The following is a 230,686-nucleotide window of genomic DNA, read 5'->3' as shown; positions in this document are numbered from 1 at the left end:
GAATGCACATATTTGATAAACCAATTCAATACTGGTTAAATCAGCAACATACCCTAGTACAGCCGCACCTAATCCCCCCATACCGAAAGCAAAACCGAAGAATAGACCGGATACCATGCCCACTTTTCCCGGAATAAGCTCTTGTGCATACACCAGTATTGCCGAGAAGGCAGATGCAAGGATAAGGCCAATGATCACGGTTAAAACCCCCGTCCAATACAAAGAAACGTAGGGTAAAATAAGGGTAAATGGCGCAACGCCCAATATTGACCCCCAAATAACATACTTTCGACCTATCCTATCGCCAAGAGGCCCGCCAATGATGGTGCCTGCGGCAACGGCAAATAAGAACACAAACAAATGTATTTGGGCATTTTGTACCGAAACACCGAACTTATGCATCAGATAAAAGGTGTAATAGCTGCTGATACTGGTCAAATAGAAGTATTTAGAGAATATCAGTACCATCAAGATAACTAATGCGCTAATAACCGTCTTTTTAGGCAGTTTTTTGGCCAATGAAACTTTTACGATTTTGCCATGTGTTGCTCTCTGTTGTTGCTGATACCATTTACTGACCTGCAACAGCACCACAATAGCCAGCAGTGCCGCGAGTGAAAACCAACCTACATTGCCTTTACCGTAAGGTGCGATAAGGATTGCGGCTAGTAATGGCCCCAGAGCGCTGCCGAAGTTGCCTCCTACCTGAAAAATAGACTGAGCCATACCGTGGCGGCCACCGGATGCCATACGAGCTACTCGGGACGATTCTGGGTGGAAGACGGAAGAACCGGTTCCGACCAATGCTGCCGCCAGTAAAACCACCGGGAAAGTGGTGGCGACAGCGAGCAGCAAAATGCCCGATAAGGTAAAACCCATGCCAATCGGCAAAGAATAGGGTTGCGGATGCTTATCGGTATAGAGGCCAATCAGCGGCTGTAATAATGAGGCGGTAAGCTGATAAGTGAGTGTGATTAATCCAATCTGCGCAAAACTTAACGAAAACTCGGCTTGTAATAACGGATAAATCGCCAGAATCAGCGACTGGATCATGTCGTTAAGTAAGTGAGATACGCTGATAGCACCCAATATAGAGAAGGACGTGCGTTTGACAGTGGTATTGACGGAGGGGGGGAGTCCAGTCTCAGAGCGATCGGTCATAGTGAGTATTCGCCTAATAATTTTCACTGTTAATAATATGTTTGTAATGGATACATATTATTCAGATCGAATGATTTTTACTACAGCAGATACAATTTGATATATATTCAAATATTATGAAACTCATCTATAGATCATCAGACTACAATTCGAACTCTGTCACAGTATGATATTGATTTATCATGATATTGGTATGTGTCACCCCATTTTCACTCATTAAACTGGCACTGAACGTACTGGTTTTAACGATAACATGGAGATTTGCGATGCGTTTTTCATTATCGACCACAGCATGTGCTTTGGCTGTGTCGCTGGCGTTTGCACCGGGATGGGCTGCCGCCTGGGAAAAAGATAAAACTTACGATATCACCATACTGCATACCAATGACCATCATGGCCACTTCTGGCAAAATGACCACGGCGAATATGGCCTGGCGGCACAGAAAACTTTAGTTGATGACATTCGTAAGCAAGTTGCCGCAGAAGGGGGAAACCTGTTGCTGCTTTCCGGCGGGGATATTAATACCGGTGTTCCAGAGTCAGATCTACAGGATGCCGAGCCTGATTTCCGCGGCATGAATTTGGTCGGTTATGATGCCATGGCTATCGGCAACCACGAATTTGATAATCCTCTCAGTGTGTTGCGCCAACAGGAGAAATGGGCCACTTTCCCGCTATTATCTGCCAATATTTATCAGAAAAGCACTCAACAGCGATTATTCAAACCTTATGCCCTGTTTGATAAGCAAGGCGTGAAAATTGCGGTGATTGGTTTAACTACCGACGATACTGCTAAGATCGGTAATCCCGAATATTTCACTGATATCGAATTCCGCGTGCCTGCGACAGAAGCAAAGCAAGTTGTCGAGCAACTGAGAAAAACTGAAAAGCCTGACATTATCATCGCCGCGACTCATATGGGCCATTACGATGATGGCAAGCATGGATCGAATGCACCGGGTGATGTCGAGATGGCACGCAGCTTACCGGCGGGTTATCTGGATATGATTGTGGGTGGACACTCACAAGATCCGGTCTGTATGGTCAGTGAGAATCATAAGCAAGTTGATTATGTGCCCGGCACTCCTTGTGCTCCTGATCGGCAGAATGGCACTTGGATCGTGCAAGCACATGAATGGGGTAAATATGTGGGGCGGGCAGACTTCAAATTCCGTAATGGTGAATTGAAGTTAGTAAACTATCAGTTAATCCCGGTCAATTTAAAGAAAAAGGTCGAGAAAGCTGATGGCACCAGTGAGCGCATCTTTTATACGCAAGAGATTGCTCAAGATCCGTCAATGCTAAAACTGCTGACACCATTTGAACAACAGGGCAAAGCGCAGCTGGATATCAAAGTGGGGAGTGTGAATGGCAAGTTGGAGGGGGATCGCAGCAAAGTGCGTTTCGAGCAAACCAATCTGGCGCGGTTGCTATTGGCGGCACAAATGGAACGTGCGGGTGCTGATTTTGCGGTGATGAGTGGCGGTGGGGTTCGTGACTCTATAGATGCGGGTGATATCACATATAAAGATGTTCTTAAGGTTCAGCCATTTGGTAACACCCTGGTTTATGCCGATATGAAAGGCAGCGAAGTTGAGAAGTATTTGACGGTTGTGGCCAATAAAAAAGTCGATTCAGGTGCTTACGCACAATTTGCCAATGTTAGCTTAGTCGCTGATGGCAAGGGGGTCAGTGACGTAAAAATACAAGGCAAACCGTTAGATCCGAATAAAACCTATCGTCTGGCAACCTTGAATTTCAACGCATTAGGCGGTGATGGTTATCCGAAGATTGATACTTTACCGAGCTATGTAAATACCGGTTTTATCGATGCAGAAGTGCTGAAACAGTATATTGAAAAGCACTCACCACTGGATGCCAGTCAATATCAGCCGAAAGGCGAGATTGTTTATAAGTAACCAATTAGATAAGGAGCCACTATAACCAGTGGCTCCTATTATATAATTCTCATTTTCATTTGTAATATATAAAAACCAAGATGTGTTAAGCTAAAAATTATTTTTTGTTGATGTATTGTTTATATTTTCGTTCATAAAATATACTTTACCTAAGTGAGATAATATCACTGGGGCTAAGCCAAAGATGGTAAGTAAATTACTTGTTATTTGTTGGATATTAGGTTCAGGAGGCTCACTATGCGCTTTCATAAAGTAATTATTGCAATGCTCGCTGCACTGCCTGTCGCGAGTGCACTGGCTTGTTTCCACCAACCTACTTGTTTCATACGGTGTGCTAAATTGCCGCTATGGGAGGTGCCTTTCTGTGATCTTGGCACCATGCATAAGCCGGCTTTGCAAGGAGAAAATTTAAAAAAACCAATAGTGTTATATTCCTCAATTAAAATGAATCACGATGATAAAGGTTTATTTAGCGTAAAAGAACTTTTTAGACAATAATTTAATTTTCTTTGAAAGGGCTATTTCTAGCCCTTTCATATTTGTGATGACTTAATCCCGCTTGGCGATATCAGCAAAGGTACCCTGCAATAAACGGCATAGGTCTGTTGCTGCCAATTCAATATCTAACCCTCTTTTACCGCCGGAAACAAATATGGTGGCATAGTCTTGAGCAGGGCTATCAATCACAGTAGGTAAGCGTTTTTTCTGCCCCAATGGACTGATGCCGCCGACTAAATAGCCGGTGCTGCGCTGCGCCAATTGTGGATCTGCCATTTCGGCTTTTTTTGCCCCCAATGCACGCGCCACTTTCTTAAGATCAAGTTGGGTGGCCACCGGCGTGACGGCAACCGCCAGATTTTTGGCATCGCCATTTAACGCAACCAGCAATGTTTTATAAACTTGGTCAGCATTAAGGCCCAGTTTTTTAACCGCTTCATCACCGAAATTGGTTTCTGTGGCGTCATGGTGATAGGGGTGTAATGTGAAAGGAACTTTTTGTTTTTCCAGCAAAACGACTGCAGGTGTCATAATAAACGTCCAATTTAAAATGAAAATTTATTCAGTTGGAATATCCTACACCTAATTTTTGTCGCCGGACTAAAAATTAAACTAATAAAATCAGCACAATGATCCGACGCGATACGATATATGATGAATGTTAGTTGCTAATCTAATCGTCAGGTTGCTACCCTGTACTGGCTGCTCATATTTTCCGCAAGGAATGTGAGGGCTTAATAACTAAAATAATGAAAATTCCTCTTTGACTGGCCGATAGCGATATCGGCCATTTTTTTGTATTTTTTACCGATGGTCGGGCTGCAAGAGTTCAGGGAGATTCCCTTCGCCATATAAATGTAATGCACCAACCGCGACCACATAGTGGCCGGCTGGCAGTTGTTCAAGCTGCTGCTGCCAGCGTTTATTGCGCTGTATCATCAGTACGTCGTACAACCCCTGACTAAAGGTAGGAGCCAGAGTGGATAGGTCATTGGCCGGATGATGTTCCAACCACCAGCCAATCATGGTTTGCAACAGGCGAGCGTTGGTGTGCCAGTGAGTTAAGGTATCGAGCAGTAAAGACATGCCGTTGTCGGGCAGCGTTTCCAGTAAATCGAGCTGCATTTGTGCGCCTTCCAGCTCAATAATGGTTTTCTTCTGCGCTGCGGCCGCTTTCAGTAATTGATAATCGATGCCGTATTCGCCGCGTAATCCCAAACGTTGGGCCTGACGAGCCTGAAGCATCAATGCGGCTTGCCATGCGGGCAGAAAGGCCATGGACTGCGGATCGTGACCGAGTTCTTCGCAGCGTTGCAACAATTGTTGGTAGTGCTCTTCAGATAATCGGTCAATCAACGGATCGGCCAGATTTTCGTTACCAAACGGAGAGGTTGCGTCAGTGATATCCGCTTCTACTATCAGCGCATCAGCCTGATTCAATTTATTCAGCAATTCGTGAGGGAGGGGAAACATACCTTCAGTTCCCATATGGATGCTGCCGACCAGATGCAAGTGGCGTTCACCGGCTAAGGTGACATCTAAAGCGGGGTAGGAGTAAGTAGCTGGAGCACCAACCCCTAAAAATTTTGCGATGCGGCGTAATAATTGACCCATGCCTATGTGCTTCTCTTTTAGCGTTTTCTGTATCCTAAACGCTTAGTGGCGCACAAGAAAGTGTTGTGCGCCACTGAGTTTTTATTGTTTAGGTTTAAAACGCAATAAGCGGTTGGCGTTACTGACAACGGTAATAGAGGAGAGTGCCATAGCCGCACCCGCAACTACCGGGCTGAGTAATGTGCCGGTGAACGGGAACAGAATACCCGCCGCAATCGGGATCCCCAGCGCATTGTAGAAAAATGCGCCCAGCAGGTTTTGCTTCATATTGCGCAATGTTGCTTTGGAAAGCTCAACAGCATCTGCAACCCCATGCAGGCTATGGCGCATCAAGGTAATAGCCGCAGTTTCAATCGCAATATCACTGCCGCCCCCCATAGCAATCCCGACATCAGCTTGCGCCAGTGCCGGTGCATCATTGATACCATCACCAATCATGGCCACTTTATGCCCGGCAGCTTGTAGTTGTTTGATAGCTTCAGCTTTGCCATCAGGCAGGACACCGGCGATCACCTGATCAATACCTGCTTCTTTGGCTATGGCATTGGCGGTAATAGGGTTATCACCGGTTAACATCACCAGATTGTATCCGAGCTGATGCAAGCGTTGCAGCGCGCTGATACTGTCACTGCGCAGCGGGTCGCGTATTGATAGCAGTGCCGCAGGCTTACCTTGTGCCGTCAGAATAACCGGTGTTGCACCACTTTCAGCTTGTTGCTGCATCAATGATTGCAGCTCACTGGTATCAATCTGTTGCTCTTCCAGCAGGCGGTTATTCCCCAGCAACAGCGCTACGCCATCAACCTCGCCACTAACACCTAAACCACGTAATGTGCGGAATTGGTTGACCGTTGCCAGAGTCAGCCCCTCGGCGCGTTGCAAAATAGCGCGTGCCAGTGGGTGATTCGAGCCGGTTTCTAACGCGGCAGCCCATTCCAACGCTTGTTGCTCACTGACCCCATTAAAGGTATGAATGGCGACCACTTGCGGATGCCCTTCGGTCAGAGTGCCGGTTTTGTCGAACACCAAGGTGTCGAGATTACTGGCCTGCTGCAACGCATCAGCATCACGTACTAATACCCCAAATTCAGCCGCCCGACCTACACCCGAGATGATTGACATCGGCGTTGCCAGCCCAAGCGCACAAGGGCAGGCGATAATCAGCACTGTTGTGGCGACCACCAGGGTATAGACCAATTGCGGTTGCGGGCCGAAGAAATACCAAATCAGCCCAGCAATAACGGCAATGGCGACCACCGTTGGCACAAATACCGCGGAGATCCTATCGGCCAGCTTACCAATCTCTGGTTTACTGCTTTGGGCCTGACGCACCAGCTTAATGATTCGCGCTAATGTCGTTTGGCTGCCGATAGCATTGGCGCGAAACAGCACCGTGCCATCCTGTACTTGTGTCCCGGCATGGACAACATCACCGGTGGACTTTTGTTGTGGGATAGGTTCGCCAGTCAACATGGCTTCATCCATCCACACCTCGCCTTGTACAATCTCACCATCAACCGGCACACGGTCACCGGTGGTTAAACGCAAGGTCATACCCAACTGTACATCGGCCAATGGGATGAGTTTTTCACCTTCATCGGTGACCAGCCGCGCAGTCGGCGGTGCCAAATCCAACAAGCGCTCCAGCGCATTGGAAGAACGCTGTCTGGCGCGTTGTTCCATCGCATGACCAAGGTTAATCAGACCGATAATCATGGCACTGGCTTCATAATAAAGATGGCGGGCTTCCATCGGGAAAACATCCGGCCAGATATTCACCGTGATGGAGTAGATCCACGCCGCGCCCGTACCTAGTGCTACCAGGGTATCCATGGTAGCACTGCCATTTTTTAGGCTGACCCAGGCATTACGATAAAAATGCCCACCGGCAAATATCATCACCAGCAGGGTGATTATCCCAACTATCAGCCAGGGCGTTTGAGTCTCAGGGGTTAGTGTCATACTACCGCCAAATAACCCCCATCCCATCAATGGGATACCCAATAACAGCCCCAGTGCCGCTTGCCACTGAAAACGCTTCATACTGGCTTGCGACATTTGCTGTTGGCGCTCGCGTCGCTCTGCTTCATCTTCAATAATTTCAGCACCATAACCGGCATTTTTGACCGCCGCAATCAGTGCCTCATTGCTAGGGTGACCGGTGACTAATGCACTGCGCTCCGCCAGATTGACTCGTGCGACCTCAACACCATCAACGCTTTCTAGCGCATGTTGTACTTTAGATACACAACTGGCACAGCTCATCCCGGTCAGTAACAGCTGAACACTATCATTGTCAGCAGGTTCTGCTATCGGCTGGTCAGGTTGCGTATTTTTAATGTCATTTGGCGCTGCCGGAATGGTTGAAGAGGCCGCTGCCTGATATTCCGGCGAAGATGGGGCTGAGTGAGTCAGCGGCTCAGTTTTTGGGGATTGCGCCCCCGGCAGTGTGGCGTGATAGCCTGCTTGCTCCACCGCATCAATTAACGTTTGTGCCTCAACTTTGCCATACACTTTGGCACTATCGAGGGAGACATCTGCTGCAATCACACCGGGAACGGCTTCCAGCGCTTTGCGCGTAGATTCGGTACAGTGCCCACAACTCAAGCCTGAGAGCTGTAATTCAATATCAGGAGTTTGAGCTTCTTCTGCCTGATACCCCGCTTGTTTAACCGTATCAATCAGTGTTGTGGTTTCGGCTTCGCCTGTCACCTTGGCATAGTGAACATTCACTTCTGCATGATGAACATCTTCACGGCTTTCTAATGCCGTTTTTACGCGTTTGGCACAATTCATACAGGAGAGGCCGTGTAAGGCCAGCACTGTGGTTTGCAACATAGTTGACTCCTTATCGAGTAGGAACCTATCCATAAATTTGTCGGGATAAGTTTAGTCGGTATTCCCAGTCATATCGCTTATTTAGGGCAATAACGAACTTTGATCTGTACAGGTTTTATTCCGCTTGACTGACATCCTTCCTTTCACTAATTATAGAGGTTAAACCTTACAGCAAGGGGAAGGTCAAGGGGGAAGAATGAATATTAGCGATGTTGCAAAAAAAACCGGTTTAACCAGTAAGGCCATTCGTTTTTACGAAGAAAAGAAACTGGTGACACCGCCTATCCGCACGGATAATGGTTATCGAAGCTACAGCGCCAAACATATCGAAGAGTTAACATTGTTGCGTCAGGCACGGCAGGTCGGTTTTACATTAGATGAATGCCGTGAGCTGCTGGCATTGTTTCATGACCCCGCTCGTCACAGTGCGGATGTGAAAGCTGCAACGTTGCAAAAGGTAGCGGAAATCGAGAAACATATTAATGATCTTAGTCAGATGCGATTACGTTTATTGGCTTTGGCAGACGAGTGCCCTGGGGATGACGGTGCAGATTGTCCGATTATCAATAACCTGGCGGGGTGTTGTCACGGGAGTGAGAAACAAAAAGTTGGCTAATGTTCTGCGAAAGGCGTATCCAGATAAATACGCCTTTTCAATGTGTTAGTGATGGACAGCCCTGACGTGCAAGGTATTGCCTTCCACTAAAATGACTTCAACTTCGGTGCCGACACTTAGCTCATTAGCGCTATAAATGCGCCAACTGCTATCACCTACTTTCATGCGGCCGTAACCATCAACTGTCGGTTCCGTCAGGGTGGCCCGCGTTCCCAGCAATTGATGATTACGTTGATTCAACATCGCGGGTTGTGGCTTGATACGCTTACTGAGCCAATACCACCACAAGATGGCTGATACGACTGTTAAAACAGCAAACAGTACGCCTTGCATCTCCCAGCTAAAGGGAAAAAGCCATACCAGAATACCGACCACCACGGCTGCAACGCCGCTCCACAGCATATAACCACTGGCCCCTAGCATCTCGGCTGCCAGTAATAGACCGCCGAGTGATAGCCAAAACCAGTTTGGATTTGCTGCAATTTCCTCCAGCATGGTTATTTACCCCGGCTGTTTTTACTCTCACCAATCAGCTCTGCAATACCACCAATAGCACCCATCAGGTTGCTGGCTTCCAGTGGCATCATAATGACTTTGCTATTATTGGCCGAACCAATGTGTTGTAGGGCATCGGTATATTTCTGTGCCACAAAGTAGTTAATGGCTTGAATATCACCGGCAGCAATAGCTTCAGAAACCATTTTGGTTGCCTGAGCTTCCGCTTCTGCCGCACGTTCACGAGCTTCTGCTTGCAAGAATGCCGACTGACGTTCACCTTCGGCTTTCAGAATTTGTGATTGTTTCTCACCTTCAGCACGCAGAATAGCTGCCTGACGAACCCCTTCGGCTTCCAGAATATCAGCACGTTTAGTACGTTCAGCCTTCATCTGGGCATTCATCGCAGAAATAAGTTCAGTCGGTGGACGCACATCACGGATTTCAATACGGGTAATTTTAATGCCCCACGGGTTGGTGGCTTCATCGACGATATGCAGCAGGCGGCTGTTGATGTTGTCGCGTTGGGACAACATTTCATCCAGTTCCATAGAACCCAAAACAGTACGGAAGTTGGTCATGGTCAGGTTGACAATAGCCAGTTCCAAATTACTGACTTCATATGCGGCTTTCACCGGGTCAATAACCTGAATAAAGCAGACGGCATCAATCGCCACATTGGCGTTGTCGCGGGAAATGATTTCTTGGGATGGAATATCCAGAACCTGTTCCATCATATTGATTTTACGACCAATACGATCCATAAATGGCACAACGATATTCAGGCCTGGCATCAGTGTTTTGGTATAACGGCCAAAACGCTCGACTGTCCATTGGAAACCTTGTGGGACGATTTTGATTGAGGAAAAGACCACAATCAGAGCTACAACGATAAGAACAGGGATAACCGTAAACATATTTAACTTCCTGTCAGCAATGATTTTTGTTTCTTAATATTACGTGACGGGGCGCTAAATGCCTAACGAAAGGCAGGTAAAAGCGTGTAAATGAGAGAAAGTCAGGTTGGGGCAGAATAAAACAGCGCGGGTTGGCCCCGCGCAGTAGCAAATAATGGTAACAGGTAGGGCGAAAAATGATCGTTAAAAGTGCCTGTTAGTACAGCAATGCATAAAGCTGACGGCGGTATTTAGCCGCCAGCGCATCGCCAGTGCCTAATGCGGCCAAAATATCCATTAATGTCTTACGCGCAGTGCCGTTTGCGGCGGCCAGATCTTGCTTCAAGTGGCCTAGCAACAACTCTAGCGCCTCTTCGTTACGGCCTACCTGATGCAGTTGCAGTGCTAGCTGAACCGCCAGTTCGACGTTATCCGGTTGTTCTGCGACTTGTTGTTGGAGTTGCTGGATTTCTGGTGTATCAGCGGCTTGTTTGAGCAACTCGATTTGCGCGATCAGTCCCTGATAACGGCTATCACGATCCTGCAGTGGTATGGTCGCCAATACGCTTTCGGCATCTTCGCTGCGGTTGAGCTGAATTTGAGCTTCGGCCAGTTGCAACGCAATGTCACTGGTTTGCGGGTTATGGTTTTGCTGCATCAACTGCCAGGCATCTTTCAGCAAAGGCAGTGCTTCTTGTACCTTACCTTCGCTCATCAACTGTGCTGCTTCAACTGCTTTCAACTCTTCAGGTTTTGGCAATACCCGTTGCAATAATTCGCGGATAACTTCTTCTGGTTGTGGCCCTTGGAAGCCATCAACCGGCTGTCCGTCTTTAAACAGATAAACGGCCGGAATTGAGCGCAAACCAAATTGTGAAGCCACCATCTGCTGTGCATCGCAATCGACTCGAGCCAGAATGAATTGGCCTGCATACTCAGCGGCCAGTTTATCCAGCACTGGAGTGAGTTGCAGACAGTGCTGGCTGCGTTCAGACCAAAAATAGAACAGCACCGGTACAGTCATGGACTGTTCTAAGGTTTGGTGTAGGTTCGCTTCGGTAATATCAATCGTTGTAGGTGATAACATGAATTATTTCTCTCATCCGTTTTATACCCGTCATACTTCAAGCTGCATGTGTGTTGGCTGCTCTTATTCACCCGAATCATTGACTGGTGTCAACTCATCGGGATTATGAGTCTCTTAGAGACCCACTCTGCGAGCCAGCGCAAGCGCTGTTCAAAATGGTTTATAACCAATTTGTCATTCGCTTGCCGCCTTCCTGCCACTCGAATTATTTAGGGTATAGCAGTTAATTGGGGCTAATTATGTTGCTTCAACCCTCATCGCTATTATCAAGAATTGCCACGCAGAACTTTATCTAGCATCCGGCCCGGTAATATGCGGCGCAGTATTGTCAATGCATGGGCCACTAAAGTGACCGGATAGCGCAATTGCGGGCGCGGGCTTTCCAGCGCGTGACGCAATTTCGGCAAAATCGCTTCTGGTGGCAGTGTAAAACGCTGCGCAATACCGGGGTTACTCACCGGCTTATCAACTTGGGCCTGATTCACATTTTGTGTGAAATGGGTACTTATCGGGCCTGGCTCAATCAAACTGACATGAATTCCGCTGTCATGCAGTTCCATTCGTAATGCATCCGACCAGGCTTCTAACGCATATTTACTGGCGGCATAGGCACCACGGCCGGCAGTTGAAACCAAGCCCATCACTGAACTGGTTTGAATAATGCGCCCTTCACCATGAGGTAGCATGGCGGGCAGTAAAAGCTGCGTCAATTGATGGGTGCCAAACAGATTGGTGGAAAATTGTTTTTCCAACTGCTGGCGCGAAATTGTCTGTAATGGGCCGTACAGGCCAAAACCACCATTATTAAACAAACCATACAAGCGCCCGCCAGTCAGCTCAATAACTTGTGCCGCCGCGCGTTCGACACTGGCACTGTCATCCAAATCCAGTTCAATACCTTCCAGACCCAACAGTGTCATCTTCGCCACATCATCGGGCTTACGGCAGGCGGCGAGGACGCGATAGCCCCGGTTTTTCAAGTCTTGCGCTGCAACCAGGCCAATGCCGCTGGAACAACCGGTAATTAATACTGTTTTTTGCATAACTTTACCTGGTGAGTGGTTCTATTTATCTAAACAAGTGGTTAACTAAGGCTTATTAGTGACTAACGGTTTAAGTTGTTGCGCCATCCAATCGGCGATGAAAGGTTGCGCCAAGGCGTTAGGATGTAAGCCATCATCCTGCATCCACTCAGGCTTTACGGCAACCTGTTCCATAAAGAACGGCACCAGCGGAATATTAAATTGCTGTGCCAGTTGTGGATACATCGCACTGAAGGCATCAGTATAACGGCGGCCGTAGTTAGGTGGAATGCGGATTTGCATCAATAAAGGTTGCGCTTTTGCCTCTTTTATCAGATTGATAACCTGCGTGAGATCCCGTTGAATATCCTGCGGTGGGAAACCGCGCAGGCCGTCATTGGCACCTAATTCAATCAGTACCCAGCGGGGCTGATGTTGTTTCAGCAAGGCAGGCAGACGGGCTAAGCCCTGTGCCGCCGTATCGCCACTGATACTGGCGTTAACCACCTTGGGTAATGATGGGGTGGCCTGCCATGTTTTATCCAGCCGTGAAGGCCAGGCTTCGGCAATGGGTAGGCGGTAACCGGCGCTTAAACTGTCGCCGAGAATCAAAAGTGTATCGGTTGCGGCGGCACGCAAACTGAATAATCCCAATAGTAATAGGAAGGGAAGATGCCAGCGGAAAACGTTCTTGAAGTTCATCATCTTAATAAACACGTCGGTCAGGGTGAGCAACAGCTCTCCATCCTTACCGGAGTTGAGCTGGTTGTCAAACCCGCTCAGACAATTGCGCTGATTGGTGAGTCAGGTTCAGGTAAATCAACTTTGCTGGGAATTCTGGCGGGCCTCGATGATGGCAGTAGCGGTGAGGTGAGTTTACTCGGCCACTCTTTGACTGCCATGGATGAAGAAGGGCGCGCGCAACTGCGGGCAAAAAATGTCGGTTTTGTTTTCCAATCATTTATGTTGGTGCCGACACTTAATACATTAGAAAATGTGCAGCTTCCGGCACTGTTACGTGGTGAAAGTGAGCGCGAGAGTAAAGTGCATGCCATTGAGCTATTAAAACTGGTGGGCCTTGAGAAGCGCCTTCACCACCTTCCTGCCCAACTCTCCGGCGGTGAGCAGCAACGAGTGGCACTGGCCCGGGCCTTTAGTGGTCGGCCAAAAGTGTTATTTGCTGATGAACCAACCGGCAATCTTGACCGCCATACCGGTGACCGTATTGCCGACTTACTTTTTTCTCTTAATCGCGACTATGACACCACGCTGATACTGGTAACCCATGATGTGCAACTGGCTGGCCGTTGCCAGCGTCGGCTGCGGCTACAAGACGGTAAATTGTGGGAGGAAGCATGATTTGGCGCTGGTTTTGGCGTGAATGGCGCTCACCCTCACTGCTGATTGTCTGGTTGGCATTAACTCTGGCTGTCGCTTGTGTACTGGCGCTAGGGACTATCAGCGATCGCATGGAAAAAGGGCTCAGTCAGCAAAGTCGTGATTTTCTGGCGGGTGATCGGGTGCTGAAAACGTCTCATCCAGCCCCGGAAGAGTGGTTATTGGAGGCGAAACAGCAGGGGTTGTCTGTCAGCCGCCAGCTTTCATTTATGACCATGACTTTTGCTGGTGATCGTCCACAACTGGCAGATGTAAAAGCCACAGATTTAGCTTATCCACTGTATGGCAAGCTGGAAACTTTACCCGCAGATGTCAAACTTGAGCCGGGAAGCGCGCTGGCGGCCCCGCGGTTGTTGGCGCTGCTCGGCGTTAAAGTCGGCGACACATTGGAAGTTGGTGATACTTCGCTGAAAATCATTGGCGAAGTGCTGCAAGAACCTGATTCGGGTTTTAACCCCTTCCAGACCGCGCCGCGAATTTTAATCAATCTGGCCGACGTGGAAAAAACCGGTGCAATACAACCGGGTAGCCGGTTGAGCTATCACTATATGTTTGCAGGCCCAACGGAGGCTATCACTCAGTTTAGTGACTGGCTGACGCCGCAATTGAAACCGGATCAGCGCTGGTATGGTTTGCAAGAGTCGGGCGGTGCGCTGGGGAAATCCCTACAGCGCGCACAGCAGTTCTTGCTGTTATCGGCGTTATTGACGTTATTGCTCTCTATTGCCGCTGTTGCCGTGGCGATGGGGTATTATTGCCGCAGTCGCTATGATCTGGTGGCCGTGCTAAAGACATTAGGTGCCGGGCGCAGTGCGTTGCGGCGGTTGATTATCGGCCAATGGCTCTCGGTTTTAGTATTGGCAGGGCTGTGCGGCAGTGTCATTGGTTTATTGTTCGAGAAAATATTAGTTCGTTTGTTATCCCCGGTATTACCCGCCGCATTACCGGCAGCTGGTGTATGGCCATGGGTATGGTCAATGGGATCGCTGATATTGATTTCTCTGCTGGTGGGTATTCGCCCATACCGGCAACTGCTGGCGACTCAACCACTGCGAGTACTGCGCCGTGATGTCTCCGCTAATGTCTGGCCGCTGCGCTACTTTATTCCGGTGATGATCGTCATTGTGGTAGGGCTATTAGCCTTACTGATGGGAGGGAATACGCTGCTATGGGCGATCCTCGGGGGGATGGTGGTATTGGCGTTGCTGCTAGGTGTGGTCGGATGGGGCGGTTTATTACTGTTACGCCGCCTGACGGTCACTCGCCTGTCATTGCGGCTGGCTATTAACCGCTTACTGCGCCAACCTTGGATGACCTTGACCCAACTGGCCGCATTCTCTCTTTCATTTATGCTGTTGGCGCTGTTATTGGTGCTGCGCGGGGATCTTTTGGATCGCTGGCAACAACAGTTGCCACCAGATAGCCCGAATTACTTTTTGCTGAATATGACGTCGCAACAGGTGCCGCAAGTCACGGAGTTTCTCACTCAGCATCAGATAACGCCGTCGACTTTCTATCCGATTGTCCGAGTGCGTTTGAGTGAGATTAATCAGCAACTGGCGACTGAGCGAGTCGCAGAAGATGCACCCGGCGGTGAGGCGGTTAATCGGGAGCTGAATCTGACCTGGCAGCAGGATTTACCGGCGCACAATATTTTGACCGCAGGCCAATGGCCGCCCAAGGCGGATGAGGTATCGATAGAACAGGGGATTGCTGACAGATTGGGTATTAAAATCGGCGATAAACTGATATTCAGTGGCGATACGCAGTCATTTGGTGCCACGGTGAGCAGTGTTCGTCAGGTGGACTGGGAAAGTCTGCGCCCTAATTTTTACTTTATTTTCCCGCCGGGCGCTCTGGATGGGCAACCACAAACCTGGCTGACCAGCTTCCGTTATCACGGTGACGGGGAGGTTTTGACGCAATTGAACCGTCAGTTCCCGACTCTCAGCTTGCTGGATATCGGGGCGATGTTGAAACAGGTCGGGCAAGTGCTGCAACAGGTCAGCCGAGCGCTGGAAGTGATGGTGGTATTGGTGATTATCTGTGGCACCTTACTGCTATTAGCGCAAGTGCAAGTCGGTATGCGCCAGCGCCGTCAGGAACTGGTGGTTTACCGGACACTTGGCGCAAGTAAACGCTTACTGCGAGGCACATTGTGGTGGGAGTTTGCGTTACTGGGGCTGGTGGCGGGGCTGGCAGCAGCTATTGGTGCCGAAGCCGCACTTTGGGCATTACAACGGTTAGTGTTTGATTTCCCGTGGCAGCCAAACTGGGTCATGTGGTGGTTATTGCCACTGGCAGCGGCCTTGTTGCTGTCACTGTGTGGTGGTTGGTTAGGGGCTAGATTATTGCGGGGGCGGGCGCTGTTCCGCAGTTATTAGATTTAGCATTGGTGAGTGAAGGGGTGACCGTACCTCGGGGCGCTCCGATGGCTTACGCCATTACGGCCCCAACGGCACGTTTCCCCTTCATTTGATTTTGTCAGTAGTTTCAAGTCACGGCTAGTACCGTGACTTATTTATGCTTTGATTTAATTATAACTTGGCTTGCGCCCAGCGCAGGGCGTTTTGGTATTCCGCTGGTAACAGCGGGGCCAGTGCCGCCAGGGCGGTGCTTAATGCCGCACCATCGGGATCATTTAAATTCAAATGACCCACTTTGCGGCCTTCGCGCACTTCTTTTTCATACCAATGCAGATGCACCAAGGGCAGTGACAGCCACTCGGTATTCACTGGCGTACCAATCAGATTGACCATCGCCGACGGAGTATTGACCACCGGCGTTGGTAGCGGCAAATCCAAAATAGCGCGCAGATGCAGCTCAAACTGGCTGATAGATGCGCCATTTTGTGTCCAATGCCCACTATTATGTACCCGTGGTGCCAGCTCATTGATCAACAAACTGTCGCCGACGATAAAGCATTCCATCGCCATCACACCAACATAATTCAGCTTATCCATAATGGCAGACAGCATTTTTTCTGCTTGCTGCTGTAGTTTGCTATTGGGTTGTGGCAAAGCCACACTCATGCGCAGGATGCCATCTTCATGCAGATTATGGGTGAGTGGATAAAAGACCGATTTGCCTTGATGGCTGCGCGCACCGACCAGTGAAACCTCGCCAGAAAAGTTAATACCCTGCTCGACAATACATTCGCCGTAAGCATCGGCGGGTAAACTCTCTTGTTCACCAGTGCGTAAACGCCACTGACCTCGGCCGTCATAACCGCCAACCCGACGTTTTACGATGGCTAATTCACCCAGCGTGGCAAAAATGTGCGGCCATTCGCTGGCGCTTGCCAATAATTGCCAGGGAGCGGTCGCCAAATTCAGGCTATCGAGCAATTGCTTTTGTGTCAGACGATCAGCCAGCTGAGGAAAAATATCGCGGTTAACGAAAGCCGTGTGGGTGGCGAGTTCACGGGTTAAAGCTGTTTCCGGCCAGCGCTCAATTTCGGCGGTAATCACACTATTTTGATAGGGTACGGCTTCTGGCTCGGCATCTAAACCCACCGGATACACGGCAATACCTAGCGGCTCGCCGGCCTGACGTAGCATGCGCCCTAACTGACCATTTCCTAATACGCAAACAGGTTTCATGCTGGCACCCGCGGATCTGGATTATCTAACACTTCGTCGGTTTGGCTGGTACGCCAATCAGCTAAACGTGCAGCCAATTCAGTATCATGCAGCGCCAGTATTTGAGCCGCCAACAAGGCCGCATTCGCTGCACCCGCTTTACCGATTGCCAGTGTCCCCACCGGAATACCGCGCGGCATCTGCACGATGGAATACAGGCTATCGACACCACTTAATGCAGCACTTTGTACCGGCACACCGAGGACGGGCACCAGTGTTTTGGCTGCCAGCATACCCGGTAAGTGAGCTGCGCCGCCCGCACCTGCAATAATGACATGTAAGCCATTGGCATCGGCTTGTTCGGCAAAACTGAACAGTTTGTCAGGGGTTCGGTGCGCGGAAACAACTTCGACATGAAACGGGACATTGAGCGTGGTGAGCACGTCGGCGGCGAACTGCATGGTGGCCCAGTCACTCTTGGACCCCATTACGATAGCGATTTTAACCCCGGCTGGATAAGCCGAATCGAGGTTAGCTCCCATGAGTGTAAAGCTCCTGTGATTGCGCAAGCGTCGGCCAGAGCGATTTTCTATAAATCGTGACTGGCGAAGAGGGCGTAGAGCATATCATGAGCCACAGGCAAGGAAAACGGTTGCGTAGCTGCTTTTAGCGGGTTTTATTAGTTTTTTATCGTGGTTCATGAAGTAAAACGTGAAGGCTAAAACGGGAATTTAATCAATTCAACCTTATCGGCCGTGACTTTAACCATTGAGCCTTCAACATGCCAGGCACCCAAAACCACCCGGTGTGCGGTTGTCGATGCTAATTCAACAGTATGAACAGCAGGGCGATGGGTATGCCCATGAATCATCCAACTGACATTATTCCGCTCGAAAGTCTCAACTACCGCGTGTGGATTCACATCCATAATCAGTTGCGATTTGCCGCTATTATTTTGTTGGCTTTGATTGCGCATATAAGCAGCAATGCGCAACCGAAAGTGCAGCGGTAGCCATAAGAATAATTTCTGGATCACTGGGTTGTGTACTCGACGGCGAAAATGCTGATAGTCAGCATCATCAGTACATAGGGTATCACCATGTAAAATAACGATTTTACGGCCATATAAATCAACTACTTTTTCTTCCGGTAGCAAAGTCATGCCACTTTCAAAAGCAAAGCGTTTGCCGAGTAGAAAATCGCGATTGCCGTGAATAAAGTAGCAAGGCACGCCGTGTTGTTGGAGTGATTTTAACGCAGCAGCGATTTGCCGATACAGCGGTTCGGGATCATCATCGCCAATCCAGGACTCGAATAAATCGCCTAGGATATATAACGCGTCAGCATGAATCGCTTCACGCTGGATAAAATGCAGAAAACCGGCAGTGATTGCCGGTTCCTGAACGCTAAGATGCAAATCTGCAATAAAAAGCGTGCTCATTAAGCCGTTATTACTCGCTTACAGTAACGCTTTGAATAATCACATCTTCTTTTGGTACATCTTGATGCATACCACTGCGACCGGTAGCCACGTTTTTGATTTTATCAACCACGTCCAGGCCTTCAGTCACTTCAGCAAATACACAGTAACCCCAACCATCCGGGCGTTCTGAACGGAAGTTCAGGAAGTCATTGTCTGCAACGTTAATAAAGAACTGAGCAGTGGCAGAGTGTGGATCGTTGGTACGCGCCATTGCCAGAGTGCCACGGGTATTTTTCAGACCGTTGTTGGCTTCGTTCTTGATTGGAGCATCAGTCGTTTTCTGGTTCATGCCCGGCTCAAAACCCCCGCCCTGAATCATGAAACCATCGATAACACGGTGGAAGATAGTGTTATCATAGAAACCTTTACGGCAGTAGTTCAGGAAGTTTTCAACGGTAACCGGCGCTTTATCCGCGAAGGTGTTGATGACGATATCGCCGTGATTAGTATGAAAAGTGACCATAATAATGTTCCTGCTAGTGTAATAAGTGTATTCACAAATGAGTCGTGACTCTTTAGACGGCTCTTATATCATATCTGCGGGATTGAGTCAGCACTCGAAACGCCGCCAGGATAGGCGAAAAAGTGCTGTATCATGAGCTGATTTGCCGCATAATCTGATGATATCTTTTTAAACCATGCGTTTCGCAAAAACAAAAACCACGGAATGTCCCGATGCTAAAGATTTTTAATACACTGAGTCGCCAAAAAGAGGAATTCAAGCCTATTCATGCCGGTAAAATTGGCATGTACGTATGCGGGATCACCATTTATGACCTGTGTCACATTGGGCATGGGCGTACTTTTGTCGCTTTCGACGTCGTTGCGCGTTATTTACGTTATTTAGGTTACTCTCTGACATATGTCCGCAACGTGACAGACGTTGACGACAAAATTATCAAACGCGCCATTGAAAACAATGAAACTTGTGAGCAATTGACCACGCGCATGTTGGCTGAAATGCATAAAGATTTTGATGCATTGAACCTTCAACGCCCAGATTTAGAGCCACGTGCTACTCATCACATCCCAGAGATTATTGAGCTAACCGAGCGTTTGATCGCCCGCAACCATGCTTATGTGGCTGCCAATGGGGATGTTATGTTCTCTGTTGAAAGTGATCCGGATTACGGTGTGTTATCGCGCCAGGACTTGGATCAGTTGCAGGCAGGTGCGCGTGTTGAAGTGGCTGATGTTAAACGTAATCCGATGGATTTCGTGCTGTGGAAAATGTCCAAACCGGGTGAACCTAGTTGGGAATCACCTTGGGGGCCGGGCCGCCCAGGCTGGCATATTGAATGTTCTGCAATGAACGGTAAGCAGCTCGGTGCGCATTTCGATATTCACGGTGGTGGCTCTGATTTGATGTTCCCGCACCATGAAAATGAGATTGCACAATCTACCTGTGCCCATGATGGCCCATATGTTAATTACTGGATGCATTCCGGTATGGTGATGATCGACAAAGAAAAAATGTCGAAATCATTGAACAACTTCTTCACTATCCGTGATGTGCTGGCGTATTACGATGCGGAAACTGTGCGCTATTTCCTGATGTCTGGTCACTATCGTAGCCAGCTTAATTACAGCGAAGAAAACCTCAAGCAAGCGCGTGCTTCATTAGAGCGTTTATATACTGCGCTGCGCGGCACTGACGAGAATGCAACGCCGGCGGGTGGCGCTGAGTTTGAAGCGCGTTTCCGTGCGGCAATGGATGATGATTTCAATACTCCAGAAGCCTACTCGGTGCTGTTTGATATCGCGCGCGAAGTGAATCGCCTTAAAACTGAAGATATGGCCGCGGCAAATGCGTTAGCCGCAGAGTTGCGTAAACTGGCGCATGTGCTGGGATTATTGGAACAAGATCCAGAACTGTTTTTGCAAAGTGGTGCGCAGACGGACGACGATGAAGTGGCAAAAATCGAAGCGCTTATCAAGCAGCGCAACGATGCCCGCAGCAGCAAAGATTGGGCGCTGGCAGACTCTGCTCGTGATCAATTGAATGAATTGGGTATTGTGCTGGAAGATGGCCCGCAAGGGACGACCTGGCGTCGTAAGTAACAGGTAGTTTAGGTGCTGTTAGCCTAAATAATTCGAGTTGCAGGCAGGCACATGCAGCTTGAAGTCTGACAGGTAGAAAATTAAAAAAATTGCGGTTCTGGTATTCGCCAGCAACCGCATTTTTTTGCCTATATCTTGTACTTTTCACTACTACAACGACAGTTTTTTGCAATAACCAGCTAAAACTCGCCGTTGCTGAGGTTATTAGGCTTTAACCTGTACTTTCATACCTTGAAACTCAACAATTTGGTCTGCCAGGATCTTGCAGCGCTTACGCGTTTCTACATTCCCGTCGACTTTTACCTGCCCATCAGCGATGGCGGCTTTTGCTGATGCACCGCTATCGTTCCAACCTTGCAACTTTAATAAGTCACACAGTTCGACGTGCGGGTGTTTTTCCAAATGAAAAATGTCCATTACTGTCCTTTCACTCTATTTTCGTTGATGTCGTGATATTCCTCACAGGCTTGCAAGGTATTTTGTATCAGTGTTGCAACGGTCATCGGCCCGACGCCACCGGGAACCGGTGTAATCCAACCCGCACGCTCAACAGCGACATCAAATTCTACATCGCCGACTACTTTACCACTTTCAAGGCGGTTAATGCCGACATCAATCACGATTGCGCCGGGTTTAATCCACTCACCGGGAATAAAACCGGGTTTACCGACGGCGACCACCAATAAATCCGCATTTTCGACATGCTGGCGCAGATTTTTAGTGAAACGATGCGTGACGGTAGTGGTGCAGCCAGCCAGCAATAGCTCAAGGCTCATCGGGCGACCAACAATATTGGATGCTCCCACGACAACAGCGTTCAGACCGTAAGTCGGGATGTCGTAACGCTCCAGCAGCGTCACTATACCGCGTGGGGTGCAAGGACGCAGTTTAGGTGCGCGCTGACACAAACGACCCACGTTGTAAGGATGGAAACCATCGACGTCTTTATCTGGATGAATGTGTTCCAGGACTTTGACATTATCAATCCCCGCGGGCAGTGGTAGTTGCACCAGAATCCCATCGATTTCACTATCGTTATTCAGTGAATCAATTAAGGCTAACAGCTCGGCTTCCGTGGTGGTCATCGGCAGGTCATAAGAACGGGAAACAAAACCCACTTCTTCGCATGCCTTACGTTTACTGGCGACATAAATTTGTGAAGCTGGATTTTCACCTACCAACACAACAGCAAGGCCGGGAGCACGTTTACCCGCGGCTAAACGTTTCTGTACCAACGCAGCTACTTCGTTTCGTACCTGCTGCGCAATCGTTTTACCATCTATAATTTTCGCTGACATCAGTGGAAGGGTCCATCAATTAAAAAAGCGGGAATCCGCCTATTTTGTCAGAAGCGGGGCGTGCTGTCAGGCGTATAATAACGATTAATTAACGATTAAATAGCCAGTTGATAAACCATAAGGCGAAAACCCATTGACTCAAAAGCGACTGCCCGTATAATCCAACCCGCAACTGACTACCGGCAGCGTTCTATGCTGCGGTAAATATCAAATGCGCCCTTAGCTCAGTTGGATAGAGCAACGGCCTTCTAAGCCGTAGGTCACAGGTTCGAGCCCTGTAGGGCGTACCATTTTCAAGTCAACACACCTCTACTGAATTCGCTTTTTCTCCTTTATACTCCCTGAAATAACTGGATTTTTCTGTCCCGAGTTCTATCGAAGTCAACTCAGTTATACCTAAATCAAGTGGTATCTGGGGGCCTTTGAGGGGGCTCATCTCGTTCAATGGAAATTAGAGGCCCCATATGCCACTAAATGCACGACAGATTGATACTGCAAAACCCAAAGAAAAAGAATACAAACTCACTGATGGCGGTGGCCTCTATCTGTTAGTAAAGCCTAACGGTGCGAGGTACTGGCGTTTGAAGTATCGTATTTTGGGTAAAGAGAAAAAGCTCTCAATTGGTGTTTACCCTGATATCTCTCTGGCTGATGCTCGTTTGAAGCGAGAAGAAGCTCGTAAAGTGATCGCTTTAGGCGGAGATCCAGGAGAAGAGAAGAAAGCTGAAAAATTGGCTCAAAAGGCCAATGTGGAAAATACCTTCAAGGCTATCGCGCTGGAATGGCATGAGTACAAACGGCCTAACTGGTCGAAAGGCTATGCAGAAGATCTGATGGAAGCGTTCGAGAACGATATTTTCCCTGATATTGGTAAGCGTCCCATTGCTGAGATCAAACCGCTCGAAGTGCTCAGCTCGCTACGTAAACTCGAAAAGCGAGGTGTGCTCGATAAACTGCGTAAAATCCGGCAGGCATGCAATCAGGTATTTCGCTATGCCATCGTCACCGGCAGAGCTGAAACTAACCCAGCTTCGGAACTAGCTAGCGCGCTGACTGCGCCTAAGTCTACCCATTACCCTCATTTGTTAGCTGATCAACTCCCGGATTTCTTGCAGGCTCTCGCTGCGTATTCTGGCAGCCCGATAACCCGACTGGCTACTCGAATACTGATGTTGACCGGGGTTCGCACTGTCGAACTTCGTCAGGCCGAATGGAAAGAGTTTGATTTTGATAAGCGGGTTTGGGAAGTACCGGTAGAAAGGATGAAGATGCGTCGACCTCACCTGGTGCCCCTATCTGCTCAAGTTGTGTCAGCACTGCGAGAGATCCAAGCTGTGACAGGTCGTTACAACCTGGTTTTCCCAGGCCGTAACGACATCACTAAACCAATGAGTGAAGCGAGCATCAATCAGGTACTGAAAAGGATTGGGTATCATGGGAAGGCTACAGGGCACGGTTTCCGGCACACGATGAGTACTATCCTGCATGAACAGGGCTTCAACACAGCATGGATTGAGTTACAGCTAGCGCATGTGGATAAGAACACTATTCGTGGCACATACAACCATGCACAGTATCTGGAGCAGCGTAGGGAGATGTTGCAGTGGTATGGGGATTTTATCGATACTATTACTAAACCCAAGTTAAAGAATGTTTCATAATCAGGTAATTGCACTTAGCCATCTTTATGACTAAGTGCAATATAAAAAATCATTAACCAGAACGTTAAATACCTTGCACTATAGCCGGTCCCCTACAGGCACTAAATTTTAATGCTGTGGATTGAGACCGAACAAAATCATTGCATCGGTAATATTTTTTTTAGAAATATTAATCGTAGACCCTCAACGAACTGGCATGCTTGCTAACATGAGTTTCACGTAATCTGACTTTCATCTATGTGCGTGAAACGGACAATACAAACATCGCAGTGTGTTATCGAATGAAAGAAGCAAGTATATATGTGCACCCCTACATTTTAGTTAGAAGAACTCTACTGATACACACTCCACTTTACGGCTGCACAACTAGATCACTGCTTGTTCTTCACTACCGTCTTGAGGTTCAGAAATAGGGTTCGCTGAGTTCCACCATGTATTGAATGTTATTTTTAAAGCTAGCCACCATGCATAAATAGCGAAGGGGGAGTTGCATCCATCCTCATCTAACAGTCCATGAGCCAATTCGTTCCGCAAATTTGGACCAAAGGCGTTACAGAACAACGATTCGAATTCAAAGACGAGATCTTTTCCAAATACCTGTTCGGCCTCTGGCAACCCCATCAACGTACTCATACCATTTTCGTTCTCAATACCATCCTTGTCGAGGTTAGTGGTCTTGGCTCCTGCTTGCTTAAGATGTATTCGGACCAAGTGCTCTATCTGAGGGATCAATAAATGAAGCGCGGTAACGAAATCACGTTCGTAACCTGCAAATAGTGCCTTGCCAAAAAGGCCTACTCGGTCTTTGGGGACAATGGGAGAAGAGCAAGCTAATTCGATAAAATCGCTTTCGCGCAACCGATGCTCAAGCAAAAGTACTTCAAGGGCAGGCCAGATGTCGGCTTGAACCACAATACTAACTAAGATTCCATAGTCACGAATCATCTCGGCACGAATTGCAATTTCGTCGTCCTCTGTCAATTCTCCACCGAGTCCCATCGCAGGGCGCTTGGCAATGACTCTGCCATCGCGACTCATCACGGTTGCGGCAAACAGTGATTGCAAGGGATGCTGACGCATTCTTTCCAATGCACTGTTGCGCAGTTTTTCTGCATTCACGCCACGATGTAGGTTCGCAAATGCGAGCAACGCATTTTGTGCAGATTTCCCGGTGACGGATGCCCTCGCCTTTTCGATGACCTGAGTGAGATCTACTCCAGGAGTTTGAATGAGGCCCATCTCTCCTATAGCTCTCTCTCCCGAATTGTTTAGGTGGGCTCGCAACTCGGCAATTCGCTCATCGACCTGATGTGCAGAGCGTTCGGCCCGAGGAATCGTTCTGTATATCTGAATGGCATTTTCGTAAAAGCTCGCTGCCACCATGTGGCTAGGGCTTTCCGATGCAACTCGCGCAACGGCTTCTTTGACCCACCCTTCAGCGACCAATACTGTCATTTCTGCAGCTTTGACCTCGTCAGGAATAAACTTATACCACTCGGCAGCAGCAGAAAAATACTCCCGCGCCTTATGCAAATCCCCTTCATCATCAAACCCGCGGGCCAACGCTTCTAGCTTCGTCGACACATCCGTTCGATGTGACCACCCCAAGCGGTTCGATTTTAGAAGGTCGGCCAACCAAAACCCAAGAAAACCGTCGTCTCGAATTGACGCATGAAACGCAGCAACGATTTTCGTCTCAATCTGCTGGAGTCTATCTCCAGCGCCACCTTTAAGCATTCGAGCCAAGCTTATGGCGCGAGGCCAACAGTCCCGCCCTCCATGTATCCATGTATCAGTGTCTAGTGGAAGGCTGCGGTAAGCGTCGATAGCCTTCAAAGCGAATTCGATGTTACGAGGCTTACTCTTCAACCAGACCAAATCACTGAGTCGCGCCTTCAGCCAATCGTTGTCTACCCCATCAACGATATCAGCAAAGAATTGAATATCTGAATCAGAAAGATCATCAGGAATAACTGACCTTCTGTCGTGGAAGACAGCATAAGGCTTGAAGGGTTCATTAGGACTTGATAGCGAAAGCATCATCGAACAGGCATCTGCAAGCAACCATAATACTTTACCGTTTTCAATTCGCCCTTGCTCAATGGCATCACGCGCAGCACTCGATAGCGCTTGCCACATAGCTGGATAACCTTCTCGGGTAGCTTGGGCAATTGAATCCTTCCAGTTTGATGCATTGAAGTCCTGACGCGAAATAGCTAAACCCAACGGGTAACGTTCGTTCTCCATCACTTATCTCCTTTGACCGATACAATATTTATTTGTAGTCCGCCAAAAATTTTTTTTGAATCTCAGCGGATAATCTTGCAACTTCTGAGCCATTTTCTCCAATAATAGTGTCGGCTTTCCGCTTATAGCAGACCTGAAAGCCCTTCATTAAGAGCGCACCGTTCCAATCTGGATGCAACTCACAAGCAGTCTAGTCCACTGTTAAAAAAAATATATTTCAGAAATATTTAAAGCAATGTAACTTTTTTTACTCAAACTGATGCTTTAATCATCGAAATATTTTCCTTTTGCACTGGACGCCGCTTCTCTATGCAATTAGTTGACATACATCACACTTCATAACAGACATAACACTAACGAATCTCGATATAATAACCATACTTACAGCATTTTAGATGGTACATATTCCTTTTAAAGGTGTGATCTAAATGGATGATTTTGAAAATAAAAAAAGATTTCAAGAGGCCATTAATGCTGGTCAACGAAATCTCAGGGCTGTAAAGTTACTTAACAACTGGTGTTCTCACTCTGAATTCATTCGATCAGAGGGAAGAGGGATGATTGAGGCAGAAACAGGATTACCTATTGGCCATATGGGAGTCCAATGCAAGTTTGTTAAGCAAAGCTCAATGCTTAGTTGGCTGCTGGAAGACTCAGTTTACAGCTTCTATCAAGAGAACTGTAAGGATTGTAACCGGCGGATTCCGGTAGGATTTCCCAACATAATAGAGTTTGTTGGTCCCAGAGAAAAAGCAGCCGAAGAACGAAATTTGGCTCGTAAAGAAGAAGAAAGGAAGAGAAAGCAGAAGCAGCTTAACAGGCAACAAGAACGAGAAGTATTACGCCTTACTCTCTCTCTTGAAGAAACGTTTGTACTCGATTTGCTGGACGAACTCGATCAAGAAAAAATAGAGAAAAGCGATCCCCGTCTGGAACAACTCGCAAATCTTGCTCCCGAGACATTTACAAAGAAAGTAATTGAACATCTTTTGCCTGCGGTACTACATGAGAGATTGCCATATTCAACACCAGCTGCGAAAGCCTTGATAAGAACATCATTATCACCAACAGAAAAACTGCCAATTGCAGTGTATTTAGTGAACAATCACGAAGACTTTCCATCTGCTGTAGAAATAATTCTTTTAGAAGCGGATAAGCTATCTCAAAGTGATTTCATAAAGCTCCTCTTACATTTTGCATCGATGGCTGTTGAGTCTCCACCTGGAATGAATTTTGGTGTACGTGGGCATAAACGGCTCAACAAAGCCCCTATCCAGTCACTATTACAAAAAAAACGGGCTGAAATATATGCAGAAGTTAACGCATTTATAAAAAATACCCATCCGGGAAAAATTCAAGCGGGCATTAAGATTATTCTCGCAACGGATAGTGATGAACTGCTTTTCAGACATATCAAGGGTATCTTTGCCAAGTTGATGCGCAGACGAACGCTACTGCCAGAGGAGCAGCGAGATAGCAGCGTTCTTTACTATCTTCGAGAAACGGCCACTAAATGTTTAGATCGCTTTCCAGAAGAAACTGATAAAGTGATTCAAGCCTATCTCGCAGACAAAGACGATATTGGAAGAAAAGAGGCCAACAGAATCTATATATCCGTACTGAGACACAGCTACAGAAAAAAAACCGAAATAGGAAAAGCACAAGAAATAGCTTTTAGACGATTACTTTGGGCTGCTGTAGAAAACCCTGAGGATGGTATAGATGGTGCTGGACAATTTTTCAGGCACTCTTGGGATGAATTTTCTGAGCTTGCAGTTGCGAATTTTGATGATCTGATAGGAGCGGCAGCAACGCTAAGCGAGAAATATGAGCAGTTAGATAAAGAAACAATTTTAGAAATAAAAGAGAATTTCCTTGATCATTTAGAAAAAAGTAATAAGCGTAATGCTATTGATGGATTACAAGATGCACTGATTGAATGGGCTGCAATCGGTGCCAAATCTAAAGGGTGTGAAGGAATCGAAGATTTCCTGAATCTATATCGAAGTTTACCCGAAGAACAAATACAAATGCGCGGAAACATGATAGTTCATGTTTCAAAATTATTGACTGGAGTGGAAAGCCTAATGATCGTGCTTTCCGACTGGTACCGCGCACTAATGGATGAGAGTACAATTATTCGAGCTCATGCCGTGCAGGCGTGGGAAAATGTGCCCTATGCATTGGTGAAGAACTTCCCCGATTTGTTCTTTGAAGCTTATTCAGTCTTGTTATTGGATCAATATGTGATGGTTCATAAGCATGCTGTTCGCTCGCTAAGCCGTAGATCATTTCCCGATGAGAAACGAAGCCTCGTGAGATCACAACTATGGAATTTAATATGTTATTACGCGCAACCAGAGAACCAGGATGATTTCGTTGTTGAGTGTATTGATGTATTTGCATCTCTTTGCTTATCCGATGAAGAAAGAAAAGGAAAAATTGGATTACTTCTTTCAAATATCTTATTAAGCTTAAAAGGAAGTGCTCTTTATAATGCTATCAATCGATTACGTTATCATTTTGATGATGTTCCCGGTTTTGTCAAAGTAGCGCTGAAGGCAATTCAGGATGAGTATACTCGAAGTATTTCTATTGATGACTGCATTTCAGTAATCTTAAGAGCAAAACATGAGGAGCTTCGAAATTGTAAGGCAGAACTTAAAAATGCATTTGATGCTCTGAAACCGTTTAAACCTCAACAATTCATTGAAGCTTTAGTGTATGTGGCTGCGTTAAGCAAGTTTGGTGATAATGCAACTTCAACTATTTGTTTCAAGGAACTACTAGAAGAAATTCCAAAAGATGACAGGCACATACAATGGAAACTTGAAGCTGCTTTAGTTGCTGAAGCTGCTTGTATCGAACATTCCATAGGCGTTTGTGAGCCCTATATTGAATTAATCGAAAAATGGAATAGCCTTATGGTTGATTTGGAGAAAGAAAATGCAGAACGAGCCAAACTTCGATATTTTCCGCCAAGCTTTTTCTCCGAGAATTGAGATCGCAGCTGCGTTGGATAGGGCACTGAGGTCTACTCCACATGACTTGGCGCAACTTAAAGAAGCGTGTCAAAAGCTCAATGAAACGATCGATGAACTCGGCCAAGGATATGTTGAAGATCAGTATCGTGCGTATTACACAGCAATGACGATATTTTTATCTTTAGCTGAGTGGAAACATGCCATACGAAATGCTGAGGTTGATGCTCAAAGGTTTTTAAACTCAGCGAAATTGAAAGCATCAGAGATCGATATGACGTCGAATTTCTCAAGCAATAAGCAACTTAATGAATTTCTAGAACAAGTAAAAATTACTGACACATTAGATTCATTGAGTACAATACAAGACCAATTGACAAGATGGTCGTTGCCTCTTCTCTTATTTGCGAATCTTCACAATAAAGATATTGGGGGGATTCGTCACTTGATATCCAATGAAGGCTCCGAAGATCATAAGAAACTAGAATCAACAGTGGCATTTCTGAAATTTGACATTGATGGGGAGCCAGCTAAACAATGGAACTACCTTAAACCAGGAACCTCTTATGACCTTACCATAGAGGTTAGGGTTTCAAATTGGCCCAAAAGCGCAAATCTCCTTTTACTGAAGCCGGTAACAATTGATGCCCGTGAGCGGGGTTGGTTACCTGATTTTAGATTCGAAAAACCAGAGGGTGATGGACCTTTCACATTGACGGGAATCGGTCGTGTCATTCTTGAAGTGGCAAATTCATTTGGTTCCAGACCTTATGAGTTTCTATACGCTGCAGAATTTGACAACTCAAGTGATTGCCGAAATGTTGCTGTTGTAGGACATAGGCGCTTACTACTTGAAGGGAGTGATTCTACTCAATATCCGTTAACTGGGTTTTCAAATGTCGATAGGCATCTTATAAAAATTCGCAACATGCTAAGAGCTTTTCCTGGATTACACTCAGATGATATTGCCAATACGATGATTATACTTGGCGGCTTAGGAAATATTGCGGCACAAGCTCTTAAAGCTGGTTTATTTGTTGCTGGGACATCAGAACAAAAATTTCAGAGTAAAATTGCTGAAATGCTTAGAAGTAGGAGCGATATTGGCGAATACTTACAAGGCCATCCGGAAGCTGCGGGTGGGATCACCGATCTCACATTCAAAGACGTTCCTGTAGAGTTAAAAGTAGAAAATAACAAGGTGCTTTTTCCAAAAGATTTCCAAAAATATTTCGATCAAACAGCAGCCTATGCAATTGGGCTAGGAAAGCGCATCGGTGTTTTGTCTGTGCTTGAGTCATCTTCAAAATTAGCACCAGTTGGGGTGGTAGAAGATGATATTGAGGTATTCATTCACCCAACGGGTCAAACTCAAATTGCGATAGTTGTAGTCGTCATCAGAGGAGGTTTTCCTAAACCGAGTTTCTACTCTCGATAATGATTGATATCAATCAAAGTATAAAATTTACAGAATATTGCACTTTCACTATCGATTATCTCTACATTACGCAATAAGGATAGCTCGTGATAAGAACAGTGGAAATAACCAAGAATAGTTTCTTTGAAATATTTTCTGATGCAATAACTCTTTATGAGTTATCCGTAATGGAACAAAAATCGCACATCAAAAAGACGCTTGCGAAATCGAGTATTCTTTCAATTAACTATGCACTTGAAGCTGCTGCCAACTCCTTTTTATCGTCTATCGAAATAACGCAAAAGCTAAAAGGCCAAATTGATAGATTCTCTACACTTGATAAATTAGACTACACACTTCAGTGGCACAAAGAAACAGCCCTACCTCGAGGAGTCATTCAAACACAAATAATCAGAGAACTATTAGAACAACGTAATGCTTTAGTACACCCTAAGATTAAATTGATATCTGATACAATAGAGACTACACCAAGTGAAGGCAAGACTGCCTACTTACATCAGTCTAATGGTAACTTCGAAGCAGTTAAAAGTAAGTTATCAGGTATATCCCTTGATCCTGAAACATATACTGATAAGGATGCTTTTATTGCGATAAAAGCTCTTGTGAATTTCTTAAATAGCTATATAAACGATTGGTGGGGTATTGATTTGGAAACATCCACCATTCTACTTTTGCCATCATGGAACGGCTCAATACAAGCGCAACCAATAATTTATGAACGGGACTCACTTGAGACCGTTCTTAAATATGACCATGATTTAAAAATAAAGTTTATTGGGTTACATGGCATACTTGAGCAATTCGAATAATCTTGTCAAAATTACTCGCGTTGTCAGACGGAACGGTCAAAGACGTCTCCTTGGCCAAACGTTCACGCCTGCACCTTGCTCTTAGCCAACGCCTGAGTTAGCTCACTTCTGTATACCGAAAACATTTAGTTGAGTGACGATTAATCACTGTGGTTACAATTGTATATGCTAGCTTTTCTCAACAAGCTCAATAAGCCGTAAGTACCGTGAATCCTTGATTAGCCTTGGTTCTGCCTCTTCAATTAGGCCAAGTATCTTCTGCAACTCGTCTAACGGATGGGTGAGCCTCGATGGTGTTATTCGATCCATTAAATCAAGCGTCGTTTCAGGAAAAAGCAGGGTAATTGGCTTTTTACCAGCGAACTCTCGAGTGAAACGGTACAACTGGTGATCAAATGTCTCGATTGGCACCAAGAGTGTTTTTACTGCATCGTAGACCACCGGGAAGTTAGCGCCAGTATCATCAAGTAGACCAATCCATGCTTTCACCGAACCCGTTGTCCTATATCGGCGTTCTTTGGGCCAGTCCCCTCTGATTAATGGAATCACGTAGTTAACCCAACCGCTCTCGTTTTTTTGCCCAACCAATCCCAACCAGGAAATAAAACGATTTCTCACCTCATCAGATATTGACCGCAAAATGGAGCGCATTTCATTTCTAGAGGGGCTAGATGGCTCATCAGGACGGAATAGTCTCATCCAACCAAGCCATTGGGAGGTCCGAGCTGAAAGGTCTTTTTCCCAAGAAAGATGCTTGAGCCAAGTGCAAAGGTTAAGAAAACTAGGCTTGATAAGCTCAGCTACTGCAATTGAAGGCATAACTTCACTATGAAGATAACCATTCCATGCTGGTTCTGCTGCTGGATGCTTTAAATCCAAAATCGGTATAAGCCATCCCTTTGCCCATACAGGATCAACAAACATTAGCCAATTTAGATTGCGAGCCGTTATAGCTATAGCGTGGTCTGCCCCTTCCCCTGGAGCGGTAAAGAGACGTTCAATACGTGACTTAATAGAACACGGAACAAGCGAACCAGCCTCCACTTCTTCTCTTGGTATTGCTTGAAAAAGTGCTTGAATGCATTTACCGACAGGACCATTAATTGCATGGTTGAATGTGCGCCGGGACTGTATAACAACCTCTCCATTTCGGATGACTTCTCCAAAACCGCTTTGAGTAGCATTAGCCCCACCACTCAGTATGCCTTCTATGACATGATCGTAAACTTTCCAGCCGAGACCATCATCAAATTTAAGAGTCGCAACTAAATTTTGTTCAAGCCAACTACTTAATGTATGTCGTAGTTCGACTAAAGTTGTAATCGGTAATCTCGCAATTCGGCTCAGGAATATTCGTTTCAACCTTGGTTTAAGATCTGCAGGTAGCTCACTTATCATTGGCGACCATAATTCCTTAGGATAATCACCGGTTTTCCCTGCAATAGTAAGCGCAGACAATGCCTTACGCGGATTTTCTTTTATCAAACCAACAAAGGGCTGCCTACGAGTAAAGCTGTCATCATCTCGTTTAAGCACCTCTTTTACTTTTGGGATTATCTCGTTTACAGGAAGATCTGATATTACATCTGGTTTTTCGTCTGTACTAACCCAGCCAGAGCGGGAGCCCCAACTGATGACTACAGATGTGGCCCAGCGATCATTCCAGTCAGGAATTCTTTTTATCATCGCAATGAGCCGATCACGATAAATAGTGCCCAGTTCACAACCATGCAGTTCGAGATAACGAGCGTATTTAGCAGCCAACACCTCTCTTCCTTTCGGAAGTTCCTCCTCAGACAAATAAGGTATTTGATAGGGGCCAGTCAGAATACGTTCGATGATTCGATTTTGGTTCTCTCGTGGGAATTCTTCCCATCGGTCTACCAGTAAAAAAAGAAGTTCTCGGGTAATATTTGTGTCCCAGAAGCTATTTTGCTCTATAGACAAAACTTCTTCGGCAATTCGGTTAGCCCCAAAAACGGCTGTTTTACTGAAGGCATAAAGTCTCAGTTTTCGGAAGAAAAATGGTTCTGTTACTGGCCAGGTGGTTACATGTGCATTAGCCAATTCTGGCCACTTCTCAGCTACTCGGTCAAAAAGTTGGACAAACCATATTAATACATCGGCCCCTTTCGAGAAGTTTTCTTCTCCATCCACATTACGTTCCGGATAACAGCTTGGGATTGGGAAGTAGGAAGTATCGATATCCTCCAGTATTCCAGCGGCAATGATTAGTTGCTCTTCCAGAGCACTAAAGACCTGTAGCAATACATTGTCAGGCACATCTAAATCGTCGTCATGCCTATTGGTGAACACAACTTCAAATTGACCTAATTTGCTAAAATGGATCTCCTCCCAAGAGTCACTAGGCGGTTTGACTTCTCCCAAGCCATATGGCGATTTCATCTCTAGCCGTGGTGCCATAACCCTACGAAACTCTCGCAGAACACCGGCTGTCCAGCCTTGGGTTTTAATTCGAGCCTTCAAGTCGTACCAATCGACATCATAGCGACGATTACGGGGGTCTTTATGGTGTTCGAGAATTAAGCTCCACAGATAACGGGCACGTTTATGGGTAGATGCTGAAAACTCAATGTTGCGTTCAAGCTTCTGCAGCAGTAACGGATGAAGTCCAATTTTTCGAATAGCCCACCAGGCCATTATCGGGCTATCAAGAGATTCACTAAACCAAGTCAGGAGATGACCTAGCCTTTTCGGGATTGTCTCAAATCCTCCAGCCAAGCGATGGCAATCTGACGGGTTATCGTCTTCGTGACGCCATTCAAGGAGACTATCGTTGCTGACCCCACGCTTGCGCTCATCGTCAGAGATATCTTTGAGATCGTCATCTAAACCATAAATGGCTTGTGGGTCGAATACTTCTTCTTCAGAAAATTCACTATATATTCGATTCTTTTTAGCTGACCGAATGTTCGCATCCATCACACAAATCCATTCAGGATGAGGACGTGGAATAGCTTCAGAGAATAATTTCGCACCTTGTGCTGTACGAAGTATGTGAGCAACTTGACCACGTTCATGTGGTGCCATAATTTTCGGGTCTTGCTGGCTTTTTGCGATCACAGAAGCTCGCCACCTACGCGGATCATCTGCTCGTTCTGCCCATGCTTCCATACTCTTCCATAGGACCGGATGATCGGGGTAGGCTATTGCAGTAACACCTCTGTCACGCCATTTGGCTTCGACCTCCTCAGCAAGCCCACAATCAAATGCATAAAGTCTGGAACGATCATACTGGCCATCATGATTGAGCCCCTGAAGGAGGTATTTAACTGGCGGGTCTTCTGCCTGGTAACCGACCAAAACAACGATGTATCGTTCCAGAAGAAGCTTGATAAAGTTGGTCGCCCATCCTTCTGAAAGGTAAGCTCGTCCAAAGTCTGCACTGCTCAGCACATAAGGATGGCTTATAGCATTTGCATCGACCAGACGACCGTGAAGATACGTAATTCCCTCAATTGTCGAACCGAAATTCAGATCTGGGAAAGCTGGCGGCACATATCGGGTCAGGTTATCTTGCCCTTGGTTAACCTCGAAAAGTCGATCAAAGTTCGTCGTGACAATCTGCGGAATTCCACTCTGATTTGAGGAAATGCGTTTAATTAGGGCATGCTCACGCCCAACCTCTCTATCAGTCCGGGAAGCACTCAGACGCTTTGTGACCAGGGCATTAACTTCATCCTTGCCATATTCAAGATGTAGCAAGTTGAAAATTTGGTCGAGAGGGACATTTGCCGAAGATTGGTCGTGAAGCCACGGGTGAAATGCAGCCATGATTTCTGAGTCGTGTGGTGGATCAAAGTATTCAATTACGTATTGAGTGAGGTCTACAAAGGTTGGCATCCCTGAAGGTAACGAAACCCCGGCGCCGCATAGAAATACAACTCTACCTGTATCACAGCGTTCTAAGAGGATGTCCGGTATGGCAGGTCCTTCGGGATGGAATCTCATGTGTTCAACTTATCAAAGCGCTAATTTATGTTTAGACTTTACTACTCGCAGTAATGTGATGAAAACAGTTAATATCAATAATTCTCTGTAATTCAAGTGGTATGTCTCAAAATCAACCAACGCACAGCAACCACTAACTACCGCCAGATTCAATATCACACTGATGCCGAAGTTCATAAACGTGCGCTGCCACCAACTGCTGGTATCAGCAATAGATACCACACACGCACAGTACCAGGACAGGACTGTCGCAGGGGCATCCAGCCCACCGACCACCTTACGTAACTTGTTGTGTCGTGCTTCCTCCTTTACCTGTGGATTCAGATGCGCGCATTTCATCAGTACATTCATGGTGATGGTGTGCTGATCACGTTCAAACCAAGGTTCCTCGCCTAGCGTGCCAACATTAAGTAGCAATCGACACCTGCAGGCAGTGCAGCTCAAATGCCACCTCCCGCACTGGCAGCCTCTTTAGCCGTCACAAATCGTCCTGCGGTGGTATTCGCCAGACAACACTTCAGCATACGCATGTAACTCTCTTCGCTCCGGGTGTCCACGATAGGGAAAGCTTCGCCGGTCCCTCTGTGCTGTTGGAACCGCTACGGCAACGAAGGCAATAACGTTCTCCGTAGTAATACTGATTGCATTCCATGCAATACCAGTCAGTTTTGCGCACTACCGGGGCAGCATCAGAAACCAAACGCCGCAATTTCTGGATAAAGTGCATTTCTTTTGGAGTGACAATCACATACGGGCAATGCTTACGGCCATTCTCGGTCAGCGTATTTTCGGTATGTTCAAACCAGGGACGCTCAGAGCCCCACTCAGGATGGAAGACCAGCGCACTGCCGCACAGATGGCAGGCGTAATGGTCGTAAGGGGTCGCTCTGGCGGTGACCGCAGAGGTCAGCCGCCCACGTGAAGCATGTGCAATAAAAGATTTGGCATACATGATGTTGCTCCTTACAGCCAGGCAGCACACAGGCGAAAGCCGTCCGTGTCTGGGCAGACTGGCGGGGTGTGTATGACGGAATGATTCAGTTCAGATGGATGGGCGGTGATTTAGCAGTAAATGGTTGAGTGGGGGATTACGAGCGGGACTGGGCGATGCGTTCATTTAACCAGTGTTCTACCTCACTTTGTAACCACCGAGAGCTTCTCCCCATTTTAATGGGTTTGGGGAATGAGCCATCTTTAATCAGTTTGTAAAACCACTTATCTGTAAGGCCGGTAAACTGCGTGATAAATGACATATCTACCATTCGATCATTCAGTAAGGCCGATACGTTATTCTGAGTTGTCATCATGGTTTTCTCCATATGGAATGCTGAGAGGTATGGAGATGTGCCGTATAGGTAATGATTAACCGTTGGCACTTTCTCCTTCTCAACATCCACATGCGAGTTATAAAATAATGTTTTACCGTTTATCCCTGAGAGCATCCCAGATTACGTCTGCCATCTGAGTGGTCTTTGCTAAATTCCTTAGCCAGATATATTGCTCTTTCGGTTAATGCTTCGTAATCAGTTTCAAAGTCAGGTTTATTACGATTTAAAGAATAAAACCCGTTGGTAGGAAGATGGACAAGCCCATGATGTCTTTTTTCATGACCATTGCGTTTAATTGCGCGGATCCAGGCGGTAATCACGATTTGGTAAATACTGGAAAAATTAAATGACGGTCCTGTATGTCTTTTACCAGGCCAGGAATAGGCATCCTTGTTGAGCAGTAAAAGGACGTGATAGTGGTGTTTTGTTTCATCCTGATTGAGTTCTCGCACCCATACGAACCTTACCTTACAGGTCAGCGATGTCTTACCTGCTTTTCTCTTGCGCTTAATGTCTTCTTCAATCTGGGATTTCACTGAGGCAATAAAGTTGGAAATAACATCGGGAGCGTCGTAATAGCGTGTAGGACAGTCCACTCTATCTTCTTCGTCAGGGAAACGAAGGTCGAACCTTACAGCCATGACACGGGGATAGTCCGCCAGGGCTTTATCTACGGTTTCGCTGATCCTTTTGACATAGTATTCATTAGGCGTGCATTTATCTGATTTCTTCTTGTTCATTACGTTGAGTCCTTAGCTGATTGAGTTCAGTTCATCGGATCTCTAGTTATTATTTACGGAATGAGGGTTATCTCTTTTATTCTCAGTATTTCAATACATACAAATGGCTAGTTGTACTCGTAGTTCTATTCATACCCATATAACCTTAGATAACCTTACGTCCATTATTAACAATACGGAGACAGGAAAGAGGGGATGAAGGTGGTTTGTAATAGAAGAAAGATTATTCCAAATCAGACCAAAGCGAGTCAGTAAACCTGCTGTAATCACTCCCGAGTTATCCTTGAAGTTTTCGAGGGATTTCGCTCGTATTCCTCTTGCGCTTATACGTTGTCTGAAGTGGTTCACCACGCTTGCTTATCCCCTGCAGGCGCACTTTCCCCCGGAACCAGTTTGGTTCGGCACCAGACCTACATAAGCAGCGAACTCACGCCCTGATTTGAATGCTGATGCTTCTTCCATGGTCGCAACTTCCGCCGTGGCAATTAACGGCCCCACTCCGGGAATTTCCATCAGGCGCTTACAGGTTTCACTCTGCTGCTCTTCTGTTTTGACTGCAATATCTTTAAAAAACCTAGAGTTACAGGTCATTATCGCCTGCAAGGTGGTTTTTATATATTAAAATGATTGCCAACATATAAATTAAAAATAGGTCACTTATATATAGGTTACTTAAATATTTTATATAAACTAAAAGTAGGTCATAATCATGCGGTGACATCGTTTTTTGACCAGCACGTAGCGATGACCATTTTGGATGAGGAAAGCTTAAGCAGTTACCGAAGGAGTATTACTTTTGATGCTGTTGCTATGGAGAGAGGTACGAAAAAATGGGTTATAAATACAAAGCGACGATGTATTACTCTGATGATGAAACGGACAGGTTTTTGAGGGAAAAAGCCGCAAAGCCAAATGGAAAGAAAAGCGCGTCACACTATCTTTATTCGCTGGTAACACGTGAAAGAGAAAACGCAGCTTCTGTTGAATTAAATCAGGAAGAAGTCGGTGTGGTTCGAATTTATCCTGAGTACACCCGTTTAAGAAGGATTGAGGTTAGCGGACTGATTTCCTTTACAGCCCTGCCTGCGTTTTCACTTGAGAGTAAAGCAACTCAAAAGAGACTTGATCACAAAGATTTGATGAAGGAAATTGATGGTAAGATCCATCTCGATATCACTTCGAAGTTCAATAATCATAACAATGATTTTAACCATAATGGGAGTTTCCTGGTTGTGATTAAAACAGATGTTACCTGTTACTATAACCGTACCGTCTCAGGGGCTGGATATTGCGAGGGGAATTTTTTGGCAAACTGTACCATCCTCCATATCACTCGGTCTGAATGGGAACGATGGGGAGGTAAATATGATTTTGAGCGTATCAAATATATAAAATTCAGAGACCTTTCAAATCCCAGAGCAAGAAAAAGTATGGGATTATGCCAATTAGCAGAAATAGCGCCCTTAGACACAGCCGGTGCATTTTTCATCCCTGTACGAACAACCGCTAAAGCTTATCCATCAGACAAGTTTCTTGCCCCTCTGATTATAGGGGTTGATATCACCTTCAATAAAGACAGGGTCAGACTGAAGCCAATGAATGACACGCAGAAAAAAAGACATTTCGGATAAGCCAGCATCTGAGATTTTTAACTGCAAGAATTTTCAGACTGATATTACCTCCATAAGAACGGCAGCAGATTTTGCTACCGTTTTGTTATTTCAACTCACGGAGGTTAATGTGCCAGATAAAACCGAACAAGGCCTCTCGGCCTTGACACAACCACTATCCCTTCTCCCTGACAACCTCTCCCGCGCCATTCTCAAACATATACATCAGTGCATTCATTACGAACCCACGATTGGTATTATGGGTAAAAGCGGTGTGGGTAAATCGAGCCTCTGCAATACCTTATTCAATCCGCCCCCCGCCAAGGTCAGCGCCATAAAAGGATGTACCCGCCGTATACAAACGTATCAATTGGCTCTTGCGCCGCATGCGTTGCTCATCGTGGACTTTCCGGGAATAGGTGAAACACCCGAACTTGACCGCATCTATACGCGGTTATATCAACACTGGCTGGGTCAACTGGACTTGATTATCTGGGTGCTTAAAGCTGATGACCGGGCATGGAACGATGACATTCGTTGCTATCGGCAATTGATTTCGCAGGGAGCAGACCCCGTGCGCTTTCTTTTCGTCCTCAATCAGGCTGATAAAATTGAACCCTGTCGGGAATGGGACCTCTTCACTCACCAACCTTCTTTACGTCAGCAACAGCACTTGCAGGTAAAAATAGCACAGGTCAATGCGCTGTTTTCACCCCAACATGCTGTTCTGGCCGTATCAGCATCGGAGGGGTTCAATATGCTCCTCTGGGCTGAAACCTTCATTCGTGCTTTGCCGGATAACGCCAGCAGTGCAGTCACACGCCAACTGGAGTCGGGTTATCGTACGGAGAACGTGATCAAGACGGCGCGCGACAACTTTGCCCGTGGCGTGGGCGATATTTTCGATGATGCGCTCTCTGCAATGCAAACCACCGGTGCGCTGGTGCATCAGCTTAAACAGCTTCGCCACCGACTGCTTTCGGTTGTTCACGCTGTCTGGCATTTCCTGTTCTGATTTATCACGGCCAACGGTTTATTCGTTCGATCTGTTTCGCCGATCGAACACCTATTTATGATAGTCAATGACTATCAATAATTGATTTTATCATCAAGAAACTAATAGGTTTCAACGATCGGTTTTAGCTTATTGATCTTAATTAACGATTATCTCTCTTTCCCACATCTCGCTACGATCCCCTTTCCAGAACGGTCGTCACCCCTCAATTTCTGTCTACTTATGAATGAATACAGGAGTATTCCCATGATGCAATGCAGTTTCCCTTATCCGGCCTTTGTGCTGCACGATACGAGGTCCCCATGCTAAAACCTTATCCTCTGTCCAAGCAGGACAGCTATGCCTGGGCTCTGGCCATTGTTCTTCCACTACTCTGGGCACCCTTCGCCATTTTCTTTCCTAAAGAGATTGCCCTTGGTTTTTATCTGGTTCTCTCACTGGTTTGGACCCTTCTTGACCGGTTAAGCCTGATGAAACAAGAAAAAGTACCGCCTTCGTTCGGCTATTTTCTGCTACCCATGGTTTATCTGCGGCAACGTGACGAACGTCAGGGGAAACCCTGGCGTTTATTGCAGGTATGGCTGATATGTACTGTTTTGTCGGTGATAGCCGGTGAGCAATTTAAAAAGCAGTCGGGTACAGAACAACTTGCGCAGAGCGCTTGTTCTATTGTTACCCAGCTCATGAAACAGGAAGGTATTGATGAACGCTGTATTCGCGTGACGGACTTAAAGGAAGAGGTCAGCGGGCGTTTTTATCGGGCACAGGCCCTGATGAACACCGGTAATAAAGAGCCGATGACGATTGAAGTCAGGGGTAGGGATATTTATGTCGTGTTACCTGAGTGGGAGGAATGAAAATGAAAGGTCAATTTAAAAGTCTCATCCGCGTTTTTCTCTTAAGCACTGGGCTGTTGTTGTCATGTGTACATGCAGTACAGGCTGACAATTCGCGCTGTGCAAAACCTGTTTTTTATGCCAAAACGCTCAACCATAACAAAGAAGTCGCTATCTGCATGGATACCCCTTACGTGTCTTACTCTTTTGGCAAAACCGGCACCCCACATAAAGAGATGGATATCACTGTTCCGGCGGCCAACACCACTTACGCATACCAGAAAAATCAGGTTATCAGTATCCAGGAATTCACTGTGCGAAACGGAGAAACCCGCTATCAGGTATCCGCCGGAACAAACGATGACGGTGAGCCCGTCGCGTCACTCTACGTTTATAAAGGTGCGCCAGAATCCGGAAAACTGCTGGCAGAGATAAAACTCGATACCCATACGGTGGTGAATAACATTAGCCACGCACTGGCAGATGACGGTATTGCTGAATCAGGTAGCCTTTAATCGCCCACAAAAGGAGTGAGCAAGTGAACGATAACTTTCTGATTGTGCAGGGCGTTCCACAGGCATTACTAAATGGCCTGTTTCTTCCCGTCACTGTCACACCGTGGTTGAATTTTGTTACACAAACCAGAGCGATACCATGAATATCATCAATATCCTGAATTCAAGAAAAGTCAAAGTGGCCCTGGCCGTGATGATAACACTCATGCTGTTAGTGACAGTCGCCGTATCCGAGCACGGGATCAGCATCCTGTCTCTTATCACTGCAGTTTTCTGGGGCATTGTCAGTTGGCTTATTCTCAGTTTGGTTTTTCGCATCCTCTCTCATTATCTCGTCACTCAGTCGAAGGGGACCGTCACGAGGAAATCTGGGCAAGGTTCGACTGACGCTCATCAGGAGGACTAAAATGATACTTGTCCTTTTACTTTGGATTATGGCTTCGGCTTTCATTGGGTGGTGCGCCAGCTCAAATGGACGTTCATTCTGGCTGTGGTTTATGGTGTCATTGTTACTCGACCCGTTATTCGGAGCAGTGCTTTATATCATGGTCGTGAAATCAAAATGACAAAAGGTAGGCTAAAAAGAGCCGGTATTATTTATCTAAAATTCTGTCTTATGTATGTCCTTATACTCATCGTGGGATACGGTCTGCTCATCTGGTATCTCGGGGATTAGCCGTTTCGGTCAGAACCCCCCATTTTCATCGTATGTTATTGACTGATTTGGCGACTGGAGAAAGGGTATGAATACATCCCGCCAACGTCCGGCATTATTGCACCCATAACTGAATAGCGATATCACGATGCTTATTCACCACTGACTTTACTCTTTATACATCGTCACCCTACTGGCCCTCAGTCTATTTAGACTGGGGGCCTTTTATTTGGAGAAAACACTGATGACCCGTTTAGCATCCTATTTTGGCCGGGTGAACTCTGTTCGCCGCGACCGTCCCCTGACCCATGATGAGTTAGCCTATTATGTGCCCAGCGTGTTTGGCGAAGATAAACATGCCTCACGCAGCGCCCGCTACACCTATATCCCTACTATTACGTTATTGGATAAGTTGCGTGAAGAAGGGTTTGTGCCGTTCTTTGCCTGCCAGACCCGAGTACGAGATTTGGATAAACGTGAACACACCAAGCATATGGTGCGACTGCGCCGAACGGGACAAATTACGCAGAGAGAAGTGCAGGAGATTGTTTTGCTCAACAGTCACGATGGCTCCAGCAGCTATCAAATGCTGCCGGGTATGTTTCGTGAGATTTGCAGCAACGGCCTGGTTTGTGGTCAGAGTTTTGGCGAAATTCGTGTACCACACAAAGGGGATGTGGTGGAAAAGGTGATTGAAGGGGCCTACGAAGTGCTGGGGATATTTGACCAGATAGAGGAAAGTCGCGAAAGCATGCAGGCATTAATGCTGTCAGCGGAGCACCAACATGCACTGGCCCATGCTGCACTGACCTACCGTTACGGTGAGGAGCACCATCCGGTCACGGAGTCCCAAATCCTGATGCCCCGTCGCTGGGAAGATAAAAAAGATGACCTCTGGACAACATTTCAGCGTGTGCAAGAAAATCTGAGCAAAGGGGGATTATCGGGTCGCAGCGCCACAGGCAAACGGGCACAAACCCGTGCTATCAATGGTATTGATGGTGACATCAAACTCAATCGGGCGCTGTGGGTCATGGCTGAACAGCTTAAACAGGCAGTGGCGTGACCCAGCCTCACGGCTTCGGTGACGATCGATTTCAACGATCGGTTTCGCGTTATTGATCTGCACAACCCATTATCTTTTCTCTTTACCCATCGATAAAATTGATAGGGTTACCTGTCAGCAAAAGGTTTTTAAAACAGCGGTCAGGCACAGGCGTTATGCCAATATTCAGGGAAAACCACCGCCCGTTATCCCCACGATAACGGGTTTTTAATCTAAGAGATGCTGCCTCTCCCGTGTTCTACCTTCACTCACGACTTTAAATATTAAGCCACATTCTTTACCCATTCCATAAGCAGGCTCCCCGGTTTTCCGGAGGGGCCTGTTTTGCTATTTATCCCCATATAAAGAAGGATATTACTCATGAGTACTCCAACCCCAGCTCAGGCGGACACACTAACCGCCACTCCGGTTGCCGACTCTCATCGCATCCATTTTTGGCCAAAATACTTTGGTCAGGTGCCCAAATGGGCGTTGATTGAACCACAGGTTTTTCGTTGGCTGGACCGATTGTGCGACGACTACCACGGCGACTTCTGGGACTTCTACACCTTGCCCAACGGCGGGGTATTTATGGTACCGGGCACGGAGCAAGACTACGTATTGTTTAACGCACTCAATGGTAATGGGGCCACCGTCGGTCGTGAAGCGGTGGGTATCACTGCCTGCCTGATGGTCTACAGCCACTGTGCCTGCAGCACCGAGAGCGAGACCATGACCGAACACTTCTACTGGCTACGGGAATACGCACTGCACCACCCCGAAAGCCACGCCATTTTCTCCCTGATTGACTGAGCAACAAGGACCTCTCACCATGAAAATAACGTTATCTCCAACAGTGGCAGGAATGTCACCCGGCGAACAACGCACTATCCGACGTGCCCTGAACCTGCTGGCAAAACAGTTGCGGGAGCCGGGTGTCTCGTTTACCTCCACCCACGTGACCCGCGACTGGCTACGCCTGCATCTGACCGGGCTCGAGCGCGAAGTCTTCATCGTGCTGTGGCTCGACAATCAAAACCGTCTGCTGGCTCAAGAGACGTTGTTTACCGGCACTATCAACAGTACTACCGTTCACCCGCGTGAGTTGGTGAAGTCGGCCATGAAGCACAATGCGGCGAGTGCCGTACTGGCGCACAACCATCCGTCCCAGTTGGCCGAGCCCAGTCAGACCGATAGACAGATAACCGACAGGATAAAGACGGCGCTGGAATTGGTTGATGTGAGAGTACTGGATCACATGGTTGTTGGCGGCCTGGATATCGTGTCATTTGCTGAACGCGGCTGGTTACCACATTAATGAAACATCATGGGCTAACCTACCTGTATATTGATGCTCTGGGAGATATGTTGCCCGGTTTCGCCACGTTCGACTGGTGAGACAAAACGTACATCAAACTAAGTGGTAACACCGCTCGTCTCCTGACGTAATTCAACGCCATCCACATTGAGAACATCCCCATGAAACCACACCCCACAGCAGCGGGTGCATTGCCCGTATCTGCTATTTATCAACAACTGCTCGCTTTCCTGCTGGAGCACCACTACGGCCTGAGCCTCAACGATACGCCCTATCACGATGAACAGGTGATTGCGCAACAGATAGAACAAGGGATTTCAGTGGGCGATACCGTCAATGCCCTGGTTGAAAAATATGCATTAGTGCGTATTGGCCGTGCCGGGTTCAGCGCACTGGTGCAAAACCCGATGCTGAACAAGGGTGATATCGCCCGCGCACGCCAGGCTGCGGGGCTATGGCGAGCACATTTTCCGCCCACTTTGCTCTACCCAACCGAGTCCCTCAACCCTATTAAACCACAGAGAAAAATTTAGCATGGATAACAACATTACCACCGCCCCGGCATGGGGCCTGCAATGTGATATTACGCCGCGGTTGGGAGCCCGACTGGTTCAGGAGGGAACGCATCTGCACTTTCTGGCTGACCGTACCGGTGTTGTCGGCACATTCGCCCCAGATATCCTCCAAACGTTGGATACCGTGTTCCCTGTACTGATTCAACACCTGGAAGCCTGCCTGCGTTCCGGTGAACTCGATCAGCGCCGTCAGCACTGCGTGACTGTCCAGCACGGGGGTTTTACCTGTGATGCGGATATTTTGTTTCTAAGGAACCCCGCTATGTTAACTGCATTGAATACAGTTATTGAAACCCCCAACGTCCTGACTGACCACACCGATGTTATCTGCTCCACCAGCATTGAACGTATCATCACCGGGCGTAACACCGCGTTGGTGCAGATTGAAGCACTTATCCACCAGCTTGAGGATATCTCGGCCATCACCAACAGCATTGGCGGTGGAATTGCAAAGGACTGGGCCATGCGACAAGACTTCCGTACTGGCTGCTGGTTCATGGAGAAAGCAGAAACAGTCATGAAAGTGATTACCTGCAATCTCGATCGCGGTATATGGCGAGACCTGATGAAAAAATCAGGGATGCTGAGCCTGATGGACGCCCAGGCACGTGACCAGTGGTACAGAAACCTTGAGGGAGATAACATTCCTGCCGTCAGCGAAGCCAATATTCTCAGTACGTTTGAGCAGTTGCATCAGAGTAAATGTGACGTATTTGAACGGGGTGCCATCAACGTATTTAAAGGCCTGAGCTGGGATTTTAAGACGAACAACCCCTGCAAGTTTGGCAAGAAAATCATCGTGACTGGACTGGTCAAGTGTGACCGGTGGGGATTTGGGCTTAACTGGGGTCGACAACGTGACCGGTTAGCGGACCTTGAACGCATGCTGATGCTCCTTGATGGTCAGCCCATTCCTGACAGTCGCGCTGACGTTACCAGTCGTCTGGGCGATCATATCTATGAGGACCGGCACAGCACCCGGTATGAGGATGAGATGTTTACGATAAAATACTTTCAGAAGGGAACAGCGCATATCATGTTTAAACAACCTGAATTGGTTGATAAGCTGAATGATATTATTGCTAAACATTATCCGGGGATGTTGGCAGCGCGGTAGTTCATCGTTACAATCACCGGGTTCGAAATCGCTGATGTTTTCAGCAAAATATGATTGGGGGCCTAATTGGGGGCTCCGGCGTTTTTCGAACAGATAAAAATGCTGTAATAACAAGGGTTGTAGGGTCTGTATTCGAATCCTGTAGGGAAATCAATAAGTTACCCTCTGTTTACCCCCTAATTATCAGCAACCTTTTTTAAAAGTGCCAGATTAGTGACATTAATTCCCATCACTTCGTCAATTTTACGCGCATGCTCAGTTAGATGGTTTGGCGACAAGTGAGCATATCGACACACCATTTCGATTGATTCCCACCCGCCCATCTCCTGGGCATCATCAAATGTCACGTCAGGGAAATCACCCAAGCGCTCTAGCTGCGTATCGTCTCTAACCAACTGGTGACCGTTTCTGTGGTTCTACGCTCCTGGTCGCATTCAATGACTAGCGGTTTTTCCCGGCGGGCTGTTGGGGCGAGACTGGCAAGGATGTCGTCGCTGTCTCCTTTACCGTAGCCGCCGTGAGTAATGAAGGGGATGAGTAATTTGCCCGCAAGGTTGTGGCTGCTGAGAAATGCTTGCACTACGGGCGGCACGCTGGTCCCCCAGATCGGAAAGCCTAAATATACGGTCTCATAACGTGAGATATCTGCGACGCTATTTTTTAATACGGGTTTTATTCCCCGTTCACGCTCATTTTTCGCCTGTTCAACAGTCTGAAAATAGTCTTCCGGATAAGGTGCGGTCGGTTCGATTTCAAACAGATCGGTGTTCAGGCTGCGGTGAATGACGCCCGCAATCACCCGAGTGTTACCGCTGCGAGAAAAGTACGCCACCAGAATACGGATTTTACCCTGCAAGTTTGCGTTTCCGGTGGTTGCTGATGCCAGGGAAACGTTCGCCAGCGTGAGCCCGGCAAGTGCGGTAATCAACATTCTGCGGGTGGGATCATGTTCCATAATCAACTCCTAATTGTTTGAGAGCGCCTGTTGCAGCGCCTTTTCTGCCCGCGTAGCCGCATCATTTTCACTATGTTCACGCAGAACCTGTGCCAGTTGGCGACCACGGATGTCGTTATCCGGTTTAAAGAGAGAATCAACCAGAACGCGACAGGTAAAGTTCTCCGCTGGCCCATAACCGCGTTCTGACTTCCAGCGGGAGAGATATGGACAGCGGGATTTTGCTCCGCTGCCCAGGATGAAAATGTGAAGAGGGGCAGTGAAAGCCCGAGGTAACGTAAATGTCTGATCACGCAAAGCGTCCTTATCTACGATGAAGGGGAGGATTTGCAATGATTCTAATAAGGATGACATGTCGTCAGACTGACGCCAGCCTGACAATTCTGTCAGTTAACCCCTATTGTGGCGACATCGCTTTACATTTTCTAAAAATAAGAAACCAAAGTAAAAAGCGCGTAATTAATGAAAATAAAACAATAATGGATAGGTAGCGTAAATAAAAAAGAAGGGCAGATTCATCGTAATCGAAAAAGGAAAAATCTACCTTCATCAGCAAATAATCGAGATAGTCCTGGTTCAGTAACCAGTACAATCCCAGTAATGCGATTATCGAAAAAATCCCCGGCATAATGACATTTGCAAAGTGTGAGTTGCCGGGGATGTTCAGGATCCGGCAGAGAAACGTTGCCAGCATTTTCCAGTGCAACCCGATATGTAGCGCCAGAATGAGCATTCCCCAGTGGACCGACGTCATGTGTACTTTTCTGACCCAGCTCGCCGGGTTGTGGAACGGCAGCTCCAGAAGGATATGACGGGACAGCATCATGCCAGAGACAATAGCGGTCAGGATGATAACGAATGTCACTGCATTAATGACTCTGTTAACTATTTGCATCGTTAAAGGAATATTTGGCGACAGTGACCACAAGCGATGCCTGTTAAGGTATAAATGCAAAATGATGAGCAGCGTAAAAATAATACCCGCCCATTCATGTACGATTTCACCGTGAAGGTGAAACCCCATCAGTACCAGTAGAAGTAAAGTCATCAGCGTATCCTGCATGACCTGGAAAATATAAATTTTCTTCATGTCGATGGATTAACGCTGTGGCTGGACTTGTTTTACCCATTGCTCAACCTGCGCGGGTACGTCAGGGCCTGAAATATCATTGCGTGAGATCGAGAGCGCACGAGTGACTAATTTGGCCTGTGGTTGCATGCGGGCAATTTCTCGCAGAGAGTCGGCTAAACGGCTGCCTCCATGGGTGGTAAAGGGAATGACCGTTTTACCGGCAAAGTCATTTTGCTCAAAGAGGCTATATATCACCATTGGCATGGTATACCACCAGATGGGATAACCAACGTAAATGATATCGTAATCGCTCAGGTCGGGGAGCGGCGTTTTTAGTGAGGGCCTGGCTTTAGTTTGCTGTTCCTTTTCGGCAACGCGTAAAAGTGCATCATGCTGGCGAGGGTAGGGAGTGGCGGTTTCAATGCGAAACAGATCGCCGTGAGTCTGCTCTTGAATTAGCTGCGCAACAAACTGAGTGCTGCCGGTCTTCGGCGTGTTTTTTTGTAATACGCTGGCCCCGGAAAAACCGTCTACGGCATCAGGTTTCATTTCCTCGGGCTGGGAAAAATAGATAATCAGCGTGCGAGATTGTGTGGATGAATCCTCTGATGCGAACGCGGGGTGTCCCAGAAGCCCCATGATAATCATCGCCAGAAACCCGCTAAATACCTTTTTTATTCTCACTGTTTCATTCCTTCAATCAGCAGTGGTTAGTCTTAGCAGTAATTCTGGCGCAGGTAGGCTGACATCAGACTGACGGCTCTCTGACAATTTTGTCAGAAGGCTTAGAGAGTTGGCGTCCCGATTTTGTCTCTGAAATCAGTCTTTCTGTTCAGATAGCATCAAGCTGTTTAGCAAACGTCAGCCCAAATGTATTGATACCGTTCTCAAAAATGCTATCAATTTGCCTGGCGTGAGCACTCAAATGACGTGGCGCAAGGTGTGCATACCTCTGTACCATTTCTATACTTTCCCATCCCCCCCATTTACTGAAGTACTGATAGTGGAACCCCGGCTTGAAAAATGGCATGGGATTCCCGTTATTTGTATGTTTCTTTAGCTGCTCTCTGAGACTCAAAATAATTTGGGGATATATAGAAAGTTGATTGAGGACAATAAATGCCCCTCAGAAGAGGGGCTGGAATAAATTAGAACCGCAGACGAAATCCGATATTAGCCGTTACCGGTGTTTCAATTTTTGAACCATTAAGATAATCCACTTCGGCAAAAATTGAGGTGTTATTGGCAACAGTGGCATCGATGCCCATGCCATATTTCCCGACATTACCGGAGAAATCATTATCGAAGCCAATATTATTAATGGCGACTGTATTGGTCTTGATAAACTCACGAGCAATAGCCAGTTTAATGTATGGTTTTATCGCTATTTGATTCAGGGTATAAGAGGACGCCAATATTGTCCCTAACTCACCTTGCACACTATCCGCTTTAGCCACATCTGCTGCCATACCGTTGCTAAGAGTATAATCTGCGCTACTAATGCGTGAATAACTCACTTTGCCATACGGTTCCAGCACCAGATTGGTATAAACAGGCAATTGATAACCACTTTCCAGCGAAGCGGTAAGGGCATTTTGACTGTATTCCGCTCGCGCGCCTTGAGTATTTAATTCATTATTAAAACGGTTAGCTTTCAATACCGTATCAATATAGAGCCCACTTTGATCCAGATAGGTCAGATAGAGGCCACCACTGTAACTGCGAATATCCCCATTGGCTCCTGCGCTATGAGTGGCTTTAACATCGGATGAACTGTAGCCAGTAAATACCCCGACCAGCATATTACCCCGACTCAACCCCAATTGCTTATCTGCTCCGATCTCCATACCGTTCAAGGTATTCTTGAAAGAAACATTTTTATTGTCAGACAATCGGCTGTCATCAGTAAGATAACGCGCCCATACACCGACAGTTCCATCAGCATCTGTTTTCAATTCGCCCTGGCGCTGGCGTAAGGTACTCAGTTCCGCATTCAGAATATGTCGTGGTGCTGCTGCCATATTCAACACACCTTGCGCCGCAGAGCTGAGTACAGGGGCCGCCAGATTCAGAGTTGTTCCGGGGAGACCCGCTGTGTTAGTCGCTAAATACCAGTCGGTGGTGCCATTGCTTTCCTGACCATATAGCCCATATTGGTAAACGCCTAAATCTACCACTCCACCGGCATTAAGTAAGCGGAACTGAGCATTACCGCTATTAACATGTACTAATGCCAGGCTGTTGGGGGATAGCGGCTCTTTACCGCTGTCCTGAACGGTAATACCAAATTGGCCAGTCGCTTGGTGCGACACCGTAATAAAATCTCCGGCGCTGCTGGCAAGCTGGGTTGTCATCGTAAAGTTACCCTGACCTGACAAATTTTCTATTTCCAGCCGGTTAAATTGTCCGCCTGCAGAATAGGGCATCAGGTTGATATCCCCCCCTTGCATCGTCACGTTGTTGATTCGGGTAACCAGCACCGGCCCCAAGGTTGCAGGCGGGGAAACAGGTACTACAGTCGCGCCTATCCAGGAAGGGCCAATCTCGACCAGGCCAGCCACACTGAGGTTTTCGATGGAGACATTGGCGGGTAGGGCGGGATTGTGGGTGGTCACATCACTGGTATAGGTATCGTTATTAGTAATAAAAAGTTCCGCACCTGCCGCGATATTGAGGTAACCTTTCGACTGGCTATTGAGTCCCAGAGTCATAAGGCCGCCATCATTAATCTGGCTATCTGTTACGATCCCCGCTGTTTTAACGTCAAGCATTCCGCCCTGATTAACCAGAGTACCGGTTGCAAAAGCATCGGTAACCTGTAACCAACCGCCATCATCCACTGTCGTATTATTTGCTGTACCGGCACTGCTCCCGTTGGTAACAGCAATAGCAGATCTTGTAACCATGCCATTATTGGTGTTCCCGTAAACCCGTCCATTATTAATGACGCCACCGTTACGCACAATTTGTCCGCCAGTATTGACGACTTCATTGTTGACAGTTATTCCCTCTACAATTGGCGTAAAAGCCAATACCTGAGCAGGTAATGTGACCAAAGACAGACTAATTGCTCCGGCCAATAATGTTTTGTCCATAAAACCTCAAAAAATTAAACGTAATGAGATGATGTCATATCACTCATTGCAAAAAGAGACGTACCGCCTTTGAAACGGTTTGAAATTCATGTTTATGAGCGGTGATATTTTTTGAATAAATACCTGGATACTCAATAAGGCAGAATATCAAGCGTTATTCATTTAGCTAGAAAAATATTAGTGTGTATTTTTTAGCATGCTGACAGTAGCACGGCTAAATCTGTAGTTATCATAAGATTAAAGGTGTTTTTTTGATTGTTTTTGACAGGTAATAAAATGGTCTTAATATGTGCGAGAATAATCTTGATTCATATCAAGATTATTCTCAATAAATAACACTTAATGTATTTTGTCGAAATAACTAGAGTCATGCTGGGATGTAATACTAAATCCTGTCAATATTCACTTTAGATGAGTGGTGCTAATAGGCTTGAGTCATATCTTTTGTCTCACTTAACTTTATCACTCTAAAAGTATTGTAGAGTTTATGGAACAAGTATTCGGAACAAAACGCTATTCACATTGATATCTCATACAGTGAACATAGGTAAAACGTCTGAATACAGGTAGGTAAAAATGGAAAAGCTATTTACACCACTTAAAGTCGGTAATATTACTCTGAATAATCGCGTCGTTATGGCGCCGATGACGCGCTCAAGAGCCAGAAAAGGTGATATTGCAGATGAGTTGACGGCAGAATATTACGCACAACGGGCATCTGCCGGGTTAATTGTCACTGAAGGTGCTCAAATTTCTGTGCAGGGGCAGGGCTATCTGTTTACACCAGGCATTTACAGTAAGGGGCAAGTGAAGGGATGGTCTTTAACGACTCAGGCTGTGCATGAAAAAGGCGGAAAAATCTTCCTGCAATTGTGGCATGTCGGCCGCATTTCCCATACTAGTCTACAAAATAACGGTGCTGCTCCGGTCAGCAGCGTCGCAGTAAAAGCCGAGAATAGTCACTGTTATGCGCTGGATCAAAACGGCAACCCGGGTCAAGTACCCGTTTCAATGCCACAGGCTCTGACGATTGATGGCATCAAAGCCATTATCAATGATTATGTTGTGGCGGCGGAGAATGCGATTGAGGCGGGTTTTGATGGTGTTGAAATTCATGCTGCAAATGGTTATCTGTTGGAACAGTTTATTAATGGTGGACTGAATACTCGCAATGATGAATATGGTGGTGAAAGCCATAGCAATCGTATTCGCTTCACTCTTGAAGTGACTGATGCTGTATCAAAAGCGATCGGAAGTGATAAAACGGGCATCCGTCTGGCACCTTTTGGCCGTCTTTTCGATATGCACGCTTTTGACGGTGAGGAGCAGACATGGCTACAACTTGCTGAGGAATTAAATGCTCGCTCTTTGGCGTATGTGCATCTCAGTGATCAGCAAACCCTGGGGCAGCAAGCTATTCCTGATGGATTCATTCAAAAATTCAGAGCCGTATATCAAGGTATTTTGATTATTGCTGGTGGGTTTGATAAACAGCTGGCAGAAAAGTACCTACAGGATGGATGTGCTGATCTAATTGGTTTCGGGCGGCCCTACATTTCCAACCCTGATTTGGTGGAAAGAATGAAAAATGACTGGCCATTAACTGAACCTGATCGTGCTACGTTCTATGGTGGCACAGAAGTTGGTTATACAGATTATCCGTTCTACTCAGCACAATTGGATAATCAATAAAATCAGTCCAGTAATCCCGCTTCAGCGGCTCTGACCAACTCATCCACTACATAACGGATTTTGGGCAGTAACTGACGATTTTTCGGCCATAACGCGCTGATGGGCATTTCACCACCGGAATGCCCGATAAGAACTTCTTTTAATTCGCCCCTTTGCAAATATTTGCCGACGAGCCAGAGCGGTAACTGACATAGACCACATCCCGCCAGCGTGGCGGCCAGCATCGCATCACCATCAGCAAACTCATGTGTTGGCGTCGGGGTATAACGGAGAATTTGTCCGGTATTGTCTTTGAGTAACCAGGATATAGGTTGGTTACGTCGAAAACCAACCACACACTTATGCTGGCTCAACTCTTCTGGTTGGGCCGGCTCCGTGTGGGATAAGAGGTAATCCGCTGAGGCGCAAATAACCAGCTTTTGAGTTGTCAATCTGCGGGCAACCAGACCACTACTATCAGCGAGTTCGCCGATACGTATAACCAGATCAATACCCTCTTCAATAGGATCAACAAATCGCTCGCTGAATGTCACGGTCAATGCCAGTTCGGGATACTGACGGGTAATATCAAGCAGAATAGGCAAGATACGCTGTCTGCCAAATGCAGCCGGTAAATCTACCCGTAAGCGCCCGGCGGGGTGGGTAATATGAGCGGTCAATTCTGCTTCAGCAAGTTCCAGAATATCTATTGCACTCTGACAACTGGCAAGAAACTTTTCACCATCAGGCGTGAGACTCAATCTTCGTGTCGACCGCTGAAAAAGTTTAAGCCCCAGCCGATCTTCCAGACGACTCACACTCTTTCCTACCGCTGATTTTGTTAGCCCGAGCCGTTCCGCAGCCGCAGTAAAACTGCCGTGTTGAGCTGTTGTGACAAAGGCAGTAATACCGCCGAGATGATCTGTTTTTCTCATATATTCACTAGCCTTTACAGGTCGTTGACGGTGTTTTTCTCAATGGAATACCCGCCGGATATTATCAGAAAATATAACGATAGCGTTCTTCAGGGTATTTAATTGTAGAATTTATGTCTATAAAGATGATAGCAAAACCATATTTATAGTCTAAATGGAATCAATCATAGTATGCACCAGAATTAATGTTTCGCCTTGGGGCGACAACGCTCACTCTGGATACTGGAGATAACCATGACCGAAGTTAAAGGCTTTAAACATGTAGGTTTGCTGACAAAGAAAAAAGATCAGAGCTTTGACGATTTTGTCGAATACTGGAAGGAGATACACACGGCTATCACCCTTAAATTACCCGGCCTTCGTGCTTACGTACTGAATCCAATCGACCGACGTGTATATCCAGACTCACCCATTGATGGTTTTTCAGAATTATGGTTCGACTCGCTGGAAGATGCTGTTGCTGCGTTTGATTCCCCGATAGGAAAAGCTGCATTTATCGACGTACCTAATTTTGTCGATGCAGTGGCAGTCACTTATGTCACCGAAATTAAAAAACTGTGAAGTGATTATTTATAAATAAGACGTTGGATGGGATGACGCGAAAATAGCACGACCGCCGAGATATTCTGAATAAAACATCAGCGACTCCTTACTGGAGTCGCTGATTGTGAGTTAAGGCATTATGCTGAGCTGACTAACTGTATTAGACATCGAGTTTACGGCCGGTCAACCATTCCACCATGGCAGGGTCACGGTGAGAGAAGAAGGCGCTGGTCGCGGTATCCAGAGCAGTGATCTGGAGCATTTCCTCATGGTTAAGCTCGAAGTCCAGCACGTTGATATTTTCGACCATCCGCTCTTTACGCACCGATTTAGCCAGCGAGACAATACCGCGCTGGAAAATCCAGCGTAAGACAACCTGTCCCACGCTTTTGCCATACTTCTCGCCGATTGCAGTTAATACCGGATGTTGGAACAGACCGTTTTTCCCTTCAGCAAACGGTGCCCAGGCTTCCGGTTGAATACCGCGACTTTGCATCCAGGGCACGGCATGCAGTTGCTGATTGAACGGGTTCACTTCAATCTGGTTTACTGCTGGAACTATCTTGTTAAATGCCATGAGGTCTGCCAGGCGATCTGGTTGAAAGTTACTGACGCCAATGGCACGGATTTTACCCGCCTGATGCAATTCTTCCATCGCACGCCATGCGCCATGCACATCGCCATAGGGCTGGTGAATCAGATACAAATCAACATAATCCAGCTGCAAGCGATTTAATGAGCGTTCAAACTGTGCCTTCGCCCCTTCATAGTTCGCACCCTGCAACCACAATTTTGTGGTAATAAACAGTTCATCGCGCGCAATGCCACTTTGCCTAATTGCATTCCCTACCTGCGTTTCATTCTGGTAGGAAGCCGCTGTATCAATCAGGCGGTAGCCTGTCTCAATGGCATCGACCACGGCGCGCTCGCATTCTGTTGCGTCCGTCATCTGGAAGACCCCAAAGCCCAACAGGGGCATATCAATCCCATTGTTCAGTTTTACTGTTTGCATGACGTTATCCTTGAGTATTGTGCTTGAGATAAGCATAGCGCAGAGTCTTTTATCTGATTATAGGTCGTAATTCGATAGGCTTAATGAGCCGGATTCATTAATTAGCGAATGTACCCTGCGTTGTTGAGTGTTACTGCAAATCTTTTTCTTTCAGGAACTGACTGACCTGATCGGCAATTTCGACATTATTCAGATCAGAAAAAGGAAAGTGCGTGTTGCCCTTAATACCGACTTCAGGTAAATGGATGACCCTAACATCACCACCGTGTTTATTCACCACGTCACGCCACTCGCGAGCCATTGCCAGACGTACTCGCCAGCTATCTTGTGCTGGCATGGCGGTTGGTTTATCCGGAATGTTATCGCCGTAAAAAATCACAATAGGAATTTTTGTGAGTGCCATAAATTGATCTAACGGCACCGGTTCGCCTTTCAGAGTATCAAACGCACTTGGCATCGGTGCAGGTAATTCATTTTCCGGGAAGACAAAGCTACTGCCCGGTTCAAAGGCAACGATGGCTTTCACCTTGTTGTTTTTCATAGCGGTGTACCAGCCCGGCCCACCGCCTTGAGAGTGAGTGAAAAGAATAGCCGGGCCGGTTTTATCCACCAGCGCCGACATAGCATCGGAAATAACGTTGAGATCAAAAGGGCCGGTGTTGGGCGTCATCTGACGGAAATACTGATTCAACGCCTGTTTATCGTGAGAGAACTGAACGTCTTTAAAATAGTCCGGCCAGACACCGACACGGAACTGATTGAACCACATCTGTTCATCCGGTTTGGGCGTGACTGTTCCTTCAACCGTAGTGCGTCCTGCTTTGCCGCGACGCGGTTGATCCACCAGATAGGTCGAAAACCCCCGCCGCAGAAATATATTCTGGAAGCCCTCGCGACCATCTGGTGTGCTTTCCCAGGTATGAGAAGACTGCCCTGCACCATGCAGCATAATTAACGGATATTTATGCGGATTCTCTGGGATTTGATAAAACACATAAGCATGATCGCCATGATAAGTCTGCCCGGCAGAATCCAGTGGCTTTTTGGCGTCGAATTCTCCTGCCGCCGTCATGACGGTGCCACCAACAGAAAAACTTCCTTGCTCCTGAATAACCAACGGTTCCGCATAAACTGACGAGGCGGTCACGCCCCCTGCCAGCATGCAAAATACCAGTGTTTTTAACAGTATCTTCAAGGTGACTTCCTCTATGTCGGTTTTGAGTCGATATGATCTGAATTGTTCAGCTTGATGACTTAACTACAAGCAGTCTCAAACCAATAAGTCATTGCTTACTTTGCCGTAGCCAACGCTTGTTGCAGTGCCTGTTCAACCCGTGTTGCGGCATCGCCCTCACCATGCTCACGCAGCACTTGTGCAAGCTGGCGCAGTTGTGCTGCTGTTAGCCCGACACGCAGACTGGCTCGCGTATGTGACAGCAATTGCGCTTCCACACCCGGTGTGGCGGCTAGCGCACCGACCGTCGCCAGTTCGCGACTTTGCCAGTCCAGATTGTCACGGGCAAAAATGTCGCCAAATAAATGTGTTTGCAGGAATTGATTAATTACTGGGGCAAATTCAAAAACCGGGCCTTGTACCGGCGCGCCGGATATTTTGGTCTGATTGGCTGTTCCCACACGGCGGAGTTCATCACCGACCGGAATCGGGCTAACCGGTTCTTTGCCTTGAACATCGTTAATACCGCGTTGCTTGCGGTCATTAACAACTTTCATTAATTCATTCAATGCATTGAGACTGCGAGGGAAACCGGTATAGGCGTAGAGCTGAACAAGGATTTCTTTAGCTTCATTGACCGTCAGACCGGCATCCAGCCCTTGATTAAGTGCCGCATTGAGTTTTCCCATCTGGCTGCTGGCCATATAAGACGCAATCAGGGGAATAGCTTGTTGGCGCGCGGATAGCGTGTCGGAAATGGTTTGTTGTTGATTCATTTCTGATGCTCCTGTCGTTACGGGGGCGGCATGTGCTGTCAGACTCACGCTGAAAACCAGTAAAGCCGCTGCGGTGAGAACTTTAATCTGCGTGGTATTGTTCATCGGTCACTTTCTCCATCCAATTAACACTCTTTCCATCAATGATCCCGGTCACTGCCAGATGTGTCATCGCGCTGTCAGGTGCTGCGCCATGCCAGTGCTTAACTCCTGCTGGGCACGACACCACATCACCTGCTCGGATTACCTGCACTGGCTGACCTTCCGCCTGAGTCAAGCCAACGCCGGAAGTGACGATAAGCCGCTGCCCGGCGGGGTGGGTGTGCCAGGCCGAGCGGGCGCCTGGTTCGAATGTGACGTAAGCTGCGGAAACGGCTATTTCTTTATCCGCAGTAAAGAGGGGGTCGACACGTACACGGCCGGTAAAGTTTTCCTCAGCGCCAAAAATGGCTTTCTGGCTTCCGGCGGGTGTAATTTGCGCTGAGCTGCTTTGGGCCAACGTGACAGCAGAAAAGGTGATAAGCGGGACTAATAGCCCGAGATAGCCGATTTTTCCGATCATGCAATGCGTCCTTTTAGTTAAAAAAGCTCATGCTTTGTCGGTTTGATTCTAACCAGAGTCAAATGTCGTCAGGCTGACGGCTGCCTGACAATGTTGTCAGTTGACGCTGAAAATGCACTTTCAGGTGCTTTTGCCGAACGCTGGTTTTGTTCCGCGCATAGTTCGTCGTCGGTAGATAGTTCGTCGTCAGTAGATAGTTGGTCATCAGCAGATAGTGCAAACGTCAGCCCAAAAGTATTGATACCGTTCTCGCTGCGGGCAAACACATCACCGCGATGCATAATCGCGACGGCGCGTACAATCGACAGCCCGAGGCCGTGGTGAGTGTCACTTTTGGTACGTGAAGAATCCACCCGATAAAATCGCTCAAACAGGCGATGTAAATGTGTCGCTGCAATAGGGTCACCTGGGTTTGATACTGCAACACTGGCCTGATTACCACTTTTGCTTAACTGCACAGTAATGGTACTTTCAGGTGATGAATGCCTTGCGCTGTTTTCCAGTAGGTTGGCCAGTGATCGGTGAAACAAACGCCGGTCAATGTGGGCAATCACGTCACCTTCGACTTTCAGGGAAAGCTGTTTTTCAGCGAACGAGGGTTCAACATATTCCGCCGTTTTAAGCGTTTCTTCGCGCAGTGAGACGCGTGTTAACTGGGCGGCATGATCACCGGCGTGAGCGTGTGACAAGAACAGCATATCGTTAACGATGGACGTCATCCGCTCCAGTTCTTCCAGATTTGAACCCAGTAGCTCCTCAAGTTCCTCCGGCGAACGCCGACGTGACAGGCCCAGTTGTGTTTGACCTATCAGATTGGTGAGGGGGGTGCGTAATTCATGGGCGACATCGGCGTTAAAGCTCTCAAGCTGCCGCCAGGCGATTTCCTGCCGCTCAAGCACACCATTGAATGAGGTCGCCAACTGCTGAAGCTCTTGCGGTAATGTGCTGGCATCCAGTCGTTGGCCGTGATCTCCCGGTGCCAGATGTTGTGCCTGCTGACTCAATGCGCCTACCGGGCGCAGACCGATTCTGGAAACGGCATAGCCCAGCAGTGCAACAATAAGTACGCCTAAGGCAGTAATAATAAGTAATGTGCGTGTGAATGCATCCAGCGTGCCCATGTAAGGTGTGGAATCGATAGCCACGACATAGCGCAGTGTCGGCCTTTCTCCATTAGCTGGAATAGTTTTTACCAGCAGAAACAACGAACAAACTCCCTCGGACGTGCCGGGTATCTTGTTAAAGCCTTCTTTTAGCGCTGACCAGTCAACGCCAGCTGGTGGAGGGCCTCCTACGCTAAAACGGGGGTTGTCACTGACAATCCAATAGCGCACCCGTTCCCCCTCTGAGCTGGCTAAAACGGTGAATTTGTTCGCCAATGTTGACCAGCCCTCTGACGAGGTTCGCGCAATGATCCATGGGCTCATCAATGATTCGCGAAAAAGCAGCTCGTTATGCATCTGCTTTTGCAATGAGTCGTGCAGCGAGCTTCGCAGAAAAATACCGATAGCCGAGACAATCAGTAAGGCGGATAAAGCAAACATCAACGCCATATGCACGGAGATGGAACGCCTGAACATATGTTTCTCCCTCACTTAATTTAGTGTGTCGGGTCTGACTTCAAGAACATAGCCCATACCACGCACGGTATGCAGTAACTTGACCTCAAATGGTGCATCAATCTTGGCGCGCAGACGTTTAATCGCAACCTCAACCACGTTGGCGTCGCTGTCGAAATTCATATCCCAGACTTGCTCGGCGATCATCATTTTTGACAGGATTTCCCCTTGATGACGCGCCAACAGACTGAGCAATGAAAACTCTTTCGCGGTCAGTTCCAGCCGGGTTCCGGCTCGAAACACGCGGCGAGCCAGTAGATCCAGATGTAGGTCATGAATCTGTAGTTGTGTGATATCTGCGCCATCCGTCGAGCGGCGACGCACCAGCGCTTGAATGCGGGCTACTAACTCAATGAGTGAGAAGGGTTTAGGCAGATAATCATCGGCACCAAGACGCAGTCCTTTGACACGCTCATCCACCGAGCCTCGAGCTGAAAGCATCAACACCGGCGTTTGTTTACTGGCGCGAATACCCTCCAGCACCCGATAGCCATCCATGCCGGGTAACATGACATCAAGGATTATGGCATCGTAATCATATTCCAGCGCATAATGTAGCCCCTCTGCACCATCAGCCGATATATCTACGCTAAAACCCGATTCTCCCAGCGCCCGATTTAAATAGGACGAGGTTTTTTCTTCATCTTCCACTAATAACAGTCGCATCCACTATTTCCTCTGTTACTTGTCTGCTATACGCGGCCACGCTGATGTTAGCCTACTCACGCCAACATCTTGCTGACAACTTCCTGTCATTTCTGTCAGTTTCGCGTGTCTTGCTAACTGACAAAATTGTTATTTGCCCGTCATGATGTTGTCAGCCCCGTCTCTTTAAGCTAAACCTGCAATACCCACGATAGATGCCCCACGCATCGGGCTATAACTTATTTCGGGAGATGACCATGAAACTCAATTTGTTAAATGCAATGCTACTTACGGCAATGGCCGGCATTACTTCAGTTCATGCCGCTGATTACAAACAGAATCCATTTACTTTGGTGTACGACGGTGCCATTACCGAGAATGTTAAGGGCAAGGTCAATATCCACCCGGTGAAATATGATCTCCATGGCATTCAAATTGCTGCGAATGTCTACACACCGGCTAACTACGACCCGGCAAAAAAATATCCTGCGGTGGTAGTTGCCCACCCTAATGGTGGTGTTAAAGAGCAGGTTGCCGGATTGTATGCTCAGCGTTTGGCTGAACACGGATATATCACTATCACCGCTGATGCTGCTTACCAGGGAGCCAGTGGTGGTATGCCGCGCAATGTAGATAAACCGGCCAATCGCATTGAAGATATTCACGGCATGGCTGATTACATTAGTCAGTATCCCGGTGTTGACAACACTCGCATTGGCTTGCTGGGTATCTGTGGCGGCGGCGGTTATTCATTGAAAGCCGCCCAGACCGACAAACGGTTTAAAGCGCTGGCGACGTTGAGTATGTTTGACTCCGGACTGGTACGCCGCAACGGGTATCAGGATTCCCAGCTTTCCACCATTCAGGAGCGCCTGAAGCAAGCCTCGGATGCGCGTGCAAAAGAAGTCGCCACCGGTGAAATTACCTATACCGGCGATGCTCAATTAACCGATGAGCAAATAGCCAAGTTGCCCTTTGATCTCTATCGTCAGGGCTTTGAGTATTACGGCAAAACCCATGCACACCCAAATTCAACCTTCCGCTATACCCTGAGCAGTCTACTTGATTTGATGAGTTTTGATGCGCAAAGCAATATGGACTTAATCAATCAACCGCTGCTGATGATGGCGGGTACAAAAGCAGATTCGCTCTACATGACCGAAAGTGCATTCAAAAAGGCCACCGGCACGCAGAATAAAGAGCTGTTCCTGATTGATGGCGCGACGCATATCGAAACCTATTGGGTGCCTCGTTATGTCGATCAGGCGATGAGCAAACTAGATAATTTCTTTGATAAAAATATTTAACTCAGCGTTTTGTCATCCCGGTGGTCAGTGCTATTAATGCACTGGCCACTGTAAATACGGCAATTATCCAGCCCATTGTCCAAGGTGTCCCATCACTAAGCAGTGCCAGAAGCAAGGAAGAGATAATGCCACTTCCGTATTGCAACGAACCCATCAGTGCCGAAGCCGAACCAGCAACGTCTGGCACTGCGTCCAATGCGGCGGCAGTGGACGTTGCTGCAATAATTCCGTTCATGGAAAAGAAGATAAACACCGTTCCTACAATCAGGCTAATTCCGCCGATGCTTAATCCAGTAGCAACAGCAAGTACCACTGCGGCGAGGGTGGCGACGGAGATAGCGAACTTGAGTAAAGATTCAAGCGGATATCGATGTACCATGCGTCTGTTTACCATACTAACTGCCATCAACCCGACAATATTCAACGCAAATAACCAACCGTAATGTTGTGGATCAACACCAAAGTAAGTGATGTAGACAAAAGGAGATCCGGTAATAAATGCATAGGCCGCAACATAGTAGAACGTCAGGCATAACGTGAAACGCATGAATTTTGTATTAGTCAGTAACCTGTAATAGTTATGAAAGGCACTGGATAAAGAGGCTTTAACTCGTTTTTCTCCGGATAATGTTTCTGGTAACCATCGTAATGAGATAAGCATTAACACACCGATGACTGCCAATAGCCAAAAAATGGCATGCCAGGATGTATTTTTGATCATTTGCCCGCCAAGCAGAGGCCCGGCAATCGGTGCAATGGCCATAATAATCATTAGGGTAGAGAGCATCTGAGCTGCACGGGTACGGCTAAACAGATCGCGGATCATCGCTCGTGCCAGCATTGGCCCCGTACAGGCTCCCAATGCTTGAAATACACGCCAGAAAACAATCTGCCCGATATTCGTTGATAAGGCACAACCCACAGAGCCGATGATGAACAAGAACATACCAATGACCAGGGGTAAGCGCCGCCCCAGGTGGTCGCTAATCGGCCCCCAGATCAATTGAGCGATACAAAAGCCAATTAAAAAACCAGTGATAGTCAGTTCTGCATCGCCTTGTAACTCTTTCGCCATAATGGGCATAGCGGGTAAGTAAATATCGGTAGATAAGGAAGTAAACGCCATCAATGCACTAAGTATTACGACAAAAAGCAGTCCTGTCGTTTTACCTGAACTTGCCTGAGAATTGAGCATAGCTATCCGTCTAAGCATAAGTAATATGGTTTATGTTATCGGGATTACGGCTATTGATAATGGTGTTTAGCAGGATAAGTGTTATGAGCCATACTCATGAATAATAATTTCATAATTGATCGATAGTGACGATCAATAAATTAAAAATGATAAGTTTTAGCTATTATGTTTTTTTCTTGTGAGCCGATTTATATAAAGCATACAAGGAGAAAGTAAGATGCTAAATAGTTTTAAAGTTGTTAATGGTTTGATTGTATTATTGATAGTATTTTGTTTGCTCCAGCTCAGTACTGTTGCCGTATTTTTTCCGATATTGAGTAACGATAGAGAAAACTTTGTTAACCAGCAAGAGATCAGTAATCAACGAACTGAATTGACGGGGGCTTGGGCCTATTTGCTCCGGACTCGTCTTCAGGCTAACAGAGCGATACTTAGCTATCTTATGGAAGATAGTAGTACGACGGAAGGTCGGAAAGAGTTCAATGAACAATTGGAAGCGGCGAAACAACGCTTTAGTGATGCTAAAAAATATTGGGCTACATATGAATCTATCCCTCATCACAATGAGTTGCTTTTTCAGGAGCTAAAGAATAATTACAGCATATTGGATAGTGCACTGACCGAACTAATAAAATTTATCGATGCGGGTAATACTCAAGCAGCATATGAACTGCAAGTCCAGAAAAGTCAGGTTGATTTTGAAAAGGCATATAACCTCGTTATTGAAGACATGAATACTTTTAATCAGCAGGTGATTAACCACAGCCAACACTCTTATAATCTGGCTATATGGGCCAGTGTGGGTGTGCTGGTTATTCTTCTGCTAGTGGTTATTGGCGCATGGTCAGGGATTCGCTTTACACTTATCTCTCCGCTCAACAAGATTGCCGCGAGTATCCGTCATATTTCCAGTGGTGATTTGGCGCAGAATATTGATGTGCATGGCACTAATGAAATGGGGCAGTTGGCAGCATCATTGCGCAGTATGCAGGAACGTCTGGGGCAGACCGTAAATGAAATTCGTACGCGTGCGGATGTTATTTTAACCGGAGCCAGCGAAATTTCGGCCAACAATAATGATCTTTCTTCGCGCACAGAGCAACAGGCGGCGGCATTGGAAGAAACTGCTGCCAGCATGGAAGAGTTGACTGCGACCGTCAAACAGAATGCAGAAAATGCCTCTCAGGCCAGCTTGCTGGCATTAAATACCTCTAAAACGGCACAACGTGGCGGTAACGTCATGGATGAGGTGGTGCACACCATGAGCGAAATAGCTGAGGGGTCGCGGCAGATTACGCATATTACCAATGTTATCGACAGTATCGCTTTCCAAACCAATATCCTGGCCCTGAATGCAGCGGTAGAAGCGGCTCGTGCTGGTGAGCAGGGGCGTGGATTTGCCGTGGTCGCCAGTGAAGTCCGTAACCTGGCACAACGGAGTGCTGGGGCCGCGAAGGATATCAAAAAACTCATTGAAGATTCGGCGCAAAAAGTTAGCGTTGGCTCAAGTTTAGTCACCAATGCTGGCGAAACTATGGCGGAAATTGTGGATGCGGTGACCCGCGTGACAGACATTATGAGTGAAATTGCTTCCGCATCTGATGAACAAAGTCGTGGCATTGTTCAGGTGGGAATGGCAGTGACGGAAATGGATCAGGTCACCCAGCAAAATGCTTCGCAGGTTGAAGAGTCAGCTGCTGCCGCTGCTGTATTGGAATCGCAGGCGGGTAATTTGACTGAAGCAGTCTCTATTTTTCGTATTAAACCCGATACCAGCACAACTATAAACTAGATAATAGAAAGGTAAAAAGAGTGGCTTTGTGTTGAGTAAAGGATTGGACACAAACCTTTCCATATTATTATTTAGAATTAGACTCCGAAAACACCGTTAATTTTAACAACGGTGTTTTTATATTAGTTACATATGGTGACTAAGTATAAAGTTGCTTGAAAATAAACCCTATCAGGAACTTGACTTACATTTATGAAAAATATTCCTTTATTAAAAGCAGTTAAGATTATCATGTCATTGTTGCTGGTAATGATGGTTTTATTTGCTGCGCATGATATATACTCATCAAATCAAGGTCATGAGCAAACGTTATTTGCAGAAAAAACAAAATTACAAAGAGACGAAATTGATGAGATTAACTATAACGTGGCCATCATTCGTGGGATATTTAATGAACAGGCTTTGAATAGTGCATTAAATAAACCAGTAAATGAGGAGTGGGTTAAATATATTCAAGAATTAATTGCGTCATCAAGAGAATTACTCATATCTTATAACAATACAGTTAAAAATAATAACATCTATGATGCTGTTTCCATCGAGATTCATAAGGATATTTCTTATGTCCTGGATTACTACGATAATTCAATAAATGACGTTATTGCCGGAACATATAGAAATGATCAAGAAAACCGTATGGGAGATATTTTTAAAAAAATTGGCGACGATGTTAAAGAGTTCTCCGCGATAAATACTAATGCTTATAATAATGTGCTTGCGGCTGCGGAGAGTGTGAAGTCACAATCTTATGTTATTGCTATGATACTGTTATCAATCTATCTGTTAATTATGTTAGTGGCTGGAGTATGGTTTAACAAAAATATCATCCTAAAAATCAGGCTTGCGTGTGATATTTTTGACAAAATAAGTAAAGGGGATTTGACCTCCAAGATTTTATACAAAAGCAAAAATGAGATAGGTCTTTTATTTACTCGCCTGGAAGATATGCAGATAGCGCTGAAACAGACTATCTCTGCGGTAAAAGAGAGCACTGTGATTATTACACATGGCTCGACAGAGATTGCTGATGCTAATTTCAATTTATCTTCCCGTATTGAACAACAGGCTGGTGCACTACAGGAAACTGCTGCCAGCATGGAGGAAATAAAAACTACTGTTGCCAGCAATGCCCAAAATGCGCAACAGACCAACCAGCTATCTCATACTGCGAGTGAAGCTGCCAGAAACGGTGCTGATATTATGCATAACGTTGTCTCCACGATGTCCGGTATTGAAGATAGCGCCAAAAAAATTGCAGAAATTACCAGCGTTATTAACAGTATTGCCAGTCAGACTAATATTCTGGCACTGAATGCTGCAGTAGAGGCGGCACGGGCAGGTGAGCAAGGTCGTGGATTTGCCGTTGTTGCCTCTGAAGTGAGAAATTTGGCCTCGCGCAGCAGCAATGCAGCCAGAGAAATACATGTATTAATTAATGATGCTGTTGGCAATATTTCACACGGATCTAAACTGGTGGCCAATGCCGGTGACAGCATGAATGAAATTGTCCATTCCATCACTAATGTCAGTGACATTATGCAGGAAATTGCCGTTGCTTCCGAACAACAAAGCGCAGGTATTAATCTGATTACTGTCGCCATAAACCAGATAGATAACATGACACAGCAAAATACTTTATTGGTGGAAGAATCGGCTCGAAACACGCGGACACTTAATAATCAAGCAAAAGAACTGTCAGCTACGGTTGCAGTGTTCCAGATAGACGATAAAGCAGAGAGTCAGCAAAAAGTCGTATCTGCTTAAATATTAAATGCCTTATCTACTCGGATAGCACACCTGCTACAACTGCAGGTGTGTGGTTAATGACACAGCGATCGATACTCTGTGAGTTAGGTGGTTACCGCACCCAGGGGGACTCAGTGGCTTGCGGCACTTGTATTTAAAACTAAGAGTGGCCCCAACGACAGGTTCCCCTTTATTTAACTTTTTCAGAATATATTTAGTTTTATCGCATCAGGTTGATTTTATTACTTTACACCGCTGGACTTTTATTACCCGATAATAAAATAGCGTGCAGTGTTTCTCGTGATGCATCACCTATATCGTCAACACTGATGTGGTGGGTATTCTCACTGGCACGGTTTAATAAGGCCACCAACCAGTCGTAAATATATCTGGCATTACCATGGGTGGGTTGTTCACCCAGATGTGTCAAACGTGTATTTGCACTTGCCTGCGGTGGCGGTGAAAAGATAACGGATTCTTTATCAATTCGACTTAATGGGCGCTCTGCAATAGCCACTTGATGGTATCCCAGCCAACTGACGAAATCGCTGATAACATTGGCGGCGCGGGTAACCGCCATTGCTGCATCATCGGCATTTTGTGCCAACACGTCTTTCAACGTCGCCAGCAGTTCAAGCCGATAACTGGTCGTAATGAGAATGTCGCATAGTGTTTGAAGTTGTGCTGTTTCAAGACCCAGTGAGGGGGCCACAGTTTGGCGGTACACCAACTGACGTAAATGATTCAACCACAACGCATATACCTGTGAAGCAAAGTCACTGGGGGGGCAAACCGCAGGGGTCGTCGGGGTAACATCGGCAAATAGATCGATATTGAGCATAAGCTCTGCTGGTTTATTAATGATTGTCTGATGATATTGCAGCCAGCATTGCTGCAAGGTATCGCGGGGTAGCATAAGGTTATCGATAAGCTCACCATGCTGTGTCGCTTTCGATTGTAGGGTACGAATCAGTGTTTCGGTCTGCTGTCGGCTTGTGTGCGCGCGACTTTCACGGTCAGGGGCTATAGCGCCAAATTGGGTGAGAACCTGTGCGATCAATGCATCCTGCAATGTGGTCAGGCGCTGCTGCCGATTTGATTCACTCAATGCTGCAGCCAGCCATTCCTGCAGGCTTGCTCTATTGCGATTATCCACGGCCTGCAATGTTCCCCAACGTTTACCCGACTGAGTAACAAAACGCTGAACGGTATCGTCCGCAGCGCCACCTTGCGTAAAACGTATATCGAACGGTGTAATGGCCCAGACCAGCCTCGGTAGTTTGCTGTGCTGTGGTATTTGGGTCTGTTCAACCCAGCGCACCAGGTGTTTTGCAATCGGTGTTGGATGTTGGTTATCAGCCTGGGAATGGCAAATCAAAAGGGTGTCGGGTTGCAAGTTGTCTTGGTAATAGTTCAACTGGTGGTCTGGGATATCGAGTAGATCAACTCCTGGGAGTGATGATTGGCGGCTGAGCGTGAAGGTTATTTCTGCGCAGACTTGAGTCAGTTCATGTTGTGCGATGCTTTGGCGTGCCTGGCTTTTGCCATGATGCAACGGGCAAACGATGATATCGGTATTTTGCTCAGTGTGTTGTGGTGATGCGGGAAACAGGAATCCTTTGCCGGGAAGTAGAAAACCGTCTACCACCAAACTGGCCGGAGCCAGTAGCTGTGACACATTACCCAAGTGGTGTAATGTTTGAGCCTGTTGCTGCCATAGTGCCGTAAGTGTAGTGTCCTCTCCCCATAAGATAGATAGTAAAACAGCACGGTCTGAAAGGTTCAGCCACGGAGCCAATTCTGCCATCTGATGCAACAGCGCATCATCGAGCTGATATGGGCTACGAACGCACTGCTGATAGCTATGGGTTAGCGCCGAAAACTGTTCACCGGTCATGCTGGTGCTGGGTTCAGCTTGACGACACATTTGTAGTTCGTTGAGTATCGCGGCGATGACGCTGTTTTGTACCCGGCGTGGTGCCTGGCCCGCCTGATATTGGCGTATTAACCGCTGCGCCAGTTCGCTTTCATTGAATAATGTCAGTAATAACGGATGATGTTCTTCCGCGACGGTGGGGGGCAAATCAGTGAAGCGAACTGCTATCGATGTAGGAGCATTATCGGGGTTGATATGTGTCAGATAGTTAAGCGTTTTTGCGCCTAACTGAACATAAATTTCGTCACGGCCATCGGCGGCAATCATTTTGAGCAAATGATGCTTCCCTTCAACGCAACCACCATATAATCCAAGAGTCAGCGGAGCATGATTTAGGGTATCAATTTGCTGCTGGCGATGGCGCAGCTGTGTTAAGCGTGCCAGATAGCCGTCGGCTTCAAGGTGAAGATGTGCTGAGTGCGCACGGGTAGTTTCCACCCAATTCATCAATTGGTTTAGCATCGTGTCAGGTTGATTCATTTTGGGTATACACTCCCGCTGTCGATCCAATAGTGATTGACACCGTTATAGCTGTTGGCAAGGGTGTTAAGTTTTAGTTTCAATTCATTAAGTGGCACAGGTGTACCATCCTGCATTCTGGCTTCCATCAGGGAAAACCCCCCGCTGTGTGGATCCTGCTGCAGGCGGACGTGTAATACACCATCGCCCGCGATACTCTTTGCCAGTTGCGGGGAGTTTATTTTCAGCAGATAGAGTGGGGTTGCAGGCCAACGTTCGTCGGCTAACTGACGAAAGCCAAGGCAGGCATCTCCCCGTAGTGGGAAGTCGAGGTTTTCATCCAATCGTGAGTCGGGATTATCAAGGTTAATATCGCGATACCAGATATTCTCTTCGTTCAACCTGTGGCTACCATCAAGCACACCAAGATAGCGAATAGTGGAATAGGCCTGAATATCGGCTGCTTTAAAATTGAAACCCGGCAGACGTAGATCCATTGCCAAACAGCAGAGCATTGCCCCCAGCGCTGCGGTTGATTTTGGATTGACCACACGCCCATGGCGACCGAAAGGAAAACGCTCATGGATCGGGTAATTATCCAGCCAGACCAGGCGGTTCACCGGTACGGGTTGCAGGTAGCGCAGTAGTGCCTGGATACCTGGCAGTCGGGAGGGTCGCCCGGTTATCAATAACACATCACAACAGTAATGGCTGACGACTTCACATAAAGATTTCAGCGGAGCAGTAAGAGTAAATCGTCCCGTCAACAGGGCTTGTTTGAGTGTTGCCAGTTCCACCCGTAGCGGAGTATCCAGCACATTAAATGGAGTTGCATCCGCAGGGAGTAATGGTTGAATCGTCTGATGAATATAATTCATGACATTCTGAGTTGGCTGCTGGACTAACAGTTCACCAAATCGCCCGTCAAATAGCGCATCATGGTCGTGAGGGGAGCTGCGCTCCCAACTGGCCAGAATAGAGTGTCCTAGTGGAATAAATAATTGTAAGGTTGCCTGTTGACGCAGTGTGGCACGGTTGCTGTCAAGATCAGCAGTACCGAACAGCTTAGCCATTACACCTGCAGAATCGCTAACCCCAGCTTGGTGTAACGCCTGTTGTAACGCGGGTAAAACGCAGCATTGAATCACATCCAGTAGGATATCGTCCCCTGCGACTTTAAACCCCTCGCGGAACAGTAGGCGCGGAGTGATTTTTACATTACAACCGATACCCTCATCTAACTGATACTGGGTGATGGCCATATCAGTTGTGCCACCACCAATATCAATCGAGGCTACCCGCAGAGAAGTTCCCGCAGGAGCATCTGGCTCGGGCAAGCGCTCGGGGCGAGCCAGACTCTGGAAAAATTCGTGGGAGTGTCCGGCATAATTATTCATAGCCTCGTTATACAGCCATACTAATTGGCCGCATGTCGCTTCATCCCATTCCATATGTACGGTCGGCAGTGCAATTGCCTCGTTTTTTGGTGCGCTGGAAAGGGGGCGCATTTTGTCATCAGGATGCCAGCCGAACGCTTGCCAGACCAATTTTGTCGCTTCCTGCATCCGCAAACGAAAAATTTCACGTTCCTGTTTTGGCATCGCCGACGGCAGGGTCAGGATCAGGTGACGTAGCTGACGCGGTGCCTGTGGTAGCCCCATATTTTGGCGGTGACTGACACTGTTTATTTGCACCAACGCCTGTGCCAACACTTCACATAGCATCATTGTCATAAGAGAGCTGCGGCTATAATTCGGTGAAAATACCGGTAGTTGTTCATCCAATGGCAGGCTATCTAATGGTTGCCCATCGTCATTCATCAGGTTCATCAATGGCAGTGCAATGGCGCGTGGTTCACTGCTTTTTTTGCCACTGAGTTGGCTGAATCGCCAGATTTGAGATGCCGGAGTATCATCCCATAGATAACGACGTGGGCTGGAAATTCCGCTGGTTCCATCAGTCCCCTGACGCTGCATCGCCAGTTGGCGAGCCTCATCGCCGACACGTACCATCGACGGCCAGATAAACGCATCATCGCGGCCACTTTCCATTGAGAAGTGGTGTTTGCCAAACCTGGCTTCATTGAATTCAAGGCGGCTGGTGAACAAGGGTTCGCTGATAAATTGTGGTTCACCGAGTGAACGGATTTGCAATTCTGAGCTTTGCTGTAATCCAGCATTCTTTTCGCCGTGGTCTTCCAGTATGACCCCACAGGTGTGGGTGTTTCCGACATCCAGAATCAGATCGACGGCAATGGTCGGCGCGCTCAGTGTTTGTGTAACGATTTGTACTTCGGGTATGGCAAGTTGGCTACCGAGCATCTCAAGAATATTGAGAAAATGCGCCTGATACTCAAATGCTTTCAGCGCACCATTAAGCTCATGCTCGCTGCGCGCTTCCTGTAGTGTGGCGTAATGGACAAAGACTTCACGTAGCCAGCCATCGACCCAGGTTTGATCGAGAAATTCACCGATTTCATTGTTCTGCCAGGCAAGAGCAAAATGCGCACCATTGCGGATATCATCTTCAGTAGGCATCAACTGATGGGTCGAATCGCCCTCGGCAGATATTTTGGTGTCAAATGCGATGCAAATACGCCAGGTATAGCCAGATGGATCGGGGTGTTGCAGGCTTTTAATATGAACGCGTGCCCAGTTTTCGGGGCTATGACTAAAACTACGCGCCGGGCCAAAACGCATAAAAGGCAGAGGTAACCAGACGTTATCCAGTACTTTCAGCGAATGTTCAAGTGTGATGGTACTTTCCGGTTTGAGGATTTCGGGGGCACTGCCATTCTCACCAGGTAGCACAAACCGGTCTGAGCGAGCATCGTAGTCGAGGCGCAACAGCGGGCCATTGACACTTTGGCGCACGAAACGACCACTGTGGGGATGGGCGGTCACAGGAGTAAGACCAAAATCCAGAAATTGGATGCTGCTGTTCTTGACCAGAGTAATACTCGATTTATAGTCGATAAGGTTTGCCAGCATGGGATTATTTACTCACTTTTATCAACGTGACAGGAACCACAGTATCGCCGTCATAGCGGCCGGTGCACTGTGCCGGGCCGCTAAGGCCTTGGGTGCAGGTGATCTCAGGTAGTGGATAGCGACTTCCATCGCTGCACTTGGCCTGGCCACGGCTTTTGATTATCAGATTTCCGGATTGCATTAATCCCACTTCAACATCTGATTTACAGGTGATGTTGTCGCCATGCATGGTGCGAACGGTGCCGGTATTATTACTATTTATCTGATAGCGCAGGCTGGGTGGTTTACCGGTTATCGGGTCTTTGACGTCGATGGTTGCTCGCCAGATACCGGTTAGAAATTTGGTTGAGCCAGCTTTGACCGCGTTGGGCGGGAGTACCAGTGCATTTTTTATCGCTTCTTTCGGCACTTCTGGCGCTTTGGGTATGGCCACCGGAATCACTACCGGAGCAGGAATAACCTGCGCAGGTTGTAAGGGTAATGAGTGTGTGAGGGTGATCATCGGTTCTCGAGAGGGTTGTTCGATAACCGGAATTGGGGGAGTTTGCTCCTGGGAAAACAGTGACGGCAGTATTTTTGTTAAGTACGGATGTACCACTGGCATAGCAACAAACAATATGACCATCAGCATGATAACCAGCCTGACTTTGCGCAGAGTACGCGACCAGGCCGGAAGCAGTTTTTGTGGCTGTGGAGGGGCAACCTCTGGCGTGGCTTCATCCGCCACAATTGGTGCCACTGGCTGCGGCTGTGGGATTTGTGATTTGCTCAATGTGACAATAACGGGTTCAGGATCACCAAGAGTATCGTCGTCGTCTTCTTTTTCTGTTTCAGTTGGTTGTTCTGCTAACTGTGCGATATCTGGCTCAAGTGGAGCACATTGGCGCAGGTACTCAAATACATCTTCCCGTGCTGAGTGATGCAGATTCACAAATCCCCAAAAGGTGATTACCGGTTTGCCATCAATCAGATAAATATGTGAGCTGGCCGGAAACTGGAACACCTTGGTCAACAAAGAGCCAAATAACTGAAGTGAGGTCTTTTCGGCTTGCAAACAACGCTGACTTATTGCTGAAGCGGTGATCAGACAATTGTCCAAATAGCACAGTGCTTGTTTGCGCTGTTCTATGCTGGCAGATACCCAAGGCGTGACAATGCCATTTAGTGGTGAATACCAGTCGACTTTATCTTCTACATCATTGTGCTGAGGGATCGCCAGACAATCGAGAATATGCTGTTGTTTACGCAAGCGCAGTGTCTCGCGTATTTGTAACGCGCTATCAAATATTGTCTGTCCATTTTCACCCAGCGCGATGAAATCATCCAGATATCCGCTGCGTAATATTATTTTTGCCACTTCATCAACCTTGCCTTATAGATCTGCTTGTTAATTAACGCTGTGGTCAACTAACGATGAACTGTCTATTTTAACGGCTTTAGCGACAAAAAAACGGCAAACAGAATGGCCGAAGAGTGGACAAAAGTGTTGGCTAATAAAACGATTGTTTATCTGAATTAAACTTCCCCACTAAATAAAGGAAGTTTAATTTGATAATTTCATTCTCAATGGGGGGTTAAACACTAATGTTATAAACCTTGCCAGAAAGGGAATTATTAGATTGACCATCAGGGCTATACAATGACGAATTTGAACCAGCCTTGTTGACGACACTCTTTAGATCATTTGTTTTCTGCATATGCAGATCGAGCAATACAGATATTTTTTTATTTAACTCGTTAGCAACGCTTACTTTCTGGATAATATGACTCCAGTAAGACGCCAGGCGTGAATTTTGATGATAAGGCGCAATCAGTTTTAATATACCTTCCTGCTGTTTGCGTTGTTCATCATAATGACTGATTGTTGATAACAATTGGCTTTTACTATCAGAGACTATTTGCAATGACACTGGATTTATCTGTGTCCGCCTTAATTGATTCGCCTCTTCGATAAGAATCGCTTCAAGTTCTTCGAGAGATCCCTCCAATTTGAGCAGAATGGATCGTAGGTTTTCCATTTTCATTTATTTATTACAGCTTATGATAGTTGAAAGATGTCTTGCACTAAGGCGTTGGCGATTATATCAGTGTCAAGATCCAGTGTGCCCGCGTCCATAGATGCCTGAATTTTAGCAAGGCGGTCATAGTCGATATCGTCAGAACTGTCAGTCTGCATCTGTTGAGTTAACTGACTTAATTTAACCTGTGTACCGGAGTTTTCGCTGTTCTCAATTTGTTGCGAACTGACGTCTCCTGTTCTTGGACGCATGATTAAATCCTGCTGAGCATTAACAACCGTCACGGGTAGGGGTTGTTGTGTTCGGTCTATACTCATAATAATCCTCGGCAATTTGTTGGCATCGTGGCTTGGCGGTATAAATATAATATCGGTGGTTATCAAAAAAACTAAAATTATTCTTTAAGATTAATATTCACTTTACCGTCAGGGGAGACGGTTCCTGTCATAATTTGCCCTGAACGCATTGTTACTCTTAGCGTTTCTCCTACCGCGGCGTTGTCCATGGCTTTACCTTTCGCACGTATGCGAAACCCTGACCCAGAGGCGATAACCTCGACTTCTCGCCCGGAAGTAATCGCCCATCTTTCGCGCAATTGATTTTGCACGATAGGCTGTCCATGACTGATAGAACGTGCTGCGGTCTGGCCAATAATATTGTCTTTATTAAAGACCAGTCCTGCCGGTAGGCGCTCAAGTGAGCCACTGCGAGAGATAATATCTTCAGGTTGGATGAGTGCTCCTGGCTTGATGGTGTGGCGGGCTGTCCACCATGTGCCTTGCGCCAGAACTGCGATCTGAATAAATTTTCGCTTATTACCACACTGTGCGATCACACTTTTATTGCCGGTCAGCCGGGTGTTATTACCGGCAATAGACAGTTCCGGGTCTGGGCACAGCGAGTTTAGTTGGTCGGCAGAGGTTAGAATTTTTATGGTGCGATTCATCTCAGCACCAACCGCTATACCACTTTGCGCATTCACTAATGCGGTTATTTTCTCAGTGAGTGAATTACCAGGAGAATGAGGGGTTGCAGCAGCATCAAATATTTTAAGGCAGAAAATAAACAGTAATAAAGTGACGAAGATATTGCGTGAGGGTAACATGCTATTGTCTGGCCTTAGTATTATTTAATGTAGAGTAAACTATTTGTTATCGACTTTCTGTGGCTGGAATTATATGTCAGGAGTTAACTTTATTAACGTGTTAAATACTGCAATTTATGACGCCAATTCTTCGGGTAATGATATTTTACCTTGTCTGAATAATTCATCCTTTTAAAAGGGGTTACTTTTGACTGATCCTTGCCGTATAAAATAGAAACTTTCGCCCCTAGAATATAAGCGTTAATCTACATAAGGCAGGGGCCAGTTTTTCATGCTTGATAAACTTGATAATGCATTACGTTTCCAACAAGAATCACTCAGTTTATTGACCCAACGTCAGGATATATTGGCCTCGAATATCGCCAATGTCGATACGCCAGGGTATTTAGCCAGAGATATAGATTTTTCACAGCAATTAAAAAACGCTGTGGAAAGAAGTGCGCCTGAAAAAGGCCCTCTCACCCTGGCATTAACCTCCGGAACACATATTGCAGGTTTAGCACCTGCAATTAATAACAATCAATTACTTTATCGTATTCCGGATCAGCCTAGCGCGGATGGTAATACCGTTGATATGGATCGTGAGCGTGTCAGTTTTGCTGATAACAGTATGAAATATCAATCCAGTCTAACCATTCTCAGCACACAAATTAAAAGCATGATGAGTGTCATCAATTAGGGTTAATGAGTGCCATGTCAACATTCAGCATATTTGATATTTCGGGGTCAGCGATGGCGGCCCAATCTAAACGGCTCAATGTCAGCGCCAGTAATATGGCCAATGCCGACAGTGCCGTGGGGCCGGATGGTCAGCCCTATCGTGCACGGCAGGTTATTTTTCAAGTTAACAATGCACCAGGGCAAGAAATCGGCGGTGTCCGGGTGAGCGAGTTGGTAGAAAGCAACGAACCCGATCGCATGCTCTATGAACCGGGAAATCCACTTGCAGACGAGAATGGCTATGTTCGCATGCCGAATGTCAATGTCGTCAATGAGATGGTCAACACCATCTCGGCGTCTCGCAGTTATCAGGCCAATGTCGAAGTTATGAATACGGCTAAATCAATGATGTTAAAAACATTGACTCTGGGTCAATAAGGGACGGGGAAATGGCTGTTTCACCAGTAATGAGTAGTAGTAATACATCCGCTAACGAATCCAAAAGCGGTGGTAATAGTGTTGAGGATTTAACCGATAGTTTTATGACATTGCTGGTTGCTCAGATGCAAAATCAGGACCCAACCAACCCGATGGATAATAACCAGTTAACCTCCCAGTTGGCACAATTTAATACTGCATCAGGGGTTCAGCAACTCAATACCACACTGAATGCAGTAGGTTCACTGGTCACCAGTATGCAGCAGATGAATGCCGCAGATTGGGTTGGGCGTCGCGTGTGGATCGAGGGTGACTCGGTTGTTTCCCTGACCGAAGGTGGGAATCAAGAGTTTGCATTCTCGCTGGATAACGATGCCGACAAGGTTACGGTCACGTTAACCGATTCGCAGGGTAATGCCTATGCTGCCGAATTAAAGAATGTCAAAGCGGGTGTAAATAAATTCAGTCTTGATGACCTGAGTGGTTTCCAACCCTCCGAGCCGCCACCGGATATTGAGGGCGGATATAAAGTTTCATTCTCTGCCGCAAATAGTGAGGGTGGTGTGCCGAATATCGTTGCACTGAAACAAGCCAAAGTTGATGGCGTTTCATTCTCTCCTAGCGGTGCGGTGTTGCAGTTGGGATTAAATGGTAGCGCGACGTTAGGCGATATTTATTTCATTGAATGATCCAATTTTAGTATTTCATTTTTAGTATTCAGGAAGATTAACCATGAGTTTTTCACAAGGCCTTAGTGGATTAAGTGCAGCTTCACAAGCCCTCGATGTCGTCGGTAACAATATTGCCAACTCCCAAACAGTGGGATTCAAATCAGGTTCCATTGCCTTTGCCGATGTATTTGCCGGCTCACAAATCGGGATGGGGGTGCAGGTCTCTGCTGTTAACCAAAATTTCAGCGATGGCGTTTTGGGGAGTGGCAGTAGCAGCCTGGATATGGGTATCCAGGGAAATGGCTTTTTCCGTTTGGTGAATGAAGCCGGTCGCGTGTTTTATAGCCGCAATGGCCAATTCAAAAGTGATGAAAACGGCAACATCATGAATAACCAAGGGATGTTTTTGACCGGTTATCAGGCTACGGGTAACCCGCCAACGATCCAGCCCGGTGCCGCGATTGGCCCGATTCAAATCCCATCAGGGCAGATGGTGGCACGTGCTTCTGATGGCGGTACTCTCAACGGCAATCTGGACTCCGGCACTACAGCAATCGATCAAGGCACTAATCCTTTTGATCCGGCAGACAACAAAAGCTACAACTCGGTGAGTCAGGTCGATGCTTTCGACAGCCTCGGCAATAAGCACACTATCAACATTTATTATGTGAAAACCGGTGACAATGAATGGAAAGCCTATTCCAGTAATACCACTTCACCGATGCTGGATAACGATGGTGATCCGGTTTATCAAGAACTTGCACTGAATTTTGATACCTCAGGGCAACTGACTACCAATCCGGCGAGATTGAACATACAGGGTGCGGCCTTTAATGGTGGCGAAGCCTTGAACTTTGATCTGGATATGGCGGGCATGACCCAACAGGCATCCGATACGTCAATGAATAGCCCGACCACTACCGGTTATGCCCCCGGCCTAATGAATGGTTATGTTGTTGGGGATAATGGTCAAATTGTTGCCTCTTACAGTAATGGCCAACAGCAGTTGTTGGGGCAAGTTGTGCTGTCGAATTTCACCAATCCGGGTGGGCTGTCTTCTCAAGGCGATAACTGCTGGTCGGAAACGCCGGAGTCAGGGCAACCCGTTACCGGTGTTTCCGGTACAGGGAATCTGGGTACGCTGTACGGTAATCGACTTGAAGCCTCTAACGTCGATCTGAGTAAAGAGATGGTCAACATGATCGTCTATCAACGTAACTACCAGTCCAACTCACAGACCATTAAAACCCAATCTGAACTCCTTCAGATCCTGGCTAACCTCGGTTAACGGCAGACTCCTATGGATCGCGCAATATATACCGCAATGGGTGCGGCTAATGCCGCCCTCAACCGTCAGGGTGTGGTGTCAAACAACCTGGCCAATGCTTCAACGACCGGCTTTCGTGCACAGCTTTCGGCTTATCGTGCGGTTCCGATTAATGGCCCTTCTGTCGAGACCCGAACACTGGTGACAGAGTCGACGCCTTACCACGATGATTCGATGGGAACTATCAACCAGACTGGCCGCAATTTGGATGTGGCGTTACCTCAGGATGGCTGGCTGGCAGTGGAACTGCCGGATGGCGGTGAGGCTTACACCCGTGCAGGCAATATTGAAGTCGATAGTGAAGGCTTATTGACGGTCAGAGGGCTGCCGGTCATCGGCGATGGCGGAGCAATCAATGTCCCGCCGCAGTCAGAATTGACGATTGCGCCTGACGGCACTATTACCGCCCGTGGCGCAGGGGAAGAGCCTTCAGCACTGGCTCAGGTGGGGAGACTGAAAATGGTGAATGCGCAACTTCAGGATCTACACCACGGTGACGATGGCCTATTTCATATCGCTGATACCTCACCCAATGCCGGGTTGCCTGAGTTACCGGCAGATCAGGATCTGCTGTTAATTCCCGGCGCGCTGGAAAGCAGCAATGTTAGTCCCGTGAAATCAATGGTCGACATGATAGCCACCGCACGTGGATTTGACATGAATATGAAAGTCATCAGTGCGGTGGATGATAACGAAAAGAAAGCTAACCAGTTACTGGCCATGGGGTAAGCCCGGGCAAAGAGGAATTTCAGCATGATCCGTTCTTTATGGATTGCCAAAACCGGTCTTGAAGCACAACAGACCAATATGGACGTTATCTCCAATAACCTGGCAAACGTCAGTACTAATGGGTTTAAAAGACAGCGTGCGGTATTTGAAGATTTACTTTATCAAACGTTACGTCAGCCCGGTGCGCAGTCTTCAGAGCAGACGACTATCCCGTCCGGATTGCAGTTGGGAACCGGGGTACGTCCGGTGGCAACCGAGCGTATCCATAGCCAGGGGGGGTTGACGCAAACCAATAACAGCAAAGACCTGGCGATTGAAGGGCACGGGTTCTTCCAGATCCAATTGGCCGATGGCACCACCGCTTATACCCGCGACGGTTCTTTCCAGTTTGACCAGAATGGCCAACTGGTGACCGCGAGTGGTTATCCGGTACAGCCGGCCATCACTATCCCGCAGGATGCGGATACCTTGACCGTGGGTAATGACGGCATCGTGAGTGTCACCGTGCCAGGGCAAACAGCACCGCAGCAGGTGGGGCAGCTCACGTTAAGCACCTTTATTAACGATTCCGGTCTTGAAAGCATTGGTGAAAACCTCTACCGCGAAACCCAGGCTTCCGGTGCGCCCAATGAAACCACGCCCGGCCTGAATGGTGGCGGTAGCCTTCGACAAGGTTATGTCGAAACCTCCAACGTTAACGTGGCGGAAGAGCTGGTGAATATGATCCAGACTCAGCGCGCCTATGAAATTAACAGTAAAGCGGTATCGACATCGGATCAGATGTTGCAACGCCTGACACAACTTTGATAGCAGCCATAAGTCTGGCCTCTGCCTTGCAAGCAGGGGCCGATTTACGGTTGTTTTTGCCCGTAGTGGATGAAATGAAAAACCAGCCTTGTTCCGCCATATCCGAAATGAATACACCTCTTACATCCCCAAGTCTTAAACGTGGCCTGGGGCTGTTGTCGACCTCTGTGGTACTGACGTTATTGTTGACGGGGTGCGCTTATCTCCCTCACAAGCCGTTGGTCGATGGTGCAACCACCGCCAGCCCGTCATCACCGGCAATGGTGGTCGCTAACGGATCCGTTTTTCAGACCGGACAGGCGATGAACTATGGCTATCAGCCCATGTTCGAAGATCGTAGACCGCGCAATGTAGGTGACACGTTAACGATTGTGCTGCAAGAAAATGTCAGTGCCAGTAAGAGTTCCTCTGCCAATGCCAATCGCAATGGCTCAACCGGCATCTCATTCGATACCGTGCCTCATGCGTTGAACGGGTTATTTGGTGGTGATAAAGCCAATGCGGCTATCAGTGGCAGCAATGATTTCTCGGGTAAGGGCGGTGCCGCCGCGAGAAATACCTTTAGCGGAACCATCACTGTTACCGTGCAGCAACTGCTGGAAAACGGCAACCTCAAAGTGGTGGGCGAGAAACAGATTGCCATCAATCAGGGGACTGAATTCATCCGTTTCTCTGGGGTGGTAAACCCCCGAACCATCAGTAGCAGCAACTCAGTCATTTCTACCCAAGTATCCGATGCGCGTATCGAATATGTCGGTAATGGATACATCAACGAAGCGCAACAGATGGGTTGGTTGCAACGTCTGTTCCTCAACCTTTCTCCTTATTAATGAACAGCTAATGAAAACTTCATTTCTCACATTATGTTTGAGCCTATTTTGTACGGGCTTGATTGTTTGGATGCCACACAACGCTCAGGCAGAGCGCATTCGCGATTTAACGTCTATTCAGGGGATTCGAAGCAATTCTCTGATGGGATACGGGCTGGTGGTCGGACTGGATGGCACGGGGGATCAGACCATGCAAACACCGTTCACCACGCAAAGCCTGAATAACATGTTGTCCCAGTTAGGGATTACGGTGCCTGCGGGCACCAATATGCAGCTAAAGAATGTCGCGGCGGTGATGGTCACTACCGATTTGCCTCCGTTCGCACGACCAGGTGAGAAGATAGACGTTGTTGTCTCTTCTCTGGGGAATGCGAAAAGTTTACGCGGCGGCACTTTACTGATGACGCCGATGAAAGGGGTGGATAACCAAATTTATGCGCTGGCTCAGGGAAACTTGCTGGTATCTGGCGCAGGTGCGCAAAGTGGCGGTAGCCGGGTGCAAGTGAATCAGCTAAATGGAGCGCGGATCAGTGGCGGTGCGACCGTTGAGCGCGAAGTACCGGTTAGTTTTGCTAACGAGAGCATCCTGAGGTTACAGCTTAATGAAGAGGATTTTTCTGTTGCTCAGCAAATGAGTGATGAGATAAATCGGCGTTTCAGCGGTGCCGCCATCGCTGAAGATTCTCGTACCATCAAGCTGTTCACGCCCACGGACAGTGCAGCGAAAGTGCGCTTTTTGGCTGCAGTACAAGATATTCCGGTTCGAATTGGGGTGATGGACGCCAAAGTGATTGTTAACTCCCGCACCGGTTCTGTGGTGATGAACCGCTATGTTTCTCTGGATGCTTGCGCCGTGGCGCAGGGAGATTTAACCGTGGAAGTCTCCCAGACCAATGAGGTCAGCCAGCCAGACACCCCGTTGGCCGGTGGACAAACTGTCGTGACACCAAACACACAGATATCAATTCGTGAGCAAAATGGTCATCTGCAACGCGTGAATACCAGTGCGGACCTGAATAGCGTAGTGCGAGCGCTTAATAGTCTGGGCGCGACACCAAATGATCTGATGTCGATCCTGCAATCAATGAAAAGTGCCGGTTGCTTGCGTGCCAAACTGGAGACTAACTGATGAGCAGTTCAGCACTCTCTTCAGGGGCGGCGTTTGATGTTCGCAGCTTGGATGCATTGAAACGCGAGGTAAAAAGCAACTCTTCGGAAGGGATAAAAGAAGCGGCGAAGCAAATGGAGGGCATGTTTATTCAGATGATGCTCAAAAGTATGCGAGATGCTTCTTTTAAAGATGGTCTGCTACATAGTCAGGCATCGGATATGTTTACCTCGATGTACGATCAACAGATATCACAAAATATTGCCGATCAAAGCAAGATGGGATTTGCTGACTTGATGGTTAAGCAAATGGGAGGGGAAACGACAGCGGTACATAATACGCCCGGCGCCGCCCCAGCTCCCTATAGCCTGAACCTGGATTTACTCAAGCGGCAATATGCAGCGCCATTGCCACCGGCTCAGTCGCAAAATGAAGGTGAAGCGATACGCTATACAGGTAAAGGCGAGAAAAATACCAGTTTTATTTCCCGCATGTTAGGCCCAGCTATTGCCGCAGCACAAAAAAGCGGGATTCCTCACCAGCTTATTATTGCTCAGGCAGCACTTGAATCTGGTTGGGGAAATAAGGAAATTGCAACAACAAGTGGTAAACCTAGTCATAACTTATTTGGCATAAAAGCGACGCCGGATTGGAAAGGGGATACCACGGAAATAATGACAACAGAATATATAAATGGCGCGCCACAAAAGGTGAAAGCGGCATTTAGAGTATATCCATCTTATTCTGAAGCTCTGTCAGATTATACCTCGCTGTTAATGAACAATCCCCGTTATCAAAATGTTGCACAGTCTGCTTCACCAGAACATGCTGCTCGGGCATTACAGTCTGGGGGATATGCAACCGATCCAAGTTATGCCAAGAAATTAATAAGTATCATTCAGCAAGTGAAAGGGAATATTGATCAGGGCCTGAATGCCTATAAAACCGATCTTTCTTCATTATTTTAGCAAATGAAGGTTTAGTTTATTTTTGAACAACCGATAGATTATATAGGTGCGAATTTTCCTACGGAATAATCCTGGTAAAACTCGCTAAAGAATTTGCAGAGAATACAATGTCGGTGATTTATGAATCTTATTAATTTGGCCCAGAGTGGGCTTAGTTCAGCACAAGCGGCACTTAATGTCGTCGGCAATAACTTGAATAATGCTGTAACAGTAGGGTACAGCCGACAAAGTATTATGCTAGGCCAGGCCGGAGGCAAAACCACGAATGCTGGCTTCTTTGGCTATGGTGTTCAGGTCGACGGTGTACGACGTGCTTATGATGGATTTATCAATAATCAATTACGAAGCGCTACCACAGAATTTTCAGCATTAAATGGGCGTTACCAGCAGCTTAGCCAAATTGATAACATGCTGGGAGATGATACGAATAATATCTCAGTTACCATGAATAATATCTTTGGCGCGCTGGAGAAAGTGAGCAGCGACCCGGTAAGCCAGGCTGCCCGCCAGGGAGTGTTATCCCAATTCAAAGCCATTTCTTATCAGTTTAATAGCAATAGCAATACTCTTAACGGATTAGAAAAAAGCACCAATACGCAGATTAGCCAAAGTGTTTCTGATATCAATGCCGGGGCAAAACAGCTCGCAAAACTGAATGAAGAGATTGCTAAAATCTACGGACAAACCGGTGAACTGCCAGCTGATTTACTTGACCAGCGCGATTTAGTGCTGGAGCAAATCAGTGCGCAGGTGGGGATTCGGGTCAATGAGAACCCAACCACTGGGCGGGTTGATGTCACCATGGCGAATGGTATGCCATTGGTTAATGGTGATCGCTCTTATCAGCTTGAAGCATCAGCTTCGCCAGAAGACCCATCCAAAACTATCGTCTCATATGTAGATGCATCGGGTAATAAGATGCAACTGGACGAAGAGCAAATGAGCTCCGGCAGATTGGGTGGGTTGTTTAAATTCCGTAATGAGGACTTAGTTGATGCCCGCAATCAGTTAAACCAACTGGCATTGCAGATGGCCAATAAATTCAACGAGGTTAATGCGGCGGGGTTTGACCGCGAAGGGCTGCCGGGCGGAGATCTCTTTAATATTGCTGACCCTGTTGCCATCGCGAACCGAAATAATATCAGTGATACCACATTAGATGTCAGTTTTACCGATATCAGCCAGGTGAAGGCCGAAGACTATACCTTAACCTATAAAGGCCCCGGTGCGAATGATTGGGAAGTACAAACCAGCGATGGTAGAACGATTACGCCCACTATTGGTGCCAATGGTGAATTAGAGTTTGATGGTATTTCCATTACGCCTCAGGGAACACCAGAACCTAATGATAGCTTTGTTTTAAACCCGGTATCGGGTGTCGCAGGGTCACTTAGCGTTGCCATTACTGATGTGGATAAAATAGCAGCCTCAAGTTCATCCGATCCTGATGAGCAGAGTAATAACGAAAATATCAAAGATATGATTGCCATCAAAAGTGAAAACTTGGTTGGCAATGCTACTTTGACCGAGGCTTATGCCAGTTTGGTGAGTTCTGTTGGTTCATCAATGACGGCACTTAAAGCCGATGCGACAACGACAGGGAAAGTTTTAGACGCTGTTATTCTTCAGCAGCAATCCGTTTCTGGTGTTGACCTGAATGAGGAATACATGAATTTACAACTGTATACCCAATATTATCAGGCGAATGCACAAGTACTCCAGACGGCAACAACGCTCTTCGACACACTATTGAGTATTAGATAGCCCCTCATTGTTTAGCACGGCACGAGTAGTTTGATAATAGATTAAGGAAATTTCGATGCGTCTTAGCACCCAGTATATGTATCAGCATAATATCGATAGTTTGTCGAAGGCAATGACAAGCGGCAATGATATTTATATGCGCTTATCCGCCCAGCGAAATTTATTGACACCTTCCGATGATCCCGCCGGGGCTTCTCAGGCTGTCATTTATCAAAATGCGCTGTCAAATATGAATCAATTCGACACTGCCCGTCTTTATGCTAAAGATGCGTTAGAACTTGAAGACAATATTCTCACTTCCTTAGGTAATATTTTAACCAAGAATTTGAGCGAGAAAATTGTTGCGGGTGGCAACGGTGTCCATTCTGATGCAGACAGGCAGGCGCTGGCGACAGAATTACAGGGTATTCGCGATAACATGTTGGATTTAGCTAACAGCACCAACAGTAGCGGCCGCTTTATTTTCGCCGGCTTTAATACCGGAACCCGGCCTTTCCTGCCAGATGGTTCGTATGTCGGTGGTGACTCACCTATGACCCAAATTGTGGCTGATAGCACTGAAATGCAAGTCGGGCATACCGGGCGTGACGTCTTTATGAGTGGGTCTGCTGACGATCTGTTTGTTCAGTTAGATAAAGCCATCGCGGCATTGAATACACCTGTAGACACTGATGCTGATCGTGAAGCGCTGCAACAAACTCTGGATAGCGTCAATATCTCTATCAAGAAAGGGATTGATAATCTCGGTAAGGTGCAGGCACAAGTTGGGACCAGTCTCCAACAAATAGATTCTCTTGATCTTAGCTCGGCGACACAAAAAATTAATCTGGAGTCACGGCTGCAAGAAACCGTGGGTTCAGATTACGATTCAATTATTACACTAATATCCCAATCTAAAATGACTGAATTCGCTCTTAGCTCTTCCTTTATGGTATTTCAGAGCATGCAAAAAATGTCGATATTTAATATGTGATATTAATTTTCAAAACTTTACATTGTTAAAATTATTGTTCTTATTATTTAACTCATTTGTAAAAGTTATTGTTGTAATAATTTACTGATTCTTTATCTCTGCGAAATGTCAGCAGCAGTTATCTGTTGTGATTAAGGTTAATTATGTTTAAAAAATTGAAAATATCGACAGGTATTACTTGTATTCTAAGTGTCTTCGTTGTGTTCTTGATGCTGGTAACGGCATACAGTTTGCTGAATTCTATTTCGAGTAAAGATAACTTTAATCGTACTTTTATCGCAGCAGATAATATGAACGGTATGCGCGACTCTGTTTTTAACCTTTATAGTGGGTTAGCGCATGTTAATGCCTTGATGCTACAAACAAATCTTAACCGAAAAGTTGAGCTTGCATCGATTGAAAATGCCAAGAGTATTCTCGCCAGATCCAAAGAGGCAATGGCGACATTTATGTCAACGCCGTTTAATTCGCCTGAAACTGAACATGCCGCTGCTGAGTTGAATCAACAGTTTGCGAAAGTATTAAATTTCTCAATTGAAAAACTGAATTACATTGCCAATCCCAGCAGTATGCCGGACACCCTGGATAACGAAATGCATGAGCGCGTTGTCCTGCGAGAGAAAATAAGTGTTTTTGAAGTTGCTGCCAATAAACTGAACAACGAATTTACCAATCAGGCAGAGGAAGATTACCACGAGATGATCTTCATGGCAGTAGTGGTGCCGATCACCTCAATTATCTTATTGCTGCTGGTTCGTCTTTGGTTAAAGCGCGCCCTGGTTATGCGCATGGCACAAACGTCGCAATCTATCAAAAAAATCGCCAGTGGTGATTTGAGTGAAGCTATTGATGTTGGGGACGAAAATGAACTCGGCCTGATGTTAATTGAACTGGAAAAAATGCGTGTATCGCTGACTGGCACTGTTGCGGGTATCCGCGATGGCGTGACCCGTATTTATAGCAATGCGCAGGAAATAGCTCAGGGTAATACTGACCTGTCAGCACGAACAGAAGAACAAGCCTCGGCATTGCAGCAAACTGCGGCCAGCATGGAAGAGTTAAAAACGACAGTGCGCCAGAATGCCGATAATGCCCATACCGCACGTCAGTTAGCAGAAAGCGCCAGTCTCAATGCGGGCAATGGCGGCAATGTCATGACTAATCTCGAAAATATTATGCAGCAAATCACTCAGAGTTCGCGTCAGATTGCTGATATCAACAGTGTCATCGACAGTATCGCAAATCAGACGAATATTCTGGCGCTGAATGCAGCAGTTGAAGCTGCCAGAGCAGGTGAACAAGGTCGCGGGTTTGCCGTTGTCGCAGAAGAAGTTCGCAATCTGGCGAAACGCAGTGCTGATGCAGCCAAAGAAATTAACCAACTCATCACGACCAGCGTATCCAATATCAGTACCGGTTCTCAGCAAGTTGACCAGGCGGGAATGGTAATGAAGGATATTGTGAACTCTGTAACTCAGGTGACTGATATTATGGGGGAAATAACCTCAGCTTCTGATGAGCAAAGCGCCGGTATTAATCAGATTGCTCAAGCCGTGAATGAGATGGATCAGGTGACGCAACAAAATGCGGCGATGGTTGAAGAAGCCTCAATGGCAGCCAATAATCTGGAAGTGCAGTCAGAAGCGCTGGATGGCATTGTGTCCAAATTTATTATCCACCAATCTTCCGCTGAAAAACGAGTGGAGCGGGAACGCGAAAAAAAGGCACCACGCTTTAGTTCTGCATCCACTAAAAATGAACCTGAAATGAACAAAAATTCAGCGGAAGGACAGTGGGAAACCTTCTAAATGAGACGGTAGTTTCATTTAGCGGCGTTAATCAGTATCGCAGGTGATAATTTCAGTAATGTTGGATATTGCGCGATAAAGGCAAAATTTAAGTTCCGGATTGCGCAATATTGTATCGCCTTATCAGGCTATTTGATCTCAGATTTATCCTTAATAATATCGTACGTTTTTTGTAGGCTGGATAATGTAATTGTGAATGGTATTTATACCCATGATGGTGTCGTGCAGAAGGATGAGTTGTGGCCCAAATATGGTTTTTTGGTTCGGCATGAAGCTCTACGTTTACAGGCTCGTTTACCCGCCAGTGTAGAGCTTGATGATCTTATTCAAGCTGGGGCCATAGGGCTACTGACTACGATCGACCATTTTGACCCTAAGAAGGGAATAGGATTAAGCACTTACATTACTCAGCGCATTCGCTGGGCGATGTTAGATGAACTGCGTGAACGTGATTGGGTGCCGCGCCGGGTTCGTAGTAATGGACGTGAAATTGCTGCCACTATTCAACGTATAGAACAAGAAAGTGGTCAGGTAGCAACCGAAGCTGAAGTTGCTGCAAGTATGGGGGTGACGTTACGTGAATATCAACAAATGTTGGCAGACACTAACACCAGTCAGCTCTATTCTCTGGATGAATTACAAGAGGAATTCTCAGACAGTGTAGAGCAGCCAGATATTCAGAATGAAATGTTGAATCCCTTGCATGAAATAATGAAAGGAAATTTAACTAAGCAAATTAGTCGAGAAATAAAAGCACTACCGGAAAGAGAGCAACTTCTTTTGAATCTCTATTATCAACAAGAGTTGAATATGAAAGAAATAAGTGTGCTTTTAGATATTACGGAAACGAGAGTTAGCCAGCTACATAGTCAGGCAATTAAGCGATTACGAGCAAGAATGGATGCGCTAACTCAATGAATTTATAGCAATATAATAATTTTATTGATTTAAATCATTATTAAACTAAGAACAGAGTTTAATAAAAAGGCTTGGTTTAATTAGGGGTTTATTTCAATGAAATATTCATTTGTCAGAGTGCATGATAATTAAAAGTTGAGCTTGCCGAATAAAGTGGTTATTATATTGAAACAGTGTTCCTCTCACCGTCTTTTGCTTTGAAATATTAGGTACGATGAACGGTCTCTGCTTTTTGGCATATTAATGTATTGAGTCTGACGAGGGTCTGGTAGAGCAATATTTGATTTCAACATGATAAATGAGCGTGGCGATACATGGTCATGTTTTACTTTCATGATGTATATAACCAATAAGGCGATAAAGATTATCCTATTGTTAAAGATATTATATCTAATGTGATCGATACTCTAACTGTAGGTTTAATTTATTTATCAAATTTCAGCAGATTAATTAACATTCATTCATGCTGTCGGTGAAATGAATATGGTAACCGAAAATGATTTTAGGAAGTAATGTAGGAGCTGTCGATCAGCAGTTACAGAGAATCCATGACATCAATTTGTCCTATTTGTTATTGGCTCAACAATTAATTAGAGAAGATAAATTTGCGGCAGGTTTTCGCCTGGGATTGACGGAAGCGACTATTGATACGCTAAAAGAATTGTCACTCCCTCAGTTGATAAAACTGGCATCAACCAACCAGTTGATCTGTCGTCTTCGTGTTGATAACGAAATTGTTATTGATAACTTGACTAAAGACTCTCGTATTGAGGCTTTGCAGCAGATCCATACGGGCATCATTTTGTCCACCAATCTGCTTAATTCGCTTTCTGAGCAAAGCATCACACCAACTTAACGGGGTTAGTGATTATGACTGAAAAAAGTATATTGCAGGAAATTAAAGAAGTACAAATTGCAATGGAGCTAATTTCTTTTGGTGCTCGTATGCAAATGTTGGAAAGTGAAACGAGCTTGAGTCGTAGAAGATTATTACGCTTGTACAAAGAACTCAGAGGATGCCCACCGCCTAAAGGAATGTTGCCTTTCTCAGAAGATTGGTTTATGGCATGGGAACAAAATATTCACTCATCTATGTTTTATAATATCCATCTTTATCTGCAAAAGACTGAGCCTTGTAGACCTATAGAAGCAACTGTAAAAGCCTATCGATTATATCTGGAACAATGCCCACCTCAACCAGGTGAAAAGCAAGTCCTTGGCTTAACTCGTGCGTGGACACTATTAAGATTCATCAATTGTGGAATTATAGAACATAAAGAGTGTTGTATTTGTGGTGGGGGATTTGTGGTTACGAGTGAACATTCAAAAAATCCTTTTACTTGTAGTTTATGCAGCCCACCTTCTCGTGCAATTAAGAAATGTAAAACTCCTGATTCACCAGAAGAGAACCCCCTTATCGTATAAACGATAAGTCGTTAAATAGATTTTAGTCATAAACAATAGTATCAATTTTATTTGGTACGGCTGCCCCGTTTCTAAAATTTATGACAACCAAGCATTTACAAGCATTTAGGTGTGGTTTGAGTATTTAATTATTAAGGAGTGTATGTGCTAGTCATTATTGGTTATTTGGTTGTCATTTTGACTGTTTTCGGTGGATTCAGTCTCGCGGGGGGGCAACTCGGTGCACTTTACCAACCAAGTGAGCTTTTGATTATTGGGGGCGCAGGAGTAGGGGCTTTTATTGTCGGTAATAATGGCAAATCAATAAAAGCCACATTGCAGTCACTACCACATTTATTCAGAGGTTCGCACTATACCAAAGCGCTTTATATGGACGTTCTGGCAATGATGTATTTGCTGCTGACTAAAGGTCGGCAGAATGGCCTTATGACGCTGGAAAATGATATTGAAGACCCGCAGAACAGCGCTATCTTTACCGCTTATCCACGCTTGCTTGCAGACAGTGAATTAATGACGTTTATCATTGATTATTTACGCCTAATGATAAGTGGCAGCATGAATGCTTTCGAAATAGAAGCATTAATGGATGAGGAAATTGAAACCTGTGAGCATGAACATGAAGTACCCGCTAATAGCTTAAATGCTATCGGTGATGCCTTGCCCGCTTTTGGTATTGTTGCCGCAGTGATGGGGGTGGTGAATGCATTGGCTTCCGCAGATCGCCCGGCTGCTGAATTAGGTGAGCTGATTGCTCACGCCATGGTGGGAACCTTCCTGGGTATTTTGCTGGCTTATGGATTTATCTTGCCACTGGCAACGTTGCTACGCCAAAAGAGCAGTGAGCAGCTCAAAATGCTGCAATGTATTCGCGTTACCTTGTTGTCGAGTATGAATGGCTATGCACCTCAGATCGCGGTTGAATTCGGTCGTAAAACACTCTTCTCCTCTGAGCGTCCAACCTTTGTTGAACTGGAAGAACATGTCAGAGAGGTGAAATCCTCGGCAAACAGCAGCGCAACGGATAGCCCGTCATGAGTAATCAGCGGCAACCTGTAATTATTGTTCGTAAACGCAAGCGACATAAACACGGCCACCATGGTGGCTCCTGGAAGATTGCTTATGCGGATTTTATGACTGCGATGATGGCTTTCTTTCTGGTGATGTGGCTGCTCTCTTCTTCCACGCCTCTGCAACGTGAGCAAATTGCGGACTACTTTAAAATGCCACTGAAATTATCAGTGGCACAAGGTGATAAAAACAGTTTAAGCAGCAGCCCGATTCCAGGTGGCGGCGATGATTATACCCAGCAAGATGGGGAAGTTCTCAAGCAGACGTTGAATAAGCTGGATAAGCAAAAGAGTACGGTCAATTTAAAGCGTGCTCACCAGAAACTCGAAAGTTTGATCAATAACGATCCTCGTTTAAGTAATTTCCAATCGAATCTTCGACTTTCCCTCACAGATGACGGGCTGCTTATTCAGATAATTGATAGCCAAGAGCGGCCGATGTTTAAAGTGGGTAGTAAGGAGCTGGAACCTTATATGCAGGGTATTCTCCAGGCATTGGTTCCGGTACTTAATGACCTTCCCAACAGAATCAGTCTGACAGGCCATACAGATTCATTGCCTTACGCCAGGGGCGAGGTGGGATATAGCAACTGGGAGCTGTCATCTGACCGCGCCAATGCTTCACGCCGTACCTTAGTCGCTGGAGGATTGGCAGATAATAAGTTCCTGCGCGTTATTGGCACCGCGGACATGATGAACCTGGAAAATATTAAACCGGATGATCCTATCAACCGGCGGATCAGTATTTTGGTCCTGAGCAAGGATAAGGAAAAGTCCATTATGCAAGAAGATACCGTCTTGCAGAATGCGTCTGATAATCAAGGTAGTGAAAAAATAATAACAGAACTGAAAAAGATGTCGGCCAATGAAATAGCACCGATTGAGGTGACGCCGGCGGAAACAGTTCCTGCTAATTCTATACAGGAAAAGGTTGAACAAGATGGACGTGAGTGATTTTTACCAAACCTTTTTTGATGAAGCTGATGAATTACTGGCTGATATGGAAAGGCATCTTTTAGAGCTTGATTTCATTTCGCCGGATAAGGAAATGCTGAACGCGATATTTCGCGCTGCTCACTCAATAAAAGGAGGGGCGGGGACCTTTGGTTTTACTGTATTGCAAGAAACGACGCACATACTGGAAAACTTGCTGGATGACGCCCGGCGTGGGGAACTGACGCTAAATAGCAACATTATTAATCTGTTTCTGGAGAGTAAAGATATTATGCAAGATCAGCTTGATGCGTATAAATCCTCGCAGGAGCCTGACCAGGACAGTTTCCAATATATTTGTGATGCTCTGCGCCAAATTGCGCAAGAAGATAAACAAAATAGCGTAGCGGTAGTCACTCAATCTGAGCGACAAACCACGCTATTACCCGAGTCTTCTCAATGTCAGCTTAGGGTATCGATAAGTGCAGTTCCCGCAGGTGATAAAACAGTTTTACTCGAAGAGTTGGCCAATCTGGGTGAGGTGGTCAGCCAGCAACAAGAGGCTGATGTATTACATGTCCAGTTACAGACCACGACATCTGCAGACGATATCCTCGCCGTATTATGTTTCATACTCGAACCGGAACAGATAACCATAAAGGCCAGCGAGCCAAAGCTCTTTACCGTACCGGATGCACCAGCAGCACCGGTTGACGCCATTGCTCCAATACGTGAAGAGCTTGCCAGAGGTGAGAATGAGCATCAGCATCAGCATCAGCAAAAAACACCAGCTAATACTCCGGTAGCCAGGCCAAAACCTGCGGCAAAAGCGCCGGCTGCGGAATCGGGAAGTCTTCGGGTTGCGGTAGAAAAAGTCGATCAGATTATTAATCAGGTCGGTGAACTGATCATTACTCAAGCCATGCTGTCCCAGCTTTCCGGTGTGCTGGACCCCGCCTTGCATGACACCTTGATCAGCAGTATTGGTCAAATGGAACGTAACGCGCGTGATTTGCAGGAATCAGTGATGTCCATCCGAATGATGCCGATGGAATATGTGTTTAGTCGCTTCCCGCGTTTGGTTCATGACCTGAGTGGCAAACTGGATAAAGAAGTTGAGCTGACGTTAAAAGGTGGATCAGCTGAACTGGATAAAAGTTTGATTGAACGAATTATTGATCCCCTGACTCATCTGGTTCGCAATAGTCTGGATCACGGCATTGAATCTATCGATGCGCGTTTGGCAAAAGGTAAACCCGCCAAAGGTAATTTGACGCTTTCGGCAGAGCATCACGGCGGCAGTATTGTTATCGAAGTGATTGATGATGGTGCGGGTTTAAATCGCGAAAAAATATTGGCACGCGCTCAATCTCAAGGGATTGCGATTAACGAAAACTGGAGTGATGAAGATATTTGGATGCTTATTTTTGCCGCCGGTTTCTCTACGGCAGAAAAAGTCACCGATGTTTCAGGGCGCGGCGTGGGTATGGACGTGGTGCGCAGAAATATCCTGGCAATGGGCGGTCATGTTGAAATTCATTCCGAGCAAGATAAAGGCACTACGATCCGCATTATTTTGCCACTCACATTGGCTATTTTAGATGGAATGTCGGTGCGTGTTGGTGATGAGATCTATGTTCTGCCACTCGGAACTGTCATGGAGTCACTCAAGCCTTCCGAAAATGCATTGTTTCGGATGGCGGGCGATGAATTGATGTTACAAGTCCGGGGAGAATATATGCCTCTGGTTGAGTTGCATCAGATTTTCGATATTAAGAGCGATTTCACGCTAGCTAATGACGGTATTGCCGTTATTTTACAAAGTGCAGGCTGCCGCTATGCATTACTTGTTGATCAATTAATTGGTCAGCATCAGGTTGTGGTCAAGAATCTTGAACTTAATTACCGCAAAGTTCCGGGTATCTCAGCCGCGACAATTCTGGGTGATGGCAGCGTGGCACTAATTCTTGATGTGGTTGCTTTGGTCACTCTTTGCAAAAATAAAACCGCAGCAGAAAAACAACATTAATTTGTAGCGATTGAATGAGGTAATTTGATGAATTTCTCGGGAATAGAAAAACAATTTGGTGATCAAAATGTCGGCCAGGAGTATTTGGTCTTCACCTTAGGAAATGAGGAGTATGGCATTGAAATCCTCAAGGTTCAGGAGATTCGCGGCTATGACCGTGTAACCCGGATTGCCAATACACCTGATTTTATTACCGGGGTGACCAATCTTCGCGGTGTTATCGTTCCTATTATTGATCTTCGGGTTAAATTTCAACTGCCCTCTGCGGATATAAATGATAATACCGTCATTATTGTATTAAATCTGGCTAATCGTATTGTCGGTATTGTTGTTGACGGGGTATCAGATGTGCTGTCATTAAATGCTGAGCAAATTAAACCTGCACCGGATTTCTCTACCACGCTCTCAACCAAATACTTGCTAGGTTTAGGTACACTGAATGAACGTATGCTTATCCTGGTGGATATAGAGAAATTACTCAACAGCGAAGAGATGGAAATTGTTGAGCAAGTTGCTGAGGCTGTCTACGAATAACATCATTTCAAAATGTGTGGCAAGGATAAAGTATCCGTAATATGTAACGGGCAGGGATACTATCAACATAAAAATAATGAAACACCAAACATAATGGGTTTTAGTATCCGTGGCATTTCTCTGTCTACCGTTGGATTTGTCAGAATACAGAAAATAATTTGTGAGGTGTTTTTATTAAAATAATAAGCTAAGAAGGATAATTATTTTGTTCCCATCTATTAGTGTTAAAAAGGTGGTGAAATTCCACCTTTACGTCATTGTGCTCTTCTTTATTATTCTGGCAGGGTTAAGTTTACGAACCTCTGATATCTCGCGAGATAATTTTGATAACACCATTAAACTACACAACCGCTCTGCTTTGGTGAATAAGGCACTGTATAAACTGATGGAGACGCGTGGTGATGTTCTCTTTATGAAAACCGCGATGTTAACCAATCAGGTGCCAAATCAGCAAGTCATTAACTCTATCAATAACAATAATAAAGAGATCCGAAGCATTGTATCGCAATGGATCAAAGAACCAAAAATGGCAACCTATTCTCAGGAGTTGTCAGAAAGAACTGGAGCCATATTTATCAAGGTTCTGGATAATTACATGGTTTACCTTGAAAACCTGCAACAAAATACCTCTGTTATTGATGATGCTGATGCGCTTATCGTGCAATTGGAAACCTTAATTGCCGAGTACTCGTCGATTGCTGATAATCTGATGCAAGAATTTGATGTTAAAGCAGACTATTTGCATTACACATTGGTAATTGCTCTGGTTATTATTACTGCACTCTATATCATGCTCTACCTCTCATTTATTCGATATATCACTAAGAATATCCTCAATCGCCTTTCTGAAGCTGCGCAGATTTTTTCTGCCATCAGCAAAGGGCAACTTTCTCGCAAAGTGCCACAATGCGGAACTAATGAAATAGGAAAGTTATTTGCCGCGATTGAGAGTATGCGTTGTTCACTCGCGAAAACGATTGCGGACGTTAAAGAGATAGCCATTAATATCAAGCATAGCTCGGTTGAGATAGCCGAAGGTAATAATGATTTGTCTTCACGTACTGAAGAGCAAGCCAGTGCGTTGCAGGAAACTGCCGCCAGTATGGAACAAATTAAAACCACGGTTGAAAATAATACCTCTCATGCTCATGAAGCCAATAAACTGGCGACAGACACCAAAGCGATGGCCGACAGTGGTTCCGTTATTATGGTTGATGTGGTGCATTCGATGGATACCATTGCCAGCCATGCCAACCAAATTTCCAATATTATTAAAGTGATAGATGGTATTGCCGGTCAGACCAATATTCTGGCACTGAATGCTGCGGTGGAAGCGGCGCGCGCCGGTGAGCAAGGGCGTGGTTTTGCGGTAGTCGCAACCGAGGTACGCAATCTGGCACAGCGCAGTTCTGATGCTGCGAAAGAGATCAGGAATCTGATTGAGCGCTCGGTGCTGGATACTCAGGCCGGTAGCAAACGTGTGGATAGCGCTAAAAATACCATGACGGAAATTGTGGCGATGGTGAGTAAGGTCAGCGACATTATGCAGGATATCACCCAGGCTTCTGAGGAGCAGACGATGGGGATCCGCCAGGTGGCGGTGGCGATTAATCAAATGGATGTGGTGACACAACAGAACTCGGCATTAGTTGAAGAGTCGGCGACCATCACCTCAGTGATGAATGAGCAGACGGCAATCATGGAAGAGATGATGTCAGTGTTTCAAATTGAGGAACAGCGTTAACTGGCCTAAATCGAACCTGCTATAGATAACCATTGCTAGCCACATCAAGGAATAGTATTAGCGGCAGATTTTTCTGCCGCTTTTTATTATATCTATCCACTGCTGATTATTTACCTCTGCCAATCATTAATAGTTCTGGCTTCTAACTTCTAGCACTTCACTTATATCTACCAATAATTCCTGGGTGGTTTGCAGCATTAAGCGGTTGGCGTTGGTGAGAGAATAGTCAGCGCGGGTGAAAGTGTCACTTTCATTTCAATCTTATTATCAAGCAAGAACTGGAATGCTGCGCATTCACTATTTAATATTAGCTCGATACAGGGTTCTTCACCGGTATAGCGATTGACGATAGTTTTGATATCTTCTTTAATCTCGGTCATGACATCATAAAGCAAGGCTTTGCTTTCATCTGTTATTTCTTTCATTAGACTTCCTCTTTGATTGTTAAATATAGTTGCCTTTTTCGTTTTACATAAAACGACATTGTCTTTCTCTACCGAGATAGAGGGTGGGTGACATAAGTCACTGCTGCTTATTTTATCAATAGCGAGAGTTTGGGCTGCCAGACTGTATTTGTCTTTGATATAAATAGACCATCGGTTGTTTTAATACCTTAGTAATAAAAATGGATTAATATCATTTTACAGCATGTGCGTGTAAAAATTATACATTTAATAGCAAGGGTTATACAGTATTATTAATAAATAAAAGGCAAGTCGCATGGCGTTATGAAATAGAGTAAGAGATTAGCTTGATGGTAACCGACAAAATAAAAATCCCCCCAGCCGATGAAGGTTGGGGGGATTAAAAGGTTCACTACATACACGGAACCTGGAGGGTATTAAGGCTAATTAGCGCAGCAGAGACAGTACGTTCTGTGGTACTTGGTTTGCCTGAGCCAGCACGGTGATACCGGCTGATTGCAGGATGTTTGCACGGCTCATGTTAGACACTTCAGAAGCGAAGTCGGCATCCAGAATACGTGAACGGGATTCAGTCAGGTTGTTCACTGTGCTGTTCAGGTTGCTGATAACAGAATCAAAACGGTTCTGCGAAGCACCCAGGCTGGAGCGCAGTTCGTCAACCATAGCCAGTGCGTCATCAACAGTCTGTAATTGTTTAGAAGTCATTGCATCTAACTGGCCTGCAGTTGGAGCGCCGCTAGTTGCGAAAGTTACTGAAGCAGGAACAACCGGTGGACCTACATCTTCAGGTGTGAATGTTGGTGTCAGTGTCACGGTTACTTCAGTACCATCAGCTTTTGCACCAGTAGCTACATAGAAGGCCTCACCAGCCTCATCTGTGTACATGCGGATCTCACCGCTACCACCGGCACCAAATGCTTTGGTGTTCATATCATCAAGTGCTGTTTGGTCTAACTTGACAGTTGAAGTACCGTCAGTCACATCCATACCAACAGAGACAACTGCACCACTTACAGCGGTAACATCGAATTTATCCATACCCAGTGTCTCGGCATTCATCTGGCTCAGTTTAATATCGATGGTTTGGCCATCGTTAGAACCGACCTGAATGCTCAACGTCTGCTCTTTGCTCAGTACTTTTACGCCGTTAAACTCGGTCTGTTCGGAGATACGGTTGATTTCCGCCAGACGTGCGTTGATTTCATCCTGAATGGATTGACGGTCAGATTCTGAGTTGGTGCCATTCTGCGCCTGCACACTCAAACGACGGATATTCTGCAAGTTATCGTTAACTTCGTTCAGAGCACCTTCAGTGGTCTGCGCAATGGAGATACCGTCATTGGCGTTACGTGAAGCCTGAGTCAGGCCGGTGATGTTCGCGGTGAAGCGGTTGCTGATTGCCTGACCAGCGGCATCATCTTTAGCGCTGTTAATACGAACACCTGAAGACAGACGCTCAATTGCAGTACCCAGTGCAGACTGAGATTTATTCAGGTTATTCTGCGCTACCAGGCTCAGGGAGTTGGTATTAATGACTTGTGCCATGAAATTTCTTCCTCATGTATTGATGGATAATAATGCAATCACTTTGCAATATGTAATGCGTATTTCGTTCGCATATTAAATACATCGGCATGAAAAAAATTCTCTAAATTAAATTTTATAAATTTTTTATTTTGAAAGTTGGGGTGAGAAAACTCTTATGCATGTTTTATGCAGTGAGTTAATCAATAACTAATTAAAAATTAATAGCTATCAATTGAAATGCATACAAGTTTGGCAGTAATTCCATCGCTAGAAGATATAAATAAAATAACCGGCGGTATAATCATCTTTTCTATTCACTGAAAAGAGAGAGAGAATGTTTTTATGTCGACATATAGTTGATGAAGCGGATGCAAAAAATTAAACTTTATAGCATTACAACCGATAGCTAATAGAGAAGAGTAATTAAAAACAGAATAAATTCTATATAGGAGAATTTAATGGCTTCCATATCATCATTAGGTATCGGTACGGGCGGTGTAGATACCGCCTCTATGCTGGAACAGATTAAAGCCGGCGAGCAGATGCGTCTGACGCCTTATACCAAGATGCAGACCAGCTATAAGGCTAAGATTTCGGCCTGGGGGCAAATCTCCAGCTCGCTGTCAGCATTACAAACTAGTGTAAAAAAGTTATCCGGCGATGCGTTTAATACCTTAACTGTGGGCAGTAACAAAGCCTTTACGGCTACGGCAACCAGCGAGGCTAACGCCGACAGCCATGTGGTGACCATTAACCAACTGGCCACGGCACATAAGCTAAAAACTGATGGGTTTGACAGTGCCGATACCATGCAAGGGGAGAAAAACGGCGGCACTCGCACTATCACCATCACGACTGGGGATGGTAAAACCACCAATGTTGAGCTGAAAGATGATGAAACCTCGCTCAACCAAATTGCCAAAGCCATTAATAAGCAGGATGGCGGTGTTGGTGCATCGGTACAGCGCACCGATGATGGTTATCAGTTGGTATTGACCTCGAAAAGCACCGGCTCTGATGGCGAAATGACGGTCAGTGTTGATGGTGACGAAAAACTGGGTAGCATGTTGAACACCCAGAATGGTGGTTTTGATGAGGATAATCCAGCCAGCAGTGGCGATGCGATGAAAATGGTGACCTCTGCTCAGGACGCGAAACTCAGCGTGGATGGCAGTGAATATACCCGCTCATCAAATAACATTACCGATATCATTACCGGCGTGACATTGGTACTGAAAGAGGTATCGGAAGAGGGCAAATCAGAGCAATTGACGCTCACCCGTGATACCTCGGCCATCAAGTCCAGCGTTAAAGACTTTGTGGAAAAGTACAATGCGCTGCTCAAGCTCACTTCCGCCGCCAGTAAGTATGTGCCGAATGAGACCTCTGGACTGACTGACTCCGATGTTGCCACCCAGAATGCCCAGAACGGCGCGCTGATGGGCGATTCTACCTTACGTGGCATGGTGAGTGAGTTCCGATCCGCAGTAAATGGTGTTTATGGTGACTCTGACGCCGATTATGGTTCGCTGGCGGATTTAGGGATCAAAATTGACGCAGCTACTGGGCAAATGACGCTCACTGAGTCGAAGCTGGATGAGGCTATTGCTGACAACCCTGACGGCATCGCCGATATGTTTATCGGTCGCGGTGAGAGCGAAGGGCTGGCCACCAAGCTGAGTAGCATGATCACTGATTATGCCGGTGATCCTGATAAAAAGACCGATGGGATCATTAAAACATCCACGGAGGGCCTGGATTCACAGGTCAAAATCATGGATGCCCAGATTGAAAAGACACAGAAGTTAATTGATGCCCAGGTTGAGCGCTATCGGGTGCAGTTCCAGAATCTGGACAGCACCATGTCAAAACTTAACAGCATGAGCAGCCAGCTGGTTTCGCTGTTGTCGACGATTTAACTGTTGAATTAATTTACTGGCAGGTGGCGCAGGCCCCTGCCTATTTACTGCGGAGGAAATATGTATTCAAGTCAGGGGCGTAACGCCTACGCTCGAATTGACCTGGAGAGTCAACTGGCGGGCGCATCACCGCATCAGCTAATTTCATTGTTACTTGATGGTGCGCTCAATGCCGTTTTACGGGCAAAGATTCATTTTGAAAACGGTAATGTGGCACGGCGTGGCGAGATGATTTCAAAAGCTATCAATATTATTGATAACGGGCTGAGAACATCATTAGATCATGAGATTGGCAAGGAGATTGCTCAGGATCTTGAGAGCTTATATGACTACATGTCACGGACTCTTCTGCAAGCCAACTTACATAACTCTGCCGCAGAACTCACCAGCATTAGTGAAATTTTGACGAACCTTTCTATCACCTGGAAAGAAATTGAACCTAAGGAAAACAGGTAAACTATGGATAATTCATTATCAGAAGATTACGAAAATATTTATGAGCTGAACTTGAACTTGCTGGAAATGGTCAGGCAAGGGAAATGGGAGGAGTTTATTGAGTTAGCTGAAATTTATATTGTGACACTGCATGATGTTATTGAACGTCAACCAGCAGATATGATGCAAGACGAGAAGAAAAGCCTCAAAATCATTTTAACCAATCTGTTGGAAAATGAAGGTGAGATCACCAAAACACTCAAAAATCGTCTTGATGTATTACAGAAAGAAATATCATCTTTACATCTTGGGAAAAAATGCAACAAGGCTTATTCATCACAATTCACCTCTGCCTTCCATTAATGCCAGGAGAGGCTATTTTCACAATGAAATAGCCTTTAACATTCTTTGATGCGTTGGACACTCCAGCGCCACCTCCGTTTTTATCACCCGCACTTCCCTCGGCAGGCTTTATATTATTTTGATGCTTTAAACCGCTTATTGATTAACGATAATTAATGGTCAGTTGATTATTAACGACATTCAGTGGTGGCAGAAGTTGCCCCTGACTTTCGACAGAGTAAATAAAGTAAAAAGGCCCGTGGGATGTGAGTATGCCGTCGACACTTTTTTGACCTGCTAATGAATCCAACAGGATGCAACTCTGTTGGCTACATAGCTTTATCCGTAGCCCCGGAGGGGGGGCAGAGAGCAGCTTAATGCGCCAGGTAATACGTTGCAGGGTGGCTGTTGGTGGCAGTTCCGGTTGTAAGGGGCGGCTGGCCAGAGTTTGCCCGCCGACACTGATGATACCGCCAGCACCATTACCACTCCATGAACCATTGGTGGCCGAAGCCACCAATGGAGAGCTAGTCACAGCAAGTAATATCAAAACGAACAGTTTCACTGCTTGCCTCCGATCACGAAGGACATCCGCACGGTGCGGTTGTTACTGATTTCCTGATTGGATATAACCGCCAACTGAGGAAACACCCGGCGCAGGAAACGCGATAGCATGAAACGCAAAGGTTGATTAACCAGCAGCACCAGTGGTGCACCGATAGCATCCTGCTGCAAAATGGCCTTTTCCGTTTGCTGCATAATATTCTCTGCAATACCGGGTTCAATGGCACTGCCGCTTTGGGTTGCCTGAATCAATAATCGTTCAAGATTAAGGTCGAGGCCAATTACCTGAATGTCTTCATTGCCGGGGAACCACTGCTGCGTGATGGCACGACCCAATCGGATACGGACTTGTGCGGTCAGCTCATCAGGATCAGTTTGTGTAGAATATTCAGCAAGAGTATCGATTATTGTTCTGATATCTCGGATTGAAATGCGTTCCGCCAGCAAGTTTTGCAATACTTTGTGGAAGGTTGTCAGCGAAATAACACCGGGAATCAGATCTTCGACCAATTTCGGCATATCTTTCGTCAAACGATCCAGTAATTGTTGTGTCTCCTGACGGCCAAACAGCTCATCGGTGTGCAGCGAGATCAAATGATTCAAATGTGTGGCAATAACCGAACTGGGATCAACCACGGTATAGCCCAGCGCCTGTGCCTGTTCGCGCAACACTTCATCAATCCAGACTGCAGGTAAACCAAAGGCCGGATCCTGGCACGGCGTGCCAGCCAGTTCACCTTCGGCGCAGCCTGGGTTGATTGCCATCCAGCGCTCAGGTTGTGTTTCTCCCCGACCAATTTCTACCCCTTTCAACAGGATACGATAATCAGTAGGAGCCAGATCCAGATTGTCACGAATATGCACCGGAGGAGGGAGGAAGCCCATTTCCTGCGCAAACTTCTTACGAATGCCGCGAATACGGGTCAACAACTGGCCTTTTTGCTCAGTATCGACCATAGGAATCAAGCGATAGCCAACTTCTAACCCCAACACATCTTCATGTTGAACATCAGACCAGGAGGCCTCAGTTGCCTGAGCCGCTTGCGCTTCCGCTTTTATAGCGCTTTTATCGTCTTTGTTTATGCCGCGTTTAGTGCCAGCAGAATCGGCCAAATTACGCCCGCGCATCCACCATGCCAGAGCCAATAGCCCGATAGTAAATAACAGGAAAACGAAGTTGGGCATACCCGGAATAATACCGAGCAGGCCAGTTACACCCGCCGCCAGTACCATAACCTGTGGGTTATTGAACAGCTGAGTCATCATCTGTTCACCGACATCCTGATCGGTGGCAACGCGTGTCACAATCACACCCGCAGCGGTGGAAATGATAAGCCCTGGAATCTGGGCGACCAGACCATCACCGATGGTTAACAGCGTGTAGGTTTCACCTGCTTCAGCAAACGACATGTCATGTTGCAAAATACCAATGAACAGGCCCCCGATGACGTTAATTGCCATAATCAGCAAGCCAGCGATAGCATCACCGCGCACAAACTTACTGGCACCGTCCATCGAGCCATAAAAATCGGCTTCCTGAGTCACGTCACTACGGCGGCGTTTAGCTTCTTCTTCGCCAATAATGCCCGCATTCAGATCGGCATCGATCGCCATCTGCTTGCCCGGCATCCCATCAAGGACAAAGCGCGCGCCAACTTCAGCAATACGCCCGGCCCCTTTGGTAATAACCATAAAGTTGATAATAACCAGAATGATAAAAACGATAATACCAATGGCAAAATTACCGCCAACCAAAAAATGGCCAAAGGCATCGATCACCTGACCGGCGGCACCAGCACCGGTGTGACCATGCATCAGAATAATACGGGTAGAGGCAATGTTTAGTGCCAAACGTAATAGTGTGGCAAATAGCAAAACGGTGGGAAATGCCGAGAATTCCAGCGTATTTTGCGTAAACATGGCAACCAATAATATCATCAGTGAAAGTACGATATTAAAGGTGAATAATAGGTCCAGAATAAACGGTGGCAACGGCAATATCATCATGGCCAAAATGGTCATGATTAATACCGGGCCTGCCAGTATTTGCCATTGCGTCTGTTTAAAATCCGGTAAACGTAATTTGGTGGCTAAATTTGCCATCACTCTTTACTCTCTTGTGCAAAATCCAGCGCAACAGGCACTGGAAGATTCTCAGGTTTTTTAGGAAGTATCCCGCTACCTTTTCGCCAGCGTTTTACGCTATACACCCAGGCCAGAACTTCGGCGACCGCGCCATATAACTCTGTCGGGATCTGTTCCCCTATCTCGCAATGGCGATAAAGAGCACGCGCCAGCGGAGGCGCTTCAAGCATGGGAATACCGTGCTTGAGACCTTCCTCTCTGATGCGCAATGCAATGTCTCCCGCACCTTTAGCCAGCATGGTGGGGGCGGCCATTCCGCCTTCTTTGTAACTCAGGGCGATGGAATAATGTGTCGGGTTATTGACGATGACATCTGCATTGGGAATATCGCTCATCATCCGTTGGCGTGCGGCTGAACGTTGCAGTTGTTTGATCCGTCCTTTTACGTGCGGATCCCCCTCTTGTTGTTTAAATTCATCACGTATTTCCTGACGGCTCATCCGCAATTTTTTAAGGTTGCTCATAATCTGGTAGAAAACGTCATAACCGACCAATGGAATAAGCGCCAAAATAACCACTAATAAACAGCCGGAAACTATCGCTCGTGTATCTTTCAGTGCAACGGTTACTGGCTCATAAATCAGCTGGATCATGTGTGCTTTATTACTCAAGATAAAAATGGCGCAAGCCGTTCCCACCAGAGTGACTTTCAAAACGCTTTTTAATAATTCAGAGACAACTTGTGTCGAAAACATGCGTTTGAATCCTGATAAAGGATTCAAACGCTTGAGATCTACTTTCAGAGACTTACCGCTTAAATTCAGCCCACCCAACAGCGCTGGTGAAGTGATCCCTGTGATGAATAATCCCAGTAATATGGGCAGTACCGCAAATAGCGCATTCTTAAATAATTCATAAATTCGCAACAGCATGGTATCGGTATCAAATACCAATAATCGGTCAAACATCAGCCCGTTATGGAGTAATAGGGCGAGCTTCCCAGCAACATGATTACCACCCACCAGAATCAGCAACCAACCGACCAACAGCATCAGGATTGAGGTTAGCTCTTTAGATCGTGGAATTTGCCCTTCTTCACGCGCTTTAGATAGCTTGTGGGGGGTGGGTTCTTCTGTTTTTTCTACATCACTTTCTTCGGACATGGGTTCTGCTAAACAAACTGTCGTGGGGGCTGGCTAACATGACGGGGGTGTTAAAACCCCAGCGTTTCGAGTAGATCATCAACCTGATCCTGGGTGGCCACAATGCCAGCACCGGATTGATTGATTTGAGGCCCATTTTTTAAGTTGTCTGGTTTTTCATCAAAAGGTGATGGTGTGCCGGGCATATTTTCAACCAGCACCTGGATGAGTTCATTTTCCACACTCTCGATCAGTTTCATCATGTTTTGAATAACTTGACCGGTGAGATCCTGGAAATCCTGAGCCATCATGATTTCCATGAGTTGCTCATTGGTTTTGCTGGCAATCTTAGGGGTATCACTGAGGAACTCACGGGTATCGGCTACCAGTTCACGCGCCATCGGCAACTCGATCGGGTTTTCAAACCAGGCATCCCAGCGCACAGTCAGACCATTCGCTTTATCGCTCAACTCATCTTGAAGCGGGCGGGCAATTTCTACGCAGGTTAAGGCACGATCCGCGGCCTGCGAAGTTTTTCCAACCACATAGCTCAAACGATCGCGGGCATCGGGAATAGCCTCTGCGACATCCATAATGGCGCGATCCAGGCCGAGATTAGCCATGCTGTCACGTAACAGGCGGGTAAGGTGACCAATGCGAGAGAAAATATCTTTAACACTTTCTTCTGAATGTTTGTTTGGTGTTGTATTCATAAATCACCATCCAAGTTTTTCAAATATTTTGTTTAACTTCTCTTCCAACGTGGCGGCGGTAAACGGCTTCACGACATAGCCATTTGCACCCGCTTGCGCCGCTGCGATGATGTTTTCCTTTTTCGCTTCAGCCGTCACCATCAGCACCGGCAGTGTTTTCAGGCTCTCATCCTTGCGGATTTCAGATAGCAATTGCAGGCCGTCCAGGTTAGGCATATTCCAGTCGCTTATGACGAAATCAAATTTTGAGGTGCGTAACTTGGTTAATGCATCCTGACCATCTTCAGCCTCATCGACATTCTTAAAACCGAGATCCTGCAGCAGGTTACGCACAATTCGGCGCATAGTGGCGAAATCATCGATAACCAAGAAGCGTATATTTTTATCTACCATATTTTTATCCTGTGAAAATGAAATACACCCAATAAAGGGTGCTTAATAAACGTAAAGAGGAATTGAGTTAAATTCTGCGGGCCTGACCGACAATGCTATTGAGTATGCGTTGGCTGATATCTTGCAGATCGACAATCTCGCAAGCAGCACCTAACGCGATAGCTTCACGCGGCATACCAAATACCACGCAGCTTTTCTCACTTTGGGCCAGAGTATGAGCACCTGCATTGCGCATATCTAATAGCCCTTTAGCACCATCACTGCCCATGCCAGTTAAAATAGCGCCGACAGCATTCTTTCCTGCGGATTTGGCGACAGATTTGAATAGCACATCGACCGCCGGACGGTGGCGGTTGACCGGGGGGGATTTATTCAGTTTTATATGATAATTCGCGCCACTGCGGATAAGCTCCATATGCAGATCACCGGGTGCGATATAAGCATGTCCAGGTAATACGCGATCATTATCTTCGGCCTCTTTGACTGCGATTTGGCAAAGACTGTTGAGGCGATCAGCGAAAGAACGCGTAAATCCTGGTGGCATATGTTGCGTGATGACAATGCCCGGACTGGTCAGTGGCATTGGAATTAAAACTTGCCGCAAAGCCTCGGTTCCTCCGGTAGAAGAACCAATGGCAATGATTTTTTCACTGCCAACCAGTGGGCTGGTGAGCGTTTTGGGGGCGACAGCCAGTTTATCGCCACGTTTCACCTGTACCTTTGAAGCCATACGGATTTTTTCTGCAATAACTTCAACATATTGCATCATTCCGTCTTTAAGGCCCATTTGCGGTTTAGTGACAAAATCGACCGCACCCAACTCCAGAGCACTCAGTGTTATCTCCGACCCTTTGCCGGTCAGCGAAGAGATCATAATGACCGGCATAGGGCGAAGACGCATCAGACGTTCCAGAAAATCCAGACCATCCATACGCGGCATTTCTACATCCAGCGTCAATACGTCAGGGTTGTATAGCTTGATCAAATCCCTGGCAATAATCGGGTCGGGTGCAGTTGCTACCATTTCCATATCAGGCTGATGGTTAACAATATCGCTCATGATGCTGCGTATTAGCGCAGAATCGTCAACACAGAGTACTCTTATCTTTTTCATAATATCTCTTGAGCCAGGTGATAAACCGATTGACCACGCAGACGGAACGGCCCATTCATATTGCTAAAATGTTCAGAATGTCCGGCGAATAGAATGCCTCCCGGTTTCAGCATTCTGGCAAAGCGTTGCATCAGTTTTTCTTGCGTTTTTTGATCAAAATAAATCATGACATTTCGGCAGAAAATGGCGTCAAAAGGGGCAGGCACGTCCCAATTTGCGTCAAGTAAATTGAGCTGCTGATAGCGAATACTCGACAGCAGTTCTTTCCTGACTTTCACCAGATTTTCTTGTGCGCCTGTTCCACGCATGAAATATTGCCTTTTTTGCTCTGGGGTCAGGCTATCAAGGTCAGATAAGCGGTAAACGGCATTATTAGCTTTTTCTAAAACCTCAGTGTCTATATCTGTTGCCCATACTCTTGGGCCTGCAATGCTACGACCTAGTGTTTCATCCAATGTCATGGCAATAGAACATGCCTCTTCCCCGGTGGAGGCAGCAGTACACCATACGGTGTAATTTCCTGTTCTGGTGCTGGCATGTTCAGCCAGAATCGGGAAGTGATATGACTCCCGAAAAAATGATGTCAGATTTGTAGTGAGTGCATTAATAAAAGACTGCCACTCATGACTATTTTGATTTAACTCAAGTTGCTTCACATAATCAGTGAAACTGGTGAGCTTAAGATCTCGTAATCGCCGGGAAAGGCGGTTATAAACCATGTCGCGTTTCTGTTCAGTTAATACGATTCCCGCGCGTTGATATATTAACTCGCTGATCTTTTGTAAATCTCTATCAGAAAGTTCTGCCTGAATACGCAATTTTTGATTACTCGATTTTGAATTTCGCAAATGTCACTGATACAAGCTATCCTTGCGACATGTAACATTGATAATTCTTGCCAATCTGTAGCTTGAGGTGTTTATTATTAAACGATGTATTAAAGAAGTTATACGGACATATTCATGACATCCTGATATGCACTGACTAATTTATTACGTACCTGAACCCCGAGATTTAACGCCAGAGATGATTTTTGCAATGAGACCATGACGTCATTAAGCCCAATATCGGTGGCACCTGTCATATAATCTTGTGATTGAGTTTTAGCTTGTGTTTGCATAGCGTTAATACTGTTAACACTATTAAATAATATGTCAGAAAATTGTAATGGCTTTTCGACGTTTTGACGATCTGAAATTAATGGGGATCTTTGGGGGGCGGAAGTTTGCTGAGCCTGAAAATCAATTTGCTCCAGGACTCCCCTTATCGCTTGAATAGACATCAGTATTTCCTTTATATCGGCATGATTAATATTTTGCCGAACTTGATATTTAATAATCGCTATTTAATAACTGTAGCCTAACATGACATTTTACAAATAAAATAATCCGATAAGCTGACAGAAGTTTCAGCTTATCGGTACTTAAAAAAAACTCAATTAGAAGATAATACGCGACTGGAATTCTGTCTGTGTATTTACCGCTTCGTTTCTCATCCCCGTAAACCGGAGTGCTGATTCGCAATAATACGCCTACATTGCGTCATTTATATTTTCTACAGGACTACGGCATGAATGCCACGACAAACGATATCAGAAACAAAAATACAGCTAATTTAATGGCAGCATTAGAACGTATTCGTTCTAGTCCTAAAATTGTTTTACTCATCTGCGGTTCAGTGGCTATAACGCTTATTATCTCGCTATTATTTTGGGCTAAATCACCAGACTATCGGGTCTTGTACAGCAATATAACTGATCAGGATGGCGGAGCCATCGTTGCACAATTGGCACAAATGAACGTGCCTTATCGTTTTGATGATCGGGGTGGTGCCATTATGGTCCCGGCCGATAACGTTTATGAAGCACGCCTTAAACTGGCTCAACTCGGGTTACCTAAAGGGGGGGCTGTTGGTTTTGAATTATTAGATCAGGAAAAATTTGGCATTAGCCAATTTAGCGAACAGGTTAATTTCCAACGCGCGTTGGAAGGCGAGCTGTCTCGCACCATTGAAACTCTGGGGCCAGTGACCAGTGCGCGTGTGCATTTGGCGATACCTAAGCCTTCAATGTTTGTCCGCGAGCAGAAGCAGCCCTCTGCATCCGTTACCGTCAACATGAATAGCGGGCGTACGCTGGAAAGCGGACAAGTCAGCGCTATCACATATCTTATCGCCAGTGCAGTACCAGGGTTAAATGCCGATGATGTCACGATTGTGGATCAAAATGGCCGCCTGCTAACCCAACGGGGTGGTCAGGCTATTCAAACCTCACAGCTTAAGTTTACCAGTGAAGTTGAAGCAGATTTCCAGCAGCGAATCCAATCGATCCTTGCGCCAATTGTTGGGCGTAATAACGTTAAAGCACAGGTTACGGCACAACTTGATTTTACCCTCCATGAGCAAACTGCTGAACAATTCCAGCCTAATACTGCACCGGATCGAATGTCGATCCGCAGCCGTCAGTCCAGTGATTCAGAGCAGGGCAGTAAGAATGGAGTAGGTGGAGTACCAGGCGCATTGAGCAATCAGCCTCCAGTGCCTGCGACAGCGCCCATTACTCAACCTCCAGCCACGACGCCAGCGACTGCCGGGGCAACACCGGCAACACCTGGAGCAACAGGAACAAATGCTGCCGGAACTGCGGCAACGCCAACGCCGTTCAATAATCGTCGAGATAACACCACCAATTATGAATTGGATAGAACGCTAACTCATATCAAGCGCAGTACTGGCAGTATCGAGCGGCTCTCCGTCGCGGTAGTTATCAACTATCTGCCAGCAGCCGAGGGGCAACCGGCTGCGTTACCTAAAGAGCAGATGGAACAAATCAACGCGCTGGTTAAAGAAGCGATCGGCTTCTCCGCTACTCGTGGTGACACGCTCAATATCGTGAATTCTCCTTTCAGTACCGTGGAAGAAGAGGCCGCACCACCATTCTGGAAACAAGATGGGTTCATCAATTTGCTGATGGCGGCAGGCCGTTATCTGTTGGTGGCCATAGTTGCATGGTTCCTCTGGCGTAAGGCGATTCAACCTGCCTGGTTGAGAAATCAGGAACTGATTCTGGCCCGACTGGAGTTAGAGAAAGAAGCCCGTCAGGCCGAACTGGATGCCAGCAAACGTAAAGCTGAAAGTGGTGCAAGAGCCAAAGCTGAGCAGCGCGTCGAAGCTGAACTTAATACGCAGAATCTGCGAGAACTGGCGGAGCAGGAACCACGGGTTATTGCTCTGGTCATTCGCCAGTGGATGAATAAGGACCTGAAGTAATCATGAATGCCTCTGAGAAAAGTGCGATTGTCATGTTGACACTCGGTGATGGGCTGGCTGCTGAGGTGTTCAAACACCTCAATACCCACGAGGTCAAACAAATTAGTGCCGCGATGGTCAATATGGGGGGGTTTACCCATGAGCAGCTTGCCACTGTGCTTAAAGAGTTCCAGCGTGACTCCAGTGAATATGCTGCGCTGAGTGTGAATACCAATGACTATCTGCGCAGTGTTCTGGTGAAAGCGCTGGGTGAAGAGCGGGCCTCAAGTTTGCTGGAAGACTTACTGGATACGCAAAATGGCGCGAATGGTATTGAGACACTGAATTTTATGGAGCCTCAGGCCGCATTCGATCTTATCCGCGACGAACATCCGCAAATTATTGCCACTATCCTTGTCCACTTGAAACGTGGGCAAGCTGCTGATGTCCTGAGTAAATTTGATGATCGCGAACGTAATGACATCATGCTGCGTATCGCCACCTTTGGTGGGGTGCAGCCAGCAGCACTACAAGAGCTGACCGAAGTGCTGAGCTCTCTATTGCACGGGCAGAACCTGAAACGCAGCAAAATGGGTGGGGTACGTCCGGCGGCAGAAATTCTCAACCTGATGAAAACACAACAGGAAGAGGCAGCAATTGAGGCAGTGCGCGAGTTTGACCAGGAACTGGCACAGAAAATCATTGATGAAATGTTCTTGTTCGAAAATCTGGTCGAAATTGAAGACCGCAGTATCCAGCGCATTCTGCAGGAAATCGAAAATGAATCACTCATCATTGCTCTTAAAGGGGCTGAAGCACCATTGCGCGATAAGTTCTTCCGCAATATGTCGCGACGTCAGGCCGATATCATGATGGAAGATCTTAGCTCTCGCGGCCCGGTACGTATGTCTCAGGTAGAAGCTGAGCAGAAGAGTATCCTGTTGATTGTTAGACGTTTAGCCGAGTCGGGCGAAGTGGTTATTGGGGGAAGCGACGATGCCTATGTTTGATCGTGACCAAAAACTCGATTGGCAGGATTGGCAGCCTCAGAATCTACTGGATGATTTCGCCCAGCCTGAACACGAGATTGTCGAATCCTCAGGAGCCTATCAGTCTGATGAATTGCTACAGGCCGAGTTATCGCGCCTGCGTCAGCAAGCAGAACAAAAAGGGTTCGCCCAAGGTCAGACTCGCGGCGTCGAAGAAGGAAAAAAACAGGGTTATGAGGCAGGGTTTAGCCAAGGGCAAAAGGAAGGTTTCGAACAGGGACTTACAGAAGCTAATGATCAACAGCGCGAGACAGGTGAGCGTTTCTCTCAGTTGCTGGAAGAATTTAGCGTCGCATTGGATAACCTCGACAGTGTGATTCCATCCCGTTTAGTGCAGCTATCCCTGACCGCAGCCCGTTCTATTCTGGGCCGGAACATTGTTTGTGATAACGCGGTATTGCTGGAGAAAATTCAGCAATTGCTGCAAGAAGAAACACTATTTAAAGAAAATGCGCAGTTATGGGTCAATCCGGCTGACATTGAAATAGTTGAACAGAATGTCGGTAAGTCGTTGGAATCATTGGGATGGGAACTGCGCGAAGATGCACAGATTTTACCCGGTGGTTGCCGCATAACTTCGGCGGAAGGTGAATTTGATGCCACGATAACCTCGCGCTGGCAAGCATTATGCGAGCTTGGGCGCGAGGATTACCCAACATGACGATGCGCCTGAAAAATTGGTTGGAAGTAATTGATAGAAAAGAGAAATTAATCAGTTCGCTGCCCCCCTTTCAACAGTATGGCAAGTTAACTCGTGCCACCGGGTTGGTGATGGAAGCCGTTGGGTTAAAACTGCCTATCGGCACGCTCTGTATTGTCGAGCGACATACCGGTCATGGTGTTGATAAAGTTGAAAGTGAAGTTGTTGGTTTTAATGGCGAAATTCTCTATTTGATGCCACTCGAAAATGTCGACGGCATTTTGCCGGGAGCGCGAGTTTATGCGCTGGGGAGTGGGGCCGATATCGTCAAAGGTAAGCAGCTCCCGCTAGGACTGGAGCTTTTAGGTCGGGTATTGGACGCCAGTGCGCGGCCACTTGATGGGTTGCCTCCGCCAGGTTGCGTCAAGCATGCGCCGTTGTTTACCCCGCCAGTCAATCCTTTATTACGTGACCCCATTAAGCATGTATTGGATGTTGGTGTCAGAGCCATCAACGGCCTGTTAACGGTAGGGCGGGGCCAACGTATGGGGCTGTTTGCTGGCTCCGGCGTGGGTAAAAGTGTGCTGCTGGGCATGATGGCGCGTTATACCAAAGCTGATGTCATTGTGGTCGGGCTGATTGGTGAACGTGGTCGAGAAGTTAAAGATTTTATCGAGAATATTTTGGGCGAAGAGGGGCGTAGCCGCTCGGTGGTTATTGCCGCACCCGCTGATGTCTCACCGATATTGCGTATGCAGGGAGCGGTATACGCTACCCGTATTGCAGAGGATTTCCGCGATCAGGGCATGGATGTGCTGCTCATCATGGATTCACTAACGCGTTATGCGATGGCCCAGCGTGAAATCGCTCTGGCCATCGGTGAGCCGCCCGCAACCAAAGGCTATCCGCCGTCGGTATTTGCAAAATTGCCCGCGCTGGTGGAGCGTGCGGGTAATGGCGTTAAAGAGGGGGGATCGATCACGGCATTTTATACCGTGCTAACCGAAGGTGACGATCAACAAGACCCGATTGCTGATTCCGCCCGAGCCATTCTTGATGGACACATTGTTCTGTCGCGGCGGCTGGCAGAATCTGGACATTATCCGGCAATTGATATTGAAGCATCCATTAGCCGGGCTATGACGGAGTTGATTGACCAAGTCCATTACAAGAAAGTTCAGACGTTCAAACAGTTACTTTCAACTTATCAGCGCAATCGTGATCTCGTCAGTGTTGGCGCATACGCAGCTGGTACAGACCCTCTGCTGGATAAAGCCATCCGTTTATATCCCGATATGGAGGCATATTTACAGCAAGCTATTTATGAGAGCAGTAGTTATGAAGAGGCCAGCGAGCGTCTTTCTCAAATCTTTTCTGACATACCTAAAAGTAATATGAGTAATTAATTATGGCAATTACCAGCCCAATGGATGTTCTGCGCGATCTTGCAGAGCAAACACTCAACGACACCACCGTTGAATTAGGAAAAGTACAGCAGGCGTATACCCACGCGGCGACGCAACTAGATCAATTAGAGAATTTCGAATTGGAATATCAACAACAGTTACGTGCCAGTGTCGTGGGGAAAGGCCTGCCTATTGCCGAGTTGTTAAATCGTCAATCTTTTATTGATTCTCTGGGGAACGTTGTCAAACAACAGGCCGGGCAAGTGGCTAAATGTCAGCATTCGGTAGACCAGACATTGTTGGTATGGCGACATGACAAACAACGTCTTAATGCATTTGAGACACTTAAAAGTCGGGCTGATGCGGTGAAAACGCTCAAAGAGAATCGTCAGGAACAGAAAATGATGGATGAATTTGCGCAGCGTGCTTGTATGGGAAAAGAGGTCTTATGATCGTCAAAGCAATACCAACCGTCAGTGGTATGACAACGAAAAGCAGCCAGCAACCCTTAACTGATGCACTGGACTTTTCCGCAACGCTGGAAAAAAAACTGTCTGCATCCGAATTGAAGTCTGCGGTGAATGATAAACTTGCCCACCCTGAGTCACTCTCTCTTGTTCAAGAGAACAGTATTGATGAGTTAGACAAAGAAGAGATTATTGAGAACGTGCTGGACGCTCTTAGTGCCGATATACCGCAACAAGAACAGCAAACCGACCCTATTTTCTCTATCGACCCACAGTGGCAACAGTTACAGCAATTGGTTAGCAACACCGCACAAGGGATTGCTGTGGCACCACTATCACCGCCCGCACTATCAGATGCCGAAATACCAGATGAAAACAGTAGCGATGGGGTAACGACAACACTTTCTGACCCTGGCAAATCTCAGGGGGGGGAGTCACCGAGTGATACCACAAACTTGCTCGGGCAAATCATACTGAAAAACCAGCCTCAGGCTACATCGAATAGGGTAGCAGAAGGTAAACAAGAGACAGGCAAGGTTGCCGCTGAACAGCACGATGATTTCCTTACGTTGGTTAAACCGAATGAAGCGAACCAACAGGACTCTGGGGTAACGGCAGTCAAGCCAGAGATCACGGCGCAACTTCCACTAACACCAGATAACCGCTCATCGGTGATAACCGATATCAGCCTGCGTCCGACACTTTCTGGTGCTAATGATATATCTGCATCTCCGACCGCCACGGCAGCTAACTCATCCGCAGTGCTCAATCAGGCGCTGGGAACTCCCGCATGGCAACAAGCGCTAAGCCAGCAGTTATCCTATTTTTCCCGTAATGGTATCCATAATGCTGAACTTCGCCTGCATCCGGAAGAACTTGGGGCATTACAAATCAATCTGCGTTTGAACAGTGATCAGGCACAGTTACATTTTGTGACGGAAAATCATCAGGTACGTGCGGCTCTGGAGGCAGCAATGCCACATTTGCGTACATCATTGGCAGAATCAGGCATTAATTTGGGGCAAAGCAGTGTCGGCGCTGATTCATCGTCATCGTGGGAGGGGTTCTCTCAGTCGGAGGAGTCAGCAACACCACATCATTTTGATGATGAGAGTGATGATTTGACACTAATATCCGAAGAGAATAGCGAAATAAATACCAAAACAATTCATTACGCCAACGGAATAAATACATTTGCTTGACATATTAAGTCATCAATTGAATTAGTGACAATAATTCAATTTCTTCAATGAATTGTCCTGGAGGCTAGCTGTAATAGAATGCTCAGCTTATTTGAGAGTCTCTATTACTGGCCTCCAAGGTATTTTATAACAAGGTTTTTCGCAAAATGTCAAAAAAGAACCCAAAAGCCACCGGGGGAGGTAAGAAGTTTTCCCTGGCGTTCTTATTTATAACGTTAATTGCCATTGGGGCAAGTGCCTTGGCTGGTTATGCTTTGTATGAAATGAAAAACATCAAAGAAACAGTATCTGTTGAAGGTAATAGTGCTGCAACCAAATCGGCACATATTGCTCCATTATATATTCCAATGGAAACTTTTACTGTTAGCCTGATGCCAACACCCACTGATGCAGATCGTGTATTACACATTGGTATAACTTTACGGGTAAGTGATGAAAACTCGGGATTATTGGTAGATCAATTCTTACCAGAAGTACGCAGTCGATTATTTATTCTTTTAGCGCATCAAACCGCTGAAAATTTATCGACTGATGAAGGGAAAAAACAATTAATTGAAAAAATTAAAAGCGTTGTCAGTAAACCTCTTGCACCGAATCAGAGTGTGGAGATTACTGATGTATTATTTAACGCATTCATCTTACGGTAATTTCTATGTCTGACAGCATATTATCTCAGGCCGAAATAGACCGATTATTAAATGGCGGCAGTAATACTGAAAGTGAAAATGTAGCGAATAGCCCGGCACTGGACGAAGGCATTAAGCCCTATGATCCGAATACTCAACGCCGTGTTGTGCGTGAACGTTTACATTCCCTTGAGATCATTAACGAACGCTTTGCACGCCAGTTTCGCATGGGGTTATTTAACCTACTGCGGCGCAGTCCGGATGTGACTGCCGGAAATATCAAGATTCAGCCATATCATGAGTTTGCACGTAATTTGCCGGTGCCAACCAATCTTAATCTGGTGCATATGAACCCGCTGCGAGGTACGGCACTGTTTGTCTTTTCGCCGAACCTGGTCTTTATGGCAGTAGATAACTTATTTGGTGGTGATGGCCGATTTCCGACTAAAGCGGATGGACGTGAGTTTACGCCTACAGAGCAACGAGTGATCAAACGTATGCTCACGATGGCACTGGAAGCCTATGATTTTGCATGGAGCACCATATTTAAACTACACACCGAATATGTTCGTGCTGAAATACAGGTGAAATTTACTAATATCACTTCATCGCCAAACGATATTGTGGTGACAACACCATTTTATGTGGAAATCGGCCCACACAGAGGCGAGTTTGATATTTGTATTCCTTTTAGCATTATTGAGCCATTACGTGAACTGCTAACTAGTCCACCAATGGAAAATTCAAGACAAGAAGAAAAACAATGGCGAAATACGCTAGCTTCACAAGTCAGAGAAACTGAGCTAGAGCTAGTAGCAAATTTTGCGGATATATCAACTCGTCTTTCACAAGTCATGAAAATGAAGAAGGGAGATGTTATTCCTATTGATAAGCCGGAGATTATCGAAGCCCGTGTCGATGGCGTACCGGTATTTTCCGGTAAGTACGGTTGTATCAATAAACAATACGCTCTCAAAGTCGAGAAAATAATGAATCCGGCGCTGTTATCTTTAAAAAAGGAGTAATTACCCCATGAGTGACACCACACCTTCGTCTGGTGCTGATAAGCAATCCATCGATAATCTTTGGGGTGAAGCGATGAGTGAACAACAAGCGACAGACAATCCCCTCGCTAAAGATAGTCTGGTTTCACATTTTTCTGAAGATCTTGATTTAATTCTCGATATCCCAGTAAAAATGACTGTCGAATTAGGTCGAACCAAAATGACTATCAAAGAGTTGCTACGTCTAAGTCAGGGGTCTGTTGTTTCCCTGGAAGGATTAGCGGGCGAGCCTTTGGATATTTTGATTAATGGCTATTTAATTGCGCAAGGTGAGGTAGTCGTCGTTTCTGATAAATTCGGTATTCGAATTACCGATATTATTACGCCTTCAGAAAGAATGCACCGCCTAAGTCGATGATGGAACCCCAAACTCCTGTTCAGGTCGCATCTTCGGTGGTTGATGCCACGACGCCCGGTTCAATATTGGTCAGTATCGGTGGGGCACTGGTGCTGGTGTTACTGATTATCGCGGCTATCGCATGGGTTGCTCGTCGAAGTGGGCTTGCCCCACGTTTATCTAAAGGGAACCAAGTCTTGTCGGTGGTTTGCAGCCATTCTCTCGGGCAGCGTGAGCGCGTTATTGTAATTGATATGGCTGATAAAAGATTATTAATCGGCGTGACACCAGGGCAGATCAATTGTCTGGCAACATTTGATAAATCAGTAACTAATAATATTGTTCCTGATTCGCCACTTCCTGTTGATTTTCAGTCGACATTTGCTGGCATGTTGAAAAAACGTAAAACAGGGCCGTCAGAATGAGTCTTTTTCCACGCCAATATACCGGTGGATGGGTGCCGTTTGGGATATTTATTCTGCTGATTGTTGGATTCTTCCTGCCCGTGCAAGATGTCTGGGCGGCCAACAGTGATGTGATGATCACTCGTTCTGCTGATGGTGAGAACTGGTCGCTGCCGGTGCAAACACTGGTATTACTAACGTCGTTAACTTTTTTGCCCGCAATACTACTGATGATGACGGGTTTTACTCGTGTCATCATTGTGTTGGGGTTATTGCGCAATGCGTTGGGTACTCCATCAACACCGCCAAATCAAGTACTGCTAGGGTTAGCTCTGTTTTTGACGTTCTATGTGATGTCGCCAGTTTTTAATGAGATATATAAAGAAGCCTGGCAGCCTCTGTCGGAGGATAAAATCACCATGGAAACCGCCCTGGAAAGGGGAGTTCAACCATTACGAGTCTTTATGCTGGAGCAGACACGAGAAACTGATCTGGCACTTTATACCAGAATGGCCAAAGAAGAGAATTTCCAAAGTAGGGACGATGTTCCTATGCGGATTTTACTGCCTGCATTTGTGACCAGCGAATTAAAAACGGGTTTTCAGATTGGTTTTAGCGTTTTTATTCCCTTCCTGATTATTGATCTGGTTGTCGCCAGTGTTTTAATGGCTCTGGGGATGATGATGGTTCCTCCTGCAACAATATCGTTACCTTTTAAATTAATGTTGTTTGTCCTGGTTGACGGCTGGCAATTATTAATGGGTTCTTTAGCACAAAGTTTTTTTAGTTAAACAGGATATAAAATGACACCAGAAAGCGTAATGGCAATGGGTTTTCAAGCCATTAAAGTCGGATTAATGATCGCAGCACCTTTATTATTTGCTGCGCTATTTACCGGGCTTATTGTCAGTATATTACAGGCTTCGACACAGATAAATGAGATGACATTATCATTTATTCCTAAGATACTGACTATTATCGCAGTAGGGATGGCTTTAGGGCCATGGATGTTGAGTGTCTTTCTTGATTACACACGTACACTTTATAGTAATTTACCCTACGTGATTGGATAGACATGCTCACCCTGTCAATCTTCAGCTTATATTCGATAATCAACCAGTTCTTTTGGCCGATGTTGAGAGTGTTAGCATTATTCAGTACTGCACCCATTTTTAATGAAAAAGGTATCGGTAAAAAAACCAAAATAGGATTGGCGATTATTATCGCATTGTTGATTGGACAAAATCAGCCTAATAGCCATATCGAGATATTTTCAATTGCTGGACTATGGGTTGGTGCGCAACAATTTATTATTGGTGCAGCCATGGGGTTAACGGTACAACTTATATTTGTTGCCGTTCGTAATGCTGGTGAAATTATTGGTTTGCAAATGGGGCTCTCCTTTGCGACCTTTTTTGACCCTGCTGCTGGAGGTAATATGCCGGTTATTTCCAGGATATTAAATCTCTTGGTGACACTGCTTTTCCTTAGTTTTAACGGGCATTTATGGATGCTAAGTATCCTGGCTGATAGTTTTATCTTGCTACCTGTGAGTAACAACACTCTGAATCCAGAGGGTTTTATTTATTTACCACAGATGGCCGGGTTAATATTCAAATGTGGGTTGATGTTGGGGTTGCCAATTATTACCCTACTGCTTTGCCTCAATCTTACGTTGGGATTACTGAATCGACTTACACCGCAATTATCAATCTTCGTGGTAGGTTTTCCTTTGACATTAAGTATAGGCATGATGGCGATGTCATTGATCATGTATACATTAGCCCCATTCTTTGAAAATATGATGGAAGATATCTTTAATCATTTATCACAGATAATTATCTTGCTGGCATGAGTGATATTTAAATTTAACACTCCATACGATGCTTTTAGTTACATATGTGTGCGCTAATTAACCTATTGTTCTTAGTGAAATAAATTGTGCTTCATATCCTACAGAGTAAAATAAGCATTAGAAACCTTCCTAACTCACCGAAATTAAACGTCATATTTTTAACCACTATGATACCAGATTTGATTGCTTGATTTAAATATTCGGTAAGTATTGTCTGTGTGTATTCAGTCATTAAATTTTGAGATTAAAATGAAATCTTTCAAGATATCCACTTTAATAAAAGTCATATTGATGGTTCTTTGTTTTACAATAATTGTCATTTCATCATTTGCATTTAAATCAATGTATCAGGCCAATGTTGCATTCAACAATATAGATTCGCTTTCGCAGAATATCAGTGAACTGAGGAGGATGAGTAGTTATCTCGCCAATGTACGTGGTGATATTAACTTTGTTTATAATGATGAGAGCGTTAGCCATGAACAGCTGGAAAATAAAGCCGCTGTTATTAGAAAAGGGCTTGATAATGCCAAGCGTCATAACGATGTTTTTAATAAAATTCCCGATTTAGATGCAACCGGGGATAAACTTACAACGGATATTAATACTCAATTTAATGCGTTAGTTGCTGCTTACACGTCAAATATGAAGTCTATAGAAACTCATATTAATCGTGGTTTTGACAACGGTGCACAAGAAGCGGCTCTGGATAAGGCCATATCAAAATATGCAGACTATGTTGCGGCAATAGAAGATGAAATTGTTGATGGATTTACGTCTGACATGCGTTCATTTGTCATCATCGCATCACTGTTCTTGGTTATCGCAATCATTATTTCATGTGTTTCTTATGTGATTATCAAAAGGAATGTGTTCAATCGTCTACAAGTTGCTTCATCTATGCTTGAGAAAATTGGTGCCGGAGAGCTTTATCACGAGTTTGATATTGGGTCACGTAATGAAATTGGGCTGATGCTCGAATCATTAAAAAATATGAAAACGTCGATCAGCCAAATTATCACTTCAGTCAGAAGCGCTTCAGATCATATAAGAACTGATGCGTCAGAGATTGACAGCAGCAATCATCAATTGGCATCGCGTACGGAAGATCAGGCCAGTGCTTTACAAGAAACTGCTGCCAGCATGGAAGAGATCAAGACAACCGTTTCTAATAATGCAGAAAATGCGAGACAAGCTAACACGCTGTCTCACCAGGCAAGAACAGCCGCTAACAGTGGTTCTATTGTGATGGGCGATGTTGTTAGTACCATGGATAAAATTTCGAAAAGCGCCCGCAAAATTTCTGAAATTAACCGTGTGATTGACGGTATTGCTAATCAGACTAATATTTTGGCATTGAACGCTGCGGTTGAAGCGGCCAGAGCTGGCGAACAAGGTCGAGGTTTCTCCGTTGTGGCAACGGAAGTGAGAAATTTGGCCAAACGTAGTGCGGATGCAGCCAAAGAAATTAGCTTACTTATTAATGAATCGGTAACAAATGTCGATGATGGGGCTAGATTAATTGAGGATGCTGGAAAAACGATGCAGGAAATAGTGACCTCTGTTACTCATGTCAGCAATATTATGCAGGAGATCACGCAAGCATCTGAAGAACAAAGTACCGGTGTGAACCAAATTGCAATGGCTGTAAATGACATGGATTTGGCGACTCAACAAAATGCCTCAATGGTTGAAGAGTCTTCTGCTATCACTCAAAACATGAATAAAAATGCCAGACAACTCGTGGATACAGTTTCGGTATTCAAAGTTGATCTGATTGAAGTATCTAAAGATAAAAATGCGCAAAGTGTCACTCGGAATAATAAAAACAACAATCACAAACGTGAAATATTCAAAGAAGAGAGATTAAGCAAACAACCACATTCTGTTGATGATGAATGGACTGAGTTCTAACAGCATAACCGCCCCGCATTTTGCGGGGTTTTTTACTTAACCAAGCTACGTCATTGACTAATGACAAGGCAGGGCATGTGTTAGCCACTTTATAATCACGGCCGTTTGTCTTCTTACTGGTGTGAAAGCATGACTTATCAACTTAATCTTAATTGGCCCGAATTTTTAGAGAAATATTGGCAAAAAAAACCTGTTGTATTAAAAAATGCTTTCCCAAACTTTGTTGATCCCATCACGCCAGATGAATTGGCGGGTTTGACGATGGAGGCTGAAGTAGACAGTCGTTTGGTCAGCCATATAAATGGTGAGTGGCAGGCGAGTAATGGGCCATTTGAGAGCTTTGATAATCTGGGTGAAACCAACTGGTCGCTGTTGGCACAAGCTGTTAACCATTGGCATGCGCCATCTGCTGAGTTAGTTCGCCCATTTCGGGTGTTACCGGATTGGCGCTTAGACGATCTGATGATCTCATTTTCTGTCCCTGGCGGTGGTGTTGGGCCGCATATCGATCAGTACGATGTCTTTATTATTCAGGGCATGGGTAGCCGTCGTTGGCGTGTGGGCGATAAATTGCCACTCAAACAGTTTTGCCCGCATCCAGCACTGCTGCATGTTGAGCCATTCACACCGATTATCGATGAAGATTTGGCTCCAGGCGATATTTTATATATCCCACCGGGCTTCCCGCATGATGGGTTTACTCATGAAACAGCATTCAACTACTCAGTTGGTTTTCGCGGGCCGAATGGCAGAGATTTAATCAGTAGCTTTGCTGATTATGCGTTGGAAAATGATCTTGGTGGTGAGCATTACAGCGATCCAGATTTAACCTGTCGGGAGCATCCAGGCCGGGTCGAAGATTATGAACTCGATCGCTTGCGCGGGATGATGGTCGCTATGATTAATCAGCCGGAAGACTTTAAACAATGGTTTGGTCGCTTTGCCACGACGCCACGCCATGAGCTGGATATTGCTCCAGCGGAACCACCTTATGAACCGGCGGAGATTGTCGAGGCTCTAATGGATGGCGAAGTCTTGGCTCGCCTGAGTGGGTTGCGGGTTTTACACGTTGGAGACAGCTTTTTTATCAACAGTGAACGGCTGGATACAGTGGACCCTAAAGCCGCTGATGTACTGTGCCGATACACTTTGATTGGTAAAAAAGAGTTAGGTGAGGCATTAGATAACCCCGCATTTGTCGCTGAGTTAACTGACCTGATTAATCAGGGTTATTGGTTCTTTGACGAGTAATCGTACTATCAATAGCGGCTTTTGAATGCATATAGATGATGCAATTCGAAAGCCGCTGGATAAGATATCCTGCAATGCATTTACTTCTGCATTAGTTCCAAGTGCTGATTAATTCTATCTACCGCAAGAGTCACACCATCATCATTCATGATCTCTGCAATGGGAAGAATAAAACCAACAGTATCGACATTTTTGTTTCCCGCTTGGATAACTTCATTTAACTCAGGATAGTTACATTCTTTCCACATAGTATCAAAGGCATTGCCAGATAACGGTGTATTGGCGTGGAATAGATATATTTTGAGAAAACTGTGCGACTCACGGCTACTGATATGTAAATTTGTTGCATCCGGTTGGGTTTTGCCATAAAGCCTGTTGATATTAGCACAATCAAGTTCCGCATCAGCAACGAGTTCAATATCTAAAATATAGTCTCCTTGTTTTATTTCTCCATCTTGCTCTTGTGAGGAGAAAATAAAACCAGCACTAATTAATGGCAAATAATCCCAAGACCAGTATGTAAGCGGATTAGTTGTTTTGCGAGTTGGCCGATTAAATGTACGAGGTGCCCAACTAACAAAGTTCAGTTCTAATTCTTCTGAAATATTATTGATAAGCGGCATCATTCGTTGATAAAAAGCAGCACAAATACGATGAGCCTGCCTGACTTGCGACAATGTTTCTTCCGGTGACATTATTTTTCCTGCTTATTCATCAATTGGTAGAGGTTGGTTTGATATCAATTCAGACAGTGATTGCCAGTGAGATATTGGGGGAACAAGTGGTATTTCTTTGACTAAAGAAAGAGGGCAAAGGTCGCTGAATATTTTTTTGGATAATGGGGCTCTCTGTACATATTGTTGTAGTTGCTGCCAGTGAGGTACTGGTTGCAGAATGCCATAAAGTGCTAGTGCAGCCAGGCAGTCGTCGAGTAGGGGATCTGAGCCAGTGACTAGTTGTACGGCCATAATGGCTTTTTGCACTTGTTTCCACTCAAGGCAATAAATGCTCAAATTGTTTCGGTTGAGTTTAAGTGTTTCAGACCATTGCTGATAATGTGTAGCGTTATTTCCTAGCGCAACAAAGATAAGTTCTCTATCAATCTCTGTTTTTGTTTCACGTTGTTGTAGAAAAGAGTCTATCTCTTTGCGCCACTGAATATAATTTTGTTTGCCTCCTTCCGGAGGTTTTACTTCAACCAAAATATCTTTACTTTCAAAACTGAATACCAGGTCTGGCTCTACAGTTTGCTGTTCCAGGGGGAAACGGGGCCAGAAATGACGTTTCTTTAACACGCCGAACTCTAGTTCCTGCCCAAAGAGAGATGTGAAAAATATTTTCATCCATTCTTCAGGGAAGTAGCTAACACGGGTAAATAGACTTGCCGTAAGTAAATCTTCTTTCGATTTAAACAGGGATCGCCAACTTACTGCCAGCTCTTTGCCTGCGATTTGCAAGGTGCCGGCTTTCCCGTGAAGCACTGCTTGTAACATTAAAATCTCCTGATAAAAGGTAGTTTTTCATCAATACTCTGTGTCACGTGAGTATTTTTATGCGTTGATTTTATGCCGAAATGTATGACCGTCAATTAAAAATTACTGGATTGTAATATCTTCCTATAAGGATAAATAGAATAGAGAATTTAAAATATTATGAGTTTTTTGTATTTAGATGAGTTAATTTGTGTACATAATTATGGACCAAAATGAGATGGATGATACTAAGTTAAAGATTTAACTAATTATCGTAGAATTAAAAAGAAGAGAACGTTCCTGAGTAAGTAATAATGCAGGGTGTTTATATGTTTGTTGAATGATACCAATAGTTGCTTAATTAAATAAAAGTCACATTGGGTATCAGGCTTTGGTGATGATGAAAGTATTGATAATTAAAAGCCCCACTCAATATTCAGTGGGGCCATCGGTTTTTTAGTTTTTAGCAGTCTGGCCCGCTGTATTTGTACTTTGCCCCTGACTGATAGAGTAGGTACCTTGATAGCTGTCATGGTCACCAATATTTGCCATTGAAACAGTTGGCGCCAGGATTGCTGCGATCAGGGTTAGAGCTGCGATAGTCATTTTCATAATAAATTCTCTTCTGTTTGTCGATGTGAAAGCCGTTTGCTTTCGATAGAAATAATGTTACTCCGATCACATAATTTGGATATCGAAGAGAATTGCTTATGTTGGTCAAAAAAAATGAATGAAAAATTGCAATGCACTACAGTTTAATTAACGAACATTCAGCATCCATCTGTATATGGCAGAACAAACTGAGCGTGCATAACGATTTTTGATATTGCCTTGTTTATTAGGCCATGACTCTGATACGTGGCAGAATATAAAAAACAATGATTGCTAACCCACTTGAGATGGCAAATAAATAAACATGGATCGCTCCCGTATACTGAAATTCCTGCTGCCCTACCTATGGCCTAAAAATAATCCTAAACTGCGCTATTACCTGATTGCTGCTGTCATCTTTATGGTGGTTTCTAAGGTCAGTACTACTCTGGTCCCCCTTGCTTATAGGGCGATGATCGACACATTGAGCAGTGAAAACGCCAAGATGATGGCTATTCCCATCACTTTGATAATTGCTTATGGGGTCGCGAGAGTCAGTGCTTCCCTATTTGAAGAATTGCGTAACGTGATGTTTGTACATGTCAGTCAGAATGCAACTCGATTGCTTGGTTTACGGGTATTTAAACAATTACATGATCTCAGCTTACGTTTTCATCTGGACAGGCAAACGGGTGGGTTATCTTTATCTATTGAGCGTGGTACACAAGCGGTTGCGACGGTACTTTCACGCATCTTGTTCTCTATATTCCCCATTTTATTTGAGATAACACTGGTCTCTCTTATTATGTGGCATCTACTCGATGGTTGGTTCGCCGTCGCCATTCTGGTAACCGTTGCCTGCTACATCCTATTTACCGTGATGGCTGTCAGTTGGCGAACTCGCTTTCGGCGAGAGCTTAATCAAGCTAATGCGGAGGCTAACACCAAGTCTATCGACAGCCTGATAAACTATGAAACTGTGAAATATTTTGGTAATGAACAGTTTGAGGCCGAACGCTTTAACCACTCCCGGCAACTGTATGAATACGCTGCGATAAAGAATCAATTCAGTTTTACTGCATTAAGCCTGGGTCAAACTGCCATTATATCAGTAGGGTTGGTTGTGATGATGTCAATGGCGGCGCAAGGTATTACGCAAGGCCGTATGACCATCGGTGATTTTGTATTGGTCAATGCTTATCTTCTTCAGTTGTATCAGCCACTCAACTTCTTTGGGTTTATTTACTCCGAAATCAGACAGGCGCTGATTGATATGGAGAATATGCTCGATTTATTGATGGTAAAAAAAGAAATTAAAGATAGTCCTAATGCGCCTGCTTTGCAGCTTACAAAAGGAGAAGTGCGTTTTGACTCTGTGAGTTTTGGTTATGACCCACGCAGACCTATTTTGAATCAAGTGAGTTTCACTATTCCGGCGGGCAAAACGGTGGCCGTTGTTGGTGCATCGGGAGCCGGTAAATCGACACTATCTCGTTTATTGTTCCGTTTTTACGATGTCACTGATGGAGCGATTTATATTGATGGTCAAGATGTTCGAAATGTGACTCAAGCGAGTTTACGTGAGGCCATTGGTATCGTACCGCAAGATACGGTGCTATTTAATGACACACTGCGTTATAACATTGCTTATGGCAGAACCTCATCAAGTTTCGCAGAGATAGAACGTGCAGCGAAACTCGCGCATATCCATGATTTCATTATTAGCTTACCTGATGGCTATGAGACGCGGGTCGGGGAGCGCGGGCTTAAGTTATCTGGTGGAGAGAAACAACGGGTGGCAATTGCGCGCACGATCCTTAAAAATCCGGCTATTTTGGTTTTTGATGAAGCAACCAGTGCATTAGATACCCATACTGAGCGCGAGATTCAGGCCCACCTACGGGAAGTCAGTCGTGACCACACGACGTTGGTTATTGCTCATCGTCTATCCACCATTATTGATGCAGATGAAATTATTGTGATGGAGGCGGGCGCAATAGTTGAACGCGGACGGCATGAGGAGTTATTGCTTAAAAATGGTAGATACTCAGCTATGTGGCAGAATCAATACCATGAAGAAGAACAACCGGTGTTGTAACCGGTTGCTTTAAAATGCTATTCAAAAGGGTGCATAAAGATGAATGTGCACTCTTTTCGCTGATATTGATTGATCTGTGGAACCAGTCGTCTGAAATGCTCTGTTGCGCAATGTATATCTAATGCTGCTTGGTCTGGCCATTCTTCAATAAATACGAAGTCGCCAGGATTTTTATGATCTATATATAAATTATAGGAAATACAAAGGGGTTCAAGTTTCGTTTTTTCCACTAATTCTCTATAAAGCGGCATGACATCACTGATGTGATCTGGTTTTATAAAATCTTGTGCAATGACTTTTAACATAACTTTAATAGCACTAGGCCCCAGTAAAATAAGTATAAGCGAATACTGCCAGCGCAATCGCTATCATAATCAGTGTTGTTTTTCTTATTTTCAATTCTGTTCTCGTTATAAATTGTGAACTTTAGAAAGATGATCCGAACCATAACGGAAAACCCACTAAAAATCATCGATCCACGGCAAAATACTTACTCCAATTTATATCTGGCAAAATCAATAATATCACCAGGTCTGGAATTCTCACAGGTGACCGATCTCCTGTAAGTTGATCTTGCTCTCGGTTTTAATATAATTATTTGTGTTAAATTTTACAATGTGCTAGGCCAGTAAGGAGGTTAACATGTCAGCACTTGAGAAATTGGTATCGGCATATTGCCATACCAGCCTGGACTTTGTGGCATCCACGATTGCTTTTATGGAAAACCAAAAAAAGAAAATTAAAGTTGATGAAATTGAAGCAAAACTTTCATCCGATGAACTCGATTTTTTCCGGGAAAGATTAGCCCACTACAGAGACATATATCGGCCTCAGTGATCCTAAGGCGGTTTGTAGTCCTTTCAATGTAAAATAAGCCGCTGGAGGGCGGCTTATTTTATTTTTGAAATAGCATTCAAAAAGACTTCCCACACTACGAGAGTGACGTGTATCTATCAACAAAAAATTTCCGTGTGTTGAAACTCACCACATTCCCCTCTATTTTTAACTAAACCTCACATTGATGCTCATAAAGTGAGCAATTAAGCTAAAATTAAAGTAGGCAATACACTGACAGTGAGGCCTACTATGTACCAAAAAATAAATGGCAGTGAATACCGGCGTATCTTTGTTGTTGGTGATATTCATGGCTGCTATAAAAAGTTGATGGATAGTTTGGGTCGAGTTGCCTTTGATCGCTCGTCTGATTTACTTGTTTCTGTGGGAGATCTGGCTGATCGCGGCTTTCAGAATACGGAATGTTATGAACTGCTTAATGCATATTGGTTTCGTGCTGTTCGTGGCAATCATGAGCAAATGGCCATTGATGTGCTGGCCGGCGATGAGGCTGATACCTGGATAGCCAATGGCGGGCGCTGGTTCTTCTTATTGGAAGGAAATAATAGATATCAAGTTGAACAGTTGATTAAACAGGCCGAACAGCTGCCATTGGTAATTGAGGTTACGACTGACAACGGGAAATATGTTATCGCTCATGCTGATTATCCTTCAGATGAGTATGTTTACGGCAAATTTGTTGATGAACATTTAGTCTTATGGAATCGTAAGCGCCTTAACGCGGCGATGAAGGGAGAAAGTGATGAGATCTCCGGGGCTGATAAATTTATTTTTGGTCACACGCCGCTGGTAAAACCATCACTATTTAAAAACCAGCTCTATATTGATACTGGCGCAGTATTCGGCAATACCCTGACCTTGATTCAGATTCAATAATGAAAAGTGTTGAACAGGAATGCCTGCTACCACCCATCGCCTGTTGTCTCCGATCTAGGTGATTCTGCTAGTCTATTTTATCTTGCGTGAGTTTTGTTGTTGCTGCATATCTGACCCGCCACCACTTCGTATGGAGGCGGGTAATATCTATCAAAACGAGATAAAACGTGACGTGTATTTATTAAGTAATAGAATTCGTGATAACAGGACTGAGGCCGCAAATACTGACAACAGTAATGTGAACCTCAATGTGACATCAGATAAGTTATATGCGCTGGCAATAAAATAGAAAATCCCATCATGCAAGATATACACTCCGATCATGGATGGGCTGATATAGGCCAACGTTTTCTTTATCCATTCAGATTTAGTGTCAAAGTTATCAAATATCACAAAGAAGCATAAACTCAGTATTAAAACGTGTAAATTATCTAGGAAATAGCCTGCATTCACTGTTTTATATACATGTATCGACATAAAACTTTCATAATAATACATTGAAATTGCTGTCGGGATAAGAAGCACTTTTGCTGCAAGACGTACTCTCGGCAATTTGGTTATTTTTTGGCAAATTTTAGAACAGAGAAATCTGCCGGTCATATAATAAAATACCCATGTCCATAATCTAAAATATTGTGGAAAATCAATTAGATATGGTCTTTCACTGAATGCACTTATTAAATCAATGGAAATAGAAAATATAACCAGGCACGAGAGTGTGATGATAGCTGTTCTGTTACTTTTTAATACTTTAGATATTATGGGGTTAATCAGGTAGATGATAGCAATACTAAATAGTAGCCAACTTTGTAGAAAGTAGCCTCGTTTGAAACCATCTTCATTGATAAAGTAGAAAAGCACGTTCCAGAAAATGATAATGGTTATGATAGATTTTAATTTTCTGAGTATATCTGCTTGATCTATCTCATCACTAGAGTCGATATAACCGATAATCATAAAAAATAGTGGGGTGGCGATGATCGACAAAAAGTACAGGACACTCATTACTTCTCCACCTAAAAAGCACTGTTCGGTACAGGTTTTACTGGCAGAATAAAAGGTAACGGCAGAAAAGCAGCTTAATGTTTTTAGCGCATGTAAACCGACGTTTCTCATATAATTGTTCGGCTCGAAATAGAGTTAAATGAGATATCCAGCTGCTGATGGCGGAGGTCTAACATTAGAACTTTCCTATTTAGGCTATTAATTTTTCACTATTTTTACATATTATCCAAATGCTGTCACGTCTGGCAGATTTAACTCGAAATAAAAAACGAGAAATATTCTTTTGAGAAAAAGACGTTTCCTACATCCTCCGGTGTTGACTTCCTATATATCTCATAACGGCTCTATGGTTTACTCAAAAGTACGGTGTTTCTGGGCTATCTTCATAATATTTAATAGCTTTTATTTCATCACAAACAGATGTGAGTTAACAATTCATAGAGTGCTGAAGCACTAGCGGGTGTGGCCAATATGATAAGCTGTATGATCGTTGATAATGACAAATATCAAACACTAGGTATGGTAACTATCGTAAAAAAGATATTTACATCTCTAGGATTCAAAAAAGAGATCAAATTCTATCGTAAAGCATTTTATTCTGCAGATATCATTTTTATAGGGGTTGATGAGTTCAGTTTCTTCGATGCTTTAAAACGGTTGGATAAAGCGCCTTCAGAAGCAGATGTTTTTTTGATTTGTGATGCTCGTTTGAATAGTTTCTTGCAGGGTATCCCAAGGTTCAACAATGTAACGATGATTTTCAGAGAAGACTGCGTCGATACTGTTACTAATAAGATTACGACTGTTTTCAAACGTAAACTTCGTGGGCTTAAAGATAATTTATCCGAGCGAAAATCCACGAGAGTTCTAAACTTGCCGTCATCTGAACGGCAGTATTTAACACCCAATGAAAATATCGTGTTGAAATTGTTTAATGAGGGTTTTTCCGGTGGCGATATCGCCAAGATTTTGAAAAAAAGTGAGAAGACAGTCAGTGGACAAAAACGGTCTGCCATGAAAAAACTGGGGGCTCGTACTGACGTTGAGTTAATTAAAATGTTTATGTTCAAATAGTTAATATAAATAATGGACTGAATTTTTGGTTGCTTTTTCCGTCAACATCAGAGAATGCCAAAGGGATTGTCTAGTGTTAGCAGGCAGGGATGCCAGCTTCAAAAAACTGGGAATATCGGACAGCCCCAACGCTATTTGGGGCTGTTTATAGAGGCGCGTTATTTTAGTCAAAGCAAATTGGGATTAAATACTCTTCAATTTAGCAATCGTACTGTCGATATCAACTTCATGTTCAGAGAATGTATATGTGACATTTTGGAATGTTGTAATTGATAACATTTTCAATGGCACTGTTTTTTCTGAGATATCCTCTTCCTGCGGTCGGATTTTATTCATCAGTAAATTGACTGACAGGATGGTATTGGCTTTATCGACTTCAGCCTGCGCAGGTACTTCTTTAGTAAAAGTATTGAAGGACTTAATGCTGGTAAGTTTAATTCGTTCATTGGCAATAAAAATGTATTTGCTCTCGATAGCCACTTTCACCGCAAATGCTGACAGCCCTTTGGTATTGGTTGTTGGTTCGAAGGTCACTTCCGCACCTTTTTTAATCATCTCGGGATTAGCAACTTTAATAACGTGAAAATAACGGTTATCTCCGTTCTCATCGGTGATAAAACCAAAACCTTTATCTTCAAAAAAAGTTGTTATTCTACCGTTCATCATGCATCTCGTATTAGCGTATCCAATGGACAAGTATAATACAGGTGAAATGCTTTCAGATACAGTCTGGCACTTTTTTAGGGCTAGTTAGGGTGAGTTGTAAAAGATAAAAATATGGATTTCTGTGCTAAAAATTGAGCATAAAAGGTAGGGTTTTCACTTTTTCTCTGTTTTTTGTGATCTCTGCCGTGGACAAAAAACAGTTCTATTGCTGTACTGTATTGGACACACATTTTGTGTCCAACATTCACGTAAAGGTAAGTTTGATGTCTAAGATTAAAGGTAGCGTAAAGTGGTTCAATGAAGCTAAAGGCTTTGGTTTCATTACCCCAGAAGATGGCAGCAAAGACGTTTTCGTTCATTTCTCAGCCATCGCTAGCAACGGTTTCAAAACTCTTGCTGAAGGCCAGCGTGTAGAATTTGAAATCACGAGCGGTGCCAAAGGGCCATCAGCTGCTAATGTTATCGCTATCTAAGTAGCCCATATCTCTTAAAACCCGCCTCATTGTTATCAGGCGGGTTTTTTATTTATCGTGTCAACAAGCATTGACGTGAGAGTGGGCTAAAAGAGATATGCCCTTAAAAAGGCAACGGTGATAACCAGGCAAAAAATAACTGCCAGCCATTCAGTTCCTGTTTTGGGTAAACTAAACATAGGATCTATCCAGCACATCAGTCACCCCATTGGCTAACTGTTCTCTGCTAAATAATTATCCGGTTCGTAGATTAAGAAAACATTAAGATGCAGTAAACAGTGGTGCTCTTTGATCCACGATTATTGAGCAGCAAAGTAATTAACCAATATGAAAGCCAGCATTGTCATGGCAAGTGAACCGGCCAGATTAAGTGCAACTGTGCCAGCAGCCCAAGCTAATTTCCCATCCTGAAGTAAATAGACAACTTCAACGGAGAAGGTTGAAAATGTCGTCAACCCACCACAAAAGCCGGTAGTAATGAGTAATTTCCAAACAGGATCAATGTGTGCAATTCGGGTGAACAGTGCTAATGTCAGGCCGATAATAAAAGCACCGACCAGGTTTACAATAAGTGTTCCCACCGGGATATTGGGGGAAAAATTGTTTAGCTTCATACTAACCAACCAACGGGCGACACTGCCCACACCACCACCAATAAATACTGCAAGCAATGTATTAAACATAAACACCTTTCTTTAAATATCACTACATCGGAATTTTGCCGTTATTTAACTTGCCAGTTCAATGCGGTTGCGGCCATTGTCTTTTGCCAAATATAGCGCTGAATCGGCGGCTTTTAACCATTGCTGATAGTTAATCATGTCATGACGGTAATCCGCGATACCGGCACTGACTCTGAGTTGCAATGTCGGTGCCTGAGTAAAAACTAAATCAGCCAACCGTTCCTGAATTCGCATTAATACTTCCCGCGTTTGTTCGGCAGTCGTATTAGGTAAAATAGCACCAAACTCATCTCCACCATAGCGGCCAACAATATCAATGGCTCGCAACCCCAGCAGTAACTCTTCCGCGAGAACAGTAATAGCTTCATCACCCACAGCGTGACCAAAGGTATCATTAATAGATTTAAAATTATCGATATCCAATAAAATTAACGTGGCACCATGTTGGTAGCGTCGACAACTATCAAATTGGTTATGGAGTTGATGCTCCCAATGCCTGCGGTTATACAGTCCTGTTAATCCATCTCTGACACTGATGCGTAATAACTCTTCTTTATTTTCAGCCAGACGTTTTGCGGTTCGATAGGTGACTAATCCAAGTAGGGAAGGGTAAATGATTATCATTGGTAGACAGGCATATACTTGAAACGGAGAGGTCTCAGGTTTAAAGGGTAAATTAAATATCCATGCAGTCAGTAAACTACAAGCTATTTGCAATGCCAGTCCTTTACAAAAAACGTTTTTTCCACCAGAAGCAATATTGTTCATACTCATCATTGAGAGAATAACGACGGATGGCAGAGCATTAAATGACATTATTGCAACCCAGACTCCCCCGAGTGCCGAGTCTATTTTCATGTTTATGATTTCTTGCTCAAACGGTTGTTCAGAGCGTGAGGCCAGCAGGTATGCAATATGTGGCCAGGCCAGTCCATTAAGGACGAGCATGAACCATAGCCATAATGAGGCATTTTGCGTGTAGAGCACGGAGCCTACACAAAACATACCAATACCTAAGCCAAATACTCGGGGTAAATAAGTCCTTTTAGCAAAACTTAACCCAGATCGACGGGTATTGATTCTACTAGAATAAGGCAATTGGCGGCTCCCTCGTTTTTTATGCTTTGGGGGGATGTTAACGGCAATGTCTCATCCGGAATGAGTCAAAATAAAGAAGAACAGACTCTTGAGTAAATCATAGTTCACTAACGAAATCTGTTACATATTACTCTTGTTTTAATCGGCAATTTATTCGTAAATAGCGCATGATCTAATGAACAGTGCTAATCAAGAAGGTGTATATGGAAGGTATCAGTATTACCAAATTGCTGGTAGTCGGCATATTAATTGTGTTGTTGTTTGGTACTAGCAAATTGCGCACGTTGGGTGCGGATTTAGGCGCGGCTCTGAAAGGCTTTAAAAAGGCGATGGGCAACGACGATACTCCTTCAGTCAACACGACTGCAGAGTCTAAATCAGCAACCGAAGTCAAGCCACCTATCGAACATAAAGACTGATTGTATTGGCAGGTAATAAAAACCGGGCTGATAAACAAAAAACGGATCTCCAATGGAAATCCGTTTTTGATTGTCTGCGATTTAAGGTGTAATAAAATATTTCAATCGAACCTGAACAACTATTCAGGCCCGATTGGCTTATTTGACTTCCAACCCTTTTGCTTGCAGGTCAGCATGGTAAGAGGAGCGAACAAATGGGCCGCAAGCCGCATGGGTAAAGCCCATCGCCATGGCTTCCGCTTTCATTTCATCAAACTCCGCTGGGCTAACATAGCGCTGCACAGGCAAATGGTGACGGCTAGGCTGTAAATATTGCCCCAGCGTCAGCATAGTGACGCCATGACGGCGTAAATCACGCATAACTTCCACGATTTCAGCATTGGTTTCACCCAAACCGACCATCAAACCAGATTTGGTAGGAATATCTGGATGGGCTTCTTTAAAACGCTCCAATAATTTAAGCGACCACTCATAGTTAGCCCCTGGGCGAACCTGGCGATATACCCGTGGAACGTTTTCCAGATTGTGGTTAAAGACATCAGGTGGTGTGACAGTCAAAATATCTAATGCTCTATCCATACGGCCACGGAAATCTGGCACTAATGTTTCGATTTTAATGGTTGGGTTTTTGGCTCGAATCGCTGAGATGCAATCTGCAAAGTGCTGGGCACCGCCATCACGTAAATCATCACGGTCAACCGAGGTGATAACCACATAGCGCAAGCCCATATCTTTGATGGTTTGCGCCAATTTCTCTGGCTCATTGGCATCCGGTGTCACTGGGCGGCCGTGGGCAACGTCGCAGAATGGGCAGCGGCGGGTGCAAATTGCGCCGAGGATCATAAAGGTCGCTGTACCGTGGTTAAAGCACTCCGACAGGTTGGGGCAGGAGGCCTCTTCGCAAACCGAGTGCAGACCATTTTTACGCATTGCTGCTTTAATACCCTGAATGCGGCTGGAGTCAGCAGGAAGTTTGATTTTCATCCATTCGGGTTTACGTAGCAGCTCTTGGCGTTCGGTAACCACGGTTTTAATCGGGATTAGCGCCATTTTATCTGCGTCGCGGTATTTGACGCCGCGTTCCATCTGAATCGGTTTACTCATAATCGTGCAGGTTCCAGTTCTGAATCTCTCAACTTGAGATTTTTAATTAAATTCAACGGGATGTGGCGTCGTTAAAAAAAATTTGAAAATTGTTTAAAAATTATATCATCTTTAGCCTGTCCCATTCAGCCCCCAATTTTGTAGGCGTTTGTAAATAGCGCCGTATTGAGTTGTTGTGGGAGCGTTATTCATACTTCACATTGCTTATTGCCGGGCTATTGAGCGTCTACCGATAAATAATCAGCCAATGACCACGACTGTTGCTCGGCATCGGGATAACCTAGCTGACGGGTAAATTCGCGCACCAGTATCGGTTGAACATCGGCCATAGTAGTACCCGCTTTCAGCGCGCTGACTTGCGTCATTTGCATGCCTGCGTAGCCACAGGGATTAATGCGCTGGAAGGGTTCCAGATCCATTGCAACATTTAATGCCAGACCATGGAATGAACAGCCCCTGCGAATGCGCAGACCTAATGAACAAATTTTCTCTTGATCCACATAAACACCGGGAGCATCCGGGCGAGCTTGTGATTCAATATCTAAATGGGCTAGCGTCTCAATCACGGTGTTTTCAATGGCGGTGACTAGCTGCCGCACACCTAATTTGGCCCGCTTGAGATCAATCATGATATACATGACTTGTTGGCCTGGGCCATGATAAGTGACCTGGCCCCCGCGGTCACTTTGGATAACCGGAATATCACCGGGCATCAGAACATGTTCGGCTTTTCCTGCCTGACCCTGAGTAAAGACGTGTTGATGTTCAACCAGCCAGATTTCATCCGCGCTGGCATCGGTGCGAAACTCAGTGAAATTATGCATGGCTTGAGATACGGGGGCATAGGGTTGTAGCCCTAGCTGACGTAAAATGATCTTGTGTTGTTGCAAGCGAGGCATCATCTGGTTACAGAAATGGTGGCGTCAGTATACCAGCCCAGCTGTGTCGAGGCACTATTTTGACGGATGAAAGCGATAATTTGGTCGTAAAGCATAAGGCCCGACAGCTGATTTAGCAGTGTGGGCCATCTATAGGTGGTCAATATTTAAACGGTATTACAGCACCATTCTGACCAATTCAAGATTACCTAATTCTTCATACAGCGTTTCCACTTGCTCGATATGGGTCGCAGTGATGGTAATGGAAACAGAGTGATAGTTGCCTTTGCTGCTCGGTTTTACCTGTGGGGTATAATCGCCCGGAGCATGGCGCTGTACCACTTCAACCACCTGGTTAACCAGTTGAGGTTCAGCAATGCCCATTACCTTGTAGGTAAAGGGACAAGGGAACTCAAGCAGTTCGTTCAGTTTAGTTTTCATGTGCGCTCCTGGGGTTTGACGGACAGATTGTTGTCGGACTGGTGTTAGAATAAAAACATCCGACTCTAAAATTATAACTCCCGCCGAGGCGGGAGTTTTACATTATTTATAATGTGGGGGCAGTCTGCTGTTTTTCAAGCCCAGCGATTAGCCGAACCAGCGGTGGAACATCAGTTTGATGTAGTCCACCATGCGGCTGAAGAAACCGCCTTCTTTAACTTCATTCATGACAACCAGTGGGCGTTGATCGATGGTTTTGCCATCCAACTGGAAGTTAATCATCCCGACAACCTGGTTTTTCGCCAGTGGAGCATGAATTTCTGGAGTATTCAGAACATAGCTGGCTTTCAAGTCTTTCATTCGGCCACGTGGAATAGTCAGGTAGACGTCTTTATCCACACCCAACTGCACTCGGTCACTGTCACCGAACCAAACTGGCTCTGAAGCAAACTCTTTACCGACTTTCAATGGTGCGACAGTTTCAAAGAAACGGAAGCCCCAGGTCAGTAGTTTTTTGCTTTCAGTTTCACGGCCTTTATAAGTGTGACCACCTAAAACGGCTGAAATCAAACGCATTTGCCCATCGGTAGCTGATGCCACCAGATTATAGCCGGCAGCTTCAGTATGGCCGGTTTTAATACCATCAACATTTAAGCTGGTATCCCACAGCAAACCATTACGGTTCATCTGGCGAATATTGTTGAAAGTGAATTCTTTCTCTTTGTAGATGGCATACTCATCTGGTACATCACGGATCAGCGCTTGACCAATAAGCGCCATATCGCGTGCAGAGCTGTACTGCCCTTCGGCATCTAAGCCGTGAACAGTTTTGAACTGGGTATTTTGCAGGCCCAGCGCTTTAACGTAGTTGTTCATCAGGTTTACGAATGAGTCCTGGCTGCCAGCAACGTAATCTGCCATAGCAACGCAAGCATCGTTACCCGATTGCAGGTTGATACCTCGGGTCAGTTTAGACACTGGCACACGGTCACCTGGCTTCAGGAACATCAACGAAGAGCCCTTGAACTCAGGATTGCCGGTCGCCCACGCATCTTTACCTACGGTAACCATATCTTCTGGCCCGATTTTACCTGCTTTGATGGCTTGCCCAATGACGTAGCTGGTCATCATTTTGGTCAGGCTGGCAGGATTGCGGCGTGCATCGGCATTCATTTCTGCTAATACTTTGCCGGAGTTGTAATCAATCAGAACGTAGGCTTCCGCGTCGATCTGTGGTACGCCAGGGATCATGGTTTTTAAGTTGACGTCATCAGCGTTTGCAGCAGATGCTGCGCTCATAACAATAACAGTGCCGAGCGCCAGGCTCTTGATAATACGAGAAGTAGTTACATATTTCATGATCAGGACAACAACATCCGTGGGTGTAAGTTAAAAAACGTGCCACATCATACCATAGCCTTCTGACTTGACGCTGCAGCCTTGCTACAACGCCAATTAATTTGGCTATAAACTCATGTGGCGCTTATGCATTCAACCGTAACATTCTGTTAGCACAGGGAGTTACGGTTATTTTTGTTTGGTTAGACTTAAATTGCTACAAGCTATGTATGTTTAAGGTGCCGCAACCACAAATGACTGCTGTTGAGCTTCGCTCGACAGACGCTGTTGCAGTTCAACTGCCTGTTGGCGGCTACTAAATGGCCCAAGCTGAACACGGTGGACACTGCCATTGGTAGCGACTTTCCCTGGTACACCAAAACGTTGACTCAGACTTTGCTGCCAGGTTTGGGCACGGCTTGCATCACTCAGTGCGCCCACTTGAACCACATAGCCACCAGATGAAGATGGGGCGGCAGCCGGTGCTGCTGCCACTGACGAGGTCACTGGGCCGGGGTTAGCGACTACCGGTGGTTGTACCGATTGTGAACTCAGCGCGGGTTCTGAACTTTCGAGCACTCCTGCGGGCACGGGGGTAGATGCGCGCAGGAAGCCACTGCTTTGTGGTGCAACCGGCTGGGTCGCATCGGCACCGGACAAATGACTGTTATCGATAGGGCGCACAGGCGCACTGACTGTCGGAGCATCCTGCTGAATCGGGGTGCCCATACCGCTGGAAGTGAGATCCGGGCGGCTTGGTAATGCGTAGCTTTGCTTCGCGATGGTGGTGCCAACCATACCAGGGCCAGATAATGAGCCATCAGGTGCTACATTGATGAAATCAATCTTCACCTTAGTATTATTCGAAATATTTAGGCGGTCAGCAGCAGCTTTGGATAAATCAATTACCCGGCCTGGAGTATAGGGGCCGCGGTCATTGACGCGCACCACAATCTGGCGACCATTGCTAATGTTAGTGACTCGCACATAGCTTGGGATGGGCAGAGTAGGGTGGGCTGCCGTCAATGCATTGGGATCAAAGATTTCGCCCGTTGCTGTCGAGTTGCCATTAGCCTCTTCACCGTACCATGCTGCCAGACCCACTTGACTGAAGTTTTGTGGGTCTTTAACGATGCTGTAAGACTGGCCATTCACTTTATAATCCTGATTAAAATTAGGATTGAAAGGTTCATAGCGTGGCTCTGCACCGCTTATTTCTACCACCGGGCCATTGTATGTCTGCTGCACTTGCTGCTGGGGTGCAGGAGATTGACTGGTACATGCTGATAGCAATACACCTGCGATGCCGATCCAAAGCCATTCCTTACGCATTGCTCACCTCTATAAATTCTTAGATAACATTTTTCGATGAGTATGTATCGACATCACGATACCAAACCCGGCCATCAATACTATCAGCGCCGAGCCTCCGTAGCTGACCAAAGGCAAAGGTACGCCAACCACAGGTAAAATTCCACTTACCATACCTATGTTAACAAACACATATACAAAGAGTATCAGCATTAGCCCGCCCACCATGACTCGGCCGAAGGTGGTTTGCGCATGAGCGGCAATCACCAAACCCCGCATAATCAGGCACAAATAGAGGGCTAATAGCACCAGCACACCGATTAAACCTAACTCTTCTGCCAGTACAGCAAAGATAAAATCTGTATGACGTTCTGGCAGGAATTCCAGCTGCGACTGAGTTCCGTGTAGCCAGCCTTTACCTGATAACCCACCGGAACCAATAGCAATTTTAGACTGAATAATATGATAGCCCGCACCGAGCGGATCACTTTCGGGGTCTAGCAGCATCATCACGCGGTCTCGCTGATAGCCATGCATCAGGAAGAACCAGAGAATAGGAATAAATGCGGCGACCAAAATGGCTGCAATGGCAATCAAACGCCAACTCATACCGGAAAGGAACAGAACAAATAATCCGGAAGCTGCGATCAGGATAGAGGTGCCCAGATCGGGTTGTGCGGCCACCAATAAGGTCGGCATAAAGATTAAAATCAGCGCGATACCGGTATTTTTCAATGACGGAGGGCAGACGTCGCGGTTCATAAAGCGTGCGACCATTAAGGGAACCGCAATTTTCGCAATTTCAGAGGGTTGGAAGCGAATAAAGCCCAAATCCAGCCAGCGCTGCGCCCCTTTACTGATTTGACCAAATGCATCAACCAAGACCAGTAAAATGACACAGACAAAATAGAGATAAGGTGCCCAGCTTTCATAGACGCGGGGCGGGATCTGCGCCATGACCAGCATCACAACCAGGCCCATCGCAATTTGACCGACTTTGCGTTCCATCATACCCATGTCTTGCCCACTGGCGCTCCACATCACGAAGGCGCTATAAGCCAGCAGCGCCAGTACGCAAAGCAGAAACGGCAGGTCAATGTGCATTTTGTACCACAAAGAGCCTTTTTGTTGATTATCAGTCATGAGTTACCTTAATCCGCTGCAACTAATCTGCTTTAGCTAGTCTGCTTCAACGCCCGGAGGCAGAGGAGCTGCATCCGGTAATTCAGTGTTGTTATCGCCTAATAAGATATGGTCGAGAATTTGACGGGTAATTGTCCCCACCGCAGGCCCGGCACCGCCATTTTCTAAAATCATAGCGACAGATACCGTCGGATTCTCGTAGGGGGCAAACGCAACCATTAACTTGTGGTCACGTAAGTGTTCGGCCACTTTGTGGGCATTATAGGTTTCATAGCTATACACCTGCGCAGTACCCGATTTGGCTGCGGCCTTATACGGCGTGCCTTCAAAGAACTTACGACCCGTTCCGTTCGGACGGTTGGCCACACCATACATGCCATCTTTGGCAATTTCCCAGTAGCCAGAATGAATATCACCAATCTGAGTATTGTCTTCCTGTTTATAAGGCACTAAAACGCCATCAATCCGAGTGCTTTGCAGCAAATGAGGGGTTTTAACTGCACCATCATTGATCAGGGTCATCAGGGCTTTTGCCATCTGAATAGGTGTGGCAGTCCAATAGCCCTGACCGATACCTACGGGGATAGTATCCCCTTGATACCAAGGTTTTTTATGGCGCTTCTGTTTCCATTCACGGGTTGGCATCAGGCCAGCCCGCTCTTCAGATAGGTCGATACCGGTGTATTCACCGTAACCGAATTTGCTCATCCATGAGGATAAACGGTCAATCCCCATGTCATAAGCCACCTGATAGAAGAAGGTGTCGGCCGACTCTTCCAACGCTTTGGTGACATTTAACCGGCCATGACCCCATTTCTTCCAGTCGCGAAAACGTTTTTCCGAACCGGGCAATTGCCACCAACCAGGATCAAACAGGCTGGTGTTTTTGGTAATAACACCGGCGCTGAGAGCCGAAACCGCAATATAGGGTTTTACTGTCGAGGCGGGCGGATATACCCCTTGAGTGGCGCGGTTGATCAATGGGCGGTTCGGGTCGTTCAATAACCCTTGATAATCTTTACTGGAGATACCATCGACAAACAAGTTCGGGTCATAGCTTGGGTTTGATACCAAGGCCAATATGCCACCGGTGCGCGGATCAGTGACTACCACGGCCGCACGGCTACCACTTAACAATTGCTCAATATAGGTTTGCAGGTGCAAATCAAGTGTCAGATAAATGTCTTTACCGGCTTGCGGTGGTTGCTCATGTAATTGGCGGATCACCCGGCCACGGTTATTGACTTCAACTTCTTCATAACCGGTTTTGCCGTGTAATACTGATTCATAATAGCGCTCAATACCCAGCTTGCCGATATCGTGGGTGGCGGCATAGTTCGCGAGAATGCCTTCTTTATCCAGTCGTTCAACGTCTTTGTCGTTAATCTTGGAAACATAACCGATAACGTGGGTCAGCGCTGAGCCATAAGGGTAGAAGCGGCGTTGGTAGCCTTTGACCTCAATGCCAGGGAAGCGGAATTGATTAACCGCGAAACGAGCGACCTGCACTTCGGTAAGCGGTGTTTTAACCGCAATAGACGTAAAACGACGTGAGCGCTTACGCTCTTTTTCAAAGTTGGCGATATCCTCATCCGTCAGATCCACTATTGGGCGTAGTGCATTGAGGGTCGCGGGGAGATCTTCAATTTTTTCCGGCATCAGTTCTAACTGATAAATCGTCCGGTTCATTGCCAGCGGGGTGCCGTTACGGTCAAATATCATGCCGCGGCTAGGGGCGATAGGAACCAGCTTAATGCGGTTTTCATTGGAACGGGTGCGATAGTCTTCAAAACGGACTATCTGCAAATTGTACATGTTTGCGACCAATATCCCGCTTAGCAGCAGGATACCGAGGAAAGCCACAAGGGCACGGCGGACAAACAAGGCTGACTCAGCCGAATAGTCGCGAAAAGGATTAGGTTCTTTTTTCATCCCACTGCTATTTCATTTTGCCCAAAACCAGCGTCTTACTCAGAGCCATCACTTTACTCAGGTTCATCGCCCGCTTATTCCCGATGATAAGGGTGGTTGGTCGTAATACTCCAGGCACGATAGAGGCTTTCAGCCACTAAAACGCGCACTAAAGGGTGAGGTAGCGTCAACGGAGAGAGCGACCAGCTCTGCTCTGCGGCGGCTTTACAGGCCGGAGCTAACCCCTCAGGCCCGCCAATCAGCAGACTGACATCACGGCCATCCTGCTTCCAGCGTTCTAATTGCTGAGCTAACTGCGGGGTCTCCCAGGGAGTGCCTGGGATATCCAGCGTGACAATGCGGTTGTTTTTGCCAACCGCTGCCAGCATCAGCTCGCCTTCTTTTTCCAAAATGCGTTTGATATCCGCATTTTTGCCCCGTTTACCTGCAGGTATTTCTACCAGTTCGAAGGGCATATCTTTGGGAAAGCGGCGCAGGTAATCGATAAAACCTGTCTGCACCCAGTCTGGCATTTTGGTGCCGACGGCTACCAGTTGCAGTTTCACCGCTTAACTCCAGAGTTTTTCCAATTCATACATACGGCGACTTTCTTCTTGCATCACATGCACAATCACTTCGCCTAAATCGACCACGACCCAGTCAGAGACACCCTGACCTTCGATACCCAAAGGTATCATGCCTGCCGCACGGGATTCCTGAACCAGGTTATCTGCCAGTGCCATCACGTGGCGAGTGGAGGTGCCGGTACAAATAATCATGTAATCAGTGATGCTGGACTTACCCTGAACATCCAGAGTGATGATGTCCTGGCCTTTCAAATCATCGAGCTTGTCGATGACAAATTCTTGGAGCGCTTTACCTTGCAAAGGTTCCCCCTCGGGTGATTTCTGTCTATACCCTTCGTCCTTGAAGTTGCCGGGGTGTTAGCTGCACTTTCTCACCCGAATCACTTACTCATGTAAGCTCGTCGGGATTCGTGCGCTGGCTGCCTACCTGCAACGTCAAGTTCTTTGGGTATTAACGTTCTTCCGTATTGTTTGCAGGAGATCCCGCGAACAGTTATCGGTATGAACAGTTAGAATGTAACGGTTTTTCAGCGAATACCTGAAATTTAGCGGCGGAGTATAACATGGGTCAATGCATCGCGATATAAACCCTCAGCCACGATATAAACCTTGTAACTCAATATATCGCTGTACCGCACGTGGCAGCAGGTCATCGCAACTCTCGCCGTTATGACGCCGATGGCGAATATCAGTGGCAGAAATGTTCAGTAAAGGCGTATCTGCCAGATAGATTGCACCATGCGGGCGCAGGCTCAGTGCCTGTGGATCAAAAACGCGATGAGCATCAAGCCATTGCTGTAGCTCTGGTGTTTCCAGTGTTTGCGCATAGCCTGGGCGAGCGCACACTAACAAATGACACACATCTAACAATGACTGCCAGCGATGCCATTTATGCAGCGATAATAATGAATCTTGCCCAATAATAAACGCTAAGGGGCGTTCAGCACCACGTTCTTTACGAAGTGATTCCAAGGTATCAATGGTGAATGATGGGGTATCACGCAATAACTCTCGTGAATCAACACTGAACAATGGGTTGCCGGCCACGGCCAGTTCGACCATTTTTAGCCGCTGCTGTGCATTGGCCTCAGGTTGAGGGCGATGAGGTGGCACATGATTAGGTAGCAAAATAATGTGTTGCAAACCCACTTGTTGAGCCAATGCTTCAACAGGCTTTAAATGGCCATAATGAATGGGATCAAAAGTACCGCCGAACAGGGCATACAGGCTGCGAGTCGGGGATTTATTGGGCATCAAAAAAACTCTCAGGTAAAATTTTTCCACACATCAGCATAGATAGTGTTTCTAACTCCGGCCAGATTGACTGACCGTAATCCTGCTTCAGGCGAACTTCCATCTGTGTGAGTAAACGCACGGCTTGTTGCAGTTGTGGCATGGAAAGGCGTTGTAGTGCTTGAGTCATCATCGGGCGGCGATTTTGCCATACTTTAAATTGATCGAATAATGTTCGCAGTGGCACCTGCTCCATCCGGCGTTTTAGTGTTAGCAGTTGCAATAACTCGCGCTGAAGTGTGCGTAGCAAAATAACCGGTTCACTGTCTTCCTGCTGTAATTGTTGCAGGATATGCCAGGCACGTTTACTTTTCCCCGCCAGCAAAGCATCAAGCCAGTGGTAAGGAGTGAAGTGTGCGGCATCGTTAACAGCTTGCTCTACTCTGGGAAGTGTTAATTTACCGTCCGGATAGAGTAATGATAGGCGTTCCAATGCCTGTGATAACGCCAGCAGGTTGCCCTCATAGCAGTAGCAAAGTAGCTGAACGGCGGCATCATCAATATCTAAATTCAGGCTTTTGGCGCGCGCGATTACCCAACGAGGGAGCTGCGTCTGTTCTGGTGTCTGACAACTGACGAACACCGCATTTGGGCTGAGAGCTTTAAACCATGCACTGTTTTCTTGCGCTTTAGTCAACTTATTGGTGCGTAATATCAGCAATATATCTGGGTGCAAAAGGCCGGATAATTTGACCAATTGTTCATTCATCGGGGCGGTTAACCCGCTGTCAGGGAAGCTCAACTGTAATATTTGGCGGCTGGCAAATAAACTCAGTGCCTGACAAAGGCTAAAGATATTGTCCCATTCAGTGTGAGCATCCAGTGTGAAACTGAAATGCTCGCTGAAATCATGCGTTGCTGCCACACGGCGAATATGGTCCTGGCTTTCCTGTAATAATAAGGGTTCGTTACCACACAACAGATAACAAGCGCGCAGCCCCTCATGGAGCTGCGCGACAAGTTGTTCAGGATAAACTCGGATCATTGGGCAGAGGCGCTGGCGGCAGGTTTGCCAATATTAATTTCTTCAACATCAGCCATTTTAGCAGCACCGGTGGCAGTCTGACTGCCAGTGAGTGCATCGCCATTTTCCTGCGCGTTCTTTATTTCCGCGGCATGTACCACCAACAACTTACGCACTAACTGTTGCGCCGCCTGGTCACGCATTTCCTGGCGCAGCACTTCGGCTTCAGCTTCTTTCGCCAGTGCGGTTAACGGGTTATCGAAGAAGGTACGGAAGACATTCACCCGAATTGGATAAATATCATGCCCTGGAATCAATACTTGCGCCTGAACGTGTAATACCAACTGATACTCGGCTGTCACACCGTTGCGGAAGATCGACACGGTATCCTGACTCTGGGATGAACCAATAATCCGCAGTGTTGGCAAGTCTTTGCGCATCGGATCATCAACAATAGTGACGTTACTTAAACGCAATTGTTGGCGTATCGCACGGGTTAACGGGCCATAAGGATCGCTACTTTCCAGCAACAGTTTTTGCAGCTCAGGTGGTACTTGAGTGGTGCCGCGCAGATTAAAGCCACAGCCAGCGGTGACCAGCACCGCCAACCCCAGCAACAGCATCAGAATACGATGTCGCACAACTCCTCCTTGTCTTAACCTACAACCAGGTTAAGCAGTTTGCCAGGGACATAGATGACTTTACGTACGGTAACCCCATCCAGGTATTTAGCCACCAAGTGTTCCTGACCAGCACGTTCACGCACTTGCTGTTCAGTGGCATCGGCTGGCACAGTAATGCGGCCACGCACTTTACCATTAACCTGTACGACCACTAATTTAGAGTCTTCAACCATCGCTTGTTCATCAGCGATTGGCCATGGTGCGGTATCAATATCACCCTCGCCACCCAGAGCTTGCCACAAGCTAAAGCAAACGTGAGGGGTGAATGGATAAAGCATACGAACCACTGCCAATAATGCTTCTTGCAGCAGAGCACGGTCTTGCTCAGTTTCCTGAGGTGCGCGACCCAGTTTGTTCATCAACTCCATCACCGCAGCAATCGCAGTATTGAAAGTTTGACGGCGGCCCACGTCATCAGTGACTTTGGCAATAGTTTTATGCAGGTCGCGGCGTAAGGATTTCTGCTCTTCCGTCAGGCTGGCAACATCCAGTGGCGCTGTTGGCCCTTTGGCAGTGTGATCATAGGCCAGACGCCACACGCGTTTCAGGAAGCGGTTAGCCCCTTCAACACCTGATTCCTGCCATTCCAACGTCATTTCTGCCGGTGAAGCAAACATCATAAATAGGCGCACGGTATCTGCACCGTACTTTTCTACCATGACTTGCGGGTCGATACCGTTATTTTTAGATTTCGACATCTTGCTCATGCCAGCGTAAACCAGTTCATGGCCTTCGGCATCAGTCGCTTTAACAATACGACCTTTATCATCACGTTCAACAATGGCATCAACCGGTGAAACCCAGATACGTTCACCATTGGAACCGGTGTAGTAGAAAGCATCTGCCAGAACCATCCCCTGACACAACAGGCGCTTGGCTGGCTCATCGGAGTCAACTAAACCTGCGTCACGCAGTAACTTGTGGAAGAAACGGAAATACATCAGGTGCATGATGGCATGTTCGATACCACCGACATATTGATCGACCGGCAGCCAATAGTTGGCGGCGGCTGGATCCAGCATGCCTTTATCAAATTGTGGGCAGGTGTAGCGCGCGTAATACCATGATGATTCCATAAAGGTATCAAAGGTATCGGTCTCACGCAGGCCCGGCACGCCATTAACCGTAGTCTTTGCCCACTCAGGGTCGGCCTTTATTGGGCTGGTAATACCATCCATCACCACATCTTCCGGCAGAATAACCGGCAGTTGATCTTCAGGTGTTGGTACGACGGTGCCGTCTTCCAGGGTCACCATCGGGATTGGCGCACCCCAATAACGCTGACGGGAAACACCCCAATCACGCAGGCGATAGTTGACTTTGCGCTGACCCACGCCGAGGGCGACCAGTTTGTCGGCAACAGCATTGAAGCCATCTTCATAATTCAGACCATCAAACTCACCTGAGTTGAACAGTATGCCTTTCTCGGTCATGGCTTCCTGACTCAAGTCTGGCTCACTGCCATCAGCGGCCAAAATAACCGGTTTGATTGGCAAATTATATTTAGTCGCAAATTCCCAGTCGCGGGCATCGTGGCCCGGAACCGCCATTACCGCACCGGTGCCGTAATCCATCAAGACAAAGTTAGCCGCCCAGATAGGTAATTTTTCACCTGTCAGTGGATGGATGGCGTACAGGCCGGTGGCCATGCCTTTTTTCTCCATGGTGGCCATTTCAGCTTCGGCAACCTTGGTGTTACGACATTCAGCGACAAAATCAGCCAGTGCAGAGTTAGTCGCTGCGGCTTGTAATGACAGCGGGTGACCAGCAGCAACAGCTACGTAAGTCACACCCATAAAGGTATCCGGGCGCGTGGTGTAAACGGAGAGCTTCTCTTCGCTATCCGCGACGTTGAAAACGATATCAACCCCTTCAGAGCGGCCAATCCAGTTACGTTGCATCGTCTTGACTTGTTCTGGCCAGCTTTCCAGCGTGTCCAGGTCATTAAGCAATTGATCAGCGTAATCAGTAATTTTAATAAACCACTGTGGGATTTCTTTACGTTCAACTTTGGTATCACAACGCCAGCAGCAGCCGTCGATAACCTGCTCGTTAGCCAAAACGGTCAGATCGTGTGGACACCAGTTAACCGCAGAGGTCTTTTTGTAGACCATGCCTTTTTCATACAATTTGGTGAAGAACCACTGTTCCCAACGATAGTAATCGGGGTCACAGGTGGTAATCTCGCGATCCCAATCGTAGCCGAAGCCCAGTAACTTTAACTGGTTCTTCATGTATTCGATGTTGTCGTAAGTCCAGGGGGCCGGAGCGGTGTTGTTTTTTACCGCAGCACCTTCAGCTGGCAGACCAAATGCATCCCAGCCGATAGGCTGTAGCACGTTTTTGCCCAGCATGCGCTGGTAACGGGAGATAACATCACCAATGGTGTAGTTACGAACGTGCCCCATATGTAGGCGTCCTGACGGATACGGCAGCATGGATAGGCAGTAATATTTTTCTTTGCTGGTATCTTCAGTGACTTTAAAAGTTTGCTTCTCTTGCCAGTGAAGCTGTACTTGCGTTTCGATATCTTCTGGGCGGTATTGCTCTTGCATGGCGGCCGGTGGTCCTATAGTGAAAAACAGCTACGCCTGTAGCATCATCTGTTTCATATCATAAAGAGAGATCCGCATAGCATAGCTGATAAGCGGCTGCAGCAACAACACTCTGCATCCTACAGGAGGCTTTTTCTGCGCGATGAATGGCAGAAATCATCAAAGCAAAGCAGGAACAACCTGATGATGACGTGACTTCAGTCATTTACGACTAAAATAATTAACGTTAGCTTTAATATCAGAGAAAGTATGAGCAGATAACAAAGACGGGTAATTCAAGAAGATGAAAAACCCTATTTTCTTTGTCACAACTTTGGCGTTATCACAATTTGCTTTATCACAACCGTGGATCGAGGAGACTGTATGAACAAGGTAGCTCAATATTATCGTGAGTTGGTGGCATCACTGACGGAACGCTTGAAAAATGGTGAACGTGATATCGATAAGCTGGTGGACAGCGCCGAACAGCGGTTGGATGCTGTAGAAGAGTTGTCCCGTAGTGAAGTTGAGCAAATCATTCAGGCGGTGCGGCGTGATCTTGAAGAGTTTGCTCGTAGTTATGAAGAAAGTAAGGATGAATTCACTGATAGCGTATTTATGCGTGTTATCAAAGAAAGTTTGTGGCAAGAGTTGGCTGATATCACCGACAAAACACAATTAGAGTGGCGTGAGGTGTTTAAAGATGTCAGTCATCATGGGGTTTATCACAGTGGGGAGGTAGTTGGGTTGGGTAATCTGGTCTGTGAAAAATGCCACTATCATTTAGCTTTCTATACCCCTGAAGTGCTGCCAGTCTGCCCAAAATGCGGTCATGACCAGTTTACGCGCCGGCCATTCCAGCCTTGATAGCGGGTGGTATATATACACCTCCCCCACTAATGTGGGGGAGGTGTAGTCATTAATGCAGGATTTTCGCCAGGAAGTCTTTAGCGCGATCAGATTTAGGATTATTAAAGAAATCATCTTTGTTGCTGTCTTCGACGATTTTCCCTTCATCCATAAAAATAACGCGATTAGCCACTTTACGAGCGAAGCCCATTTCGTGGGTGACGACCATCATGGTCATGCCTTCCAGCGCCAGTTTGACCATAACATCCAACACTTCGTTGATCATTTCAGGGTCAAGGGCCGAAGTCGGTTCGTCAAACAGCATAGCGATAGGGTCCATACAAAGCGCGCGGGCAATCGCGACACGCTGCTGCTGGCCGCCAGATAACTGCGAGGGAAATTTATCCGCGTGGGTGGAAAGACCGACACGTTCTAACAGTTTAAGCCCTTTCTCACGTGCTTCCGCTTTGTCGCGTTTGAGTACTTTGACTTGCGCCAGTGTCAGGTTTTCAATAATAGACAGGTGTGGGAATAATTCAAAATGCTGGAATACCATGCCGACTTTAGAGCGTAATTGCGCCAGATTGGTGCCTTTATCATTCACACCAATACCATTGACTGTAATGCTGCCTTTCTGGATAGGTTCCAGTCCATTAACCGTTTTAATTAAGGTTGATTTGCCTGAGCCGGAAGGGCCGCAGACCACCACGACCTCACCTTTTTTAACTTCGGTAGTGCAGTCAGCCAGCACCTGAAAGTGGCCGTACCACTTAGAAACATTTTTCAGGGAAATCATCAAACAGTCCTTTTCTTCAAATAGTTGACCAGCATCGACGCGGAGAAACTGATAACGAAATACACCAAACCGGCAAACAGCACCATTTCGACCTGAGTACCGTCCCGCTCACCAATGGTGGTCGCGGTGCGGAAGAAATCGGCCAGACTAAGGACATACACCAATGATGTATCCTGAAATAACACGATCCCTTGAGTTAACAGTAATGGCACCATGGCGCGGAAAGCCTGCGGCAGGATAACCAATCTCATTGACTGCCCTTGGGTCATGCCCAATGCCAGGGCCGCAGAGGATTGCCCACGAGAGATGCTTTGGATACCGGCACGGATAATTTCTGAGTAATAAGCCGCTTCAAATAATGAAAAGGCTACCATGGCAGAGATTAAGCGAATATCAGTTTTTGGTGATAAGCCCAGCACATTTTGTAATAAGCTCGGCACGACCAGATAAAACCACAACAGCACCATGACCAACGGAATAGAGCGGAACACGTTGACATAGGCGGTAGCGAACCAGCTGATAGCTTTAACCGGCGACAGGCGCATCACCGCCAGAACTGTGCCCCACACTATCCCGAACACAATGGCGATGAGGGTTATTTTGGCGGTAACCGCCAAACCTTGCAGCAAGTATGGCAAGCTGGGTGCGATGGAACTCCAATCAAATTCGTACATTATTTACTCCCCAGATTGCCGGGTAACTGCACTTTCTTTTCAACTATTCGCATCAACAGCATGATCACGGCATTGATCAGTACATAACCAAGGGTGATGGCGGTGAATGACTCATAGGCGTGAGCTGAGTAATCCAGCAATTTACCCGCCTGCGCAGCCATATCTACCAGCCCGATGGTGGAAGCAATTGCTGAGTTTTTAACCAGGTTAAGCATTTCTGAAGTCATCGGGGGAATAATTACCCGATAAGCATTAGGTAATAAAACATAGCGATAAGTCTGTGGCAGGGTTAATCCCATCGCCAGACCGGCCGCTTTTTGGCCTCGAGGTAGGGATTGGATCCCAGCTCGAACCTGCTCACAAACACGGGCGGCGGTGAATAAGCCAAGACACATCATTGATGAGAGGAAGAACTGTATATTCGGATCCAATTCGCTTTTGAACCACATGCCAAGATCGGCTGGCAATAATTCAGGGACCACCAAATACCAGGTAAAGAATTGCACAATCAGCGGCACATTACGGAATAGCTCTACGTAACAGGCCCCAATACTGGATAAAATGCGGTTGGGGACTGTTCTTAAAATCCCAAATAAAGAACCGACGAAGAAAGCGATAACCCAGGCGCATAATGATAATGCGACGGTGACCTGAAAGCCGGACCAGATCCAGCCAAGATAGGTGGTATTACCGAAAGGGGCCGGTTGCAGAAAAATGCCCCAGTTCCAGTCTATTGACATAAAAAACTCCCTTAAAAGGATGGATAAGCCATCCTGATGACTGATGATTCAATGCGTTGCGGCCTCCCGAGAGTGAGAAAAAAATGCGGAGTGGGGAACGGCCACCCCGCATCCTGTCTTTACCCTGCATCTTTCAAATTGCAGATGTGTTGGCTACCCTCGTTCACCTGAATCACTTATTTGCATAAGCTCATCAGGATTCTCTTGCTTGCCGCCTTCCTGCACTCTGAAATCTATTGGGTATCCCATCGGTTCATCATCAATCTGTAGGGCTAGCAGAGCTGGCCCTGATTATTATTGTTAGTTCAATGCTTTATCGTTAGGGGCTTTGAACAGCACCTTCATCTCATCAGACAGTGAGAAATTCAGGTTAAGATTTTTCGGTGGAATTGGGTTTTTGAACCAACGGTCAAAGGACTTTTCAGCCACACCAGAGGTTTGTGCAGTTGCGATGGTTTCATCCAACAGAGCTTTAAAGGCTGGATCGTTTTTACGCAGCATGCAGCCGTAGGCTTCCTGAGATTGTGGCGTACCGACGATATCCCACTGATCAGGTTTCTTGGCTTTAGCACGTTCGCCTGCCAGCAAGGCATCATCCATCATAAAGGCGACGGCGCGGCCACTTTCCAGAGTGCGGAAAGAGTCGCCGTGGTCTTTAGCGCTGATGATACGCATGTCCATTTTGTCTTTTTCATTCAATTTATTAAGCAGTACTTCAGAGGTGGTTCCGGAGGTAACGACCACTGGTTTTCCTGCCAAGTCTTTGAAATCTTTAACTTCAGAGCCTTTTTTGGTTAACAGACGCGTACCGACAACAAAAATGGTGTTAGAGAACGCGGCTTGTTGCTGACGTTCCAGGTTGTTGGTGGTAGAACCACACTCGAAATCAAAGGTCCCGTTTTGCAGCAATGGAATACGGTTCTGCGAAGTGATGGGGATCAGTTTTACCTGGAGGTCTGGGGCATTGAGTTTTTTCTTGATCGCATCGACGATCAGATTGGAATAATCTTGTGAATAACCCACGACTTTCTGTTGGTTATCGTAGTAAGAGAATGGGACGGAAGATTCACGGTGACCGACCACGATAACGCCGTTATCTTTGATCTTCTTCAAAGTGTCAACAGAAGCATCTGCTTTTGCTGCATCTTCTGCATGGGCTACGCCACTTGCCATCCCAGCTAACAGTAGCGCTAACGCCAATTTACGCATATGCATGGTCCAACTCCTTTGCGGTTGTTTTTTGCCTAATGTTTTCTGACTCGATGTTGTGATACTTAAAATGTAGTCATGTGACAAACGTGAAATGCCAAAAACTGTCTTATTTTGCTGTGCTTGCGTAACCACAGATATTTGTTGGTTAACAGGCTATTTTCATTGTTACTTGTATCAGATTATCTTTAAAAAATAGCTAATTGTTATGTAAATGATGAATAAATGTTTGTTTTTTGAGACGCAAATCGCACCAAAGAGAGGCAATAAAACAGTAGCGCACTATGGCGGTGCGTGATGTGCCCCATAAATGTGCATACTAATAATGGTAATTCCCTCATTTGAAACATACGGTGCCTATTCATCGGGGCCATTCCCTTTGATCACTTAATACAAAGCAGATATTGGTGGATAGCTAACACTATTTGATTAGAAACAATGCAAGGTCTGTGCCAGTCGAGGAAAAACAGGGGGGTAAATAGCCCTGTTTATCAGGGCTATGAAATAGTATTCGGAGGAGGAGGGTTAATTAATCAGTTGCCGAAGATGGCATACTATCGATTAGTTTAACTATTGGTCATTTTTATAGCAGATTAACTTAACTGGTGATTATTAATTGCCAGATGAGCTTTAAAAACTTCCAGTGCCGTTGGCACACTTTCTTTGCCGGCATGTTTCTCTGGGTTCCACAGGTCGGCAAAGGTAATTGCGCGGCCACAGTGTATAAACACCTCATCAACTTCAATCACTAACACACTCCGGGCCGGTTGACCGTTTTGGCTAAAACGTTCGCACAGTTCAGGGTCGACGGAAATTTTTGCCCGGCCATTAACCCGAAAACCTTCAGTCCAGCCAGGGATCAGGAACAAGATGCCGACAAAGGGGTTATGCAACAGATTGCGGATACCATCCAGACGGTTATTGCCTGGCCGGTCTGGCAGCATCAGTGTTTTACTATCCTGCACATGAATAAAACCCGGTTCGCCACCTTTGGGTGAGCAGTCGATTCCGTTAGCACCCAACGTACCCAACACCGCAAATGGCGCGGCGGCAATCAGCTTTTTGGCATAATCATCAATGTGATCTATTTGTTTCTTCAACACATTCTTATTAGGCGCGGCGTAATGCTCGCTTAATTGCGCTTCAGTCGTGAGGATAAATTCAGGTTTCAGTGACATAAAGATGCTCAAGTTACGGGGTTATTTTTATCAGCTCGACATTGCTTGTCAGAGCGACAACGGGCGGCACGGTATAGCGTCAATGCTCCCAGTATTAGTGTGATAATCCACATTGGCCAAGAACCAAACCGGGCATAAGGGGTAATACCGGTAGTCGGTGTGACCTTAACTTCCAGCACTTGCTGAGTAAATTGTGGAATTTGCGCCAGGACTTCACCGCTTGGGCCAACTGCCGCCGTTATACCATTATTGGTACTGCGCAACAGAGGACGACCCAATTCAAGCGCGCGCATACGTGCCATCTGAAAATGCTGCCATGGCCCGATAGAGTGACCAAACCATGCATCGTTGGATACCGTCAGCAAGAAGTTGGTATCAGGATTGAAGTTGTCCCGAACCTGTTGGCCCAGGACGATTTCATAGCAAATAGCGGCTGTTAGGTTAAATCCAGCCACATTAAGCTGTGGTTGCACATAGTCGCCCCGACTGAAAGATGACATCGGTAAATCAAAGAACGGTGCCAGTGGGCGCAGCAGTGTCTCCAGCGGCACAAACTCACCAAAAGGAACCAGGTGATGTTTGCTGTAGCGGTTGCGAGTCGGGTATTGGTATGGTTCTTTATCCCCCAATACGATAATGCTGTTGAAGAAGTGGTATCCCTTACCTTCTGGGCGACGCTGTGCATCAACAATACCGGTAATCAGGCTGCTGTGGTTTGCCCGCATCAGGCCATCAACCATCGTCAGGAAGGTAGTTTGATCGGTTTCAATATCTGGGATCGCGGATTCCGGCCAAATGATAATGGGAGCTTTGCCCATAAATGGGCGCGTTTCATCAAGATAAATCTGTAATGTTTTGAGCAGGACTTTGGGGTCCCATTTCATTGACTGAGCAATGTTACCCTGCACCATAGCGATATTAACTGCGCGTTCTGGCTCTGGTGTGAACCAATGCAACTGGCGCAGCGGCCAGGGTAACAATAACATTGCTATTGCAACTATTGCTGCCGTGATACGGCGTTGATAGCAGGCGTAAACCAGTAATCCACTGATGGACATCAGCATAAAGGTGATGCCATCGACACCGAGAATAGGCGCAATACCACGCAGGGGGCCGTTTATTTGGCTGTAGCCGAATTGCAGCCATGGGAAGCCAGTTAATACCCAGCCGCGCAAGAACTCAGTTAACTGCCATACCACAGGCGCCGCAATAGCCAGTCGCCACCAGGTTGTTTTAGGGCATACGCGGGCTAATAAACCGGCAAATAGCATGGTGTAAAGTGAGAGATATGCCGCCAGTAGCACCACCAGGAAAATATTGATGGCCGTTGGCATGCCGCCGAATTCGGAGATGCTGACATAGACCCAGTTAATACCAGTGCCAAACAGCCCCATACCCCAACAAAAGCCGATAAAAGCGGCTTGTTTAGTGGTGCGATTCAATGTCAGGCTGAGTAAGCCGAACAGCGAAACAATGGCCGCAGGCCAACTATCAAATGGGGAATAAGCCAGCGTACCGCAGGCGCCAAAAAATAGCGCCAGTAGGGCGCGAACCCACTGGCGTTGAAGGTATGAAGCGATAGACATCGAGGATTTATTCTTCCAGTTTGGGTTGCGGAGCATCATCCGGGATTTTCACATGAACCTGAATAATACGTCGGCTATCCGCCATGGCAACTTTAAATAAGTAACCTTGAATTTCAATGGTTTCACCGCGAGCAGGTAAATGACCAAATGCCTGCATCACCAAACCACCGATGGTATCCACTTCATCGTCGCTGAAATGGGTGTTGAATACATCATTGAAATCCTCAATGGGTGTCAGCGCACGAATAGTGTAAGTGTGCCGACTGAGTTGACGAACATCTCTGTCTTCTTCATCGTCATACTCATCTTCAATTTCGCCAACGATCAGCTCAAGAATATCTTCAATGGTTACCAGGCCGGAAACGCCACCAAACTCATCAATGACAATAGCCATGTGATAGCGTTGTGAGCGGAACTCTTTCAGCATCCGATCGACGCGCTTACTTTCTGGCACAACAACCGCCGTCCGTAAGACTTTATCAATGCTGAATGGCTCAGAATCTGTGCGCATAAACGGCAGCAAATCCTTGGCCATCAGAATGCCTTCAATGTGATCTTTATCTTCACTGATCACCGGAAAGCGGGAGTGAGCAGATTCAATAATGACATCCAAACACTCATCCAGCGTTTGATTACGCTTTAATGTGACCATTTGAGAGCGGGGGATCATGATGTCCCGTACACGCTGTTCGGCGATATCCATCACGCCTTCCAGCATATCGCGGGTATCGGGATCGATCAGATCGTTTTGCTCAGAATCACGGATAAGCTCTACCAGATCGCCACGGTTCTTGGGTTCGCCGTGGAATAACTGGTTAAGGATGAGAGTAAAGAACCCTTTCTTGGGACTGGGGCTATCATTGTTTTGTGAGTGGTCGTCGCTCATGGCGTTTTAGTTAAGTTTACCCATGTAAGATTATATTTTATCGGCAGTGGTAAACACACACCGCCGACAGCTTTACCCTTATTAACAGGGTGGTATACACCCTGTATAACGGGGTTACTCGGGGTCTTTCTCTGAAATATACGGGTCTGGGTAGCCCAAACTTTGCATTATTTCAGTCTCAATCGACTCCATTTCTTCTGCTTCATCGTCAACGATGTGGTCATACCCTAGCAGATGCAGACTGCCGTGAACAACCATATGCGCCCAATGAGCCAATAGTGCTTTCTCTTGCTCAGACGCTTCTTGTTCAACTACCTGACGACAAATGATCAAATCACCCAGTAGTGGCAGCTCAATCTCAGGTGGGGCCTCAAATGGAAAAGACAAGACATTGGTCGGTTTATCTTTACCGCGATAGGTGAGATTCAGCTCATGACTTTCTGCTTCATCAACCACTCGGATAGTCACTTCAGAGACTTCTTGAAATTGAGGTAATACTGCTTCCAACCAATGCTGAAAATCTGCTTCGGTCGGTAAACCCTGGCTGTCAGCGCAGGCAATTTGTAGATCGAGAATAACCTGGCTCACGGAGCCTCCTGCTCAGACGGGGTGTGAGTTTCCCGCTTACGTTGTTCGGCGATGGCATCTTTACGTTTTTGTTCGGCTGCTTCCCAGGCTTCATAAGCAATGACCACTTGAGCGACGACGGGGTGGCGCACCACATCTTCGCTATGGAAGAAGTTAAAGCTCAGCTCTTCTACCCCGGATAATACTTCGATGGCATGGCTTAAGCCGGACTTCTGGTGGCGTGGCAAGTCAGTTTGCGTAACATCACCGGTAATTACCGCTTTGGAATTGAAACCCATGCGGGTCAGGAACATTTTCATCTGTTCGATGGTGGTGTTCTGGCTTTCATCTAAAATGATAAACGCATCATTCAGTGTGCGACCGCGCATATACGCCAGCGGAGCCACTTCAATCACATTGCGCTCAATCAGTTTCTCCACTCGCTCAAAGCCAAGCATTTCAAACAGAGCATCATAGAGTGGGCGCAAGTAAGGATCGACTTTTTGGCTGAGGTCACCGGGTAAAAACCCCAGTTTTTCCCCGGCTTCAACCGCCGGGCGAGTTAGCAAAATGCGTCGTACGTTTTGGCGCTCCAGAGCATCAACTGCTGCGGCAACGGCCAGATAGGTTTTACCCGTACCGGCTGGCCCAATCCCGAAAGTAATATCATGATCGAGAATATTAGCAATGTATTGTGCCTGATTGGGTGTGCGAGGCTTGACCATCCCGCGTTTGGTGCGAATGTTAACGGCTTTGCCGTAATCCGGCACACTTTCGGCAGTTTGTTCTAACACGCGGCTTTCTTTCACCGCGAGGTGAATAGCCTCGGGATCGATATCGGGGATGACACCACGGATAGGGGCCGTATCAACATACAGATGGCGCAGGATATCTGCCGCTGCAACCACGCAGATATTCTTACCGACTAACTTGAAACGGTTGTCGCGGCGATTAATTTCAATGCCTAACCTGCGTTCCAACTGCTTGATGTTGTCATCAAAAGGGCCGCATAAGCTCAGCAAACGCTGATTATCGGCGGGTTCCAGCAAGATTTCTTGTGTCACTACGTGCAAACTGTTTCTCTGAGTCACTGCGTTCCTCTGGGTCACTAAGGGCCGGTTTGTTTGAAGCCTGACTGCAATTTCCCGTTATGGGGAATATCATTCATTAGTATTGGTTGCCCGATATAACGTCAATCATACATGTCATTTGTGAATTATTCATGGTGCACCGTGTGGACGCAAGTGTGCGGCTTATGAATCCGTGCCTTCGGCCTCTATTGAAATAGCGGCCAGCAGATGGTGCAACTTAAAAAAACGAATTTGCATAACGCCCCGCTAAAATAAAACAGGCACTGACAATGCAGCGCCTGCTGGTGCGGACTGGCTCGCAAAATTGCAATCAGGGTTGATACAGGCCGACGCCTAACTCATTTTCTTTGCGGGTGCGGGCAATCACTGATTGCGGCGATTCATGAATACGCAGATCCATCTGATCTTCGGTGCGCAGCACAATGCCGCGGAGTGAACTGGCATAAACATTAACGATTTCAACATCGACGAATTTACCGATCATTTCAGGTGTGCCTTCAAAGTTCACGACCCGATTATTTTCAGTGCGCCCCGCCAATTCCATCACATTCTTACGAGATGTGCCTTCCACCAGAATGCGTTGCACAGTACCCACCATTTTTCGGCTGATTTCCATAGCTTGTTGAGTAATGCGCTCTTGCAAGATGTGTAACCGCTGCTTTTTCTCTTCTTCGGACACATCGTCTGGCAGGTCTGCCGCCGGTGTGCCGGGGCGTGGCGAGTAAATAAAGCTGTAACTGGTATCAAAACCGACATCTGCCACCAGTTTCATGGTTTGCTCAAAATCTTGCTGAGTTTCACCGGGGAAACCGATAATAAAGTCAGAGCTGATTTGGATATCAGGTCGAGCCTGACGCAGTTTACGGATGATAGCTTTGTATTCCAGCGCGGTATGCGCCCGCTTCATCATGGTTAAAATACGATCAGAGCCACTTTGCACCGGCAAATGCAGGAAACTCACCAGTTCGGGAGTATCCCGATAAACGTCAATAATATCATCAGTAAACTCAATAGGATGGCTGGTGGTAAAGCGCACTCGATCGATACCATCAATGGCGGCAACTAGCCGCAATAGTTCGGCAAAACTACAGATATCACCATCATAAGTGGCACCACGATATGCATTGACATTCTGCCCTAGCAGATTTACTTCTCGCACACCTTGAGCGGCTAACTGTGCGATTTCAAACAAGATATCGTCACTTGGCCGGCTAACTTCCTCGCCACGGGTATAAGGTACGACACAGAATGTGCAGTATTTATTGCAACCTTCCATAATGGAGACAAATGCTGTCGGCCCTTCAGCGCGAGGTTCCGGCAGGCGGTCAAATTTTTCAATTTCTGGGAAACTGATATCCACCACAGGGCTGTGTGTGCCTTGCACGTGATTAATCATTTCCGGCAAACGATGCAGGGTTTGCGGACCGAAAATGACATCGACACAAGGAGCACGTTGGCGCAGATGCTCACCTTCCTGAGATGCCACACACCCCCCCACACCAATAATGAGCTCTGGATTTTTCTCTTTCAGCAGTTTCCAGTGCCCAAGCAGGCTGAATACTTTTTCCTGTGCTTTTTCGCGGATTGAGCAGGTATTGAGTAACAGTAAATCTGCCTCTTCGGGGATCTCTGTCAATTGGTAGCCGTGGGTGCTGGCCAGCAAATCAGCCATTTTAGATGAATCGTATTCATTCATCTGGCAGCCCCAGGTTTTGATGTGTAGTTTTTTAGTCATAGCCTATCTACCGCCAAAAAATTCATCATAAAAGTCACATCGCGTGACGCAATGCTCTATGCAGTGTTCCGTCATCGAATAGTGGGTAGCACAAAGGCTCCGTAGTTATAGGGCTATTGTAGTCATTTGCCGTTGCGATGACCACCGCATAACGGCTTACTTATCCTGTGGAGTAATGAAAAATCCGGTACACTGTCTGCCGACAAAATACAGGTGTTATTTTAACTTCTAAGAATGGCCAAAATGGATAAATCGCAACCAAATTATGATGTTGTGGTCGTGGGCGGAGGCATGGTAGGTGCCGCTGCCGCGCTTGGGCTGGCACAAACTGGCTGGTCAGTGGCATTACTGGAACATGAGGCTCCGCAGCCGTTTGAGGCTGAAAGTGTGCCGGACTTACGGGTTTCCGCGATTGGATGCACCTCGGTATCCTTGCTGAAACAGCTCGGAGCCTGGCCGCAAGTGCAACAGATGCGCTATGCACCTTATCGTCGATTGGAAACATGGGAACAGCCGGGTTCTCAAGTTGTTTTTGATGCGGCGTCGCTGTCATTGCCTGAACTGGGCTTTATGGTCGAGAACCGGGTTTTACAGTTGGCGCTATGGCAACAGATGGCAACATGCCCTAATTTGACGTTACTGTGCCCGTCACGGCTGCAAACAATGGTTAGAGTAGATGACTATTGGAAAATCACGTTAGATGCACAGCGAGAGATACAGAGCCATTTAGTAGTGGGTGCGGATGGAGCTAATTCTCTGGTACGCCGTTTAGCTGGGATTGGCACCAGCGGTTGGCAATATCGCCAGTCCTGTATGTTAATTACTGTCGAGACCGACACTGCTCAGCAAGACACCACCTGGCAGCAGTTTTTCCCTTCTGGCCCAAGAGCGTTCCTGCCATTGTTTGATAACTGGGCATCATTGGTTTGGTACGACAGCCCTCAACGTATCCGTCAACTTCAGGCATTGCCGCTGGCACAATTGAATCAAGAGGTTGCTGCGGCTTTCCCATCTCGCTTGGGAACTGTCAACGCCATTGCTGCAGGTTCTTTCCCTTTGGTTCGCCGCCATGCGCAGCAATATGTGCAGCCGGGGTTGGTATTACTGGGCGATGCGGCGCATACCATCAATCCATTGGCGGGGCAGGGGGTTAATCTGGGTTATCGGGATGTCGATGCGTTACTGGAGGTGTTAAACCAGGCGCGTGAACAGGCAGAATCCTGGCATAGCGAGCAGGTATTGCAGCGTTATCAGCGCCGCCGCCGTACTGATAATTTGATTATGCAAAGTGGAATGGATGTGTTTTACACCGCATTCAGTAATGACTTACCTGCGGTAAAATTTGTGCGTAATTTGGCGCTGATGGCGGCCCAACGTGCGGGTAAACTCAAGGAACATGCATTGAAGTATGCATTAGGGCTGTAGGTATTTTATCACTCGTCGCCAGAAATAGTTGTTTCTTGGCGACGGGGCACGTTTCTTGTTCTTTTGTTGAAAAGCAAAATTCAAATTTTATTGCAGCGAAAAAATCACATCACAGCAAAAAAAAACAAAATGCAGAAAAGCAAAAAGCCCGCTGAAGCGAGCTTTTCTAAATTTGGCTGGGGTACGAGGATTCGAACCTCGGAATGCTGGAATCAGAATCCAGTGCCTTACCGCTTGGCGATACCCCAAAAGATGGTGGCTACGACGGGAATCGAACCTGTGACCCCAGCATTATGAGTGCTGTGCTCTAACCAGCTGAGCTACGTAGCCATCTTAAAATCTTTAACCTTGAGAAATTGTATGGCTGGGATACCAGGATTCGAACCTGGGAATGCCAGGATCAAAACCTGGTGCCTTACCGCTTGGCGATATCCCAACTGAAATACAATTCTTTTTACTGACTTAGCACAACTGGTGTCTAACAGTTTTTATGTTTAACAGTCTTCTTGTTTAACAACAAACCATTTCAGAAAAATGGCTGGGATACCAGGATTCGAACCTGGGAATGCCAGGATCAAAACCTGGTGCCTTACCGCTTGGCGATATCCCATCTACTGTGACAACCGATGAAAATGGTGCGGGAGGCGAGACTTGAACTCGCACACCTTGCGGCGCTAGAACCTAAATCTAGTGCGTCTACCAATTTCGCCACTCCCGCATACATGAAAAAAGATGGTGGCTACGACGGGAATCGAACCTGTGACCCCAGCATTATGAGTGCTGTGCTCTAACCAGCTGAGCTACGTAGCCATCTTTTTTCTGCACAACCTTCATCGGCGTTGCGGGGCGCATTATGCGTATATGGCCGATTTGCGTCAACTAGTTTTTTCCCAAAAAAGCGCTGAAAGGGTTCGTTTGTTTGGCTTGTGAACAGTCTGGTGATTAAAGCAGCACTTATGATGATTAATTGTTGAATTTGCCAACAAAAAACAAGGCCACCCGAGGGCGGCCTTGAGAGCTGAATAGCTGATGCAGTTAGGGTGGACTTACCCTCAGCTATCACGTTCAGTTATTTGTAAGCATCCTGATGCACACCTACAGCGCGACCAGAAGGGTCATCCATGCTTTTGAATGATTCATCCCATTCAATAGCTTTAGCTGATGAACAGGCCACTGAAGGGCCTCCAGGCACGCATTCCGCTGCACTTGGCAGTGGGAATAGCTCTTCAAAAATTTCTCGATACAAGTAGCCCTCTTTGGAGGACGGCGTGTTGTATGGGAAACGGAAGTGCGCAGTTTCCATCTGTTGATCAGTGACTTGCTCGGCAGCTTTCTCTTTTAATGTATCAATCCAGCTGTAACCCACACCATCGGAGAATTGTTCTTTCTGACGCCATGCGACGCTATGTGGCAGGTAGGATTCAAAACATTCACGCAGGACATGTTTTTCCATTTTACCGTTGCCGCACATTTTATCCTGCGGGTTAATTCGCATCGCCACATCAAGGAAGTTTTTATCCAGGAAGGGTACTCGCGCTTCCACACCCCAGGCAGACATCGCTTTGTTGGCACGAGCGCAGTCATACATATGCAGGGCTAACAGTTTGCGCACGGTTTCTTCATGCAATTCTTTGGCATTTGGCGCTTTGTGGAAATAGAGGTAACCGCCAAATACTTCGTCAGAACCTTCACCAGATAGCACCATTTTGATACCCATCGCCTTGATTTTACGTGACATCAAGTACATTGGTGTTGAGGCGCGGATAGTGGTGACATCATAAGTTTCAATGTGATAAATCACATCACGGATGGCATCCAGACCTTCCTGCACGGTGAAGTGAATTTCATGATGCACAGTACCTAAATGGTTGGCGACCTCTTGCGCGGCGCGCAAATCAGGTGAACCCACCAAACCGACAGCGAAGGAGTGCAGTTGTGGCCACCAGGCTTCACTGCGTTCATCATCTTCTACACGACGAGCGGCAAATTTTTTGGTGATAGCCGAAATAACCGAGGAATCCAGACCGCCGGAGAGCAGCACGCCGTAAGGAACGTCGGACATCAAATGGCTTTTAACTGCATCTTCTAACGCATTTGCCAGTTCAACTTTATCGGTGACATTGTTTTTGACATTATCGAAATCAAACCAGTCGCGATGATAATACTCGCGGATTTCGCCATCCTGACTCCACAGATAGCTTCCGGCCGGAAATTCTTTGATGGTACGGCAAACCGGAACCAAGGCTTTCATTTCTGAAGCCACAAACATATTACCGTGTTCGTCGTGGCCCATGTACAGCGGGATAATACCCAGATGGTCACGCCCAATCAGGTAAGCGTCTTTTTCCGTATCGTATAGGACGAAAGCGAACATACCTTGCAGATCGTCAAGGAATTCAGGCCCTTTCTCTTGATACAGCGCCAGAATGACTTCACAGTCAGAGCCGGTCTGGAATTCATAACGGTCGCCGTATTGCTGGCGTAATGCCTGATGATTATATATTTCACCATTGACCGCCAGAATATGTGTGTGCGCCGCGTTAAACAGGGGCTGTGCACCAGTATTGACGTCAACAATAGATAAGCGTTCATGGGCGAGTATGGCTTTATCATTTGCCCATACACCTGACCAGTCTGGGCCGCGGTGGCGCATTAGACGTGACATTTCCAGCGCTTTTTTGCGTAACTCAATGGGGTCAGTTTTAAGGTCGAGGACCCCGAAAATAGAACACATAGTAATCTCCCTAACTTCTCTGCTTTGGCGGTGATGATGTTGAGTTTGAGTCGTTCATCGCTGGAACTGTTTTTCGTGCACTTGCTTTTGATTGATGCAAGCTGTGCCCCATGACGATGCATTCATCCGAATAATTTGTAGAAAGTAATGCAAAAAACACGCCAATTTAGAGCGCGATAGATTTGTCGCTATAGCTGGCATGGCGGTGAGCACACATAACGAAAATGCGCCAAAATGGGGAGAATTAGCAAGAAACTTTGGTGCGCCGCACTAAAAAAGGGCGTTGCACGATAAGGGAGTATCACTAAAAGGTGTATGGCGGCCGGAACCGCCAACGAGAAACTAGATGATGTCAATTTCTGCAACAGATGGGTAAACGTAGCTTGGGCGGAATGGCATCGCTTCAATATCTGTTAATGTCGATACGCCGGAAAGAACCAAAATAGTCTCGAGACCCGCCTGGAAACCGGCCAAAATATCGGTACGCAGATTATCACCGACAATGACGGTACTTTCCGAATGCGCCTGCATTTTATTGAGTGCAGCGCGGATAATCCACGGGCTAGGTTTACCGACATAAAATGGTTTGCGGCCAGAGATTTTCTCAATAGGCGCACACAATGCTCCACAGGCAGGTGCAAAGCCGTGGCCGTGGCTATCGGGATTAGTGGCAATAAAACGTGCACCATTGGCGACGAAATAAGCTGCTTTATGCATCATGTCCCAGTTATATGAGCGGGTTTCACCCACAATCACAAAATCAGGATTTATATCGGTAATAGTAAAGCCCGCTTTATACAATTCGTGAACCAATGCACCTTCACCCACGACATAGGCTTTTTTACCATCCTGGCGGCGCAGAAAGTCGGCTGTCGCCATCGCCGAGGTATAAAAAGCACTTTCCGGCACTTCCAGTCCGGCTGAATGGAAGCGGTTAGCCAGATCCTGAGCGGTTTGTGACGGATAGTTGGTCAAAATAACCAGCGGCATTCCGGCTTCTTGAATTCGGGCCAGAAAAGCATCGGCACCGGGGACGGGATGATTGTCATGCAACAACACACCATCGATATCGCAAATAACGCTTTTAATTGTCATTGTTTAAATTACTCTTTTAGCCGTAGCAACGAGTCACTATAACATGGTCGATGACGAAACTGACCCTGCCGCTATCTTATACCCGACATCTTTCAAGATACAGGGTTGTTGGTTACCATCAATTGCCCAGCTCATTGAGTTATATCAACTTATTGGGCACATAAAGAATTAGTTTTCCAACAGGCGTTGCAGTAATACACCGTTTAACATGGCACGTTTTGCCAGTGCAAAAGCCCCAATAGCTGATTGATGATCAAGCTGTGAGGTGACCACCGGTAGATTTTGACGGAAGTTTTTTAACACTTGCGTATTAATACAACCTTGAATCGCGGGGAGCAGGATTTTGTCAGCTTCAATGATTTCACCGGCAATCACCACTTTTTGCGGGTTGAACAAGTTGATGGCGATAGAAATGGCTTTACCCAAGTAGCGGCCTACATGTTCAATCACCTCAGTTGCCAGCAAATCACCTTTGTTAGCGGCTTTGCAGATGGCACTAATGTGGCAATCATCCAATGTTAATTTACTTGGATATCCCTGCGCGAGCAGGTGGCGTACGCGGTTTTCAATTGCTGCATTCGATGCAACAGTTTCCAGGCAACCAAAATTACCGCAATAGCAGCGCTCGCCCAATGGATCAATCTGGATATGACCGATTTCACCTACGTTACCATTGCTGCCAAGAAATATTTGGCTGTTAACAATGATACCGGCACCTGTACCACGATGCAGACGAACCAAAATAGAGTCTTCGCAGTCGCGGGTTGCACCAAAATAGTGCTCGGCCAGTGCCAGACTGCGGATATCGTGGCCGACAAAGCTGGTGACATTGAAACGATTTTGCAGATTTTCGACTAATGGCCAATTGCTAACACTGATATGTGGCATATAGCGCACGATACCTTTGCTAGGCTCAACCAGGCCAGGGAGGATGACGGCGATAGCGATCAGTTCACGTAATTTGCGCTGATAAATTTCGATAAACTGACTGATGGTATTAAATAATGCATGTTCGAGAGTTTCTTGCGTGCGCTCTGGTAGGGAATAGTGCTCTTCACCTAGCGACTTACCGCTCATATCAAACAGCGTAATAGTGGCGTCATGGCGGCCCAGGCGGACAGCGATGGTATGGAACTGACGGTTTTCTGTCACGATAGAAATCGCGCGGCGACCACCGGTGGAGGCTTGCTGATCGACTTCTTTGATCAGCCCGCGCTCCAACAGTTGACGGGTAATCTTGGTGACACTGGCGGGAGCTAGCTGGCTGAGATCGGCAATTTGAATACGCGAAATCGGGCCTTGCTGGTCAATGAGCCGATATACCACGGCACCATTGAGTTGTTTCACAAGATCCACATTACCAATTTGTGACTGTCCGCCGGTGCTCATCAATAAAATTACTCGCTTATTTTAAAACCTCGTTACCATTAACGATGGTTTTAGTGATTTTATAATCGCGGGTAAAGGCAGTCAGGTTGGCCACTTTGCCGGCTTCAATACTCCCTAACTGCTTATCCACGCCAATCGCTCGGGCCGCATAAAGTGTGGCCATACGCAATGCTTCGTCCAGCGCGATGCCCACATGTTCAACACTATTTTGGACCGCTTCTATCATGGTCAGTGCTGAACCGCTTAATGTGCCGTTTTCATCCACACATAAACCATCGCGATAGTATATTGTTTTACCAGCAAAAATAAATTGATCAATTTCAGCACCTGCTGGTGCAGTTGCATCAGTTACCAGTACTAATTTCTCACCTTTCAATCGCTTAGCGTTGCGAATGTTGGCCCAATCCACATGCAAACCATCGGCAATGACACCGGTGTACACTTCTGGCGTATCAAAAATCGCCCCAATCAGGCCCGGTTCGCGCCCGGAAATGTAAGGCATTGCATTATATAGGTGCGTTGCAAAGCGGATACCGGCGGCAAAACCTTGACGAGCTTGCTGATACGTCGCATTTGAATGGCCGGAGGAAACTAAAATACCGGCTTCTGTCAGTTGACGAATATATTTGGCATCAACCATTTCAGGTGCCAAGGTCACTTTAGTGATCACATCGGCATTGGCGCACAGATAATCAATCATTTCAGCGCTAGGTTTACGAATAAACGCTGGATTATGAGTCCCTTTCTTCTGTGGGCTGATATAAGGCCCTTCCAGATGCAGACCCAAAGCCTGATGCTGGTTTTTTTGCAGATATGAACGCATGACATCAATGCCGTGCTTCATATATTCATCACTGCAAGTAATGAGTGTCGGCAGGAAACTGGTGCAGCCTGACTTTTCATTCGCGCGCTGCATAATTTCTAGCGTCTTTTCGGAGATGGCTTCAAGCGAATCATTGAATTGCACACCACCGCAGCCATTAAGCTGAACATCAATAAAACCGGGGGCCAGGATGGCGCCACCCAAGTCGCGTACCTCAATGCCAGCCGGAAGTTCATCGGCAGGACAGATACGTTCGATCAATCCGTTAGCCACGACAACAGCGTGATTATCCAGTACTTCATGGCTGGTATAAATACGGCCGTGAGTTAAAGCGTACATCTTAACCCCCTAATAACTGTTACAGATTCTTGATGTTTTCAGCTTCTAATTCGCTGAAATATTTTACAGTTTTAACCTTCAATTCCATAGTCGAAGGTTCATCGCACACCATGATGGCTTTCGCATGCAGTTGCAGGCAACTGATGGTCCACATGTGGTTGATGCTGCCTTCAACTGCAGCTTGCAAGGCTTGTGCTTTGCCACGGCCAGTCACCAGAATCATCACTTCTTCAGCATCCAACAGAGTGCCCACACCTACAGTAAGTGCATATTTCGGCACGAGGTTTGCATCACCACCAAAGAAGCGTGAGTTTGCTTCACGAGTTTCTTCGGTCAGCGTTTTGATGCGAGTACGAGAAGCTAAAGAGGACGCCGGTTCATTAAAGGCAATGTGGCCGTCAACGCCTACACCACCCATGAACAGGTGAATTTTGCCATAAGACTTAATCTTTTCTTCGTAACGGCGGCATTCTTCATCGATATCAGGCGCATTACCATTTAGAAGATTGATGTTTTCAGCAGGGATATCCACATGATCAAAGAAGTTGCTGTGCATGAAGGTGTAGTAGCTTTCCGGGTGCTCTTGCGGCAGCCCAACATATTCATCCATGTTGAAAGTGACCACATTTTTGAAACTCACTTCACCGGCTTTATACAGCGCAACCAAGTGCTTATACGCTTCCATCGGTGTGCCGCCAGTTGGCAGCCCCAGAACAAATGGGCGATCAGCGGTCGGTTTAAATGCATTGATGCGGTTAACGATATAACGTGCGGCCCATTTACCAACTTCTGTGGTGTTTTTCAGTGGGATAAGTCTCATCTTGCACCTCTTTGATTGCTAATAGTGGCTATACTCTACGCGGATTGAATCATTCAGCTAAGCGTAACTCAGATTTTGACTCATGCGTTGGTACAATGCTTTGTTCATTTTTCGAATGATAAAATAAGTTTTGTGTCATGGCTAGTCTATTGGTGCTTTTTGACTGGTTTTTGGTGACATTTATCACAAAATAGGGGGTTTTAATTTGCGTTACGAAATAAATTTTTTACACTCCGGAATGAGTCATTTGTATCGTGAATAAATAGCGTGCCGTGAATAAGTGTGTCGTGAATAAATAAAAGATGTGCCATGCGTTTTTCTAAAAGGTAGTGAATCAAATAAATAAACTACTTAAAGGGTCCGATATCGGACGAATAGGGGGAAAGGTGAATATTCTTAGTTACTTGCAAAAAGTGGGTCGGGCTTTGATGGTCCCAGTGGCCACACTGCCTGCAGCCGCGATATTGATGGGTGTGGGCTACTGGATAGACCCAGTCAGCTGGGGTGGTGATAATGCGCTAGCGGCATTGTTTATCAAGTCCGGTGCCGCCATCATCGATAATATGTCCGTGCTGTTCGCCATTGGTGTGGCTTATGGTATGTCAAAAGATAAAGACGGTGCTGCTGCACTGACCGGCTTTGTCGGCTTCCTGGTGTTGACGACGCTGTGCTCGCCAGCCGCGGTTTCGATGATTCAAAAGATTCCGGTTGATCAGGTTCCAGCTGCCTTCGGCAAAATCAACAACCAGTTTGTGGGTATTCTGGTAGGTATCATCTCAGCTGAGTTGTACAACCGCTTCAGCGGCGTTGAATTGCCAAAAGCACTTTCCTTCTTCAGTGGTCGTCGTCTGGTTCCGATTCTGACGTCTTTCCTGATGATCGTAGTTGCCTTCATTCTGATGTACGTTTGGCCACTGATTTATAACGCATTGGTGACTTTCGGCGAATACATCAAAGATATGGGGTCTGTAGGTGCAGGTATTTATGCCTTCTTCAACCGCTTACTGATCCCCGTCGGCCTGCATCACGCCTTGAACTCAGTGTTCTGGTTTGACGTTGCCGGCATTAACGATATCCCTAACTTCCTGGGTGGCCAACAGTCTATCGATAGCGGTAAAGCTGTTGTCGGTATCACCGGCCGTTATCAGGCAGGTTTCTTCCCAATCATGATGTTTGGTTTACCTGGTGCTGCGCTGGCGATTTATCACTGTGCGCGTCCGGAAAACAGAGCAAAAGTGGCCGGTATCATGTTGGCGGGGGCATTTGCAGCCTTCTTCACCGGTATCACTGAACCACTTGAATTCTCCTTCATGTTCGTTGCCCCTGTGTTGTACTTTATCCACGCAGTGCTGACCGGGATTTCTGTGTTCATTGCAGCCAGTATGCATTGGATTGCAGGCTTTGGTTTCAGTGCCGGTCTGGTGGATATGGTGCTGTCTTCCCGCAACCCGCTGGCGACACACTGGTACATGTTGATCCCACAAGGCCTGGTGTTCTTCGCGATTTACTACGTGGTATTCCGTTTCACCATCAAGAAATTCAACTTGCTGACTCCAGGTCGTGAACTGGCAGTTGAAGGTAGTGAAGAAGATGGTTATGACGTCAATGTTGATAAAACTCCAGAAGTTAACGAAAGCGAAATTAATGGTCTGGCGCGTCGTTACATTGGAGCCATCGGCGGCTCAGACAACCTGACAGGGATTGATGCATGTATCACCCGTCTGCGTTTGAACGTTAAAGATTCTGCCTTGGTGAATGACGGTATTGCCAAACGCTTAGGCGCTTCTGGTGTTATTCGTCTGAACAAACAAAGTGTGCAAGTCATCGTCGGTACTCGTGCGGAACTGATTGCTTCGGCAATGCGTAACGTGTTGGCCGGTGGCCCGGTTCCTGCAGCAAGCGGCACGACAGCTTCTGCTGCGACCAAGCCTCAGGCTGTCATTAACACCGCGAAATCCGCCTCTTTGGTATTGGTTTCTCCAATTACCGGCGATGTGGTTGCTTTGGAAGAGGTTCCTGATGAAGCCTTTGCCAGCAAAGCTGTCGGTGAGGGGATTGCCATCCGTCCAACGGATAAAACGGTAGTTGCTCCGGCAAACGGCACCATCGTAAAAATCTTCAACACTGACCATGCTTTCTGCCTGGAAACTGAAACCGGTGCTGAAATTGTGGTTCATATCGGGATTGATACGGTGAAACTGAACGGCCAGGGCTTTGCACGTCTGGTTGAAGAAGGTGCCACTGTGGTTGCTGGTCAACCGGTGCTTGAGCTGGACTTGGCCTACCTGAACGCTAATGCGCGCTCAATGATTAGCCCGGTTGTTGTCAGTAATATTGATGACTATGCCGGTATCTCGGTGTTGGCGGGTGGATCGGTGGTTGCCGGTCAAAGCCAGCTGTTTGAGATTCAGAGTAAATAATCGGCTAAAGCCTGACGGTGAGAAGGGACTGCTGTCCTGAATAACTGATTTAACTTTTAGCCGAACCAGCGGGAAGAGAGCAATCTCTTCCCGTTTTTTTGTTTTATTTACTGTAACAAACGGTTGTTTCCGGGCCGGGCTTGTTGGATTATATGCGGTTATATTTGTTGCGTTTGCATTGAGGAATAGAACAATGAGTGAGGCAGAAGCCCGCCCAAGTAATTTTATCCGTCAGATCATTGACGAAGATTTAGCCAGCGGCAAACACACGTCGGTTCATACCCGCTTCCCGCCAGAGCCAAACGGCTACTTGCATATTGGTCATGCGAAGTCTATTTGCCTGAACTTTGGTATTGCCCAAGACTATCAGGGGCAATGCAACCTGCGTTTTGACGACACCAACCCGGTGAAAGAAGATGTGGAGTTCGTGGAGTCAATTAAACGCGACGTAGAGTGGCTAGGCTTCACCTGGAGCGGTGATGTACGTTACTCCTCAGACTATTTTGACCAATTGTACCAGTACGCTGTAGAGCTGATTAACAAGGGTCTGGCGTATGTTGATGAGTTAACGCCTGAGCAGATGCGCGAATATCGCGGCACGCTGACTGCGCCGGGTAAAAATAGCCCATATCGCGACCGCAGTGTGGAAGAGAACCTGGCGCTGTTTGAAAAAATGCGTGCCGGTGGCTTTGCTGAAGGCACCGCATGCTTGCGTGCAAAAATTGACATGGCGTCACCGTTTATTGTGATGCGTGATCCGGTGTTGTACCGCATTAAATTTGCCGAACATCACCAGTCTGGCAACAAATGGTGCATCTACCCGATGTATGACTTCACCCATTGCATTTCTGATGCGATTGAAGGGATTACACATTCACTTTGTACTTTGGAGTTCCAGGATAACCGTCGCTTGTATGATTGGGTGCTGGATAATATCTCTATTGAATGCCATCCACGTCAGTATGAGTTCTCTCGTCTGAATCTCGAATACTCCATTATGTCTAAGCGTAAGCTGAACCTATTGGTGACCGAGAAGGTCGTCGAGGGCTGGGATGATCCGCGTATGCCAACCATTTCTGGTTTGCGTCGCCGTGGTTACACCGCAGCATCAATTCGTGAATTCTGCCGCCGTATCGGTGTGACCAAGCAGGATAACAACGTTGAGATGATGGCACTGGAGTCCTGTATCCGTGATGATCTGAACGAAAATGCACCACGGGCTATGGCTGTTCTGGATCCAATCAAAGTGGTTATCGAGAATCGTGCGGCAGGGGAAGAGTGGCTGACCATGCCAAATCACCCGAATAATCCCGACATGGGCACCCGTCAAGTCCCTTTTGACAGTGAGATTTATATCGATCGCGCTGATTTTCGTGAAGAAGCCAATAAACAATACAAGCGCTTAGTGCTGGGCAAAGAAGTGCGCCTGCGTAATGCTTATGTCATCAAAGCCGAGCGTGTTGAGAAGGACGCCGAAGGTAATGTCACGACACTTTATTGCAGCTATGACGCAGAAACTTTAAACAAAGACCCTGCTGATGGCCGAAAAGTGAAGGGGGTTATCCATTGGGTTTCTGTTAAGCATGCATTGCCTGCTGAAATCCGTTTATATGACCGTTTGTTTAGTGTACCAAACCCAGCGGCGGCGGAAGACTTCTTGTCTACCATCAACCCTGAGTCTTTGATTATCCGTCAGGGTTTTGTTGAGCCAAGTCTGGCTGATGCGGTTCCAGAAAAAACGTATCAGTTTGAACGTGAAGGTTATTTCTGTGCTGATAGCCACTATTCACGCCCCGATGCGTTGGTGTTTAACCGCACGGTAGGTCTGCGTGATACCTGGGCTGCTAAGGTGAGCAACTAATCTGGCCCCCGGATTTACCTTAACTGGCGTGGCTTAGTCCACGCCTTTTTTATCTCTGTCGAACAGCTATTGTTAGTTTTACTAAACACGGTCCTATCCTTTCAATTTTCTCTCTTTCCTCTCTTATTCTTTGGTCAATCTCAACATATTGCATTCTTTTCTCTGCTTTGAGTGGTTGCCTGTAAGTCTTTCTTAAATATTCGCTTTACGAATTAACTGTAAAAATAACCCTATTTTTCTCGGATAAATCTTATATTTTATTGGTTAAGCTGAAACCATTCAAGATGTCAATATGAGACGATTTTGGCTTAGAGGTATCATCTTATGCATTGTTTTTTAAGCAATTGTGAACTCTGTAATAATTTTTCACAGTTATGTGCTCGTGGTCATACTTTGAAAAATTAGCTTCATTTTTGATTGATAATTCGCGTCGCGAAAAATAGTCTGTATTCCAGCAGCAATCTTTGCGAGGGTGTATTTCAAAAGCGAAGTTTGTTTTTTTAATGAGCAACTGCTGGTGGAGATTTCTTCCCAGCAAAACTTTACCCACTAGGGTTTTTTGAGGCTAAACCTGTGAGCTGTGGTGGACACAGGGACGGCACTTTAAATGTGATGTCAAAGAGGAATTTTTTCATATGGTTACGCACGGTGCTAAACGTAAAACATTAGCGCTCGCAGTCGCGGGTGCATTGTTAGGAACGGGGTTTATGGCAGCCCCAGAGGCCAAGGCAGAAGGCTTTGTTGATGATTCATCACTGACGGGTGGTATTTACTATTGGCAGCGTCAGCGTGACCGTAAGGATTTAACGCCAGGTAGCGCAGAGTATGGCAAGTATGTCGCTAACCTGCATCACTCCACATTTAACGCCAACCTGGACTTCTCTTCCGGTTATGCCGCAGATATGTTCGGTATCGACTTAGCGGCTTTCGGCGCAGTTGAAATGACCAACAGTGGCCCTGCTGCTCCAAACGAAATTGGTTTCAGTGATGCCAAAACCCGTTGGGACGAAAAATGGACCGGCGATAAGAGTGGTGTGAGTATTTACAAAGCCGCAGCCAAATTCAAATTAGGTGATTTCTGGGCGCGTGGTGGTTATATCCAACCCACTGGTCAGACCCTGCTAGCCCCACACTGGAGCTTTATGCCGGGCACCTATCGTGGTGCTGAAGGTGGTGCGAAATTTGATTTTGATACGGCGGGCGCACTGTCCATGTCATACATGTGGACTGATGAATATAAAGCGCCGTGGTATCAAAACATGTACAACTTCCGTCAAGCTGATGGCAAGACTGGTATCAGTTATCTGCACTCAATTGGCGCTAAATATGACTTTAAAAACAAGTTAGTACTGGAAGCAGCATTCGGTCAAGCCAAAGATTACATGGACCAATACTTTGCGAAAGCCTCTTATGCTTTCCCGGTGGCGGGTAATGATCTGCGAACGTCTTATCAATTCTACGGTGCGAAAGACAAAGTTGATGGCGGCTTCAAAGATGTTAATGACGTTTATGACGGTCTTGCCTGGTTGCAAGCATTGACACTGGGTTACACCACCGGGCCATTTGATTTGCGCCTGGAAGGTACATGGGCCAAAGCTGACGGTAACCAAGGCTACTTCTTGCAACGTATGACTCCGGGCTACGCCACCTCCAATGGTCGCTTAGACGTGTGGTGGGATTCGCGCTCTGACTTTAACGCCAACGGCGAAAAAGCGTTGTTTGGTGGTGTGATGTATGACCTGAAAAACTGGAATATGGCCGGTTGGTCAGTCGGAACCTCCTATGCTTATGGTTGGGATGCTAAACCGAGCACCAATCCAATTTATGACCAAAATACCCGTTTGAAAGAATCTGCATGGAACTTTGACATTCTTTACACCCTGCAAGAAGGTCGCGCGAAAGGCACATTATTCAAACTGCATTACACCATGTATGACAACCACACCAACATCCCAAGTTATGGTGGCGGTTTCGGCAACGTATTCCAGGATGAAAAAGACGTTAAATTCATCGTGATTGCACCATTTACGATCTTCTGATTTTTCCCCTTTTGATTGCCATCCCCGGCCATTGTGCCGGGGACATAATGGAGTGCCACCATGAAAAAAATCTTTTTTATCATCGCCGCAGTCATGGGATTAAGTGCTTGTGCCCCACAAACTCCCGTTCAGCCGGAAGACAGCAAACTTAAGCAAGCATACAGCGCTTGTATCAATGCCAGCGAAGGTCAACCAGAAAGACTGATCCCTTGCAAAGCGGTATTGAATGTCTTGAAACAAGAGAAAGCACATCAAGCCTTTACCGACAAAGAAACAGTACGAGTACTGGATTACCAGCGCTGTATTGATGCGGCCCACACTGGTAATGGCCAAGCCTATGACGCGCAGTGCGGCAAACTTTGGCAAGAAATTCGCAACAATAATTGATTTAACAATAATTTATTTAACAACTATTGATCTAACAATAATTCTGTCAGCGGCAATACTTCAGTAGCGACTTTGGCAGCGGTTATTCATTATGGATGAGGTTAGTGATGAACAAATTCAGATTAAATGCGTTAGCGGCAATTACCGCAACCTTTGGCTTGATGGGGGCTGCCCATGCAGATGCCACTAATCAACAGATTGTTGATCAACTCAGCGCTTTGAAAGTTAATTATAAAGTGTTGGATAACCGCGCTGCTGAGAATGGCGTAGATTGTGCCAAGTTGGGAGCTGACTGGGCATCATGTAATAAAGTATTGATTACTCTGACCAATACCGGGGATGAGATCAAAGGCCAGGACTGGGCCATTTACTTCCATAGTATTCGTCAAATTCTCACCGTAGATAATGATCAGTTTAAAATTACTCACCTGACGGGTGATCTACATAAAATTGAACCTACCGCCAAATTTACGGGTTTCCCTGCTAATCAGGCGGTTGAAATCCCGATCACCGGCGAATACTGGCAGTTATTTGCCACCGACTTTATGCCGCGCTGGTATGCCACTTCGGGTGATGCAAAACCAAAAGTTCTGAAAAGTACTGATACTGAAGATATTAATGAATATCTGACTCAGTTTACGGGCGATCAGTGGAAACGTACTAAGGACGACAATAACGTATTAATGACGCCGGAATCTCGCTTCGTCAAAAATGAGGCCGTGAAAACATTAGCGGCGGCTAACCTGCGCGGGCAGATTATCCCGACACCAATGGAAGTGAAGGTTCACCAACAAGATGCCGACTTAAGTCAAGGTGTGGCGCTTGATCTGAGCACTTTATCCAAAACAACTGCTGAGGTGGCGCAGCAGCGCTTTGAATTACTTGGCTTGAAGTTGGCTCCAACGGGCTTCCCGATTAAAACCTCAATTCAGCCGTCTGCCTTTAAAGGTGACTTAGCCGTTTCAGGGGCATATGAGCTGAAAATTGGTGAAAAGGGCGCGCAAGTCATTGGTTTTGACCCAACAGGTGTGTTTTACGGCCTGCAATCCATTCTTTCTTTAGTCCCGACAGATGGTAGCCAGAAGATTGCGACATTGGATGCCAAAGATGCGCCACGCTTTGAATACCGTGGTGTTTTCCTGGATGTCGGGCGTAACTTCAAAACTAAAGATGCAGTATTGCGTTTGCTCGATCAGATGGCCGCTTACAAACTGAACAAATTCCACTTCCATCTGAGTGATGATGAAGGCTGGCGTATTGAGATACCAGGCCTGCCAGAACTGACCGATGTGGGCAGCAAGCGTTGCCACGATTTAACGGAAAACACCTGTTTACTGCCGCAATTGGGCTCTGGCCCTGATAGCAATAATTTGGGATCGGGTCACTTTACCCGTGATGATTACATCGACATTTTGAAATACGCTAAAGCCCGCCAAATTGAGGTCATTCCTGAGATTGATATGCCCGCCCACGCGCGTGCAGCAGTGGTCTCGATGGAAGCTCGGTACAACAATTTGATGAAGCAGGGTAAAGAAAAAGAAGCCAACGAGTTCCGCCTGGTTGACCCGACAGATGATTCCAACACAACTTCTGTTCAGTTCTATGAACGCAAAAGTTATCTCAACCCGTGTCTGGATTCGTCTAAACGCTTTGTCGACAAAGTGATTGGCGAAATGGCTCAAATGCACAAAGAAGCGGGTATGCCGCTGAATACTTGGCATTTTGGCGGTGATGAGGCGAAAAACATCCGTCTGGGTGCAGGCTTCCAGGATAAAAATGGCACGATTGAGCCGGGCAAAGGGATTATTGATAAGAGTATTGAAGATAAGCCGTGGGCCAAATCACAAGTTTGCCAGGATATGGTCAAGCAAGGAAAAATTCAGGATGTTGAGCACCTTTCCAGCCACTTTGCTATTGAAGTCAGCAAGTTGGTAAATGCTCATGGCATTGAAAAAATGCAAGCCTGGCAAGACGGCCTTAAAGATGCCAAGTCGTCGAAAGACTTTGCCACGAAACGGGTGGGCGTTAACTTCTGGGATACCCTCTATTGGGGCGGTGCTGATTCAATCAATGATTGGGCCAATAAAGGCTATGAAGTGGTCGCGTCGAATCCGGATTATGTCTACTTCGACATGCCATATGAAGTTAACCCAAATGAGCGCGGTTATTACTGGGCAACTCGCTTCAGCGACGAAGCTAAAGTCTTTAGTTTCGCGCCGGATAACATGCCGCAAAACGCGGAAACATCGGTCGACCGTGATGGTAATCACTTCAGTGCTAAAAGTGATAAACCCTGGCCGGGTGTGCACGGTATCTCCGGTCAATCGTGGAATGAAACAGTGCGCACTGATGAGCAAATGGAATACATGATTTTCCCTCGGGTATTACCACTGGCTGAACGTGCCTGGCATCGTGCGTCTTGGGAGCAGGATTATAAAGCCGGTCGCGAGTATAAAGGTGGCGAAACGCACCTGGTTGACACCAAGGCATTGAGTACCGATTGGCAGCGTTTTGCCAACATCATGGGCCAACGTGAATTAGCAAAACTGGATAAAGCGGGTGTGGCTTACCGTTTACCAATTCCGGGTGCACGTGTTGTAGCAGGGACGTTGGAAGCTAACATCTCCTTGCCGGGGCTGATAATTGAGTATTCCACCGATGGCGGTAAGCAATGGCAGAAATATGATGCCAAAGCACAACCTAAAGTCAGCGGTGATGTGTTGATTCGTTCCACCAGTCCAGATGGCAAACGTAGTAGTCGTGCGGAGCCGGTTAAAGTTTGATTATTGCTGTCAAAGTGCTGTGTCTGATGTTATCTCCTGTTTGCTGAGGTTTAGGTAAACAACATTATGTGAAGTTGAGTTGATAGTTTTCCCCCGGCAAGTCCGGGGTTTTTTTTACTTTGAATTTATGCAGGTATTTGAATTTATACAGGTAGTGGTAGGGTATAAATAAGAATGACCACCTGACTCCCGACCGAGTGACACTCGGGTTACTGAACGGGAAAGGCGGCCATCTTGCGGATTTTTTATTCAGTAGCGCTTAAAATCTTTATAAGTCAACGCGATAAAATTAAATTATCTTTTATCGTGCGCAGATTCATTCTCACGGCAATCGCCGCTTTCACAGTGGCCGTACAGATACAGACTGTGATTGGTCAGCTTGATACCATGTTGTTTAGCAATTTCACGTTGAAGCGATTCAATGGATTCATTGCTAAATTCGATCACTTTGCCGCAATCCAGACAAATCAGGTGATCGTGATGATGTTGCTGCGTCAGCTCAAAGACTGATTTGCCGCCTTCGAAATTATGGCGGGTCACAATACCGGCATCATCAAACTGGTTCAGTACACGGTAAACCGTCGCCAGGCCAATTTCTTCACCGATATCGATCAGCTTTTTATAAAGATCTTCCGCGCTGACGTGATGGCACGCCGGATCTTGCAACACTTCCAGAATCTTAAGCCGGGGCAGTGTTACTTTAAGGCCTGCGTTTTTTAAGGCTTTGTTGTTGTCAGTCATGCGGATTCAGTCCTGTTACTATCGATTCAAATTAAGGCTGTTCAGCCTATGACATCCGTGGCGCAATATTCTCAATTGCGTCTCATTATAGAACTGCTAGCCCCAAATGAAAACCGTGGTTGTTAACAAAGATATAATTGCACACTTTGCCCGATTAATCATGCAATGTATTGATGAATGGGGTAGTCGCATAATCTAAGTATATGACTGCAAAATATAAGGTTACAAATTTGTAGCGGAATATTTTCATTTTGCACGGATGAAGATGTGAATCTGTGGGCGGCTTAACAGAGTATGGCGATAGGTGAGAAAGGAACGGAAACGCGCACTAATGTTTAACATCACCCTCGCGTTTCCGACACGACAAATTAACCGGTAATTTCGGCCAGATTCAGTTCTTCGCTGATCTGTTTTACCCAGGCTTCAACGCGCTCATTTGTCAATTCTGGCTGGCGATCTTCATCAATGGCTAAACCAATAAAGTGATCGTCATCTGCCAAACCTTTGGATGCTTCAAAGTGGTAGCCAGCCGTTGGCCAGTGACCGACGATAGCAGCACCGCGTGGTTCGATGATATCGCGCACAGTCCCCATCGCATCACAGAAATATTCTGCGTAATCTTCCTGATCACCACAGCCAAATATAGCAACCAACTTGCCGTTGAAATCAATCTCTTCCAGCGTTGGGAAGAAATCATCCCAATCACATTGAGCTTCACCGTAATACCAGGTTGGGATGCCGATAAGCAGGATATCAAAGCCTTCTAAATCTTCTTTAGTGCTTTTGGCAATGTCGTGAACCTCAGCAACATCTTTGCCCAGTTGCTTTTGGATCATCTTGGCAATGTTTTCGGTATTGCCAGTATCGCTGCCAAAGAAAATGCCTACAGTTGCCATATAACTTAATACCTTTTAAATTCAAATTGTTATGTAAATCACTGAGCGCCAGACCCAATAATATAACACATGTATAGGCCGATATAATGCCAGAAAACCTCGTCCGGCCGATATCAAGATTATGCGATATTAAATTTTTGTGAGTGGCTCAACCTTATAACCTCATTGCCGATAACACCGGTGTAACCGAATGGTTGCAATTTGCAGTGAAGGAGAACAACTATGCAGTTTTTAAAAAATATCACCATCAGAGCGGCACTACTTTGGGTACTTGGCGCATTTTGCCTGTTATGGGGCGGCGTATCTGCTTATATGTTGCTATCGCTGAATCAACTAACTCAATCGTCTAATGCCAACAGTGTGTTGGTTGAAAATATGAATTTGGTCAATCAGGGCACGGATCAATATTTTCGGATGGTGACACGTCTTGCCCGTTCAGTGGATTATCGTCAGAGCGGCAACATTGCGGATGCAAATAAAGAACTCAAATCATCCAATGCAGCTCTTGAAAATCTGAAGCAGAAGCTGGCGCAGTTTAAAGCCATCGACCATGCACAGATTGATCCCGCTTTGGTCAATGAGGTAATTGATGGGTGGAGCGGGTTAATTGATCAAGGTGTTACACCGCTGTATCAGGCGGCAATGGCTAACAATAGCGCGGCTTATCAGGATCTAGCGAAAAAGACGGTGCCCGCATTGAGCCGTCAATATGGTTCTGTTGCGGAAAACTTTAATCAAGCTGCATCCAAAGCTATTGGGGTAGCTAAAGATCAATTTGCTCAGTTAACAAAAGTGAGCAGTATTACGTTAATTTCTGCTTTGGTAGCTGGATTGTTGATATTACTGGCAACGGATCGCTACCTATTAGTTAATCTGGTTCGCCCGTTAGACGCTATTCGTGCTCATTTTCGCGTTATTGCTTCAGGTCAACTGGGTCAACCCATTACCGATTTTGGTCGTAACTGCGTCGGGCAATTGTTTCCACTACTACGTGATGTACAAACCAGTTTGGCCAATACGGTTCATGCTATCCGCAGCAGCACTGATGGCATTTATCACGGGGCGGCAGAAATCTCTGCTGGTAATACGGATTTATCATCGCGAACCGAGCAGCAGGCTGCTGCATTAGAAGAAACAGCAGCCAGTATGGAGCAGCTAACAGCCACGGTAAAACACAATGCGGATAATGCACATCACGCCAGCCAACTGGCGGCAAGTGCTTCTATCACCGCCAAAAAAGGCGGAGCGCTGGTGGCTGATGTGGTTCATACCATGGATGAGATTTCAGCCAGCTCACGCAAAATAGCCGATATTACGACGGTGATTAATAGTATCGCTTTCCAGACCAATATTCTGGCACTGAATGCTGCTGTTGAAGCGGCCAGAGCGGGTGAACAAGGTCGTGGCTTTGCCGTGGTAGCCAGTGAGGTACGCAATCTTGCTCAACGCAGTGCGCAAGCTGCGAAAGAGATTGATAGTCTGATAGCCGAGTCCGTTAGCCGGGTTAGCAGCGGTTCTGCATTGGTAGAAAGTGCCGGGATAACCATGGATGAAATTGTTCGCTCCATCACCAATGTCACCGATTTAATGGGTGAGATAGCATCGGCGTCAGATGAGCAAAGCAAAGGTATCACGCAGGTCGGGCAGGCGGTGGCTGAAATGGACAGCGTGACTCAGCAAAATGCCGCATTGGTACAAGAAGCATCACGAGCAGCAGCTTCGCTCGAAGCGCAAGCGACTCAGTTAAACCAAGCGGTAGCAGTGTTTAAATTGCAGTCAGATGATGTGAGAGCAAAACCGGCAGCCAAACCTCGGGCGACGGTATTAACAGCAGCGCCTGTTGCCAAGGTAGACAACAACGCAAACTGGGAAACTTTCTAAATCTGAGATAGGGATATTGGCGTGGCGTAATCACTTACGCCACGCCGTCGTGATAACCGATAGGGTTAAAACCCTTCTTGTGAGTGTGCCAATTGAGCCAACAACATCTGTTCAATCAGTTCACTACGGCTGATGTTACGTTGCTCTGCAAGACTATTGAGAGCGTCGACGGCATCGGCATTAATTTTCAGTTCCACGCGCCGTAAACCACGTACTTTATCGCGCCGTAGTTGATTTCGCTTATTAATTCTAAGCTGTTCATCACGGGATAATGGGTTTGTTTTCGGGCGCCCCGGACGGCGTTCATCTGCGAACAGATCCAGCGTCGTGCGATCCGTTTGTTCTTTTGCCATAGGTAGCGGTACTACAAGGGATTTACATCAGAAATTTCTGACGATTCGGTTTACACGTTTCAGACCGATACCTTTCTGACTTGATGCTGCTGATAACGCCACAACATCCATTCAGTTGGGTATGAACCAACAGCCTGAATTTGCATTTGCTACCAAACACCGGAGCAAATTTATAGCGCGCCATAATACCCTAGCCAACCGAGCAACGACAATGCCTTACTGTGATTAGATTGGGCTAATTCACTCTTTTTTGCACAATTTTTCCACAGGAAATACATTTCTTTTCCCCAGGGTATGATTTTTAATCAACATCCATCGCGCGCGGTTCGTTTTTTGCTCAGCACTATTTTTCACCAGTGCTATTTTCGTCACTCTCTTCATCAATAAAGCGGTGAATGGCGCGTAAGACAGAATCTGGTTTTTCTGCATGCACCCAGTGTCCGGTTCCGGCGACAACATGGGCGCGTGCTTGTGGGAATTGACGGGCAATCTCATCGCGATAGCTGTCTTGAATATAAGGTGACAGTTCACCGCGAATAAACAAAATGGGATGTGGCCAGGGGGGAATGGGTTGCCAGCCAACAATATTTTCGTATTGATCCCACAATGCGGGCACGTTAAACCGCCACTCACCGTTATGGAATGATTTCAATAAGAACTGAATAACACCTTCTTCTTTTATTGATTCGCGCATCAGTTGAGCGGCTTCCTGGCGTTGAGTCACACCCGCAGCAGTTACTGCATTGATAGCCGCGAAAATCTGATCATGACGGCGCAGTTGATAATCGATGGGGGCGACATCTATTACTATCAACTTTTCGATGCGGTCGGACGCAATTGCTGTCATGGCCATCGCCACTTTCCCCCCCATGGAATGCCCAATGATAATTGCTTTTTTTATCTCAAGCCCTTCCATCAATTCCAGCACATCCTGCGCCATATCAGGATAATTCACCTCAGGTGAGCGCGGGGATAAACCGTGATCGCGCAAATCGACCTGAATCACGTCATGGTCTTTGTGTAAGTCGCGAGCTAATACCCCGAGGTTATCAAGGTTACCAAATAACCCATGAATCAAGATGATCGGCAGGGAAGCGGTGGGAGAAAGTGCGTTTTGTTGGCGGAAGTTTAATTTCATGGCGAAGTTCATACTGAGAGATATTATGGTTAGGGTATCATGACTCAGCGAAGCTGTACTGCTTCACGATTAGGGTTAATGTGGGTTATTTAAGTCGTGGCTAATGTATTGGGGCATTTATCGTGGATAAAGGTACTCGTTAGCACGCTTTGACTTTATAATCCTAAGATATGCATAAGAAAGTAGAAAACCGTACTGGATAAAGATGAAAACTATTGAACTCGACGAAGAACTTTATCGCTATATTGCCAGCCATACGCAACACATTGGCGAAAGCGCGTCCGATATTTTACGACGTATGCTGAAGTTTACAGCCGGTCAGCCGGTAACGGGCTTATCTACCAATAACTTAGCCCATAATGATGTCGCCAAAACAGCGACGGCTCCAGCACCAAAGGATAGGGTTCGCGCGGTACGTGAATTACTGTTATCTGATGAGTATGCTGAGCAAAATCGGGCGGTTAACCGTTTTATGTTGGTGCTTTCCACCTTGTATACCTTAGATGCTCAGGCCTTTACCGAGGCAACGGAGTCCTTACATGGTCGCACCCGGGTCTATTTTGCCGGTGACCAACAAACTTTGTTGCAAAACGGGACACACACCAAACCTAAACATGTTCCTGGTACGCCATACTGGGTTATTACCAATACCAATACCGAGCGTAAACGCAGCATGGTGCAACATATCATGCTGGCGATGCAGTTCCCGCCAGATTTGACTGACAAGGTGTGTGGGACTATCTAATTTCGTTGAAACGATACCCAAAGAAGTTGGAGTTGCAGGCCGCGAATACTCCTGCAATTTGCACAATGATGGATAGATAGGGAGTAGTAACTGTGGCTAATCACCCTCGTGCCGGGCAAGCGACCCAGCAAAGCGATTTGATTAATGTTGCTCAGTTGACGTCGCAATATTATGTATTGCAACCTGATGCTGAAAATCAGGCCCATGCGGTCAAATTTGGGACGTCAGGCCACCGTGGCAGCTCATTGCGCCACAGTTTTAATGAAGCCCATATTTTGGCAATCGCTCAGGCGATAGCTGAAGTTCGTCATCAGCACGGCATTACCGGGCCGTGTTATGTGGGTAAAGATACTCATGCGCTGTCTGAACCCGCCTTTATTTCCGTATTGGAAGTGTTGACCGCCAATGGCGTGGATGTCGTGGTGCAGCAAGATAATGGTTTCACGCCGACTCCCGCTATTTCCCACGCGATTTTATGCTATAACGCGCAAGGCAAAGATCTGGCTGACGGCATTGTTATCACTCCGTCGCACAACCCGCCGGAAGATGGCGGTATCAAGTATAATCCACCCAATGGCGGCCCGGCCGATACCAATCTCACCTCGGTGATTGAAAAACGCGCCAATCAGTTGCTCAGTTTGAAATTAGAGGGTGTTAAACGTCAGACACTGGATAAAGCCTGGCGTGGTAATCACCTGCGTGAGCAGGATTTGATTCAACCGTATGTTGAGGGTTTGGGTGATGTTGTTGATATTCCCGCGATTCAAAAGGCGGGTCTGAAATTAGGTGTTGACCCTCTCGGTGGTTCCGGTATTGCTTACTGGCAACGGATTGGCGAGCACTATAAGTTGGATCTGACGCTGGTTAATGATTCTATTGATCAGACATTCCGCTTTATGCATCTGGATCATGATGGTGTGATCCGTATGGATTGTTCATCTGAATGCGCGATGGCGGGTTTGCTGGCTTTGCGTGACAAATTCGATTTGGCCTTCGCCAACGATCCCGATTACGACCGTCACGGCATTGTCACACCTGCTGGCTTAATGAACCCTAACCATTATCTCGCGGTATCAATCAATTACCTGTTCCAGCATCGTCCACAATGGGGCGCAGATGTGGCGGTGGGCAAAACGCTGGTTTCCAGCGCGATGATTGATAGAGTGGTTGCTGATTTGGGCCGTAAGCTGGTGGAAGTGCCGGTGGGTTTCAAATGGTTTGTTGATGGTTTGCACGACGGCAGTTTTGGATTTGGTGGCGAGGAGAGTGCCGGTGCATCCTTCCTGCGTTTTAACGGCAAACCTTGGTCGACGGATAAAGATGGCATTATCATGTGCTTGCTGGCGGCTGAAATCACTGCGGTAACCGGTAAAAATCCACAACAGCACTATGATGGTTTAGCGCAACGCTTTGGCGCACCAAGCTATAACCGCATCCAGGCTCCGGCAACGCAGGCGCAGAAAAACGCCTTATCCAAGTTGTCCCCTGAAATGGTTAAAGCCAGCACACTGGCAGGTGATGCTATCACCGCACGTTTAACTGCCGCACCGGGTAATGGCGCATCCATTGGTGGGCTGAAAGTGATGACGGCAAATGGCTGGTTTGCTGCGCGCCCATCCGGTACTGAAGAGGCTTATAAAATTTACTGTGAAAGTTTCCTCGGCGCAGAGCATCGCGAAAAGATAGAACAGGAAGCAGTAGATATTGTCAGCGACGTACTGGCAGGCAAGTAATTGTATCAACTCCGAAATAGCGCCAATCGGCGCTATTTCGCTGGAGTAAATCAATATAAGGCAGAATATCTATTAATTATTTGTCCCGCTAAGGTGATTAGCTAAATTATCCAGAGGTATCTGGTTTTTTAAATAGTTTATATTGATCCCTGATGCTTCTTGAGGTGCAAAGGAAGAAAGTGCATGGATGATGTTGTTGATATCGGGTAAATTATCGCCAAAATAAAGAGTGTTTTCTAAATACATTTCACGTAATGCGTTATTTTTTTCGATCAGAATATCACGTAGTTCTCTCTCTGTTGTTTTCTCTGTATCCGGCATCTTATCGCAAAAAACCTCAGACAAATCAGTGTGGTAATGATCACCATAATCTTTTATATGATTTGATTTCATTAATATTTTTTCAGGGTTTTGTGCATTTCTGCTTACTATATTATTAATTACCATTGTATGACATTTTTTATCATTTTCGCTGCCATGGCGAAGGTATGATCGAGTATGTAAATTTTTAACTTTATAACCATTTTCGGCATATTGATTATGGATAACAATAACGAGATTATTCGCATGAGATTCTGTGCTCGATATCATTAGATGATTACCGTAGCGTTCGAATTTCAATTGATGGAAAAAATAATCATCTATACTAATAGTATTTTCTTCATCACTATATTCAACTATCATGTTAATACCATCATGAGCAGAGAATACATATAAATCATTACCTGTTCCCCCCGCTAGATAGTCATTATTTTTTTGTCCTTCAATTCTATCGTTGCCACTGCCGGCAAATATAATATCATTACCACGTTGACTGCCGTCATCAGAAGATATAATACGAGAATAACTATGTTCATCATCACCGTATAAATCATCTATACCGTCACCGCCATCGAGAATATCATTACCCGCTCCCCCCCATAAACCATCATTACCTTCACCACCAATCAATATATCATTATCCTCTTGGCCAAACAGGGAATCGAAAGACTTATTACCAATAATAATATCATGACCTTTACCACCCGCCAGGTTATCATTCTCACTCCCACCAATAATAATATCATTATCAGTACCTGCAATGACTTTACGACTAATTACGGGTAACTGATTTTCGCCATTGAACGATTTTATTTTATTTCCCGCTCTAATTTTTTGATGATTCAAAGTGATTTCCTTTTTATTGGGATGTGCGTGGCTTTTCTACTTTGGGATTTTAATGGATAGTAGGGTGATGATAAACTTAAATTATATTAAAGTTTATGCATTGCTCTTTAATTAAAGAAATATATATATTAACACTTACGATTCAAATTAATAATATAATAGAGAGGTTATTTTAGCTTAATTACTCCACTCATTAATGAGTGAAATCGACAACTCCCATTATTTGCAACAATCCCGGCGTGCGCGTAGCGGTATAACGAATGGTTGCCGGTATTTAGCATTTCTGCTGGTATCAAGTCAGTTTATTGATTTCGTGAAATAAAATAATCAGTATTGTAGAAAAATGATTACTAATAAATAATCCATCTCAAGAATTATAGGTGCTTATATAATTCAAATATTAAAAATCATAACCAACCAAATTTTAATAAGGAGTTTAAATGAAAGGCAATATCGTTATGGGATTCTGGCATAATTGGCCGACAGAATCGGGCAATGGATATAAAGGCGGTAGTTTCAAGGAAATGGATTTGACCAGCATTCCTCTAAACTATAATGTAATTGTTGTTGCGTTCATGAAAGTTATTGACGGTAGCAACGATCACATTCCAGATTTTCGTCCTTATAAATACACTGATATTGAATTCCGTCGGCAAATTGACACGTTACATAGTCAAGGACGTAAAGTTCTTATTTCTCTCGGTGGAGCAGATGCTGACATTGTCATGCATAATGGTGATGAAGTTGCTCTGGCTGAGCGTATTAAACAACTTAGCGATAAGTTTGGCTTTGACGGTTTAGATATCGATCTGGAGCAAAAAGCCATCACTGCTGGCAACAATCAGAAAGTTATCCCTGCTGCTTTACGTATGGTCAAAGACCACTATAAGTTACAAGGGAAAAATTTCATTATCAGTATGGCACCTGAATTCCCATACCTGCAAAAAGGACGAGAGTACGAAGAATATATTATTAACCTGGAAGGTTATTACGACTTTATTGCACCACAGTTCTATAATCAAGGCGGCGATGGCGTTTGGGTTGATAATATAGGCTGGTTGGCACAAGATAATAACCAGAATAAAGCTGACTTCCTCTATTATCTGTCTGAAAGTATTGTTACCGGCACCCGTAATTTCATTAAGATTCCAAGCAACAAATTTATTATCGGCTTGCCTTCTAATAATGATGCGGCTGCAACAGGCTACGTTATTAATGCAGAGGATGTGAAAGAAACATTTTCACGCCTGCAAAGTGCCGGGCTGCCTATCCGTGGATTAATGACCTGGTCTGTAAATTGGGATGCTGGCACTAACAGCGCGGGGAAAGATTACAACTGGGAATTTATTAATCGCTTCGGTTACCTGACAGAAAATGATGTAGTACCGGAACTGGTTGAAAATAATTGGATTGCCAATGTGCGTTATGAAGATGGTGACCGAGTGTTATGGAATGGCATCGTATATAGCTGCGTAATGCGTCATGAATCCAACATTTATTGGACTCCAGAAAATGCGGCTTCTTTGTGGAATATAGGCTCTCATTAATTATTATTTAAATGGAAGATATTATGAACGGAATTATTACTGAAAAGAAAGAGTCACTTAACTTGCGACACGGCCACGTTTTTTCACCGAAATCACGAGCCTACTTTGCCTGGGAAAAAGGCCAGATTGATACAGGTATGTTGAACCAGCGTGAAGCCGGTAAATTCTTCCCAGCATTGGTGAGTGGTCTGACAGATACTCTGGCTGCCACCGATACGCTGAGCTCATTGCCACCACGTGATGGAGAAATAGCGAGCGCCAATCAGATGAATGGCAACGTGCTTGACCAGCCAGGTACTCACTGGGAAAAACACAATGTGGAATCCAGCCAACTACTACCGATTAGCTGGTCCTACAGTGCTCAGCATGCAACTCGCCGCTGGAACTACTTCATCACTCGTAAAGACTGGAATCCAAACCTGCCATTGAGCCGTGCACAGTTTGAAGATAAACCGTTCTATCAGGTTCAACTGAGCGAACAACCTTTCTGGAGCTACGGTGAGGCACTTAATCCACCTAATCCAACCGAGCATAAAATCATGCTACCGGAACGTGTTGGTTACCATGTTATTCTGGCAGTTTGGGAGATAGCGAACACGGGTAATGCGTTTTATCACGTTATCGACCTGAACTTCGTAGGTGGCGATGTCACCCCCGCACCTGTTGCACCAGCTGGATTACGTTGTACTGGTGTGACCACAAGCAGTGTTTCTCTTGCCTGGAGTGCGCCTTCTGTACCTACAGCTTCTTACCGTATTTACCGTAACGGTACATTGATTAGTTCACAGACAGCGACAGCCTTTACCGACAGTGCTCTGACAGAAAATACACGATTTGATTATCAATTATCCAGCGTTGACGCGTCAGGCGTGGAATCTGCGCTAAGTGAAGTTCTGTCGATCACGACGCTTTCTACTGATGCAGTTGATGCCCCACCGTCGGCGCCAGCTAACTTACATAGTATGGAAGTAACAACAAAAAGTGTAAGTCTGATGTGGGGGGGAGCACAGTTCGGCGATCGTGTTCAGGCTTATATCATTTATCGTGAAGGTGACGAGGTTGCTCGTGTTGAACTCAGTCAACTGACTTATAAAGATAAAGAGTTACAGGCGAACACTCGCTACCGCTACTTTGTTGCAGCTGTTGATGTGCAAGGTCGTCTCTCAGTGCCGAGTAACGTTTTGACTATTACCACGGATGTTGAGCAAGAAGTGATTCCAGAACTGACCCCGGAAGATTATCGCACATGGGCATTGGGGAGAATGTATGTTACAGCTGAAGTCGTCAAGCATAATGGCCTTTTGTGGTCCTGCCTTCAGAGCCACACAGCCTGGGTTGATAACTGGGCTCCTGGAGCTTCAGAATCAGCCACCCTGTGGCATAGAACTTAACTAGTCGTTTAAAAGGCTGACTTATAACTATAGGGCAGCCTTTTCTTAACTTTTACTATGAGAGCTTTAGCCCTATAAATATGAAGGGCTTGTTGCAAAAAATGGAATTGTCATGAAAACTGAGGCTATTCATCCTTTCTTCAATGAATCCACATGGCTCTTCGCGATTTCAAATGGAAACATTTTATACCCGAGATCATCCTGTGCTGCTTACGTTGGTACGGCTCAATCCCGATGAGTTCATTAGATTTTTACTTTTCGTCTATACGAAATAAAAATACCGCCAATCAATTCCTTAAACGGGTGTTAAACCTTATCCTGTAGAAAAACAGCCTAAAATATTCAATACCGATAAACATTCGTCATACGGTTACGTTATCACTCGTTTAATGAAAGAAGGAGAGCTACGGGAAAGTTCTGCTTTTATGAATCGGCTCTTTAATATTGAGATGGTTTTAGCTTAATTACGCCACCCATTAATGAGTAAAATTACCGAATCTCATTATTTGCGACAAGCTCGAATAGAGTAAGCCTGAAGAACAGGCTTGAAAATATTATCTTTGATAATAATTACCCTAATGCCACCATTAAGGCCCCGGCGGTAATCAGTGCTACACCTAGCCCGGCAATTAATGAAATTTTCTCACCAAATAGAATAAACGCCAGAATAACCGCGAAAACCACACTGAGTTTATCTATTGGCGCGACTTGTGAAACATTGCCATTTTTGATCGCCATAAAGTAAAACAGCCAGGATAATGCCCCAGCGACACCGCTTAACACCACAAACAAGAGCGCTTTTTTATCTGCTAATACTGCACCAACCAGATTGAATTTCCCTTGAATAACCACTACGCCAACTAAAAATAGTGCCATCACCACAGCACGAACCGCAGTGGCGGTATTGGCATCCAAATGCTGCAAACCTATTTTACCGAAGATAGCGACCAGAGAAGCGGAGAGGGCAGACAGCAGGGCGTAAATCAACCAAGTGCTCATAATAAATAAGACCTATTATCATTAAAATCCTGATGCTACGCCGTTAGGTTTATTATTCATAGCCTTAAAGGCGTTTTATAGCGAATCAATCGTTATGGGATAAAACGATAGCCGACACCGGTCTCCGTAATTAAGTGCTGCGGTCGTGTAGGGTCGCTTTCTAGTTTCTGGCGCAGGTGACCCATATAAATGCGCAGATAGTGGCTGTGCTCAACATAATTCGGCCCCCAAACTTGGTTGAGTAATTGGCGCTGGGTAATGACTTTACCCGCATTCGCCAATAACGCTGAAAGTAAGCGAAACTCGATGGGGGTCAGATGGAGGTCAACACCGGCGCGTGTGACCTGGCGGTTAATTAAATCCACACTGATATCGGCAAAATTCACCAATGGGCTTTCCTGGCTGCCGCTACTATGACGGCGCAAAGCCACCCGTACTCGTGCAAGTAATTCACTGATACCAAAAGGTTTGCTGAGATAGTCATCAGCACCAGCATCCAGCGCTGCGACTTTGTCTTCTTCGCTGCTACGGGCCGATAACACAATAATAGGGATGGCGCTCCACTGGCGCAGATCCTGAATATAAGTCAGGCCGTCACCATCTGGCAAACCCAAATCCAAAATGATCAGATCCGGTTTGCGTGTGCCAGCCTCAATCAGCCCCCGTTGTAGGGTCTCACTTTCAAATACGCGCCAGCCTTCACTCTCCAGCGCAATGCGGACAAAGCGGCGGATCTCTTTTTCATCTTCGACGATGAGGATGTTAGTCGGCGATATAGTCATTTTTCAGCATCAATATTTTCACCTTCAATTTCCGGCGCTTTCTCCAGTGGCAAGGTAAAGTGGAAACTTGCGCCCCCCTCTTGACTCTTTTCAACCCAGATGCGCCCACCGTGTACATCAATAATGGCACGACAAATGGCTAAACCCAAGCCCACTCCCGGAATCGCTGACTCTTTGTTACCACGAGAAAATTTATCAAAAATCAGTTGTTCCTGCCCAGCCGTGACTCCAGGGCCATTATCCCAGACTTCGACATTGAGCCACTCACCTTGCACGGTGGCGCGAATTCCCAGCAATGCATCGTAACCGGCGTATTTATGGGCATTTTCCAGTAGATTGATAAATACCCGCTCCAGCAAGCTGCCATCACAATTGATCAACACCATTTCATCCGGTAACTCGACACGAATGTGGTGATGATTCAAAGCAGTTTCCAGCATATGTAACGCACTGCCGACGATCTCTTCCAGTGACTGCCACTCTTTGCGCAGATTAAATCCACCCGATTGGATACGGGCCATATCGAGTAAATTGTTGACCAGTCGGGTGGTACTCAGCACTTGTTGACGGATTTGGTTTGCCTGTGGCGCGTGGCGTGAGCCTTCAGCGGCCAGATCCAGAGTCAGGATTTCCGCCTGACCAAATAGCACTGTCAGTGGCGTACGTAAATCATGAGAAAGCGCGGCGAGCAGAGAATTACGCAGTTGTTCGCGTTCCGCATCCAGCTTGGCCAATTCGGCGCTGCGAGCCAGATGCAACCTTTCTAATGCGTTGGCAATCAGGCTGGTAAAAGTTTGCAGCAAACGCTGTTGCTCCGGCACCATGAGTTGGCGCAGGTTAGCCGGTTCAATCGCCAGTACACCATAAGTTTGTTTCGCTGCCGTGAGTGGCAGCAATTGATAAGGCACTCCCGGCAAGGTATCGGTGCCTGCACCGGCGGGAGCACCTTTATTAAAGCTCCAGCGGGCAATGGCCTCATCAACGGAAAGTGCCGCACCTTCGTCGGTAGTGATTTGTTGCAAACGCCCATCCTCTTGTGGCAGTAACAGGTCCGTTTTGGCCTGAAAACTGCTGGAAAGAAAATGACGGCTGGTTTTGGCAATATCCGCCGGGGTGAGGGCGCGGCTTAATCCACGAGACATTTCATACAGATGTCGCGCGCGTTGCTCGCGGTAACGGGCAATTCTGGCTTGATAACGCACGCCAGCAGTCAAGTTCCCCACCACGATACCGACAATCAGCATGACAGCAAAAGTCAGCAAATATTGCACGTCAGTGACTGCCAGCGACCAGTGTGGCTGGACAAAGAACAGATCGAAACTGGCAACATTGATAACAGCTGCCAATACTGAAGGCCAGCGGCCATAGAACAGCGCAATAATGACCACACCCAGCAAGTAAACCATCACCAGGTTGGCTTGGTCGAATCCCGGTATTAGCCATTGCGATAATATAGTGATCAGTGCGCACAAGCCGATGGCGGCAGCACAGCCGCGTAATTGCATACGCCACTTTTCAGTGAAAGTACGCGAGTCCGTCTCTTTCACTGTATTGGTCGGGTTATCACCCTCCAGCGCAATAATCACCAAATCTAAATCTGGCCCGAGTTTCCCCAAGCGATCGGCAAAGCTGCCACGTAATTTCCAGTGTTTTTCCGTGCGGCGGCCAATAATGATTTTGCCCAAATTGTGTTCGCGGGCGTAACGTAATACCGCCTGTTCTTCACCAGCCTCGGATAAGGTTGCTGTTTCAGCTCCGAGTTCTTGTGCCAGTTTGAGGGTGCGCAGAATGGCACGGCGCTTAGCTTCGGGCAGGCGGTGCAAACGAGGAGTTTCAACATAGACCGCATGCCAGATACATCCTAACCGCGCTGCCAATCTGGCAGCAGTGCGCACCAGTTTTTCATTACCGCTATTATGGCCAATACACAATAAGATGGCATCGCGGGTGTGCCAAACACGCTCGCGCCCTTGTGTGTCGCGAAAGGCACGCATCTGGTCGTCAACCCGATCAGCAGTACGGCGCAAGGCCAGTTCGCGTAATGCAATCAAGTTGCCTTTGCGAAAGAAATGCTCAATAGCCCGTTCCGCCTGCCCAGGAATGTACACTTTGCCTTCATTGAGGCGCTGACGCAGGTCATCGGGGGGAAGATCGACTAAAACCACTTCCGTGGCTTCATCAAACATATGGTCAGGTACAGTTTCCCGTACCCGAATACCCGTTACCCCCCCAACCACATCATTCAGGCTTTCCAAGTGCTGCACATTGACAGTGGTGAGCACATCAATACCGGCATCCAACAGCTCTTCCACATCTTGCCAGCGCTTTGGGTGGCGCGAGCCATGAGCATTACTGTGTGCCAGTTCATCCATCAGGATCAAGGCTGGGTGGCGGGCGAGGGCAGCATCCAAATCAAACTCGCGCACCTGGCGATTGCGGTGATGAATCCGCTTTTGTGGCAAGATATCCAGCCCCGCCAGCAATGCGGCCGTTTCACTACGCCCGTGAGTTTCTACCACGCCGACCAACACATCCAGCCCTTGAGCACGCAGGCGCTGGGCTTCTTGTAGCATGGCGTAGGTTTTGCCCACCCCCGCGCAAGCCCCAAAAAAGACTTTTAGCCGACCGCGAGACTTTTCATTCGCAGCTGCAAGCAGGCTGTCAGGGTTTGGGCGGGTTGGTTCTGCATCCACCATGTTATGTCCTTAAGATTTTGTCGAAGTCGCCGGGACTTTCACATGGCTTTGGGCATCCAGCGCCATATTCAGGTTCAGTACGTTGACCACGGATTCACCAAAGAAATTAGGTGTCGCTTTTTGTACATTGTTATCAATCAACTGTCTCACCTCAGACAGCGGCATCTGGCGAATGCTGGCAATGCGCGGTGCTTGATAATAGGCCGCTGCCAGTGAAATTTGCGGATCGAGGCCACTGGCGGAAGCGGTCACCAGATCAACCGGCACCGGCCCTGTTTGCGTCGGGTTTGCCTGACGCAGTGATTTCACGCGCTCAGTGATAGCTTTATCCAGCTCTGGGTTGCTGATAGCCAGATTGCTGCCACCGGATGCCATTGGATTATAAGGCATATCTGCTGTTACTGATGGGCGACCAGAAAAATACTCCGGTTGGGTAAAGTTTTGGCCGATCAAACTGGAGCCGACCACTTCATCACCCAGCATAACCAGTGATCCGTTTGCTTGCTGTGAAAACATCAGTTTGGCCAGCCCGGTGGTCAGCAGAGGATAAGCTATTCCGGTGATAAGTGTCAGTAATATCAGTAAAACCAGAGCTGGGCGCAGGTATGATATGCGGGTGGTGGATGACATATTGCTAGTCGATGACATCTTCTATTACCTCAATTTGAGTCTTATAACCGGCCACCGTCAAAGCGCGGTGGCCATTGCAAAATATTGTTAGTCGGGCAGTTAACTCATTATCAAGGCGGTCAGCACCAGGTCGATGAGTTTGATCCCGACAAATGGCACCAATAAACCACCCAAACCATAAATCCACAGATTACGGCGCAGTAGGGCGGCGGCGCTCATCGCCTTATAACTGACCCCTTTTAGGGCCAACGGAATCAAGAACACGATGATCAACGCATTAAAGATAACCGCCGACAATATTGCCGAGGCCGGTGAGTGCAACTGCATCACATTCAGGGCGTTGAGCTGCGGGTAAGTCGCCGCAAATGCAGCCGGAATAATGGCAAAATATTTGGCGACATCGTTGGCAATACTGAAGGTGGTCAATGAGCCACGGGTCATCAACATCTGCTTGCCGATATGAACAACTTCAATCAACTTGGTCGGATTAGAGTCCAAATCCACCATGTTGCCCGCCTCTTTGGCGGCTTGAGTCCCCGAGTTCATCGCTACCGCTACGTCAGCTTGTGCCAGCGCGGGGGCGTCGTTGGTGCCATCGCCGGTCATTGCTACCAGCCGACCTTCTGCTTGATATTGACGAATCAATGCCAATTTGGCTTCTGGCGTCGCTTCGGCCAGAAAATCATCCACTCCAGCTTCAGCAGCAATAGCCGCTGCTGTTAGCCGGTTATCGCCGGTGATCATCACGGTTTTAATGCCCATTTTACGGAGTTCCGCAAAACGTTCTTTTATGCCACCTTTAACAATATCTTTTAGTGCAACCACACCCAGCACGCGAGGGCCATCAGCAACCACCAATGGCGTCCCCCCGGTGCGCGCGACACTTTCTACGGCATCTTCTACTGCGCGTGGAAAGTGGCCTTGATTGGATTCCACATGACGGCGGATAGCATCGACAGCCCCTTTGCGAATCATCCGATCCTGAACATTGACACCACTCATCCGTGTTTGCGCGGAGAAGGGCACAAAGGTGGCATTTAGACTGTGCAAGTCTCGTTCGCGCAAGTTAAAGCGCTGTTTCGCCAGCACCACAATACTGCGGCCTTCCGGTGTTTCGTCGGCCAGAGATGAGAGTTGCGCGGCATCCGCGAGTTGTTGCTCGGTCACACCCGGTGCCGGTAAAAACTCGGATGCCTGGCGGTTACCCAAAGTGATGGTGCCGGTTTTATCCAGCAGCAGCACATCAACATCTCCTGCCGCTTCAACTGCGCGCCCGCTGGTGGCGATGACGTTAGCCCCCAGCATGCGGCTCATCCCGGCGACACCAATGGCAGAGAGCAAACCGCCGATGGTGGTTGGGATCAGGCAAACCAACAGTGCGACCAACACGGTGATAGTGACCGGTGAGCCAGCTTGATTAGCCTCAACACTAAAGACTGAGAATGGATACAACGTCGCGGTAGCCAGCAAGAAGACGATGGTCAGTGCCACCAGCAAAATGGTCAATGCCACTTCGTTGGGTGTTTTGCGCCGTTTCGCGCCTTCAACCATGGCAATCATTCTGTCGAGGAAAGTCTCGCCGGGGTTAACGCTGCACTCGACCACCAGCCAGTCTGACAGCACGCGAGTGCCGCCGGTGACGGAGGAGAAGTCGCCGCCGGATTCGCGGATAACCGGCGCAGATTCACCGGTAATGGCGCTTTCATCGACTGAAGCACCGCCTTCCAGCACTTCACCATCGCAGGGCACGGTGTCGCCCGCTTCAATCAGTACCACATCGCCTTTGCGCAGACTGTCGGCAGAGACTTTCTCTTGCGGCGCATCAAAGCGAGCTTCGGACAGTTTTTTCGCCCAACTGGTTTTTTTTACACCACGCAGGCTTTCGGCTTGCGCTTTACTGCGCCCCTCAGCCAGTGCTTCGGCAAAGTTGGCAAATAGCACGGTAAACCACAGCCACAAGGCAACACTGCCGGTAAACATGGCACTACCGGTGGTTTGTCCGCTTAAAATAGCCAGCCAAATCAGGGTGGTCAGCCCACTGCCCAGATACACCACGAACATCACAGGGTTACGCCACTGAACCCGAGGATCCAGTTTCTTCACGGCATCAAGCAGTGCAGTGCGAACCAGTGCAGGCTCAAAAATTGCACGTTGTTTGCGGGTCATCGTCATTCTCTCTTTTTGTTAAAATAATTAACGTGTTAACCAAACTTGCAGATGTTCGGCGACCGGGCCTAAGGCCAGTGCGGGGATAAAGGTCAATGCGCCCACCAATAACACGGTGCCCACCAGTAAGCCGATAAACAGTGGCCCCGAAGTCGGTAGGGTGCCGTTGCCCGCCGGTTGGCGTTTCTTCGCCACCAGGGAGCTGGCAATTGCCAACACGGGCAAAATCACCCCGAATCGCCCCAGAAACATCGCTGCAGCCAGCAACAGGTTATAAAACGGTGTATTGACACTCAGGCCCGCGAAGGCGCTGCCGTTGTTGTTGGCTGCTGAGGAGAGGGCGTAGAGCACTTCACTAAAGCCATGTGCGCCGGGGTTAAGAATGCCTGCACGGCCAGCATCGGTGCAAAGTGCCAGTGCGGTGCCAAGTAGCACGACTGCGGGCGTGACCAGAATCGCCAGCGCAGTCATTTTCATATCAAAAACGTCAATTTTTTTACCAAGGTATTCTGGGGTGCGACCAATCATCAGTCCGGCAATAAACACCGTCAGTAGCACGAATAACAGCATGCCGTATAAACCAGAACCGACGCCGCCAAACACCACTTCGCCAATCTGCATCAGCCACATCGGCACCATGCCACCTAGCGCGGTAAAGGAGTCGTGCATGGCGTTAACCGCACCACAAGATGCCGCGGTGGTGACTACGGCATACATGCTGGTGGCGAGAATACCGAAGCGTGATTCCTTACCTTCCATATTGATATTGCTGTCCGCGCCCAGCTTGATGAGATGGGGGTTACCGGCCAGCTCGGCGTACATCACCACTACCACCGCCACCACAAAAATCAGTGACATAGCCCAGATAAGCGCATGGCCCTGGCGGGTATCCCCAACCACCTGGCCGAACGCGAAGCACAGGGCACAGGGGATGAGGAAGATAGCCAGCATCTGGACAAAGTTGCTAAATGCCGTCGGGTTCTCAAACGGATGGGCAGAGTTGGCACCAAAGAAGCCCCCCCCATTGGTTCCCAGCATTTTTATCGCTTCCTGTGAAGCTACTGGCCCCATCGGTAAGGTCTGTTTTACACCTTCCAATGTGGTGATATGCAGGTAGCCATCCAGATTTTGTAATACTCCCTGACTGACAAAAATAAGAGCGATGATCAGTGCAATCGGTAATAAGACATATAACGTGATGCGCACCAAATCGACCCAGGCATTACCTAATGTGGCTGCCGAATGGCGGGCAAATGCACGAATCAGTGCAAAAGCAACCGCAATACCGGTGGCGGCAGAGAGGAAGTTCTGTACGGTCAGGCCAGCCATTTGGCTGAGGTAGCTGAGGGTATTTTCACCGCTATAGGCTTGCCAGTTGGTGTTAGTCACAAAACTGACCGCCGTATTCAGCGCCAGATGCCACGACATCCCTGGCATATGTTCCGGATTCAGGGGTAATGAGCCTTGCATCATTAATAGTGCGAACAGCAGTGCAATGCCCAGAATATTAAACAGGAGAATAGCCAGCGCATATTGCCAGCCGTTCATCTCGACATTTTTTACTCCACTACAACGCCATAAACCGGCCTCAATTTTTTGCAATGGCATAAAGGGTTCGCCTTCGATAAGGCGTGCCAGAAAACTTCCCAATGGACGGGCTAGTACCAACAACACCAGCATAAAGCTGGCAATAAGCAGAAATCCTGATGCCGCCATTTAAAAGTCCTCCGCGTTAAATAAGGCATAAACCAGATAGCCCAATAGCAGTAGAACCAGTAGCGCACCGCATATGATGCTGACACTCACGATATACCTCCACAGTCCTTATTTTTTGATAACAGCAGCTTAGGAAGTTGTAAGAAAAGTTCTTGATAAAAAAATGGGAAGGCGTGTAAAAAAAGTATAAAAACGAACAGAAAGTGAGCTGAAAATACGTGTAAATTAATCAGTGGCGCGGTGCATTATTCAATTGTGTTAACGGAATAGGTATTTCTTAGGTGAATACACCTGCTTTTCTAATTGATAAATTGCCAGTAACGCCGGTGCAACAAATTCTAAAATAGAATTAACCTTGCTGTAACAAAATTACAGAATGGGTGTTTTTTTTCTTTTTTTATGCGATTGAGTGGTCGGATGAGTGGTAAAGTTTCAACCAATGCGGTAAAATTTTGCTCAGTTTCCAATTTGTTTATTTTACTTTCAACGCCAAGCGGTAATAGGCCTGCGGTTAATAGGGTTAGCTGTTACACAACGGCGTTTTAAAGGAGGATTATTATGTCCATTTACAACGCATACCCATTACATCAAGTGATCTTGCGTCGCATCGCTGTGATTCTGGTGGGGTTATTGGCGCTGCCTGTCATGCTATTTCGCAAAGATCGCGCCCGTTTTTATAGCTATTTGCACCGTGTCTGGGTGAAAACCAGTGATAAACCGGTGTGGTTGGCACAGTCAGAAACGGCACCGCAATATTTTTACTGAGATAAACTATCAGGTTTACAGCGGTAAATTGCAGTAAAGTGAAAGGCTCATGAGTGAATGCTCATGGGCTTTTTTATTGGTCGATGGAGAATGAGATGCCGCAAAACAATCAAATGAAACAGAGTCTTGAATATTGCCATGCGCGCGATGAACTTGATGCACTATGCGCAGCAGGTATCACTCGAGGCCAATTGATGGCGTTTCATAGTCGCTATAAATTAGTGTTATTGGCGCATTCACAACCGGAATACCGTGAAATTGGACCTTTTATTGCGTCAATGGATAAATGGTCATCACTGATTGAATTTACCGCTGAGTATCGCCAGCGTTTGCTACAACTACTCTCTCATTCTCCAACAGTGGCGAACCATACCAATGTATTGATGCATGTGCAGGGCTATTTCCGACCTTATCTCACCTCTACTCAGCGTCAGGCGCTAGCGCAACTGATTGACCAATATCGCTTAGGTGAATTGCCCCTGAGTGTGCCTATCGCCCAGATAACAGCTTATATGATTGAGTTTCCAAATGACTATCTGGCCAGTCAGCACTATTTTACTTTTTACTCAGAGCAAGGATAAGCAATGGCAACGCATCTGGTCTGGTTTCGTAATGACTTACGCGTCACTGATAATTTGGCATTGCATACGGCGTGTCAGGACTCGCAAGCGACAGTGATTGCGGTGTTTATTGCGACCCCCGCACAATGGGCCGCACATGATATGGCACCGCGGCAGGCCGCATTTTTGCTGCAAAACCTGCAATTGCTACAGGATGCACTCGCCGCGCGGGCGATCCCACTGCACTATCATCAGTGTGATGATTTTAAGGATTCTATTACCTGGTTGGATGATTTTTGTCAGCAACAGCAAGTGGATGCACTGTTTTATAACCATCAGTATGAGCTGAATGAGCGGATGCGCGATGAGGCATTGATGACAAAACTGAGTCATCATGCGATTGCCTGCCATGGTTTTCATGACAGTGTGTTATTGCCGCCGGGCAGTGTCCTGACCGGTAATAATGAAATGTATAAAGTATTCACTCCGTTTCGCCGTGCTTTTATCCAGCGCTTAATGATGAGTGATTGCCGCAGTGTTCCCGCACCGAAAGCTCGCACTACCGCAGCGGTGATCCCCTCACAGCCCTTGGCTCCGTTCGATTACCCGCAACAACCGGTAGACAGCCAGCTATTTCCGGCGGGTGAAGAAGCCGCATTACAGCGCTTGCGCAGTTTTTGTCGTGAGGATGTTCAGGATTATCAGCAACAACGTGATTTCCCTGCAGTGGCGGGCACCAGTTGCCTGTCACCTTATCTTGCTCTGGGAATTCTTTCGCCCCGCCAATGTGTTAATCGCTTGCGCGCAGAATGTCCAGAGGTGTTGGAAAATGTCGATGGCGGGGCTTTTATTTGGCTTAATGAATTGATCTGGCGCGAATTTTACCGCCATTTATTGGTAGCTTATCCACGGTTATGCCAGCATCATCCCTTTATTGGTTGGACTGATACGGTATTATGGAATCACTCCAAACAGCAATTAATCGCCTGGCAGCAAGGGCGAACAGGTTATCCTATTGTCGATGCAGCCATGCGACAGCTAAATGAAACGGGCTGGATGCATAACCGCCTGCGAATGATCAGCGCCAGTTTTCTGGTTAAAGATTTGCTCATCGATTGGCGACAAGGTGAACGCTATTTTATGTCACAACTCTTGGATGGTGATTTGGCAGCGAATAATGGCGGCTGGCAATGGGCAGCATCAACCGGGACAGACGCTGCACCTTACTTTCGTATCTTTAACCCCACCACGCAGGGTGAACGTTTTGATCAAGACGGCGTGTTTATTCGGCGTTGGCTACCTGAACTGGCGGCGGTACCAGACCGTGATATCCACCAGCCATGGCGTTGGGCTGAGCGACAACAACAACCATTGGATTACCCACCAGCGCTGGTGGATCATAAGCAAGCCAGATTGGCGACACTCGCGGCATTTGAAGCCGCTAAGCGGGATGGCAGCAAGGATCCCTAACAACAAGGAGCCTTCATGTTTTTGACCTATGTTTCGACTCAACCGGCATCGACAGCCAGTAAAACCAGCAGTAAGAAGCGCAGTAACAGGTTGTTTAATGTCGGGTTGGTTCTCTCTTTTAGCCTTTATAGCAGCCTGGTTGCGGCAGGGTTTGAAGTGGTGGCACTTGGCGTGGATGGTGGCGTCAGTGATGGCAACCTGACTTCTTACCTGATACGCGATGATAGCCAGCCGGTGTATTTAGCACTGGATGCCGGTTCGGTGCTGCCGGGGATAGCCAAAGCATTAGATAAAGGCAATTTCTCTGATATTACGGATGAAATGGCTGCGCCGTTGACTCGGCAGGGCTACATTTTCCGTCAGCGCATTAACAGTTATTTCATCAGTCATGCCCATCTTGATCATGTGTCTGGCCTGATTATCGGCTCGCCGGAAGACAGCAAAAAAACTATTTATGCATCAGCTGATACTATCGATGTGCTGAGAAACTACTATTTTAACTGGCGCGTCTGGCCCAATTTTACTGACAGCGGCAGTGGCACGCGTTTAGGGACTTACCGGATGCAACTGGTGCGCCCGGCTCAATCATTAAGCCTGGGACTGACTCGTTTAACCGGCGAGATGTATCCCTTAAGTCATGATAAATCCCCCTCTTCAATGTTGCTCATCACCAGCAATAATGCTGCATTCGCCTATTTTGGTGATACAGGCCCGGATGAGATAGAAAAGTCGAAAAATCTGGATACGGTGTGGCGTAAATTGGCGGAAAAGGTCAAACAGCAGCAGTTGAAAGGGATGATTATTGAAGTGTCTTATCCGAACGAGGTGGATGATGGCAAGTTGTACGGCCACATGACCCCTAAGTGGTTGCTGAAAGAATTGAAAAACCTTGAGAAATACAGCGGAGAAGGGCAACCGTTAAAAGGCTTGCCAGTGATTATCAGCCATATCAAACCCTCATTCCAACAGGGTCAGGATGTGCGGAAAGTGATTGCGGCCGAGCTAGAACAAGGTAATGATACGGGGGTTGATTTTATCTTGATGGATCAAGGTGATAGTCGTCGTTTTTAACTGTCCGTTTATATTTTTGACATACCCTATAGATTTCAAGATGCAGGAAGGCGGCAAAGGAGGGAGTCCCGATGAGCTTACACAGGTAAGTGATTCGGGTGAGCGAGAGCAGCCAACACACCTGAAGTTTGAAAGATGACGGGTATTTAATGAGATTGATAAAATGCGCAATATAGAACTGGAAGCTCTACTCAACAACCAGCTGAATACCTCGGCATTTCAGGATTATGCACCCAATGGATTGCAGGTTGAGGGGCGTGAGGAGATTCGGCGCATAGTAACTGGCGTGACGGCCAGTCAGGCATTGCTGGATGCGGCGGTTGGGCAACAGGCCGATGCTATCTTGGTTCATCACGGTTATTTCTGGAAAAACGAACCGGCAGTTGTGCGGGGAATGAAACGTAACCGACTGAAAACGTTACTAACCAACGATATCAATCTGTATGGTTACCATTTGCCGTTAGATGCACATCCGGAATTGGGCAATAACGCGCAGTTGGCGAAGTTACTGGGGATTCGGGTGCAGGGAGAAATTGAGCCCCTATTACCCTATGGTGAATTTGATACGCCATTAAATGCAGTCATTTTGCGTGAACGGCTGGAAAAGTTACTGGGGCGTCCGGCCTTACATTGTGGTGATCGCGCACCAGCGGATGTGCGCCGTATTGCCTGGTGTACTGGAGGCGGGCAAGGATATATTCAGCAAGCGGCTGAATTTGGCGTTGACGCATTCATCACTGGCGAGGTTTCTGAGCAGACAATTCATATTGCCCGTGAGATGGGGGTGAATTTTTATGCCGCAGGGCACCATGCGACGGAACGGTATGGCATCAAAGCACTGGGTGAATGGCTTGCTAACCATCATCAACTCGACGTTATCTTTATCGATATCCCTAATCCAGCTTGACCCAATGCTACATTATGCACCGGTAATCAGTATCGGTGCGTAACCTGCCGCAGATATCCCCCCACCAAAGCATCATTAAACCATACATAAAACAAGGTCTTATTCTCTTGTCAGCTATTTAAAATCATCATCTGGCAGTGTATGGAGGACAAGATGGTGGTTTTTAAGAATATCTTCTCGCTGTACTCTGATTCTAAATAAGAAAAAAATCGTATCTATCCTTCTGGGATGGTGAAAAAACTATAAAAACAACCATTTTCAGGGATTAATATTGACCTTTTCATCAGGTTTAGTGATTACTCGTAGCTATTAGATAATTCAGTTCTATTGACAGCGGCCAGACGCTAACGCATAAATATAAACTTATAACGAGTATTTATATAAAAATGAAAGCTAGAAATTAATCAGGGGGACGGGAGTGCAACGAGCGCGATGCTATTTACTGGGAGAAAGTGCGGTGGTTCTGGAGCTGGAGCCGCCGGTTACATTAGCAAGTCAGCAACGGATTTGGGGGTTAGCTGATCGTCTGATTCATCATCCCGATGTACTTGAAGCCATCCCTGGCATGAATAACCTGACGCTATTGCTGGCAGACCCACAGAATACCTCGCTGGATGCTATTGAACGGCTGCAACGTTGGTGGGAAGAGAGTGAGTCATTAGTGCCTGAATCACGTGATGTCACCATCCCGGTGATTTATGGCGGTGAAGCTGGGCCCGATTTGGCTGAGGTGGCGCGTCATACCGGTATGACTGAACGTCAGGTGGTTGAGTGCCACGCGGGGGCGAGTTATATCGTCTATTTCCTTGGCTTCCAACCGGGTTTTTCCTATTTGGGGGGGATGCCGGAACAACTGGCAACCCCACGACGCGCAGAGCCACGTCTGGTTGTGCCCGCCGGTTCTGTCGGGATCGGGGGCAGCCAAACGGGGATTTATCCACTGGCAACGCCGGGTGGCTGGCAACTTATTGGCCGCACCTCGCTGGCATTGTTTAATCCATTAGAGATGCCGCCAACCTTGTTGCGTCCTGGTGATAATGTGCGCTTCTTGCCTTTAAAGGAGGGCGTATGCTGAAGATTATTCGTTCAGGGATTTATACCACGGTGCAAGACAGTGGCCGTGGCGGTTTTCGTCGCTTAGGCATTAGTCAGGGCGGGGCTCTTGATTTACCGGCGCTGAGTATGGCGAATATGCTGGTGGGCAATGAGGCGGGTGCTGCTGGGCTGGAAATTACATTAGGCCAATTCACTGCTGAGTTTACCCAACCGGGTTGGATTGCAGTAACGGGCGCGGGTTGTGAAGCTATGTTGGGTGATCAACTGCTCTGGACGGGATGGCGCTATCCGGTCAAGCCGGGTCAGCAGTTAAAACTCAGTGTGCCGCATCATGGTATGCGCAGTTATCTGGCGGTTTCTGGCGGTATTGATGTGCCAGAAATGCTGGGGTCACGCAGCACGGATCTGAAGGCAGGGTTTGGTGGTTATCAGGGGCGGCTTATTAAAGAGGGTGACTGCCTGCCATTGGGTCAACCGACACGCTTGCCGCGTGAATCTGTCGGTATCAAACAATTGTTATTTGGTAACCGTGTGCGTGCCCTACCGGGGCCGGAATATCATGAATTTGATAATGTTTCACAGGGTGCTTTCTGGCGAGAAGCCTGGCAACTCAGCCCGCAAAGTAACCGGATGGGGTATCGCCTGAGCGGGCGTGAGTTAGCGCGCACCACATCCCGTGAAATGCTATCCCACGGCTTATTGCCCGGAGTGGTACAAGTGCCGCATAACGGTCAGCCTATTGTGCTGATGGCTGACGCACAAACTACCGGTGGTTACCCGCGAATTGCCTGCGTGATTGAAGCTGATCTCTACCATTTGGCACAACTTCGTCTCGGGGAATCGGTGCATTTTGTGCCTTGTACTGTAGAAGAAGCGCTCCGTGCCAAGTCAGAACAACAACATTTCTTGCAGCAGATTGAATGGGGCTTACAGCAAGGCTTCGATACTGTGGACTGTGGAGGTTAAATGCACGGAGGCCAAATGAAGGTGGATTTAAACGCGGATTTAGGTGAAGGCTGTACCAATGACCAGGCGCTGCTGCAATTGGTCAGTTCAGCCAACATTGCTTGTGGTTTTCATGCCGGCGACGCGCAGACCATGCGCCAGTCGGTGCGCTGGGCGATTGAGTATGGCGTGGCGATTGGCGCACACCCGAGCTTTCCGGATCGCGAAAACTTTGGCCGCACGGCTATGCAGTTACCGCCTGAAACAGTCTACGCCCAAGTGGTTTATCAACTCGGTGCGCTGGCCGCTATTGTGAAGGCTGAGGGGGGGATCATGCAGCATGTGAAACCTCACGGCATGTTGTACAACCAGGCAGCACGAGATCCACTGCTGGCTGATGCTATTGCTCAAGCGGTCAAGGCAGTCGACCCGACATTACGGTTGGTGGGGTTAGCTGGCAGCGCATTGATCCGTGCGGGTGAGCGGGCGGGTTTGGTGACACGTCAGGAAGTGTTTGCCGATCGCCGCTATCAATCCGATGGCGCGCTGGTGCCTCGTAGTCAGCCCGATGCGTTAATTGAAAGTGACGATCTGGCTTTGTCACAAACCTTAGCCATGGTGCAACGTCATCAGGTGCAGGCTCGTGATGGCAGTTGGGTGCCAGTGCAGGCGGACACGGTTTGTGTGCATGGTGATGGCGCGCATGCTTTGAATTTTGCCCGCCGTTTGCGTGACAGTTTTCAGCAGAAAAATATCACCGTTACGGCGCAATAACTGGGCAGTAACAACCATAACCGCCTGGCCCGGGTGGAATAGCATCATAAGTTAGATACCTATAACTCTATTTTAGGACAGGAGAGTCACCTTGGAACAAACGGTAAACCTTTGGCCGCTGATTGGGATCGCGGCGATTGTAATAGGATTTTTACTGCGCATAAACGCAGTCTTGGTGGTGATCAGCGCCGGGATTATCACTGGTGTGGCAGCACTGATGCCAATAGCTACTATTTTAGAAAAACTGGGTGAGGGCTTTTTGAACACCCGTAATCTGCCCTTAATTCTGTTACTGCCACTGGCGGTTATTGGCTTACTTGAACGCCATGGTTTGAAAGAACGAGCGCAGGCGTGGATTTCACAAATTAAAAGTGCCACTTCTGGCCGTTTATTGATTGTGTATCTGTTTGTCCGCGAAGCCACCGCAGCGCTAGGTTTAACCAGCCTTGGCGGTCATGCACAGATGGTCCGGCCACTGTTGGCTCCGATGGCTGAAGGTGCGGCAAAGACGCGTTATGGTGAGTTGCCGGAGAAAGTGCGTTATCGCCTGCGCGCCATGTCAGCGGCAACCGATAACGTTGGCCTGTTCTTTGGTGAAGATATTTTTGTTGCCTTTGGTGCCATCATATTTATGCACAACTTCATGTTGGAGTCCGGTGGTATCCAAACCGAGCCGTTACATATTGCGTTGTGGGGGATTCCGACGGCTATCTGTGCCTTCCTTATCCATGCTTATCGTTTGCAACGTTTAGATAAACATCTCGCAGCTGAATTAACCGCGCTGAATCAGTCTGCCCTGGCAACCAAGGGAGACGACAAATGATTTTCCAACAACAATATCTATATTGGCTGGCTGGCGCGGTATTACTGATAGTTGCCGTCATGTCATTTCGCGATAAAGCTAACCCGCGCCGTATCACCACCGGGCTGTTTTGGGGGTTGTATGGGCTGATTTTCCTGGTGGGAGATTGGACTTACCGCCTGGCAAACACTCTGGCGGGTGAGGGGCCTGATGAAAAGAGGGTTCTGAATATCACAGTCGGGGTGGTAGTGGTTATCATGGCGCTAATTGCCGGTTTTGGCGGGGTAAAACTGGGTAGTTATCACCAGCGCACCGAGCAAGAACGTGAAATGAGTGCCAAGCGCCTCGGTAACCGGCTATTCCTGCCGGCACTGACCATTCCGGTTGTCACTGTTATCGGCGTGCTACTGTTTAATAATATTCCAGCTCTGGATCTGTGGTTATTTGGTGCGGGTAACCATGCCACTTTGGTGACGTTATTCTCGATGACAGTCGGTTGTGTCCTCGGCTTGCTGATTGCGGTACTTATGACCCGTGAAACTGCCGCTCAACCGGTGCAGGAAGCGCGGCGTTTATTAGATTCTATCGGCTGGGCATTTATCTTGCCGCAGATCCTGGCGACACTTGGCCTGTTATTTACCACTGCGGGTGTCGGGACGGCAATTGCCCATCTGACGCAGGAATATCTGGCGGTAGATCATCGCTTTATTGCCGTGGCCGTCTATGCTATTGGCATGGCGGTACTCACCATGATCATGGGAAATGCTTTCGCAGCTTTCCCTATTGTCACCGCCGGTATTGGTATCCCTATTTTAGTGTTGCAGCATGGTGGTAACCCGGCAGTGATGGCCGCTATCGGCATGTTCTCTGGCTATTGCGGTACTCTAATGACCCCAATGGCCGCCAACTTTAACATTGTTCCTGCTGCACTATTGGAGCTGCCGGATAAAAATGCGGTGATCAAAGCCCAGATCCCAACTGGGGTCACTCTTCTGATTGTTAACGTATTTTTACTGTATTTCCTGATGTTCCTCTAGGAGAGGCGATGAAAAGAGTATTAATTACCGGATTTGAGCCATTTGGTGGCGAGGCTGTGAATCCTTCCTGGGAAGTGGTTAGTCAACTGAATGATTTAATGTTGGGTGGTGTCAGAGTGGTCGCGCGTCAATTACCATGCGCTTTTGGTGAGGCATTAACCGTACTCAATGCTGCAATAGATGATATTCAGCCTGTATTAGTGCTGGCCGTTGGTCAGGCTGGTGGGCGCGCTGATATCACTATCGAACGGGTTGCGATTAATATTGATGACGCCCGCATTGCGGATAATCTTGGCAAACAGCCGGTAGACCAGCCGATAGTTGAAAATGGCCCAGCGGCTTACTTTACTCGGTTACCGATCAAAGCAATGGTGCAGGGGATTCGTGACGCAGGTATTCCTGCCTCGGTGTCTCAAACTGCTGGCACCTATGTCTGTAATCACGTTATGTATGGGCTATTGCATCGACTGAATCAGACAGGTAATGAGATTAAGGGCGGTTTTATTCATATCCCTTATTTACCTGAGCAGGCGGTCAATCATCCAGGTGCGCCAAGCATGTCAGCACAATCGGTAGTGATAGCGCTGGAGTTAGCTATCTCTATTGCATTACAGGTTGATCATGATTTGCATATTGCTGGTGGCGCAATTCACTAATTCGATGATAAAAAAACGCCACCGATTAAGGTGGCGTTTCCCGATTAGACAGAAAAGTAAATCTGCTTATTTCTTCAACTGACTCTTGAAGTCACGTTCGGCGTAACCAGTGTAAAGCTGACGCGGACGGGCGATTTTGATACCGTCATCGTGCATTTCATTCCAGTGAGCAATCCAGCCAATGGTACGAGCGATAGCAAAGATTACGGTAAACATGGAAGACGGAATACCCAACGCTTTCAGGATGATGCCTGAGTAGAAATCGACGTTTGGATACAGTTTTCTCTCGATGAAGTACGGGTCGTTCAGCGCAATATGCTCTAACTCCATCGCCACTTCCAGTAAGTTATCGTTCAGGTTCAGCTCTTTCAACACTTCATGGCAGGTTTCACGCATGACAGTTGCGCGTGGATCATGGTTTTTATACACACGATGACCGAAGCCCATCAGGCGGAATGAGTCATTTTTATCTTTGGCGCGTTTGATAAATTCTGGAATGTGTTCAACACTTTTAATTTCTTCCAGCATCTTCAGGCAGGCTTCGTTCGCACCGCCGTGCGCTGGCCCCCACAGGGAGGCGATCCCCGCAGCAATACAGGCGAACGGGTTAGCACCCGATGAGCCGGCAGTACGCACGGTAGAGGTTGATGCGTTCTGTTCGTGGTCGGCATGCAGGATGAAAATACGATCCATTGCGCGTTCCAACACAGGGTTAACTTCATATTCTTCGCACGGGGTTGAGAACATCATGCGCAGGAAGTTACCGGCATAGGACAGGTCGTTGCGCGGATAAACAAACGGCTGGCCGATGGAGTATTTGTAGCACATTGCGGCAACTGTCGGCATTTTTGACAGCAGACGGAAGGCAGTGATTTCACGATGCCGCTCATTGTTAACATCCAGCGCATCATGATAGAAAGCGGCCAGTGCACCGGTCACACCGCATAGTACGGCCATAGGGTGTGAGTCGCGGCGGAATCCCCGAAACAGACTGGTTATCTGCTCGTGGATCATGGTGTGGCGGGTGACTGTTGCTTTGAAGGTTTCATACTCTTCTGCGGTGGGTGTTTCACCGTAGAGCAGGATGTAGCAAACTTCCAGATAAGTAGAATTTTTTGCTAGCTGATCAATCGGATAGCCACGATGTAGTAATATCCCTTCATCACCGTCGATAAAGGTGATTTTTGATTCGCAGGATGCGGTAGAGGTGAACCCTGGGTCATAGGTAAAATACCCTTTAGAACCTAAGGTGCGGACGTCGATCACGTCAGTGCCGAGAGTTGGGGATAGAATACCCAGTTCGATCACAGCTCCGCTTTCCAGATTCAGCGTCGCATTTTTGTCAGCCATTTACAGTCTCCTTAGCGCTTATTTTAAAACCCCTAACAACTGAAATGTCTTAGATGTCCCTGCGGCCATCACCTCATCAGCACTGCTCTGTTTTATTCACTATAAAAACATGATTTAGGGTACAGAGTGTCTCGCCAATGCGACCAACAATCCGGAGGGTTGGATTGATGGTGACGTTACAAAGTTGTTAACGATTTGTCGGATACTTATCGTTTATGGTTCATTGCCTACGATATCTATGGGGATATTCACTCACTACACTGTTGCATAACTTAGGCTTATGGGGAAGTGTATCCGCAGACCTTTAGTGCATCATAGGGCTTATTTCTACCCTAGTTGTAATAGAAATGTTTATTCTTTGTCAAATCAGATAATTAATTTTATATAAATTGTGTAAATCGTGATCCTAATCACTGTTCAGGGGAAATGTTACCAATCAGTTTGTGTGGGAATTGTAATAAGAATGTGAACCACCTATACTGCCGCCAGGTCTCCGGATTACCCTGAAGTAGGAGCACCCAGCGTTATACAGAACACGCCATTTAAGCATTCAGGATGTTATGTCTAAATGTGCGATGTGAAGGGTTTCGGCTCTTAACGCTGTCTGATCCACGCCCAGGCCCGGAGGAAGGAAAATAATAAGAGCTGTGTGGGCAAAACCGTGAAAAAACAAAGACCTGTCAATTTGGATCTGCAAACGATTCGATTTCCTGTTACTGCGATAGCGTCCATTTTACACCGAGTCTCTGGCGTAATGACTTTCGTTGCCGTTGGTATCCTCCTTTGGCTGTTAGGTTTGTCTGTATCCTCGCAAGAAGGGTTCATGCAAGCCGCGGCTGTCATGAATAGCTTTTTTGTTAAATTCATCTTCTGGGGAATACTCACGGCACTGGCTTATCACGTTTGCGGTGGCATCCGTCACTTGCTGATGGATTTTGGCTATGTCGAAGAGAGCTTGGCTGCGGGGACCCGCTCCGCCCAAGTCGTAATGGTGTTAACCCTGGTGCTGTCAGTTTTAGCTGGAGTCCTTGTATGGTAAGCAATGCTTCTGCGTTAGGGCGTAATGGAGTACACGACTGGCTGTTACTGCGTGCTTCTGCAATCGTCATCACTCTTTATATTCTTTATATTCTGGGCTTCGTCGTTATTGTCCCAGACATCACCTATGAAATCTGGCGTGGCTTCTTTGCTTCGCACATCACAAAAGTATTTACCCTGCTGACATTGCTGTCGATTCTGGCTCATGCCTGGATTGGTCTATGGCAGGTATTAACGGACTATATCAAGCCGCTAGCGGTACGACTGGTGTTACAACTGGCCGTGGTGATTACGCTGCTGGTCTACCTCTTGTATGGAACAATTGTGGTGTGGGGTGCTTAAATGAAACTGCCGGTCAGAGAGTTTGATGCTGTTGTTATTGGTGCGGGTGGCGCAGGTATGCGCGCGGCACTACAAATTTCACAAATGGGGCTGTCTTGCGCCCTGATATCAAAAGTATTCCCAACCCGTTCCCATACCGTATCTGCGCAGGGTGGTATTACTGTCGCACTGGGTAATACCCATGAAGATAACTGGGAATGGCATATGTATGACACGGTAAAAGGTTCCGATTATATCGGTGACCAGGATGCCATCGAATATATGTGTAAAACAGGCCCTGAAGCGGTGCTTGAATTGGAACACATGGGGTTACCGTTCTCCCGTTTAGAAGATGGCAGCATTTATCAGCGGCCATTCGGTGGGCAGTCGCTTAACTTTGGCGGTGAGCAAGCGGCGCGTACTGCGGCTGCGGCTGACCGTACCGGGCATGCACTGTTACACACCCTTTATCAGCAAAACCTGAAAAACCACACCACTATATTCTCTGAGTGGTATGCACTGGATTTAGTGAAGAATCAGGACGGCGCTTTTGTGGGCTGTACGGCTATTTGCATTGAAACCGGTGAAGTGGTCTATTTCAAAGCGCGGGCCACCGTGCTGGCCACCGGCGGTGCCGGCCGTATTTACCAATCAACAACCAATGCGCACATTAATACCGGTGACGGTGTTGGCATGGCCTTGCGTGCCGGTGTACCGGTGCAGGACATGGAAATGTGGCAGTTCCACCCGACGGGTATTGCCGGGGCGGGCGTGTTGGTGACTGAGGGTTGCCGCGGTGAAGGCGGTTATCTGCTGAATAAACACGGCGAGCGCTTTATGGAACGCTATGCACCGAACGCCAAAGATTTGGCCGGTCGTGATGTGGTTGCGCGTTCTATTATGATTGAAATCCGTGAAGGCCGTGGTTGCGATGGCCCTTGGGGTCCGCATGCCAAACTGAAATTGGATCACTTGGGTAAAGATGTGCTGGAATCCCGTCTGCCGGGTATTCTTGAGTTATCTCGTACCTTTGCCCATGTTGACCCCATTAAAGAACCTATTCCGGTTATCCCAACCTGCCATTATATGATGGGCGGTATCCCAACCAAGGTGACCGGTCAGGCCATCACAGTAAATGAAAAGGGTGAAGATGTTGTCATTCCTGGTCTGTTTGCTGTGGGTGAAATTGCTTGTGTTTCCGTCCACGGTGCTAACCGTTTGGGGGGGAACTCATTGCTGGACTTGGTGGTCTTTGGTCGCGCAGCCGGTATGCATCTGCAAGAGTCTTTGATGGAGCAGGGTGCTAGTCGCGATGCCAGTGATTCTGATATTGAAGCATCACTGGATCGAATGAACCGCTGGAATAACACTCGCTCAGGTGAAGATCCGGTTGAGATCCGCAAAGCATTACAATCCTGCATGCAGCATAACTTCTCGGTATTCCGCGAAGGTGATGCAATGGCTAAAGGGTTAGAAGAACTGAGAACTATCCGCGAACGTCTGCAAAATGCCCGTCTGGATGACACTTCTAGCGAGTTTAATACCCAGCGTATTGAATGCCTGGAATTGGATAACCTGATGGAAACTGCGTTTTCCACTGCCGTGTCAGCAAACTTCCGTACTGAAAGCCGTGGCGCACATAGCCGCTTCGATTTCCCGGAACGTGATGATGCCAACTGGCTGTGCCATTCGCTCTATTTGCCAGGCACTGAAAGCATGACCCGCCGTGAGGTAAACATGCAACCTAAGCTACGCGCGGCATTCCCGCCGAAAGTGCGTTCTTATTAATGCATGTGTCGTGTTGATAGGGTTAAACCTAACCCGCTGCGGAGGAAAAGGTCATGAAACTTGAGTTCTCAATTTATCGCTATAACCCGGACGTCGATAACGCGCCGCATATGCAGGATTATACGTTAGAAGCGGAAGAAGGTCGGGATATGATGTTGCTGGATGCACTTATCCAGTTAAAAGAAAAAGATCCGACGTTGTCGTTCCGCCGCTCATGCCGTGAAGGGGTTTGTGGCTCCGACGGTTTGAATATGAATGGCAAAAATGGGTTGGCTTGTATTACGCCAGTTTCAGCTTTGCAAAAAGGCAATAAAAAAATTGTGATTCGCCCATTGCCGGGCTTGCCGGTGGTGCGGGACTTAGTGGTCGATATGGGGCAGTTTTATACTCAGTACGAGAAAATTAAACCTTACCTGTTGAATGATGGCAAAAATCCGCCAGCACGCGAGCATTTGCAATCGCCAGAACAGCGCGAAAAACTGGATGGCCTGTATGAATGCATCCTGTGCGCTTGTTGTTCCACATCTTGCCCGTCATTCTGGTGGAACCCTGATAAATTTGTGGGGCCGGCAGGGTTACTGGCTGCCTATCGCTTCCTGATAGATAGCCGTGATACGGAAACAACAGCACGTTTGGATGATCTGGACGACGCTTTTAGTGTTTTCCGCTGCCATAGCATCATGAATTGTGTCAGTGTTTGTCCTAAAGGCCTTAACCCGACCAAAGCAATCGGCCACATTAAGTCTATGTTATTACAGCGTAGCGCATGATAAGCGCTTCACAACGGATCATAGTTGCAACATAGTGCATGATGTGAGTTTATTAACCCGGGGAATGTTTCCCCCGGGTTGCTTAAAGGTAGGGAATCTCTAAAAACCGGCAAGTTGTCCGTTTTTAGAGGTTCCTTGAACGGGACCGTTAAGGTCCATAACAGAACGTGCATTGAGCACGTCGAGTGAACCGTTTTTACGGCAAACCGTTGATATTACGGTGTATATGTTAACCACGGCGAAAACTGAAGCTTCAAAGCTTAAGGGATCATGATGCAGAACGGCGCAATGAAGGCCTGGCTGGATTCCTCCTATCTGGCGGGCGCGAACCAGTCCTACATAGAGCAGCTCTATGAAGACTTTTTAACCGATCCTGGTTCCGTTGATGATAGTTGGCGTTCAATTTTTCTACAACTACCTACAACGGGTGTAAAACCTGATCAGTTCCACTCTCAAACACGCGAGTATTTCCGTCGCCTGGCGAAGGATCCCTCTCGTTATAACTCATCCATCAGCGATCCTGAAAATGATGCCAAGCAAGTTAAGGTGTTGCAGTTAATCAATGCCTTCCGCTTCCGCGGCCATCAACATGCCAATCTTGACCCACTCGGTTTGTGGAAGCAGGAGTCTGTTCCAGACCTTGACCCTGCCTATCACCATCTGACTGAAGCCGATTTCCAGAACACCTTCAATGTTGGTTCTTTTGCTATTGGCAAAGAAACCATGAAGCTGTCTGAACTATATGCAGCCCTGAAACAGACCTACTGTGGTTCGATTGGCGCTGAATATATGCACATCACCAACACCGAAGAAAAACGTTGGCTTCAGCAGCGTATTGAATCGGTGGTCGGGAAACCTACTTTCAGCGATGAAGAGAAGCGCCGCTTTCTGAGCGAACTGACTGCAGCTGAAGGTTTGGAGCGTTATTTAGGGGCTAAATTCCCTGGTGCTAAGCGTTTCTCACTGGAGGGCGGCGATTCGCTGGTCACCATGTTGAAAGAAATGATTCGCCATGCCGGTAAAAATGGCACACGTGAAGTGGTTTTGGGTATGGCGCACCGTGGCCGCCTGAACGTATTGATAAACGTGTTGGGTAAGAAACCGGAAGATTTGTTCGATGAGTTTGCCGGTAAGCATAAAGAGCATTTGGGTACTGGTGACGTTAAATATCACCAAGGTTTCTCTTCTGATGTAGAAACCGAAGGCGGCCTGGTTCATCTGGCGTTAGCCTTTAACCCATCGCATCTGGAAATTGTTAGCCCGGTGGTTATCGGTTCTGTGCGAGCACGCCGTGACCGACTGGATGAAGCGCGCAGCAATATGGTACTGCCAATCACCATTCATGGTGATGCGGCGATTGCCGGGCAGGGCGTAGTGCAAGAGACGTTGAACATGTCTCAAGCCCGTGGTTATGAAGTGGGCGGGACAGTGCGTATTGTTATCAACAACCAGATTGGTTTCACCACCTCGAACCCACTGGATGCGCGCTCTACCCAATACTGTACTGATATCGCCAAAATGGTACAGGCGCCTATTTTCCATGTGAATGCTGATGATCCTGAGGCTGTGGCGTTTGTAACTCGTCTGGCGTTGGATTTCCGTAACACCTTTAAACGTGACGTGATGATCGATCTGGTTTGCTACCGTCGCCATGGGCATAACGAAGCCGATGAGCCAAGTGCAACACAACCAGTGATGTATCAGAAGATCAAAAAACACCCAACGCCGCGCAAGATCTATGCTGACAAGCTGACCGAACAAAATATCGCCAGCCTGGAAGATGCCACGGAAATGGTCAACCTGTATCGCGATGCATTGGATCGCGGTGACTGTGTGGTGGAAGAGTGGCGTCCAATGAATCTACAATCCTTCACCTGGGCACCGTATCTGAACCACGAATGGGATGAAGAATATCCAAGCAAAGTTGAGATGAAACGCCTGCAAGATTTGGCGCGCCGTATCAGCCACGCGCCTGATGCCATTGAAATGCAATCCCGTGTTGCCAAGATCTATGGCGATCGCGCCTTGATGGCAAGCGGCGAGAAGCCATTTGACTGGGGCGGAGCTGAGACACTGGCTTATGCCACTCTGGTCGATGAAGGGATCCCCATCCGCCTATCGGGTGAAGATGCCGGGCGCGGGACGTTCTTCCATCGTCATGCTGTGATTCATAACCAGAAAAATGGTTCTGTCTATGTGCCACTGGCGAATATTCACAGCGGGCAGGGCGATTTCCAGGTGTGGGACTCGGTACTGTCGGAAGAAGCTGTTTTGGCCTTTGAATATGGTTACGCTACCGCAGAACCGCGCACTCTGACTATCTGGGAAGCGCAGTTTGGTGACTTTGCCAACGGTGCTCAAGTGGTTATCGACCAATTCATCAGCTCCGGCGAGCAGAAATGGGGCCGCATGTGTGGTCTGGTTATGCTGCTGCCGCACGGTTATGAAGGGCAAGGCCCGGAACACTCCTCCGCTCGGTTGGAGCGCTATCTGCAACTTTGTGCTGAACAAAACATGCAGGTGTGTATTCCGTCAACACCAGCACAGGTTTACCACATGATTCGCCGTCAGGCATTACGTGGTATGCGCCGTCCTCTGGTGGTGATGTCACCTAAGTCATTGTTGCGTCATCCATTAGCAGTCTCGTCACTGGATGAATTGGCAAATGGCAGCTTCTTGCCAGCCATTGGTGAAATTGATGAGCTTGACCCGAAAGGCGTCAAACGTGTCGTGATGTGTTCAGGCAAAGTTTATTATGACCTGCTGGAACAGCGTCGCAAAAACGGGCAAACCGATGTCGCTATCGTGCGTATCGAGCAGCTTTATCCATTCCCACACCAGGCGGTACAAGCGGTGTTGGAACAATTTGCGCATGTTCATGATTTTGTGTGGTGTCAGGAAGAGCCGCTCAACCAGGGTGCCTGGTATTGCAGCCAACACAACTTCCGTGAAGTGATTCCATTTGGTGCTTCCTTGCGTTATGCAGGTCGCCCAGCCTCAGCTTCACCGGCAGTGGGATACATTTCCGTGCACCAGAAACAACAACAAGCTCTGGTTAATGACGCGCTGACTGTTGAATAGCGACCGGTTAACACATAAAGGATAGAGAATGAGTAGCGTAGATATTAATGTTCCTGACCTCCCTGAGTCTGTCGCTGATGGCTCGGTAGCAACCTGGCACAAAAAACCGGGTGATAGCGTCAAACGTGATGAAGTGTTGGTTGAGATTGAAACAGACAAAGTGATTCTGGAAGTTCCGGCCAGCCAGGACGGTATTTTGGATGCCATTTTGGAAGATGAAGGTGCCACTGTGACTTCGCGTCAAGTGTTGGGCCGCATTCGCCCAAGTGACAGCTCAGGTCTGCCGACCGAAGAAAAAAGCCAAAGTACAGAGTCCACTCCTGCTCAGCGCCAAACCGCCAGTCTGGAAGAAGAAAGCAACGATACTCTCAGCCCGGCGATCCGTCGTCTGATTGCAGAACACTCTCTTGATGCTTCCGCCATTAAAGGCAGTGGTGTGGGTGGTCGTATCACGCGTGAAGATATTGATAACCATTTGGCAACGCGTAAATCAGCACCCGCTGCCGTGGAAACTAAAGTTGAAGTTACCGCTCCGGTTGCCGCACTTGCTGGCCGCAGCGAAAAACGTGTGCCGATGACGCGTCTGCGTAAACGTGTTGCCGAGCGCCTGCTGGAAGCTAAAAACAGCACTGCAATGTTGACTACGTTTAACGAAATCAACATGAAGCCAATCATGGATCTGCGCAAGCAGTATGGTGAGGCTTTCGAGAAGCGTCACGGTGTGCGTCTGGGCTTTATGTCTTTCTATATCAAGGCAGTGGTTGAAGCGCTGAAACGCTATCCGGAAGTGAATGCTTCCATCGATGGCGAAGATGTGGTTTACCATAATTACTTTGATGTCAGCATTGCTGTTTCTACCCCACGCGGTCTGGTTACTCCAGTCTTACGTGATGTAGATACCATGGGTATGGCTGATATTGAGAAGAAAATCAAAGAACTGGCTGTAAAAGGCCGTGACGGCAAACTGAAGGTTGAAGAGCTGACTGGCGGTAATTTCACTATTACCAATGGCGGCGTATTCGGCTCATTGATGTCGACTCCGATCATTAACCCACCACAAAGCGCGATCCTTGGTATGCATGCTATCAAAGACAGGCCAATGGCGGTCAATGGTCAGGTAGTGATTCTGCCAATGATGTATCTGGCACTGTCCTACGACCACCGGTTGATCGATGGCCGCGAATCTGTTGGCTATCTGGTGACGGTGAAAGAGATGCTGGAAGATCCAGCTCGCTTACTGCTGGATGTATAAAAAAGATAAATAACAAGGCCAGCCTGATTGCAAGGTGTTGATAACCTGCCTCCGCGCAATCAGGCTACCTGGTAGGCTTCGGCCCAACTCAGACCTTATATGGATAGAACATCATGAATTTACACGAATATCAGGCAAAACAACTGTTTGCTCGGTATGGCATGCCAGCACCAACTGGCTACGCTTGTACCACACCGCGTGAAGCAGAAGAAGCCGCATCTAAAATCGGTGCGGGCCCGTGGGTGGTTAAATGTCAGGTACATGCTGGTGGTCGCGGTAAAGCGGGCGGCGTGAAACTGGTTAACAGCAAAGAAGATATTCGTGCTTTCGCTGAACAGTGGTTGGGTAAAAAGCTGGTCACTTACCAGACAGATGCGCATGGTCAACCGGTTCACCAAATCTTGGTTGAAGCGGCGACTGATATCGATAAAGAGCTGTATCTGGGTGCGGTTATTGACCGTAGCTCCCGTCGTGTGGTGTTTATGGCATCCACCGAGGGCGGCGTTGAAATTGAAAAAGTGGCCGAAGAAACACCGGAACTGATCCATAAGGTCGCATTGGATCCATTGACTGGCCCGCAGCCTTATCAAGGTCGCGAACTGGCATTCAAACTGGGTCTAACCGGGAAGCAAGTGGCTCAGTTCACCAAGATCTTTATGGGGCTGGCGACTCTGTTCCTGGAACGTGACTTGGCGATGGTTGAGATAAACCCGCTGGTTATCACCAAACAGGGTGATCTGGTTTGTTTGGATGGCAAACTGGGTGCCGATGGTAACGCTTTGTTCCGTCAACCAGAACTGCGTGAAATGCGTGATAAATCTCAGGAAGATGAGCGCGAAGCACAGGCCGCACAGTGGGAGCTGAACTATGTCGCCTTGGATGGCAACATTGGTTGCATGGTAAACGGTGCCGGTTTGGCAATGGGGACTATGGACATCGTGAAACTGCACGGTGGTGAACCGGCTAACTTCCTCGATGTAGGTGGCGGTGCCACTAAAGAGCGCGTGACTGAAGCGTTCAAAATCATTTTGTCTGATGACAAAGTGAAAGCAGTTTTCGTTAATATCTTCGGCGGTATTGTGCGTTGCGACCTAATTGCTGACGGCATTATTGGTGCGGTTGAAGAAGTAGGTGTCAACGTGCCAGTTGTAGTGCGTCTGGAAGGGAATAACGCCGAGCTGGGTGCCAAAAAACTGGCAGACAGCGGTTTGAATATCATTGCTGCGACCAGCCTGACAGATGCGGCTCAGCAAGTTGTAGCGGCAGTGGGGGCTAAATAATGTCTATTTTAATTGATAAAAACACCAAAGTTATTTGCCAGGGTTTTACCGGTAGCCAAGGGACTTTCCACTCCGAACAAGCTATTGCTTATGGCACAAAGATGGTTGGCGGTGTGACGCCAGGTAAAGGTGGAACCCAGCATTTGGGCCTGCCAGTATTCAATACCGTACGCGAAGCAGTAGAAACGACCGGTGCGACTGCATCTGTTATCTACGTTCCTGCGCCGTTCTGTAAAGACTCGATTCTGGAAGCTATCGACGCAGGTATCAAATTGATTATCTGTATTACCGAAGGCATCCCGACTCTGGATATGCTGGTGGTCAAAGTCAAACTGGAACAGTCTGATGCGCGGATGATCGGTCCGAACTGCCCAGGTGTTATCACCCCAGGTGAATGTAAGATTGGTATCATGCCAGGTCACATCCACTTGCCTGGCAAAGTGGGTATCGTTTCCCGTTCTGGTACACTGACCTATGAAGCAGTAAAACAGACTACTGATATCGGTTTCGGTCAGTCAACTTGTGTTGGCATCGGTGGTGACCCGATCCCGGGTTCTAACTTTATCGATATCCTGAAGTTATTCCAGGAAGATCCACAAACTGAAGTCATCGTAATGATCGGTGAGATCGGCGGTAACGCAGAAGAAGAAGCCGCTGCTTATATTAAAGATCACGTGACCAAACCAGTAGTGGGTTATATCGCTGGTGTGACTGCGCCAAAAGGTAAGCGTATGGGCCACGCAGGTGCCATCATCGCTGGCGGTAAAGGAACGGCGGATGATAAATTTGCTGCGCTGGAAGCTGCGGGTGTGAAAACCGTCCGTAGTTTGGCTGAAATCGGTAATGCCGTGAAAGCTGTTTACCAAAGTAATAAATAGCATCGAGTGCACTGATTTCAGTGTTAGCTCGATACCTCAGGCCACCTTGCGGTGGCTTGAGGTTAATGACAAGTAACTCAGTGAGTGAAGGGTTTACCGTACCTCGGGGCACTCCGGTCGCTTACGCGACTACGACCCCAACGGCACGATTCCCCTTCATTTGATTTTGATAGCACTCTAAGGCCACCTTGCGGTGGCCTTTTTAATATCTAATCAGAACTTATTTAACGCGGTAATTAATGCAATATCAGTTTGAGCCTGTTGCTTGATCAGTTCACTGCTTGCTGCGGTGGCTTGCTGTTGTAATGTTGCTAAAGCAGCCTGGTAGCTGGCTTTATCATTAAATATCTTATCTTTGACATTGATAGACGCGATGTTGGTATAGCGGCCATCAGCTGTCGCGGGCACAGCAAGGGTGCCGTTATTAATCAGCTGTTTAACAATCTGCCGCTCTTTCTCGTAGCCTTCCAATCCCACTAAATGCCAGCGTTGCTGTGGTTTGCCCTCATATTTACCCGCTTTAACATCAGTTAGATAACGAATAGTCAAATTACGGATAGTGCCTGTTTCCTCTCCATATTGGGCTTTACTATCTGACAGTATTGGGAATTTTTGTCCTTCGAGTACGCCACCTTTTTGCGTCAAATGCCCCATCCGATAGCTGTTCATCCCCAGATGAATTGGTGTGATATCCGTAACGGGAGTGCCGTCATTGAGTCGCAGATCGGTGATACGTGAGCCGACTGGCTGACGTAAATCAATGGTGTAAGTCACGCCGTCAAAAAAATCATTGGTGGAATATTTGGAGGCGCGGCGCTGGGGGTTAAAGCTGTAGGTCACATCCCCTGGTTTAACCTGATTAAAGTAATCAGCCGACCATTCCATATATTGCTTCAGTTCTTTGCCCGTCAGAGCATAAACGGTAATTTCCCCACCGGCATATTGATAGTTAAATGCAATATCTTTAGCTGTGATATCACCCACATCCATTTTTGGTCGGTCATTATCAATCTGTAAGGCAATAACTTGCGCCTGCGGAGCGTAATAGTGAGCGGCTTCTTGATACAGCGCACTAATACCAGTGTCCTGCACATGGACTTGCGGAATGCCTTTAATCTCATCCGGCGGGACTAAATTCGTGCCACTTAGTGTCGCAATCACACGATTAGCATTGGCGCGTAAAATGTCGTGGTAAGGCTGATAGAGTGATTCCAGTGATTTATCGGACTCAATACCTTTGATAGGGTAGGTGTAACTGTCTTTCTCTATCAGGTGATATTTGCCGTCCCGTTGCTCAAATTTCAGATCAATACGTGATAGTGCACGGCCGTATTTATCCGGTTCAGTGATAATGACACCATTCACCACGGCCTTATCAATCTTCACGTGCATATGACCTGCGACGATGGCGGCAAGTTCGGGGTTAGCCTGGGCAATATCACCAACACCGGTGCCAGGGCGCTGATTTTCATTATCGATCCCCATATGCGCGACCAGAACAATGGCATCGACCTGTGGCTGGATCTGCTGAATGACCTTTTTCACCTCCTGTACCGGATCAGTGAAATGGATGCCATTGATGCGATCCGTGCCCTGTGCAAACTCGGCTGTCATGGGTGTGTCCATGCCGATAATGCCGATTTTAACCCCTTGGCGTTCAATGATTTTATAAGAGGGGAGGTAGGGTTTGCCTGAATCCCAGAAGATATTACCCGCCAGCGCAGCGCCATCAAATTGCTTGAGCGAGGTAGACAAGGCTTTTAAGCCAAAATCAAATTCGTGATTACCCATCACCCATGCATCATATTTTAAGGCATTGAAGCCCAGTATCATCGGGCTAATAGGTTCATTTTTAAAAGTTTCGACAAAGTTACCCTGAATGGTATCTCCAGCATCGACCAAAATAATATTCGGCTGTTCGGCGCGTATTTTATGCACTTTGGTAGCAATTTGGCTCAAGCTGCCAGCCAGGTTTTCGCTATCACTGGCATAGTCCCACGGCACAAAGGTGCCGTGCAGGTCTGAGGTTCCCAGAATGGTGATATCAACTTGTTGAGCGGCGAGAACGGGGGTACTGATACAGAGTAACGTGGTGAGTGCTATTTTTTTCATTGTAGAGTATTCAATCTTTTATAATGTCATAGCACTTCATCATGCAACAAAATGGCAACACTTGCGAACGCTTCCCTCAGGATGAACTACTATATTGATATAAAACTTGGAAATGTGATTTAACTCACTCTGAAAATAATAAATTTAAACGTTAACCTGGATCGCATAATAACGATGTAATAAAGCATTAGCTAAACGATAAAATTACATTTTATTAACAGCAATGGATTATATAAAAACAATCAAACTTTTAATTAACATGGAAAAGAATTAATTGTTCTAAATCAACTTTTCAATATGGCAATAATGTTCATATGGGCTTAAATTGTTCTGGATCAAATTACGGCATGATGGGCGAACGGCCTATTTATTGACCTGTATCCAGAACTCGAAGCTGGGTCACGTAAAATCCTATTTATTGTGTGGGATTAGAAGCGTACTATTACCGCGGTGTAATACTGGGTAGTTGATATTGTTATTTTTGTTGTGTTTTTTTGGGCATTCACTGCGGGTAATTACTAAACTTCCAATATAGCGGAGGTCAAGTTGCCGCAAGTCGGAGTCTTCCTGCGAGGAGCAAGGAGTCAAGATGTTTGATATTGTCGAACTGTCACGGTTACAGTTTGCCTTAACGGCAATGTACCATTTCTTATTTGTCCCACTAACGCTGGGTATGGCGTTTATGTTGGCAATTATGGAATCGGTTTATGTGCTGTCTGGCAAACAAATCTATAAAGATATGACCAAGTTCTGGGGTAAGTTATTCGCGATTAACTTTGCCCTGGGTGTTGCCACTGGTCTGACTATGGAGTTCCAATTCGGGACTAACTGGTCATATTTCTCTCATTACGTCGGTGACATCTTCGGTGCCCCTCTGGCAATCGAAGGTTTAATGGCGTTCTTCTTAGAATCTACCTTCGTTGGTCTCTTCTTCTTTGGTTGGGATCGTCTGAGTAAACACCAGCATTTGGCCGTAACCTGGCTGGTGGCATTAGGCTCTAACTTCTCAGCGCTATGGATCTTGGTTGCGAATGGTTGGATGCAAAACCCGATTGCATCTGACTTCAACTTTGAAACCATGCGTATGGAAATGCTGAGCTTCTCAGAATTGGTGCTAAACCCGGTAGCTCAGGTGAAATTTGTTCACACTGTTGCAGCAGGTTATGTCACCGGTGCGATGTTTGTTCTGGGTATCAGTTCTTACTACCTGTTGAAAGGCCGTGATATTCCGTTCGCCAAACGTTCCTTTGCTATTGCTGCAAGTTTTGGTTTGGCTGCCGTCTTGTCTGTTATCGTGCTGGGTGATGAATCCGGTTATGAAATGGGTGACGTACAGAAAACCAAACTGGCTGCAATTGAAGCCGAATGGGAAACTCAGCCACCTCCAGCAGCATTTACACTGTTTGCCATCCCAAATCAGGAAACCATGGAGAACCGGTTTGCGGTTCAGATTCCATTCGCTTTGGGAATAATTGCGACGCGTTCACTGGATACACCTGTTATCGGCTTGCGTGACTTGATGTCTCAGCACGAAGTCCGTATCCGTAATGGTATCCAGGCTTACAGTCTGCTGGAAAAATTACGTTCAGGTAATACTGATCCCGCCGTGCGTGAAGCATTCAGTAAGACTAAGCAAGATTTGGGCTACGGTCTGTTGCTGAAGCGTTATACGCAAAACGTAACGGATGCTACTGAAGAACAAATTCAGTTAGCCGCCAAAGACTCTATTCCACGTGTTCTGCCGCTGTATTTTGCCTTCCGCATCATGGTGGCTTGTGGCTTCCTGATGTTACTGATCATCGGCCTGTCGTTCTATAACGTGGTTCGTGGTCGGATTGGTCAGAAGAAATGGCTATTACGCGCAGCCCTGTTCGGTATTCCATTACCGTGGATTGCAGTGGAAGCAGGTTGGTTTGTGGCAGAGTATGGCCGCCAACCATGGGCCATCGGTGAAGTGCTACCGACAGCAATTGCAAACTCATCGGTTACTGCTGGGGATATTCTATTCTCCATGGGGTTGATTTGTGGTTTGTACACGCTGTTCCTGGTGGCAGAAATGTACCTGATGTTCAAATTCGCGCGCCTTGGGCCTAGCAGCCTGAAAACTGGCCGCTATCATTTTGAACAGCCGACTGCCCCAGTGCAGGAAGCACGGTAAACAGGAGTCCACTTATGTTTGATTATGAAGTATTACGATTTATCTGGTGGCTGCTGATCGGTGTGCTACTGATTGGTTTCGCAGTCACCGATGGTTTCGATATGGGTGTCGGTATCCTGCTGCGTATCATCGGTAAGAATGATACAGAACGTCGTATTATGATTAACTCGATTGCCCCCCACTGGGATGGTAATCAGGTTTGGCTGATAACTGCGGGTGGGGCGCTGTTTGCTGCCTGGCCAATGGTGTATGCAGCGGCATTCTCCGGCTTCTATATTGCGATGATTCTGGTGTTGGCTGCGTTATTCTTCCGCCCAGTCGGTTTCGATTACCGTTCTAAGCTGGAGAACAACCGCTGGCGCAACATGTGGGACTGGGGCATTTTTGTCGGCAGCTTCGTGCCTGCGGTAGTGTTCGGTGTGGCGTTCGGCAACTTGTTGCAAGGTGTGCCGTTCCATATGGACAGCTATATGCGTCTGTTCTACACCGGTAACTTCTTCCAGTTGCTGAACCCGTTTGGCTTACTGGCGGGTGTGGTCAGCTTAACCATGCTGGTGACTCAGGGTGCGACTTACTTACAAATGCGTACCCGGGGTGAGTTACACCTACGAGCCCGTGCTGCCGCGCAGATTTCTGCTTTGGTAATGGGCGTTGCCTTCCTGCTGGCCGGTATCTGGTTAGTTAAAGGTATTGATGGTTTTGTTGTGACTTCAGTATTGGATACAGCAGCTGAATCTAACCCGATGCGCAAAGAAGTTGCTCATCAGGCAGGTGCATGGTTGATTAACTTCAACAAGTATCCAAGCCTGTGGGCGCTGCCAGCACTTGGTGTGATTCTGCCATTGTTCACCATCTTGTTGTCGCGCTTTGAAAAAGGGGCTTGGGCCTTCGTATTCTCATCACTGACTATTGCCTGTGTGATCCTGACTGCTGGGGTAACGATGTTCCCATTCGTCATGCCGTCAAGCACAGTGCCAAATGTCAGCCTGACAATGTGGGATGCGACATCCAGCCTGTTAACGCTGAAAGTGATGACTGTTGTTGCGATAATTTTTGTTCCTATCATCTTGATTTACACCAGTTGGTGTTACTACAAGATGTTCGGACGTATTGATAAAGACTTTATCGAAAACAACAAGCATTCACTGTACTAAGGAGCATAAAGCATGTGGTATTTTGCCTGGATTCTAGGGACACTTCTGGCCTGCTCCTTTGGTATCATTACTGCTCTGGCGTTGGAGCAGAGTGAGGCCAATGCAGCAGCGAAAGCCGCTAATAATGGCAAAGACGATGTTGTCCGATAAGCTATACGATCTAATGGATAAGGGCCCGTTACGGGCCCTTTCACTGGTGCTCGCATTTGCTGTGGCTTTCTGTGTGTTCTGGGACCCTTCGCGTTTTGCGGCGGCGACCAGCTCACTTGAAGTCTGGCAAGAGGTCTTTATTGTGTGGGCTGTGTGTACCGGTGTGATTCATGGCGTAGGTTTTCGTCCAAAACGGATGTGGTTGCGTGCTTTTTTCTCACCACTTCCAGCAATTGTGATCTTGGGCGCGGGATTATTCTACTTTTTTGTCTAATCTGGTCACGTTTCGCCTAATCTGAACACAATCTCTCCTTATGGGCCGCCTGGCCCATAATTATTTTCGTTCTATTCTCGCAAGTGATTCCAATGCTTAACGCTCTTCAGTATAGTGTGTCCGTTAACTGCATTACTGGGAAGTAGAGTGAGTAATACGTTGTTTCGATGGCCGGTTCGTGTCTATTTTGAAGACACCGATGCAGGTGGCGTGGTTTACCATGCACGCTACGTTGCCTTTTACGAAAGGGCGCGCACTGAAATGTTGCGCCAACGCAATTTTCACCAGCAGCAATTGCTCAGTGAGCATGTCGCTTTCGCTGTCCGCCGCATGACGGTAGAATACCTGGCACCTGCACGTCTGGATGATATGCTGGAAGTTCAGAGTGAAATTACCGCAATGCGTGGGGCTTCTCTCACGTTTGCTCAACGAATTCTCGACTCACATGGCAATCTTCTGAGTAGTGCAGAAGTATTGATCGCATGTATCGATCCACACCAAATGAAGCCAAGAGCGCTTCCTAAGTCTATTGTCGCGGAGTTTAAGTAGTGGCTGACATGAACATTCTGGATTTATTCCTGCAGGCAAGCCTATTCGTTAAGCTTATCATGCTGGTATTGATGGGCTTTTCTATTGCTTCATGGGCGATCATCATTCAGCGAACGCGTATTCTGAATGCTGCTACCCGCGATGCAGAGGCTTTCGAAGACAAATTCTGGTCCGGTATCGAGCTGTCTCGCCTGTATCAAGAGAGCCAGGCTCGCCGTGATACGCTGGGTGGCTCCGAACAAATCTTCCATTCTGGGTTTAAAGAGTTTGCTCGTTTGCATCGCGCAAACAGCCATGCGCCTGAAGCCGTGATTGATGGTGCTTCCCGTGCCATGCGCATCTCTATGAACCGTGAGTTAGAAGCGCTGGAAACTCATATTCCTTTCCTTGGTACTGTTGGTTCCATCAGCCCATATATCGGCCTGTTTGGTACAGTATGGGGGATTATGCATGCCTTTATTTCCCTGGGTGCCGTCAAGCAGGCGACATTACAAATGGTCGCACCAGGTATTGCTGAAGCACTGATTGCCACTGCAATCGGTCTGTTTGCCGCTATCCCTGCTGTTATGGCTTATAACCGCCTGAATCAGCGTGTGAATAAACTTGAACAAAACTATGACAACTTCATGGAAGAGTTCATTGCTATTCTGCATCGCCAGGCTTTTGCCAGCGCCGAGAGCAAATAAGTAGGGGGTTGTATGGCGCGAGTACGTGGTCGTAAACGGCGCGAGCTTAAGTCTGAAATTAATATTGTTCCCTTGCTTGATGTGCTGCTGGTGCTATTGCTGATCTTTATGGCGACGGCACCGATTATCACGCAAAGCGTTGAGGTGGACTTACCTGATGCGACGGATTCCAAAACGGTCTCCAGCGATGATAATCCTCCGGTGATTGTCGAAGTATCCGGCGTCGGTCAATATTCGTTGGTTATTGACCATAATCGGATGGAGCAACTGCCTTCAGAACAAGTGGTGGCAGAGGCTCAGGCAAGGTTGAAATCGAATCCGAAAACTGTATTTCTGATCGGCGGCGCGAAAGAGGTTCCTTATGATGAAATCATCAAGGCCCTCAATATGCTGCATCAGGCTGGAGTGACATCGGTGGGCTTAATGACTCAACCGATATAAATTTGCGTTGATATTGGTTGGATTGATAATTAGTCCAACCAGTAGATACCCTGTTTTTGGCAGTTCCGTTTTTTAGTAATAGATCGCGGACATCGAGTGTGGAAATCGAGCGTGGGTAAGGCAACCGAACAAAATGATAAGCTGAATCGCGCTGTTATAGTGTCGGTGGTTCTGCACATCGTATTGATTGCCCTGTTGATTTGGGGCTCTCTGACGCAGACGACTGAAATGGGCGGTGGCGGTGCTGGTGGTGAAGTTATTGACGCCGTTATGGTCGATCCGGGCGCAGTGACAGAGCAATATAACCGTCAGCAACAGCAGCAGACGGACGCTAAACGCGCGGAGCAGCAACGCCAGAAGAAAGCTGAACAGCAAGCTGAAGAATTACAGCAAAAGCAGGCAGCAGAACAACAACGCCTGAAAGAATTGGAAAAAGAGCGTCTGCAAGCACAGGAAGATGCGAAGCAGGCGGCTGAAGAACAGAAAAAACAAGCAGCTGAACAGCAGAAAGAAGCCGCTGAGCAACAGAAAGCTGCCGCTGCCGCCGCTGCAAAAGCGAAAGAAGAGCAAAAGCAGGCCGAGGCCGCTGCAGCGCAAGCTAAAGCAGAAGCGGATAAGTTGGTGAAAGCACAGGCAGAAGCACAGAAAAAAGCTGAAGCCGAGGCCAAAAAAGAGGCCGCTGTAGCCGCTGCTGCGAAGAAACAAGCTGATGCAGATGCGAAGAAAGCCGCAGATGCTGCCGAAAAGGCTGCAACAGCCGCCGCTGAAAAGAAAGCAGCAGCTGATGCTGAGAAGAAAGCTGCTGCGGATGCTAAAAAAGCCGCTGCCGCTGAGGCCAAGAAGAAGGCTGCTGCAGAAGCCTCTGCAGCAACAGATGTCGATGATTTATTTGGTGGCCTGGCTAATTCCAAGAATGCACCGAAAAGTGGTTCCGGTGCAGGCGCTGCTGCTGCCGGTAAAGGTGGTGGTAAGAAGAGTGGGGCGTCAGCAGGTGATATTAGCGGCTATCTAGGCCAGGTCACTGCTGCAATCCAAAGTAAATTTTACGATGCTGATCTTTACAAAGGTCGTACCTGTAATCTGCGAATTAAACTGGCACCAGATGGTCTATTAATTGATGTTACACAGGAAGGGGGCGATCCGGCACTGTGCCAGGCGGCTATCGCTGCGGCGAAGCTCGCTAAAATACCTAAACCGCCAAGTCAGGACGTGTATGAGGTGTTTAAGAATGCTCCGCTTGTATTTAAGCCTCAATAAGGTTTGATTGACAGGGTATAATTCTGTTAATCAACCCTGGATTATGTAGTTTTGTTTGCGTTGGTTTGTTAAAATTCTGCTAATTATCGCGGGCATCCCGCTCGGATAAGGGAGATAAGATGAAGCAGGCATTTCGAGTTGCGCTAGGCTTTTTAGTATTATGGGCTTCTGTTTTACACGCAGAAGTTCGAATTGAGATTACCCAAGGGGTAGACTCTGCTCGTCCAATTGGCGTTGTTCCATTCAAATGGATGGGGCCAGGTACACCACCGGAAGAGATCGGTGCGATCGTTGGTGCGGATTTGCGCAATAGTGGCAAATTTAACCCAATTGATGCGGCGCGTATGCCACAACAACCTTCTACAGCAGCTGAAGTCACCCCTGCGGCCTGGACTGCGCTCGGTATTGATGCCGTGGTGGTGGGGCAAGTTCAGCCGGGTGCTGATGGCAGCTATGTGGTTTCTTACCAGTTAGTGGATACTTCTGGTGCAGCGGGTAGTGTTTTGGCGCAAAATCAGTATAAAGTGACCAAACAGTGGTTACGTTATGCCGCGCATACTGCCAGTGACGAAGTATTTGAAAAACTGACTGGGATTAAAGGGGCTTTCCGTACCCGTATTGCTTATGTTGTGCAAACCAACGGCGGTAAATTCCCACACGAATTACGGGTTTCTGATTACGATGGTTACAACCAGTTTGTAGTTCACCGTTCTCCTGAACCTTTGATGTCACCAGCCTGGTCTCCAGATGGTAGCAAAATTGCTTATGTTACTTTTGAGAGTGGCAAATCAGCATTGGTTATTCAGACGCTGGCAAATGGTGCAATCAGACAAGTGGCTTCATTCCCACGTCATAACGGCGCACCAGCCTTCTCACCAGACGGCACAAAACTGGCTTTCGCTTTGTCTAAAAGCGGTAGCTTAAACTTGTATGTTATGGATTTAGGTTCTGGCCAAATTAGCCAGGTGACTGATGGCCGTAGCAATAACACTGAACCAAGCTGGTTCCCGGATAGCCAGAATCTGGCCTATACCTCGGATCAGGGCGGTCGTCCACAAGTGTATAAAGTGAATATTAATGGCGGTGCACCACAGCGAATCACGTGGGAAGGTTCTCAGAACCAGAACGCAGATGTGAGTCCTGATGGTAAATTCCTGGTATTGGTTAGTTCCAATGGTGGGGCACAACACATCGCCAAACAGGATCTGGTAACGGGAGCCGTTCAAGTGTTAACGGACACGTTCCTGGATGAAACGCCTAGTATCGCGCCTAACGGCACCATGGTTATCTATAGCTCGACACAAGGGCTGGGAGCCGTGTTACAGCTGGTCTCGACTGATGGGCGTTTCAAAGCGCGTCTTCCGGCAACTGATGGACAGGTCAAATTTCCTGCCTGGTCGCCGTATCTGTGATGCATGTGTAAATACGTATGTATGGCAAACTATAAAAAAGGATCAAAGAGATGCAACTGAACAAAGTGCTAAAAGGGCTAATGTTGGCTTTGCCAGTTCTGGCTGTAGCAGCTTGTAGTTCCAACAAAAGCGCAAATAATGACCAATCTGGCATGGGCGCTGGCACTGGTACAGAAAACGGCAGCAACCTGTCTTCCGAAGAGCAAGCGCGTCTTCAGATGCAAGAACTGCAAAAGAACAATATCGTTTACTTCGGTTTCGATAAATACGATATCGGTTCTGACTTCGCTCAAATGCTGGATGCACATGCTGCATTCCTGCGTAGCAACCCATCTTACAAAGTTGTTGTTGAAGGCCACGCGGATGAACGCGGTACGCCAGAATACAACATCGCGTTGGGCGAGCGTCGTGCAAATGCAGTGAAAATGTATCTGCAAGGTAAAGGCGTTTCTGCTGACCAAATCTCTATCGTTTCTTACGGTAAAGAAAAACCAGCAGTACTGGGCCATGACGAAGCCGCATTTGCTAAAAACCGTCGTGCAGTTCTGGTTTACTAAGAGAATCGCATGAACAGTAACTTCAGACGTCACTTAGTGGGTCTGTCGTTACTGGTTGGCGTAGCGGTCCCATGGGCCGCTACTGCCCAAGCGCCAATCAGTAATGTCGGCTCCGGCTCGGTAGAAGATCGAGTCACTCAACTTGAGCGTATTTCCAACGCTCACAGCCAACTATTAACTCAACTTCAGCAACAACTGTCAGATTCGCAACGCGATGTAGATAGTTTACGCGGTCAGATCCAAGAAAATCAGTATCAGCTCAATCAAATTGTTGAGCGGCAAAAACAGATCTACCAGCAGATGGATAGTCTGAGCGGTGGTCAGGGGGCGTCTACTTCAACGCCTGCGGCTGCTGGCGCTGCGACAGATAATGCAGCGACTGGAAGTTCTGATACTGCCGCCGCAGGCGCAGCAGCAGCGACAGCGGCACCTGCAGCCAGTACTGGTGATGAAAACAGCGATTATAATGCAGCGGTTTCTCTGGCTCTTGAAAAAAAGCAATACGATCAAGCGATCACTGCTTTCCAAGGCTTTGTGAAACAGTATCCAAAGTCGACTTACCAACCTAACGCCAATTATTGGTTAGGACAGTTGTATTACAACAAAGGTAAGAAAGACGATGCTGCGTATTATTATGCTGTTGTAGTAAAGAATTATCCAAAGTCTCCAAAAAGTTCAGAAGCGATGTTTAAAGTTGGGGTGATCATGCAGGATAAAGGCCAAAGCGACAAAGCGAAGGCGGTTTATCAACAAGTGATCAAGCAATATCCCAACACTGATGCTGCTAAACAGGCACAGAAACGTTTATCTGCTCTTTAGCCTTTTTCGAGCCCAGGAATCGGTCTTATTGACTAATTTCTGGGCTTTGGCGAGCGAAGAACAAGCAGTTAGACGTCTTTACAGAAATTTAAGTTGCACTGTGAAGAGAAATTAGTAATATATGCCGCCGTTGCCAAGACAACTTGTAAAACGTTAAAGCAACAGGAAATTATAGTTCGCAGTAGACATAATGGGTCGTTAGCTCAGTTGGTAGAGCAGTTGACTTTTAATCAATTGGTCGCAGGTTCGAATCCCGCACGACCCACCATTATGAAGAGTTAGCAGGGTATCAAATCGTTAGGAATAAGAACCGTAAAGGTTCGAGCCGAGCGAAGCGAGACAGCAACGCGTAGCGTTGACCCGAAGGGCGAGTCCGCAGGACGAGTAATCCCGCACGACCCACCATTATGTTTTACAGTAAAGAGTAAGTAGTACCGCATGACAGCGGGTCGTTAGCTCAGTTGGTAGAGCAGTTGACTTTTAATCAATTGGTCGCAGGTTCGAATCCCGCACGACCCACCAT

211 protein-coding genes, 9 tRNA genes, 1 other RNA gene and 7 pseudogenes (1 of these 228 cut by a window edge) are annotated in these 230,686 nt (G+C 46.7%); 117 read left to right on the top strand and 111 right to left on the bottom strand.

What is annotated here, in order from left to right:
* On the bottom strand, nt 1-1,161 hold the 5' portion of the coding sequence (locus FTB31_RS14885; protein ID WP_077174509.1) for an MFS transporter. The gene continues 54 nt to the left of window position 1, outside the view; the window shows 1,161 of its 1,215 coding nt (coding positions 1-1,161); the start codon lies at nt 1,159-1,161; its stop codon lies off the left edge, out of view.
* A 266-nt stretch (nt 1,162-1,427) separates the two neighbouring features.
* Between FTB31_RS14885 and ushA the strand changes: the two genes are divergently transcribed.
* Together ushA and FTB31_RS14875 are read left to right on the top strand one after the other, a co-directional pair.
* Nucleotides 1,428-3,080, top strand: a complete 1,653-nt coding sequence (ushA, locus tag FTB31_RS14880) for a bifunctional UDP-sugar hydrolase/5'-nucleotidase UshA (RefSeq protein ID WP_077293558.1) — start codon at nt 1,428-1,430, stop codon at nt 3,078-3,080.
* 237 nt (nt 3,081-3,317) lie between these two features.
* Nucleotides 3,318-3,578: a hypothetical protein gene (locus tag FTB31_RS14875; protein WP_077174507.1), complete on the top strand. Its 261-nt coding sequence runs from the start codon at nt 3,318-3,320 to the stop codon at nt 3,576-3,578.
* A 51-nt stretch (nt 3,579-3,629) separates the two neighbouring features.
* Here the strand turns inward: FTB31_RS14875 and ybaK are convergent, their stop codons facing one another.
* From ybaK to copA, 3 genes are all read right to left on the bottom strand, one after another.
* Entirely contained in the window at nt 3,630-4,109 is a 480-nt protein-coding gene (gene ybaK / locus FTB31_RS14870; protein WP_005158233.1) for a Cys-tRNA(Pro)/Cys-tRNA(Cys) deacylase YbaK, read from the bottom strand.
* A 273-nt stretch (nt 4,110-4,382) separates the two neighbouring features.
* A complete protein-coding gene (locus FTB31_RS14865; protein WP_077174506.1) occupies nt 4,383-5,192 on the bottom strand; it encodes a TraB/GumN family protein in 810 nt (269 codons plus the stop codon).
* 81 nt (nt 5,193-5,273) lie between these two features.
* A complete protein-coding gene (gene copA / locus FTB31_RS14860; protein ID WP_077174505.1) occupies nt 5,274-8,030 on the bottom strand; it encodes a copper-exporting P-type ATPase CopA in 2,757 nt (918 codons plus the stop codon).
* A gap of 196 nt (nt 8,031-8,226) precedes the next feature.
* Here copA and cueR point away from each other — a divergent pair, with 196 nt between their 5' ends.
* Complete coding sequence (cueR, locus tag FTB31_RS14855; RefSeq protein ID WP_227721746.1) at nt 8,227-8,646, top strand: Cu(I)-responsive transcriptional regulator; 420 nt, start codon at nt 8,227-8,229, stop codon at nt 8,644-8,646.
* Between the two features lie 45 nt (nt 8,647-8,691).
* On the opposite strand, the gene FTB31_RS14850 is transcribed toward cueR, so the two are convergent.
* The 5 genes from FTB31_RS14850 to tesA all read right to left on the bottom strand — a co-directional run bounded on the left by FTB31_RS14850 (nt 8,692) and on the right by tesA (nt 12,848).
* Nucleotides 8,692-9,141, bottom strand: coding sequence for an NfeD family protein (locus FTB31_RS14850; protein WP_005167770.1), 450 nt, complete (start codon nt 9,139-9,141; stop codon nt 8,692-8,694).
* A gap of 2 nt (nt 9,142-9,143) precedes the next feature.
* Nucleotides 9,144-10,058, bottom strand: a complete 915-nt coding sequence (locus FTB31_RS14845; protein WP_005158246.1) for an SPFH domain-containing protein — start codon at nt 10,056-10,058, stop codon at nt 9,144-9,146.
* A gap of 196 nt (nt 10,059-10,254) precedes the next feature.
* Complete coding sequence (locus FTB31_RS14840) at nt 10,255-11,124, bottom strand: co-chaperone YbbN (protein WP_050077391.1); 870 nt, start codon at nt 11,122-11,124, stop codon at nt 10,255-10,257.
* 266 nt (nt 11,125-11,390) lie between these two features.
* Entirely contained in the window at nt 11,391-12,167 is a 777-nt protein-coding gene (locus FTB31_RS14835) for an SDR family oxidoreductase (RefSeq protein WP_077174504.1), read from the bottom strand.
* 45 nt (nt 12,168-12,212) lie between these two features.
* Complete coding sequence (gene tesA / locus FTB31_RS14830) at nt 12,213-12,848, bottom strand: multifunctional acyl-CoA thioesterase I/protease I/lysophospholipase L1 (RefSeq protein WP_050077393.1); 636 nt, start codon at nt 12,846-12,848, stop codon at nt 12,213-12,215.
* Between tesA and ybbA the strand changes: the two genes are divergently transcribed.
* Both ybbA and ybbP read left to right on the top strand, forming a co-directional pair.
* Nucleotides 12,819-13,505 carry a putative ABC transporter ATP-binding protein YbbA gene (gene ybbA, locus FTB31_RS14825; protein ID WP_019081253.1) on the top strand — a complete coding sequence of 229 codons (687 nt, stop codon included), beginning with the start codon at nt 12,819-12,821 and terminating at the stop codon, nt 13,503-13,505. The two genes, tesA and ybbA, sit on opposite strands and share 30 nt — an antisense overlap.
* The gene (gene ybbP, locus FTB31_RS14820) at nt 13,502-15,928 is read left to right on the top strand and encodes a putative ABC transporter permease subunit YbbP (protein WP_227731513.1); all 2,427 of its coding nucleotides are present in this window, start codon (nt 13,502-13,504) and stop codon (nt 15,926-15,928) included. The genes ybbA and ybbP overlap by 4 nt, the downstream gene beginning before the upstream one ends.
* A 153-nt stretch (nt 15,929-16,081) precedes the next feature.
* Here the strand turns inward: ybbP and purK are convergent, their stop codons facing one another.
* From purK to ppiB, 4 genes are all read right to left on the bottom strand, one after another.
* Nucleotides 16,082-17,146, bottom strand: coding sequence for a 5-(carboxyamino)imidazole ribonucleotide synthase (gene purK / locus FTB31_RS14815; RefSeq protein WP_077293549.1), 1,065 nt, complete (start codon nt 17,144-17,146; stop codon nt 16,082-16,084).
* On the bottom strand, nt 17,143-17,667 hold the full coding sequence (gene purE / locus FTB31_RS14810) for a 5-(carboxyamino)imidazole ribonucleotide mutase (RefSeq protein ID WP_050077396.1): 525 nt from the start codon (nt 17,665-17,667) through the stop codon (nt 17,143-17,145). Before purE ends, purK begins: the two co-directional genes overlap by 4 nt.
* A gap of 176 nt (nt 17,668-17,843) precedes the next feature.
* Nucleotides 17,844-18,566: a UDP-2,3-diacylglucosamine diphosphatase gene (locus tag FTB31_RS14805; protein ID WP_077174502.1), complete on the bottom strand. Its 723-nt coding sequence runs from the start codon at nt 18,564-18,566 to the stop codon at nt 17,844-17,846.
* 10 nt (nt 18,567-18,576) lie between these two features.
* The gene (ppiB, locus tag FTB31_RS14800) at nt 18,577-19,071 is read right to left on the bottom strand and encodes a peptidylprolyl isomerase B (RefSeq protein WP_005158275.1); all 495 of its coding nucleotides are present in this window, start codon (nt 19,069-19,071) and stop codon (nt 18,577-18,579) included.
* Between the two features lie 212 nt (nt 19,072-19,283).
* On the opposite strand from ppiB, the gene cysS reads away from it, so the two are divergent.
* The gene (gene cysS, locus FTB31_RS14795) at nt 19,284-20,669 is read left to right on the top strand and encodes a cysteine--tRNA ligase (protein WP_019081248.1); all 1,386 of its coding nucleotides are present in this window, start codon (nt 19,284-19,286) and stop codon (nt 20,667-20,669) included.
* 204 nt (nt 20,670-20,873) lie between these two features.
* On the opposite strand, the gene ybcJ is transcribed toward cysS, so the two are convergent.
* Nucleotides 20,874-21,086, bottom strand: coding sequence for a ribosome-associated protein YbcJ (gene ybcJ / locus FTB31_RS14790; RefSeq protein WP_004390634.1), 213 nt, complete (start codon nt 21,084-21,086; stop codon nt 20,874-20,876).
* Nucleotides 21,086-21,967: a bifunctional methylenetetrahydrofolate dehydrogenase/methenyltetrahydrofolate cyclohydrolase FolD gene (folD, locus tag FTB31_RS14785; protein WP_011816853.1), complete on the bottom strand. Its 882-nt coding sequence runs from the start codon at nt 21,965-21,967 to the stop codon at nt 21,086-21,088. Before folD ends, ybcJ begins: the two co-directional genes overlap by 1 nt.
* A gap of 213 nt (nt 21,968-22,180) precedes the next feature.
* Here folD and FTB31_RS14780 point away from each other — a divergent pair.
* Both FTB31_RS14780 and FTB31_RS14775 read left to right on the top strand, forming a co-directional pair.
* Nucleotides 22,181-22,257, top strand: a tRNA-Arg gene (locus FTB31_RS14780).
* Between the two features lie 174 nt (nt 22,258-22,431).
* The gene (locus FTB31_RS14775; RefSeq protein WP_145576302.1) at nt 22,432-23,628 is read left to right on the top strand and encodes a tyrosine-type recombinase/integrase; all 1,197 of its coding nucleotides are present in this window, start codon (nt 22,432-22,434) and stop codon (nt 23,626-23,628) included.
* Nucleotides 23,629-23,994: 366 nt separating this feature from the next.
* Here the strand turns inward: FTB31_RS14775 and FTB31_RS14770 are convergent, their stop codons facing one another.
* Entirely contained in the window at nt 23,995-25,875 is a 1,881-nt protein-coding gene (locus tag FTB31_RS14770; protein ID WP_145576304.1) for a DUF4209 domain-containing protein, read from the bottom strand.
* A 428-nt stretch (nt 25,876-26,303) separates the two neighbouring features.
* On the opposite strand from FTB31_RS14770, the gene FTB31_RS14765 reads away from it, so the two are divergent.
* The 3 genes from FTB31_RS14765 (at nt 26,304) to FTB31_RS14755 (ending at nt 31,103) form a co-directional block, all read left to right on the top strand.
* On the top strand, nt 26,304-28,877 hold the full coding sequence (locus FTB31_RS14765) for a hypothetical protein (protein ID WP_227731512.1): 2,574 nt from the start codon (nt 26,304-26,306) through the stop codon (nt 28,875-28,877).
* Nucleotides 28,822-30,294, top strand: coding sequence for a hypothetical protein (locus tag FTB31_RS14760; protein WP_145576308.1), 1,473 nt, complete (start codon nt 28,822-28,824; stop codon nt 30,292-30,294). Before FTB31_RS14765 ends, FTB31_RS14760 begins: the two co-directional genes overlap by 56 nt.
* Before the next feature lie 86 nt (nt 30,295-30,380).
* On the top strand, nt 30,381-31,103 hold the full coding sequence (locus tag FTB31_RS14755; protein WP_227731511.1) for a hypothetical protein: 723 nt from the start codon (nt 30,381-30,383) through the stop codon (nt 31,101-31,103).
* A gap of 168 nt (nt 31,104-31,271) precedes the next feature.
* Here the strand turns inward: FTB31_RS14755 and FTB31_RS14750 are convergent, their stop codons facing one another.
* The 7 genes and pseudogenes from FTB31_RS14750 to FTB31_RS14720 form a co-directional block, all read right to left on the bottom strand.
* Nucleotides 31,272-34,898, bottom strand: coding sequence for an SIR2 family protein (locus FTB31_RS14750; RefSeq protein WP_227731510.1), 3,627 nt, complete (start codon nt 34,896-34,898; stop codon nt 31,272-31,274).
* A gap of 189 nt (nt 34,899-35,087) precedes the next feature.
* The gene (locus FTB31_RS14745; protein WP_265102185.1) at nt 35,088-35,492 is read right to left on the bottom strand and encodes a zinc-ribbon domain-containing protein; all 405 of its coding nucleotides are present in this window, start codon (nt 35,490-35,492) and stop codon (nt 35,088-35,090) included.
* Between the two features lie 23 nt (nt 35,493-35,515).
* On the bottom strand, nt 35,516-35,605 hold the full coding sequence (locus FTB31_RS14740; protein ID WP_227731508.1) for a zinc-ribbon domain-containing protein: 90 nt from the start codon (nt 35,603-35,605) through the stop codon (nt 35,516-35,518).
* A complete protein-coding gene (locus FTB31_RS14735) occupies nt 35,593-36,027 on the bottom strand; it encodes a putative zinc ribbon protein (protein WP_145576313.1) in 435 nt (144 codons plus the stop codon). The genes FTB31_RS14740 and FTB31_RS14735 overlap by 13 nt, the downstream gene beginning before the upstream one ends.
* Nucleotides 36,028-36,163: 136 nt before the next feature.
* Entirely contained in the window at nt 36,164-36,379 is a 216-nt protein-coding gene (locus FTB31_RS14730) for a helix-turn-helix transcriptional regulator (RefSeq protein WP_145576468.1), read from the bottom strand.
* Between the two features lie 122 nt (nt 36,380-36,501).
* Nucleotides 36,502-37,143, bottom strand: a complete 642-nt coding sequence (locus FTB31_RS14725; RefSeq protein WP_145576316.1) for an inovirus Gp2 family protein — start codon at nt 37,141-37,143, stop codon at nt 36,502-36,504.
* Between the two features lie 343 nt (nt 37,144-37,486).
* Nucleotides 37,487-37,683: pseudogene (locus FTB31_RS14720) on the bottom strand (transposase); the annotation flags it as partial.
* Between the two features lie 290 nt (nt 37,684-37,973).
* Here FTB31_RS14720 and FTB31_RS14715 point away from each other — a divergent pair.
* The 11 genes and pseudogenes from FTB31_RS14715 to FTB31_RS14660 all read left to right on the top strand — a co-directional run bounded on the left by FTB31_RS14715 (nt 37,974) and on the right by FTB31_RS14660 (nt 45,829).
* Nucleotides 37,974-38,774 (top strand): hypothetical protein, encoded by an 801-nt coding sequence (locus FTB31_RS14715; protein ID WP_145576319.1) that lies wholly within the window; start codon nt 37,974-37,976, stop codon nt 38,772-38,774.
* A complete protein-coding gene (locus FTB31_RS14710) occupies nt 38,743-39,768 on the top strand; it encodes a GTPase family protein (protein ID WP_227731507.1) in 1,026 nt (341 codons plus the stop codon). The genes FTB31_RS14715 and FTB31_RS14710 overlap by 32 nt, the downstream gene beginning before the upstream one ends.
* Before the next feature lie 302 nt (nt 39,769-40,070).
* Nucleotides 40,071-40,625: a hypothetical protein gene (locus FTB31_RS14705; protein ID WP_080608081.1), complete on the top strand. Its 555-nt coding sequence runs from the start codon at nt 40,071-40,073 to the stop codon at nt 40,623-40,625.
* Between the two features lie 2 nt (nt 40,626-40,627).
* A complete protein-coding gene (locus tag FTB31_RS14700; RefSeq protein WP_227731506.1) occupies nt 40,628-41,119 on the top strand; it encodes a hypothetical protein in 492 nt (163 codons plus the stop codon).
* Nucleotides 41,120-41,258: 139 nt separating this feature from the next.
* Nucleotides 41,259-41,525, top strand: coding sequence for a hypothetical protein (locus FTB31_RS14695; protein ID WP_080608082.1), 267 nt, complete (start codon nt 41,259-41,261; stop codon nt 41,523-41,525).
* A gap of 493 nt (nt 41,526-42,018) precedes the next feature.
* Nucleotides 42,019-42,840 (top strand): DUF932 domain-containing protein, encoded by an 822-nt coding sequence (locus FTB31_RS14690; RefSeq protein ID WP_227731505.1) that lies wholly within the window; start codon nt 42,019-42,021, stop codon nt 42,838-42,840.
* Nucleotides 42,841-43,200: 360 nt separating this feature from the next.
* Nucleotides 43,201-43,632, top strand: coding sequence for an antirestriction protein (locus FTB31_RS14685; RefSeq protein ID WP_227731504.1), 432 nt, complete (start codon nt 43,201-43,203; stop codon nt 43,630-43,632).
* A 19-nt stretch (nt 43,633-43,651) separates the two neighbouring features.
* On the top strand, nt 43,652-44,137 hold the full coding sequence (gene radC, locus FTB31_RS14680; protein ID WP_145576324.1) for a RadC family protein: 486 nt from the start codon (nt 43,652-43,654) through the stop codon (nt 44,135-44,137).
* 161 nt (nt 44,138-44,298) lie between these two features.
* Nucleotides 44,299-44,670: a TA system toxin CbtA family protein gene (locus tag FTB31_RS14670; RefSeq protein WP_145576326.1), complete on the top strand. Its 372-nt coding sequence runs from the start codon at nt 44,299-44,301 to the stop codon at nt 44,668-44,670.
* A gap of 1 nt (nt 44,671) precedes the next feature.
* Nucleotides 44,672-44,944: pseudogene (locus tag FTB31_RS14665) on the top strand (type IV toxin-antitoxin system YeeU family antitoxin); the annotation flags it as partial.
* A 30-nt stretch (nt 44,945-44,974) separates the two neighbouring features.
* On the top strand, nt 44,975-45,829 hold the full coding sequence (locus tag FTB31_RS14660; RefSeq protein WP_145576330.1) for a DUF4942 domain-containing protein: 855 nt from the start codon (nt 44,975-44,977) through the stop codon (nt 45,827-45,829).
* A 176-nt stretch (nt 45,830-46,005) separates the two neighbouring features.
* Here FTB31_RS14660 and FTB31_RS14655 read toward each other — a convergent pair.
* From FTB31_RS14655 to FTB31_RS14620, 8 genes and pseudogenes are all read right to left on the bottom strand, one after another.
* Nucleotides 46,006-46,158: pseudogene (locus FTB31_RS14655) on the bottom strand (integrase); the annotation flags it as partial.
* 41 nt (nt 46,159-46,199) lie between these two features.
* Nucleotides 46,200-46,784 (bottom strand): flavodoxin, encoded by a 585-nt coding sequence (locus FTB31_RS14650; protein ID WP_077293543.1) that lies wholly within the window; start codon nt 46,782-46,784, stop codon nt 46,200-46,202.
* Between the two features lie 9 nt (nt 46,785-46,793).
* Nucleotides 46,794-46,886, bottom strand: a pseudogene (locus tag FTB31_RS14645) (carboxymuconolactone decarboxylase family protein); the annotation flags it as partial.
* Between the two features lie 6 nt (nt 46,887-46,892).
* Nucleotides 46,893-47,077: pseudogene (locus tag FTB31_RS14640) on the bottom strand ((R)-mandelonitrile lyase); the annotation flags it as partial.
* A 104-nt stretch (nt 47,078-47,181) separates the two neighbouring features.
* Nucleotides 47,182-47,832 (bottom strand): DUF4405 domain-containing protein, encoded by a 651-nt coding sequence (locus tag FTB31_RS14635; protein ID WP_077174608.1) that lies wholly within the window; start codon nt 47,830-47,832, stop codon nt 47,182-47,184.
* A 51-nt stretch (nt 47,833-47,883) separates the two neighbouring features.
* Entirely contained in the window at nt 47,884-48,504 is a 621-nt protein-coding gene (locus FTB31_RS14630) for a flavodoxin (protein ID WP_407083970.1), read from the bottom strand.
* Between the two features lie 184 nt (nt 48,505-48,688).
* A pseudogene (locus FTB31_RS14625) lies at nt 48,689-48,881 on the bottom strand (tyrosine-type recombinase/integrase); the annotation flags it as partial.
* A gap of 123 nt (nt 48,882-49,004) precedes the next feature.
* Complete coding sequence (locus FTB31_RS14620) at nt 49,005-50,951, bottom strand: autotransporter outer membrane beta-barrel domain-containing protein (protein WP_227719817.1); 1,947 nt, start codon at nt 50,949-50,951, stop codon at nt 49,005-49,007.
* Between the two features lie 576 nt (nt 50,952-51,527).
* Between FTB31_RS14620 and FTB31_RS14615 the strand changes: the two genes are divergently transcribed.
* Nucleotides 51,528-52,643, top strand: a complete 1,116-nt coding sequence (locus FTB31_RS14615; RefSeq protein WP_077174469.1) for an alkene reductase — start codon at nt 51,528-51,530, stop codon at nt 52,641-52,643.
* A 2-nt stretch (nt 52,644-52,645) separates the two neighbouring features.
* On the opposite strand, the gene FTB31_RS14610 is transcribed toward FTB31_RS14615, so the two are convergent.
* Entirely contained in the window at nt 52,646-53,557 is a 912-nt protein-coding gene (locus tag FTB31_RS14610) for a LysR family transcriptional regulator (RefSeq protein ID WP_227719816.1), read from the bottom strand.
* Between the two features lie 234 nt (nt 53,558-53,791).
* Here FTB31_RS14610 and FTB31_RS14605 point away from each other — a divergent pair, with 234 nt between their 5' ends.
* Nucleotides 53,792-54,118 (top strand): EthD family reductase, encoded by a 327-nt coding sequence (locus FTB31_RS14605; RefSeq protein WP_077174467.1) that lies wholly within the window; start codon nt 53,792-53,794, stop codon nt 54,116-54,118.
* Nucleotides 54,119-54,260: 142 nt separating this feature from the next.
* Here the strand turns inward: FTB31_RS14605 and FTB31_RS14600 are convergent, their stop codons facing one another.
* From FTB31_RS14600 to FTB31_RS14575, 6 genes are all read right to left on the bottom strand, one after another.
* A complete protein-coding gene (locus tag FTB31_RS14600) occupies nt 54,261-55,112 on the bottom strand; it encodes an aldo/keto reductase (protein ID WP_077174466.1) in 852 nt (283 codons plus the stop codon).
* Nucleotides 55,113-55,242: 130 nt separating this feature from the next.
* A complete protein-coding gene (locus tag FTB31_RS14595) occupies nt 55,243-56,307 on the bottom strand; it encodes an alpha/beta hydrolase (protein WP_227719815.1) in 1,065 nt (354 codons plus the stop codon).
* A 95-nt stretch (nt 56,308-56,402) separates the two neighbouring features.
* On the bottom strand, nt 56,403-57,167 hold the full coding sequence (locus FTB31_RS14590) for a carboxymuconolactone decarboxylase family protein (RefSeq protein ID WP_227719814.1): 765 nt from the start codon (nt 57,165-57,167) through the stop codon (nt 56,403-56,405).
* Nucleotides 57,145-57,624, bottom strand: a complete 480-nt coding sequence (locus FTB31_RS14585; RefSeq protein ID WP_077174463.1) for a (R)-mandelonitrile lyase — start codon at nt 57,622-57,624, stop codon at nt 57,145-57,147. The genes FTB31_RS14590 and FTB31_RS14585 overlap by 23 nt, the downstream gene beginning before the upstream one ends.
* A gap of 68 nt (nt 57,625-57,692) precedes the next feature.
* A complete protein-coding gene (locus FTB31_RS14580) occupies nt 57,693-59,204 on the bottom strand; it encodes a heavy metal sensor histidine kinase (protein ID WP_077293531.1) in 1,512 nt (503 codons plus the stop codon).
* A 15-nt stretch (nt 59,205-59,219) separates the two neighbouring features.
* Entirely contained in the window at nt 59,220-59,909 is a 690-nt protein-coding gene (locus FTB31_RS14575) for a heavy metal response regulator transcription factor (protein ID WP_077174461.1), read from the bottom strand.
* A 260-nt stretch (nt 59,910-60,169) separates the two neighbouring features.
* Here FTB31_RS14575 and FTB31_RS14570 point away from each other — a divergent pair, with 260 nt between their 5' ends.
* Nucleotides 60,170-61,195: an alpha/beta hydrolase gene (locus FTB31_RS14570; protein WP_400189380.1), complete on the top strand. Its 1,026-nt coding sequence runs from the start codon at nt 60,170-60,172 to the stop codon at nt 61,193-61,195.
* 1 nt (nt 61,196) lies between these two features.
* Here the strand turns inward: FTB31_RS14570 and FTB31_RS14565 are convergent, their stop codons facing one another.
* Complete coding sequence (locus FTB31_RS14565) at nt 61,197-62,390, bottom strand: multidrug effflux MFS transporter (RefSeq protein WP_077293529.1); 1,194 nt, start codon at nt 62,388-62,390, stop codon at nt 61,197-61,199.
* Nucleotides 62,391-62,607: 217 nt separating this feature from the next.
* Here FTB31_RS14565 and FTB31_RS21525 point away from each other — a divergent pair, with 217 nt between their 5' ends.
* Together FTB31_RS21525 and FTB31_RS14550 are read left to right on the top strand one after the other, a co-directional pair.
* Entirely contained in the window at nt 62,608-64,182 is a 1,575-nt protein-coding gene (locus FTB31_RS21525; protein ID WP_077174459.1) for a methyl-accepting chemotaxis protein, read from the top strand.
* A 192-nt stretch (nt 64,183-64,374) separates the two neighbouring features.
* Entirely contained in the window at nt 64,375-65,946 is a 1,572-nt protein-coding gene (locus tag FTB31_RS14550; RefSeq protein ID WP_077174458.1) for a methyl-accepting chemotaxis protein, read from the top strand.
* 229 nt (nt 65,947-66,175) lie between these two features.
* Here the strand turns inward: FTB31_RS14550 and FTB31_RS14545 are convergent, their stop codons facing one another.
* The 6 genes from FTB31_RS14545 to flgA form a co-directional block, all read right to left on the bottom strand.
* Entirely contained in the window at nt 66,176-68,344 is a 2,169-nt protein-coding gene (locus tag FTB31_RS14545) for a virulence factor SrfC family protein (RefSeq protein ID WP_227731503.1), read from the bottom strand.
* Nucleotides 68,341-71,313, bottom strand: coding sequence for a virulence factor SrfB (locus FTB31_RS14540; RefSeq protein WP_227731502.1), 2,973 nt, complete (start codon nt 71,311-71,313; stop codon nt 68,341-68,343). The genes FTB31_RS14545 and FTB31_RS14540 overlap by 4 nt, the downstream gene beginning before the upstream one ends.
* A gap of 4 nt (nt 71,314-71,317) precedes the next feature.
* Entirely contained in the window at nt 71,318-72,670 is a 1,353-nt protein-coding gene (locus tag FTB31_RS14535) for an SrfA family protein (RefSeq protein ID WP_077174455.1), read from the bottom strand.
* Between the two features lie 217 nt (nt 72,671-72,887).
* Nucleotides 72,888-73,337 (bottom strand): flagella synthesis protein FlgN, encoded by a 450-nt coding sequence (locus FTB31_RS14530; protein WP_227719810.1) that lies wholly within the window; start codon nt 73,335-73,337, stop codon nt 72,888-72,890.
* Nucleotides 73,338-73,351: 14 nt separating this feature from the next.
* Nucleotides 73,352-73,648 (bottom strand): flagellar biosynthesis anti-sigma factor FlgM, encoded by a 297-nt coding sequence (gene flgM, locus FTB31_RS14525; RefSeq protein WP_076707223.1) that lies wholly within the window; start codon nt 73,646-73,648, stop codon nt 73,352-73,354.
* A gap of 77 nt (nt 73,649-73,725) precedes the next feature.
* Nucleotides 73,726-74,436 (bottom strand): flagellar basal body P-ring formation chaperone FlgA, encoded by a 711-nt coding sequence (flgA, locus tag FTB31_RS14520; RefSeq protein WP_227728502.1) that lies wholly within the window; start codon nt 74,434-74,436, stop codon nt 73,726-73,728.
* 271 nt (nt 74,437-74,707) lie between these two features.
* Between flgA and flgB the strand changes: the two genes are divergently transcribed.
* The 20 genes from flgB to FTB31_RS14420 all read left to right on the top strand — a co-directional run bounded on the left by flgB (nt 74,708) and on the right by FTB31_RS14420 (nt 95,169).
* Nucleotides 74,708-75,115, top strand: a complete 408-nt coding sequence (gene flgB, locus FTB31_RS14515) for a flagellar basal body rod protein FlgB (protein ID WP_076707224.1) — start codon at nt 74,708-74,710, stop codon at nt 75,113-75,115.
* A 14-nt stretch (nt 75,116-75,129) separates the two neighbouring features.
* The gene (gene flgC / locus FTB31_RS14510) at nt 75,130-75,534 is read left to right on the top strand and encodes a flagellar basal body rod protein FlgC (RefSeq protein WP_077174606.1); all 405 of its coding nucleotides are present in this window, start codon (nt 75,130-75,132) and stop codon (nt 75,532-75,534) included.
* An 11-nt stretch (nt 75,535-75,545) separates the two neighbouring features.
* Nucleotides 75,546-76,223, top strand: coding sequence for a flagellar hook assembly protein FlgD (locus tag FTB31_RS14505; RefSeq protein ID WP_077174452.1), 678 nt, complete (start codon nt 75,546-75,548; stop codon nt 76,221-76,223).
* Nucleotides 76,224-76,266: 43 nt separating this feature from the next.
* Entirely contained in the window at nt 76,267-77,493 is a 1,227-nt protein-coding gene (flgE, locus tag FTB31_RS14500) for a flagellar hook protein FlgE (protein WP_227719809.1), read from the top strand.
* 12 nt (nt 77,494-77,505) lie between these two features.
* Nucleotides 77,506-78,261, top strand: a complete 756-nt coding sequence (locus FTB31_RS14495) for a flagellar basal body rod protein FlgF (RefSeq protein ID WP_077174450.1) — start codon at nt 77,506-77,508, stop codon at nt 78,259-78,261.
* 24 nt (nt 78,262-78,285) lie between these two features.
* Nucleotides 78,286-79,068, top strand: coding sequence for a flagellar basal-body rod protein FlgG (gene flgG, locus FTB31_RS14490; protein ID WP_076707228.1), 783 nt, complete (start codon nt 78,286-78,288; stop codon nt 79,066-79,068).
* A 74-nt stretch (nt 79,069-79,142) separates the two neighbouring features.
* Complete coding sequence (locus tag FTB31_RS14485; protein WP_400189515.1) at nt 79,143-79,898, top strand: flagellar basal body L-ring protein FlgH; 756 nt, start codon at nt 79,143-79,145, stop codon at nt 79,896-79,898.
* A gap of 70 nt (nt 79,899-79,968) precedes the next feature.
* Nucleotides 79,969-81,027, top strand: a complete 1,059-nt coding sequence (locus tag FTB31_RS14480) for a flagellar basal body P-ring protein FlgI (RefSeq protein WP_235921110.1) — start codon at nt 79,969-79,971, stop codon at nt 81,025-81,027.
* Nucleotides 81,027-81,974, top strand: a complete 948-nt coding sequence (flgJ, locus tag FTB31_RS14475; RefSeq protein WP_077174448.1) for a flagellar assembly peptidoglycan hydrolase FlgJ — start codon at nt 81,027-81,029, stop codon at nt 81,972-81,974. The genes FTB31_RS14480 and flgJ overlap by 1 nt, the downstream gene beginning before the upstream one ends.
* Before the next feature lie 120 nt (nt 81,975-82,094).
* The gene (gene flgK / locus FTB31_RS14470; RefSeq protein WP_077293512.1) at nt 82,095-83,738 is read left to right on the top strand and encodes a flagellar hook-associated protein FlgK; all 1,644 of its coding nucleotides are present in this window, start codon (nt 82,095-82,097) and stop codon (nt 83,736-83,738) included.
* Nucleotides 83,739-83,793: 55 nt separating this feature from the next.
* Complete coding sequence (gene flgL, locus FTB31_RS14465; protein ID WP_076707232.1) at nt 83,794-84,711, top strand: flagellar hook-associated protein FlgL; 918 nt, start codon at nt 83,794-83,796, stop codon at nt 84,709-84,711.
* 143 nt (nt 84,712-84,854) lie between these two features.
* Nucleotides 84,855-86,519: a methyl-accepting chemotaxis protein gene (locus FTB31_RS14460; protein WP_227731501.1), complete on the top strand. Its 1,665-nt coding sequence runs from the start codon at nt 84,855-84,857 to the stop codon at nt 86,517-86,519.
* A gap of 192 nt (nt 86,520-86,711) precedes the next feature.
* Nucleotides 86,712-87,437, top strand: coding sequence for an RNA polymerase sigma factor FliA (locus FTB31_RS14455; protein WP_077174445.1), 726 nt, complete (start codon nt 86,712-86,714; stop codon nt 87,435-87,437).
* 496 nt (nt 87,438-87,933) lie between these two features.
* The gene (gene flhD, locus FTB31_RS14450; RefSeq protein WP_077174444.1) at nt 87,934-88,293 is read left to right on the top strand and encodes a flagellar transcriptional regulator FlhD; all 360 of its coding nucleotides are present in this window, start codon (nt 87,934-87,936) and stop codon (nt 88,291-88,293) included.
* A 14-nt stretch (nt 88,294-88,307) separates the two neighbouring features.
* On the top strand, nt 88,308-88,862 hold the full coding sequence (gene flhC, locus FTB31_RS14445) for a flagellar transcriptional regulator FlhC (protein WP_077174443.1): 555 nt from the start codon (nt 88,308-88,310) through the stop codon (nt 88,860-88,862).
* Between the two features lie 144 nt (nt 88,863-89,006).
* Nucleotides 89,007-89,897: a flagellar motor stator protein MotA gene (motA, locus tag FTB31_RS14440; RefSeq protein WP_077174442.1), complete on the top strand. Its 891-nt coding sequence runs from the start codon at nt 89,007-89,009 to the stop codon at nt 89,895-89,897.
* The gene (gene motB, locus FTB31_RS14435; protein WP_077174441.1) at nt 89,894-90,883 is read left to right on the top strand and encodes a flagellar motor protein MotB; all 990 of its coding nucleotides are present in this window, start codon (nt 89,894-89,896) and stop codon (nt 90,881-90,883) included. The genes motA and motB overlap by 4 nt, the downstream gene beginning before the upstream one ends.
* Complete coding sequence (gene cheA / locus FTB31_RS14430) at nt 90,870-92,891, top strand: chemotaxis protein CheA (RefSeq protein ID WP_227731500.1); 2,022 nt, start codon at nt 90,870-90,872, stop codon at nt 92,889-92,891. Before motB ends, cheA begins: the two co-directional genes overlap by 14 nt.
* Nucleotides 92,892-92,918: 27 nt before the next feature.
* A complete protein-coding gene (gene cheW / locus FTB31_RS14425; protein WP_077174439.1) occupies nt 92,919-93,425 on the top strand; it encodes a chemotaxis protein CheW in 507 nt (168 codons plus the stop codon).
* A 205-nt stretch (nt 93,426-93,630) separates the two neighbouring features.
* Nucleotides 93,631-95,169 carry a methyl-accepting chemotaxis protein gene (locus FTB31_RS14420; RefSeq protein ID WP_227731499.1) on the top strand — a complete coding sequence of 513 codons (1,539 nt, stop codon included), beginning with the start codon at nt 93,631-93,633 and terminating at the stop codon, nt 95,167-95,169.
* A 197-nt stretch (nt 95,170-95,366) separates the two neighbouring features.
* Here FTB31_RS14420 and FTB31_RS14415 read toward each other — a convergent pair whose 3' ends face one another.
* Together FTB31_RS14415 and FTB31_RS14410 are read right to left on the bottom strand one after the other, a co-directional pair.
* Nucleotides 95,367-95,594 (bottom strand): hypothetical protein, encoded by a 228-nt coding sequence (locus FTB31_RS14415; RefSeq protein ID WP_076707241.1) that lies wholly within the window; start codon nt 95,592-95,594, stop codon nt 95,367-95,369.
* Nucleotides 95,595-96,020: 426 nt separating this feature from the next.
* The gene (locus tag FTB31_RS14410; protein ID WP_077174437.1) at nt 96,021-97,139 is read right to left on the bottom strand and encodes a FliC/FljB family flagellin; all 1,119 of its coding nucleotides are present in this window, start codon (nt 97,137-97,139) and stop codon (nt 96,021-96,023) included.
* 440 nt (nt 97,140-97,579) lie between these two features.
* Between FTB31_RS14410 and fliD the strand changes: the two genes are divergently transcribed.
* The 3 genes from fliD to FTB31_RS14395 are packed head-to-tail and all read left to right on the top strand — an operon-like array spanning nt 97,580 to nt 99,838.
* Nucleotides 97,580-99,040 carry a flagellar filament capping protein FliD gene (gene fliD / locus FTB31_RS14405; protein WP_227731498.1) on the top strand — a complete coding sequence of 487 codons (1,461 nt, stop codon included), beginning with the start codon at nt 97,580-97,582 and terminating at the stop codon, nt 99,038-99,040.
* A 60-nt stretch (nt 99,041-99,100) separates the two neighbouring features.
* On the top strand, nt 99,101-99,496 hold the full coding sequence (gene fliS / locus FTB31_RS14400; protein ID WP_076707244.1) for a flagellar export chaperone FliS: 396 nt from the start codon (nt 99,101-99,103) through the stop codon (nt 99,494-99,496).
* A gap of 3 nt (nt 99,497-99,499) precedes the next feature.
* The gene (locus tag FTB31_RS14395; RefSeq protein WP_227719314.1) at nt 99,500-99,838 is read left to right on the top strand and encodes a flagellar protein FliT; all 339 of its coding nucleotides are present in this window, start codon (nt 99,500-99,502) and stop codon (nt 99,836-99,838) included.
* 142 nt (nt 99,839-99,980) lie between these two features.
* Here FTB31_RS14395 and FTB31_RS14390 read toward each other — a convergent pair whose 3' ends face one another.
* From FTB31_RS14390 to fliE, 8 genes are all read right to left on the bottom strand, one after another.
* Nucleotides 99,981-100,382 carry a flagellar protein FlhE gene (locus tag FTB31_RS14390; protein WP_227721732.1) on the bottom strand — a complete coding sequence of 134 codons (402 nt, stop codon included), beginning with the start codon at nt 100,380-100,382 and terminating at the stop codon, nt 99,981-99,983.
* Nucleotides 100,379-102,484, bottom strand: a complete 2,106-nt coding sequence (gene flhA / locus FTB31_RS14385; RefSeq protein ID WP_076707246.1) for a flagellar biosynthesis protein FlhA — start codon at nt 102,482-102,484, stop codon at nt 100,379-100,381. Before flhA ends, FTB31_RS14390 begins: the two co-directional genes overlap by 4 nt.
* A complete protein-coding gene (gene flhB / locus FTB31_RS14380; protein WP_076707247.1) occupies nt 102,484-103,629 on the bottom strand; it encodes a flagellar biosynthesis protein FlhB in 1,146 nt (381 codons plus the stop codon). The genes flhA and flhB overlap by 1 nt, the downstream gene beginning before the upstream one ends.
* Nucleotides 103,630-103,679: 50 nt before the next feature.
* Nucleotides 103,680-104,321 (bottom strand): protein phosphatase CheZ, encoded by a 642-nt coding sequence (gene cheZ / locus FTB31_RS14375; protein ID WP_077174435.1) that lies wholly within the window; start codon nt 104,319-104,321, stop codon nt 103,680-103,682.
* 3 nt (nt 104,322-104,324) lie between these two features.
* The gene (cheY, locus tag FTB31_RS14370; RefSeq protein ID WP_076707249.1) at nt 104,325-104,714 is read right to left on the bottom strand and encodes a chemotaxis response regulator CheY; all 390 of its coding nucleotides are present in this window, start codon (nt 104,712-104,714) and stop codon (nt 104,325-104,327) included.
* A 67-nt stretch (nt 104,715-104,781) separates the two neighbouring features.
* Entirely contained in the window at nt 104,782-105,828 is a 1,047-nt protein-coding gene (locus tag FTB31_RS14365) for a protein-glutamate methylesterase/protein-glutamine glutaminase (RefSeq protein WP_077174434.1), read from the bottom strand.
* A complete protein-coding gene (locus tag FTB31_RS14360) occupies nt 105,825-106,676 on the bottom strand; it encodes a CheR family methyltransferase (RefSeq protein WP_077174433.1) in 852 nt (283 codons plus the stop codon). Before FTB31_RS14360 ends, FTB31_RS14365 begins: the two co-directional genes overlap by 4 nt.
* 98 nt (nt 106,677-106,774) lie before the next feature.
* On the bottom strand, nt 106,775-107,110 hold the full coding sequence (gene fliE, locus FTB31_RS14355) for a flagellar hook-basal body complex protein FliE (protein ID WP_076707252.1): 336 nt from the start codon (nt 107,108-107,110) through the stop codon (nt 106,775-106,777).
* A 287-nt stretch (nt 107,111-107,397) separates the two neighbouring features.
* On the opposite strand from fliE, the gene fliF reads away from it, so the two are divergent.
* The 15 genes from fliF (at nt 107,398) to FTB31_RS14280 (ending at nt 121,289) form a co-directional block, all read left to right on the top strand.
* On the top strand, nt 107,398-109,095 hold the full coding sequence (fliF, locus tag FTB31_RS14350) for a flagellar basal-body MS-ring/collar protein FliF (protein ID WP_227721731.1): 1,698 nt from the start codon (nt 107,398-107,400) through the stop codon (nt 109,093-109,095).
* Between the two features lie 2 nt (nt 109,096-109,097).
* A complete protein-coding gene (gene fliG / locus FTB31_RS14345) occupies nt 109,098-110,084 on the top strand; it encodes a flagellar motor switch protein FliG (RefSeq protein WP_076707254.1) in 987 nt (328 codons plus the stop codon).
* Nucleotides 110,071-110,784: a flagellar assembly protein FliH gene (locus tag FTB31_RS14340; protein WP_227721730.1), complete on the top strand. Its 714-nt coding sequence runs from the start codon at nt 110,071-110,073 to the stop codon at nt 110,782-110,784. Before fliG ends, FTB31_RS14340 begins: the two co-directional genes overlap by 14 nt.
* The gene (gene fliI, locus FTB31_RS14335; RefSeq protein WP_077174431.1) at nt 110,781-112,169 is read left to right on the top strand and encodes a flagellar protein export ATPase FliI; all 1,389 of its coding nucleotides are present in this window, start codon (nt 110,781-110,783) and stop codon (nt 112,167-112,169) included. The genes FTB31_RS14340 and fliI overlap by 4 nt, the downstream gene beginning before the upstream one ends.
* A 2-nt stretch (nt 112,170-112,171) precedes the next feature.
* Nucleotides 112,172-112,621 carry a flagellar export protein FliJ gene (gene fliJ / locus FTB31_RS14330; RefSeq protein ID WP_076707257.1) on the top strand — a complete coding sequence of 150 codons (450 nt, stop codon included), beginning with the start codon at nt 112,172-112,174 and terminating at the stop codon, nt 112,619-112,621.
* Nucleotides 112,618-113,838 (top strand): flagellar hook-length control protein FliK, encoded by a 1,221-nt coding sequence (locus FTB31_RS14325; RefSeq protein WP_227719664.1) that lies wholly within the window; start codon nt 112,618-112,620, stop codon nt 113,836-113,838. The genes fliJ and FTB31_RS14325 overlap by 4 nt, the downstream gene beginning before the upstream one ends.
* Before the next feature lie 146 nt (nt 113,839-113,984).
* Nucleotides 113,985-114,485, top strand: coding sequence for a flagellar basal body-associated protein FliL (gene fliL, locus FTB31_RS14320; protein WP_076707259.1), 501 nt, complete (start codon nt 113,985-113,987; stop codon nt 114,483-114,485).
* A gap of 5 nt (nt 114,486-114,490) precedes the next feature.
* Nucleotides 114,491-115,489 carry a flagellar motor switch protein FliM gene (gene fliM / locus FTB31_RS14315; RefSeq protein WP_050077631.1) on the top strand — a complete coding sequence of 333 codons (999 nt, stop codon included), beginning with the start codon at nt 114,491-114,493 and terminating at the stop codon, nt 115,487-115,489.
* Between the two features lie 7 nt (nt 115,490-115,496).
* Nucleotides 115,497-115,886, top strand: a complete 390-nt coding sequence (gene fliN / locus FTB31_RS14310) for a flagellar motor switch protein FliN (RefSeq protein WP_050077632.1) — start codon at nt 115,497-115,499, stop codon at nt 115,884-115,886.
* The gene (gene fliO, locus FTB31_RS14305) at nt 115,886-116,290 is read left to right on the top strand and encodes a flagellar biosynthetic protein FliO (protein ID WP_174851201.1); all 405 of its coding nucleotides are present in this window, start codon (nt 115,886-115,888) and stop codon (nt 116,288-116,290) included. Before fliN ends, fliO begins: the two co-directional genes overlap by 1 nt.
* Nucleotides 116,291-116,403: 113 nt before the next feature.
* Nucleotides 116,404-117,060: a flagellar type III secretion system pore protein FliP gene (gene fliP, locus FTB31_RS14300; protein ID WP_072081885.1), complete on the top strand. Its 657-nt coding sequence runs from the start codon at nt 116,404-116,406 to the stop codon at nt 117,058-117,060.
* Nucleotides 117,061-117,072: 12 nt separating this feature from the next.
* Nucleotides 117,073-117,342 (top strand): flagellar biosynthesis protein FliQ, encoded by a 270-nt coding sequence (fliQ, locus tag FTB31_RS14295; protein ID WP_050077635.1) that lies wholly within the window; start codon nt 117,073-117,075, stop codon nt 117,340-117,342.
* 2 nt (nt 117,343-117,344) lie between these two features.
* Nucleotides 117,345-118,124, top strand: a complete 780-nt coding sequence (gene fliR, locus FTB31_RS14290; RefSeq protein WP_077293498.1) for a flagellar biosynthetic protein FliR — start codon at nt 117,345-117,347, stop codon at nt 118,122-118,124.
* Nucleotides 118,125-118,373: 249 nt separating this feature from the next.
* A complete protein-coding gene (locus FTB31_RS14285; RefSeq protein ID WP_227731497.1) occupies nt 118,374-120,038 on the top strand; it encodes a methyl-accepting chemotaxis protein in 1,665 nt (554 codons plus the stop codon).
* A 129-nt stretch (nt 120,039-120,167) separates the two neighbouring features.
* On the top strand, nt 120,168-121,289 hold the full coding sequence (locus FTB31_RS14280; protein WP_077174427.1) for a ribosomal protein uL16 3-hydroxylase: 1,122 nt from the start codon (nt 120,168-120,170) through the stop codon (nt 121,287-121,289).
* Between the two features lie 80 nt (nt 121,290-121,369).
* On the opposite strand, the gene FTB31_RS14275 is transcribed toward FTB31_RS14280, so the two are convergent.
* The 3 genes from FTB31_RS14275 to FTB31_RS14265 form a co-directional block, all read right to left on the bottom strand.
* Complete coding sequence (locus FTB31_RS14275) at nt 121,370-121,984, bottom strand: hypothetical protein (RefSeq protein ID WP_077174426.1); 615 nt, start codon at nt 121,982-121,984, stop codon at nt 121,370-121,372.
* A gap of 12 nt (nt 121,985-121,996) precedes the next feature.
* Nucleotides 121,997-122,782 carry a hypothetical protein gene (locus FTB31_RS14270; RefSeq protein ID WP_077293494.1) on the bottom strand — a complete coding sequence of 262 codons (786 nt, stop codon included), beginning with the start codon at nt 122,780-122,782 and terminating at the stop codon, nt 121,997-121,999.
* Between the two features lie 435 nt (nt 122,783-123,217).
* A complete protein-coding gene (locus tag FTB31_RS14265; protein WP_175628037.1) occupies nt 123,218-123,373 on the bottom strand; it encodes a hypothetical protein in 156 nt (51 codons plus the stop codon).
* Between the two features lie 304 nt (nt 123,374-123,677).
* Here FTB31_RS14265 and FTB31_RS14260 point away from each other — a divergent pair, with 304 nt between their 5' ends.
* The gene (locus FTB31_RS14260; RefSeq protein ID WP_077293492.1) at nt 123,678-125,450 is read left to right on the top strand and encodes an ABCB family ABC transporter ATP-binding protein/permease; all 1,773 of its coding nucleotides are present in this window, start codon (nt 123,678-123,680) and stop codon (nt 125,448-125,450) included.
* A 17-nt stretch (nt 125,451-125,467) separates the two neighbouring features.
* On the opposite strand, the gene FTB31_RS14255 is transcribed toward FTB31_RS14260, so the two are convergent.
* On the bottom strand, nt 125,468-125,755 hold the full coding sequence (locus tag FTB31_RS14255; RefSeq protein ID WP_050077644.1) for a putative quinol monooxygenase: 288 nt from the start codon (nt 125,753-125,755) through the stop codon (nt 125,468-125,470).
* Nucleotides 125,756-126,092: 337 nt separating this feature from the next.
* Between FTB31_RS14255 and FTB31_RS14250 the strand changes: the two genes are divergently transcribed.
* Entirely contained in the window at nt 126,093-126,287 is a 195-nt protein-coding gene (locus tag FTB31_RS14250) for a glycogen synthase (RefSeq protein WP_050077645.1), read from the top strand.
* A gap of 249 nt (nt 126,288-126,536) precedes the next feature.
* Entirely contained in the window at nt 126,537-127,181 is a 645-nt protein-coding gene (locus FTB31_RS14245) for a metallophosphoesterase (protein WP_050077646.1), read from the top strand.
* A gap of 150 nt (nt 127,182-127,331) precedes the next feature.
* On the opposite strand, the gene FTB31_RS14240 is transcribed toward FTB31_RS14245, so the two are convergent.
* Nucleotides 127,332-128,297 (bottom strand): acyltransferase, encoded by a 966-nt coding sequence (locus tag FTB31_RS14240; protein ID WP_050077647.1) that lies wholly within the window; start codon nt 128,295-128,297, stop codon nt 127,332-127,334.
* 372 nt (nt 128,298-128,669) lie between these two features.
* Here FTB31_RS14240 and FTB31_RS14235 point away from each other — a divergent pair, with 372 nt between their 5' ends.
* The gene (locus FTB31_RS14235) at nt 128,670-129,260 is read left to right on the top strand and encodes a helix-turn-helix transcriptional regulator (RefSeq protein ID WP_050077648.1); all 591 of its coding nucleotides are present in this window, start codon (nt 128,670-128,672) and stop codon (nt 129,258-129,260) included.
* 183 nt (nt 129,261-129,443) lie between these two features.
* On the opposite strand, the gene FTB31_RS14230 is transcribed toward FTB31_RS14235, so the two are convergent.
* Nucleotides 129,444-129,923, bottom strand: coding sequence for a cold-shock protein (locus FTB31_RS14230; protein WP_077293636.1), 480 nt, complete (start codon nt 129,921-129,923; stop codon nt 129,444-129,446).
* A gap of 266 nt (nt 129,924-130,189) precedes the next feature.
* Here FTB31_RS14230 and cspE point away from each other — a divergent pair, with 266 nt between their 5' ends.
* Nucleotides 130,190-130,399 carry a transcription antiterminator/RNA stability regulator CspE gene (gene cspE, locus FTB31_RS14225; RefSeq protein ID WP_004716300.1) on the top strand — a complete coding sequence of 70 codons (210 nt, stop codon included), beginning with the start codon at nt 130,190-130,192 and terminating at the stop codon, nt 130,397-130,399.
* 299 nt (nt 130,400-130,698) lie between these two features.
* Here cspE and crcB read toward each other — a convergent pair whose 3' ends face one another.
* A complete protein-coding gene (gene crcB, locus FTB31_RS14220) occupies nt 130,699-131,082 on the bottom strand; it encodes a fluoride efflux transporter CrcB (protein WP_227731496.1) in 384 nt (127 codons plus the stop codon).
* 45 nt (nt 131,083-131,127) lie between these two features.
* Nucleotides 131,128-132,180, bottom strand: coding sequence for a diguanylate cyclase (locus tag FTB31_RS14215; protein ID WP_227731495.1), 1,053 nt, complete (start codon nt 132,178-132,180; stop codon nt 131,128-131,130).
* Between the two features lie 203 nt (nt 132,181-132,383).
* Here FTB31_RS14215 and tatA point away from each other — a divergent pair, with 203 nt between their 5' ends.
* Nucleotides 132,384-132,599 (top strand): Sec-independent protein translocase subunit TatA, encoded by a 216-nt coding sequence (gene tatA, locus FTB31_RS14210; RefSeq protein WP_227721725.1) that lies wholly within the window; start codon nt 132,384-132,386, stop codon nt 132,597-132,599.
* Between the two features lie 138 nt (nt 132,600-132,737).
* Here the strand turns inward: tatA and lipA are convergent, their stop codons facing one another.
* The 13 genes from lipA to leuS form a co-directional block, all read right to left on the bottom strand.
* The gene (lipA, locus tag FTB31_RS14205; protein ID WP_004712243.1) at nt 132,738-133,703 is read right to left on the bottom strand and encodes a lipoyl synthase; all 966 of its coding nucleotides are present in this window, start codon (nt 133,701-133,703) and stop codon (nt 132,738-132,740) included.
* 215 nt (nt 133,704-133,918) lie between these two features.
* Nucleotides 133,919-134,605 (bottom strand): lipoyl(octanoyl) transferase LipB, encoded by a 687-nt coding sequence (gene lipB / locus FTB31_RS14200; protein ID WP_227731494.1) that lies wholly within the window; start codon nt 134,603-134,605, stop codon nt 133,919-133,921.
* A 153-nt stretch (nt 134,606-134,758) separates the two neighbouring features.
* Nucleotides 134,759-135,022: a DUF493 family protein YbeD gene (gene ybeD, locus FTB31_RS14195; protein WP_050077656.1), complete on the bottom strand. Its 264-nt coding sequence runs from the start codon at nt 135,020-135,022 to the stop codon at nt 134,759-134,761.
* Nucleotides 135,023-135,169: 147 nt separating this feature from the next.
* The gene (gene dacA, locus FTB31_RS14190; RefSeq protein ID WP_050077657.1) at nt 135,170-136,381 is read right to left on the bottom strand and encodes a D-alanyl-D-alanine carboxypeptidase DacA; all 1,212 of its coding nucleotides are present in this window, start codon (nt 136,379-136,381) and stop codon (nt 135,170-135,172) included.
* A 213-nt stretch (nt 136,382-136,594) separates the two neighbouring features.
* Nucleotides 136,595-137,692, bottom strand: a complete 1,098-nt coding sequence (gene rlpA / locus FTB31_RS14185; RefSeq protein WP_050077658.1) for an endolytic peptidoglycan transglycosylase RlpA — start codon at nt 137,690-137,692, stop codon at nt 136,595-136,597.
* Nucleotides 137,693-137,701: 9 nt separating this feature from the next.
* The gene (mrdB, locus tag FTB31_RS14180; RefSeq protein ID WP_011816839.1) at nt 137,702-138,814 is read right to left on the bottom strand and encodes a peptidoglycan glycosyltransferase MrdB; all 1,113 of its coding nucleotides are present in this window, start codon (nt 138,812-138,814) and stop codon (nt 137,702-137,704) included.
* Nucleotides 138,815-138,850: 36 nt separating this feature from the next.
* Nucleotides 138,851-140,746 carry a peptidoglycan DD-transpeptidase MrdA gene (mrdA, locus tag FTB31_RS14175; RefSeq protein WP_050077659.1) on the bottom strand — a complete coding sequence of 632 codons (1,896 nt, stop codon included), beginning with the start codon at nt 140,744-140,746 and terminating at the stop codon, nt 138,851-138,853.
* Nucleotides 140,747-140,820: 74 nt separating this feature from the next.
* On the bottom strand, nt 140,821-141,291 hold the full coding sequence (gene rlmH, locus FTB31_RS14170; protein WP_004390602.1) for a 23S rRNA (pseudouridine(1915)-N(3))-methyltransferase RlmH: 471 nt from the start codon (nt 141,289-141,291) through the stop codon (nt 140,821-140,823).
* A 3-nt stretch (nt 141,292-141,294) separates the two neighbouring features.
* Entirely contained in the window at nt 141,295-141,612 is a 318-nt protein-coding gene (gene rsfS / locus FTB31_RS14165; protein WP_050077660.1) for a ribosome silencing factor, read from the bottom strand.
* Between the two features lie 291 nt (nt 141,613-141,903).
* Nucleotides 141,904-142,566, bottom strand: coding sequence for a nicotinate-nucleotide adenylyltransferase (gene nadD, locus FTB31_RS14160; RefSeq protein WP_227729016.1), 663 nt, complete (start codon nt 142,564-142,566; stop codon nt 141,904-141,906).
* On the bottom strand, nt 142,556-143,590 hold the full coding sequence (holA, locus tag FTB31_RS14155) for a DNA polymerase III subunit delta (RefSeq protein WP_227729017.1): 1,035 nt from the start codon (nt 143,588-143,590) through the stop codon (nt 142,556-142,558). Before holA ends, nadD begins: the two co-directional genes overlap by 11 nt.
* Nucleotides 143,587-144,210, bottom strand: a complete 624-nt coding sequence (gene lptE / locus FTB31_RS14150; protein ID WP_227720323.1) for an LPS assembly lipoprotein LptE — start codon at nt 144,208-144,210, stop codon at nt 143,587-143,589. The genes holA and lptE overlap by 4 nt, the downstream gene beginning before the upstream one ends.
* Nucleotides 144,211-144,224: 14 nt before the next feature.
* Nucleotides 144,225-146,807: a leucine--tRNA ligase gene (leuS, locus tag FTB31_RS14145; RefSeq protein ID WP_227731493.1), complete on the bottom strand. Its 2,583-nt coding sequence runs from the start codon at nt 146,805-146,807 to the stop codon at nt 144,225-144,227.
* A 363-nt stretch (nt 146,808-147,170) separates the two neighbouring features.
* Between leuS and FTB31_RS14140 the strand changes: the two genes are divergently transcribed.
* Nucleotides 147,171-147,653: a zinc ribbon-containing protein gene (locus tag FTB31_RS14140; RefSeq protein WP_005158404.1), complete on the top strand. Its 483-nt coding sequence runs from the start codon at nt 147,171-147,173 to the stop codon at nt 147,651-147,653.
* Nucleotides 147,654-147,705: 52 nt separating this feature from the next.
* On the opposite strand, the gene FTB31_RS14135 is transcribed toward FTB31_RS14140, so the two are convergent.
* From FTB31_RS14135 to miaB, 10 genes are all read right to left on the bottom strand, one after another.
* Complete coding sequence (locus FTB31_RS14135; RefSeq protein ID WP_050077731.1) at nt 147,706-148,431, bottom strand: amino acid ABC transporter ATP-binding protein; 726 nt, start codon at nt 148,429-148,431, stop codon at nt 147,706-147,708.
* Nucleotides 148,431-149,105, bottom strand: a complete 675-nt coding sequence (gene gltK / locus FTB31_RS14130; protein ID WP_005167916.1) for a glutamate/aspartate ABC transporter permease GltK — start codon at nt 149,103-149,105, stop codon at nt 148,431-148,433. Before gltK ends, FTB31_RS14135 begins: the two co-directional genes overlap by 1 nt.
* Nucleotides 149,105-149,845: an amino acid ABC transporter permease gene (locus FTB31_RS14125; RefSeq protein WP_005158409.1), complete on the bottom strand. Its 741-nt coding sequence runs from the start codon at nt 149,843-149,845 to the stop codon at nt 149,105-149,107. Before FTB31_RS14125 ends, gltK begins: the two co-directional genes overlap by 1 nt.
* Before the next feature lie 300 nt (nt 149,846-150,145).
* The gene (locus FTB31_RS14120) at nt 150,146-151,060 is read right to left on the bottom strand and encodes an amino acid ABC transporter substrate-binding protein (RefSeq protein ID WP_077174360.1); all 915 of its coding nucleotides are present in this window, start codon (nt 151,058-151,060) and stop codon (nt 150,146-150,148) included.
* A gap of 587 nt (nt 151,061-151,647) precedes the next feature.
* Nucleotides 151,648-152,232 (bottom strand): MSMEG_1061 family FMN-dependent PPOX-type flavoprotein, encoded by a 585-nt coding sequence (locus tag FTB31_RS14115; RefSeq protein ID WP_077174359.1) that lies wholly within the window; start codon nt 152,230-152,232, stop codon nt 151,648-151,650.
* An 8-nt stretch (nt 152,233-152,240) separates the two neighbouring features.
* A complete protein-coding gene (lnt, locus tag FTB31_RS14110; RefSeq protein ID WP_050077735.1) occupies nt 152,241-153,818 on the bottom strand; it encodes an apolipoprotein N-acyltransferase in 1,578 nt (525 codons plus the stop codon).
* Between the two features lie 7 nt (nt 153,819-153,825).
* Nucleotides 153,826-154,704: a CNNM family magnesium/cobalt transport protein CorC gene (corC, locus tag FTB31_RS14105; RefSeq protein ID WP_050077737.1), complete on the bottom strand. Its 879-nt coding sequence runs from the start codon at nt 154,702-154,704 to the stop codon at nt 153,826-153,828.
* 114 nt (nt 154,705-154,818) lie between these two features.
* Nucleotides 154,819-155,292: an rRNA maturation RNase YbeY gene (gene ybeY / locus FTB31_RS14100; protein ID WP_050077738.1), complete on the bottom strand. Its 474-nt coding sequence runs from the start codon at nt 155,290-155,292 to the stop codon at nt 154,819-154,821.
* The gene (locus tag FTB31_RS14095) at nt 155,289-156,362 is read right to left on the bottom strand and encodes a PhoH family protein (protein ID WP_019081188.1); all 1,074 of its coding nucleotides are present in this window, start codon (nt 156,360-156,362) and stop codon (nt 155,289-155,291) included. The genes ybeY and FTB31_RS14095 overlap by 4 nt, the downstream gene beginning before the upstream one ends.
* 310 nt (nt 156,363-156,672) lie before the next feature.
* Nucleotides 156,673-158,097: a tRNA (N6-isopentenyl adenosine(37)-C2)-methylthiotransferase MiaB gene (gene miaB / locus FTB31_RS14090; RefSeq protein ID WP_077174358.1), complete on the bottom strand. Its 1,425-nt coding sequence runs from the start codon at nt 158,095-158,097 to the stop codon at nt 156,673-156,675.
* A gap of 243 nt (nt 158,098-158,340) precedes the next feature.
* On the opposite strand from miaB, the gene ubiF reads away from it, so the two are divergent.
* Nucleotides 158,341-159,522 (top strand): 3-demethoxyubiquinol 3-hydroxylase, encoded by a 1,182-nt coding sequence (gene ubiF, locus FTB31_RS14085; RefSeq protein ID WP_227720325.1) that lies wholly within the window; start codon nt 158,341-158,343, stop codon nt 159,520-159,522.
* A gap of 173 nt (nt 159,523-159,695) precedes the next feature.
* Here the strand turns inward: ubiF and FTB31_RS14080 are convergent.
* From FTB31_RS14080 to nagB, 11 genes are all read right to left on the bottom strand, one after another.
* Nucleotides 159,696-159,770: transfer RNA gene (locus tag FTB31_RS14080), tRNA-Gln, on the bottom strand.
* Between the two features lie 5 nt (nt 159,771-159,775).
* A tRNA-Met gene (locus FTB31_RS14075) sits at nt 159,776-159,852 on the bottom strand.
* Between the two features lie 31 nt (nt 159,853-159,883).
* Nucleotides 159,884-159,958: transfer RNA gene (locus FTB31_RS14070), tRNA-Gln, on the bottom strand.
* Between the two features lie 99 nt (nt 159,959-160,057).
* A tRNA-Gln gene (locus FTB31_RS14065) sits at nt 160,058-160,132 on the bottom strand.
* Between the two features lie 23 nt (nt 160,133-160,155).
* A tRNA-Leu gene (locus FTB31_RS14060) sits at nt 160,156-160,240 on the bottom strand.
* Between the two features lie 15 nt (nt 160,241-160,255).
* Nucleotides 160,256-160,332 (bottom strand) — tRNA-Met (locus FTB31_RS14055).
* Nucleotides 160,333-160,591: 259 nt separating this feature from the next.
* Nucleotides 160,592-162,256 carry an asparagine synthase B gene (asnB, locus tag FTB31_RS14050; RefSeq protein ID WP_050077741.1) on the bottom strand — a complete coding sequence of 555 codons (1,665 nt, stop codon included), beginning with the start codon at nt 162,254-162,256 and terminating at the stop codon, nt 160,592-160,594.
* A 342-nt stretch (nt 162,257-162,598) separates the two neighbouring features.
* Complete coding sequence (locus FTB31_RS14045) at nt 162,599-163,351, bottom strand: HAD-IIA family hydrolase (RefSeq protein ID WP_050077743.1); 753 nt, start codon at nt 163,349-163,351, stop codon at nt 162,599-162,601.
* A gap of 168 nt (nt 163,352-163,519) precedes the next feature.
* A complete protein-coding gene (gene nagC / locus FTB31_RS14040; RefSeq protein ID WP_050077744.1) occupies nt 163,520-164,740 on the bottom strand; it encodes a DNA-binding transcriptional regulator NagC in 1,221 nt (406 codons plus the stop codon).
* Nucleotides 164,741-164,756: 16 nt separating this feature from the next.
* A complete protein-coding gene (gene nagA / locus FTB31_RS14035; RefSeq protein ID WP_005167945.1) occupies nt 164,757-165,902 on the bottom strand; it encodes an N-acetylglucosamine-6-phosphate deacetylase in 1,146 nt (381 codons plus the stop codon).
* A gap of 19 nt (nt 165,903-165,921) precedes the next feature.
* Complete coding sequence (gene nagB / locus FTB31_RS14030) at nt 165,922-166,722, bottom strand: glucosamine-6-phosphate deaminase (protein ID WP_005163359.1); 801 nt, start codon at nt 166,720-166,722, stop codon at nt 165,922-165,924.
* Nucleotides 166,723-167,108: 386 nt separating this feature from the next.
* On the opposite strand from nagB, the gene nagE reads away from it, so the two are divergent.
* From nagE to FTB31_RS14005, 5 genes are all read left to right on the top strand, one after another.
* The gene (nagE, locus tag FTB31_RS14025) at nt 167,109-169,142 is read left to right on the top strand and encodes an N-acetylglucosamine-specific PTS transporter subunit IIBC (protein WP_227731492.1); all 2,034 of its coding nucleotides are present in this window, start codon (nt 167,109-167,111) and stop codon (nt 169,140-169,142) included.
* A gap of 193 nt (nt 169,143-169,335) precedes the next feature.
* Nucleotides 169,336-171,003: a glutamine--tRNA ligase gene (gene glnS, locus FTB31_RS14020; RefSeq protein ID WP_050077746.1), complete on the top strand. Its 1,668-nt coding sequence runs from the start codon at nt 169,336-169,338 to the stop codon at nt 171,001-171,003.
* 635 nt (nt 171,004-171,638) lie between these two features.
* A complete protein-coding gene (gene chiP, locus FTB31_RS14015; protein WP_077174356.1) occupies nt 171,639-173,042 on the top strand; it encodes a chitoporin ChiP in 1,404 nt (467 codons plus the stop codon).
* 60 nt (nt 173,043-173,102) lie between these two features.
* Entirely contained in the window at nt 173,103-173,429 is a 327-nt protein-coding gene (chiQ, locus tag FTB31_RS14010; RefSeq protein WP_077174355.1) for a ChiQ/YbfN family lipoprotein, read from the top strand.
* A gap of 107 nt (nt 173,430-173,536) precedes the next feature.
* Nucleotides 173,537-176,212, top strand: a complete 2,676-nt coding sequence (locus tag FTB31_RS14005) for a beta-N-acetylhexosaminidase (RefSeq protein ID WP_050077749.1) — start codon at nt 173,537-173,539, stop codon at nt 176,210-176,212.
* Nucleotides 176,213-176,506: 294 nt separating this feature from the next.
* Here the strand turns inward: FTB31_RS14005 and fur are convergent, their stop codons facing one another.
* Both fur and fldA read right to left on the bottom strand, forming a co-directional pair.
* Nucleotides 176,507-176,953, bottom strand: a complete 447-nt coding sequence (fur, locus tag FTB31_RS14000; protein WP_050077750.1) for a ferric iron uptake transcriptional regulator — start codon at nt 176,951-176,953, stop codon at nt 176,507-176,509.
* A gap of 368 nt (nt 176,954-177,321) precedes the next feature.
* Nucleotides 177,322-177,849, bottom strand: coding sequence for a flavodoxin FldA (gene fldA, locus FTB31_RS13995; protein WP_005163372.1), 528 nt, complete (start codon nt 177,847-177,849; stop codon nt 177,322-177,324).
* A gap of 222 nt (nt 177,850-178,071) precedes the next feature.
* Between fldA and FTB31_RS13990 the strand changes: the two genes are divergently transcribed.
* Complete coding sequence (locus tag FTB31_RS13990) at nt 178,072-179,730, top strand: methyl-accepting chemotaxis protein (protein WP_077293483.1); 1,659 nt, start codon at nt 178,072-178,074, stop codon at nt 179,728-179,730.
* Nucleotides 179,731-179,795: 65 nt separating this feature from the next.
* Here FTB31_RS13990 and ybfE read toward each other — a convergent pair whose 3' ends face one another.
* Both ybfE and ybfF read right to left on the bottom strand, forming a co-directional pair.
* Nucleotides 179,796-180,083 carry a LexA regulated protein gene (gene ybfE / locus FTB31_RS13985; RefSeq protein WP_005163374.1) on the bottom strand — a complete coding sequence of 96 codons (288 nt, stop codon included), beginning with the start codon at nt 180,081-180,083 and terminating at the stop codon, nt 179,796-179,798.
* Nucleotides 180,084-180,426: 343 nt separating this feature from the next.
* Entirely contained in the window at nt 180,427-181,221 is a 795-nt protein-coding gene (ybfF, locus tag FTB31_RS13980; RefSeq protein ID WP_077293481.1) for an esterase, read from the bottom strand.
* Nucleotides 181,222-181,426: 205 nt separating this feature from the next.
* On the opposite strand from ybfF, the gene seqA reads away from it, so the two are divergent.
* Both seqA and pgm read left to right on the top strand, forming a co-directional pair.
* A complete protein-coding gene (seqA, locus tag FTB31_RS13975; RefSeq protein WP_050077754.1) occupies nt 181,427-181,966 on the top strand; it encodes a replication initiation negative regulator SeqA in 540 nt (179 codons plus the stop codon).
* 92 nt (nt 181,967-182,058) lie between these two features.
* Nucleotides 182,059-183,699 (top strand): phosphoglucomutase (alpha-D-glucose-1,6-bisphosphate-dependent), encoded by a 1,641-nt coding sequence (gene pgm / locus FTB31_RS13970; protein WP_077174354.1) that lies wholly within the window; start codon nt 182,059-182,061, stop codon nt 183,697-183,699.
* A gap of 72 nt (nt 183,700-183,771) precedes the next feature.
* On the opposite strand, the gene FTB31_RS13965 is transcribed toward pgm, so the two are convergent.
* Nucleotides 183,772-184,866, bottom strand: a complete 1,095-nt coding sequence (locus FTB31_RS13965) for a calcium-binding protein (protein WP_227731491.1) — start codon at nt 184,864-184,866, stop codon at nt 183,772-183,774.
* A gap of 440 nt (nt 184,867-185,306) precedes the next feature.
* On the opposite strand from FTB31_RS13965, the gene FTB31_RS13960 reads away from it, so the two are divergent.
* The 3 genes and pseudogenes from FTB31_RS13960 to FTB31_RS13950 form a co-directional block, all read left to right on the top strand.
* Nucleotides 185,307-186,413, top strand: a complete 1,107-nt coding sequence (locus tag FTB31_RS13960; protein ID WP_227729021.1) for a glycosyl hydrolase family 18 protein — start codon at nt 185,307-185,309, stop codon at nt 186,411-186,413.
* Nucleotides 186,414-186,436: 23 nt separating this feature from the next.
* A complete protein-coding gene (locus FTB31_RS13955; protein ID WP_227720617.1) occupies nt 186,437-187,804 on the top strand; it encodes a lytic polysaccharide monooxygenase in 1,368 nt (455 codons plus the stop codon).
* A 153-nt stretch (nt 187,805-187,957) separates the two neighbouring features.
* Nucleotides 187,958-188,217 (top strand): annotated as a pseudogene (locus tag FTB31_RS13950) (DDE-type integrase/transposase/recombinase); the annotation flags it as partial.
* Nucleotides 188,218-188,374: 157 nt separating this feature from the next.
* Here FTB31_RS13950 and FTB31_RS13945 read toward each other — a convergent pair.
* The 7 genes from FTB31_RS13945 to FTB31_RS21590 form a co-directional block, all read right to left on the bottom strand.
* Nucleotides 188,375-188,803, bottom strand: a complete 429-nt coding sequence (locus tag FTB31_RS13945; RefSeq protein ID WP_050077760.1) for an EamA family transporter — start codon at nt 188,801-188,803, stop codon at nt 188,375-188,377.
* 92 nt (nt 188,804-188,895) lie between these two features.
* A complete protein-coding gene (gene kdpE, locus FTB31_RS13940; RefSeq protein WP_050077762.1) occupies nt 188,896-189,585 on the bottom strand; it encodes a two-component system response regulator KdpE in 690 nt (229 codons plus the stop codon).
* Complete coding sequence (gene kdpD / locus FTB31_RS13935) at nt 189,582-192,281, bottom strand: two-component system sensor histidine kinase KdpD (RefSeq protein ID WP_227731490.1); 2,700 nt, start codon at nt 192,279-192,281, stop codon at nt 189,582-189,584. The genes kdpE and kdpD overlap by 4 nt, the downstream gene beginning before the upstream one ends.
* A gap of 9 nt (nt 192,282-192,290) precedes the next feature.
* Nucleotides 192,291-192,929: a potassium-transporting ATPase subunit KdpC gene (kdpC, locus tag FTB31_RS13930; protein WP_175631675.1), complete on the bottom strand. Its 639-nt coding sequence runs from the start codon at nt 192,927-192,929 to the stop codon at nt 192,291-192,293.
* A gap of 81 nt (nt 192,930-193,010) precedes the next feature.
* Complete coding sequence (gene kdpB, locus FTB31_RS13925) at nt 193,011-195,077, bottom strand: potassium-transporting ATPase subunit KdpB (RefSeq protein WP_050077767.1); 2,067 nt, start codon at nt 195,075-195,077, stop codon at nt 193,011-193,013.
* Between the two features lie 27 nt (nt 195,078-195,104).
* Nucleotides 195,105-196,793 (bottom strand): potassium-transporting ATPase subunit KdpA, encoded by a 1,689-nt coding sequence (gene kdpA / locus FTB31_RS13920; protein ID WP_227720611.1) that lies wholly within the window; start codon nt 196,791-196,793, stop codon nt 195,105-195,107.
* Nucleotides 196,794-196,883 carry a K(+)-transporting ATPase subunit F gene (locus tag FTB31_RS21590; protein ID WP_032819844.1) on the bottom strand — a complete coding sequence of 30 codons (90 nt, stop codon included), beginning with the start codon at nt 196,881-196,883 and terminating at the stop codon, nt 196,794-196,796.
* A gap of 468 nt (nt 196,884-197,351) precedes the next feature.
* Between FTB31_RS21590 and FTB31_RS13910 the strand changes: the two genes are divergently transcribed.
* From FTB31_RS13910 to pcp, 11 genes are all read left to right on the top strand, one after another.
* On the top strand, nt 197,352-197,558 hold the full coding sequence (locus FTB31_RS13910) for a YbfA family protein (protein WP_005163391.1): 207 nt from the start codon (nt 197,352-197,354) through the stop codon (nt 197,556-197,558).
* Nucleotides 197,559-197,653: 95 nt separating this feature from the next.
* Complete coding sequence (locus FTB31_RS13905; RefSeq protein ID WP_077174350.1) at nt 197,654-198,139, top strand: YbgA family protein; 486 nt, start codon at nt 197,654-197,656, stop codon at nt 198,137-198,139.
* A gap of 3 nt (nt 198,140-198,142) precedes the next feature.
* Nucleotides 198,143-199,588: a deoxyribodipyrimidine photo-lyase gene (phrB, locus tag FTB31_RS13900; RefSeq protein ID WP_227731489.1), complete on the top strand. Its 1,446-nt coding sequence runs from the start codon at nt 198,143-198,145 to the stop codon at nt 199,586-199,588.
* Between the two features lie 15 nt (nt 199,589-199,603).
* Nucleotides 199,604-200,659, top strand: coding sequence for an MBL fold metallo-hydrolase (locus tag FTB31_RS13895; protein ID WP_175628031.1), 1,056 nt, complete (start codon nt 199,604-199,606; stop codon nt 200,657-200,659).
* Nucleotides 200,660-200,822: 163 nt separating this feature from the next.
* On the top strand, nt 200,823-201,566 hold the full coding sequence (locus FTB31_RS13890; RefSeq protein WP_077293469.1) for a type 2 GTP cyclohydrolase I: 744 nt from the start codon (nt 200,823-200,825) through the stop codon (nt 201,564-201,566).
* A gap of 418 nt (nt 201,567-201,984) precedes the next feature.
* Entirely contained in the window at nt 201,985-202,641 is a 657-nt protein-coding gene (gene pxpB, locus FTB31_RS13885) for a 5-oxoprolinase subunit PxpB (protein WP_077174348.1), read from the top strand.
* A complete protein-coding gene (pxpC, locus tag FTB31_RS13880; RefSeq protein WP_077174347.1) occupies nt 202,635-203,588 on the top strand; it encodes a 5-oxoprolinase subunit PxpC in 954 nt (317 codons plus the stop codon). The genes pxpB and pxpC overlap by 7 nt, the downstream gene beginning before the upstream one ends.
* Nucleotides 203,589-203,603: 15 nt before the next feature.
* Nucleotides 203,604-204,341 (top strand): 5-oxoprolinase subunit PxpA, encoded by a 738-nt coding sequence (gene pxpA / locus FTB31_RS13875; RefSeq protein ID WP_077293633.1) that lies wholly within the window; start codon nt 203,604-203,606, stop codon nt 204,339-204,341.
* A 91-nt stretch (nt 204,342-204,432) separates the two neighbouring features.
* Complete coding sequence (locus tag FTB31_RS13870) at nt 204,433-205,164, top strand: DUF969 domain-containing protein (protein ID WP_050077784.1); 732 nt, start codon at nt 204,433-204,435, stop codon at nt 205,162-205,164.
* Entirely contained in the window at nt 205,161-206,180 is a 1,020-nt protein-coding gene (locus FTB31_RS13865; protein ID WP_227720605.1) for a DUF979 domain-containing protein, read from the top strand. The genes FTB31_RS13870 and FTB31_RS13865 overlap by 4 nt, the downstream gene beginning before the upstream one ends.
* Nucleotides 206,181-206,188: 8 nt before the next feature.
* Nucleotides 206,189-206,836, top strand: a complete 648-nt coding sequence (pcp, locus tag FTB31_RS13860; RefSeq protein ID WP_050077786.1) for a pyroglutamyl-peptidase I — start codon at nt 206,189-206,191, stop codon at nt 206,834-206,836.
* A gap of 66 nt (nt 206,837-206,902) precedes the next feature.
* Here the strand turns inward: pcp and FTB31_RS13855 are convergent, their stop codons facing one another.
* Nucleotides 206,903-208,186 carry a citrate synthase gene (locus tag FTB31_RS13855; RefSeq protein WP_077174346.1) on the bottom strand — a complete coding sequence of 428 codons (1,284 nt, stop codon included), beginning with the start codon at nt 208,184-208,186 and terminating at the stop codon, nt 206,903-206,905.
* A gap of 649 nt (nt 208,187-208,835) precedes the next feature.
* Between FTB31_RS13855 and sdhC the strand changes: the two genes are divergently transcribed.
* The 8 genes from sdhC to sucD all read left to right on the top strand — a co-directional run bounded on the left by sdhC (nt 208,836) and on the right by sucD (nt 218,594).
* The gene (gene sdhC / locus FTB31_RS13850; protein WP_005165474.1) at nt 208,836-209,225 is read left to right on the top strand and encodes a succinate dehydrogenase cytochrome b556 subunit; all 390 of its coding nucleotides are present in this window, start codon (nt 208,836-208,838) and stop codon (nt 209,223-209,225) included.
* Entirely contained in the window at nt 209,219-209,566 is a 348-nt protein-coding gene (gene sdhD / locus FTB31_RS13845) for a succinate dehydrogenase membrane anchor subunit (RefSeq protein WP_004700691.1), read from the top strand. Before sdhC ends, sdhD begins: the two co-directional genes overlap by 7 nt.
* Entirely contained in the window at nt 209,567-211,333 is a 1,767-nt protein-coding gene (sdhA, locus tag FTB31_RS13840; RefSeq protein ID WP_019081143.1) for a succinate dehydrogenase flavoprotein subunit, read from the top strand.
* A 53-nt stretch (nt 211,334-211,386) separates the two neighbouring features.
* Nucleotides 211,387-212,103: a succinate dehydrogenase iron-sulfur subunit gene (locus FTB31_RS13835; protein ID WP_005165479.1), complete on the top strand. Its 717-nt coding sequence runs from the start codon at nt 211,387-211,389 to the stop codon at nt 212,101-212,103.
* Between the two features lie 273 nt (nt 212,104-212,376).
* Entirely contained in the window at nt 212,377-215,184 is a 2,808-nt protein-coding gene (sucA, locus tag FTB31_RS13830) for a 2-oxoglutarate dehydrogenase E1 component (RefSeq protein WP_077174345.1), read from the top strand.
* Nucleotides 215,185-215,212: 28 nt separating this feature from the next.
* Nucleotides 215,213-216,436: a 2-oxoglutarate dehydrogenase complex dihydrolipoyllysine-residue succinyltransferase gene (gene odhB, locus FTB31_RS13825; protein ID WP_050077789.1), complete on the top strand. Its 1,224-nt coding sequence runs from the start codon at nt 215,213-215,215 to the stop codon at nt 216,434-216,436.
* Between the two features lie 113 nt (nt 216,437-216,549).
* Nucleotides 216,550-217,716, top strand: a complete 1,167-nt coding sequence (gene sucC, locus FTB31_RS13820; protein ID WP_005165485.1) for an ADP-forming succinate--CoA ligase subunit beta — start codon at nt 216,550-216,552, stop codon at nt 217,714-217,716.
* On the top strand, nt 217,716-218,594 hold the full coding sequence (gene sucD, locus FTB31_RS13815) for a succinate--CoA ligase subunit alpha (RefSeq protein ID WP_050077790.1): 879 nt from the start codon (nt 217,716-217,718) through the stop codon (nt 218,592-218,594). The genes sucC and sucD overlap by 1 nt, the downstream gene beginning before the upstream one ends.
* Before the next feature lie 213 nt (nt 218,595-218,807).
* On the opposite strand, the gene FTB31_RS13810 is transcribed toward sucD, so the two are convergent.
* The gene (locus FTB31_RS13810) at nt 218,808-220,706 is read right to left on the bottom strand and encodes a bifunctional metallophosphatase/5'-nucleotidase (protein ID WP_227731488.1); all 1,899 of its coding nucleotides are present in this window, start codon (nt 220,704-220,706) and stop codon (nt 218,808-218,810) included.
* Nucleotides 220,707-221,295: 589 nt separating this feature from the next.
* Between FTB31_RS13810 and cydA the strand changes: the two genes are divergently transcribed.
* From cydA to FTB31_RS13740, 14 genes are all read left to right on the top strand, one after another.
* Nucleotides 221,296-222,864, top strand: coding sequence for a cytochrome ubiquinol oxidase subunit I (cydA, locus tag FTB31_RS13805; protein ID WP_050077794.1), 1,569 nt, complete (start codon nt 221,296-221,298; stop codon nt 222,862-222,864).
* A gap of 14 nt (nt 222,865-222,878) precedes the next feature.
* Nucleotides 222,879-224,018, top strand: coding sequence for a cytochrome d ubiquinol oxidase subunit II (gene cydB / locus FTB31_RS13800; RefSeq protein WP_077174344.1), 1,140 nt, complete (start codon nt 222,879-222,881; stop codon nt 224,016-224,018).
* Between the two features lie 12 nt (nt 224,019-224,030).
* Nucleotides 224,031-224,168: a cytochrome bd-I oxidase subunit CydX gene (gene cydX, locus FTB31_RS13795; protein WP_005165495.1), complete on the top strand. Its 138-nt coding sequence runs from the start codon at nt 224,031-224,033 to the stop codon at nt 224,166-224,168.
* Nucleotides 224,155-224,442, top strand: coding sequence for a cyd operon protein YbgE (gene ybgE / locus FTB31_RS13790; RefSeq protein ID WP_050077798.1), 288 nt, complete (start codon nt 224,155-224,157; stop codon nt 224,440-224,442). Before cydX ends, ybgE begins: the two co-directional genes overlap by 14 nt.
* Before the next feature lie 147 nt (nt 224,443-224,589).
* A complete protein-coding gene (gene ybgC, locus FTB31_RS13785; RefSeq protein ID WP_005165498.1) occupies nt 224,590-224,991 on the top strand; it encodes a tol-pal system-associated acyl-CoA thioesterase in 402 nt (133 codons plus the stop codon).
* Nucleotides 224,991-225,677, top strand: coding sequence for a Tol-Pal system protein TolQ (gene tolQ / locus FTB31_RS13780; protein ID WP_004393307.1), 687 nt, complete (start codon nt 224,991-224,993; stop codon nt 225,675-225,677). The genes ybgC and tolQ overlap by 1 nt, the downstream gene beginning before the upstream one ends.
* Nucleotides 225,678-225,689: 12 nt before the next feature.
* On the top strand, nt 225,690-226,118 hold the full coding sequence (gene tolR / locus FTB31_RS13775) for a colicin uptake protein TolR (RefSeq protein ID WP_019081137.1): 429 nt from the start codon (nt 225,690-225,692) through the stop codon (nt 226,116-226,118).
* 111 nt (nt 226,119-226,229) lie between these two features.
* A complete protein-coding gene (gene tolA, locus FTB31_RS13770) occupies nt 226,230-227,375 on the top strand; it encodes a cell envelope integrity protein TolA (protein WP_050915953.1) in 1,146 nt (381 codons plus the stop codon).
* Nucleotides 227,376-227,494: 119 nt separating this feature from the next.
* Nucleotides 227,495-228,787, top strand: a complete 1,293-nt coding sequence (gene tolB, locus FTB31_RS13765) for a Tol-Pal system beta propeller repeat protein TolB (RefSeq protein ID WP_050077802.1) — start codon at nt 227,495-227,497, stop codon at nt 228,785-228,787.
* A 50-nt stretch (nt 228,788-228,837) separates the two neighbouring features.
* Entirely contained in the window at nt 228,838-229,344 is a 507-nt protein-coding gene (gene pal / locus FTB31_RS13760; protein ID WP_005278500.1) for a peptidoglycan-associated lipoprotein Pal, read from the top strand.
* Nucleotides 229,345-229,353: 9 nt separating this feature from the next.
* Entirely contained in the window at nt 229,354-230,163 is an 810-nt protein-coding gene (cpoB, locus tag FTB31_RS13755) for a cell division protein CpoB (RefSeq protein ID WP_005165506.1), read from the top strand.
* Between the two features lie 192 nt (nt 230,164-230,355).
* Nucleotides 230,356-230,431 (top strand) — tRNA-Lys (locus FTB31_RS13750).
* A 14-nt stretch (nt 230,432-230,445) separates the two neighbouring features.
* Nucleotides 230,446-230,568, top strand: a non-coding RNA gene (locus FTB31_RS13745) — RtT sRNA.
* A 41-nt stretch (nt 230,569-230,609) separates the two neighbouring features.
* Nucleotides 230,610-230,685, top strand: a tRNA-Lys gene (locus FTB31_RS13740).
* The last annotated feature ends 1 nt before the right edge of the window (nt 230,686 follow it).

This window comes from Yersinia proxima, from assembly GCF_902170785.1.
In the GTDB taxonomy this organism is placed as follows: domain Bacteria; phylum Pseudomonadota; class Gammaproteobacteria; order Enterobacterales; family Enterobacteriaceae; genus Yersinia; species Yersinia proxima.
This window is presented reverse-complemented; position numbering and strand designations above follow the sequence as displayed.

Coding starts and splice junctions, on each gene's coding strand:
- ybgE (WP_050077798.1), top strand. CDS start 224,155: ATGTTGTCCGATAAGCTATACGATCTAATGGATAAGGGCCCGTTACGG.
- FTB31_RS14715 (WP_145576319.1), top strand. CDS start 37,974: ATGGGTTATAAATACAAAGCGACGATGTATTACTCTGATGATGAAACG.
- FTB31_RS13945 (WP_050077760.1), bottom strand. CDS start 188,803: ATGAGCACTTGGTTGATTTACGCCCTGCTGTCTGCCCTCTCCGCTTCT.
- ybaK (WP_005158233.1), bottom strand. CDS start 4,109: ATGACACCTGCAGTCGTTTTGCTGGAAAAACAAAAAGTTCCTTTCACA.
- fldA (WP_005163372.1), bottom strand. CDS start 177,849: ATGGCAACTGTAGGCATTTTCTTTGGCAGCGATACTGGCAATACCGAA.
- ppiB (WP_005158275.1), bottom strand. CDS start 19,071: ATGGTCACTTTTCATACTAATCACGGCGATATCGTCATCAACACCTTC.
- FTB31_RS14585 (WP_077174463.1), bottom strand. CDS start 57,624: ATGATCGGAAAAATCGGCTATCTCGGGCTATTAGTCCCGCTTATCACC.
- FTB31_RS14340 (WP_227721730.1), top strand. CDS start 110,071: ATGCCTATGTTTGATCGTGACCAAAAACTCGATTGGCAGGATTGGCAG.
- FTB31_RS13865 (WP_227720605.1), top strand. CDS start 205,161: ATGATTTTCCAACAACAATATCTATATTGGCTGGCTGGCGCGGTATTA.
- ubiF (WP_227720325.1), top strand. CDS start 158,341: ATGGATAAATCGCAACCAAATTATGATGTTGTGGTCGTGGGCGGAGGC.
- FTB31_RS14620 (WP_227719817.1), bottom strand. CDS start 50,951: ATGGACAAAACATTATTGGCCGGAGCAATTAGTCTGTCTTTGGTCACA.
- sucA (WP_077174345.1), top strand. CDS start 212,377: ATGCAGAACGGCGCAATGAAGGCCTGGCTGGATTCCTCCTATCTGGCG.
- nagA (WP_005167945.1), bottom strand. CDS start 165,902: ATGTACGCTTTAACTCACGGCCGTATTTATACCAGCCATGAAGTACTG.
- fliI (WP_077174431.1), top strand. CDS start 110,781: ATGACGATGCGCCTGAAAAATTGGTTGGAAGTAATTGATAGAAAAGAG.
- FTB31_RS14230 (WP_077293636.1), bottom strand. CDS start 129,923: ATGAACGGTAGAATAACAACTTTTTTTGAAGATAAAGGTTTTGGTTTT.
- FTB31_RS14685 (WP_227731504.1), top strand. CDS start 43,201: ATGAGTACTCCAACCCCAGCTCAGGCGGACACACTAACCGCCACTCCG.
- sucC (WP_005165485.1), top strand. CDS start 216,550: ATGAATTTACACGAATATCAGGCAAAACAACTGTTTGCTCGGTATGGC.
- fliQ (WP_050077635.1), top strand. CDS start 117,073: ATGACACCAGAAAGCGTAATGGCAATGGGTTTTCAAGCCATTAAAGTC.
- FTB31_RS13955 (WP_227720617.1), top strand. CDS start 186,437: ATGAACGGAATTATTACTGAAAAGAAAGAGTCACTTAACTTGCGACAC.
- holA (WP_227729017.1), bottom strand. CDS start 143,590: ATGATCCGAGTTTATCCTGAACAACTTGTCGCGCAGCTCCATGAGGGG.
- FTB31_RS14865 (WP_077174506.1), bottom strand. CDS start 5,192: ATGGGTCAATTATTACGCCGCATCGCAAAATTTTTAGGGGTTGGTGCT.
- kdpD (WP_227731490.1), bottom strand. CDS start 192,281: ATGGTGGATGCAGAACCAACCCGCCCAAACCCTGACAGCCTGCTTGCA.
- FTB31_RS14045 (WP_050077743.1), bottom strand. CDS start 163,351: ATGACAATTAAAAGCGTTATTTGCGATATCGATGGTGTGTTGTTGCAT.
- FTB31_RS14250 (WP_050077645.1), top strand. CDS start 126,093: ATGTCAGCACTTGAGAAATTGGTATCGGCATATTGCCATACCAGCCTG.
- FTB31_RS13855 (WP_077174346.1), bottom strand. CDS start 208,186: ATGGCTGACAAAAATGCGACGCTGAATCTGGAAAGCGGAGCTGTGATC.
- ushA (WP_077293558.1), top strand. CDS start 1,428: ATGCGTTTTTCATTATCGACCACAGCATGTGCTTTGGCTGTGTCGCTG.
- flhD (WP_077174444.1), top strand. CDS start 87,934: ATGATTTTAGGAAGTAATGTAGGAGCTGTCGATCAGCAGTTACAGAGA.
- fliM (WP_050077631.1), top strand. CDS start 114,491: ATGTCTGACAGCATATTATCTCAGGCCGAAATAGACCGATTATTAAAT.
- FTB31_RS14415 (WP_076707241.1), bottom strand. CDS start 95,594: ATGAAAGAAATAACAGATGAAAGCAAAGCCTTGCTTTATGATGTCATG.
- FTB31_RS14545 (WP_227731503.1), bottom strand. CDS start 68,344: ATGAATCAACCTGACACGATGCTAAACCAATTGATGAATTGGGTGGAA.
- FTB31_RS13895 (WP_175628031.1), top strand. CDS start 199,604: ATGTTTTTGACCTATGTTTCGACTCAACCGGCATCGACAGCCAGTAAA.
- FTB31_RS14605 (WP_077174467.1), top strand. CDS start 53,792: ATGACCGAAGTTAAAGGCTTTAAACATGTAGGTTTGCTGACAAAGAAA.
- FTB31_RS14615 (WP_077174469.1), top strand. CDS start 51,528: ATGGAAAAGCTATTTACACCACTTAAAGTCGGTAATATTACTCTGAAT.
- FTB31_RS14410 (WP_077174437.1), bottom strand. CDS start 97,139: ATGGCACAAGTCATTAATACCAACTCCCTGAGCCTGGTAGCGCAGAAT.
- cysS (WP_019081248.1), top strand. CDS start 19,284: ATGCTAAAGATTTTTAATACACTGAGTCGCCAAAAAGAGGAATTCAAG.
- lipB (WP_227731494.1), bottom strand. CDS start 134,605: ATGATGCCTCGCTTGCAACAACACAAGATCATTTTACGTCAGCTAGGG.
- miaB (WP_077174358.1), bottom strand. CDS start 158,097: ATGACTAAAAAACTACACATCAAAACCTGGGGCTGCCAGATGAATGAA.
- FTB31_RS14495 (WP_077174450.1), top strand. CDS start 77,506: ATGGATCGCGCAATATATACCGCAATGGGTGCGGCTAATGCCGCCCTC.
- FTB31_RS14485 (WP_400189515.1), top strand. CDS start 79,143: ATGAAAAACCAGCCTTGTTCCGCCATATCCGAAATGAATACACCTCTT.
- FTB31_RS14670 (WP_145576326.1), top strand. CDS start 44,299: ATGAAACCACACCCCACAGCAGCGGGTGCATTGCCCGTATCTGCTATT.
- FTB31_RS14760 (WP_145576308.1), top strand. CDS start 28,822: ATGCAGAACGAGCCAAACTTCGATATTTTCCGCCAAGCTTTTTCTCCG.
- mrdB (WP_011816839.1), bottom strand. CDS start 138,814: ATGACTGATAATCAACAAAAAGGCTCTTTGTGGTACAAAATGCACATT.
- sdhA (WP_019081143.1), top strand. CDS start 209,567: ATGAAACTGCCGGTCAGAGAGTTTGATGCTGTTGTTATTGGTGCGGGT.
- rlpA (WP_050077658.1), bottom strand. CDS start 137,692: ATGCGTAAGGAATGGCTTTGGATCGGCATCGCAGGTGTATTGCTATCA.
- FTB31_RS14610 (WP_227719816.1), bottom strand. CDS start 53,557: ATGAGAAAAACAGATCATCTCGGCGGTATTACTGCCTTTGTCACAACA.
- tesA (WP_050077393.1), bottom strand. CDS start 12,848: ATGAACTTCAAGAACGTTTTCCGCTGGCATCTTCCCTTCCTATTACTA.
- cpoB (WP_005165506.1), top strand. CDS start 229,354: ATGAACAGTAACTTCAGACGTCACTTAGTGGGTCTGTCGTTACTGGTT.
- FTB31_RS14530 (WP_227719810.1), bottom strand. CDS start 73,337: ATGAAAATGGAAAACCTACGATCCATTCTGCTCAAATTGGAGGGATCT.
- cheA (WP_227731500.1), top strand. CDS start 90,870: ATGGACGTGAGTGATTTTTACCAAACCTTTTTTGATGAAGCTGATGAA.
- FTB31_RS14770 (WP_145576304.1), bottom strand. CDS start 25,875: ATGGAGAACGAACGTTACCCGTTGGGTTTAGCTATTTCGCGTCAGGAC.
- FTB31_RS13905 (WP_077174350.1), top strand. CDS start 197,654: ATGCCGCAAAACAATCAAATGAAACAGAGTCTTGAATATTGCCATGCG.
- FTB31_RS14725 (WP_145576316.1), bottom strand. CDS start 37,143: ATGAACAAGAAGAAATCAGATAAATGCACGCCTAATGAATACTATGTC.
- fliJ (WP_076707257.1), top strand. CDS start 112,172: ATGGCAATTACCAGCCCAATGGATGTTCTGCGCGATCTTGCAGAGCAA.
- FTB31_RS14240 (WP_050077647.1), bottom strand. CDS start 128,297: ATGAGAAACGTCGGTTTACATGCGCTAAAAACATTAAGCTGCTTTTCT.
- kdpB (WP_050077767.1), bottom strand. CDS start 195,077: ATGACCCGCAAACAACGTGCAATTTTTGAGCCTGCACTGGTTCGCACT.
- flgM (WP_076707223.1), bottom strand. CDS start 73,648: ATGAGTATAGACCGAACACAACAACCCCTACCCGTGACGGTTGTTAAT.
- FTB31_RS14835 (WP_077174504.1), bottom strand. CDS start 12,167: ATGCAAAAAACAGTATTAATTACCGGTTGTTCCAGCGGCATTGGCCTG.
- leuS (WP_227731493.1), bottom strand. CDS start 146,807: ATGCAAGAGCAATACCGCCCAGAAGATATCGAAACGCAAGTACAGCTT.
- purE (WP_050077396.1), bottom strand. CDS start 17,667: ATGGGAGCTAACCTCGATTCGGCTTATCCAGCCGGGGTTAAAATCGCT.
- cheW (WP_077174439.1), top strand. CDS start 92,919: ATGAATTTCTCGGGAATAGAAAAACAATTTGGTGATCAAAATGTCGGC.
- flgK (WP_077293512.1), top strand. CDS start 82,095: ATGAATCTTATTAATTTGGCCCAGAGTGGGCTTAGTTCAGCACAAGCG.
- FTB31_RS14325 (WP_227719664.1), top strand. CDS start 112,618: ATGATCGTCAAAGCAATACCAACCGTCAGTGGTATGACAACGAAAAGC.
- FTB31_RS14740 (WP_227731508.1), bottom strand. CDS start 35,605: ATGCGTATGCTGAAGTGTTGTCTGGCGAATACCACCGCAGGACGATTT.
- flgA (WP_227728502.1), bottom strand. CDS start 74,436: ATGTTACCCTCACGCAATATCTTCGTCACTTTATTACTGTTTATTTTC.
- FTB31_RS14805 (WP_077174502.1), bottom strand. CDS start 18,566: ATGAGCACGCTTTTTATTGCAGATTTGCATCTTAGCGTTCAGGAACCG.
- FTB31_RS14540 (WP_227731502.1), bottom strand. CDS start 71,313: ATGCTGGCAAACCTTATCGACTATAAATCGAGTATTACTCTGGTCAAG.
- ybbP (WP_227731513.1), top strand. CDS start 13,502: ATGATTTGGCGCTGGTTTTGGCGTGAATGGCGCTCACCCTCACTGCTG.
- cheZ (WP_077174435.1), bottom strand. CDS start 104,321: ATGAATACAACACCAAACAAACATTCAGAAGAAAGTGTTAAAGATATT.
- FTB31_RS14265 (WP_175628037.1), bottom strand. CDS start 123,373: ATGAAAATGACTATCGCAGCTCTAACCCTGATCGCAGCAATCCTGGCG.
- crcB (WP_227731496.1), bottom strand. CDS start 131,082: ATGTTTAATACATTGCTTGCAGTATTTATTGGTGGTGGTGTGGGCAGT.
- pcp (WP_050077786.1), top strand. CDS start 206,189: ATGAAAAGAGTATTAATTACCGGATTTGAGCCATTTGGTGGCGAGGCT.
- FTB31_RS14480 (WP_235921110.1), top strand. CDS start 79,969: ATGCCACACAACGCTCAGGCAGAGCGCATTCGCGATTTAACGTCTATT.
- tatA (WP_227721725.1), top strand. CDS start 132,384: ATGGAAGGTATCAGTATTACCAAATTGCTGGTAGTCGGCATATTAATT.
- nadD (WP_227729016.1), bottom strand. CDS start 142,566: ATGCCCAATAAATCCCCGACTCGCAGCCTGTATGCCCTGTTCGGCGGT.
- FTB31_RS13835 (WP_005165479.1), top strand. CDS start 211,387: ATGAAACTTGAGTTCTCAATTTATCGCTATAACCCGGACGTCGATAAC.
- kdpE (WP_050077762.1), bottom strand. CDS start 189,585: ATGACTATATCGCCGACTAACATCCTCATCGTCGAAGATGAAAAAGAG.
- FTB31_RS14565 (WP_077293529.1), bottom strand. CDS start 62,390: ATGCTCAATTCTCAGGCAAGTTCAGGTAAAACGACAGGACTGCTTTTT.
- flgB (WP_076707224.1), top strand. CDS start 74,708: ATGCTTGATAAACTTGATAATGCATTACGTTTCCAACAAGAATCACTC.
- FTB31_RS14775 (WP_145576302.1), top strand. CDS start 22,432: ATGCCACTAAATGCACGACAGATTGATACTGCAAAACCCAAAGAAAAA.
- FTB31_RS14120 (WP_077174360.1), bottom strand. CDS start 151,060: ATGCATATGCGTAAATTGGCGTTAGCGCTACTGTTAGCTGGGATGGCA.
- FTB31_RS14575 (WP_077174461.1), bottom strand. CDS start 59,909: ATGCGACTGTTATTAGTGGAAGATGAAGAAAAAACCTCGTCCTATTTA.
- FTB31_RS14125 (WP_005158409.1), bottom strand. CDS start 149,845: ATGTCAATAGACTGGAACTGGGGCATTTTTCTGCAACCGGCCCCTTTC.
- gltK (WP_005167916.1), bottom strand. CDS start 149,105: ATGTACGAATTTGATTGGAGTTCCATCGCACCCAGCTTGCCATACTTG.
- cydX (WP_005165495.1), top strand. CDS start 224,031: ATGTGGTATTTTGCCTGGATTCTAGGGACACTTCTGGCCTGCTCCTTT.
- flgE (WP_227719809.1), top strand. CDS start 76,267: ATGAGTTTTTCACAAGGCCTTAGTGGATTAAGTGCAGCTTCACAAGCC.
- FTB31_RS14730 (WP_145576468.1), bottom strand. CDS start 36,379: ATGACAACTCAGAATAACGTATCGGCCTTACTGAATGATCGAATGGTA.
- cydA (WP_050077794.1), top strand. CDS start 221,296: ATGTTTGATATTGTCGAACTGTCACGGTTACAGTTTGCCTTAACGGCA.
- FTB31_RS14005 (WP_050077749.1), top strand. CDS start 173,537: ATGAACAAATTCAGATTAAATGCGTTAGCGGCAATTACCGCAACCTTT.
- ybeD (WP_050077656.1), bottom strand. CDS start 135,022: ATGAAAACTAAACTGAACGAACTGCTTGAGTTCCCTTGTCCCTTTACC.
- dacA (WP_050077657.1), bottom strand. CDS start 136,381: ATGAAATATGTAACTACTTCTCGTATTATCAAGAGCCTGGCGCTCGGC.
- FTB31_RS14705 (WP_080608081.1), top strand. CDS start 40,071: ATGCTAAAACCTTATCCTCTGTCCAAGCAGGACAGCTATGCCTGGGCT.
- FTB31_RS14280 (WP_077174427.1), top strand. CDS start 120,168: ATGACTTATCAACTTAATCTTAATTGGCCCGAATTTTTAGAGAAATAT.
- nagC (WP_050077744.1), bottom strand. CDS start 164,740: ATGAGCACCGGCGGACAGTCACAAATTGGTAATGTGGATCTTGTGAAA.
- fliP (WP_072081885.1), top strand. CDS start 116,404: ATGATCACTCGTTCTGCTGATGGTGAGAACTGGTCGCTGCCGGTGCAA.
- motB (WP_077174441.1), top strand. CDS start 89,894: ATGAGTAATCAGCGGCAACCTGTAATTATTGTTCGTAAACGCAAGCGA.
- kdpC (WP_175631675.1), bottom strand. CDS start 192,929: ATGTCATCGACTAGCAATATGTCATCCACCACCCGCATATCATACCTG.
- FTB31_RS14580 (WP_077293531.1), bottom strand. CDS start 59,204: ATGTTCAGGCGTTCCATCTCCGTGCATATGGCGTTGATGTTTGCTTTA.
- chiP (WP_077174356.1), top strand. CDS start 171,639: ATGGTTACGCACGGTGCTAAACGTAAAACATTAGCGCTCGCAGTCGCG.
- cydB (WP_077174344.1), top strand. CDS start 222,879: ATGTTTGATTATGAAGTATTACGATTTATCTGGTGGCTGCTGATCGGT.
- FTB31_RS13890 (WP_077293469.1), top strand. CDS start 200,823: ATGCGCAATATAGAACTGGAAGCTCTACTCAACAACCAGCTGAATACC.
- FTB31_RS13990 (WP_077293483.1), top strand. CDS start 178,072: ATGCAGTTTTTAAAAAATATCACCATCAGAGCGGCACTACTTTGGGTA.
- fur (WP_050077750.1), bottom strand. CDS start 176,953: ATGACTGACAACAACAAAGCCTTAAAAAACGCAGGCCTTAAAGTAACA.
- FTB31_RS14140 (WP_005158404.1), top strand. CDS start 147,171: ATGAACAAGGTAGCTCAATATTATCGTGAGTTGGTGGCATCACTGACG.
- ybbA (WP_019081253.1), top strand. CDS start 12,819: ATGCCAGCGGAAAACGTTCTTGAAGTTCATCATCTTAATAAACACGTC.
- flgL (WP_076707232.1), top strand. CDS start 83,794: ATGCGTCTTAGCACCCAGTATATGTATCAGCATAATATCGATAGTTTG.
- ybfF (WP_077293481.1), bottom strand. CDS start 181,221: ATGAAATTAAACTTCCGCCAACAAAACGCACTTTCTCCCACCGCTTCC.
- FTB31_RS14630 (WP_407083970.1), bottom strand. CDS start 48,504: ATGATTATCATGGGGCTTCTGGGACACCCCGCGTTCGCATCAGAGGAT.
- sdhD (WP_004700691.1), top strand. CDS start 209,219: ATGGTAAGCAATGCTTCTGCGTTAGGGCGTAATGGAGTACACGACTGG.
- sucD (WP_050077790.1), top strand. CDS start 217,716: ATGTCTATTTTAATTGATAAAAACACCAAAGTTATTTGCCAGGGTTTT.
- FTB31_RS14700 (WP_227731506.1), top strand. CDS start 40,628: ATGAAAGGTCAATTTAAAAGTCTCATCCGCGTTTTTCTCTTAAGCACT.
- fliG (WP_076707254.1), top strand. CDS start 109,098: ATGAATGCCTCTGAGAAAAGTGCGATTGTCATGTTGACACTCGGTGAT.
- FTB31_RS13810 (WP_227731488.1), bottom strand. CDS start 220,706: ATGAAAAAAATAGCACTCACCACGTTACTCTGTATCAGTACCCCCGTT.
- FTB31_RS14875 (WP_077174507.1), top strand. CDS start 3,318: ATGCGCTTTCATAAAGTAATTATTGCAATGCTCGCTGCACTGCCTGTC.
- FTB31_RS14135 (WP_050077731.1), bottom strand. CDS start 148,431: ATGATTTCCCTGAAAAATGTTTCTAAGTGGTACGGCCACTTTCAGGTG.
- flhC (WP_077174443.1), top strand. CDS start 88,308: ATGACTGAAAAAAGTATATTGCAGGAAATTAAAGAAGTACAAATTGCA.
- lipA (WP_004712243.1), bottom strand. CDS start 133,703: ATGAGTAAACCGATTCAGATGGAACGCGGCGTCAAATACCGCGACGCA.
- copA (WP_077174505.1), bottom strand. CDS start 8,030: ATGTTGCAAACCACAGTGCTGGCCTTACACGGCCTCTCCTGTATGAAT.
- fliR (WP_077293498.1), top strand. CDS start 117,345: ATGCTCACCCTGTCAATCTTCAGCTTATATTCGATAATCAACCAGTTC.
- purK (WP_077293549.1), bottom strand. CDS start 17,146: ATGAAACCTGTTTGCGTATTAGGAAATGGTCAGTTAGGGCGCATGCTA.
- FTB31_RS14115 (WP_077174359.1), bottom strand. CDS start 152,232: ATGTCACTGAAACCTGAATTTATCCTCACGACTGAAGCGCAATTAAGC.
- kdpA (WP_227720611.1), bottom strand. CDS start 196,793: ATGGCGGCATCAGGATTTCTGCTTATTGCCAGCTTTATGCTGGTGTTG.
- FTB31_RS14695 (WP_080608082.1), top strand. CDS start 41,259: ATGAATATCATCAATATCCTGAATTCAAGAAAAGTCAAAGTGGCCCTG.
- FTB31_RS14505 (WP_077174452.1), top strand. CDS start 75,546: ATGGCTGTTTCACCAGTAATGAGTAGTAGTAATACATCCGCTAACGAA.
- FTB31_RS21525 (WP_077174459.1), top strand. CDS start 62,608: ATGCTAAATAGTTTTAAAGTTGTTAATGGTTTGATTGTATTATTGATA.
- cueR (WP_227721746.1), top strand. CDS start 8,227: ATGAATATTAGCGATGTTGCAAAAAAAACCGGTTTAACCAGTAAGGCC.
- fliE (WP_076707252.1), bottom strand. CDS start 107,110: ATGTCTATTCAAGCGATAAGGGGAGTCCTGGAGCAAATTGATTTTCAG.
- FTB31_RS14660 (WP_145576330.1), top strand. CDS start 44,975: ATGTTAACTGCATTGAATACAGTTATTGAAACCCCCAACGTCCTGACT.
- FTB31_RS14710 (WP_227731507.1), top strand. CDS start 38,743: ATGACACGCAGAAAAAAAGACATTTCGGATAAGCCAGCATCTGAGATT.
- fliS (WP_076707244.1), top strand. CDS start 99,101: ATGTATTCAAGTCAGGGGCGTAACGCCTACGCTCGAATTGACCTGGAG.
- FTB31_RS14765 (WP_227731512.1), top strand. CDS start 26,304: ATGGATGATTTTGAAAATAAAAAAAGATTTCAAGAGGCCATTAATGCT.
- flhA (WP_076707246.1), bottom strand. CDS start 102,484: ATGGCAAATTTAGCCACCAAATTACGTTTACCGGATTTTAAACAGACG.
- FTB31_RS14635 (WP_077174608.1), bottom strand. CDS start 47,832: ATGACTTTACTTCTACTGGTACTGATGGGGTTTCACCTTCACGGTGAA.
- FTB31_RS14285 (WP_227731497.1), top strand. CDS start 118,374: ATGAAATCTTTCAAGATATCCACTTTAATAAAAGTCATATTGATGGTT.
- FTB31_RS14600 (WP_077174466.1), bottom strand. CDS start 55,112: ATGCAAACAGTAAAACTGAACAATGGGATTGATATGCCCCTGTTGGGC.
- FTB31_RS14245 (WP_050077646.1), top strand. CDS start 126,537: ATGTACCAAAAAATAAATGGCAGTGAATACCGGCGTATCTTTGTTGTT.
- odhB (WP_050077789.1), top strand. CDS start 215,213: ATGAGTAGCGTAGATATTAATGTTCCTGACCTCCCTGAGTCTGTCGCT.
- phrB (WP_227731489.1), top strand. CDS start 198,143: ATGGCAACGCATCTGGTCTGGTTTCGTAATGACTTACGCGTCACTGAT.
- corC (WP_050077737.1), bottom strand. CDS start 154,704: ATGAGCGACGACCACTCACAAAACAATGATAGCCCCAGTCCCAAGAAA.
- FTB31_RS14690 (WP_227731505.1), top strand. CDS start 42,019: ATGACCCGTTTAGCATCCTATTTTGGCCGGGTGAACTCTGTTCGCCGC.
- ybcJ (WP_004390634.1), bottom strand. CDS start 21,086: ATGGACATTTTTCATTTGGAAAAACACCCGCACGTCGAACTGTGTGAC.
- fliF (WP_227721731.1), top strand. CDS start 107,398: ATGAATGCCACGACAAACGATATCAGAAACAAAAATACAGCTAATTTA.
- FTB31_RS14850 (WP_005167770.1), bottom strand. CDS start 9,141: ATGCTGGAGGAAATTGCAGCAAATCCAAACTGGTTTTGGCTATCACTC.
- fliL (WP_076707259.1), top strand. CDS start 113,985: ATGTCAAAAAAGAACCCAAAAGCCACCGGGGGAGGTAAGAAGTTTTCC.
- flgG (WP_076707228.1), top strand. CDS start 78,286: ATGATCCGTTCTTTATGGATTGCCAAAACCGGTCTTGAAGCACAACAG.
- FTB31_RS14550 (WP_077174458.1), top strand. CDS start 64,375: ATGAAAAATATTCCTTTATTAAAAGCAGTTAAGATTATCATGTCATTG.
- cspE (WP_004716300.1), top strand. CDS start 130,190: ATGTCTAAGATTAAAGGTAGCGTAAAGTGGTTCAATGAAGCTAAAGGC.
- flhB (WP_076707247.1), bottom strand. CDS start 103,629: ATGTCCGAAGAAAGTGATGTAGAAAAAACAGAAGAACCCACCCCCCAC.
- FTB31_RS14260 (WP_077293492.1), top strand. CDS start 123,678: ATGGATCGCTCCCGTATACTGAAATTCCTGCTGCCCTACCTATGGCCT.
- glnS (WP_050077746.1), top strand. CDS start 169,336: ATGAGTGAGGCAGAAGCCCGCCCAAGTAATTTTATCCGTCAGATCATT.
- chiQ (WP_077174355.1), top strand. CDS start 173,103: ATGAAAAAAATCTTTTTTATCATCGCCGCAGTCATGGGATTAAGTGCT.
- seqA (WP_050077754.1), top strand. CDS start 181,427: ATGAAAACTATTGAACTCGACGAAGAACTTTATCGCTATATTGCCAGC.
- pxpC (WP_077174347.1), top strand. CDS start 202,635: ATGCTGAAGATTATTCGTTCAGGGATTTATACCACGGTGCAAGACAGT.
- FTB31_RS14590 (WP_227719814.1), bottom strand. CDS start 57,167: ATGAACAATACCACGCAGATTAAAGTTCTCACCGCAGCGGCTTTACTG.
- FTB31_RS14235 (WP_050077648.1), top strand. CDS start 128,670: ATGATCGTTGATAATGACAAATATCAAACACTAGGTATGGTAACTATC.
- FTB31_RS14275 (WP_077174426.1), bottom strand. CDS start 121,984: ATGTCACCGGAAGAAACATTGTCGCAAGTCAGGCAGGCTCATCGTATT.
- mrdA (WP_050077659.1), bottom strand. CDS start 140,746: ATGAAAAAAGAACCTAATCCTTTTCGCGACTATTCGGCTGAGTCAGCC.
- FTB31_RS13910 (WP_005163391.1), top strand. CDS start 197,352: ATGTCCATTTACAACGCATACCCATTACATCAAGTGATCTTGCGTCGC.
- lnt (WP_050077735.1), bottom strand. CDS start 153,818: ATGTCTATCGCTTCATACCTTCAACGCCAGTGGGTTCGCGCCCTACTG.
- flgC (WP_077174606.1), top strand. CDS start 75,130: ATGTCAACATTCAGCATATTTGATATTTCGGGGTCAGCGATGGCGGCC.
- FTB31_RS13960 (WP_227729021.1), top strand. CDS start 185,307: ATGAAAGGCAATATCGTTATGGGATTCTGGCATAATTGGCCGACAGAA.
- FTB31_RS14255 (WP_050077644.1), bottom strand. CDS start 125,755: ATGTTAAAAGTCATTGCACAAGATTTTATAAAACCAGATCACATCAGT.
- asnB (WP_050077741.1), bottom strand. CDS start 162,256: ATGTGTTCTATTTTCGGGGTCCTCGACCTTAAAACTGACCCCATTGAG.
- pxpA (WP_077293633.1), top strand. CDS start 203,604: ATGAAGGTGGATTTAAACGCGGATTTAGGTGAAGGCTGTACCAATGAC.
- FTB31_RS14570 (WP_400189380.1), top strand. CDS start 60,170: ATGCTACTTACGGCAATGGCCGGCATTACTTCAGTTCATGCCGCTGAT.
- FTB31_RS14750 (WP_227731510.1), bottom strand. CDS start 34,898: ATGGCTGCATTTCACCCGTGGCTTCACGACCAATCTTCGGCAAATGTC.
- cheY (WP_076707249.1), bottom strand. CDS start 104,714: ATGGTAGATAAAAATATACGCTTCTTGGTTATCGATGATTTCGCCACT.
- flgJ (WP_077174448.1), top strand. CDS start 81,027: ATGAGCAGTTCAGCACTCTCTTCAGGGGCGGCGTTTGATGTTCGCAGC.
- FTB31_RS14395 (WP_227719314.1), top strand. CDS start 99,500: ATGGATAATTCATTATCAGAAGATTACGAAAATATTTATGAGCTGAAC.
- tolB (WP_050077802.1), top strand. CDS start 227,495: ATGAAGCAGGCATTTCGAGTTGCGCTAGGCTTTTTAGTATTATGGGCT.
- FTB31_RS14735 (WP_145576313.1), bottom strand. CDS start 36,027: ATGTATGCCAAATCTTTTATTGCACATGCTTCACGTGGGCGGCTGACC.
- FTB31_RS14460 (WP_227731501.1), top strand. CDS start 84,855: ATGTTTAAAAAATTGAAAATATCGACAGGTATTACTTGTATTCTAAGT.
- FTB31_RS14845 (WP_005158246.1), bottom strand. CDS start 10,058: ATGTTTACGGTTATCCCTGTTCTTATCGTTGTAGCTCTGATTGTGGTC.
- FTB31_RS14365 (WP_077174434.1), bottom strand. CDS start 105,828: ATGAAAAAGATAAGAGTACTCTGTGTTGACGATTCTGCGCTAATACGC.
- fliD (WP_227731498.1), top strand. CDS start 97,580: ATGGCTTCCATATCATCATTAGGTATCGGTACGGGCGGTGTAGATACC.
- nagB (WP_005163359.1), bottom strand. CDS start 166,722: ATGAGACTTATCCCACTGAAAAACACCACAGAAGTTGGTAAATGGGCC.
- fliO (WP_174851201.1), top strand. CDS start 115,886: ATGGAACCCCAAACTCCTGTTCAGGTCGCATCTTCGGTGGTTGATGCC.
- FTB31_RS14840 (WP_050077391.1), bottom strand. CDS start 11,124: ATGTTATCACCTACAACGATTGATATTACCGAAGCGAACCTACACCAA.
- folD (WP_011816853.1), bottom strand. CDS start 21,967: ATGTCAGCGAAAATTATAGATGGTAAAACGATTGCGCAGCAGGTACGA.
- fliN (WP_050077632.1), top strand. CDS start 115,497: ATGAGTGACACCACACCTTCGTCTGGTGCTGATAAGCAATCCATCGAT.
- tolR (WP_019081137.1), top strand. CDS start 225,690: ATGGCGCGAGTACGTGGTCGTAAACGGCGCGAGCTTAAGTCTGAAATT.
- FTB31_RS14650 (WP_077293543.1), bottom strand. CDS start 46,784: ATGGAACATGATCCCACCCGCAGAATGTTGATTACCGCACTTGCCGGG.
- pal (WP_005278500.1), top strand. CDS start 228,838: ATGCAACTGAACAAAGTGCTAAAAGGGCTAATGTTGGCTTTGCCAGTT.
- ybfE (WP_005163374.1), bottom strand. CDS start 180,083: ATGGCAAAAGAACAAACGGATCGCACGACGCTGGATCTGTTCGCAGAT.
- radC (WP_145576324.1), top strand. CDS start 43,652: ATGAAAATAACGTTATCTCCAACAGTGGCAGGAATGTCACCCGGCGAA.
- FTB31_RS14270 (WP_077293494.1), bottom strand. CDS start 122,782: ATGTTACAAGCAGTGCTTCACGGGAAAGCCGGCACCTTGCAAATCGCA.